The organism is Dyadobacter beijingensis DSM 21582, from assembly GCF_000382205.1.
In the GTDB taxonomy this organism is placed as follows: Bacteria; Bacteroidota; Bacteroidia; order Cytophagales; family Spirosomataceae; genus Dyadobacter; species Dyadobacter beijingensis.
Genome location: NZ_KB907791.1, coordinates 1 through 230,686 on the forward strand (window position 1 = coordinate 1; position 230,686 = coordinate 230,686).

Consider the following 230,686-nt stretch of genomic DNA (forward strand, 5'->3'; position numbering starts at 1 on the left):
ATGAAAGCGAAATCGATGCGGCTGATGTCGAAATCGCTTGTGTTGAAGTGATCTTTCAGGAATGCCGCTGTGTGGCGTTCGAGCACTTTATAGCGCTTGAATGTGCCGATAGCATATTCTTGGCCCACCAATTCCTTCATACGCTCGTTGTGGTCAGCGATCACTTCCATTAGTAAGCGTTGTTTAGGGCCGATGCCCAGAAATTTGTTTTTGATCGTTTCCGCCGTGATCAATGCACCGTCACGCACTAGCGCGGCGTGTGCGTCCAACAATTGCTGTTCTAAGTTGCCGAGATAGGCATTTACAGACTTCACAGCTTCCTTCGCACCGGTAACCCTTCCAGCGATCGTATTCCAGTGACTAGGCTCACATTCTCGCCCGGTCGTGAATTCTGCTCTTTTACTTTCAACCGTAATCCGCAAGTAAATCGGCACAGGCCCTTTTTGATAATTTTTCGGCTTCTTCAAATAGAAAAGCAGACTGATCTTTGTTTTCATACCTTTTTCAGGTTAAAAAGTTGAACAAAAGTAGTCTTGCAAGCCTAATCTGCACAAGATGTTTACGGCGTAAACAGGTTGTTATACAATATGTTACAGCGATTCTGGTGAGTAAAATTTGCAGATTCTTGAACTCACCGGATTACTCACCAAAAGTTTGTGGAAAATTGAATGTTTTGGCATATCCGGCGAAAGAAAAAGCCTGCTAATCTGTTGATTTGCAGGCTTTTGATGCTTTTTGTTATTTCTTCAAGTGATCCCGCTGGGATTCGAACCCAGGACCCATACATTAAAAGTGTATTGCTCTACCAGCTGAGCTACGGAATCATTTTCTACTTGCTTTCGCTTTCGAATCCTTTTGCAGTTTTGGATTAGCCGGGGCGTTTTCCGTAATTGCGATGCAAAAGTAGAAGTCTTTAAATTATAATGCAAGTGCCCAACAAGAAAAACCTGATTTTTTCGTTTTTTATTTTCACGTTCTGGCTCTCCGTGCCCGCTTTTCCGGCCAGTAAAAGGGAGCTTAAAACGGCTGATTCTCTGTTCGCTATCGCCAAGTATCCCGAAGCCCAGAATCTCTACAAAAAAAATTTCAACCTGGCCGAAAAAAACAGCCAGGCGCTGCTTTTGAAGCTCGCTTTCCTGGCCGAGAAGACCAATAACTATACCGATTGCCTTTTTTACCTCAGCAAATTGGCCCTTGCGCAGCCTTCCAGGCACCTTTTTGAAAAAATGGACAAGCTCGCGAAAGAGCAAAATCTAACTGGCTATGAATTCGACGATTACAACTATTTCATAATATTTTATCGAAAATATGGTGATTACATTCCAATATTGCTCCTAACTTTGGGCACCTACATCGTTGTCATAATGGTCACCAAGACACGCAGGAAGGAGCCGATTTTGCAGATTCATAAAATTTCCATTGTTATTTATCTGCTGGCATTATTGGGAATACTAAATGTGCCTTCGCTTTATCAAACGTGCATCATCGTGAATGATAACACTTTCCTGCGCGACGAGCCGTCGTCTGCGGCGGGTGTTGTGGAAAGGGTAGGGAAAGGGCATAAACTGACGATTATCGGCTCGGTCGACCATTGGGACAGGGTCATTTGGAACAACCGGATCGTTTATATCCGCAAAAGTGATTTGTGGAACATTTAGTGCCCGACTGGTATCATTTTTGCAACATATGAGTTTGTATGTATATTTAGGAATCTAATATTTAATTTAACGCTGTATGAAAAAGCCAATGAAACGTTTTTTACTATTGATCGCAGGAGTTTTGATGTTAGGATTTGTCACTTCCTGTAAAGAGGAAGGACCCCACAAAGATGACATTGTCAAGTTCTCGGCTGTCATTAATAGTAGCCCAACTGTTCCAAAAGCTACCTCTTCCGCACAAGGCACCGGCGTTTTTGAATACAACAAAAACACGATGGAGCTGAAATACAACATCAATTACCAAAACCTGAAACCGACGTCCGTTACCTTGAACGTAGCGAACCCGGCATGGGAAAGAGGCCCGATCATCCAAACTTTGGCTGAAAACCCCGCTGCAACGCAGGTTCAGGGCTCCGTGAAATTGAATACCGAGCAGCAAACACAGCTCGTTGTAGGTATGATGTACATCAATGTCCCTACCGCTGAAAACCCATACGGGGAAATTCGCGGACAGATCATTGCCGACAAATTCGAAGAATAGGCATTATTCCACTATATGAAAAAGGCTTTCGGGAATGATCCTGAAAGCCTTTTTTGATGCCCTACTTTTTCTTTTTCCGCTTTTGCCGCGATTCGAATTCTTCCACTTCCCGCAACAACGCATTCAGGTCGTGGCTCGTGTCGGTGGTGAATTCGAGCGTTTGCGCGTAGTCGGCGGCGCTGATGTCCACCACGGCAATGGGCTTATCGAGATATTGCTGGATTTCTTCCAGCAATGGCTTCTCTTCTTCGCTGCAAAATGACACGGCAATCCCTTTCTGCATTCCCCGGCCCGTACGGCCAACACGGTGGACGTAATTTTCAGGCTGCTCGGGCAGGTCGTAGTTGATCACATAATCCACGTTCGGGATGTCGATGCCGCGTGCACTCACGTCCGTCGCGATCAACACCTTCACATTGCCTTTTTTGAATTCGTTCATCGCGGTCAGGCGGTCGGCCTGCTCCTTGTCGCCGTGGATGGTGAGGCTTTTGATCTCCATCCGTTCGAGCGCGTTGTACACGCGTTCCGCCCGCACCTTCGTACGCACAAACACGAGGATCTTCTTTTCGGCCTGCTGCCTGATCACCCGTTCCAGAAAGAAGCGCTTATCGTCCATCGCCACGTAGGCTACCGAATGGTCGATGTTCTTCGCTACCGGGTTTTTAGGGGAAATCTGAATGCGGATCGCATTCCGGACGAGCGAATAAGCCAGTTTTTTGATCTTTTCGTCAATCGTTGCGGAGAAAAACAACGTCTGCCGGCGTTTCGGCAAATGCTTGATCAAATCCTGAATATCCTTGATGAAGCCCAGGTCTAGCATATGGTCGGCCTCGTCGAGGATGAGCGTGTCCACGCGGTCGAGTTTGATATGCCCCTGGCTCACGAGGTCGAACATCCGGCCGGGTGTCGATACGAGGATGTCGATCCCTTTTTCCAGTTTCGCGATCTGCGGGCCTTGTTCTACACCGCCGAACACGCTGAATGTCTTTACTTTGGTATGCCGTGCGATGTTGTTGAACACCTCGGCGATCTGTATTGCCAGTTCGCGGGTAGGCACCATGACCACGCATCTGATGCCCTCGGAACGGCTTGATGTCTTCTGTTTATGCAGCTTATCCACGACCGGGATCGCAAATGCGGCCGTCTTGCCGGTGCCCGTCTGCGCGATCGCCAGCACGTCTTCCCCTTTCATCACCGCCGGAATGGCTTTGAATTGAATGTCCGTCGGTTTTTTGAACCCGGCCGTTTCCAGGCTCCGCTTGATTTCCGCGGCAATGGGGTAATCTTCAAATTTCATAGGCAAATAATGGGGCAGACCTGTGCTGGCCTGCCCTTCGTTTTAATGGGAACGCAAAGATAACCGGTTATCCGGCAAAGCATCATTTATTATAGACCCGGCTCGTAAAACCGCAGACGGTTGCGGAGCGACGATATTTCCCTGTCCAGGAAGTCGATCCGGTCGAGCAGGTCCTGGATGGCTTCGATGCCTTCCAGGTTAATGTCCAGGTCGTGGTGCAGCCGGATGATCCGCTCGATGCGGTTGAGCTGGGGGATTTGCAGGAAGCGAGCGTTGTCCACGACCACCGTTTCGATGAGCTCGTGTTCCTGCAATGACTCTACAAATGCGTATTCCACTTCGTAATTCGAACAGAATACCTCGATCGCGATCAATTGGTCAGTTTCCATACCGGATTCAGGATTTAGACAATTCTGTAAACAATTCTTTTTGCCGCTCGGTCAGGTTAGTCGGGACTTTAACGTCGAATGTCACGTAAAGGTCGCCGAATTGGCCATCCTGCTTGTAGACAGGAAACCCCTTGCCTTTGAGGCGTACCGTACTGCCGTTCTGGGTTTCGGGTTTGACGGGAAGTTTTACTTTTCCGCTCAATGTATCCACCACCAGTTCGCCGCCGAGTACTGCCGTGTAAAGGTCCAGGTCGGCTTTCAAATGCAGGTCGTTGCCCGATCTTCTGAATTTCTCGTCCGCAGCCACCGTGAACGTAATATACAAATCGCCGTTGGGGCCGCCATTACTGCCGGGACCGCCGTGACCGGTGATTTTGATCGTCTGCCCGTTTTCAACGCCGGCCGGAACGGTAATACGGATATTCTTGCCATTTACGGTCAATGTCTGCTTGTGCGTCTCGTATGCGTCCCGCAGGCCGAGGTGGATTTCCGCCTGGTAATCCTGCCCGCGGAAACGCGCCTGCCGTCCGCCGCCGAAGCCCGAGCCGAACATCGATTCGAAAAAGTCGGAAAAGCCTTCGCTGCCGCCGCTGCCGCCGAACCATTGTCCTTCCTGCCCGCCGGCATGGCTTCGTGCCTGGCGTGCGCGTTCAAATTCCTCGCTATGCTGCCAGTCCTTGCCGTATTTGTCGTACTTCTTCCGTTTCTCCGGGTCGCTCAGCACCTCGTTGGCCTCGTTCAGCTCCTGGAATTTCTTTTGCGCTTCCTTGTCGTTGGGGTGGAGGTCGGGATGATATTTCCGGGCCAGTTTCCGGTATGCATTCTTGATGGCCTTATCGTCGGCATTTTTATCGACTCCGAGTATCTGATAATAATCTACAAAAGCCATAGCAATCGATCAGTTGTGTTAAATATCGGGTAAAATAGCGCTTCTACTTTCGTGCCAGCATTTGAATGTACAAGTCTTCCACCTTTTTGCGTGCCCACGGCGTTTTTCGCAGAAATTTAAGGCTCGATTTGACGCTCGGGTCGTGCTGGAAGCTGTTGATATTCACATAATAACCCATTTGTTCCCAGCCGTAATAATCGACGAGTTCATTCAGTATAGCTTCGAGCGTTTTGCCGTGAAGCGGGTTATTAGGTTGTGATTCCATGCGTACCGTAATAAATGTTGGTGTTTAAATTAAAGTAGATTTCTCTTTTTAAATAATTATTATGCAGGTCGATTAGTTCAAAACCTAAAACCTGCCCGATGGATCAGATCAAATGGGGAATTATCGGTTGCGGAAATGTAACCGAGGTCAAAAGCGGCCCCGCATTCAATAAGGTACCCAACTCCGAGCTCGTGGCCGTCATGCGGCGCGATGGCGCGCTCGCGAAAGACTATGCCGAACGGCATGGTGTTCCCAAATGGTACGACGATGCCGAGGCGCTCATCAACGATCCCGACATCAACGCCATTTACATCGCCACCCCGCCCGACGCCCACGAAGACCTGGCCATCAAAGCGATGCAGGCCGGAAAGCCGGTTTATATCGAAAAGCCCATGGCCCGCAATGCCGCCGAATGCGACCGCATTAACGCGGAGAGCAAGCGCACGGGCGTGCCGGTATTCGTGGCATATTACCGCCGCGCGCTGGATTATTTCCTGAAAGTCAAAGAGCTGATCGACCACAAGGCGATCGGCGACGTACGTTTTGTGGATATCTGCCTGCAATGGCAGCCTTATGACGAGGAGGTAGGGCCCAATGCGAAGCCCCGCTGGCGCGTCAACCCCGAAATCTCGGGCGGCGGCCATTTCCACGACCTCGCTTCGCACCAGTTCGACCTGCTCGAATTTATTTTCGGGCCGGTACGCCACGCTTCGGGCATCGCGCGTAACCAGGCGGGCCTGTACGAGGCCGACGACATTGTGGTGGCCAATTTTGAATTTGAATCAGGTGTGCTGGGCAAGGGCAGCTGGTGCTATACGGTCGCCAAAGACCAGCGGGAGGACGAAACGCAGATTATCGGTTCCAAGGGCCGCATTACCTTTTCGTTTTTTGAAAAATTCGACATTCACCTCGAAACGGAGGAAGGCATCGAGGTTTTTCACATTCCGTACCCGCAGCACGTGCAGCAACCGCTTATCGAGCTGATCGTGAAAGAGCTGCGCGGAGAAGGTAAAAGTCCGAGCAGTGGCGATACCGGTGCCCGCGCCAGCCTGATCCTGGACCGCATTACCCAGCGACAATAATTTTCAGGTTTTTGAATACAAATGCGGAAGGGAATGCTGTTATTTAAAAGATTTACACTACTCTAAAATTCCATAGTCATGGCCAAAGGAAAAAACCTGGACAAGGGAAGCACCAAGAAGGAGGCTACTAAATCCCTGAAAGAAAAAAGAGCCGATAAAAAGGCGAAAAAGGACGGTAAGAAAGAATACTGATCCCCCTCAAAAAGGCTCCCGCGCTTGCCCGCGGGAGCCTTTTTGAATTAGTAGATCTCCCGGTTGGTTTTGTATTTGGCGAGGCGTTTGCGCGAACGGACGATTTTCGAATGGATCTTGTTCTTCTCGTCGGGCGTAAGAATGTCGTCGGCCATCGCCTTGTCGATCGTCAGTTCGATCATAGCGCGTTCCTTTTTCAGTTTGGCGTATTCGTTGGCCGTCAGCTTGCGGTTTTTGTACGCGGCTTCGACCTGTCCGTTCAGCTTGCGGAGTTCGGCTTTGAAGTTTTGCGAAGAGGCCGTGTGCGTGAGTAAAATGGTAAATATCCCGGCAAAAAGTAATTTCATGGCTGTATGATGAATGAGGAATGTTGAGGTTTAAACCGATGCGAATATAAACCGGCATGCACAAACAGTGCCAGACCGGCTTCGTGACTGGTGCAGATATATGCGCAAGTTTCAGGTTGGCCGCCGGTGGCGGATGCGCCAAATTTGTATCAACAAATTCAAAAATCCAATGGACCAGCAAGCTTATAACTACGACAAAATCGCGAAAGCCATCGAATACATCGTGGCCAATGCGAAGGAGCAGCCAACATTAACCGAAGTCGCTGACGAGGTCAGTATCAGCCAGTTCCATTTCCAGCGCCTGTTTTCCGAATGGGCCGGGGTAAGCCCGAAGAAGTTCCTGCAATACATCACCGCGGGCTATTTGAAGGACAAGATCAGAGAATCGACCAACCTGTCCGAACTCGCCGAATCAGCGGGACTATCGAGCCAGAGCCGGGTGTACGATCATTTCATTTCCATTGAGGGCGTGACGCCGCAGGAATATAAAAGTGCCGGTAAAGGATTGGTAATCAGTTATGGTTTTCATGAAACACCGTTCGGGGAATGTTTCATCGCGGCCACAGAGCGGGGCATTTGTGCCATGGCGTTTGTGGACCAATCCACCCGCGATTTCCAGCTTATCGACCTCGCCCGCCGCTGGCATTATGCCACGATCCGGCCCGATCAGCAGTCGACGGCCGCCTATGTTCGGCGCATTTTCAGCCCGGCTACCGGTTCGCTCGAAAAGTTGCCGCTGCTCGTGCAAGGGACCAATTTCCAGCTCAAAGTGTGGGAAGCACTGCTGAATATCCCGCAGGGTGCCGTGACCACCTACCAGCAGATCGCCGAGCGCATCGGGCACCCGAAGGCCGTGCGCGCCGTGGGTTCGGCGGTGGGCGATAACCCCGTCGCCTACATCATCCCTTGCCACCGGGTAATCCGTAAAGAGGGCGTTCTGGGCGAATATCGTTGGGGAAGCCTGCGCAAAAAAGCGCTGATAGGATGGGAGGCGGCCCAGCAGGATGAGGAATATTTTGCCCAGGGAAAAGCCTCCTGAAATGGTACATTAAAGATAGATTGTCGCTGTAATGGGTTGTATGACAACTTAATAGAGACGTTGCAATGAAATTTTTCCGTGTTGGACTGATATTGGATGGTATGAGGGAAACTATCAACCAAATTCGTCAGACATGAAAAAGAAAGTTATTCTGTCGCTGGCAGTTGCTATGGTGATCGCGGCAACGTCGGCAAGCTTTGCACAGTTTTCACTGGGATTGCAGGGAGGGATTGCGAAATCTAACGTAGAAGATTCGAAAACAGTGGCCGGCGGCGGCGTGAACCTTCGTGTATTTGCATCGCCGAATTTCGCGATCGGGGTGGCAGGTAAAATTTACGCCGATGGCAGCGATTACCGGGTAGCAGGACAAACGCTCAGTAGCACCGGTACATTGATGCCGGTAACGGGTACCCTGGATTACTTTTTCACCACAGGCGTGATCCGTCCTTATATCGGTGGCGACGCCGGTGTTTATTTCTCTAAATACAAAGCGAAATGGAACGGCGAGACAGTCCTCGAATCCTCGACAAGGAATAACTTCGGTACGGCGCCACGGGCAGGTATCGTCTTCGCGTTCGGCAACCTGGGTATCCAGGTGGAAGGTATTTACCACTTTGTGTTCGGCAACAAAAACCATAGCTCCGAAACTGGCAACGTCGATAACATCGATTTTGAATCCACTTCCAAATTCGGTGGTGTGAATGTCGGGATCATTTTCGGGCTGGGAGGCAAGTAATTGCACATCCGTCAACCAGAAAAGAGAACGCGCCCTACGGCGCGTTTTTTTGTTGTGCGGCATTCCGGCATTAACTTGCCCGCTCATTGACGCGCTTCCCATTGACAGCACCTTTCTCATTTCCGGAACAAGTACGTAACTGGCTGACAGCGATGGCGTTCGCATGCGAAATCGCTCTCCTGCCAGACTTTGAATGGCCCGTGCTCTATGTTGGCAACGGTCATGTGGTCAAAATGAAGATAGTTCTGCTGACGCTGGAAGCTTCGCAAATTGAGACCATTAATGCGCTGCCGGTCGATTTGGAAAAGCAATTGACAGCCCTGCGAAGCGACGGCATCGCCGCCGTGGTACTTTGGGAAGATTACTGGCTGGGCCGTAAACCCATCGTGCAGTCGCGGCTGTCGGCAATGCTGGGCATTTCGGCCAAAATACCCGCTCGCCTTACGCAGGCACGCCGGATCGACAATGCTACTACGGACCAGTTTTTGGGGTACAATCATTTGAATGGCGTCGTGTCGTCGAAATTCCGGTACGGGCTGTTCCTGCCGAAACGGTACTACCGTGTGTTGCCGCCGGAGTTTGCCTTCGACGCATCGGCCGACGAGCTGCTGGTAGCTGTGGCGACATTCAGCCATGCCCGCATTTTTGAACAGCACGGCGAGCCATTCCGCTCGCATGAACTGATCCGCTTTGCGAGCCTGCTTGGAACAAATGTGGTGGGTGCGCTGGATAAACTGCTGAATGCATTCATCCGGGAAAAGCAGCCGGACGATATCATGACCTATGCCGACCTCGAATGGTCGGACGGACGGAGTTACCAGCGGCTGGGATTTGAGGAGCGCGGACAAATGCCGCCCCGGAATGCGCTCGTGGACCCTACGCGCATGCAGCGTGCGGGCAAGCGGACGGATGTTAGGCATACGCCCGGACAAGAACCGATCGAATATCTAACAGTGTTCAATCTGGGGAGTATTAAGTATGTTAAAACTATTAAAAGTGCTTCCAATGAGCATTGAAGCCCCTTTACTCATTATCCTGGGCCCGACGGCTTCGGGTAAGACGCGGCTCGCGACGCGGGTAGCCCATGCCATCGGCGGCGAGGTGTTCAGCGCCGATTCGCGGCAGGTGTACCGGCAAATGGACATCGGAACGGGCAAGGACCTGGCCGAATACGTGGTCGACGGAATGCCGGTCCCTTATCATTTGATCAACATCCGAGATGCGGGCGAAAAATACAATGTCAACGATTTTCAGCATGATTTCGCGGCAGTATATCAGCAAGTTAACTCGGATGGCCGCGTGCCCGTCGTGTGCGGGGGCACGGGGTTCTATCTCTATGCATTGCTGAAAGGGCATGCCAATGACACGGTGCCGGTGAATGAGCAGCTGCGCCCGGAGCTCGAAAGCTTATCCACAGACCAGCTGCTGGCCCGTTTTCACGCTACCGATTCGGCCTACCATGCGCTGGCGGACATTTCCACCCGTAAACGGCTCATCCGCGCATTGGAAATAGCCACATTCCTGCACGATCACCCTGATGCCGAGGTTGGGTTTGGTTCGGAATCTCCTGTTTACCAGGCTGATATATTCGGACTGGCGCCACCGGTGGAGGTGAGGCGGCAGCGGATCAGCGACAGGCTGGCCGCACGGTTAAAGCAAGGTTTAATAGAAGAGGTGCAATCGCTTTTAAGCCAGGGTATTAACGCCGATTCATTAATCTATTATGGATTGGAATACAAATACATTACCCTGCACCTCATTGGCCAATTAAGCTTCGATGAAATGCATGCGAGACTCGAAACCGAGATTCACCGCTTCGCAAAAAGGCAGATGACTTTTTTTAGAAAAATGGAAAAGGACGGCCTGACAATCAACTGGATACCCGACGAATGGCCGGAAGCGGAGAAAATAGCCTACATAATCCGGCATTACGGGGAATTTAAAAGCGGCCTGGCCGGTAGTATGTAAGTGTAAACCAACCGAAAAAACGTCTTAAATAATGAACCGCAAATGGAGCAGCCTGCTGTTGCTGCTGGTACTGAGTGTCACGGATGCGTATTTGCTCGCCCACCCGAACCTGATCGGGAAAATAGGGGTGCTGGTGTACAAGCACCATTACATCCGCAATTTTCCCAGGGCATTGCTCACGGTGGCGATTGTAGTCGGCATTTCGCTCGCCATTAATGAAGTAGTTTACCGGCTGACGCAGAAGAAAACGGCGATATTCACCTACCTCGCATTGACAGCCGTCTCGGTGGCTTGGTTCATGTATGTTTTTGTGGCGTTTTCATCTTTTTCGTACCGGATCACGGGCAAGGCGTTCATTTACGGGGCGCATTTGCTACCAGTGATCCTGGCGGGCCTGAATCTGCGGTATTTGTTCAAAAGGATATTGGTGCAGGAGCCGCTTAATGGTAGGTTAACGGCGGAAAAAAGGGGTCAGGGAGCGTCGTAGGAAGGTTGCGAAAGCTCAAATTGTGGTCGGAAAGGGATGGTGCAATAGAATATTCTCATAAATACTTCAAATTGTGAAATATTATTGTTTGCGTCTTGATTTTTCACAAATAAACCACGGATAATAATAGAAAGTACGCAGTTTTTTAGGATATTGCGGCTTGTGTCGGACGGGGAAATGGTTAATCCCCGGGTCTATTTAACACAAAATTAACTTGTTGGGTAAGTAAATCGCTGTTAACGAAAAACTTTGGCTTGAATTGACCCCGATTGGCTCTGCCTTGTCATTAACCCTTTTAATTTTATTCTTATTTCTATGTCCCAAATAGCTGAATTGACCCTTGAAGGTAAAAAGTACGAGTTCCCCATAATTGAAGGCAGTGAACAGGAAAAGGCGATAGATATTTCCAAATTGCGTGACCAGACAGGGTATATTACCATTGACCCAGGTTACAAGAATACCGGTGCGACAAAAAGCGCCATCACATTTCTGGACGGAGAAGAGGGCGTGCTGAATTACAGAGGTTACTCGATCGAGGACCTGGCCGAAAAATCATCATTCCTTGAAGTTGCTTACCTGCTTATTTACGGAGAGCTTCCTACTGAAAAGCAATTCGCTGAATTTGAACATGAAATCCGCACGCATACGCTCGTGAACGAGGATATGCGCAAAATTTTTGAAGGTTTTCCCGTGAATGCACACCCGATGGGCGTGCTGTCGTCGCTGGTGAGCGCAATGAGCGCATTTTATCCCGACACCAACGGGCAGACTTCCGAGGAAGTGACGCAGCTCCACATTATCCGCCTGCTGGCGAAACTGCCGACGATCGCGACGTGGTCTTACAAAAAGTCGCAGGGCCACCCGGTGAATTATCCGCAAAATGAACTCGACTACTGCTCGAACTTCCTGAACATGATGTTCTCGTTGCCGGTAGCAAAATATAATGTAGATCCCGTTGTTTCGGCGGCGTTGAACAAGCTTCTTATTCTCCACGCCGACCACGAGCAAAACTGCTCTACCTCGACGGTGAGATTGGTTGGTTCATCGCACGCGAATATCTTCTCGTCCATTTCTTCCGGTATCAGCGCATTGTGGGGCCCGCTTCACGGCGGTGCCAACCAGGAGGTGATCGAAATGCTGGAAGCGATCAAAGCGGATGGCGGCGATACGCAGAAATACATCAATATGGCCAAAGACAAGAGCAGCGGTTTCCGCCTGTTCGGCTTCGGTCACCGTGTTTACAAAAACTTTGACCCGCGTGCCCGCATTATCAAAAAAGCGGCGGACGACGTGCTGAACAAACTCGGCATCAACGATCCCGTCCTTGAAATCGCTCAGAAACTCGAAAAAGCGGCTTTGGAAGACGAATACTTCGTACAGCGCAAGCTCTACCCGAACGTCGATTTCTATTCGGGTATCATTTACCGCGCATTGGGCATTCCAACCAATATGTTTACGGTGATGTTCGCCATCGGCCGTCTACCGGGATGGATCGCGCAATGGAAAGAAATGCGTGTTAACAAAGAACCGATCGGCCGTCCACGTCAGATTTACACCGGGGCACCGAAGCGCGAGTTCGTTTCGATCAGCGAGAGGAAATAAGTTTAGAGTTCAAAGTGAAAAGTTCAGAGTTGAAAGTATAGGTTTTATACTTCGGCTCTGAACTTTTCACTTTAGACCATATACGCTAAACTCTAAACTCCGAACCTTTAAGGCGACAGCCGCTCAATCTTCCACGCCCCGTCAGCCTTCTTCGTATAAGCCAACCGGTCGTGCAAGCGGCTGGGGCGGCCTTGCCAGAATTCGACGTAATCGGGTACGACGCGGTAGCCGCCCCAATGTTCGGGCCGGGGGACCGGTTGTCCTTCGAAACGGGCCGTTAATTCGTCGGTTTTGGCTTCCAGGAATGCGCGGTCGGGGATGGTTTCGCTTTGCGCCGAAGCCCAGGCGCCGATCTGGCTCCCGCGGGGGCGCACGGCAAAGTACTCGCTTGATTCGGCATCGGATGTTTTGGCAATCCTCCCTTCTATACGTACCTGTCTTTCAAGTTCTTTCCAGAAAAATGTAAGCGCTACCTGCGGGTTTCCCTCGATTTCCCGGCCCTTTTTGCTGTCGTAATTGGTGAAGAACGAAAAGCCGTTTTCGCCGAGGTCTTTCAGCAGTACGATCCGGCCGGTAGGGCGGCCTTCGGAGGCAGTACTGAGCAGCATTGCATTGGCTTCCGTAATGCCCGCCGCAAGCACCTCGTCGAACCATAACCTGAACTGTTTCAGCGGGTCAGGGTCGAGATCGGATTCCAGCAGGCCTCTGAGTTGATAGTCGTGACGGAGATTTGCAATATTATGGTCCATTGGATACTAATATGTTCAATGTTGGGATGCCAAAAGTAGCCATTTCAAGGGAAAGATTATTAGATTTGTAATCTATAAGAGACCGTACGTACGAAACAAGCATCACGATGGCACAAGAACAACAAGAAGGGGTCAAAAGCGAAGAGCAGGACGACCTGGCACCCAAAACAATTGATACCCTTGAGATTGATCTTAACAATGAGTTGACGGAAGAGCACGAGGAGGAAACGCCTGATGTTGATTACAGCCAATTGTCTAAGGAGCAGCTGGTTAACTTGTTGGAGAACGAACTGGCTGCCGTTCGCGGCGAAGGTGCGACGGCCGGCCAGCTGAAAAAGGCTGAGGCGGTTGCGAAAGGAGTTCGTACGGTCGTGGATCAGATCAAGCAAAAGGACCGCGAGGTAGCGCTCAAAACGTTCGTCGGGGAAACCGGCGGCGAGGATGGCTTCGAATACAAATACGACGCGGAAACCCAAAAAATCGACTCGCTGAGCCGTGAAATCCGGGGTTTGAAAAATGCTTTCTACCAAAGCCAGGAGAAGGAAAAAGAGAAGAATTTCAATGTTAAAACCGCATTGCTCGGCCGCCTGCGTGCGCTTGTGGACGAGGAAGGCACGCGTGAGACGGATGCGAGCGGGCTGAAATCGAGCTGGGAGGAATTCAAGAAGATCCAGGAAGAGTGGAAAGGCGCCGGTAATGTGGCCTCGCCGCACAACGGTACGCTCTGGGCGACTTACAACGCTTTGATCGATCGCTATTTCAGCAACCGCAATATCTATTTCGAACTCAAAGAACTCGACCGTCGTCGCAATGCCGAGCTGAAAGCAGAGTTGTGCGAAAAAGTGGAAGAGCTGGGTAAATCGCTCGAAAGTCGCCCGATGACGCGCGAAATCCTGAATGAAGCCAACCATATTTTCGAGGAATACAAACACCTCGGCCCGGCACCGAAAGAGGATCAGGAAAAGCTTTGGCAGCGGTTTAAAGAGGCGCTGGACGTGTTATATGACGCGCAGCGCGGACAGTTTGCCGAGCAGAAGAAATCGATGCAGGAGAACTATGAGCAAAAGCTGAAAATCTACGAAGCGATTGTTCCGTTCACGACCTACAATTCGGGCAGCATCAAGGAATGGAATGCCAAAACGAAAGATATTATGGCGTTCCAGGACCAATGGGTGGCGCTGAAAGGCATCATGCCGCGCGAGGAAGGCAAGGAGCTCAGCAAGAAGTTCTGGGCGGCGTTGAAGACGTTTTTCAATAATAAAGGCGAATTCTTCCGCCAGCTGGAATCGAAACGCGAGGTGAACCTGGAACAGAAAAACCAGCTTTGCGAAGAAGCGGAAGCCATTCTTTCGGCAGGAGAGGACAATCCGTCCACTACGCAGAAGGTGATCGAGCTGCAAAAGAAATGGAAAGGCATCGGCCAGGTTCCGGAGAAGTTCAAGGATACTATTTACGACCGTTTCAAAAAGGCCTGCGACTCGTATTTCGACCAGAAACGTGCTAAAAACCGCGAAGTAGAGGAAGAATTCGAACAGAACCTGAAACTGAAAACCGACCTCATCGAGCGTATCGAAGCGGCAGCGAAGGATAAGGACGAATCTTCGCTCAATTTGCTGAGCGCATTCAAGTCGGAATGGTCGTCGATAGGGTTTGTACCCAAAAAGGACATGCAAGCCGTTCAGAAGCGTTATATCGCGGCTATTAACACCTATGTAAGCGCCATCGGCCAGCTTTCGACGAAAGAGAAAGAGCAGGCGGTGCTGGAAAGTGAAGTGGAACTGGTGCGCGACGGCGAAAGCAGCCGCAACCTCTATCGTAAGGAAAATGATATCCGCCGTAAGATCACGCAGCTGGAAAACGACATTGCGCTTTGGCAAAACAACATCGAGTTTTTCGCGAAATCGAAAACTTCGGATCGTTTGAAAGCGGAGTTCGAAAGAAAGATCAATAATGCCGTGAGCCAGCTGAATGAGCTGAAACACCAACTGACTATAATTCAGGAAGCTATCTAAAACCTGAAAAAAAAGTTCAAAAAAATACTTTGTAAAGGTTGCATTGTATATCCCGCTCGACTACTTTTGCACCATGATAACGGAATAACAAACGGTATCACAAAGAAAAAAGGCCTCCATAGCTCAGCTGGTAGAGCAACTGACTTGTAATCAGTAGGTCGTTGGTTCGATCCCGACTGGGGGCTCTTGAAAGTAAAGCACTTAACGTTTGTTAAGTGCTTTTTTCGTTTACTGCCATTCCGCTTTTCCTACCGCTTCCTGTTCACCCCGAAAGTATACCCAACCGTCACGTTCGCGAACAGCCCCTTCGTCGCCGGGAAGCCCTGCGGGGCGGCTTTGTAAGTTTCTGTACGGTCGGTTATCTTATTGAAGTAGGTGAGCTCGTTGTTGCCGAGGGATGAGTGGATGTTGGGCCAGTAGCGCACGCTGGGCAGGACGAGGACGCCGGAGAGTGCGTTGGATTGGCGGTGGAAGGGGTAGTAGCGGTAATAGGCCCCGGCGCCCAGCGTGATCGTGTGGTATTTGGCCAACGGCGTGTTTTGCTTCATTTCCCCGTCATAATGCACTTCGTAAAAATGGATTTTCGGTTCGAGCCGGATGTCGAATATTGTCAATCCATTGAGTAGACGAGGATTTGGATTAGTGGTTGGCGGTTTTGCCAAGTTATTGGCAGGTAATATGCCTGATTAACAACGGGTAAGAATTTACACGGTTACTAAAATAGCGCAACGCCCGGCGACTAAATGATGTCCTGTATTTTAAAGCGGCATTCCCGCTTCGCGATAGTCAGTTTACGCACGATCTTCCACCTTTAACAGTTGTCAGCTATGAAAGTATTGTTGAAAAAAGCGGTCATGCTGGTGTTTGGCCCGCCCGTGAAGTACATTATTTCCCAAATGGCGTTGCACAAGGAGACCAACCAGAAGCTGCATGCACTCGAACAGCGGATTCACGACATTTACCCCGACGAGTGGAGACTTAACGAGCATACTTTGCAGGAAATCGAGCGGATCAAGGTCGTTCTTGGCCTGCCGCACGGCCTGAATACGGAGATTTCCAAAAACGATATGATGCTGCTGCATTTCATCAATAACGGTTTCAGCGTGGAAGCCGCCGTGCGTGCGTACCTCGTGCGCGGCGTGAGCCTGCTCGATATGGTGCGCAAAATTGCGGAAAAACGGTGGGGGAGCCGCTGGCCGACGCAGGCCGGGCCGTTCCTGGATTTCGCGTCGGGGTATGGTACCTTGGAGCGATACCTGGTGCATGCGATGCCGGCCGAGGACATTTTTACCGCGGACGTGAAGAAGCACGGGGTCGACTTTCAAACGGAGCATTTCGGCGTGAACGGCATTCATTCTTCATTTATACCCGAAGAATTCCGCCCCGCGATCCGGTTCCAGTTCATTTTCGTGGCGTCGCTGTTCAGCCATTTGCCCGAAGACCTGTTCAAAAAATGGTTGAAACAGCTCTGGAACTGCCTCGCGCCGCAGGGAGTATTCGCATTCACGGTACACGACACGGCATTGTGCCATTCAGACCGGGATTTTATCTATTCGACCCGAAGCGAGGACAGCGACAGCGTGGTCGAAGACAGCATCCGCAATGCCAGCGTTTACGGCACTACTTATGTCAGCGAGCATTATCTGGCCCGCTGCTTTGCCGAATTGGGCCTTACGAAGCAAAATTATACCCGTTACCGCCAGGTTAGTTCCGGCTTGCAAGACATTTATATCGTCAGTAAAGCGCAAGAGTCGTTCGAGAATATCCGGTTCAACGTGTACGACTCGGAGGCGGTATGATCGCGCCAGGGCGCATCTGCCCGTGCTTAGCCCGGGAAACCTTACAATGCATTCACGTAGCCGGAAGGGCTCACGCCAAACTGTTTCTGAAAATCCCGCGAAAAATTGGTCGGTACGCTGTAACCCACCATATCCGCAACCTCATTGATCTTATAATTCTTTTCGGCTAGCAGCTCGGCCGCCTTTTTGAGGCGCGAAAGGTTGATGAGCTCGTTCGGCGTCATGTCTGAAATACCCTTGATTTTCCGGTAAAGGGTAGGGCGGCTCATATTCATTTTGGAAGAAAGCATATCCACATCCAGGTCGCTATCGGCTATGTGGGCGGTGATAATGGCGTTGAGCTGTTCCAAAAAGTCCTTGTCCGCACGTGAGAATGCGATGCCCTTGATGTGCGTGAGCGGCGAGCGAGCGAAGTAATCCTTAATGATGTCGCGGTTTTGGAGCAGGTTGCTGATCTGAGCCGCCAAATGGTCGAGCGAGAACGGTTTTTCGATATAGGCGTCCGCGCCGACTTCCAATCCCTCGATTTTCGAACTGATCGAATTTTTGGCAGTCAGCAGGATGATCGGGATGTGGCTGAAGCGTACGTCGTTCTTCATCTCGCGGCATAATGCGATACCGTCCATCACCGGCATCATAATGTCGCTGATCACCAGATGAATGTTTTCTTCCTGCAACAGCTCAATCGCCTGGCGGCCGTCGCCGGCCCGGAAAATGTTGTAACCCATACCCAGTTCCCTACCGAGGTAGCCAAGTATTTCCGCATTGTCCTCCACGAGCAGCACATTGGGTTTATTCGGGTTGGCCGATACTTCGGGCTCGTCGCCGTTGGCTTGTGCCGCGCCGGGGCCGTCCTCTTTGTTGAGGTCGAGCTCGTAATCCTGGTGAATGGGGATGGAAAGCAGGAAGGTATTCTGGTCGGTTTCAGAGCGTTTCAGTTCCAGCGTGCCTTTGTGCAGCTCGGCCAGCGAGCGCGCCAGCGGCAAGCCGATGCCCGTACCTTGTTCCTTACTATTGCCCTCGGCCCGGTAGAACGGTTCGAAAATGCGGTCCCGGTCGTCGTAGCCGATCAGCGGGCCGTCGTTGGAGAATTCGATATGGAAAAGCAGGTCGTCGCTGTTGAACGGCGAAAGCTTCACTTTGACGCTGCTTTCGGCATATTTGATCGCATTGTTCACGAGATTGCTCGTGATCTTCTTGCACGCTTCCTCGTCCACGAACGCCTGCAAGGTAATGCGGGGCAGTTCCAGTTTATAATGCAGCTGCTTTTGCTCCGCTGCGGGGCGGAACGTCGCGAAAACATCGCTCAGCAGGTCGTTAATATCGGTTTTAGTAAAATTCAAGCTGTAATTATTAGCCTCCGCCTTCCTGAAATCCAGTAGCTGGTTGGTCAGGTCGATGAGGCGGCTGGTATTTTTGTCAATCATATTCAAACTCTCCATCATTTCAGGATCGGACTTCCGGCTCACGAGCAGCTTATCGAGCGGCATTTTAATGAGCGTCAGCGGCGTACGGATCTCGTGCGCCACATTGGTAAAAAAGTCGATCTTGGCATTGTAAATCTCCCGCTCTTTCCCCATTTCGATTGTCTCGATCTGCCGGCGGCTTTTTTCGTGCAGGGCGAGAAAGTAGTAACGGAAAATTACGACAATAATACTCACTATCAGCACTACATAAAACAGGTAGGCCCAGCCGGTAGCCCACAACGGCGGCAATATGGTGATCCCCAGCCTCGTTTCGCGGTTATTCCAAAGACCGTCGCTGTTTGCGCCGCGGATTTTAAGCGTGTAGTCGCCCGGCGGGAGTTTGGAAAAATGTATGCGTCTGCTGCCGTGAAAAGGCACCCATTCGCGCGAAAGGCCTTCGAGCTGGTACTGGTAGCTGTTCTGGTCGGGGATGACGTAGCTCAGTACCGCCACGTCGAAGCTGAGGCTGGAACTCTGGTAGGGCAGGGTGATCTCGCTCGCGTAGATGATCGATCGCTGCAAGGGCGCGTCGGGCTGCCGGATGTCCACGTCGCGGTTGTTGACCTGCAAGCGGGTAATGTAAACGGGTGGTACGAAACGGTTGCGCAGCAACGCGGCCGGTTTGAAACCCACCATCCCGGCCACGGTACCGAAATACAGCGTGCCGTCGGCGTCCTTATACGACGAATTGTAGTTGAATTGGTCGGTTGGCAGGCCGTTGCCCATGTGAAAATTGGTGAAACGGTCGGTGCGGCCGTCGAGCTTCGCGAGCCCGCGCGAGGTGGATACCCAGAAATCGCCCGCGTCGTCTTCCAGGATACGGAACACCTGGTTATCGGGCAGCCCGTTGGTAATGCGGTAATTGCGGAATTTGCCCGTTGCGGGATTGTACCGCGACAGCCCGTGCTCGGTGCAGAGCCAAATGCTTTTGTCTGAGCTTTGATAGAGGCTGTTCACGTAGTTGTCCGGCAGTCCCGCAGGCTGGTCGGCGCGGTATTGCAGGCGTCCCTGTTTCAGGGTTTTGGGATTAAAATAATATACCCCACGGCCGTAGCTTGCCACCCAGAGCGTACCTTCGGCATCCTCGTGAATGCTCTGGACCTGCATATTGAAATAGGGCATCCTGGTAAAATCGTCGGTGGCGCGGTTGTATTTGCACAGGCCCATCCACGTACCCGCGAGAATGTCGCCCGAGCGGGTTTTGTACATCGTTACAATGAAGTTGCTGCTCAGCGACCTGGGGTCTGAGGATGCATTGTAATGCCGGATCACACGCTCCGTTTTGAGGTCGACCACGTCCAGGCCGTGCTCGTAAGTGCCCACCCACAGTTCGTCGCCGTCGGCTACCATGCCGTGGAGGTTGCGGTAGGAAATGCTGCCGGGGCGGCCGTCGGGCAGGAATGCCTTAAACCGGCCTGTGCGGACGTCGAGGCGGTTCAGGCCAGCGTCTTCGGTGCCTACCCACAGGCGGCCATGCCGGTCTTTCGTGATTTCGTGGACAATGCTGCCGCTGATGCTGTTGCCGGGTGTAGGAAAAAACTTGCGGAAGTTGTTGAACTGGCCCGAATAGTAATTGATCCCGCCAAATTGCGTCGTGATCCAGATGCCGCCCTCACGGTCGCGAAGGATGGAATTGACGATGTTATCGGTGATGGAATAGCGGTTGAACTGCTCCCGGACAATATGCTGCGAACGCCGGGCCGGCAGGTCGAGAATGTACAATCCCGATTCGGTACCGAGCCAAAATTCGGCGTCGTTCCGTTGGAAAATGGTGTGCACCTGTACGTCCTCGCCGGGCATTCCGGCCGCCGTGAGGTTACGGGCCTGTTTCGTCATGAAATTCAGCAGTAACACCTTCTTCATCGAACCGATCAGCAACGCCGAGTCGCCCACGGCATGGAGCGTCATCGATCCGTAAATGTCCCGCACGCCCGACAACGCGCCCACATCGTACGCTTCGAAGCGGCCGGTAGCCGGGCGGTACTGGCGCACCACGCCATTGTTGCACGCCACCCACACCACGCCGGCGGGCGATACATGCAGAGATACCGGCTGGTCGCCCCCGAGGTCGATACGTGCGACGCGGCCCGTGCGCAAATGGTAGCGGTAAAGCCGCAGGTCGGAAATGATCCAGATGTTGCCGTTGCGGTCGCCGCGGATTTCGAGCACCTCGCCGGGAGGGATCAGCCGGAATGCTTCAAAACGCTCGCGCACGGGGTCGTAGCGGTACACACCCTTGTGCGTGCCCACCCAGAGCTTTTCGGACACATCTTCGCATAATGCAAAAATAGAGTTGCTCCCGATGCTGAGTGAATCGCCGGCTACGCTCTGGAAAATGCGGAACGAATGGCCGTCGAAGCGGTTGAGGCCATTGCGGCTCGCAAACCACATGAAGCCCTTTTTGTCCTGAACCATTTTCCCCACCGCATTGCCCGAAAGGCCATCGGAAACCTGGTAATTACGGAAATAGAAAGGAGTTTCCTGCGCGACCGTCCCCACGTGCACGAGGACAAAAAGCAGGAGGAAAAGATATGTTCTCACCAATATGATTCTTCAATAAAAGCCATTTTCCGGCACAACCGCTGCATAAAGATATCCCACTAAAATCATAGTTAAATCATAAAAATTTCCGGTGAGACATTTTGATCTGAAATTGAGACAAAACGATCATCCGGTTATTTCCGAAAGCCTGAACTTCGCAGCATTCTTAATTAATCCAATATTATAACTAAAAAGTAACAACGCTGCCGCGTCAATCACCTATTAATCCTTCATGAGAATGAATTTATACAAAATGACCGGCCGGGGCAAACGGCTGCGACCGGTGCGGCACTCGCTCGCCCGGGCCACCAACTGGTTCGGCTGCGTGCTGATGACGCTCTGGGCTTTCCAGGCCGCCGCACAAACCGTGCAGATTTCCGGCAAAGTGTCCGACAACCAGGGCGCCCTGCCGGGCGTCGCGATCCTCGAAAAGGGGACGAACAACGGAACGGTATCCGGTACCGACGGCACATTTCAATTGCAGGTCAGCAGCGCCAATGCCACGCTGGCCGTCTCCAATGTGGGCTATGTGACCCAGGAAATCGGCATTGCGGGGAAAACTTCCCTTGAAATCGTGCTCGTGGAAGACCAGAAAACTTTGAACGAGGTAGTCGTAATCGGCTATGGTTCCCTCAACAAGAAGGAGGTTTCCAGCGCCATTACGCACCTTTCGGCCAAGGATTTGCTCCGCACGGGCGGTAACAACCCGCTGATGGCCATTCAGGGCAAGGTTGCGGGGCTTTCGGTGACCAACACCGCTGCGGCCGATCCCAACTCGTCGCCTAGCATTCAGCTGCGCGGGGCGTCGTCACGGAGCGCGGGCCTGGGGCCATTGTTTGTCATCAACGGCGTGCCGGGTGGTAACATCGACAACATCAACCAGAACGAGATCGAGTCGATCGACGTACTGAAAGGCGGTGCGGCGTCGGCCATTTACGGTACGCGCGGCAGCAACGGGGTGATCGTGATCACGACCAAAAAGGGAACGGCGGACTCACGTATATTCTACGACGGTTATACCACATTCGACTTCCCGACCAACCAACTGAATGTACTTTCAAAAGACGACTTCCTGAAAAACAAGCGCGGCGTCGATTTCGGCGGTAATACCAACTGGATGAAGGAGGTAGCGCGTAACCCGTCGTTTTCGCACAAGCATACCCTCCAATTTTCGGGCGGTAATGGCAAGACCAACTATTTCACCTCGCTCGATTACCGCGATGCCAACGGTATCGACCTCCGTTCGGCGAAACGCGAGTACGGCGGCCGCATTAATATCAACCATAAATCGGCCAACAACCTGATCGAGCTCGCATTTACCGCTGCGCCGCGCTATACCAAAACCAGCGACGCCGATTACAGCGGTTTCAACTACGCACTGACCCTGAACCCGACGCTTTCCGTCCACGACTCAACCGGCAAGTACGCTTATCTGACATCCGGATTCTTTGCCAACAACCCGGTTGAAGTCGCACGGGGCGTGAAGTCGGACCGGGAGTATAAGCTGATGGATATGAATGGTTCTGCGAAACTGAATATCCTTGAAAACCTGAACACCGTCGTGACGATCGGGCAGGTAAGCTCTTCGATGCGCAGATACTTGTTCACACCATCGACGCTGACGACCGTCATCAACGGAAGCAAACGCAATACGGGCGAGCAGATCCTCGAAGAAAACGACCAGAAAAGCTTTGAATGGATCGGCAACTATTACCTGGATGTGAACAAGCATTCGGTGAAGTTGCTCGGCGGTTATTCATTCCAGTATTTTACGTCGTCGGGGTTCAATGCGAAGAATGAGAATTTTCCTTCCAATGTATTGACCTATAATAACCTCGGCAGCGGGTTGTGGAACTTGCAGCAGGGGATCAACAACGTAGGTTCATATAAAAACTCTTCCAAACTGATCGCATTCTTCGGTCGTTTGAACTACGATTTTGACCAGAAATACTACCTGTCGGCCAGCTTGCGCCGCGAGGGTTCTTCGAAATTCGGCTATTCCAACAAATGGGGTTATTTCCCGGCGGCATCGCTGGCATGGCGTGTCTCGCAGGAAAGCTTCCTGAAAAACGTGCGCTGGCTGAACGAGCTGAAACTCCGCGCCGACTATGGCGAAACGGGTAACCAGGATTTTGGCAACTACCTTTCGCTCGATACCTACGGCGGCTACGGGTACTACCTCTACAATGGCACCAACTACCAGGTGTGGGGCCCTAATCAGAATACCAACTACGACCTGCGCTGGGAAAAAGCGGCCAACTTCAATGCAGGCGTCGATTTCGAATTGTTCGGCAGCAGGCTGTCCGGTAGCTTGAACTACTACATCCGCACGAACCGCGACCTGCTGGGTAACTATAATGTGTCCAACCCACCGAACATCCAGGGACAAACATTTGCCAACGTGGGTACCATGCGGAATACCGGTTTTGAATTGCAATTGAACGCCAATGTGCTCCGGAAAGGTGATTTTAGCTATGATCTCGGATTTACAGGTGCATATAATAACAACAAGTTTGTGTCCTTCTCGAATGCGTTGTTTAAAGGCCAGAAGTACGTCGATGTAGTGGGTATGCCTGCGCCGGGCAGCCCGGGTACGCTGCAACGCTTGCAGGAAGATACGCGCATCGGGAGTTTCTACGCGCTCAAATCCGCTGGTGTGAACGAACAGGGTGCATTGCTGGTGTACAACAAAAAAGGCGAGGTGATCCCTGGAAACCAGGCTACCAACGACGACAAGCAGTTTGTAGGGAACGGTTTGCCGAAGTTTACAATGGGTCTTTCCAATAATTTTAAATACAAAAACTGGGACCTGAGCGTGTTCCTCCGCGGCTCATTTGGATATAAGTTGTTCAATACCTACGCTTTCTACCTCGGTACGCCGGCCACGCAGGAGAATGCCAATGTGCTGACGTCGGCCTACGACGGCGGCAAATATTCGAAGCTGACCAGTCCGACGACCTATTCGACGCTGTCGGATTATTTCCTCGAATCGGGTGGGTTTTTGAAGGTCGACAACGTGACGCTGAGCTATACCCAGCCGATCCAGACAAAATTCCTGCAATCGGTTCGGATTTATGCGACTACGCGCAACCTGGCTACTTTCACGAAGTTTACCGGCGGCGATCCCGACCTGATCAACGTGAACGGCCTCTATCCGGGCGTGAACAAAAACGGCGACAACAACGGTACGCTCGATTACTACCCGTCGACCACCCAGTTGCTCCTTGGCGTACAGCTCACCTTCTAATTTTTTGAAATACCAATGAAAAGGAACCACATATTGAAATATACGTCTCAGATAGGAGCGGGCATGCTGCTGCTGGCGACGGTAGGCTGTACCAACCTCGATGAGGAATTGTACGACCGCATTACCTCCGGAAACTTCCTGCAAACCCGCGAGGACGTGACGCGCGACTTCCTGCGTGCATTCGAGCACAGCTATTGGAGCATCCAGGGCGGCAGCACGTTCATGTTGCAGGAAAACAGCTCCGACGAAATCATGACGCCGAACCGCCAGGGCGACTGGTTCGACGGCGGGCAGTTCCAGCGCGTGCATTACCACACCTGGACGCCGAACGACGGCTTCACGTCTGACCCCTGGAATGCATTGTACGGCGGCGTAACGCTGGCGACCAACTCGCTGGAAGACTTGCAGGGCATTACCGACCCCACGAAATTCGATATGACGCAAGCCGAGCTCGACGGCATGATTGCCGAGCTGCGCACATTGCGCGCCTGGCTTAACCTCCGGTTGTTCGACTTTTACCGCAACATCGTGATCGTCACGAAAGTGAAGGGAGAAACGACGGGCGGTCCGCAGGTGACCCCGCAGGAAGCTTTTGCGTTCATTGAAAATGAATTGAAAGAATCACTGCCGAAACTGCCGACGGTACAGAGCTTGGGCGAAAATGCGGTAGGCCGCTGGACGCAGGGCGGGGCGGTGTCGCTGCTCGTGCGCCTGTACCTGAATGCGAAAGTGTACACCGGCACCGACCGTTTCGCGGATTGCGCCAAACTTTGCCAGGAAATGATCGACGGCAAATATGGCACCTACGCCCTCGAAACCCGCTGGGACGCGCCGTTCGACTACAACAATGCCAAATCGAAAGAGACGGTATTCGGTTTCCCCGGAAGTTTCGGCCTCACGCACTGGCAATATGACGGCGGGATGTATTTCTGGATGCTGCCGAACCTGGCGCCGAGCTACTTCGGGTTCACCGATTTCGGCAATGCCAATCCTAAGTATGCCATGCAGCCAGGCCTCGATGTGGATGGTAAGGAATATCCCTTCGCGCTGGGCAAGCCTTTCGTGAAGTTCCAGAAGTACCCGGATGATGTCCGTTTGAAAAAATATAAGAACCTGGGTAATACGAAACGCGAGGGAATGTTCCTGCACGGCTACCTCACCTATACCAATTCGGCCGGCAAACCGGATACGGTCCGCGGTTTTAAAGGTCCTTATGCGCTGTATTTCAGGGACCAGGTGGGTAAATTCCTCGACGCGAAACCAGGGACGCCTATCGCCGATAAAACCTCGAATATGAACAATGCGGATAACAATTCGGGTATTTTCCCTGTGAAGTACCCGTTCTACCCGAGCGACGACGCGAACAAGATTTCGTCGGCCTACGCCGAGATCCGTTTCGCGGAAATCTACTACTCGCTGGCCGAATGCAAATACCGGGCGGGCGACAAAGCCGGTGCGGCCGCATTGCTGAATGCCGTGCGCAAGCGTAATTACCCGACCGGCTCGCCAAGCCTTTACAAGGCCGACGGCACGCAGCTTACCGACCAGGAAATGCTCGACGAATGGGGCCGCGAATTCCTCGTGGAGGGCCGCCGCCGCACCGATATGATCCGCTGGGGTGTGTTCAACAAAGGCACCTGGTGGGACAAGACGGCCGACGCCGACAACCATACCGAGATTTTCCCGATCGGACAAACTGTGCTGAACTCGTCACCCCAGCTGAAACAGAATCCCGGATATTGATTGATTGATAAGCATGGTCAATAATTCTAAATCCAATTTGAATTGAAATTGATTTAGAAAGATTTTAACTAAAACCGATGAACAAGCGCCGCGGGCGGCTTTTTTACGAACAAAATGCCGACAGCACGCTCTACTACGCATTGCAGGCCCGGCAAGTGGCTTTTCGCCACGATTATGACCAGGGCCTGGCCGACGCGACCAACAACCTCGGCGTCGTGTTCGATATCAAAGGCAATATCCAGCTTGCATTGCGGTATTATAACGATGCCTACAATCAATATGTGGCGCTGGGCGATTCGTCGAACATCGTGCAGACGCTGATGAACATCGGCTCTGTGTACAATGTGAGCGGCCGCGACGATAAGGCGCAATCGCATTACGACCGCGCGATGACGCTCGGCGACCGCATCGAACACGACTCCGTTACAGCGATCCTCATTTACAACTACATTTTGCTTTACCCGCAAAAATTTACCAATGCGAAACGCACCGCGTTGATCGACAGGGCTTACGGTATTGCCAAAAAGTATAGCGATGTCCGTCTGGAACTGGCCATCGACCAGCTGCGGGCCGTCGAACTGATTTCCGGCGGGCAGCGGGATAAGGGCCTGCTCCTGCTCGAAAACACCCTCGACCGCGCCCTGGCATTGGAGCTGAACTACCTCAGTATGGATCTCCTGCTCGACCTGGGCGACCTGTACCTGGCCGGAGATCGGGACAGGGCTATCGGCTTTTATACCAAAGCGTTAAGCCTGGCGGAACAAAAGAATTACCGCATGTACGCGCGCGACGTGTGCAGGAAGCTGTATGATTACTATATGTCTCAAAAGGACAACACTGACGCATTCGTTTACAGCCGGAAATTATTGAAGCTATATGAGGAACAGGCTGAAATCGACCGCGTTTCGGGGATCGATTACATTGAATATGCCGTGAAGGACCAGCAGCTGATTTCGGCGCAGCTGAAATCCAGGTACAATGCCACGATGGCCTGGCTGGCGGTCGCAGTGTGCGTGCTCACGCTCCTGGTCATCGTCATCCTGTGGCGGAGCTGGAAGCTCAGCAAAAACACGAACCGGATGCTCACCATGCAGTTCCGGCAACTGGAAACGACGAGCGACGCGTTGGAAAAAAGCAACCAGAACTACGCGCGGCTGATCAAAATCGTGGCGCACGACCTCCGAAATCCCATCGGCGGCATCAATGCGCTTTGTTCGCTGTTGCAGGACGAGGATACGAGCAGCGAGGAGGCCCGGCAATACGTAGACCTCATCCGCGAGTCGAGCACGAGCTGCCTGCATATGATCAGCGACCTGCTTCAAACCGATTTTGACTTCAAAGAAACCGAATTACAGAAGAAGCCGGTGGACCTGCCGGTGTTCCTGGATCACGCCATCATGCTGCTCACGTTCCGCGCGGCCGAGAAAAACCAGCGGCTCGTGCTCGACGAACTGCCTTCCGTGACGATCAATGCCGACCCGGACAAGCTTCTGCGCGTACTTAATAATCTGATTGTGAATGCGATCAAATTCAGTGCGGAGGGTGAAACGATCCGTGTGAATGTGTCGCACGACGACAAAGGCGTCACCATCGCGATCGAGGATAATGGATTAGGCATTCCCAAAACAGCCATACCAGGGATTTTCGACCCGTTTACCACTTCCAAAAGAGCCGGTACGGCGGGCGAGCAGGCATTTGGGCTGGGTCTGTATATTTCCAAACAGATCGTCGAGGCGCATGGCGGGCGGATCTGGTTCGAAACCGAGGAGGGGGACGGTACCACCTTCTATATTTTCCTGCCGGGGGAGAATGTAGGCACACTCTCCCCGGCCTGAATGGTACCGGAATGCGCCGTTACTTCTGCTTGATTTTTTCGTCGTAGCTCTTTTTCAGATCGGCGACGGCCTTGTCGTACCCGGCCTTATCGAAGAATGCTTCCGGGAGGTACGGGTCGGTAGGCCTGTGTTTTTCGTGCAGGCGAAACTGGCTCGCGTGGGAGGCCAGCCAGATGTCGAACTGCTCGTTTTTCATCGTCGCCAGCGTTTTGGCATAATCTTTTCCTACCTCAGGGTAGCCGGGCATGCCCGAGAGTTTGGTTTCGTCGAGAATACTCGGCATGTTGGCGATCAGGACTTTGTATGCCCGTTTTTCGTCCCGCACCGTGAACGAAAAGCTGCTCGCGCCGGGCGTGTGGCCCGGGTGGTGGAGCAGTTTGACCTGCATGGTACCGAGCTTGATGATCTCCCCGTTTTTCAGCAGCTGATCCGCCTGTACCGGCTCGAAGCTCGCACCGTGCGAACCGAGCGAATAATCGGAAGCACCACCGTCGGCCAGGGCTTTGGCGTCTTTTTCCTGGATCATCAGCTTGGCCCCCGTGGCCTTTTTAATGGCGGCCATACCTGCCACATGGTCGTAATGCGCGTGCGTGGCGAGCAGGATCTTAATGTCCGCGAATTTGAAACCGAGGGCTTCAATGTGCTTTCGGATCTGCGGTACCGACGATTCCAGGCCGGTATTGATCAGGATATGGCCTTTCGGCGTGGCGATGAGGTAGCAGGCGAGGTCGTAAGTGCCTACATAATACAGGTTCCCGGCAATGCGGAACGGGCGGTAATCCTTAGACCATTCGGCCTGCACAAATGGCGGTTTCCAGGTTTTGTTTTGGGCCAGGGTGACTATGGGAGTGAAAAGCGCCCCGGCGATGAGCGTTGTAGCAAGTTTTCTTCTGAGTGTCGGCATAGGATTGATGGTAAGGCGGCAAAGATAATAAACTGATAATAAATGGATAAAATCCGCGAAAAATGAATGGCTGTTCTTTGTGGGACTATTTTCACTTAATCAGTTTATCTTCACCATGAAACCATTATTTACCTACACTGCATTGGCCGGCCTGCTGGCGCTCGGTGCATGCCAGGATCACCGTGATCCGAACAGCCCGGCGATCACTCTCCAGAACCGCTCGGTAACGCCCGTACTCGCCAAATTGCTCCCAGGCGCTACCAACGGACGTGTTTCGGCCAGCAATGTGAAAATGTATTCGCTCCTGAGCTCCGACGATCAGCTCGAACAATCACCCAGTTACGTTTTCGGTGGTTCCGCCGACGGCGCGGGCCTTTTCCAGAATCCGGACGGCAACTACACCGTGCTGGTCAACAATGAAGATAACTTTGCGGTATCGCGCATTACGCTTGATAAAGGTTTCAAGCCTGTAAAAGGGGAGTATGTACTCAATTCGGACGGTGGAACGTGGCGCTTATGCTCGGCTACCCTGGTAACGCCGATCGAACATGGTTTCGGTCCGGTATTCCTGACTTCGGGTGAAAGCGGCCAGGAGTCGCGTACGCACGCGCTCAACGTGGATGCGAACGTAAGCCAGGCGAACGTGTCGCGCGAGGTGGCCGGTCTGGGCCGTTGGAGTGCTGAAAACGCCGTTCCGCTTCCTAAAACAGCCTATCCGGGCAAAACCGTGATCGTGATCGGCGACGACGATTCGGACGTAAACGGTGGACAGGTGGCGATGTATATGTCGAACACCGTGGGCGACCTCGATAATGGCACATTGTATATGCTGAAACGCGCCGACAACAACCAGAAGGAAATGGACATGAAGCCGGGCAGTTCCTATGATGTGGAATTTGTTAAAATCGATAACCACAAAACATTGACCGGAGCCCAGATCAACGCCAAAGTGAATGATCTGAAAGCGATTAAGTTCGGACGTGTGGAAGACGTGGATTACCGTAAGGGCGACGGCGGGAAAGGCCGCGAGGTGATTTTCGCCGTAACAGGCCAGGATAATACAGGTTCTAACGCCGACTATTCACGCTCGAAATACGGCCGCGTGTACCATATCACGCTCGATGCCAACGATCCCACGAAAGGTAAACTGGAAGTACTCCTCGACGGCGACGACCGTACAGGCATTGCGAAGACGTTCCAGAACCCGGATAACGTTTGTGTTACCTATGATTACATCTACATCATGGAAGATCCGAACGGTTACGGCGATGAAAAGCACGATGGTTATGTGTATCAATATAACCTCAATACCAAGCAGCTGACCCCTGTCCTTGAAATCGACCACCGTCGTAACGAAGCCGATGCGGCCAAATACAATGTAGGTGGTACCTCTGCATTCGGTTCATGGGAAAGCAGCGGAATGATCGACGTGTCGGATGTTACCGGTCGTCCGAACACGTTCATGCTCGGCATTCAGGCGCACACATGGCGCGGTGATAAATACAAGGGAGTGGATGGCGGTTCGGTCCGGAAATCGGAGAACCAGGCCAGCCAGCTGATCCTGATCGAAGGTCTGCCTCGTTAATTTTATAGTTTTCAGACTCCTGGCCGGAATTTTCGGGCCAGGAGTTTTCCATTGCCTCAATACCCGCTCCCATGCTGAAATTCGATCGCAATCCCGATTCGTTTATTTATCGTCACAGACGGCTTCTGTTTTTACTTTTCCTCGTAGTCGTTATCCCGCTGGCTGTATGCCTGATATGGTGGCTGACGAGCCCCGCCAACTCGCCGGCAAGCCTGGTGAAACGCACATTTATGCAGGACATTACGGCGCTGGACAGTGCCGTGAGCCGTTTGCAAACCGATATCCGTAGAAAACAGCCTGCCGCCATTCAGCAATCTTTCAAACGGGCGCGGCTGGCTTACAAGCGGGTGGAATTTATCTCCGCCTACTACAGTCCCGAAACGACCCGCGCGCTCAACGGTGCGAATATCCCCGACGTGGACGACGACCTGCGTGTGAACCAGCCGCAGGGGTTCCAGGTGCTGGAAGAAATGGTGTTCCCGGAAGTGGCCGCGGATGCCTACCCCGATATGCTTGAAACTGCCAGTGCCCTGCGCGCGAACGTACATCGCCTGCGCAAGATTTCGGAGACTAACGAGTTGACGGACAGTCATATATTCGACGCGATGCGGCTTGAAGTGTTCCGCATCGTATCAATGGGCATTACGGGCTTCGATTCGCCGGTGGCGTTCCATTCTTTGCCGGAAGTCGCTTCGGCGCTTATGGGAATGCAGCGGCAGCTGGCCCATTTCGGAGTGGGAAGCGGCGATAATGTATTGACCGCACAGCTCGACAGCACATTTCGCGCAGCCATCGGTTATGTGGCCCGATCCCGTGATTTCAATGCATTCGACCGGCTTGTATTCATCAAGAACTACGCAAATCCGCTAAGCAGCCGCTTGCTTGATGTTCAGAAGGCATTAAATATCCCTGTATTTACAGAGAAACGTTTGCTATCTGCATCTGCCCGCACGCTCACCGAGCCGGATGCATTCAATGCCAATTATTTCATCAACTTCGAAGAACAGAGCATGACGGCCGATCGTATCGCATTGGGTAAAATGCTGTTTTTCAATCCCGTATTATCGAATAACTCCGGCCGGACGTGCGCTACCTGCCACCAGCCCGACAAGGCATTCACCGACGGCGAGCCGAAAAGTTTCGCGATCGGTTTCAACGGCATGCGGATCAGCCGCAATGCGCCTACACTCCTGAATGCGTCGTTTCAGGCCGTCCAGTTCGCCGACTCACGGGTGACTTTCCTGGAAGACCAGGCCAGCGACGTGATCCGCAACCCTGACGAAATGCACGGCTCGCTCCCGGAGGCCGTCGCTGCACTCCAAAAGCAACCCGAATCACGCCAGCTTTTCGAGGCTGCCTATTCCGACGGTGTCACGGAAAGCAACCTGAAAAATGCCATTGCGAGCTATATTCGCTCACTTTCATCCCTGGACTCCCGCCTGGACCGCCATTTCCGCGGCCCCGATCATATGCTGACGGTGGAAGAAGAATCGGGTTTCAACCTGTTTATGGGAAAGGCCAAATGCGCTACCTGCCATTTCTTCCCACTCTTTAACGGCACCGTGCCGCCCGCTTACCTCGAAACCGAAAGCGAAGTACTGGGTACGCCGGCCACCGCGGAAGGCAAAACCGTGGACCCGGACGTAGGAAAATTCGTTCTCACGAGGCGCGAGCCGCATCGCTACGCATTCAAAACACCGACCGTACGCCACGTAGCGCTGACGGCACCCTATATGCACAATGGCGTTTTCAGGACATTGGAAGAAGTTGTCGATTTTTATGACCAGGGTGGGGGGAACGGCCTGGGCTTTAACCTGGATAACCAGACTTTGCCGTTCGATAAACTTAGTCTGAGTGATTCAGAAAAAAGGGCGCTGGTGGCATTTATGAAAATCCTGTAAAATAATTTTCAGGCGCTGAGGGACTTACTGACAATGGGTTGTCATGCTGGTGCGGTTTCTTTGAAGTAAATCATTCAACACTTCAACCCATCATTATGAAAACGATCATCAGCAACGGCACGCCCATCAGCTACCACAGCTACGGCAGCGGCCCGGCCACATTATTTTTTCTTCACGGGTCGTTCATCGATCAGTCTTATTGGAAGGAGCAGGTTTCATTTTTCAAAGAAAAATACCGGGTAGTGACGATGGACCTGGCCGGTCACGGCGAATCGGGCACAAACCGCGCGGTATGGACGCTGGAAAATATGGCCGATGACGTCGTGAACGTGATCCGCGAACTGCAGCTCGAAAACGTGGTCCTGGTTGGCCATTCGCTCGGCGGGAACCTCGCGCTCATCGCCGCCACACGCTATCCGGAGCCCATTATCGGGTTTATCGCGGTCGACAACTTCAAGAACCTCGCCACGCCGCTACCGGCCGAGTACGAAAGCCAGGTAACCGAAATCATCGAAAGCTCTCGCAAGGCTTATGCGGACACGAACGAGCACTACGCCCGCATGGTGCTGCTCACCCCTGCGACGCCGCAATGGATCACCGACAAAATCGTGGCCGCCTACCGCAATTCGTACGAGCCGATGGGCCAGCAAACGTTGCCCCAATTCTTCGAAATGTACCGGATCGAGCAGGAGGCCATGCCGCTGCTGAGGCCCAAAATGAACCTGATCAACGTCAACTATTACCCCACGAACGTCGATGCGCTGGAAGAACACGCCGTCAACGGCTACACGCTGATCGAAATCGCCGGCACCTGCCATTACCCCATGCTCGAATCGCCGAAAGCATTGAACGAAGCCCTGGACGAGGTCATCGACAGCGTGCTGGAAGTAAAAACAACCTATTGACGCCGGAACCTGTAACAAATCCCGCCCCCGGTCGTCTACACATTGTCAAGTGTAAGCAACGGCTTCACATCCAAAAACAAAAAGAGCAGACGGTTTCGCCTGCTCTTTTTTGATGGTATGGGGGATGGTGGGTTAGAGTTTGTAGCGGACGATGAAGGTGTTACGGACACCGCTTGTTCCTCGCAATTCAACATTTTTGTAGGGCGCGTTACCGTAAAACCAGCCGGTTGCATAAACAAAGCCCTCTTTCGTAACGCAAATTTTGTTCACCCGATCTTCCAGAACACCACCTGCCCTTGCTGCAAAGTTGCCAGCCTGATATAGCTCTTCGGCGTCTACCTCTGTAATGATGATATCAGTGCCACCATTACTTGATATTGTTCTTCCTCGCGACATAGGAAATTGAGCGGAGTTGGTGAAAGAACCAGCAATTACGATGTTTCCCTTATCGGTCAGCGCGATTCCACCGTGATAATCCTTTACTCCATTTGTAAAGCCATTCCGTGCCTTAAGTACATTTCCGTTGGTATCCCATTTGCCGAGATACACGTTTTCGTCGCCGTCACTTTGCAGCGGTAAATCTTTGAACGTTCCACTATGCATGCCGGTCACAAATACATTTCGGAGTCGATCTACAACAATATCATAGGCAAAGTCAACTCCGGGAGAGCCGGCACGTTGCGCCCACAGGAAGTTTTGAGGAATAAGGCCCCATTTCGCGACGAAAACATCGACGCTATCGACGCTTTGTATTGAGGCTTTCCCTGGAATTTGAATCGATTTGAGGAATGCGCCAGCGATGTAGGCATTTCCCTGGTCATCGACGGCAACCGTTTCTGGGGCTTGGATATCCGGGCCGCTGATAGTCTTCACCGTTGTGAACTGCTTGTCGTCCGTATTGATCAACGCAAGAAACCCGTCCCTTCCGTTAGCTTGTGTTTGATGATTGCTATCAAAATCAATGTTTATGCTAACATTATCACCTTCAATCGTGCCGACCAAATATAAATTTGGTCCCTCACCTGCTTGAAAGAATGCCAAGGATCTCCCTTGATCATCCAATGGGCCGCCAAAGGTCTTAACCCAATCACTTTTGCCCTTTCCATCGATTTTGACTACAAATCCATCCACGCCACCTCGCGGCCTGTTATTCCAGTTAGAAACCGTTCCTGCGACAAATCCTGTAAGGTAGACATTGTTCTCTTTATCCAAAACGATTGCATTGCCGTGATCGTTGCCAACACTGCCATCCGAGTAAAGCCAAAGACATTGACCCGTGCTATCAAATTTTGCAACGAAGAAATCGTCGCCACCTTTTGAAGTAAACTTGTGTTGTTCGCCGAAATCAACTTGGCCTTTTGCTGTTCCAGAAACGTAAATGTTCCCATTATTGTCAGATATAATATCTGTGGGAAAATTGTTATCACCCGATAGGCTGAACGGTTTTACAGTGTCAACATGGACCATTTGAGTGATTCCACTGCTGCCACCATCGACTCCTTTTACGATTAATTTTACGTAATAAGTGCCAGGTGAAGAAAATTTATGCTCGACAGATAGGTCTGTGTGTTTTACACCGTCTCCGAAATCCCATTGTATGCTCGCCGCATTTTCAGATTCGCTGGTAAATTTGACAGTGCAAGGAAAAGTGCATCCACCCTCTGGCGTGAAGCGGAATTGTGCTACCGGCGTTTGCGGCGATTCTATATGACACGCCACAACAATTAAGGTGAGTAAAATGTAGGTAAAAATTCGCTTCATCGAATCACAGATCGGTGGGAGGTATTGTAAAGTTAATGGATTTTAGCAAGCAATTCCACCACTTGTTTGCCATAAATATGCCCCGGATCGGCTGAAATCTTTTCCAGTTGCGCCTTGCATTTCGGCAAATCGCCTTGTTGCAAATACGCCAAAGCTATATACCACTCAGCCGCATGGCGTGCCTGCGGATAGCGACTGGTTTCGGCTTGCTGCAATTCCTGCAATGCCTGTGCGCCCTCGCGTTGCGCCAGCAGGCGGATGCCCGCGTACACGTGCGTGGTATCCGTGCGCCACTGGCGGAATGCCGACGGGCTCAGGCCGGGCTTTTCCTTGGAGAACGGACTTTCCAATGTCACGTCCGGATCGAAGTATTGGGCGAAAAATGCGGCGTTGTCAATCGGCAGGGGCGCTCTTTGAGGCTGTTGCTTACGCTTCGGTGTGGGGACTTTGCCGGGATCGGATTTTTCTGCCGGCAGGTCTGGACTTGCAGGATCCGGTGCGACCGGTGTTTGAGTTGCCGGCGTTTCCGAGGCAACAGGCGCGGTTTCAGGCGATGCATTGAAATACCAAACCAGGCCGATGGCAAGCAGAATGCTGGCCGCAGCGGCGAAATAGGCCCAGGCGGGACGGTTTCCGATAGGCTTGACGGCTTTCACGGGACTCAGGCTTGGAGTTTCGGTGGGATTGTCGTCGGTTGGCAACGCGCCTTCGCGTTGCAGGTCGGCGTGGATGCCTTTGAATAGTTTCTTGTACTCGTTTACTTTCAGGCCGTTGCGGATGCGGCGCTGCAAGGCTACTTCGGTTGCCAATGCCTCGTCCGCGAGCATGCGCTGCTCGAAAGCGGCGCGCTCGTCGGGCGTGCCTTGGCCGCCGAGGTACTGGTGGATTTCTTGAAAGGTTTCTTCCGATTCCATATGTGTCAAATCGTGAGTCGCTAGTAGGTTTTCACTTTTTTATACGCGTTTCCGCCGATTCTTATCGCTACAAATGAAATTTCTCTTTCAGGTACCGGGCACATTTGAACCGTTTCACCGCCGCAGATTGCTCCGTCATCCCCAAATCCGCCGCAATTTCTCGCAATGAACGTTCTTCCACATAAAACCAGTGAAGCATTTTGCGGCAGTCCTCGGCCAGCAGCCGGAACGCCCGGTCCAGCTTGCGGAAAATCCAGTCACGCTCGCCGTCGTCGTACGCGGCCATTTGCGCCAAATCTGCCTCCACTGCGGTATTCCCATCTTCGTCCAATGGCAGATGCCCGTCCAGCGATGTTTCCGCCCGCCGGGTGAGCAGTGAGAGGTTTTTCTTCCATTGGTTAATGTAAATGCTTTGAAAATAGGTAGTTATGCGCGTGTTTTCCTGGTATACATAACTTCCGTCCCTGATTTTGCCTACAAAAATAGCGAGGCAATCATGCAAAAGGTCTTCGGCCTGCTCCTGGTCGCCGCCCCGTTTCAGCACATAAGGAATGCATTGCTGGTAAGTCTGCCGGTACAAATACGTAAACGCCTCATGTTTTTCATGAAGCAGTTCCTCGTAAAATGTCAGCTCGGAATCACGGTAGCGTTTGCAGGAATCTCGGGGCGTCATTCAGGTGGTTATTTTCACAAAAAAACAAAAAAGGGCCGGTTCTGGAAGCGGGCCGGAAAACATTTAAAAAAAGTGCGCAGCATGTGATAATGTTTTACGTGCAATGCGGATAAATGTCCGACGCTGATTTTCGAACGGCACATTACAATTATCAAAATGCATTTGTTCGTTCGCATTTCAGTGTTGTGGGTTATTACAAACCAGAGAGTGCCCGACGGATTCGACGGGCCTCTTTTTTAAAATCCGCTTCTCCGTGCCTGCGTCGTGACCGGGATCATACATTTGGCTATTCGCTTATCTCCAGCGTTCACGGCCGTCGCTTCCAGTACTTTTTTCAGGTCGTCCAAAATAAATGTAATGCCGTTTTGCGACTCGGTTTTTTCAATCGGCCTGAATGTTCCTTCCGTCGCGAAAGCGAGCAGCATTTCAAACCCGAACGGTGCCGCGCATTCAAATTTTTCAGGAATGTCAATCCAGCTGCCCACCGCATCGGCCGTGATTTTGAAATCATTATTTCGCAGCCTGACAATATTTTTGGCCGCATCCTGGTAAATCATCCTAACGGTACAAGGCTTGTTGGCGCGCACTTTCAATGTCATCATATCCCCCTCACGGTACAATTGCGGCCCGAAGCCCTTGTCGGTGCTCACTTCCAGCCGCAGTACTTCCCGCGTCTCCATGAGCTCATTATCAAATGGTATGGTCAGTGCCGCTACCTCGCGCATGAGCAGGGCCTCGCGCACGAGATTCCCCGCGGGCTCGACCTCGGCATTCGGAATGTTGCCGAGCAATATTTCCCCCATTAATGTCCCGCCAAGCGGCTTCCCGTTGCTGTCGGAGAGTTTGACAGTCATTTTTAGATAATTTCCTGCCTGTTCATAACCGCCTGTGAGTCTGGCCAATGGGTCGGAGGTCTGCGGGTTGCCTGCACCGATTTCTAACCTGTCCGACAGTCGCGCAAGCGATGTTTTCAGCGTACCGGTGACCTGTTTGGAAAAATCATTGGAGATACCCAGTTCGCGGAACGTGATTTCTTCGATGAACAGTTTTTGAATATCTTTTTGCGAAAGGGCATGGAGAATTTGTGCCGAAAGTTGATCGATTGCCTCAGGCAATGTAATGTATACCAATGGGTTACGATGGTCGGTGAGTGAAAGCAACTGGCTGCTTTTTTCCCGCATATCCGTATCCATGAACCCGATTTTCGCTTCGATCACCTCGTTGCCTTTCATTTTCAGGAACACACCGGCGCGGCATGGGACATTTTCCAATTGCAGGCGCCGTCGCCCCTGGTAATTCCCGAATAGCGATTTGGTACCGTATAAAAATACCAGGAAGCCGTCGGTAACGGATTTAAATTCAGCTTGTTCCCAGTCGGCATGATAGGACAGGCCGCTTTTTTGATAGCCTGCAAATGCAATGCGCTGGTACTCCTGGAAACCGATCGTCTGCGTGCCCTGGTTGCCCGGCACGAGGTCGTTTTCGAAGCGGGCGTCGGCGCGGAGGCTTGCGCGGAGGCGGTAACTGGCTTCGTCGCGCTCGTCGCGGTCGGTGATGTAGGGGTTCGTCAGCAGGCCGAATGCGGATTCGAAATCTTTCAGCACCTGTTTCACGCGATCGGCCGCACGGAGCTGATAGTACGGGCTCAGCGCCTGCGCGAATGCTTGATCCGACAAAAAAACAACGATCAGGAAGCCCAGCAGCCGTTTCATGGAGGTGTCAGAGGATAATGCTACCGGGTACGGTTCAGGATCACTTCGCGGGTGAGCAGGCTGTTTTCCATGGGTACCTGCTGCCGGTTGGTGAGCTCCATCACCCGGATGCGTACGGTGCGGAAAATGTCTTCGAGGCGCAGGTCCGGCACGTCGAGCGCTTTCAGGAGCTCGGAAGTATACGGGCTGTTGCTGCCGTCGCCGTCAAGGGCGGTATAACCGGGTTTGGTCGAAAATGTAATGAGCGTGCCCGGCGTGGCGCTCATACTCGCGAGGCCTTTGCCGCCCGTGCTCCGCGTCCAGCTGCGGCTCAGCGGGTTATCGCGGCAGGCGTCGAGGATCATGATGTTGGTACGCTGCGAGCTTTCGTCCCCCGAAGCCATCTGGTCGAGGATTTCGTCGGCGGAAACGGCGAGCATTTTCATCTCCATTTCCGATTGCGGGCTGATATCCACCGGTATCAGGTAGTTTTTACCCGAAACCTGCACGCCGTGGCCCGCATAGTAGAACAACGCCACTTCCAGGTCCTGGCTCTGTATCCGGCTGCCAAACTGTGCGACGGCCGCCCGCAGGTCCATCTGGCTGGCGTCGATCCGCTCGATCACATTGAAACCGAGGTCTACCAGTTTCTGGCTGATCGCCCGCGCGTCGTTTTCGGGATTTTGCAGCTTCGAGCCTGCCTGGTACTTGGAGTTACCCACGACCAGCGCAATGCGTTTCCGGGCTTTTTCATACAGGATCGACAGCGTTTCAGAATGGCTCGTCCCGAATTTATTGGTGGCTGTCAGCCGTATGGTATTGCCGCCTTCGGTTAGTACCACCTGCGGAAATACCTGCAAGCCGCCCGCGCAGCCTTCTTCTTTCGATTTCAACGTCTTAAAGGAGCGCGTTTCCATCGGAATGCTCACCCCGTTCACCTCTATGCGCAGGTTTTCGGACTCGTTCACGACGCATGCGGCCAGTCTTACGTCCGGCTTGTCGCTGTATGCGGCGTTCGTGAGCCATTTGATCTCCGGCTTACCATCCGGCTCGAAGCGGTTGAAAACGTCCTTCACCCCATTGTTGTAGACGATCTCCGCGATGTCCTTCAAGGGTAGGGAAGACAGGTTTTTGGCATCCGGCGATTTGTATTTTACCAGGTCGGGGTAGACCTCTTTGATCTCCACGACTTTCTTTTCCCGGTTTCTCAGGTAAAGCGTATCGGCCCGGGTATCCGCCGCGGTAACTGGATTTTGCAGGGCGCAAAAAACGAAGGTAAAGATCGTGAAGAGGGTAGTAAAGTGCTTCATGTAACGTTGAATAGGGTGTAACGGGAGCCTTGACTTAAAATGAGAGTGCGATACTGAGCCCGCCAGCCTGTGCGGGAGCGTCATAGTATGGTCGGAACGACAGCACTTCTTTCTTCTGGGCGAGCTCGGTGCGAGTTTTTTTAGTTAAATGTACATTTTTAAGACCGATCAGGTCTAATGCAATGCCGCCCAGCACCGCCGCTGCCCCTGCATATATTCCGGGCGAAGCGAACCGCAGGAAATTCTCCTGTTTCTGCAGGTCCGCCGCGGGAGGGGATTGGTCGTAATTGGCTTTGTACCAGGCAATATAGGCATCATTGGTTTGCCTGATACCACGTTTGTAAGTATTGAAATCGCTGTTCAGTTTGATGAGCGTCGCTGCGCCGCCCAGAATGGCGGCGGACCCCACCGCCAGATAAATGGTACTGCGCTTTTGGTAGCGATTGATTTTTTGTTCCAGGTATTTTAAACCGTCCGGTGTTGCCGGCGCATTTTCACGTGGTTTCTGTAATCCCAATTTCAGTTCGGTGCGGCCGTTTTCATATTCGATGCGCACGACTTCCGACCGGAAAATAAAGTAATCGGGGCCGTCGGGATTATCAGCCCTTTTATATTTTACATATTTGGAATCCGTTCCGAGGACTTTCCCTTTAATTTCCTTTCCGTCTTTCTGAATGATCTTGTCCTGCGCGTTCGCAGCCGGGGAGAGAAGCAGGGTAATGATTCCTACCAAAAACGAAACCGCGACAACTTTCCGCATGGGAAATAATGCGCCGGGCCGGGACTTTCGGGCCGCAGTTTGACTGGTAAAGAATGACTTGTCCAATACGAAGAGGATTGAGTATGATAATTTGATTTTAAAAATAAGCAATTGAAGTCAAACCGGTCACATATATTCGCCTAATTTGGTGCCGCTTATTGGTGTACTATTTTCACAATAATGGGCACGACGCTTCCTTTTGGATTTCCCTTTACCTCATAAGATACTTTTCCGGGCGCGTAGGCAATTTCTTTGGCCGGAATAAATTCTTCGCCCAATGCCCCGTAGGCTTTTTGCGTAATGCTGCCGGCCGTATTTTTTATTTTACGGGCAAGTTCTTCGAGATTCAGCTCGTTGCGGGAGATGAAAACGATGAAATAATCTTCACCGGCAACGTCGTCCAGGGTAAACGAGGCGTCGGGCGAGGGCATGAGCACGTCGCTGTTGGCGGGGACGACGGCGCTCGTGGTGAGGTCGTCGGTATGGTAGGGGAACAGGCCCGACACCCTGTTCTCGCGGTCGGAGGCGAGGATGTAGACATACGATTGCTGCGAATTGTGCACTACCATCTTGAACCGCGTACCGGAGGCATAGGGCTGCGTCATCGTATAAGCGACTATATCGGTCCTTTCGCCCGGCGCCGGTTTTCCCCTGAATGCCGTCGAACCGACCGCCATGGAAGCATTACCCGCCATGAAATCGACATTTCCTTTGAGTGTAATCGTTTGCGGCTGGGGTTTCACGAGTGGTTCGGCAAAAATCTGGTAGGCGTTTTTGGTAAAGCGGATGAGGTCGGCGTAGCGGACCCAGACGTAGCCGTCTTTGCCCCAGCCTTTGCCCCAGCTGTTGGCAATGAGGAACGACCCGCCGTTGACGGCATCGTCGTATCCCACGACGGCCATAGCATGCGCTCCGATGGTATTTTCAGGGTTTTCGGCTGTCGCCGGCTGCCAGTTTTCCTTCGTTTCCCCGATAAACGACTCGGGTATCAGCATTCCGATCAGCACCGCATTCCTGCCTTCCGCCAATGCCGATTTGATGGCCGCAACCCGGTATTCAGCGCTGCTACCGGCTTCATTGGGATTAAACAATGTCATATAATCGCCGATTTTGAAGTTCGCGGCTTTGTCGTCGCAGTGGTCCGAATCGACGTTGCAGTTCGCCGGCGCGCAGGAAAGGAATGCACTGCCTTTGGTTTTCATCACTTCCAGGGCATCTTCCAGGAACACGCCTTCGGCACAGCCCGCCTCGGGGCCGAGTTTGATCTGTCCGTACAGCCAGCCCGGCGAGAATGCCATCGGTGCGATCTTCGCCGGCTGGTTGCCGAGCCCGAGCTTGCCCGCCTCCATGGCCGTGCGCATGTAGTAGGCGGCCGACCACCCCACGCAGGTGCCATCGTCGCCCTGGTCGCCGATAGCGGGTAGGAGCCCGCGAATGCTGAATGCGGGTGGTAATGCGCCTTTAAATACGATATTGGGCGATTTCCGGGGCACCCGCAGGTATTTGGCATCGTCGATTTTAAGCCCCATCGCACGCCGCTGGCCCATTGCACCGGCTACCGGCAGCCATAGAGCGCCGATCAGCAGTAAGCGGAATGCAATGGAAGGTAACGTTTTCATTATCAAATAGTTCTATTGGAATCCGGGGATAGGCACAGTGTCTTTTACGGTGATATCCCTGAAAAGTATCTTCAAACCCGCCTGATCAGTTACCGGAGAGGCATTGTGGCCGGTGATTTCCACCTGATCGAATTTTACGTGCATCAGGTTTTTGAAATAAATCCGCACCGGTACCGAGGCAGTGGTACCGTTCTTGCGGGTCACCAGCACGTGGGGCGAGCGCTGTTTACCATTCTCCCTAGGGTCGTTTGCGAACAGGCTGATGGCCAGTTCCACGGCCTGCTCACGCTGCTCGGTCGAGAGGCTTTGATCGGCGATGATCGAAATGTAGGATTGCAGGTCGGTGAGGCGCCGCGCGGTAAGCTTGTCGGCTTCGGATAACTTGGCCGGCAGGACTGCGGGTAAGGTACCAGCCCATTGCGAATGGTGTTTCTGGGAATCGGGCAGATTTTTGAGCGTTTCCTGCAAGCGGTTTTCGGCATCGGCCAGCAGGGTTTCCCACGACACCCGGCTGCTGTTGCTTCCCGCGTAGGCGAGGGCTTGTATCCAGGTTTTGCTGTAAAAGCTGCCGTTTTGCGGATGTGCCGTGGCGCGTTCGCCCTTTTTGGCACTGCTGATGAGCAGGTCGCCGTGCGCTTCCACGAACAGGTCGCGCATGATTTTCGTGTCCTGCGTGACGGTGATGCCCCTCGTCACAGGCGTGGGCGGGCTTTGGCTGCGGGGGAGCAAGTTGTTGCAGCAGTCGGCCAGGGTGAGGCAGAAGCGTGGGTTCTTCGCTTTCAAAAGACGGTGGACCATTTCCAGTTCCAGGTTTTCGTCTTTGAAATATAAAACAGGAAATGTACTTTTTTCGTCGGTGCTGTTAATTCCGTGGCCAGTATAATAGAAAAATAGAATGTCGTCCGGATTGCATTGAATTTTTGAAATAGCTTCCTGTATTCCGCTTTTCCCAAACTGGTCTTCATGGCAAATGATTTCCTGAAACTGGTACCCGATTTTTTTAGAAATCCCCTGTAACGTAAGCGACATTTCTTCCAGATCTTTTTCACAACCTGCACCCAGAACGGCATCGCGGGTATCCGCTACCAACACGGCGTAAAATGATTGCGCATGGGCTAATGTATTGACAAATAGCAAAATAATTCCGATCCAAAGCGCGCAAAGGGGACGTTTCAGAAGGCGATTCATGCTGACAATGTTTGAGACAAAAGGGGAACGGAGCGTAAATATTAAACGGAGTGCAATTAATTCAACTAATTTGAAGCGAACAAATAAAGGGTGAATGTTTTATCCTTTTTCCGGCCCCGAACTTGCCCAGATCGATTCGGGAATGTCGTTCAGTTTTTTCCCTTTAAACATTCTTACAAACCGCCGCTGTTCTTCCAAACCATTTGCTTTTGCCCACCGCATGGCCGCTTTGTTCGCCACGGGAATATCGACAAAAACAGGAAGTCCGTCGTAATGATGGAGCATGGCATCGCAAAGCTGGCGGCCCGCTTCCGGCGTGGCGGCAATCGCCGGGCCGATCTGCACGGCATTGCGCCCCTTTCGGGAACCGGCGTATGCGAGACCGTCTTCGAGCAGGGAGTAATAAAATGTGTTGTCGTGCGCCAACGACTGCAAAAAAGCCTCTCGGCGGGTCGCGGTAACCCGGTAGTCGAGCCCGAACAGCGGTGCGGCCGGGGTGTGCGCCGACCACCGAACGGCCTCGTCGCCCAGTGAGCCGGGTGCTTTGGCGATGCCTTTCATGCGCACCACTTCGTATTCCTCCGCAAAGCCCAGCTTTTCGTAAAGCCCTTTGCCGAAAACGGTGGCGTCGAGGCGCTGGGTTTCGATGCCGAGGCTATCCAGGTGTGCCAGGGCATGCTCCATTAGCTTCTGCCCGATGCCCTGGTTGCGTGCGGCAGTATCCACGAGCACCATCGCGATCCACGCCACGCTGCCGAAATAGCAGGTCGTCACGGTCCCGGCCGGAATGTTGCCGCGCTCTGCCACGAAGCAGCCTTCGGGATGGAGCGCCAGGGCGCGGTTCCAGTCGGCTTCGAGCTGGTTCCAGCCGGCCTGCTGCACGAGCTGCATTCCGAACGGGATGTCGGATGCCAGCATGGTTCTGATGATAGTGGTGTTTGCCATCTCTGATTTAAATGCGTATATAGTTAAAGGTTAGTTTTGCCGTTAGATTTCGAATTGAAATTGGCCTGTTATTTAATGCATTGATTATTAAATTGTTGTGCCTGTTTTGTCCGATATTTAATTAAAATCTAATCACTTTCTGTCGCCGTTCCAAATCCCGAATCCCAATCTTTGTATTACTCCTGACTCTTCTTTTTGACGCAAACCTGATCGGAACAAGTATGAAGATGGAGAAAACGATACTCATTATCGAGGACGACCTGCGCATTGCGCAGAACATTTACCGGGTCCTGCAATCGGAAAATTTCGATGCGGAAATCGCGCGGGACGGGCTCACGGGCAAGAAAATGGCGCTGGAAGGCCGTTATGACCTTATTTTGCTCGACATTAACCTGCCAGGCCTGAATGGCTTCGACGTCTGCCGCCAAATCCGCGCGTTCAAGCCCTTGCTGCCCGTGATCATGCTCACGGCTTACGGCGAGGTAGAGGACAAGGTGGAAGGCCTGGGCAAGGGTGCTACGGATTATATTGTCAAACCGTTCGATTTCAGGGAGTTGATCGCGCGCATTCACGCGGCGCTGAGGCTGGCGGGCGTGGGCAGGTCGGATGCGGGCAAGCGGGTACTGACCATCGCTGACCTGCAACTGAATGTGGATACCAAGGTGGTGACCCGCGCCGGGAAGTTTATCGGGTTGACAGCCAAGGAGTTTGCCTTGCTCGAATATTTCCTGCTGAACCCGGGGACGGTCATTTCCAAAATGGACCTGGCGAAAAACATCTGGCACCTGAACTTCGATCCGGGGACGAATTTTGTGGAGGTGTATATCAATTACCTGCGGAAAAAGATCGATAAGGATTTCGAGGTGAAACTGATCCAGACGAGGCCGGGGCTGGGGTACATTTTAATGGAGGGTTAATGCGGCCGAACGCATTCGGGGGCATTAAATGTGCCTTGATTGCTCTCAAATGCCTTTTTTAATTTTTTCCTAATATACTTTTAATGATTTTCTAAATGCATTCGTAATGCCGGAAACGGCTGGTTTGCCCATCTTTGCAATGTCAAAAACAAGAGTTATGCGATTTTACCTGATCGGGTTACTGGCCTGTATGAGCACTGTCTCGTGGGCGCAGGATACCCTGAAAGTTACCGTCCGGCAGGCGGACAGTTTATTTTTGAAAAACAACCTGACCCTCCTCGCCGAGCGCTACCAGATCGATATCGCGAAGGCGGCGGAAATCCAGGACAAGCTTTGGGATAATCCCAACCTGAACGTCGAACTGAGCGCTTACAACCCTTCGCGGGGCTGGCTGGACGTGGGCCGCGGCGGGCAGAAATTTATCAGTTTGCAGCAGGTGATCACCCGCGCCGGGAAGCGAACGAAACAGGTAGCGCTGGATGTGGAAACGACACGGAAGACCGGGCTGGAATTTTTCGATCTCGCCCGGACGCTGAAATTCGACCTCCGGCAGATCTTTTTCGAAACCTGGTTCCTCAACCAGACGCTGCAATTGCTGGACAGCCAGATCGGAACGCTGGGGACCACCGTTGATGCGTTCGACCGGGAATACGGCCGTAACAATGTGTCGCTCAAAGAAGTGGTGCGTTTGAAGGCATTGCTTTTCCAGCTGCGTAACAACCGGGCCGATATTCTTTTTGAAATGACTGAAAATCAGCGGGACTTGCGTATCTATTTCAACAGCGAGGCATTTGTGGTGCCGGTGATCGACAGTACCGATATGGCACGCTACCAGCTGGGCGCGCAAACGCCCGATCAGCTCCGCGACCTCGCATTACTCCGCCGCACCGACCTGCGCGTGGCCGAATCGAGCGTGAAGCAGGCAGAATTGAACTATAATCTGCAAAAAGCATTGGCCAAACCCAACGTGCAGGTAGGGGCGGTGTACGACCAGGCGAGTAACTACCAGTTCCATTATTTTGGTATTTCGGCGGCGATGGACCTGCCGTTTTTCAACCGGAATCAGGGGAATATCCGCGCCGCCAAAAGCGGGATCAATTATTTCAAAACGCAGGAAACGGCAAAACGCAACAGCATCGCCAACGAGGTGAATGCCGCCTGGAACAAGGTAACCGTCGCTGAGAATACCTTCCGGAGCGTGGAGGAGCGATTTACCGACCAGTTTTTGCTGCTTAACCGCGGCATGTACGACAATTTTCAGAAAAGAAATATAACCCTCCTCGAATTCATTGATTTTATCGAAACCTACAACGAAACCGTCCGCGAGTTCAACCGGCTGCAATCCGATCGCGTGAAGGTGTACGAGGAACTGAACTTCGTCGTAGGAGAGGAGTTATTCGGCTTTTAAACTATCAAAAACACAATGCGAAAAATAGCTTTTGCCATTCTGGGCGGAATGGTAGCCGTGTGGACTACGTCCTGTGAGAAGCAAACCGGCCAGCAGGAAGAGTCGAAGGCATTCATGCTTTCGGATTCGATGATGCGGCAGATCGTACTCGATACCGTGCGCACCGAAACCGTACGTAATGAACTGACGCTCGTAGGTAAGGTGGTGCCGGATGAAAACCGCGTGATCCGCGTGTTTCCACTCGTGGGCGGGAATGTGGAGGACGTGAAGGTGGAGCTGGGCGACCATGTACGCAAAGGGCAGGAACTGGCTACGATCCGCTCCGGCGAAGTGGCGGACCTGGAACGGCAGCTCATTGAAGCGCAGTCGGACCTGCTTATTGCGCAGAAAAACCTGTCGTCCACCGAAGATCTGTTTGAAAGCAAGCTGGTACCCGAGCGCGATGTGATCACGGCGCGGCAGATGGTCGATAAGTCGCAGGCCGAGCTGGACCGCGTGAAAACCGTTTTCTCGATTTACGGCGTTTCCAAATCCGCCGGTTACGTGGTACGCTCGCCGATCGACGGATTTATCGTTGACAAAAACGTGAACCGCGGCACGCAGCTGCGTTCCGACAATGCGGAAAGCCTTTTCACCGTCGGCCAGATTTCCGACGTGTGGGTGATGGCAAATGTGAACGAGAGCGATATTCCCAAAATCCATCTGGGCATGCCGGCGGACATCAAGACGATCAGCTTCCCCGACGAAGTTTTCAAGGGAAAAGTCGACAAGATTTACAATGTCCTCGACCCGGAGACGCGCGCGATGAAGATCCGCATCCAGCTTTCGAATGCGAGCTACCGTTTGAAACCTGAAATGCACGCCACGGTAAATCTCAATTTCGAGGAAAAGGAAAGCATGCATTCGATACCGTCCCGCGCGGTGATTTTCGACCGAAGCAAAAACTGGGTACTGGTATTCACCAGCAAAAGCAAGATCGAAGCCAGGCCCATCGAAGTTTTCCGCAACCTTTCCAAACGCGCCTACGTGCGCAGCGGGCTCGCGGACGGGGAAAGGATAGTGTCTCAGAATCAGTTGCTTATCTATAATGCGCTAAATCAATGAGTGAGTAGTCAAGGATTGTCAAGTGTTACGCCTGACCTCCTGACTAATTCCAATCATTCAAAATTATCTCATGAACAAATTCATCAGAGGAATCGTCGGCTTCTCTCTCCGGAACCGCTTTTTCATATTTTTCCTGACCGGGCTGCTGGTGGTGGCGGGCGTTGCGAGCTATCGGGCAACGCCGCTGGAAGCATTTCCGGACATTACCAACACGCAGATCATCATCGTTTCGCAATGGAACGGGCGTAGCGCCGAGGAGATCGAACGCTTTGTGACGCAGCCGGTCGAGATTGCCATGAACTCCGTACAGAAAAAGGCCAATGTGCGGAGCGTGACCATGTTCGGGCTGTCGGTAATCAAAATCATTTTCGACGACGGTGTCGAGGACTTCTTTGCGCGACAGCAGGTGAACAACCAGCTTCGTACCGTATCGCTGCCGGATGGCGTAGATCCCGAAGTACAGCCGCCTTACGGGCCTACGGGCGAGATTTTCAGGTATACCCTCGAAAGTAAGGACCGCGACAGCCGCGAACTGCTCACATTGCAGAACTGGGTCATCGACAGGCAGTTGCGGAGCGTACCGGGCGTGGCCGACGTGGTCGCATTCGGCGGTCGCGAAAAGATCTACGAGGTGCAGGTGAACCCTACGGCGTTGCAGAAGTACAACATCACACCGTTGGACGTTTACGAGGCGGTTACCAAAAGCAATATCAATGTCGGCGGGGATGTGATCGAGAAAAACGGCCAGGCGTACGTGGTGCGCGGAATCGGGCTGCTGGAATCGGCGCAGGACATCGAGAATATCATTGTCGAATACGTGAAGGATTACCCCGTGCTCGTGAGGCATGTCGCGGACGTGAAGGAGTCGGACCTGCCGCGTGTGGGACAGGTGGGGCTGGATGGCAGGGACGACGTCGTGGAGGGCATTGTCGTACAGCGAAAAGGCGAGAACCCCAGCGAGGTATTGGCGCGTATCAAGGAGAAAATCACCGAATTGAATACCAAAATACTGCCGCCGGACGTGAAAATGAAGACCTTTTACGACCGCGACAACCTCATCGAGTTCTGCGCGGATACCGTGAAGCATAACCTCGTGGAAGGCATTGTGTTCGTGACCGTGATCGTGTTCCTTTTCATGGCCGACTGGCGCACGACCGTTATCGTGTCGATCATTATCCCGCTTGCATTGCTGTTTGCATTTACCTGTTTGTATCTCAAAGGCATGTCGGCGAACCTGCTCTCGATGGGGGCGATCGACTTCGGGATCATCATCGATGGGGCCGTGGTGATGGTGGAAGGCGTGTTCGTCGCGCTGGACCACCTGGCGCACAAGCGGGGAATGGAAAAATTCAACCGTTTGTCGAAGTTAGGTTTGATCAAAAAGACGGGCGGAGAGCTCGGGAAGGCCATTTTCTTTTCCAAACTCATCATTATTACGGCATTGATCCCCATTTTCAGTTTTCAGAAAGTGGAGGGCAAAATGTTCAGCCCGCTGGCTTACACGCTGGGTTTCGCATTGCTGGGCGCATTGTTTTATACGCTGACGCTGGTTCCGGTGCTATGCTCGTTTTTGTTGAATAAAAATGTGCGCGAGAAGAACAATCCGGTCGTCAATTTCTTCGATAAAACCGTTTCGAGGGGCTTTGAATGGTGCTATGCCCATAAAAAGATCAGTATGATCGCCGCCACGGCCTTCCTGGGTATCTCGCTTTTCTCGGCAACCTTGCTGGGTACCGAATTTTTGCCCCAGCTCAACGAGGGTGCATTGTGGGTGACGGCCGAACTGCCGATGAGCATGTCGCTGCCCGAAAGCGTGAAAATGTCGCAAAAGATCCGCCGCGATCTCAACACATTCCCCGAAGTGAAGCAGGTGCTTTCCCAGGTAGGCCGCTCCAACGACGGAACCGATCCTAACGGCTTCTATTTTTGTCAGTTCCAGGTGGATTTGGTGCCGCAAAAGGAATGGAAACGGAAGATCAGCGTGGAGCAGCTGACCGATGAAATGAACAAGCGGCTCAGTAACTATCCCGGCGTTTTGTACAACTATTCGCAGCCGATCGTCGACAATGTGGCTGAGGCGGTAGCAGGTTACAAGGCGAGCAATGGGATCAAAATATTCGGTTCCGACTTGCAGGAGCTGGAAAAATACGCCAGCGTGGCGATGGACGCCGTGCGGAATGTGGACGGTATCAAGGACCTGGGCCTGATCCGCAACATCGGTCAGCCGGAGATCAGCGTGATCCTGCACGACCATAAAATGGCCCAATACGGCGTCAGTACCGCCGATGCCCAGGCGGTGATCGAAATGGCGATCGGCGGGAAAACGGCCTCCATTCTCTACGAAGGCGAGCGGAAATTCGACATCCGTTTGCGCTACAAGCAGGAATACCGCGCCGACGAGCAGAGCATTCAACAGCTCATGGTACCCACGCTCACGGGCAGCAAAATTCCTTTGAAAGAGATCGCGACGATCCGCAAAATCACCGGGCCCGCATTCGTTTACCGGGATAATAACAAGCGGTTTATCGGTGTTAAATTTTCTGTCCGCGGCAGAGATCTCGGCGGAACGATCGCAGAGGCACAACAGCGCGTGAAGGAGAAACTGACCGATCTGCCCAAAGGCTACTCGGTGGAATGGGTGGGCGAGTTTGAAAACCAGGTACGCGCCACCGACCGCCTCGCGCAGGTGGTGCCCGTGAGCCTTATCGGGATCTTCATTCTGCTCTTCATGATGTTCAGCAATGCCAAAGACGCCGGTCTTGTGCTCGCTAATGTACCATTCGCGCTGGTAGGCGGGATCCTCGCGCTGCACGTCACGCACATGAACTTCGGGATTTCGGCGGGTGTCGGATTCATCGCGCTGTTCGGGTTATGCGTTCAGAATGGGGTGATACTGATCTCGGTGTTCAATAAAAACCTGGCCGCGCGGATGCCGCTGGAAGAGGCGGTACGGCAGGGCGTGAAATCGCGGATCAGGCCGGTGGTGATGACGGCGTTGATGGCGGCGATCGGCCTGCTGCCCGCGGCCATGTCTACCGGAATCGGCTCCGAAACCCAGAAGCCGCTGGCCATCGTGGTGATCGGCGGGCTCATCACGGCGACGATCCTGACCCTGCTCGTTTTCCCGATCATTTACACGTTTTTTAACCGGAAAAAACAGGGCAGGGCACCGCGTGCAGCCGCAGCCTGACCGGTAGGGTCCGGTATTGGATGAAAAATTTCACATAACCTATATAATTCATTTTCAGGATGACAGTGCCGGGCCGGTACTACTTTTGCAGCGAGCTTTCCAACCAATGCAATGGGGTTTTGCATCACTAAGCTGATTTTAAAACCAAATAAAAGCTCATGAAAAAGTTAGTGCTAATGCTCGGACTGCCGTTCCTGTTTCTCGCCTGCAACGACGACGATGCCGACGTCGTGCTGCCGCCGCAGTTCGAACTGAACGACCAGTTCAATGGCGACAAGAGGGGTTGGACAGCCGGGTTTTCCGACCACCCCGTGAAAATGGATACGGATTGGAAGCTGGAAGAAGGCATCGCCAACCTGCCCGCGCCGCTCGACACCCAGAAGAAAGGTTTCCGCATTTCGGGCAATAACCACAGCGACGACCTGTTTATGTATTTCAAAAAGAAAATGGCAGGACTGAAACCGAACACGGAATACACGGCGGCATTCGCGCTGGAATTCGCTTCGGACGCGCCATCGGAAGGCTGGGCCGGGGTAGGCGGCGCGCCTAATGCCGTCAGCGTGGGCATCGGCGTGGTACCCGTCGAACCGAAAAGCACCGTCGATAACCTGGACCACTACCGCATGAACATCGACAAAATCCAGCAGAAAAACGACGGCAAAGACATGAAGGTGATCGGTGACATCGGTAACGGCACCGACAAGGTAGGCTATAAACTCCTGACCAAAACCGGAGAATTCAAAGGTAAAACAGATGCCAACGGCAACCTTTGGCTCATCTTCGGCACCGACTCCGGTTTCGAAGCGACCACAACGCTGTATTATACTTCTGTAAAAGTGAAACTGACGGAAGGTGCTGCCGTGAAGTGATTGTTGTAAATGAATGGAATGGAGCGCGGCAGGTATCTGCCGCGCTTTTTTTATACAATCTTTTAAAGAATCTTGTGGAGAATGAGCTTGATAACCAACGTCGAATCGGGATGTACATTCGGCGGGTAACCGGAGCGTTTGACCAGTTGCGGTGGCGCTATGATCCTCTTCACTTCGCCTTCACGCATACCTAGAATGGCCTCATCGACCGCCTGCGTTGCCTGATTGCCGCCGATGAGCACCTTTACGGGTGTGGTAGAATTTTCGTTGGAATAAAGTACTTCTCCCGTCCGGTAGCTGGTTGTTTCGAAAAGCAAGACATGTTGTCCGGTCTGCGCCTTCGGTCCATGGCCTTTGATTAATACCACATATTGAAAGCCGGACGGAGACCGTTTTGTCTTGCTGGCTGAACAGGAAAGCAACGATGCAGCCGTAAACAGGGTCAGTGCTTTGACCAAAGAAAACAAATGTGTCCTGTACATATTGGGTCAGTTTTGGAGCATCCAAACTAAAACAGGGCACAGGCCGTGCAAAGGCTTTTTTGTAAAACAATGTAAACAACGTGTAAAATTTACCGCCGTCAGTCTTATACCTTTTATGTTGAGTAGATTAACGTTTTGTATGTCTGTCTGCATGCTGCTCGCCGGTTGCGACAATGCGGATTATTCGCTCGATAAATCCATTCCGAGACTGCAATCGCCGGGTGACTCAATTGCCTGGATCAGAACAAAATGGCGAAACGGTTTGCACATCGAGACGGTTTTTTACGATCGGCAAAACCGCGTGCTCGAATCATTCAACTTCGGCCGTTCAAGCCGGAAGGTGCTGAATTTTTATGAAAAGGATATGTTGGTGAAATCGATCAGCTATTGGCACGGGGATAGCGATGAATTGAACACAGCTGGCGTCGACACCACTTGGTATGAATATGACAAAAATGCTAGACTGGTCGTCGAAAAGCATCGCCACGGGTTTATACCCAAGAACAACAATTCCGGTATTGGCGGCGGATACACTGTCGCACTAAGATATACAACCACAGGCGACACAGTTAAAACCAGCGGGGCAAATGTGATTGAGCCAGGCAATATAACCGATATAGAACGCTGGGAACGGGACGGTAAGGCGCGAATCACGAGTCATTTTAAATTGTACATCCTGCACAAACCACAGAACGACACGACAGATTTTTTTACACGCAAGTATGCCTACGACGTCGACGGGAAACTTAAAATGGCATGGTTCGGGCATATGTATTTAAAGCGGTATTATTCCGCAGCAGGTCCTGACACAATCTGGTACAGCTACGACAAGCAAAACCGCGTCGTAAAGGAACGGCACCGCTACACGACTAACATGCGGAACAAACAGGAGATTGACACAACACAAATACCGAAACCTGAAATGGATTATATCAGAAAATGCAGAAAGGGTTTTTTTGAAGGTGATGGTTATTTTCCAAAGAACGAAAAGGTTGATATAATAGAATACCGTTACGAGCAATTCGATCCCCAAACGCATAGCAACCTGAACATTCCCTATTGATCCCTAAGCCAACCCTTGAGCGCCGCGATAAACTGCACCTGCTGATCTACAAACGCCGTGTGCGAGCAGTTTTCAAGGTAAATCAATCCGGATTTTCCGACAATGCGGTGCAGCGCTTCAATTTGCTGTTCGGAATAAAGACCGTCCTGTTTTCCGTAAATAGCATATACCGGAGTTCGGCGCCGTACAAGCTTTTTTAAAACGGGCGTTACGTCGATATTTTTTCGTGTTTCATTCTTCCAGAGCGTTTCCACGGCGCGGTCGTTTTTGACATAGCTTCGGATTAGTGGATCGGTTTGATAATTTGCATAAACCTTTGCGGCTTCCGGGCTTGGGTTGCGCAGACTGAAAAAGCTATTTTTCGATGCATGTGCGAAGACTTCCGTCCGGTATGCAAGAGATTCTCTGTCCATTTGCATGATTTTGCGAATAGCGGCCAGATTGATGGTGTCGTTTTTAGCAGTGTAAATACGCCCGACCGAATGGAGAACTGTGTTATAAGATGCCTGCTGGGAAATCAATGCACTGGTCAAAACAATGGATTTCACTTTCGCCGGGTACTTTTCTGCATATAGTACCGAGATCAGCCCGCCGAAGCTGAACCCGATCAGATGGGCGCGTGAAATGCGGTATTTTTGGTAGATGCGGTCCAGATCTTCGAAGAATTCTTCGTAGGTCATCCTGGCCGTGCTGTCCTTCGATCGCCCTTCGCCGCGCCGGTCGTAGATGATCACATGAAAGCCTTCACTAGCCAGCGTCTGCGCAGTAGTGGCTTCAAAATACACAGAACTGCTTCCCGGACCACCGTGAATAAATATAATGGGATCATCGGTTTCTTTGCCAAAAGCTTTGGAATACAACGACTGCCCTTGGCCAGAGAGGGCGAATAAAAACGATAATGTTGTTATAAATAGAATGCGCGCCTTCAATTCAAAATCAATTGGTTAAGTCTCTCAAAAGATGCCGTCGCTGCCGGCTGAGCAATGCCTGGTGGTTGCCTTCCATCAGCAAATATCCGCCATCTTCTTTTTTAAATGATACGATCCGGTTTTTGTTGATCAGATAGGATTGGTGCGTTCGCAGGAAGCCGTACGGTTCGAGCATGCCCTCGTAATCGGCAATGGGCTTGCTTACGGTGATTTTACGGCCGCCGCGGAGATGAAACGTCGTATAGCTGTTGTCGGATTTGCAAAAAATAACCTCATCGATTTCCACGTAATGGATCTCCTGCGCTTCTGCCAGCGCGATTTTCTTCTGCCGCTGCGCCGGCATATTTTCGAAGGATTGGATCAGCATCGCGATCTGCGCGCTTTGGTCGCGTTCCCTTTTGCGGTCGATGGCTTTCGTCACGGCCTCCGTCAGCTCGCGGTGATCGAGCGGTTTGAGCAGGTAATCAGTCGCTGCGAATTTCACCGCCTGAATGCCGTAATGGTCGTAGGCCGTCGTGAAAATTATGCTGCCGCGGTAACCGCCGAGCCGTTTCAGGAGATCGAAACCGGTTTCATTCTGTAAACGGATATCGAGGAAAAGGATGTCCGTTTGCAATTGCGTCAGAAACTGCTGCGCCTCCTGCACGGTGTGGGCGAATCCGGCCACTTCCACTTCCGGGCAATGCGTTTCCAGCGCCAGCCGGAGGTTATGCACCGCCTGGACCTCATCGTCGAGGATAAAGCAGCGGATCGGGTTTATGAGAGCCATTTCAATAGTCTGATTTCAGTCGCGGTACCTTCGCCCGGCGCGGTGCGGGTTTCGAGCACAATTTGCATGGCGGGCAGCTTTTCGTTGATCAGCGCAATGCGCCTGCCGGTTAAGGAAAGGCCATGACCGGCCGGTTTTACCGACGTGTCGTAGCCGATGCCGTTATCGGCGATGCGCACGATGAGGTCGGTGGACGTACAACGCACGGTAATGGTCAGCGCCGGGTTTTTCACCGGCTCGCCCAGGCCGTGACGGATGCTGTTTTCGATAATAGGTTGTAAAAGCAATGGCGGGAAATCGATGGCCGCCAGGTCGTGGCCGCATTCATTGTAAAAATGATAGGCGAATGCCTTTCGTTTTTGCTCCAATGCAATGTACCGTTCTTCCACTTCGATTTCCTCGGCGAGCGATACGAGCTCTTTCCGCCCGCTATCCATGATCGTCCGCATGAAAGTCGCTACCTCGGTAATGTAAAGGTTTGCCGCGTCGGGATCTTTCTGGCGGATCAGCGATTGCACGGCATTCAGGGAGTTAAAAAGAAAATGCGGGTTCAGCTGTCCGCTCAGCAATTGCAGCTGGTTCTCGATCTCGTTTTTCTTGTGGCTGATTTTGGCTAGCTGGCGTTTGTGACGTTGTTTTTGGATAAAAATCGAGAGTATGACCAGCAGCATCACCCCGACGATGCCTAATGCCCAGTCCACCCATTTGGCCGTTCCGGGATAGTAGCCCACGCTCACCGTCACTTCATGAATGCTTTCCGGCTGGTGGCGGTAGCGGAGGAAAACCCGCACAGTTTCACCGGCTTGGGGTTTGTCAATGTAAATATAGCTATACCCCGTTGTGTACCTCACATTACTTTCGCCGCCCAGCCGCTGCCAGTTTTCCGGCCTGCCGATCGCGTATTCAATGCCGCTGTTTCTGGGCGTTTTACCAAAAAAATAGTATTGGTCGTGATTCGAAAACCGGAGCAATGCCGAGTGGCCGGCAGCAATTTCAAAGTGACTGGCCTGGGGCCCCTGTTCCTTGCGGGCCCTGTTAATTTCCGTGTTCAGGATTTCCTCAAAACTTTTATCCGACGAAAAGTCGACAAAATTGAAGTAATCGGGCACACTTCGAACGCGGGTAATCGAAAAATGGTACACGCTGACCAAAGTGATCCTGTTCCGGAATTCGACATGCAGCGATTCGTTGAGCCGAAGCGCGAATTGACCGGCATGGTAATGTTCCGCGGGCGTGGTCTGGACGTTTTCCGGCGCATCGCGGAAAGAGTTCATGTCGGCATGGCCAATGTAGAAATCCGGGTCTTTCGGAAGCAAAGCAATATCGGTCCAGTCTCTTTTGAGCTGCCCGTTTTCCCGTATCCTGAATTGTAATGAACTTAGATCGAGGTGCGGAATGGTGTCGCGTTTGCTGGTCAGTACGCGGGTAAAAGGGTAGAAGTCGAGCGAAAAGCTGCCCATCGCTATGAAAAATCTCGAAGGATCGACGGTAGCGAGCTCTCTGGTCAGGGTGGAATCTGTATAAAGGAACTGGTTGTCGCGGTTGGGCGTCAGGAACGAAACCTGGTCCGGGGCAGTATTTATGCTCCCCGCCATAGTGACAATGCAGGAATCGCAGACGACGCCCTGATGGATCTCCTTAATGGCAAGCATGTTGTTTGCGCTGTATTGTCCGGAAACAGTTCCGGGAAGCAGCAGGCAAAGCAGAAGCACAATTTTTTTCATGTCGCGAATGGTCTGGTTATGCCGCAAAATCGCCACGCGTTCCGACAGCTGCCCAGCCAAAACTGAATATGGTAGTTTTTACCTTGAATCCGACATGATCAGGTAAAATAGCAGTAAATTATACGCGGTACCATCGATGCGAAGCCGCACAAATCATTGGAACAATGCAGGAAATATTGACTCCCGGACAAATAGACCACTTCATTACCCAGGGCTTCGTCAAGCTGCAAAACGTCTTCTCTGCCGAGCTGGCCGACCAGGTGCGCGACATCCTCTGGCGTGATTTGGGGGTAGACCGGAACAACCCCGCCACCTGGACGAAACCGGTAATCCGCCTGGGCATGTACCAGCAGGAACCCTTCGTTCAATCTGCCAATATACCGTCGTTGCAGGCAGCGTTCGATCAATTGGTAGGGATCGGTAAATGGCTTCCCTGCCGCAGTATGGGCACATTTCCGGTGCGCTTCCCGTCCCACGATGATCCCGGAGATACCGGCTGGCACGTCGACGCGGGCTTTCCCGGCGATAACCCTGCCAACTACCTCGAATGGCGGGTGAATATCCATTCCAAAGGCTGCGGCCTGCTGATGCTCTTCCTGTACTCGGCCGTGAGCGAGCGAGACGCGCCCACACGCATACGCGCCGGCTCGCATGCGGACGTAGCCCGCGCATTGCGCAGCGCGGGAGACGCCGGGTTGTCATTCATGGAAATCGCCGGAATGCTCGACGGTATGCCGGAACGTGAAGTGGTGTTGGCGACGGGCGAGGCGGGGACGGTCTATCTCTGCCACCCGTTTCTAGTTCACGCTGCACAGCCGCACCACGGGATAACGCCGAAATTTATGGCGCAGCCACCGTTGTTGCTGCGGCACGAATTGTCTGTAAATGGAAATAGCCCGGTCGAGCGGGCTATTCGGGAGGCATTGTAGTCGCTACCACTCGGCCGCGCTGCCGTCGTCGTGCGACCATAGCGGGTTCTTCCAGTTATGGCCGATACCAGCCATTTTACGCACTACTTCTTCATCTATTTCAATACCGAGCCCCGGGCCGGAAGGAATATTGACAAAACCGTCATGGTAATCGAATACCGTCCGGTCTTTCAGGTAATCCATCAGGTCGCTGCCCTGGTTGTAATGAATGCCGAGGCTTTGCTCCTGGATGAATGCATTGTGGCAGGTGGCATCGACTTGCAGGCACGCGGCGAGCGCGATCGGTCCCAGCGGGCAATGCGGCGCCGCCGCTACGTCGAAGGCCTCGGCCATCGACAATATCTTTTTGCATTCGGTAATGCCGCCGGCGTGGGAAAGGTCGGGCTGGATAATGTCGGCGTAACCGTCCATGAGCAGGTTTTTGAAATCCCATCGGCTGAACATCCGCTCGCCCGTCGCAATGGGAATGGAGGTATGCATGGCAATTTCGCGCAGTGCCTCATTGTTTTCCGGTAAAACGGGCTCTTCGATGAACATCGGGCGGAACTGCTCCAACTCTTTCGCGAGCACTTTCGCCATCGGCTTGTGCAGACGGCCATGAAAATCCACCCCGATTTCAAGTCCGTAGCCCAATGCCTCGCGGATCGAAGCCACGCGCTTCACAGCCAGATCGATCTTTTCAAAAGAATCGATATACTGCATTTCGTTCGTCGCATTCATTTTAATCGCCTTGAACCCGCGGTCGAAGCATTCCCTGGCCGCACCGGCCACTTCATCGGGCCGGTCGCCGCCGATCCAGGAGTATACTTTGATTTTGTCGCGGCATTTACCACCGAGTAGCTGGTACACCGGCGCGTTGAAAAACTTGCCTTTGATGTCCCACAGCGCCTGGTCGATGCCCGCGATGGCACTCATCAGAATGGGTCCGCCCCGGTAGAAGCCGCCCCGGTACATCGTATTCCAGTGGCCTTCGATGTCGAGCGGGTCTTTGCCGATAAGCGCTTCCATGAGCTCATGCACGGCTGCCGCTACGGTGGCCGCCTTGCCTTCGATCACCGGCTCGCCCCACCCGACAATCCCTTCGTCGGTTTCTATTTTCAAAAACAACCATCTGGGAGGTACCTGGAACAGCTCGTAACTTCTGATTTTCATGCTATTTTTCTTTTACAATGTATAACCTTTCTAATTGGCTATAAATGTAAGGGAGGCGTTCCTATATTTCGGCAATTTGAGCTGTTGTTTCATGCTTTTAAATGTCTCCATAGGCCCTTCCGCCGCAAAAGCGTTCACGGCCCAGGCCGGCAGGTAACCGCCCGGATCGGTATGGAGCATGTATTCGATCTTTGTTTTGCCCGCCAGCGGCGTCAGCACCCAGCGCCCTTTGGAATCCATTACCCGCACGACATTGCGCTTTTCCGGCACCATGCCGGACACCACGGGCCCGTCCACCGTTACGACGCCGGTCGCAGGATCGCGCCGCGCCACGAGGTGCGCCACAAAATCGCGGTTATCCAGCGGCCACGGCAGGCTTATTTCGGAATGGTAGTACAAATCGGTAGGGGAAACCTTCTTAACGAGTTTGCAGGATTTGGTTTTATAAACCCACTCCGTACCCGCCTCGACGTCGAGTATCAGTGCCGTCATTTCGGCCACGGAAGCATCCACAATGCAATCTACCTTAATGGCTTTGATCTTCGAATCAGGCACGGCCGAGGAATAAATGCGGATCTGGTCTTCTTCGGCAATAAGTTTCCATTTGCTTTGCGCCATCGCCGGCGCGTATAATGAGAGGGTAACGAGTAACAGGATGATTTTTCGCATTTGTCGGATGAAGGATGGTTTGGCTGCAATGCATTGTTTCGAGCATGACAACCCAGCATCAACAACCCCTTCAAAAGGCATTAAATTCCTGTTCGGGAAGATTAAGTGGGGCTACTGGCACAAAGGTCCCCTTCGAGCCCGCTATTCGAATCCGGAGATTTGCACCATCATCCCCCTCACATCGTAAACGAAACCCCCTCCGCCGCCGCGCGCTCGTATTTCTCCTTCACAAACCGGTACAGATACGGGGATTTGTTTGCCGCGCCGATGCGTTTTTCATCGAGGCGTTCGAGGATGTCGTAGCTCATGAGGAGTTTTTGGAAGTTGCGGCGGTCGAACTGGCGGCCGAGAATCGTTTCGTACAGGCGCTGAAGTTCGGGCATCGTGAACTTTTCGGGCAGGAGGTTGATGCCGACGGGCTGGTTGCGGATGCGCTGGCGCAGGGCTTTCAATGCACGGTCGATCATTTCGTTGTGGTCGAAAAGCAAATGGGGCACGTCGGCGAGCGACCACCAGCGGCATTCGTCGGTGAACCAGTCGGGCGTGGGTTGCACCTGGTCGAATTCCACGAGGGCGAGGTAGCCGATCGATACGACACGGCGGAAGATGATGCCATCGAAGAAGCCCTTGCCGAACGTCGTTTCCATCTTTTCAAGCAGCTCTTTTTCAGGATGGTATACGTACCGGTTGACATTGCCGAAAGTGTAAAATTGCTGCAAAAACACATCGTCCAGGCCGGTGCGCTGGGTGAGAATGCGGTTGGCGGCGTCGTCCACCGACTCGTCGAGCAGGATGTGGCCGCCAGGCAGGCTCCAACCGTCGATGCCTTTCCAGCGGAGCAGCAACACTTTCAATTCGCCCTCATGAAAGCCGAATACGGTACAATCGAGCGAAACCTCTTTTAATGCCCTGTCAAAAAATTCCTTCAAACTGTGCTCCATAGCGTAACCGGCTGAGATCGAGAAAATTTTTCAATGCGTAAATTTTACACAAAGAAAATTTTCTTTATCATTGTATCATCAATTTTGATTGGTAAAATTCAAATTTTTCTTACTTCATGAACAAAACTTTTACATTGCTTTTAGTCCTCTCATGCGCAACGCTCGCTGATGCGCAGGTACCGGAGGAAAACCGCTTTCAAAAAGTGGTATTGACCGAAAACCTCAACGAACCGCTCGAACTGGCGGTGCTGCCCGACGAGCGCGTGCTGTTTATCGAGCGGCACGGGGCGGTGAAGTTGTACAGCCCCGTTTCCAGAAAGACGACGGTGCTCGCCACCATACCGGTCAGTACCAGGTATTCCGACAATTCCGAAGCCGAGGACGGCCTGCTGGGCGTGAACATCGACCCGCATTTTGCCCAAAACCATTGGGTGTATTTCTACTACTCGCCCGCCGGCAGCACGCCCGAGAACGTCCTCGCCCGGTACGAGCTCAAAGGTAATGCCCTCGACCTGGCTTCCAAAAAGGTAATTCTCCGCATTCCCGTCCAGCGCGATAATTGCTGCCATACCGGCGGCTCCATCGACTGGGACAGCCAGGGTAACCTGTACCTCTCTACGGGCGACAACACCAGCCCCCGGGCGTCGGACGGGTATGCGCCCATCGACGAGCGGCCGGGCAGAAGCCCTTTCGACGCACAAAAATCCTCGTCGAATACGGCCGATCTGCGCGGAAAGATCCTCCGCATTCACCCCGAAGCCGACGGCAGTTACACCATTCCCGAGGGTAACCTGTTTCCGAAAGATGCCGGCGACGCCAAAACTCGTCCCGAGATTTACACGATGGGCCACCGGAACCCCTATCGCATTTCGGTCGATAAAAAGAACGGTTACCTCTACTGGGGCGATGTGGGACCAGATGCCGGTAAGGATTCGACCGGGCTCGGGCCGGCTGCCGAGGACGAGTTCGGGCAGGCACGGAAGGCCGGGAATTATGGCTGGCCGTATTTCGTGGGCGACAACAAGGCTTACTGGGATTATGATTTCGAAACGAAAAAATCGGGGGACAAATTTGTTCCTGAAAAGCCGGTCAACAATTCGCCGAACAATACCGGGCTGAACGGCCTGCCGCCTGCGCAAAAGGCATTTATCTGGTACCCGGCAGCCGAAACGAAGCGGTTTCCGCTGCTCGGCTCGGGCGGGCGGAGTGCGATGGCCGGGCCTGTGTTCTACGCGGAGCATTTTGGCAATGCAAAGCGCGCGTTTCCTGCCTATTATGACAAAAAACTTTTCATTTACGAATGGATGCGCGACTGGATCATCGCCGTAACGCTCAGTCCGAAAGGGGATTATGTTAAAATGGAGCGCTTCCTGCCCAACCTGAAACTGGAACATCCGATCGACATGGCATTCGGGCCGAACGGCGACCTGTACATCCTCGAATATGGTCAGGGCTGGTTTATGGGCAACCCGGAATCCAAGCTCGTGCGGATCGAATACAATGGCGGCAACCGCAAACCGTCCGTGGCGGCGTCGGTAGATAGAAATGCAGGCGCGGTACCATTCAAAGCACAGTTTTCTTCGGCAGGTACCCAGGATTTTGACAAAGATTCCCTGCGATACCAATGGAAAATCACCGCCGCCGGGGCCGCGCCGGTGACTTTGAATGAAGCGAACCCGGCCTATACTTTTAAAAAGAAAGGCATTTACAAAGTGGTGCTCACGGTCACCGATTCGAAAGGCCTCAAAGATGCGCAGACGCTGACCGTACAAGCGGGCAACGAGCCGCCGCAGGTTTCCATGGAACTGACGGGCGGCAACAAGTCCTTTTTCTTCCCGGGCAAACCCATTGGTTACCGGGTGAATGTGACGGACCAGGAGGATGGTAGTCTGGCTAAAAACACGATCCCGCAATCGAAAGTGAAGATTACAGCTGCCTACCAGGATGCGGACGACAGGCCTTCGGCCAGCAAGGGCGGGCACCAGGAAGCGCCTGTGACCTTCACGGCCGGCAAAACGCTCATCGAGAAAAGCGATTGCAAGGCCTGTCATTTTGTGGACAAAAAATCGATCGGTCCGGCATTTACGGATGTGTCGGGAAAATACAAGGCGGATGCGAACGCGGTAGCGTCGCTTTCCGACAAGATCATCAAAGGCGGCGCGGGCGTCTGGGGCGAAACGGCGATGTCGGCGCACCCGTCCATCGGCCTGCCCGAGGCGGAACAAATGGTGAAATACATATTGAGCCTGGGCAGCGGAAAGGCCGCGCCGGAATTGCTGCCGCCCGCCGGTGAGGTGGTCGCGCGCATACCCGAGGGAGGCGACCCGGGCAAAGGCATTTACAAGCTCAGGGCCACCTACACCGACAATGGCGCGAACGGAATGCCCGCCCAAATGACGGAAAAGACGCTCATTTTAAAGAACCCGACCCTGCTTTTCGGCAATGCCGACGACGCTTCGAAAAACCTCATGCGTTTCAAAATGGGTGAAAATAACCTGCTCATCGTCACCCAACCGAATACGCACGCCATTTTCAAAAGCATTGACCTCACGGACATTACGGCGCTCGATATGGTGGTGGCTGCGCCCAAAGACCAGCTGAATGCGCAGGGCGGCATGGTGGAAGTCCGTGACGGCTCGCCCGACGGCGCCTTGCTCGGGAAAACCGAATGGATACCGCCTACCGACGATGCCAGCGCATTTACCTCGAAAACCCCTCCCAAGCCATTCCACGTACCTATCTCTCCTCAAAACGGTACCCGCGACCTGTATTTTGTTTTCAAAAACGACCAGGCGAAGGGTGCCCTGTTTGTCCCGTTTTCGGTCACATTTATTTCGAAGTGATTTTTAAATCTAACTAATCTGCTCATGAACAATTCACGTCGTCATTTTCTAGGCCGTCTTGGGCTTGCTACTGCGGGTCTGGGGCTTGTTTCCCTGGATTCTTTCGGAGTATCGCCTGCTGCCGCCAAATTCAATTTTGACATTTCGCTGGCCGAGTTTTCGTTTGCTTCCGAGCTTTTCAGCGGTAAAATGACCAATATGGATTTCCCGGCGCGGGCCAAAAACGAGTTCGACATTACGATACTGGAATACGTTTCCGGTTTTTTTAACAATAAACACAAAGACCAGGCATACCTGAACGAGCTGAAAAAACGCTGCGACGACCTGGGTATGAAAAACCACCTTATCATGGTAGACGGCGAGAACCTGACGGCGCTCGACAATGCGGCACGTGCAAAGGCCGTCGAGGCACATTACCCGTGGGTGGATGCGGCCAAATTCCTCGGCTGCTCGGCCATCCGCGTGAACCTGGGCGATGCGATGGCGATGCTTTCGGGTAAAAAAGAGGAGGGAACTCCCGCCCAGCTGGCTACGGCGGCTGTGGATGGTTATGGTAAATTGCTGGAATATGCCGGCAAAGCGGGCCTGAATGTGATCGTCGAGAACCATTTCGGGGTATCCACCGATCCGGACTGGCTGGTAGGCGTAATGAAGCAGCTGAAAGCGACCAACAAAGGCCTGCTGCCCGATTTCGGGAACTTTTGTGCAGAAAGAAGCAAGCCGGAAACGATGGATATCAAGGGCATTATGGCCACCAAATGCGTAAAAGAGCACGAAAAATACGAAGGCGTGAAGAAAATGATGCCCTACGCCAAAGGGATCAGCGCAAAAACGCACCAGTTCGACGCCAACGGGAACGACCCGGAGACGGACTTTATCAAAATGTTTAAGATCATCAAAGATTCGGGCTGGAACAACGGCATCGTAGGCATCGAATATGAAGGCGGCCTCATGCGCGAAATGGGCGGCGATATGACCAAGCCCGCCAACGACGAGGGCATTCGCCAGACGAAGGCGCTGCTGGAAAAGGTATTGGAAGAACTAGGGTAGATTGTCCTTCATGTTTTGTCGGATGTGGGCAGGGAACATTCAGGGGGCTAATCCGGCCAGTTGGCGGCTATCGCCTGAATGCCTTCCTGCATTTGCTCTTCGGAAAGCGAGGCGTAACCCAGGCGCAGGCCGTTCGCGGAGCCTTTGTAACAGAATGTATCCGGCGAAATCAATGCAATGCCTTTTTGCCTTAATGCGGCCGCCAGTTTCACCAGGTCCACCGGCGCCTTGGGCGTCAGCCAGAATGCCAGGCCGCCTTCCGGCTTGGTGAAATGCACCTTGTCGGCCAGGTATTCGCGGATCAGTGTTTCGAAAAAATCCCTTTTTGATTTGTAAAGCGGCGTCGTACGTTTGAGATGCCGCCGGATTTCCCCGTCGTGAATGAGTTGAAAAACAGCTTGTTCCATCATATAATCGCCTTGTACGTCGATGATTTTTCGAAGACTGGTGACTTTGTCGATAATGGACGCGCACGATGCGAGGTACCCGATCCGCAGCGCCGGCGCGACGATCTTGCTCATCGTGCCGATGTACACGTAGTTGCGCGCCTGTTCGAGGCTGCTCACCGGCATTACCGGCCGCGGACTGAAATGGAACTCGTGGTCGTAGTCGTCTTCAATGATCGTAAAGCCATATTCATTGGACAACGCGACGAGCTCCATGCGCCGCCGGAGGTTTAACGTAACCGTCGTAGGGAACTGGTGGTGAGGCGTGATATATACCGCTTTGATATTCGGGTGATCATGCAAATATGCCCTGATTTCGTCCGTCACGATCCCGTGCGCGTCCACATTCACAGGCAGCAGGCGCGCGCCCGCGTGCGTGAATGCTTCCCAGGCAGGTTTGTAGCCGGGGTTTTCGATGAGGACGTGGTCGCCGGGTTTCAGCAGTGCGTGCGCTGCGAGGAACATGGCCATCTGGCTGCCGCGGGTGATAAAAACCTGGTCCGGCGAGAGCCGCATACCTCTCTTGTAATTCAGCATTTGGGCAATGGCCTCGCGGAACTCGGGATCGCCCGCTTCGTGCCGGTAGCCCATCATTTGCCACCGCCCTTTGCGGGCGAAAATCTGCCGGTAAGCCCGCGCCAGCTCGTCGATCGGCGCCTGCGCGCTGTCGGGCAGGCCGTCGTCGAATGTAATCAGCGGTTTTGTAGCGAAATCCCTGACCATACCGGACTCCCTCACCAGCGATCTTTCCGGCGAAGCCAGCGGCTGCACGTCCGCCACAAATATTCCCCGCCGTTCTTTCGATACCAGCCATCCTTCGGCCGCGAGCACATCCAGCGCCTCCACGATCGTGTTCCGGTTCACATTCAGCTGTGCCGCAAGTTGGCGGCTACCGGGCAAAATGCTGCCGGCGACGAGTTTGCCGCTCTGGATGGCCACGATCACGGCGTCGGCGATCTGCATATACACCGGCTTTTCCTGCGCGCGGTCAAGCGGAATGACGAGTTCCCACGGTCTTAACATCTGGACTAGTTGATTTTGTAATTTCTGAACCAGTAAGCTGGTCCAAAGATACGGTTGTTTTGTAAGGCAATCATGCAGCAACACTAATATTTCCGAATCATGGAAACTACAAAGCAACCATTCAGTTCCAAAGATTTCCACCAGACATTCGCACGTCCCGTGTACGTAAAACCTGAAAAACTCATTCACCGCAATGTGGAGCAAGCCGGCGAGCACAACCAGTTTTCGACGGAAAGAAAGCACCCGGTATTTTTCGTCGACCTGCCTACGCGGAATGTGAGCATGACCGTCGGCGGCCTGCTGCCTGGCCAGCTCACCAACCGTCACCGCCACACCTACGAAACGGTATTATATGTACTCGAAGGAAAAGGCTACACCGAAGTGGAGGGAGAGCGCGTGGAATGGCAGGCCGGCGACGCCGTGTATATTCCCAGCTGGGCCTGGCATCGCCACCAGAACCTGAGCGACACCGAGCCGGCCCGCTACCTGGCCTGCGAGAATGCCCCGCAGCTTCAAAACCTCGGCGTGGCACTTCGCGAAGAGGAAGGCCGAGACCTGTAAAGTGGTTTAATGTATCTGGGTTAAATATTTAAAATACAACATATTAAAATATTAATGAGCAATTCAAAAACCTTGAAAGGCATCATCGCCTATCCGATCACGCCCTTCGACGCGGAGGAGAAAGTTGACATCGCGTTGTTCAAAAAACTGACCGACAGGTTGGTCGCATCCGGCTCGCACGGCATCGCGCCGCTGGGCAGCACAGGCGTATTGCCTTACCTGAACGACGATGAAAAAGAAGCGGTTATCGAGGCCGCGATCGACGTCGTAGCCGGCCGCGTGCCGGTAGTGGCCGGTGTTTCCAACCTCACCACCGAGCGGACGATCCATCACGCCCGCTTTGCCGAAAAAGCAGGCGCTGCGGCCGTGATGATCATTCCCATGAGCTATTGGAAACTGACTGACGACGAGATATTTACGCATTACCATAAAGTCGCGGAAGCCATTTCGATCCCCATGATGGCTTACAACAACCCGGCCACTGGCGGTATCGACATGTCGCCCGCACTGCTGAAACGCCTGCTGGAAATCCCGAACGTGACGATGATCAAGGAAAGCACGGGCGACGTGCAGCGGATGCATTACCTGCGGCGCGTTCTCGGCGAAGAGGTCGCATTCTTCAACGGCTCCAACCCGCTGGCGCTCGCCGCATTGTCCGCCGGCGCGGCAGGCTGGTGTACTGCCGCCCCGAACCTGATCCCGGAGTTCAATCACAGCCTGTACAACGCCGTTCTGGCAAACGATCTCGCGGGGGCACGCGACGCATTCGACCGGCAATCGGAGCTGCTGACTTTCATCACCGCCAACGGGCTGCCGCGCACGATAGCAGCCGGTTTGGAAATTCTGGGCGTTGAAGGCGGTCATTTAAGGAGCCCGCTGGCCCCGCTGGGAAAGGCTGATTTTGAGCGGCTGCGGGGGCTGCTCTAATTTGAGTGACCCGCCGTGGAAATAAAAATGATTGAATGATTGAATAAACTCCTGTTCGGTCATTCAATCATTAATGAACTGACCCCACAAACGCAATCACATAGCCGTCCGGATCGGCGATGTAGAACTCCTTTCCATAAGGCATTTCGCGCAGCGGCTGAACAATTTCGATGTTCCTTTTTGAAATTTCCGCAAACACCGCTGTCACATCGCCGACCGAAAACAGGAGATCGACTTGTTCGTCGCTACTTCGCGTCGTTTGCGTTTTCGTAGTGTCGTAATCCGTTTTCAAGTGGATCGAATAGCCGTCCTTTTCAATGCCTGCATAAAAATCATCATACCGGAACGCCAGCGTGAAGTCCAGCTGCCTTACGTAAAATGCAATGGCTTCGCCCAGTTCCCGAACGAGAAGCAAAGGAGTGATTTGGTTGATTTTGAAGTTCATAGTAGTATTTTTTGTTAAGAAAATATAATTATCCCATTTCTCGTGCACGAAATCGCTACTTTTATGTGTCATTGGGTGACAAACCAACCGACCAAAGCCATGAAACGACTTTCCTGCTCCGTCATTTTAATTTTTTTGCTTCAAAACATCGCATTCGCGCAATCTGCGGATTCGTTTCGGCGGTGGCGGTTCGGTGTGCTGGTCGGGCCACAATTTTCCACCTATGCGCCCAACCGAGGCAGTAAATGGGTAAAGGGCTGGATGGCCGGCACCGATATAAGTTATGCATTTCAGGATTCAAATAAAGGCTTGTCCTTGCATGCGCAGCCTGCGTACAACCACGTGCGGACCAAAACCCGTAGCGAGGCCAGCAACGGCCTCGAATTTCAGGAATACATGTCGCGGACATCGAGCATTCAGCTGCCGGTGCTGGCTCGGTACACGTTTCTCGACGGCAAGATCCGGCCGTTCGCGGAGGCGGGCCTGCAGGGCAACTATCTGGTTTCATGGTATATCAAGTACGCAGGCCGTTTCTGTGCCGATGGCGGATGCTATCCGTACGAATCCAGCGGCAAGGTCAACAGTGATAAAAAAACATCTTTTGGTGCGCTAGCCAGTGCCGGCGTGGAAATCGACGCCGGAAAAGTAACCATCCCCATCGCCGTGCGGCTCGTCGAGCAGATCAAGAAAAGAGAGGATGTCTACGATATATCGACCCGTGAGAGCTATCGGATACCGCGTACCAGGACGATTCAGGTGTCGGTTGGGGTGGTGTTTTGATGGCTGACCGCCGACGGCCGACGGCTGACCGCCGACGGCTGACGGCTGACCGCCGACGGCTGACCGCTGACCGCCGACTGCTGACTGCTGACCGCTGACCGCTGACCGCAGATCGCTGACGGCTGACTGCCGGCAGTTGACCGGAGTATTAGACCGGCGGCCCGTTCTGCGCCGCTTTTTTTGTATTATTCAGAAAATTTTCGGCGCTTTTTTGGTTATCCGGCCGTCCTGGCCGGACATTATAAGATACTGGTAATCATGCCGATCAAATCCCGTCTCCCCGACACAAATGGTATCGAATAATGCAATTTTTTAAAATAATAGAACAATTGACCGCGTGTCCTCCCACCTTTTCCTGTCTTACCATTAAAAGCCAGTTTTAGAAATATCCCAATTTATATTTAAAGTTTGCCAATGCTTGCATCGCCGGGTTCGGAGTATAACGAAGAGAGGACTTCCTGGGAAAAGGATAGGGGCGTTCCGCAGGACGGGCCGCAGTTTGGCCCTGAGCGGGAGCGGGAAGGAGACCGCAGCCCGAGCACCCATCCGGATAAGGAGCTGTTCATCCGCAAGACTTTTGAGGAGAGCCCGGAAGAGGGTTGTGCATTGCTGTTTCGGCTGTATTACAGTCCGTTATGCTCATATGCCGTCCGGTTTTTGTATTCCAAGGACGCCGCTGCCGACCTGGTTTCCGAGCTGTTTTATGCATTCTGGAAAAACCGGTCCTATGAATCCGTGAAGTCGTCGTACCGGGCTTACCTCTTCAAATCGGTGCAGAACCGGGCTTATAACCTGCTCGCGAGCGACCTGAAAAACACCGATTCCTTTGAAATGATGCCGCATTACGACGTGGCTTCGCCCGAGCGCCCGGAGGCATTGATGTACTTCGAAGAACTCGCCGGCCGCATCGACCGCATCGTGGAGCAGCTGCCGCCGCAATGCCAGAAAGTATTCATGCTCAACCGTTTCGAAAACAAAAAGATCCAGGAAATCGCGACGGAAATGAACCTGTCGAGCCGTACGGTCGAGGGGCATATCAGCAAGGCATTGAGCATGTTGCGCCAGGGATTGAAAGACCATTGGACATGGCTGCTCGCATTTTCTTCCCTTTTCAGCTGAACCGAAACATCCTTAACACTATTCGATATTTAAACCACTGATCATGAACACATTGTCAGTAAACAAAGCACTCCTGTTCCAATATTTCGCCGGCAATGCCAGCCCGGCCCAAAAACGGCTGATCGCCGGATGGCTCGCCCACGACGGGAATCAGGAATTGTATTTTGAATGGCTGGCCGAATGGCAGTCGCAGTCGCCGCAGTTCCTGCCCGATGGCCAGGAGCGTTTCGACGCATACCTGCGCTACATGCGCGAGAACCCAAATACGGAGAAAACGACCGAAACGGGCTCAGCAGCACCTGTTCCGGTCGTGAACGCCCGCCGCATCGGCCGGCGTCCGTGGCTCATGGCCGCCGCTTCGGTGATGGTGTTGGGTTTGACAGCCTGGCTCGGCCGGGGGCAGATTTTGTACAAAACCTATACGACCGAATTCGGGGAGACCCGCTCCGTGCAGCTCAGCGATGGTACGAGGGTCATTTTGAATGCCAACACGTCGATGCGCGTCCCGCGCTTCGGTTTCGGAGAAAAAACCCGCGAGGTGCAGCTGAACGGCGAGGCGTTTTTTAACGTAACCCACACCATCGACAACAAACGGTTTATGGTCAAAACCGAGGAGAACTTCGAGGTGATGGTCCTCGGTACGGAATTCTCGGTGTACACCAGGCAGAAAGGCGGAAAGGTCCTTTTGAAAAAGGGCAAGGTGCACGTGCTTTTCTCAGAAGGCCAGCAGAAAAAAGAGCTCGTCATGAAGCCGGGCGACCTGGTAACGATGGAAAAAGCGGCAGCCAGGCCGGTCGTGAAGCCGAATGCGGACACGCAAAAACTGACGGCCTGGACGGGTAACCGGTTCGTTTTCGATAAAACGCCGCTGTCGGAAGTGGCTAGCCAGTTGCAGGAGCATTATGGCATCAGGGTCGAGATCAAGGACAACCGCTTCGCCAGTCGTACCGTGAGCGGCACTTTCCAGCCCGAAAGCGGTGAGGAACTGCTCGGCCTGCTCTCCGAATTGTTCGATTTCCGCCTGGCGCGCGAGGGCGAGGCCTACCTGATTTTGCAGAAATAAAGACTTTAATATATCCCTATCCAGATCCCCGTATGAAACAAAGATCACTACTGTCGTTTGTTTGCTGTGGCCTGATGCTCACCGCGGCGCCGCCCCTCGACGCCCAGGTGCTGGCCCTGAATGCGCATAAAAACCGCATGCTCCCCCCGGAACAAACCACCAACCAGGTGAAGCTGCTCGACGTGCTTTTGCAACTCAAAAAATATTACAATGCCGACATCCTCTTCGAAGAGAACCAGATGAGCGGCATTACCGTCACGGATTTTGTATTTGATAAAAACCTGTCGGCGGAAAAAAACATGGAAGCATTGCTGAAATCGACGAACCTGACGCTGAAAAAAGTACGCAGGAATGCCTATATGATTTTGCCCAAACGCATTGAAACCTCGGCCATCGGCAGCAGGCCCTCTTCGGAAATGCAGGTAATGGCGGGCAGCAGGTCGGTGGCGGCCGATATCAAGGTCTCCGGAACCGTCACCGACAACAATGGCGAAGGCCTCCCGGGCGTGAACGTGCTCGTGAAAGGGACGATCAATGGCACCAACACCGACGTCAATGGCAGGTATGAGCTGGATGTCCCTTCTTCGGAATCGGTGCTCGTTTTTACTTCAATAGGGTTTCAGAAGCAGGAAATTACCGTAGGCCAGCGCGCTGTGGTGGATGTGAAAATGGCGGTGGAGACACAGACGCTCGACGAGGTGGTGGTGACCGCATTGGGTATCAAAAAGGAGAAAAAAGCATTGGGTTACGCCATTTCCGAAGTGAAAGGCGAGGACCTTACGCAGGCGCGCTCGACCAACATCGCGAACAGCCTCGTGGGCAAAGTGGCCGGTCTGAATATTTCCAGCACGGCGACGGGCCCGAGCGGCTCTTCGCGTATAGTGATACGCGGTAATGGCTCCATTTCGGGCAATAACCAGCCGCTGATCATTGTGGACGGTATTCCTATTAATAATGATAACCTAGGATCGGTGGCGATCGGCGCCAACCGGGAGGGCTCCTGGACCGGCTCCGACCGCGGGGATGGTATTTCCAGCCTCAACCCGGACGAGATCGAGAGCATCAGTGTATTGAAAGGTGCTACGGCCGCAGCATTGTACGGCTCGCGGGCTTCCAATGGCGCTATTTTGGTAACTACAAAAGGTGGAAAAGCCGACAAGGGCATCGGCGTCGAGGTGAACAGCAACTTCCTCGCGGAGGACCTGCTGTTTAAATCCTACAAAGATTACCAATACGAATACGGCCTCGGCAGCAACGGCGTGAAACCGACCACGGTAGCAGAAACCGCTACGCGTAACAGCTGGGGCGGTCGCCTGGACGGCAGTAACTCTATGAACTACGACGGCGTGCAGCGCCCGTATGTGGCTGCGAAGGATAACCTGCGCAGGTTTTACAATGTAGGGACTACATTCACCAACTCCATTGCACTCACAGGTGCTACGGAAAAGGTAACCTACCGCCTTTCCATGAACGACCTGAACAACAAGGGCGTGCTGCCGAACAATACCCTTCGCCGTAACAACTTCGCGCTGAACACGAACGGCAACCTCGGCAAGCGCATTTCGTTCGTGGCGAATGCGAAGTACATTATCGAGAAGAACCACAACCGCCCACGCGTGAACGACTCGCCCGGTAATGCCAACTTCGCGATGTACGTGCTGCCGACGTCGCTCGATGTGGATGTGCTCAAAAACGCGCAGTTCGATGCGAACGGGAACGAAAAGGTGTGGTCGGACAACCAGTATACCCAAAACCCGTATTTCGCCACGGAGCAATTCCAGCAGGATGATAATAAAAAGCGCGTAATCGCTTCATTTGAACCTAAATATACCATCACCGACTGGCTTTATCTGAAAGGCCGTATTGGTTTCGATAATTTCAATTACCGGTACAAAAGCATCGAGCCGTATGGCACCGGCTATGTGCTGCGGGGAAGCTACACGTCGTCGCTGCGGGAATTTACCGAAACCAACAAGGAGCTTTTGGCGGGCGTGAACCGTAAAATCGGCGAGAAATTTGCATTTAATGGCCTTTTTGGCGGGAATATGATGAAGCAGGTGACGAACCTGAACGAGGTTTCGGCCAACAACAGCTTCAACATCCCGTTCTTTTATGATATATCAAACATCGATCCGGCGGCGCGTACCGTCACCGAAGCTTACATAGAAAAACGCATTAACTCGGTGTACGGCTCGGCGGAATTTTCGTACAACAACTACCTATTCGTAACAGCTACGGCCCGCAACGACTGGTTTTCGACGCTCGCCAAAGGCAAGAACAGCATTTTCTATCCGTCATTCGGGGTGAGTTTTGTGGCTTCGGAAGCGTTAAAAATGCCTTCGGTGATCAACTACCTCAAATTCCGCGGATCGTGGGCGCAGGCAGGCGGCGATACCGACCCTTACAACCTGTCGTTGTACTACTCGCTGAGCGGCGCGCATTTGGGTTCCGCACTGGCGCAGATCAATGGTACCCGCGTTCCGAACGGCGGTTTGCAGCCATTGACCTCGACGGTTTCCGAGTTGGGCCTGGAAGCGAAATTGTTCAATAACCTGCTGAATGTGGACTTCGCCGTGTACGACCGTAAAACGACCGACGATATTGTAAGTGCCACGATTTCAGAAACTTCCGGCTATACGAGCGCATTGTTCAACGTCGGTGCGATCCGTAACCGGGGTATCGAGCTGCTTTTGGGCGCTACCATCGTGAATGGTAAGCAGTTTACCTGGGACGCTTCCTTCAACATGGGTTACAACGATAGCGAAGTGCTGAGCCTTTACGGCGACCTGCAAACGCTGCGGGTAGACCAGTCGCGGCCGGGCTCGGCGTTCATTCACCAGGATGTGGGCAAGCCTTACAGCCAGATCAAGGGTTATGATTTCAAACGCGACGCGAACGGTAGCATCGTGTACAATTCGCAGGGGCTGGCGCTGGCCGGGGATATCAGGACATTCGGCTCGGGCGTTTCGCCTTACACCCTCGGTTTGAACAACACATTTAATTATAAAGGTATCAGCCTCAGTGTGTTGGTGGATGGTAAGTTCGGCGGGTACATTTATTCGGGTACCAATGCACTGGCTTACCGGTTTGGTTTGCACGAGGCTACGCTCGTGGGCCGCGAGGGCGGCGTGACGGGGGTGGGTGTGACGGAAAGCGGCGAGCCTAATACGGCAAAGGCGCCTGCACAGGCCTATTACAGCAATTGGTACTCGGCCATTGCTACGCCATTCGTATACAAATCCGACTTTATCAAGCTGCGCCAGATCATTCTCCAATACGCGATCCCGGGCCGTTTGCTCGGCAAGCTGCCGTTCAAGGGCGCATCCGTTTCGATCGTGGGACGTAACCTGGCCGTGTTGATGAAAAAAGTACCTGTGATCGATCCCGAAGCGACTTATAACAATGGCAATGCGCAGGGCGTGGAGTTTGCCGGTACGCCGCCGACGCGTTCTTACGGTGTTAACCTGAACCTGAAATTCTGATCCTTTTCAAAAGAAATCATGCTTAAAAAACTGACCATATGCCTTGCATTGCTCGCCGGAGCGGGCGCGTGCACCAACGATTTCGAGGAAATCAATGTCAACCCGAATGCACCGAACACGGTACCCGTGGATTACCTGCTGGGGCAGTCGCAGCTGCTGCTGACGGGCTCGGCAAGCGGTCCTGCATCGAAGGCCTGGCGTGCCAATTTCGGGTACGCAGCCTGCCTGATCCAGCAAATGTCATCGATCGACGCGACGTTCTACAAAGGGAGTTTTTATACTTTTTTAGGAGAAATTAACTCCGCTTTCTTCGATAACTCCTACACTTATGCTGTTAAAAGCATGGTAAACCTGATCGACGTGGCGCAAAAGGACCCGAAAAACGTGAACGTGCTTTCGATGGCGCGGATCATCAAGGTGATGGAGTTCTCGCGCACGACCGACCTGTATGGCGATATTCCTTATTTCGAAGCAGGTAAAGGCTTTATCGACGCTAATTTTTCGCCGAAGTACGACGCGCAGCAGGCCATTTACATGGATATGCTGAAAGAGCTGGAAGAAGCGCGGAATGCATTCGATGCGGCGCAGTACATCCCGAAAGCGGCGGATTATATTTACGGCGGCGACCTCGACAAATGGAAACGTGCCGCCAACTCGCTTATGCTCCGCCTTGCCATGCGCATGCAAAAAGCCGACGCCGCCAACGCGCAGCTCTGGGCCAGGAAAGCGATCGACGGCGGCCTGATTACCGGCAATGCGGAAACGATCGCCGTGAAATTCAGCAACACGGGCGCGGAGATCAACTCCAATCCTAATTCCTGGATCCTTGGTCCGAGCGGTTCCAACGTGACCAACATCCCGAACGCCGGCGTGCAATGGGCCAGGACGCTCATCGACATGATGAAATCGCGCCAGGACCCGCGCCTGCCTATTATTTCGATGATCAAAGGCGGGGACAACAGCGTGGCGAAGCAACGCGGCCTTCCTAATGCGACCGACGCCACCGGCCTGGCGCAGCTCGACGAGAAGAATCTGGACAACTATTCGCGCCCGGCTACCGGCGTGATCGGCATCGCATTGCCGTGGATCTACCTGACCTATGCCGAAACGCAGCTCCTGAAAGCCGAGGCCATCGAACGCGGCTGGGCGACGGGTAATGCCAGGGCGGCGTTCCAGGAAGGACAGTCGGCGGCATTGGCACAGATGTCGTGGGCGAATGCGGCCATTCCGACTGCGGACATCACGGCTTATGCCACAAAGAACCCATATCCCGAATCCGGCACGATGGATGCGAAAATGAATGCGATCCACACGGAGGTATATTTGATAGCGGCGAGCACTTTTAACCATATCGAGGGCTATGCCAACTGGCGCAGAACGGGTTACCCGGCGCTGACGCCCGTAAACTACCTCGGCAACGATACCAATGGCCAGATCCCGCGCCGCCTGCGTTACCCGCTCAGCGAAGAGGGCATTAACCCTAACTTCAAGACGGCGATCGAGCGGCAGGGGCCCGACCTGTTCATGACGCGTATCTGGTGGGATAAGTAAATCGGACGACGATGGAAAATACACGGAGGAATTTTATTAAAACCAATATAGCACTGGCTGCCGCTACGGCAGCGGCCGGTGCTGTTCCGGCTTTTGCTTCCCGCAATGCCGTTGACGCTGCGGCATTTGCGAAGGATGGCGGGATGCAGTTCTGCCTCGCGCATTTCTTCGGCATGGACCCGACACGCATCGCATTGTCGAAGCAAATGCAGGTGCTCGGCGCGGTGGGGGGCATTAACCCGCAAAGCGTGGGTTTGAGTAATGTCAAAAACTGGGAATACGAAGCTATCGTCGCCGTGCGGGATTTCTGGAAGCAGCACGGCATCACGTACCGCGTGATCGAAGGGCCGCCGTCGCTGTACGAAAAAACCAAGCTGGGGCTCGACGGCAGGGACGAGGAAATTGAGACGTTTATCAGGTTTATCCAAAACCTGTCGAAAGCAGGTATCGACACGGTTTGTTACAACTGGATGCCGGTCATCAGCTGGGCGCGCACGAAGCTCGACAAACCTTCCCGCGGGGGCGCACTGGTGAGCGCGTTCGATTACGAGGATGTGAAGGATAAACCATTGACCAAATACGGCGATTTTTCCCACGATACCATGTGGAAGAACCTGGAATACTTCCTGAAAGCGGTGGTACCGGAAGCCGAAAAAGTGGGCGTGAAGCTCGCATTGCACCCGGACGATCCGCCGGTAGATAAAATCCAGGGTATCCCGCGCATCATGACGTCGGCCAATGCATTCAAACGACTGATCGAGATCGTCCCGAGCGAAAGCAACGGTATTACGCTATGCCAGGGCACATTCGCAACGATGGGCGAAGACATTCCGTCGGTGATCAAATACTTCGGTAGCAGAAAGAAAATCCACTTCGTGCACTTTCGCGATGTTCGTGGCAGCAAAACGAATTTCGAAGAAACCTTCCACGACGACGGCAAAACGGATATGTATGAAGCCATGAAAACCTATTACGAAGTAGGTTTCCGGGGCCCCATGCGCCCCGACCACGTGCCTACGGTAGCCGGCGACAGCAACCAGAACGCCGGTTACAGCAACTACGGCGCTTTGTTTGCGATCGGGTACATGCGGGGGCTCGTGGAGGCAGTAGCGAAGCAAAAGGGGGCATAAACATGATTGAATGACCGAATGATTGAATTCATTGCCACTTCCCCAGCAACTCCTTAAACGCATCCTTGTACAAATCCCCCACCGGAATATCGACGGTGCCGATGTGGACGGCGCTTTTGCTGATGGAATCTACTTTGCCAACCGCGACGATGAATGAGCGGTGGATGCGGATGAATTTTCCTCCGGGCAGCTTTTCCTCGATCGCTTTGAGGCTGCTGTGCGAAACCACCGGGCTGCCGCTGGCCTGGTGGATCTTAACATAATCCTTGAACGACTCGACAAACAGGATCGCGTCGAAATCAATGCGGACGAGCTTGTAATCCGACTTCACGAACAGGTAATTCTCGCTCGAATCCAGCTCAGGCTCAATGGCCGCGTCGCGGAGGTTTTCGAAGTACTTCTTGGCCTTCATCGCCGTCGCCAGAAACTGGTTGTAGCCAAACGGTTTGAGCAAATACCCCATCGCATCGACTTCATAACCCTGCACGGCAAACTGGTTGTAGGCCGTCGTGAACACGATCCTCGTTTTGGTATCGGGATTCTGGTTCAGTACCCTTGCCAGTTCCATGCCCGTCAGTTCAGGCATCTGGATATCGAGGTAAACCAAATGGATATTCTCCTTGGTGATCACTTCCAGCGCATCCAGCGCATTGATATACCGGCCGTGCAAATGCAGGAAAGGGGTTTGTTCTACGAATGAACTCACCAGCCCCAATGCGAGCGGTTCGTCGTCGACGGTAATGCAGTTCAGCGTCATGGTTTACGTCAGGTTGATGATCAGGTTTACGGTGTAGGTATTGGCGAGCTCGTCGGTGTGAATGTCGAGGTGGTGCTTTTGCGGATAGAGCAGGTCGAGGCGGCGGCGGGTGTTGGCTAGCCCGATGCCCCCCTTGTCGGTGCCTTCCACGTGCTGCGCCTGGAAAATATGGTTTGATACCGTGAGTTTCAGGGCCCCGCCATCCAATGCGGCGTGGATTTTGATTTCCGAGCGCTGCGAGGCGTCGATACCGTGTTTGAATGCATTCTCGACGAAGGGCAGCAGGAGCATCGGCGCGATCGGGTAGTCGGGAATGGCCTCGTCGCGGGTGTATTGCACATTACTGCTGCTCTGTACGCGCAGTTTCATGAGTTCGATGTAATCGTCGATAAATGCGAATTCCTGGCTGAGCGGGGCAATATCCTGCTGCGTTTCGTAAAGCAGGTAGCGCATCATGCGCGAGAGCGTCAGCGTGGCCTCGCGTGACTCTTCGACGTTCGTGTAGGATAGCGCGTATATATTATTGAGTGTATTAAAAAAGAAGTGCGGGTTGATCTGCGCCTTCAAGAGGGCCAGCTCGGAGGAAATATTTTGTTTCTCGACCGCGTCGCGGAGGCGGGCGTCGGATTGCCAGCGCTGGATCACGGCGAGGCTGGTGCTCACACCGATGACCAGCAGGGTGGTCATGAGCAGGATACCATCGATGATGTGCTTCGGCTTAGGGCCGCCGCGATGCCTTGGGCGGGGCATGATGCCTTCCATATGCCGCCGGATTTCGAGCTGCTGGTCGGCCATTTTGCTGATGACGAGCATCAGTATCACCAGCGCGATCACCCACAGAATGAATGCAACAATGCGGTTTGAGAGCAGGTAACGCGGTACCAGGTACAGCGAGTTGAAATAGAAAAGTGCTACGAGCAGTCCGAAATTGAGCAATTGTTTTACCCAGAATACAACAGGCAGGCTCACGCCCCAGGACAGGGGCTGGTAGAATACAAGCACGAAACCCAGCAATGCCCATGCGAGCAAATGGATCGCTACTACTACGCCGCCTTTGGTGTTTTCTCTCGTCATTAATACAAAAATAACAGGCAAAATGCGGCAAATAACAATGTGCCGTATCTGTTTCGACGTATCGTGCCTTTTTCGGGTTATAGGGGCATTTCTTGCCGACCGGCCGCTTACAGCGGCATTTTCGTACCACACCCCGACCGGTTGGTCGGTTAAAACCGGCCATTCAGCTACACTTTCGGGCTATCCGTCCACACGGCTTTTATTCGCGCTTTCCATTAATTCTCTTTGTATCGGGCAATCCCCGACTATGCGTCCCAGACTGGAAGTCCCATGCGAATAGTAAACCCGCTTGACAAACCATTGAAAAAGTAGAAGTGCTATGCTCAAATTCCTGAATAAAATCATTTTTGATCCGAACGATTTCCGCTCGGTGATTGCGGCTTGCATTGCCGGGAACAGTCAGGCGCAACATATTTTGTTTAAAAAATACTTTGGTTACGCCAAGAGCATATGCCTGCGCTACACTTATTCGCCCGAAGAGGCCGAGGAAGTACTCAATGAAGGGTTTTTAAAGGTCTTCAACAACCTGGAAAGGTATGACCCCGAGCAGCCGTTCAAGGCGTGGCTGCGGACGGTGATGGTGAACAATGCCATCAGCTATTTCAGAAGGAATAAAAAGCATTACGCCGCCCGCACGGCTTTCGACGAAATCCCCGAGCCCGGCATCGCCGACGACGCGGTTTCGGAGATTACCGCAGGCGAAATCATGCAGCTCATCCACGAGCTCAAACCGATTTACAAGACGGTGTTCCTCATGTACGCCGTAGACGGGTACTGCCACAAGGAAATCGCCACGATGCTCGACATTAACGAAGCGACCGTTCGCTCGCAGTACGCGCGGGCACGTGCTCAATTGCAGGAGCTTATCGCATTGCATTACCCAGATCTGGCAGAGCAATATGCCATGTTTTCTTTCCAGTAACTTCGCTATTTACCCATCCAGACCTTGAAATCGTTGGCCCGCTCGCGGCTGACGATCGTTTCCTTGTCCAGCGCAGGAAGTAATGTGAGCGCCAGCCGGTGATTGTAGTAAGGCTGCATTTGCGCTACCGACTGGTGCGTGACAATGAGCGCGCGGTTAACCCGGAAAAACCGGTCGGGATCGAGGAATTCTTCCAGGTCGTCCATTTTATAGTCCACGACAAATTTCTGTCCCTGGTGATTTTTGAAAAACGTCAGGCCGCCGTCGATGAAGAAATAGGCGATTTCAGGTGTTTCCACCGACAATAGCCGGGCCCCCAGCTTCACGAGAAAGCGCTTGCGGTACTCGCGGGCGGGCGTCTGCACGTGCAGGCTTTTCAGAATGGCTTCCAAATCAATCTGAGCCGAAGGAGCAGTCTCGCGTGCCGATGTAAGGTCGTAATACTTGCGGATGCTGCGTTGAAGGTCTTCCTGCTGCACTGGTTTGAGCAGGTAATCGATGCTGTTCACTTTAAATGCCTGCAATGCGTATTCGTCGTAGGAAGTCGTGAAAATAACCGTGCTTTTGATCGTGACGCGGTTGAATATCTCGAAACTCTGCCCGTCGGCAAGCTCGATATCCATAAATATAATGTCCGGCTCCGGCTTGCCGTCGGCACGGTTTCCGGTGATCCAATCCACGGTGGCTGCAATGCTCGGCGTAATGCCGCGCACCTCGAATTCGGGCGCGGTTTCTTCCAGTAGTTTGGTCAGCTTGCGCACGGCCAGTTTTTCGTCTTCAACAATTAAGATATTCATGCATTTACGGTTTTTGGCGTGATGAGCGGGAGGGTTACCCTGAAATGATTTTCGCCCTGGTCGATCGCCGGCATACGTTCCGACAGCAGCCCGTATTTGGCCATGATGTTGGGCAATCCCAGCCGTGTGGATTTGACGGGCGTCGATTTGGTGAGCCGGTTGTTGCTGATTTCGAGCATATCGTCGCCCAGTGAGCGTATCGTAACGCGTAACGGGTTGGTTTCCAGGATACTGTTGTGTTTGACGGCATTTTCGAGCAGCAGCTGCAAGGTCAGCGGCGGAATTTTCTTGTCGAGATCGGCTTCGCTGACGTCGATCAGCAAATCGAACCCGGTATCGTAGCGTGTCCGCAAAAGATGATAATAGGAGCGGATAAAGCGGATTTCCGTCGCCAGCGTCGTGAGCTCGTTTTGGTTGGTTTGGAGCAGGTACCGGTATACTTTTGCCATTTCATCCACGAATTGCTCCGCCCGCCTGGGCTCCTCGGCGATCAATGCGGACAATGTATTGAGGCTGTTGAACAAAAAATGCGGGTTCACCTGGCTTTTCAGGCTTTGGAGCTGCCCCTGCATCCCGGCACGCTTGATCGCTTCCTTGTTGACCTGCAAGGTTTTCCATTTATCCAAGGAATAATTGATTTCATACAGCCCCGTGAGCAGCAGCACGGCCATGAACTCGAAAAGGTACACCTGGATCATCATCCGGCCGTCGAGCTCGGCCTCGAATGGGCGGAAGCGCATGATAAACAGCATATAGGTGGTCACAAAAACGAATGTAAGCAACCAGAATGCCGCGGCGGTGAGCGCGCTGCGTTTCAGCGACGAATCGAGCGAGGGATGTTTGCGGGCAATGTACCGGGCCGCCCAGTCGTGCGGGACGAACGCCAGGATCGTCATCATAAAGATCATGAGCGTGCCGCCGAGGAAATTGTACCAGTTTTCGAGGTAAGGCTGGCCAATGAGCAGGTAGCTGATCGTGGGCACAAACCAGGGTACGAGCAAGGTGAAAATCCATCTGCCGAAAAGGCTCAGCCATATCTGCCGCCCGATGTCGTTGTAGGTGAGGTGAGGCGTCATGTGTAAATCAATGGGAGCGTGATGGCGAAACGCTGGTCGTCTTCTTTCAGCTGCACGGCCCCGGCGCGGTTAAACAGCAGCTTGTATTTGGCAGTTAAGGCGTGAATGCCGGGCGTGTCGAGCGGCATACTCAGCATTTTCGGCTGCCGGTTATGGCTGAATTCCAGCTGGCCGGTTTCCGTGTTGGCGATGGTAATATGCAGCGGGCGCGAAGGCGATACCATATTGTAATGAATGGCGTGGTCGATCAGGATCTGGAACGTGAGCGGTACCATTTGCCCGTGCGTAAATACTTCATCGACATTCACCCGAATTTCGATACCTTTTTCAAACCGTGTTTCAAGCAGGTAAATGTAGGATTTGATAAAACGCAGCTCCGAATCCAGCGTCACCAGCATGTCCTCCTTGTCGGGGCCGTTGACATGGAGCTGATAGCGGTATACTTTCGACATTTCGTCCACGAATTTCTCCGCCGTAGCCGGTGCGTCGGCGATCAGTACCGAGAGCGAATTGAGGCAATTGAACAAAAAATGCGGGTTAACCTGCTGTTTTACGGCGTCGAGCTCGGTTTGCAGCTGTTTTTCCTGCATTTGCTCCACCTCGTCCTGGTTGGTACGCCATTGTTTGAAAGCGTAGGTCAGCTCGGTAAGCCCCGCGCCGATAAGCGAGCCGCTGAGAATAAAAAAGCTCACGCGCAGCGCCCACAAAAGGTCGAAGCCCGGCCCGGTAAGCCCCGCCTGGTGGTAAAGCGGCAATGCCACCCACAACGCCGCGACATTCACTATGCCATACAAGCCGAACCAGCCCGCCACCCGGTGAATGGATTGCCCCGTATCCGGCAGCAATTCGGTCACCCGCGGCGAAAGCGCCGAATCGATCCGGTAGGCGGCCCAGATAGCGGCGAGGTTAATGGTGGTTCCCGTGAAAAACACCCGGCTTCCGGCAAAATAGCTTTCCTGCCAGAGTCCCACGCCCGCTAGTACGGCCGCCCCGAAGAGCAGGAACGCCGAGGTGCTGGCATCCAGCTGCTTACGGGTGATTTTAGCAATGTAATTGTCGAGGGCCATTTCCGGGCTGATTCATTTCGCGCAAAAATAGAGCGGTTACGGTCCATTCGGAAATTGCGGCTTGTTTAACCGTCGTATTTGCATGCCAAATCATCGCAAAATGCGGGCAAATCTTGTTTAAACCAGCAAATTGCCGTGATGATTGTACGAACGGCTATTTCAGTTTACCCCCCGTTTTAGCGTATTCATGAGGTGAAAGTTACAATTCACCCGGGTTACTGTTTCGCAGGGCTCGTTGATATGCCAAATTTGTATCACCGCCAGACGAACGGAAGCCGGTTGAAAGCCAGCCCGGAAGAATGAGCACCTGTTAGCCACGAAAGTCAATTATCATTTAGCCATGCAAGTAAAAAACGTAGATCAATCCATGAAAAATCAATCCGTCCTTTCACCCATGAAAAACCTGTCCATCGTGCCGTCGGGAATTGCCGGCGAAAGCAAAAGCGTACCGGCCATTACTGTCTACAAGTTTGGGAAAGCGATCACCGTGAAATCCAGCGACATTACCTGTCTGGAAGGCGTCGGAAACTACACATTCGTGTACACCCGGCATGAGAAGCACCTGGTTTCGAAGTGTTTGAAAGAGGTTCAGGACGAGCTGAGCAGCGACTTCCTGCGCATCCATAAATCGTACAGCATCAACGCGCGCCACATCGCTTCGCGCTGGCCCGACTATATTCACCTGAGCTGCGGCAAAACGATCCCGATCGCCCGCCGCCGCATTCGTGAAACCCACGAAATCCTGGGCAGAATGGCACTATCGGCATAGCGAATATGCAATGACAAAGCCGGTCGGGGCGGGTTTGCAATATGCTCACCTGCACCGACCGGCTTTTTTGTAAGTCCTCAGTAAGCCCACTTCACGTACGCCGACGCCCACGTGAAGCCGGCACCGAATGCGGAAAATATAAGGTTATCTCCTTTTTTCAGGTCTTTTTCATAATCCCACAAACAAAGCGGGATCGTCGCGGCGGTGGTATTGCCGTAACGTTCGATGTTCATCATCACCTTGTCCATTCCCACGCCCATGCGGCTGGCCGTAGCTTCGATAATGCGGCGGTTGGCCTGATGCGGCACGAGCCAGGCCACATCTTCGTGGCTGAGGTGATTTCTTTCCATCATTTCGGCGGACACATCGGCCATGTTACGCACGGCCGATTTGAACACCTGCTGGCCATCCTGGTGAAGGAAATGCATACGGGCATCCACGGTCTCGTGGCTCGCCGGGAAGCGGCTGCCGCCCCCGCGCTGAACGAGGTTGTTGTAACCCACGCCGTCGGCCCGGATGAGTGTGTCGATCACGCCGTAACCATCCTCATTCGGTTCGAGGAGCACGGCACCGGCGCCGTCGCCGAAGAGAATGCATGTGCGGCGGTCGGTATAATCCATCACGGCCGACATTTTGTCTGCCCCTACAATCACCACCTTTTTATATTTACCCGTTTCAATAAACTGCGCCCCGAGTTCGAGCGCGTAAATGAAGCCGGAACAAGCCGCATTCACATCGAAACTGCCGATGTTGCGAATACCGAGCTGGTCGCAGATAAGGTTGGCGGTGCTGGGGAAAACGAAATCGGGGGTGATGGTGGCGCAGATGAGGAGATCTATTTCGGAAGGATCGGTATTGGTTTTTTCGAGGAGGCCTTTGACCGCCCTCGCGCCCAGGTGTGAGCTCCCGAGCCCGGGCTCTTTCAGGATGCGGCGCTCCCGGATGCCGGTCCTGCTCACAATCCATTCGTCGTTGGTATCAACGAGTGTCTCCAATTCGGCGTTTGTCAGAATGTAGTCGGGTACATATCCTTCGATGCCTGAAATGGAGGCTTTTACTTGTTTCATATTCGATTTTAATGCTGGTAAATTTCGCTGTCAGGGCAGTCTTTTGCCATAAACAACAAATATGCACTACAAAAGTGCTCATTTCGCCACCTTTCAGTGGATTTTTTGGGAAGTTAATATGAAAAGAAAAATCTAGGGAAGAATCCGTATTTCGACACGCCGGTTGAGTCGGCGGTTCGCCTCACAATCATTCGGAGCGGCCGGCAGCTCACTTCCAAAGGCTTTTCCCCGAATGCGGCCCAGCTCGATGCGTCTGGAAACCAGGTACTTTTTAACCTCGTCCACGCGGTCGTAGGAGAGGAGCAGGTTCTTGCGGGGATCGCCCACATCGTCGGTATGCCCGTAAAGCTCGATCCGCGGTGCTTTGTTCCTTACGAGGTAATCGGCCAGGATTTCCAGCTCGTAATTACTCTCGGGCAGCAAGTCGGGCTCGCTTTGGGTGAAGAGCAGGATGGTCTCGACTTCTTCTTTCAGATCCAGTTCCGAGACTTTCGCAACCTCTGCCGTACTGGAATCGCGGTTTTTTACCGGTGTTAAATAAAAAACCTTCGTTGGGCGCAGCGTACCTGCCGCTATCACTTCCGAGAGCGTTTCATAACCCACTGCGTGGATCGAGATAACGCCCATGTCTTTGGCTGACATTTTGAACTGGTAGGCGCCGTCCTCGTAAAGCGGTATAACGAGGTCTTCCGGGCGTTGCCCGACGACCATAATGGTGGCCTCGACGGGGCGTAAGGTGTGTTTGTCGAGCACGCGTACAGCTACGCGGGAGCGCTGAGGGATGATTTTTTCCTGATTCCGGGGCGTCCCGGCCTGTTGCTGGCCGTGCGCCGTAAAGCCTGCTCCGATGGCTACCAGCAGGATGATTGTAAAAGTTTTCATTCAAACTCCGGTTAAGTTGAACAAGGGCATTCTACAAGCAGGGAACTAAGTGTCCGGAGGTAAGTTACAAAATTTTTATAAATATTTGTACTCTTACGGGGTTGGTTTGAATTTAAGTTGGAGCGGCTCCGGCTGTTTTAGAAAGCTGTAACCCGACGTACGAAAATTCGAAGGTTGAAATTCTTTCATTGGCGACTGCCGCAGCGGAGGCTGCCGCAGTGGAGACTGCCGCGTAGCAAGATCCGATTGCTGAAAAAGCTTTTTAAATGCATCCCGAACCAAAAAAGGTGCTTTCAATGGTTCCAGCTTGATTTTGATGCCAAACAATTTGGGTACCTCTTCCTTGATCTTCAGCGGCAGCTGATCGATTTCCGGGTCGAAATGAATGCTGATCGTGTACCATACGGCAATGGGCTTGCCTTCTTTCTGGGCGGGCGTCCACCGGGGCATCAGTGAGATGAGCCGGAGCGCTTCGTCGTCGAGTTCCGCGCCGGGACTTTTCAGAATGCGCCCGCTGCTCACATTACCGTCTTCGTCGAGCAGGAACGATACCTGCACGGCACCCTCGACGCCGGTTTCCAACGCTTCCTGCGGGTATTTCAGGTTATTGGCAAGGAATTTGTTCAGTGCTTTGTAGCCGCCGGGGAAATACGGCCAGCGGTCGGGCCTCATGGCGGAGCTGCTTTCGCCGGACTGACTCCATTCCGCGTCTTTTTTCAAAACCTTATACTGGCTTTTCAAACGGGCCAACTGCGGGCGTGCTTTCAGGTTGATCACATATTCGGTGACGGATTTGAGGATTGTTACCTGTTTCGCCTCAAAATCGGGGTGCTTAATGACCAGCGTGCCATTGAGCGGCGCATCGGCAATTTCGAATTCGCCAGAAAGGTTGCTCACCGTACCCCGTTCCGAACCGGCAATCAGTACCGCCGCATTGCTGACCGGCCGCGAAGATTCGTCGGTGACTTTGCCCATAATCCGGAGCATCTGCAAAAAGGCCGGCCGGACATCGGAAGAGTCAGTATTTAAATGCGTTGATGCAGCGCCCGCAGGAGTGAAAGCGACCGCCAGGAGCGTGATGATAATGTATTGTTGGAGAAGTGGTTCGGGTATTCTTCGCAGCATGATTCCTCAGTTATTTGTTTTGACAAATCCATCCATTCGGCCACACCTTTTCTGCATAACGCTTCTTATCTTAAATATAGGATACGCGACGCTATTCAGACCGAAAATTTTCTCAATCTGCAACATCAGCCAACATTTCCGGCCGCTTATTCATTGGTGGAGGGATATGTTTGGAAAACCGGATTTGGGCGAAGCCAGCGGTTCGAGATAGTGTTCGCATTAAAGTTACCAGACGGCAAAGGCGGCGTTTTCCCGTAGGTGCTCTGCTCATTCAGCTAAGTTTATAAGCGTCAGCGAGTTGTACGAGCGCCTTGCGGTCGGAGATATTCAGTTTTTCAAAAATGCGGCGACGGAATGTGCTCACGGAGGTGTATTGCAGCTGCATCAACTCGCTGATCTGCGTGATCGTGTAGTCCTGGATAATGTACATGGCCACCTGGAATTCCCTGGGGGTAAGCCCATCGAACGGGTTCATCGATTTACGGTTGAGCGTATCGTTCACGATCACCTGGGCGAGGTCGGCGCTCATATATTTCTTACCCGACAATACCACATTCACCGCCCTGATCAGGTCGTCCGGCGAGGCGTCCTTCTCGATATAGCCGTGCGCGCCCATTTGTAGCGCCCTTTTGCCGAAAATGACCTCGTTGTTCATGGATACCACCAGCACCTTCGTATCGGGATAAGTGTTGCGGATCGTGTGCAGGAGCGTGCTCGCGTCCGTGTCGGGCATGCTCAGGTCGAGCAGCATCAGGTCGTAGGGGCCGGTTTTCAATTGGGCGAGGGCCGAATGTCCGTCCCAGCTTTCGTCGATCTGCGCGTCAGCGAATTGTTTGAATAATGCTACTTTCAATCCGTACCGAACGAGCGAATGGTCGTCGGCAATCAGGAATTTTTTCATAACGTTGTAATATTCGGCGGCGCGGAATCCGCCATAAATGCTTCCGGTTTGTCAGGTTGGCCGGGCAGCAGGCCCGATATTGTCACTTTTGTTCCTTCTCCCACGACACTTTCCACTTCCAGCCGGCAATCGAGCCGTGCTACGAAATCAATGATAATCTGGTAGCCCAGCCGGCCGCTTTGCTCGATACCCGCCGTGGTAAGCACGTTTTCAATGCGCCGTTTGATTTTACTCAAATCCGCAGGCGACATCCCGCGGCCATTGTCAGTTACCGAAAGGCGGAGCTGGTTTTCACCGTTTTCTTCCAGTTCCAACACAATGTGCCCGCCGGTCGTGTATTTGTTCGAATTGTCGATCAGGTTGCGCACAACGGCTTTCAACACTTCGCGGTTCGTGTATACATGCCATTGGCCGGGGTTCACGATTTCAAGCGTATTGTTTTTAAGCAACAGCATTTCTCCGAAAAAGTCTTTCAACTCACCGGCCAGCTCGCCGAACGCGAACGGGCGCTTGCTGAGGAAAAAACCTTCCTGCTGGGATTTTGTCCAAAGATTGATCTCCTTCACAAATGCATGAATGCTCGTGGCCGCCTTCTTGATCTCCGCCGTGCCCGTACGGACGTCGTCGAGCCGGTCCTTTTCCAGCGAAGCCGTCACGTGGTCTGACAGCAGGTTCAGGAAATGCAATGGCGATTGGAGGTCGTGCGCGAGCAGGAGGGTGATCTTCTCTTTCAAGCGATTACTGTATTCCAATTGCATCGTGCGTTCCCGTACCTGTGCTTCCAGCTGTTTTTTCCGTAAAGTAAGGTAGTGATAGCGCAGTTTTACTACCAGGTAGAATGAAAATATCAGTAATACCAGCACGAAAAGCGTAAAATACCACGTCTGGTACCAGAACGGCATCACGGTGAATCGCTTGGTAAGCACATTCATGTGTTGCCCGAAGCCGCTTTTCTTGCGGACCTGCAAGGTATAACTCCCGTATTCGAGGCGGTTCAAGGTAATGGTCAGGTTGTTGTTCAGTTCGTACCATTCATTGTCGAGGCCTTTGATATTGTATTCCAGCAGCTGGTTTTCCGGCAGCCCGAAATAGGGCGAAGCGAGCAATATTTCGATGCGGTTGAACGACGGTTCGAGCTGGAAACCGGTGGTGAACGGCTTTTCTTTGCCGTCGACGGCGAACTTGTCGATCAGGATTTTGGAAGATGGGAGAATGTCGGTCACACTATCGGGGTAGACCTGCACGAGGCCGTCCATCGACGGGAACGAAAATTTACCGTCCGGAAAAACGACCGACGAAGGATGGCATCCGCCATTGAACTCGTTGTTAGCGAAGCCGTTGCTCTTGTCATAGTAGTAGTAGTAAATGTCAGCCGACTTGCCATCGAGGTAGTCGTACAGGTCCGTGACTTTGCATTTGAACAGGCCGTGGTTGGTGCTCATCCACATAAACCCCTTCCGGTCTTCCAGAAAAGTGTGTACCGCGAGCAGGTGCCCGTTGCGATCGGGCGGTAGCGCTTTCACACGGCCGTTGCGGATAGCGTAGAAACCCTGCCCGTAAGTGCCGATCCAGAGTGTTTTCCGGCGGTCGAAATAAAACTCCCGCACCTCTTTACCACGCATTTGGCGCAATTCCTGCAATGCCGACGTGCGAATATCCAGCCGGTAAAGGCCTCTGCCGTCCGAAATCCAGAATGCCGAATCGCTGATCGGAATAAACGATTTGACCTCTTTCGGCTGCCTGATCCACTGTATCGAATCGCCTGTGATCTTTCCAAGACTTCCGGCAGAGAGGTTAAACCACAGGGTGCCGTCCGGCGTGTGGGTAAATCGGCCGATCTCGCGATCGGCGTGAAACTGGCGGATCAGTTTGAAATCGGCTGCCCGTTTCTCGATTTTCTTTCCCTGCGGATTAATCCACACATAGCCTTGTTTGTCGACGAGGATACCGCCCTGCGCCATCAGCGGAAAAGGTTTCCCCGTCACGGTTCCTGATGGAGAAATGATGCCCAGGCCGGTTAGCAGGGCGTTTTTTTGGTATAAATGCTGGGTGTAAAAATTGTTGCTCGTACCGGGGATCTGAACGGTTTTAAACTGTTTCTTTTTAAAAACATACAGCCCGCCAGTGGCAGTCCCCACCATCTGAACACCCGACCCGGGAATGTTCAGATAGCAGTAAACCTTACCGATGTCGCGCGTTTTAAGCACCGCTTTGCCTCTCAGCACATTTCCTGGGGCAGGTTCCAGTTCGTAAAAGGTATTTAAATGATGTAAAAAAAGGCGCTTTCCCTGTTGAAACAACTGCGAATGCCCGTCCGGCACCAGCTCCCGCTGTCCGTCCACTTTCAGCGATACCGGATATTCCCGCCCGGAAGAATCGACACAGGAGATTTGTCTCTGCCGGTCAATCAGGTAAAATCTACCGTTCAAAACGCCCGAATTATCGTAAGCGATTGATGGGTAGTATCCAAACACCTTCTGAAAAACGATCTTTTTTTGATAGAGGTAAAACAAATCGTTATCCCCGACCCGCAAAAAACCATCCCCTTCCGTTCCGACCTGCGTGTACAAGACCGCGGTCGCGTAATGCGCAAAAAGAGACTCGACGCGGCGGCGGTCGGCGGGCAAAAGATTGCGGACCAGGTCCGATTGCTTTTCTTTCGAATGCAGGACCACAAACCGGTTGCGGATATGCGGATTGAGGATGTAAGGGCGGTTATTTTCGTCAAATGAGAAGACTTTGAAGCCGTTATCCTTGAAATAGACAGTGCTGTCATCGGTAAGGCCGAGGTCGATAATGCGGTTACTGGCCAGTCGCGGCACGTTGCTGAGGTTGTAGGTCGTGAAACGCGTCCCGTCGAACCGCGCAAGGCCGCCCTGGGTGGTCATCCACACGAAACCGTTTTTATCCATTTGCATCAGCATCACGCTGTTTTGCGGCAGGCCATTGTCGCTCGTGTAATGCAGTTCGGTAAAATCGGAAACCTCCTGCCCGATGGCGCAGAAAATGGTCGTGAAAAAGAGCAAAAGCGGAAGGGCCTTCGAAACGATATGCATTATGTAGTCAGCCAAAGCCTATGAATTGATCTCTCCAACAACGCTTTTACTTGCCGGGGCGGCAGCAGGAACCGTCTGAGCGACAGATTCAGAAGTTAGAAAATTACTGAGAACGAACAGGCCGGGTAGCGGTAGAAGATTTTTCATTCAAATAGGAAGGAATAGCGTAGGTGTAATACTACAAATTAACGAAATTTTTACAAATTCCACTTATTCAACGGTTTTCTTTATGCTCGACGCACGGCGCGGGATCCGGCCGCCTTCGCCAAAATGCCTTTACTTCCGTAACTGCCTGGTGCAGCGTGCCTTGATATTGGTATGTCAAAGTAAATAGATATATTTATTTAGCACTTATACTACGTCACTCTCAAATCCTGTTCTGTATGATTCGCGGAGATCATATTCAGTTTTTGGACGGGTTCAGGTTTCTGCTGGCCTTTTGGGTTTTTTTGGCCCATTACTACACGCTCATCGGCGGTTCGAAGTTTTTTGAACTCCCCAAATTTCTCAATGAAAGCCTGAACAAGCCGGTGGTGGCGGTATACGGCTTCATGATCATTACCGGCTTTCTGATGACGCATAATTACCTCGCCCGCGGCGTAAGAGAGCCATATGATAAATGGTTGACATTTAGAAATTTCTGGCTCAGGCGGTTATTTCGCCTGTACCCGGTCTACATGGTGGCCGTGATCATTGCATTTGTCACATTCGTACCCTGCGCGGAGCTCAACGAACTGAACCTGATCTATTTTACCGGGAGCAATGTAAGCCAATGGGGTACGGTGCGGTCCGTTTTGCAGCCGGGCCTGGCCGACCTGTTCACACATGTTTTCATGATCCACGGGCTATTCCCGCATTATTACGACAGCATTCTCGGCGTGACATGGAGCCTGTCGTTGGAAATGCAGTTTTACTTTCTCTTTCCGTTTCTTTTCCTCGCTGTTTTTGCAAGTAATGCTACATTGAAAAGGCATTTGGTTATAACCCTGGTTATCTTCGGAGTACTTGCCTTGTTTTCGCCCAAACTACTGGATTTGATTACTAATCGCGGAAATGTGCCCCGCTTCACCTTGCCGTCGATATTAATTTACGTCATGCCGTTTTTCCTGTTGGGGATGGTTTCGGCAGGTGTGAAATGCCGGAAAATGCACCCGCTTTTCCTGGCGGTTGCCCTCGTGCTGATCCTGCCGTTTCAGTGGCTTGTCACCAATGTGGTCATCATCATTTTCCTGCTGTTTTTGTTTTTGGAAGAAATGCGTACGATCCTGCCGGACTATCTTTTCAACTGTACGGCAATGGCCCGCTCGCTACTATCGGGGCGGTTGGCGGCTTTCGGTGCCGATATTTCGTACTCGATGTACCTGATTCACACCCTGCTGATCGGGTTCTGCATACGGCTTGTGATCCGGCATTTGCCTTCGTTGGAAAGTTCAAAAATTGCCGTTGCCATTGCAGGTTTATTGATAACCCTGGTGATATGCTTCGCGCTGGGGTACCTGATTTTCAGATTTATTGAAAAGCCGTTTATTGAAATCGGCAAGCGCGTCATCCGTTCGAAGAATGCGGCAATGACGGTCGGGGCCAATGCGCCGGAATAGGGGTGCTTCCATGAGCATGGATGTTCCTTTCTATTCCATTAAATCATATACCTTGTTAAGAGTAGTTGCTGGCATCCCTCGTCTTCCGGGTGATTAAAGGTTTTCCTATGGTTTGTGACGATATGAAGCATTTCAAAGTTTTTGTTTTTCTGTTACTGATATGCATTACCAATACCCGCGCGTGGTCGCAGGCAGTTTCCGGCGCCGCCATTCCCGTTCCGACAGCTGCGGATGTAGGCGCAGGCAAGCTTCCTGCAGACATCGCGCCCGTAAAGGCGCCGTTTCCCATGCCGGTGTTCGCGAAACCGGTTTTTCCCGCATTGACCATCTCCATCGCCGACAGGGGCGCCAGGCCGGGCACGCTGGTAACGAAAGTCATCCAGGCTGCCATCGACGAGGCGAGCAATAGGAAAGGCGGAACGATAGTCATCCCGGCGGGTAACTGGAAAACCGGGCGCATCATGTTGAAAAGTAATGTGAACCTGCACGTCAGCGAAGGCGCTGAGCTGCATTTCAGTGCGGAAATCGAAGATTATCTGCCGGCCGTTTTTACCCGGAACGAAGGTGTGGAACTGATGTCGCTGGGGGCGCTTGTATATGCGAATGCGCAGGAGAACATCGCCATCACAGGCAAAGGCAAGCTCGTGGGGCCGCCCGACGGGCCGTTGAGGCAGCGGTATATGAACGTGAACGTGATCGAAAAAGTAGTACCGGCCGACAAACCTGTGAGCGAAAGGATTTACGAGGGAAAAGACGGGGGCTTTATTTTTCCGCCGATGTTTATCTCGCCCATTAATTGTAAACAGGTATATATCGAAGGCATTACGTTGCAAAATACGCCTTTCTGGAACGTGGTGCCGGTTTATTGCGACAACGTCGTCATCCGCGGCATTACCGTGCATTCGGTGGGCATTCCGCGCGGCGACGGCATCGACATCGAATCCTCCCGCAACGTGCTGATCGAATATTGTACGCTGAGCTGCGGCGACGATTGCTTCACGATCAAGGCCGGGCGGGGGGAGGACGGCATGCGGGTGAACAAACCCACCGAGAATGTTGTGATCCGCTTCTGCCTCGCGCGCGAAGGCCACGGTGGCATTACCTGCGGCAGCGAAACGGCCGGGATGATCCGCAACGTCTACGTCCACGACTGCGTGTTCGACGATACCGATACCGGGCTGCGCTTCAAAACGCGGCGGTCGCGGGCGGGCGGCGGGGACCACCTCACGTACGAGCGCGTGCGCATGAACCTGCGCGGGGACGCGGTCAAGTTCGATATGCTCGGGAGCAGGCAATATGTAGGCGAGCTCGCCGACCGCCTGCCCGCAAGGCCCGTAGATCGGCTCACGCCCGCTTACCGCAATATTACCGTCAGGAACATCGTCATCGACAAGGCCCGGACGTTCATCGACATTACCGGCATCCCGGAATCACCTGCGGCGAACTTGCTCATCGAAAACGCCGTCGTCAATGCCAGAACGGCATTCAAAGCAAGCGACGCCGACGGGATCACAGTCCGCGCGGCGTCGATTACGGTCACCGATACGCTGCTACGCGCATTGGATGTCCGAAATGTGCTTTTTCAAAAGGTGTATTTCAATGTTCCGGGGAGGCAGTTGGCGATGGATATTGAGGGGGGAAATTCCAAAAACATCCGGTTTGTAGATTGCGTCCCGGCCAGGCCGGAAGGCTTGATTGAGCAAAGGCGGCCATAAGAGAAATTGTTCACCGTTTACTTCGCAAAGCCATCGGCTTCGATGATCGCATCCGCAAATGCACGCGGTGCTTCCTGCGGCAGGTTATGGCCGGCGCCTTTCACGACATGGTGCACGTGCCTGCCGCTGAATTTTTTGGCAAATGCGGAGCCATCGCCTGCTGGTACCACGCCGTCGGAATCGCCGTCGAGGGTAACGGTAGGGACGGAGATGACGGGCCCGGCGGCCAGTTTACTTTCAATTTCGTCGTATTGCTTTTCGCCCGGTTCCAGGCTCAGGCGCCAGCGGTAGTTGTGGATCACGATGGCGGCATAGTCAGGGTTTTTGAACGACGCGGCCGAACGGTCGTAGGTAGCCTGGTCGAACGCCCATTTCGGAGAGATATTTTTCCAGATCAGCTTGTTGAACTCGTACCAGTTGGCCGTATAGCCTTTCTGTCCGCGATCCGTAGCGAAGTAGTATTGGTACCACCAGCCCCATTCGGCTGCCGGTGCGAGCGGCTGCTGGTTTCTTTCCAGGTTGTTAATGAGGTAGCCATTCACGGACACCATCGCTTTTACACGCCCGGGCCAGAGGGCGGCGATAATGTTGGCCGTCCGCGCGCCCCAGTCGAACCCGCCGAGCACGGCTTTCTGAATTTTCAGCGCGTCCATCAGTGCGATAATGTCTGCCGCCACGGCTGCCTGCTGCCCATTGCGGAAGGTGTTGTCCGACAAAAATCGGGTACTGCCGTGGCCGCGTAGATGCGGGACGATCACCCGATAACCCGCGTCGGCCAGTAGTGCGGCGGTTTCGGTATAGCTGTGGATGTCGTAGGGCCAGCCGTGCAGCAATATCACCGGCTGCCCGCTGGCCGGGCCGACTTCGGCGTAACCTATGCTGAGCACACCGGCTTCAATTTGTTTGATATTTTCAAAATTATAAGGTTCGCTGCGGCGGACATTTGCGAACGTTTTCGAAGGGTTGATTTGGGTGGCTGCGAATGCAAGGGCGGCCAGGCCCAGAAAATGGCGGCGGTTGAAGGTTCTGGAATTCATGGTGCGTTGGAGTAAGCGAATGTTTGAATGCTGCCGGGACTTTCCCGTTCGATGATTCAAAATTAGCCGCGCCGCCGCCGGCAGAAACCGGAATCGCGCCGGAATGGACAAATATGGGGGCCGAAATGGACATTTCCGCCACGGAATCTCAGGCGGGAGTTCGGCATTTGGCCGGATGATTTAATCCTGAAATTCCAGCAGTGCCTTCAACGCCTTGAAACAGACATATGCGACGTAGATAGGAACCAGCACGGGCAGGAAAATAGCTACCTTCAGAATGTGATCGTTCGTAAAGTTCTTCATAGGAATGATGGGCTTAGTAGTACTTCTACAAATTAGATAAAAGTTATGCCACAAATATAAAGAACGAGAACGAAAACGACCTAATAAAATGAACGGCCGCCCGGTATGAATGAGCTGCCGTTCAATTTTGTGTAATTACTCCTAAATTCAGTACTATTTATTCCACCAGATTGGCGTCGTAATGTCGTCGTTGCCCTGGGCTTTTACGGCATTCTGGTAGTTGGCCAGGTTCACGCTCTGCTCTTTCGGCGGATAGTACAGGCGCTCCGGCACACCGGTACCGAACAGCGGCTGGAATTTGTAGTCGGTCGTCTTGCCATCCACCGTGCGGCTCCATACGATATCGCCCGGTTTTACAAGGAAAGTAGGGTAGCCCGTGCGGCGGATTTCGGCCCAGGCTTCGTCGCCCTGGGTGTAGAGCGCCAGGTATTTCTGGTTCAGTACATTCGCCTGGTCGGCTTTGGGTAATGCGGCCAGGTAAGTGGTAATGTCAGCCTGCGCTACGCCCCATTTTTGGAGCGAAGCCGTCACGCCATTGATATACTCCTGCTGGTCCCAGTTTTTGTATTCTGAAATCAGGAAGGCCACTTCCGCATATTCCTGCAACACTTCCCCGAAATTGGCCGCATTCACCACTGCGCCCGGAAGGCTCACATCCGTGGCGGTGAGCAGGCCGGCAGCCGCTACCGGCAGCCCGTAGGGTTGGCCTACATAATTACCGGCCGCATTTTTGATCGCGTAAATCGGCAGGCGCGGGTCTTGTACTTTTACGGTCCCCAGCTGTCCTTTCAGCACATTAATGATCACGTGCGACACGGCGAAGTCCTTGCGGTTGGCCGTTACCGTCGCGCGGTAAAGCGGTGCTTCGTTCGGTGCGAGCGACTGGTATTTGAACACCGCATTGTCCGCATTGGAAGTGAATACGCCTTTGGCCAATGCATCATCGAAATGCGTTTTCGATTCTGCCGGCTGCTGCTTGCGGATACGTGTCGCCACGCGCAGGCGGAGGGAGTTGGCCAATTTCGCCCACAACTCATTTTTACCTTTGTAAATCACATCGTAGTTGCCGAAGGTCGTCGCGCCTTTGTACTTGATCAGCGTGTCGCCGGCGGCTTTCAGCTCGTTCAAGATGTCGAGATAAATCTTCTGCTGGCTCGCGTAGGCCGGGCTGAGGTTTTCCGGCTCCTGCTGTAACGCCTGAAATTCGGGGTCGTTGTTGCCGTATGATTGGTAAGGTACATTGCCGAAGAGGTCGGTCAGGCCCTGAAATGTATAGGCTTTCAGAATGCGGGCAATGGCGATCTGGTTCGCGTTGGTACCTGCTGTTCCTGCGGCGGCCACGTTTTTGGTAGCAGGGTCGCTATTGAGCTTGATGATCTCGTTCAGGTTATTCAGCGCCTTGTAAGCATTGCTCCAATACACGTCCGAATACGAGCGCGGAATGTCGTAGCGTGACTGGTCGCTGTAAATATTCTGGCTATAAAACTGGGCGAAAAGCTGCGTACCGCGCAAGGAGCTGTTTTCGTGGCGGATGTTGTCGATCACCTGCTTTTCCGCGTTGAGCAGAATGGTGGTCGTCGTCGCGTTTTCGGGACGGTTCGGGTCTTTATTGATGTCCTCGAAATGGCTGTCGGAGCACGAGGCAAGCAGCGCGCCGAGGCCAAGGGTGAGAATGCTTTTGTTATATATGGACTTTTGCATGATCTTCGATATTAATGTCTTGATTAGAACTTCACATTCACATTCAGGCCGTAGGTGGCCGGTACGGGAATGCTGCCGCCTTCCACGCCCTGGATGTTGCCGCCGCTGTTGGTGAACTCCGGATCGATGTATTTGCTCGCGGTGTAAAGATTGGCCAGGTTACGTCCGTACACGCCGAAATACACCTGTTTCACGGCTTTGCTGTTCAATGCGAGGTTATAGCCGAATGTAATTTCGCGCAGTTTCACGAACGTCGCGTCGAAGATCGTCTGCGGGGTAGGGCCGCTGTATTCGCCGCGTGCCCATGCCTGTGCGGTAATGCGCGTGTCGTTCGGGGTGATGTTGCTGACCTGGTACGTACCGTCGGCATTGTAGGTAACGGTGCCCTTCACGCCGTCGAGTACGACGCCCGTTTCACGGATATTGTTGGCCGCCGTTTTGTCCAGTACACCTGCATACATCGCCACTTTGTAGGTTTGCGAAAAGAATTTGCCGCCCACGCGTCCGTCCACGAGGAAACCGAGGTTGAAATTCTTATAGGTAAGGTTGTTCTGGAAACCGAAAAGGTATTTGGGCAAAACGCTTCCCAGCGGGGTCAGCTGCTGTGCACGCTCATAAGTACCATCCGCCTTGATCACCTTCTGCCCGTCTTCGGTATACACAAAGTCGTTACCGAGGATCTGGCCGTACGGCTCGCCCTCACGCGCTACGAGCGTTACGAGGCTGTTGGCCAGCTGGAACGTGTTCACGCCCGGCGCGAGCTGGATCACCTTGTTGCGGTTCCGCGACCAGTTCAGGCTTGCATTCCATTCAAAACCATTCGAACGCACCGGCGTACCGCTCAGCGTCACCTCGATACCCTTGTTATTGATTTTACCCGCATTGATCACCTTCGAATCGTAACCGAATGCCGACGATACCGGAATGTTGATGATCTGGTTGCGGCTCACATTATCATAATAGGTGATGTCGAGTCCGACGCGGTTTTTCAATGCCTGGATGTTCAGACCGGCCTCCCAAGAGCTGGTAATCTCCGGTTTCAGCGACTGGTTGTTCAGCTGTGCAGGCAGTTTGTAAGAAGGCAGGCCGTCGAACGACTGCGCCGCTTCGTAGGCACGTTGCAGCTGGTAAGGGTCGGTGTCGTTACCCACCTGCGCCCAGCCGAGGCGTACTTTGGCAAAATCCAGCCAGTTGATATCTTTCACGCCATTCAGTTCGCTGAGGATCAGACTCGTTGTCAATGAAGGGTATGCGAATGAATTGCGGTTCAGAGGCAACGTTGAGGACCAGTCGTTCCGCAACGTTCCGTCGAGGAACAAGAGGCTCTTCCATCCTGCCGAGAAGCTTCCGAAAACCGAGTTGATCTGCTTACGGTAGGCATTCGAATTGACGAGTACCGAGCTCGCATTTTTCAGATTGTAATATTCAGGAATGATCAATCCACCCTGCGTCACGGCGTCGTTCACGCGGCGGCGCTGGCTCATGATGTTACCACCGGCGTTCACATTCAGTGAAATATCCCCCCAGCTCTTGGTCGCCGAAGCGAGCAATTCGTAGTTGAATTCGTTGAAGCTGTTGATATACTCCTGGTATTGCGACTGCGTCCGCGAGTACACCGCAATGCGGTCCTGGTATTGATATTGGTACACGTCCGCATTCACTTTCCCGCTGATTTTCAGCCAGCTGTTCACATCGTAAACCACGCCTACGTTGCCGTAAAATCGGTCGCGGTTCTCTTCCAGGTAGCTTTGGTAGGCCGACCAGTAGGGGTTATCGATAAACTTCGCCGCTTCGCCCGCCGGAGTATCCTGGTAGCCCGAGCGGTTCCAGAGGATCTGGCTGCCGTCGGCGCGCTTGTAGTTTTTCAGCTTTTCGTAGTCCACCTGCACCTGTCCCCACTGGAATGCTTCCAGGATGATGTTCCGGTTGGTCGCACCCGTCCACGGCCGTCCGGTCGATTGGTTTTTGATGTAGTTGAAATTGTTGTAAAACTTGAATTTACCCGCCTGCGTCGAGCCGGAGAAGTTGATCGAGTTACGTTTCAGCGACGAGTTCGGTACCGTCCCTTTCACATTCTTGTTGGTAAACGAAATGCGGTAGGTAGAATTCGCATTACCACCGCTCACAGCGAGGCTGTTGGTATTCGAAACACCCGTTTCGAAGAACGTATGCACATCGTTTTTAGGGTAAATCCAGGGCTGCGGTTTCAGGTATTCGGCGGTGTTCTCGGGATCGAGGTTGTACCAGTGCAACACGGGCGTGCCGTCCAGTTTCGGGCCCCAGCTTTCGTCCACGGCATATTCCGCGATATTGTAATCGTTGCCGCCGATATTGGCCTTCTGGAAAGTGCTCGAAAACCCGCCGCCGTACAATTTCTGGCGTTTCGGCAGGCGTACGATATTTTCAAATTCAATGCCGGTATTCAGCGTGACGTTCACTTTACTGTTTTCCTTGCCCTTTTTGGTGGTGATCAGGATCACACCGTTTGCGGCGCGGGTACCGTACAATGCCGCCGCGGATGGTCCTTTAAGTACGGAAATGTTTTCGATATCGTCGGGGTTCAGGTCCTGGATCATGTTACCCACGTCCTTGCCGCCGCTTCCTGCGCTGGTAGCCGCGCTGTTCAGGTCCGCATTGTCGATCGGCGTACCGTCGATCACGTACAGCGGCTGGTTGTTACCGGAAATGGAGTTGATCCCCCGCAGGAGCACGCGCGAGGAGCCGCCCATGTTACCGCCGGATGAAACGACCTGCAAGCCTGCCACCTTACCGGACAATGCGCTCAATGCATTGGTAGGGCGGGTTTGCAATGCTTCGCCTTTCACTTCCTGTACGGCGTAGCCGAGCGCCCGCTTCTCACGCGAGATGCCGAGGGCCGTCACCACCACTTCGTTCAGGATTTTCGCGTCCTGTTTGAGGGAAACGGTGATTTTGTCGCTGTTGCCCACGGTGATTTCCTGGGTAATGTAGCCGATGAACGACACCACCAGCACGGGCGAGCCTTCATTTGTTTCGAGGCTGAAACCGCCGTTGACGTCGGTGAGCGTGCCTGTTGATGAACCTTTTATCGTAACGGAAGCGCCGGGCAGCCCGCTGGCGTCGTTGGCGTCGGTAACAGTTCCGGTAATGGTCCGCTGCTGCGCGTGGGCGAGCCCGGTCGCCAGTAACGTCACCAGCATGAGGTAGATAAATCTCGTTTTCATGAATTGGATTTTGGTGAGGATTTTGTTGTCTGTTGTCTTGAAATTTTCTATTGTTTTTACTTGGATGAGATTAAAAATGATTTTTCAAAAACAATATTTAATAAAATAAAATTTTGCTAAATGTGCCTAAATGAAGCCAATATGAACATTCTATTATTAAATATTTTGTAAATGTATTAAAAATAAATTAAAACGCTTATTATCTATCGGATTAATAGATTAAAAAAATACTATCTCTGTAATTGGATTGTGTTAAGTTGGACGAAACCAAGAAAGCCCCGCCTGGGCTCAGGCGGGGCTTTCCGGGGTAACATTAATTTAATACAAAACATCTTTTTAAGGATAGCCCTTTCCGATGGCGGAAAAGTATCCTCTACGTATCGAGCCAGTCGCACAGTATGTCGGTTCCCAGGGCTAAAACATTGATTGAAAAGCTGATCAGCAACCGTCTTTCGGCGGAGGAATTGTCCGAATTGCTGGCAGGCACACACGATGAGACCGTGCAGCAGGTCTATTCGGATGCGCTGGAAGCTTACTTCAACCAATTGCTGGCCGAAGAATCGGATAAGCGACGGAGGCTGACCGACTGACCCGGTACAACGAACTGTATTTATTACCTACTCGCCTAATACTAGTACTATGAAACCAAAAGCTACCCTGAAAATGGCGGCGCGATGTATGCTGGCCGCCCTGAGCCTTTCCGGTCCGGGCATCCTGGCCCATGCCGCCCCAAACAAGCAAATGCAGCGTCCTGTCGCCGACAGGATCAAAGGTAAAGTGACTTCCGCCGTGGATGGCGCGGCGATTCCCGGCGTGAACGTGCTCGTGAAAGGTACGCAGCTCGGGACCACCACCGACGCGGAAGGCGTTTATACACTCGATGTGGACACGAAAGATGCTGTGCTGGTATTCTCCTACATCGGCTTCAATACTTCCGAAATAACCGTGGGCGGCAAAAGTGTCGTGGATGTGGCGCTCACCGAAAACGTGGCCACTTTGCAGGAAGCGGTGGTGACGGCCCTCGGTATCAAGCGCGAAACCCGCTCACTGGGCTATAATGTGGGTAAAGTGGAAGGACGCGACGTGGCCAATGTAGCCAACGAAAACGTGCTTACTTCGCTTGCGGGACGTGTTTCCGGCGTTTCTATTAACCAGACGAGCGGTATCGGCTCGTCGATCAGCATCATCATCCGCGGTGCGGCCTCGTTGAAAAACAACCAGCCGTTGTTCGTGGTCGACGGTGTGCCGATGGCCAACAGCCTCGCCAACGTGAGCGAAAAAGGCAGCGGTAACAAGGTCGATTACGGTAACGCGATCTCCGACATTAACCCCGACGATATTGAAAGCATGTCGGTGCTGAAAGGCCCGAGCGCAGCGGCATTGTACGGTTCGCGTGCGGGCAACGGTGTAATTTTGATCACGACAAAATCCGGAAAGAAAGGCAAGGGCCTGGGCGTATCGTTCTCAACTTCGAATGTGTTCGAAAAGCCTTACCGCTACCTCGATTTCCATTATAAATATGCCAACGGCGAGCGCCCGTTCCAGCTCGATGAGGCTTCGGCCTACTGGGGCGGTTTGCCGCTGGACGCCGGCAACAAAGCTGTGCAATGGAATGCGCCGCTCGACGCCAATGGTCAGCCGGTTGCGACGGAGCTCCGTTCTTATAAGGATAATATGAAGAACTTCCTGCAAACGGGCATCACTTCTACCAATAACCTGATGGTATCCGGCTCCAACGACCGCGCTACCTACCGCGTATCGTATAACAATATGAGCAACCGCGGCCTGATCCCGAATTCGGACCTGTACCGCAATGCGCTCACTTCGGCATTGACCTTCGATATGTCGAAAAATGTGAAGCTGAGCACGAATATCAACTTCGTACGCTCCAACTCGAATAGCCGTCCGCAGACATCGGAGCGGGACGGTAACCCTTTGCAGGCCGTTTATTATTCGTCCAGCTACGATATCAATGATCTGAAAGGCGTCTGGAAGCCGGGCCTGGAAGAGATCGAACAGCTCACCGTGGCGCCCGGCGAAACGGATAACCCTTATTTTCTCGCCAAACACCTCACGAACGCCTACGTACGCGACCGCCTGTACGGCAACCTGAAACTCGACTGGACGATCGCGCCGGGGTTGACGGCATTCATCCGCTACTCGCACGATATGTACGACGAAGACCGGGAGACCAAGATCCCCTGGAGCTACAAAAGCATGGCCAAAGGCGGCTATTACCTCGAAAACGTAGGCCGCAACGAAGGCAATGCCGACTTCCTCGTGACGAAGGCGATCAAGGCGGGCATGTTCGATATCAGCATTTCGGGTGGTGGTAACATCATGAAGCAGAAAGGCAACAGCTCCAACCTCGGCGGCCGCGATCTTTCCGTGCCAGGGCTCTATAATATTTCGAATATCCCCGTGGCTAACCGCGTCGTAGGGAATGGCAGCTACAAAAAAGCCATTTATAGCTTGTACGCACTGGGTTCTTTTGGTTTCAAAAACCAGCTTTACCTCGATGTGACGGCGCGTAACGACTGGTCGAGTACCCTGCCCGAGGCGAACCGCTCGTATTTCTACCCTTCGGCGTCGCTGAGCTGGCTGGCGAGCACGACATTCAATATGCCGTCGGCCATTTCGCTCCTGAAATTCCGCGGAGGCTGGGCGCAGGTGGGTAACGACACCGATCCTTACCAGCTGTACCCGAACCTCGGGACCGGAAACTGGGGCAACCTCGTGACGGCTAACCTCGGCGAAACGCTGTTGAACCCGACATTGCTCCCCGAAATCGCTACTTCTACGGAAGGGGGGATCGATCTGAATATGTTCAACAACCGACTGCGCTTCGACCTGACCTACTACGACCGCGCCAATACCAACCAGATTTTCAGCGTGCCGATGGCGCCTTCGACGGGCTATGCGAGCAAGAACATCAATGCCGGTAAGCTCGTGAGCCGTGGCTGGGAGATCGGTGTGGGCGGTACGCCTATCAGCAACCTCAATGGCTGGACGCTGGATGTGAATGCGAATTTCAGCCGTAACCGTGTGACGGTGAAAGAACTGGCCCCCAATTTCCCTTATTTCGAACAATGGGGCGAAAACGGCGCGGGTGCCTATACCTATGTCGGCGAGCAGGTTGGCAATATTTACAGCCGCGGGTTTGCCACGGTTACCGACCCGAACTCGCCTTATTACCGCTGGCCGATCATCGCTTATGACGGCGAAGGCGGTGATATGGACTGGCAGACGATCGGCGGCCGCGAAACGAACGTGAAAGTAGGTAACTACAACCCCGATTTCATGGTCGGCGGGCAGGTTAACCTCTCTTACAAACGCTTCTCCCTCGGGTTGAGCCTCGACTGGCGGCAGGGTGGTGAATTTATGTCGTTCACCTACCGCTACGGCGAGTCCGACTGGAAATCGCAGCGCCAGCTCGACAACCTGATCCCGGGCAGCCTCTACTCGCCCGATCAGCTCGTGGCATTGCTGAAATCCGACCCTGAAAAATACATTATCCCTAAAAACGGCAACTTCCCCCGTGTAGGTGGGCACACGGCCGCAACGGGCGGCTTCGGCGCGGACGGCGACGGTGCATTTATCCCCGGTGTCTGGGAAGATGAAAATGGCAATTACCACGAATGGCTCGGCGGCCCAGGCACGAAATACATGCCGATCACCAACATGTACCCTTGGAGCTTCAACCAGCAGGTAACGTTCGACGCGTCGTTTGTGAAGCTGCGCGAAATCACATTGACCTACAAAATACCAGTGCTTTTCAACGCGATCCGCAATGCGAGCCTGTCGGTGTACACCCGGAACATTATGCTCTGGAATGCGGCCAAAATCGGTATCGATCCGGAACGTGCATTCTGGGCTGATCCAAACAGAGGCGGCTTTCGCCAGGGTATCGAGCGGCAGAACGTAATGCCGTGGACGATTCCGTTCGGCTTTAAACTCAATTTCGATTTCTGATCAACACCTTGCTAAATTTGAAAGCGATGAAAATTTTTAAACATATACCCAAACTCGTTTTCGTATTGGCCGTGCTGGTCGCGTCTTCCTGTAAAGACAACCTCACGGAGATCAACGAAAACCCCAACGGCGTCGATCCCAACAGCGCCAACCCGAACCTGCTCCTGCCGACGGTGATGACGGGCGTCGGGAACCAGTACCTCAAGCTCGGTTACGGCCGCATTGCCGGCGTGATGCAGCATACCCAGGAAGATGCCTGGAAGGACGGTTTTAACGATTACAATTGGAGCGAGGAAGACGACGAATGGAAAGCCTGGTACGGTTTCCTGCGCAATAACAACCTGCTGTACAGCCGCTCGGTGGAAATGGGTTATACCTTCCACCAGGCCGTGGCGCTGACGATGAAAGGCTTCATATTCGGTACCATCGCCGATTTGTGGGGCGACGCGCCTTATACCAATGCATTGAAAGGCGATCAGGGCGAAATGCTCCCGGCATTCGACAGCCAGGAGGTGATTTACAAAGGCATTATCGAAGACCTGAAACAGGCGTCGGCGATGTTCGCGACGGCGGACGTATCGAGTTACGCGCCGGGTTACGATGTGTATTACAATGGCGATAAGCTGAAATGGCAGAAATTTGCCAACTCGCTGCTGCTGCGCTATTATATGCGCATATCTTCCAAACTGCCGGATATCGCCAAGGCGGGCATCGAGCAGGTGTACACTTCGGGCATTTACCTGAAAGACGCTTCGGACGATGCAGTAATGGAATATATCGGCGCCGCTTCCGGCGATTCGTGGCCTACCGCGATCGCATTCGATGTGAGCCAGTCGAACTGGCGGAGAAGAAGACCGGCCGCTACCTTGCTGAACACGATGGTGGCCGCCAACGACCCGCGCCTGAAAGTGTGGTTCCAGCCGGTACACGTCCGCTGGGTATCCGACGCGACGTTGAAAACCGGCGTGGACGAGTTTATCCGTAAAGACGGCGTGATCCAGAACGGTGTGAAATCGCTGACCGAGCAGGAGCTGCGTGCGCAGATCGCGACCGGCGCCAAATTTACCCGGCATTTCAACCCGACACTGTACAAACCAACGCGTCCCGACCTTTTCAACGGACCGCTCAACACGGGTGAGTATGTGGGCATCCCGGCCGGGATGATCGATCCGACCTATTATAATGAGAACCCGACGACCGGCCAGCAGGTGCAGAACCAGCACGCTTCGCAGCTGAGCTACGGCTATCAGGCGTCGAAAGGCGGCTTGCTGAAAGCACGCCTGGCATCGGCGTCGGAAACCGCGTTTATTCTGGCCGAGGCGGCGCAGAAAGGCTGGGCTACCGGCGGTGCGGAGGCGAATTATAACAATGGTATCAAACAGTCGCTCCAAACATGGGGCGTGGCCGACCAATATGACGCCTACGTGAAAACAGTGGCTTACAAAGGCACCTTGGCGCAGATCATCGAGCAGAAATGGATCGCCGGCTGGACAGCGGCCACCGAAGCGTGGTTTGATTACCGCCGCACCGGCCTGCCGGCATTGGTACCAGGTCTCGCACCGACATCGCGTGCATTGCCGCTGCGTTTCATTTACAGCAACAACGAATTGAACAACAACGGTACCAGCGTGAAAAGCGCGATCGAGAAGCTGGAAGAAACCAATTTCTCCGGCGTACGCAAGAAAAACAGCCAATGGTCGAAGCCTTGGCTCGTGCAGGGCACCGGCAAGCCCTGGTAGAATGAGTTGCGGCGCCGGGCCGAAGCATTTGATCCCAGGTTTCGGGATGTTCGCCCCAGGGTTCCCGCGTTTGGCCACATATGGTCGAATTAATTATGCCAAAGTTGCGGAGTTTAGCGTAATTGCTGGTGACAATGAATAATCCAGCACCCGTTTTTGGAAGCGGCCCTTTTCGGAGGGTCGCTTTCTTTTTTTGCTAATTTGCGGCTCAACGTTGTTCTTGCCGCATGTTTCCGATTGCTTTTCACCCGATTTATAAATATCCCGTCCCCGAAGGCCACCGGTTCCCGATGGAGAAGTACGAACTGCTGCCTTTGCAGCTTCTTCGGGAAGGCATTGCCGAAGAAGCCGACTTTTTCAGTCCCGAACCGCTCGGTATGCCTCCAGTGTATGCGGCGCACGACCGCGCGTACGCCGACCGTTTCGTGGCGGGCCAGCTCACCTATCGCGAGATGCGCCGTATCGGCTTCGAACAAACGCCCGGATTGGTGGAAAGGGAATTACGCATTGCCCGCGGAACGGTGGAAGGTGCGCTGAAAGCATTCGATACCGGAGTGGCATTCAATATCGCCGGAGGCACGCACCATGCCTCGCGCGACACGGGCGAGGGTTTTTGCATGATCAACGACCAGGCCGTGGCGGCGCAGTACCTGGTCGATCACGGCAAGGCGCGGCAGGTGCTCATCGTCGATCTCGATGTACACCAGGGCAATGGTACCGCCGATATTTTCACGAACGAGCCCCGCGTATTTACGTTTTCGATGCACGCCAAAAACAACTACCCGTTTCGCAAGATGCAAAGCGACCTGGACGTAGAGCTGCCCGACCGCACCGACGACAGTTCCTACCTGGCCCTGCTCCATACGCATTTCCCGAAACTCATCGAACTTGTGAAGCCCGACTTCATCTTCTACCAGGCAGGCGTGGACATCCTCGCTACCGACAAGCTCGGCCGGCTTTCCTGCACGATCGACGGCTGCCGGCAGCGTGATGAGATCGTCCTTGCGACGGCGCACCGCCTCGGCATTCCCGTGCAATGCAGCATGGGCGGCGGTTACTCGCCCCAGATCAAGACTATTATCGAGGCGCATTCCAACACCTACCGGGTCGCCAGGCAGTTGTGACGGCGGAGATGACATCCATCTACGGCTGTTTGTATTCGTTTTGTACAAAATCATATACTTTTTGCGAATGTAAACGACACAGGATTTTGTAGTACGTATATTGGTGTGCGTGTAGCATGTTATTAGTGGTTACTACAATACATAAAACAAGTTTGAAGAGGCTGTAAAAGCTAGTTTTATATTGCGCGAAAATAGCCTGAAAATGAGGCCAAAACCGCATAAATTGGGGTAAAATACGCTGTTTGTATAGTTGAAAACGACTATTTTAGCGGTCGATTTACACCTCCTCTTTCTGTATGAATTTGCCCGAACGCTTCGGTTGGCTTACATTGCTGCTGGTATTACTTCACGCCGGCCCCGCCATGTCCCAGCGCAGCCAGCCTTATAAACTTTACCTGAGAAGTGGCACTATTTCGCCGGCGCCCAATCTCGAAAATATCGCATTGCAAGCACGGCAATCACGGGTGGTACAGGACACAGCGCCGCGGTTGGTTATTATTCAGTTTTATGATATTCCAAAACAGGAAACTGTGCAAATGCTGGCCGGTGGCGGCATTCGGCTCCTCGAATACGTTCCCGATTTTGCCTATACAGCGAGCGTGACACCCGGCTGGGACGCGGGCCTTCTGAAAACTGCCAGTGTCCGGGCTGTAATCGACATCGAGCCGCGGTACAAAATAGAGCCCGCATTGCTGGGAGCAAATATTCCGCCACACGCAGTGAAAGAGGCGGGTACGGTGGATGTACGGGTAAATTTTATCCAGGGCGTTTCGATCGATGGCATTAAAAATGACCTGAGTGCAATGGGCGTGCGGCTCATATCCGACGGATTGGCGGCTTACCAGGTATTGGAAGTGCGGGCCGGCACCGGTGCATTGGAATCACTGGCCGGTTTATCCTGGGTTCAATATATAGAAGCGGTGCCGCCGGTGGAGGAATTGCTCAACGATAAAAGCGAGGCAGGTACGCGGGCGAACGTACTTGCATCCGGGCTTCCGGGCCAGCGCGGGCTCACGGGCGAAGGCGTGGTGGTCGGTATCGGCGACAGCGGCAACCTTTTGGAACACATCGATATCAGAACCCGGCTTGTCAGCAACGAGCCCGAAAGTACCTACTGGCACGGCGTCCACGTTACGGGCACGGCGGCAGGCGGAGGTATTATCAACGAAAAATACAAAGGCTACGCGCCCAAAGCCAGCCTGATCAAGCGCTCCAATTCCGAAATCTGGAAACAAGCCACGGTATTAACACGTGATTACGGCATGGTGATCACGACCAATTCCTACGGCGGCAGCCTTTGCCCGGATTTCGGTTCATATACTTTCGATTCTTACATGCTCGATCGGCAGGCGAACGAGCTGCCCAATCTGCAACACGTATTCGCGGCCGGTAACAGCGGTCTGGAAGCGTCGTGCGGGTTTTTCCCGGCGGGTTACGGCAATGTGATCGGCGGAAATATTTCGTCAAAAAATGTCGTCACCGTTGGCCGCACGGGCACGAACGGACTCATCCACGCCAGTTCCAGTCGCGGGCCCACCCTCGACGGGCGCATTAAGCCGGAAATCATCGCACCGGGAACATCCATTTATTCAACCATCCCGACGAACACCTACGCGTCGGCTTCGGGCACGAGTATGGCCGCGCCGGCGGTGTCGGGCGGGCTCGCATTGCTCTACCAGCGCTATCGCCAGCTCAATGGCGGTTCGAACCCCAAAAACATGCTGATGAAAGCCGTGCTGCTCAACGGCGCCTACGACCGGGGGCTAGCAGGGCCGGATTTTACCTATGGGTTCGGGGTGATGAATCTGCTTAGGTCCGTGGATATGCTGGAAAAAGGACGGTATTTCAATGGACGCATCGCCAACCAGGCGAAGGACGGCTTTGAGATAACGGTACCGGCGAACACGGCGCAGGTGAAGGTCATGCTCTACTGGAACGATCCCGCCCCGGCGACGATCAGCGGTCCGAAGAGCCTGGTCAACGACCTCGACCTGAAAGTAATACGCGGCGTCAATACCGAAGTTCTGCCCGTTTTTCCAAGACCTGCCGCTCCGCAGGATTTGGCAGCGCCGGGGATCGATTCGCTGAACAATGTGGAACAGATCGTGCTGGACGCCCCGGCGGCGGGTAATTATGTGATTAATGTAGTAGGTAAAAAAGTGCCCAGCGGGCCGCAGGAGTATTTTGTCGTGTATGATGTGATTGAAAATTCCTCTGTTCTGACAAACCCGGTCGGTGGGGAGCGCTTTACCAAAAACGATGTGATCGACATCAGCTGGGATAACTATGGCAGCCCGAACAGCACTTACGCTGTCGCTTACAGCCTGAACGACGGCGCGAACTGGACGACGCTGAGCCCGTCGGTACCGGAGTTTACCAATCAATTGAGCTGGACCATCCCCGATGCGTCCACCACCACGGCCAAGGTCCGCATTATCCGGAACGGCACCGGCGTGGTGAAGGAAAGTGCGGCATTTACGATCATGAATGTGCCGGTTATTTCGTTGTCGGCCAACCAATGCGAGAGCTACGCCGCCGTGCAATGGACGGCCGTGAGCGGCGCTACCGATTATGAGGTAATGCGGATGAAAGGCAACGAAATGCGTTCCGTGGGCACTACTACCGATACGAAGTACGTGCTCAGCGGTCTCTCGCGCGACTCGACCTATTATATTTCCGTGCGGGCCCGCATCAACGGTGTTCCCGGGAGAAGAGCAGTAGCGATCAGCCGCAAACCTGATTCGGGCAATTGCCAGGGTATTATCTCGGATGGGGACCTGGCGGTGGAAACCATTATTTCCCCTTCAAAATCGGGGCGGTTGCTCACTTCCGGGAGCCTGCCGGAAGCACAGGTCGTAAAGGTGGCTTTGAAAAATCTGGACGACCAGCCTGTTACCCAATCGTTTCAGGTGGGGTATGCGCTGGGTAATGGCGCGACCCATTGGGAAACCGTCGATACCGACATTCCAGCCTTTGGGTCATTGGACTATGCATTTAATCAAACCATCAATCTGCAAGCTGCTGGTGCTTACTCACTTGCCGTGTCTGTGAAACTGGAAGGCGACCAGGTGGCCGCGAACAACCAGAAAAGCATTTCGATCCGCCAGCTTGCCAATGCGCCGGTAACCCTGCCATTTACCGATAACCTCGAAACCCTGAACGCAGAGGAAGTTTCTGCCAACACGATGGGCATCGGCGGTTCCGATCGGTACGATTTCTCGCAGGAGCGCGATCTGGGCCGGGTGAGAACAACGACGGACCCGGTACTGGCCTATTCGGGAAGCAAAAGTTTCACGATCGACGCCAACAATGCGGCCAATTCTTCGTACCCGACGACATTGGAAGCGACCTACAACCTGGCCAGCTACCATGCCGACCGCGACGAAGTGCGGCTGGCATTCCGGTACCGCATGTACGCTGCGCCCACATCCGCCTGGCCGCTGCGCGTGTATGTACGCGGGAAAGACACCGATCCGTGGCTCCCCGCATTGGAAAGCGCGTCCATTCCTTATTTTGCCAAAGACAACAACTACGCGCTCGCCGCCGTGGAAGTGAGCGATGTCCTGAAACGCAGCGGGCAGGATTTTTCCACCAGCTTCCAGGTCAAATGGGAGCAGAGTTTCCGATACCGCACGCAAACGGACGGCGCGACGATCGACGATATTCGTTTGTACAAAGCAGCGGGCGACCTCGAAATTGCGAGGGTAACCGCTTCCTCGACGCCTTCCTGCGATGTGAATGGCTATCAGGAATACAGCATCCAGGTCAAAAACAACAGTTCGGACGACTATTTCAAAATGCCATTCGAGGCGCAGATCAACGGGCGGCTGATCGATATCGGCCAGGTTCCCGTCGTGCGCGCCGGCCGCGACACGGTGATTAATTTCAGTTTTTCTTCCACGTATTTTCTCAATAGCGACCGGGAAGTAAAGATTTTGCTCAAAAGGGCATTCGATACCAACACCGGCAACGATTTTGCGACGACCACGGCGAAAGCGGCGCAGGTCATCACCGCCTATCCTTACCTCCAAGATTTCGAAAACGGGCAGGGCGGCTGGTACGTGGGCGACGCGGCTGCACTGTGGCGTTTTGGGAAGCCGGCCTCGGGCCGGGTGACCGAGGCGGCGAGCGGAAGCAATGCCTGGATAGCGAGTCCTGCCGCGGGAAGCGAATCGACCTCTTATCTTTATTCACCCTGCTTCGCGATGAGCGGCATGGCCCAGCCCGCACTAAGTTTCAGCGTGTCTATCGACCTGGCGGCCTGCGCGGGCGGCAATTGTGACATTGCCTATGTGGAATACAATGTGAGTGGCAACACCTGGATGCGCCTCGGCGGCATGAACAGCGGTACCAACTGGTATAACGCACGCCAGGAAAATGCCGATGCCTGGAATGTGCAGGATTACACGCGCTGGCACGTGGCTACCGTGCCGGTCCCGAATTATTTCCCGTCCGGTTATGTGCGCTTCCGTTTTGTACTGAAATCCAAATCTGCGTCGGGAAGGTCGGGTATCGCTATCGACGATATCCATATTTACGACTCCCAGGCAATGGTGTATGCCAGCAACACGCAGGACAACACCACTATGACAGCGGACTTGTTCGGCGACCAATGGATACCTTATAAATTGTACAATTCGATGCTGGTGGCCATTAATCCGCATGGACAGTCGATGGGGCAGGTGTCGGTCAAGACTTACCTCGACAACGGCCCGATGCGCATTCAAAGCCGCCAGTACTACCTTGGAAGGAACTTCACGATCACCACGGCCGACGCCAGATACGCGCAGCCGGTGGGCGTGCGGCTTTACATTACCGACGAAGAAACGGAGCGGCTGATCAATGCGCCCGAGAAGGCAGGGATCGCGAGACCCGGCTCTGCTTACGACCTTACGATCACCAAATATTCCGGTGAAAACGAGGATGGTAATATTGCCAACAACGGAAGTGTCGCATGGAGTTTTTTGACAAAGTCGGAAGTGAAAAAGGTGCCGTATGCGCAGGGGTATTACCTGGAATTTTCTGTAAAAAGCTTCTCCGAATTCTGGTTTGCGAAAGAGTTTGTCGGTCCGGGAACGCCGCTGCCTGTGAAACTGGCCAGCATTTCGGTGACGCCGGTCGAGCATACGGCCCGGCTGGATTGGGCTACGGCCGAGGAAGAGAATGTGAGGCATTTCGAAATCCAGCGCAGCTCCGACGCCCGCACCTGGACTGCATTGCCCGGGCAGGTACCGGCGGTAGGAGAGGGCGGCCACCGCTATCAGGCGATCGACCCGTCGCCGTCGGGCGGTATCAATTATTACCGTTTGAAAATGGTGGATATGGACGACACATTCGCGTATAGCCAGATCGTTTCCGCCGATTTTGGTACCGAAGCATCCGTAACGCTTTTTCCGAACCCGGTTACCGACCGGCTGAATATCCGCACCGCGGGACGCCGTTTGACGAGGGTACGGCTGCATTCACTATCGGGGCAGGAGGTCATGAGCGGTGGCGAAGGCACGCAGTCGATGGATGTTTCGCGGCTTACGTCCGGCGTGCATTGGGTAAGCATCCAGTATGCCGACGGTTCGCGGAGCAACCATAAAATCATTATTGTGCACTAAAATGTGACGATCGGTTACCTGAGATTTGTTTTTGTGTGGTTTATTTGCAAAAAAGACTACTACCTTCCATGAAACAAATCCTGACGCTTATCCTCGCCGCCGTCATCGGCATTTCCGCATCTGCCCAGCAGGTCAACACCGCCGATCTCGACCGGTTGCTCGATACCCTGGCATTGCACAACAAATCCATGGCCAGCGTGCTGCTCGTACACAACGGCAAGAAGCTGTACGAACGAGCCATTGGTTACGCGGTGATCGATAGCGCCCAACAGGCGAAAGCGACGCCGGCGACCCGCTACCGCATTGGCTCCATCACCAAAACCTTCACCGCGACGATGGTGATGCAGCTGGTGGAAGAAGGTAAGCTGAAACTGGACACGCATTTGGACAAATACTTCCCTGCTATCCCTGATGCGAAGCTGATCACGCTCGAAATGATGCTCCGCCATCGTAGCGGCATTCACAACTTCACCGACGATGAAAGTTACTGGAAAACGATGACCAGGCCCATAACGAGGGCTGAAATGCTGGCCAATTTTGCCAAACAAAAATCCGATTTTGCACCTGACGCCCAGGCGACTTACAGCAATACCAACTATGTGCTGCTGGGCTACATCATCGAGGACGTCACTAAAAAATCCTACGAGAAGAACTTGCAGGAGCGCATTATCTCGCGCATTGGTTTGAAAAACACGCAGTTCGGCGGCGCCATCGATCCGAAACGCGGCGACGCTTATTCTTACATGTTTTCCAAAAAGTGGGAAAAGCGAGAGGAGACGCATTTGAGCCAACCTGGCGCTGCGGGCGCCATCGTGTCCACCCCTGCTGATGTTACCGCATTCATACAGGCACTTTTTGAAGGGAAACTGGTGTCGAAGGAAAGCCTCACGCAGATGACCAAAATGGTGGATATTTTCGGCATCGGGCTCGTGAATATGCCTTTTTACCAAAAGAAAGGTTATGGCCACTCGGGCGGTCTCGATGGGTTTCAAACTGTTGTCGCCTACTATCCGGGCGATACGCTCGCGGCGGCAGTGTTTTCCAACGGCGTGGAATATGCATTGAACGACATCCTGATCGCTTTGTTGAGCTCCTACTTCAAAGTGCCTGTCAAAATCCCGGATTTCAACGAGGTGGTGGTACGGCCAGAGGAATTGGAGCAATACCTGGGAGAATATTCCAGCAAGCAAATACCGCTGAAAATGACCATTACCCGCAAGGACGACCAGCTGATCGGCCAGGCGACCGGCCAGCCGTCATTCCGCCTGACACCCGTGAAAAAAGACGTTTTCCGCTTCGATGCGGCAGGGGTAGTGATGGAATTCAAACCGGGAGAGAATGCATTGACGCTCACGCAGGCCGGGACCGTCTATCAGTTTTCCCGATAATTGAAATACATATTAATAGAAAGGTCGGCCAGGGATATTTCCTGGCCGACCTTCTCATTATTGAGCTATTCCCCTGAAATTACACCAGGTCGAACCGGTCGAGGTTGGTGATTTTGGTCCAGGCGGCTACGAAATCCTTCACAAACTTCGCCTGCGAACCGGAGCTGCCGTACACCTCCGCGATCGCCCGCAGTTCCGCATGCGACCCGAATACGAGGTCGGCGCGGGTAGCGGTCCATTTAGGTTGGCCGGTGGTGCGGTCGCTGCCGAGGTAGGTTTCGCGATCCTGGCTGATAGCCTTCCAGGATGTGTTCATGTCCAGCAGGTTCACGAAGAAATCGTTGGTAAGAACTCCTGGCCGCTGCGTGAACACGCCGTTGGTAGAGCCATCATAATTGATATTCAGCACGCGCAAACCACCGAGCAAAACCGTCATTTCCGGTGCGCTAAGGGTCAGGAGCTGCGCTTTGTCTACGAGCAATTCTTCCGTCGACACCCGGAACTTCGTGCCGCGGTAGCTGCGGAAACCATCCGCGAGCGGTTCCAGGTAACCTACCGATTCTACGTCGGTTTGCTCCTGCGAAGCGTCCGTGCGGCCCGGCGTGAACGGCACGGTAACGGATTGTCCTGCGTCCTGTGCGGCTTTTTCGATACCCGCATTGCCGGCGAGCACAATGAGGTCGGCGATCGAAATTTTCTTGCCGGCCTGCGTGCTATTGAATTCCTCGCGGATGCTTTCCAGCGTGCGGAGTACTTTTTGCAGTTGCGCGGGGTTATTCACCTTCCAGTCTTTCTGCGGTGCAAGGCGGATGCGGGCGCCGTTGGCACCACCGCGCTTGTCGGAGCCGCGGAATGTCGATGCCGACGCCCAGGCTGTCCCTACGAGCTCGGAAACGCTCAGGCCCGACGCCAGGATATTGGCCTTCAAACCGGCGATATCCGTGTCATTCACCAGCTCGTGATCTACTGCCGGAACCGGGTCCTGCCAGATCAGCACCTCCTGCGGCACGTCCGCGCCCAGGTAACGTGCGCGAGGGCCCATGTCGCGGTGCGTAAGTTTGAACCACGCGCGGGCGAATGCGTCTGCGAATGCGTCCGGGTTTTCGAGGAAATGCCGTGAAATCTTCTCATATGCAGGGTCCAGACGCAGGGCGAGGTCGGTGGTGAGCATCGTCGGCCGGTGCTTTTTTGACGGATCGTAGGCGTCGGGGATAATGTCGCCGGCATCCTTGGCTACCCATTGGTGCGCGCCGCCGGGGCTCTTGGTGAGCTCCCATTCAAATGCAAACAGGTTTTCGAAAAAGTTGTTGCTCCATTTGGTGGGCGTCGTTGTCCAGGTCACTTCCATGCCACTGGTAATGGTATCGGCACCTTTTCCGGAGCCGAAACTGTTGCTCCAACCCAAGCCCTGATTTTCAAGGTCGGCACCTTCGGGTTCCGCACCTACATGGTCGGAAGGGGCTGCGCCGTGGGTTTTGCCAAAGCTGTGCCCGCCTGCGATGAGCGCCACGGTTTCCTCGTCGTTCATCGCCATCCGGCCGAACGTATCGCGGATATCCTTAGCCGCCGCAACAGGGTCGGGGTTGCCGTCGGGACCTTCGGGGTTTACATAAATAAGGCCCATATGCGCCGCTGCGAGCGGTTCTTCGAGGTTGCGGGAGTGCGTACTGCCGCCTGCATCCTCGTCGGAAACGAGCACGCCTTCGTCGGCTACGCCGGGCTGTCCGTGCGCATAGCGGCGGTCGTTCCCGAGCCAGGTATTTTCAGAACCCCAGTACACATCCTCGTCGGCTTCCCACACATCGGCACGCCCGCCGGCGAACCCGAATGTTTTGAAGCCCATCGATTCCAATGCGATATTTCCGGTCAGAATCAGCAAATCGGCCCAGGAGATCTTATTCCCGTATTTCTGCTTGATAGGCCACAGCAGCCTGCGCGCCTTGTCGAGGCTCACATTGTCGGGCCAGCTGTTCAATGGCGCGAAACGCTGCTGCCCGGAGCCGCCGCCGCCGCGACCGTCGAATACGCGGTAGGTACCCGCGCTGTGCCAGGCCATGCGGATAAACAACGGACCGTAATGTCCGAAATCGGCCGGCCACCAATCCTGTGAGTCGGTCATGAGCGCATGCAGGTCGGCTTTAACCGCTTCCAGGTCAAGGCTTTTGAAAGCTTCTGCGTAATCGAAATCTTCGCCCAGCGGGTTAGTCAGAGCCGAATGTTGGCGCAGGATATTCAGTTTCAATTGGTTTGGCCACCAATCGCGGTTCCTGGTACCGCCGCCGCCTACATTGTGATTCAACGTCCCGTTGTGAAAGGGACATTTGCTGATGTCGTTTGATCCGTTTTCCATTACGATAAGTTCATGAGTTAAACCATATGCATGCAACTGGTATTTGTGCAGCGGGATAAAGGTAAAATACTGAAATCTATCGTCAAAATCGATTAATTCTATGATTCGATAGTGAAAATCTATTTCGACGGATTCTCAACCCGTTGCGGTCAGGCATTTGCGGATGGTTTTTCGGATCAACAGCTGCGATGGTGATTCACATCAGGAAACGATCAGATAGCCGGCATGGGCGATGTCGGACAACAGGCCCGGTGCGGTGGTGTCCCAGCCCAATATCTGGCGTGTTTTTTCGCTCGAAGCCGCGCAATCCATGGCGGCAAAGTGCTCGAACCAGCCGAAATGGGCCTTCACATTGTCACCTGACTTACTTACCACCGGCAGGTGCAGGCCATTCCCGATTACTTCGGCGATATTCCGGAACGGAATGCCTTCCTCGGCCACGGCGTGTAGCGTTTTGAGCGATGGGCGCTGTTCGATGATCAGCCGGTATAGTATGGCCGCGTCCAGCCGATGTACGGCCGGCCAGCGGTTTTGCCCTTCCGTAATGTAGGCCGATTCGCCATTTTCGCGTGCCATATTGATTACGATCGGTATGAAACCGTGGTCGCCCGCACCGTGCACGCTCGGCGGCAGGCGCACAATATACACGTCGGCACCGCGGTCGGCAGCGGCTTTGGCGGCTTCGTCGGTGGCCGATCTGGGGATCGTATCGGAACTGACATTCAGCGCGTCGTCCTCCGTTACGGTGCGGTCGTAACGCAGCAGGCCTAGCCCGGTGGTGATGACGAGCGGCTTGCCGGTGCCGGCAACGGCGTCGCCCATTGCTTCGACCACCTTGCGGTCTGCCTCGCAGCTTGCTTTGAAATTGGAGAAATCGTGGTTAAATGCCGTGTGGATGACGGCGTCGGCCGCGCCAGCGCGTTCGCGAAGCATGTCCAGGTCGTTCACATCGCCCAGGTGCGGGGCAGCGCCAGCGGCAGCGACTTTGTCGGCACCACTTTCCGTACGGACGAGGCCGGTCACCTGGTGGCCATTTTTTACTAACTCTTCAACGATGGCGGAGCCTACAAATCCCGAGGCCCCAGTCACAAATACATGCATATGGTTTCAATTTTGTTTATGCAAAATTGAGATCCTCAGCAGGGCTAAACAAGGTCATTTGACCATAATTCCGGCCTCGCGTTGCAGCTGCGCGTGCCGGATGCGCGTGAGTGTTTTGAGCGAAATGCCCAGGTATGCAGCGACCATCCGCAATGGCAACCGCGACATATAGTCGGGAAATTGCACAACGAAATCGGCGTACCGCTCTTCGGGCGTGCCGCTCAGGATTGTGAGAATGCGGTTACGGCTATTGTAAATATTGCCGGAAATGAGGCGTTCGGAAAACCTTTTCAATTCGGGAATCTCGCGCAGCAGGGTATCGAAATCCGCTTTGCGCCAGAGCATTACCTCGCTCTGCTCCACCGCCGTGATGTTCACCAGCGACGGCACCTGCCTGTCGTAACTCTCGACATCGAGCGTCCAGGTCTGTTCCGGTGAAAATTGCAGGATATGCTCATTTCCATCGGATTTGATATGGAAAGTACGCAGCAAGCCGTTGACAATAAATATCTTATGCCGGCAAATTTCTCCCGCACTCAATACGGCCTCGTTCCTCCGAAGCCCGCGAAACGTCGCCAAACCGCTCACATGCCGGATCGTTTCGTCGGGCAGGGAAGTCTGGCTGGCCAGGTATTGTTCAAATTTCGTATGCATCAATTCAAAGATAATCAAATGCCGCGCCCCCGCGCAAGCAGCAGCCGGTGATCAGCGAAATGCTGCCCGCGGATGGTTGGGACGGTACCCTGGCATTATTTATCGTCGTAATGCAGGACTTGTGCAGGAATAGTAGGTCTTTGTGTTTGCCGCGAAATTCCCTTGCTGTTATGATTCTCATGGGTGTACATTTTTGTGTACACGTTTAGCGATATTTTTTTGATTTTCAATTTTACCTGCAATTCAAATACTCAAACCAAAGCGCGTCAAGATACGTATCCTCCCAGGGGATGCTGGTGGCGATGAGGGGGTATTTGGTATCGGTGTAGGAGTAGTTGGCGTCGACGCCGAAGCCTTTGGAGACGCGGCGGATGATATTGTGTTTCGAAAAGACGGCAGGGTTGTTGGCCGTCGCCGAACCGAAATAGAGCATGAAATCGAAAATGCCCGGATGGCCGTAGAATGGGTTGATCAGCTTGTCATAAAAATACGCATAGTCGGCCACGACGAGGAACCTTTCCGATTTGGCCTCCCGCTCGTAGGCAACCATCGCGATCACGTCGCCCTGGACGTCGTATGCATAGGTTTCATATCGGTACACCTGGCCAGACCGTTCGGTATGGCATACGCCTTGCGTAAAGTTGGTGATTTTGGATGGATAGACGTTCGCCTTCCCACAAAATCTTGCACCATTTCTTTGGGAGAAATGTGCCGAACATGGCAATACCGATGGCGATCAGGTTCATCGGGCGTAGTGACTTTTTGAATTTATGGCCATGTATACGGCGGTCCGATCACGATCGTTGCGGAGGTGAAAATGGAGGCGGAGAAAGTGGAAATTTTTGGAAATAATCATGTTAAGAATTTCAAAACCAGTATCGCATTGGATATCGTCAAGGCGGGCTTGAATATTCCGCTGAATAAATCCTAAATTTGAACGGTTTACAGAATGCCAGTTACGCCTGCCATGTTTTCAATTAAAAATCTGATTTCAACATTAAAAGGGGCGAATGTCGGTCAACCCGCTGAACCTGAGTACTATTTAGCGGTTTGCTGCATCGTAAAAAACGAAAATGATTACCTGCGGGAATGGCTGGAATACCATCGTAAAATTGGGGTTGAACATTTCTTTATTTACGATAATGGCAGTGAAATTCCGGTAGAGGAAACAGTTAATACATTAGGTTTCAATTCTTTTGCGACGGTGATTGAAATGCCGGGAAAAAGGAAACAGGTGAAGGCTTACCAGCATTGCATCGATCGGTTCGGAAAGCGCGCGCGTTGGATTGCTTTCATCGATATGGATGAGTTTATTGTCCCGAAAACCGATGACGTCCATTTACCAAAGTTATTGGAGAAATATGAAAATTACGGCGGATTGGGCGTTTCATGGCTCATTTTCGGCTCTAATAACCACCAACGGAAACCGGCAGGCAGCCAGCTCGAAAACTTCACAAAACGGGCGGAAGTTGATTTCTTACCCAACAGACATATTAAGAGTATCGTCCAGCCGCAGCACGTCCGCGCCGCGGATATGGCCCATTGCTTTTATTACAAACAGGGCTTTTTCTGTGTGAACGAACATTTTATGCCTATCCCGCACGCGACCGCCGATCCGAGCGTCGATTTCATTCAGCTCAATCATTATTATTGCCGCTCTTTCCAAGAATACCATCAGAAAGTAGCGAGAGGTAATGCCGATACCAAACGTAAAAGGAAACTGGAAGAATTTCATAACCACGACCGCGATGCAAACGCGGTCGTGGACACAACTATTCTTGATATTTTAAAAAGGCTGGAAAATAGCCAACCGCGGGGCGTCGCGAAATAGCCCTATTCGCTGGATGGGATCCGGCTGGTTTGCGTGGCCAGGTTCCGGTAATTACCGGTTGTTCCTGTGTGGTTTTTAGTATTTCTTTCCGACGAGCCGCTCCCGCTTTTAACCTCGGTATCCGGTTCTGTCATGTTTTTCCGGCGAATGGAAATCGCTTCACTCGAAAACAGCATGGACTTGTCGTCCGCTTTGTCGGAATAGCTTCCTACGTAATTCGCATTTTCGTGGGTAGCGCCGCCGGGCCGGTTGCTGCCGTCATTTTCAGCGCTTTTACGGGCAACCTGATCGGTTGGATTGGGTTTGTCGGCCGGTGCATCTGTCTGGCCGCTTTTTGCTTGCTGCTGGTCTTTGGCAGCGTCGGCCTGCTGTTTTTCGTTCTTAGGAGAAGGCGTTTGCACGCCTTGACCCGTCGCTTTGGTCGTTTTCGATTTGTCGGTGGAACTGCTCGTACTCTGGGCGAAAATAGCGCCTGCCGTTCCAATTAATATAACCGAAGTTATTATGAGCTTTTTCATTGTATTTAACTTTTAATTGCGGATTCAGATACTTTGAATGCGTTAAAAACCATGCCACTGGAAGGACTCATTTCCACATCGGAGGGTGTTTTGCCGACTGGTTGAAAAGCGCCGTGCTATTGTATCTTGCTGATAAACCTCACATTCGATTTGCTGTCCGTTCGCAGCACACTTTGCTGGCTGAAACGACGCAGGTAACGCTGGGCGATGCTGTCGAGCGCGGCGCTGCGTTGCCGGGTCATTTTGCCAAAAAAAGTCACGACTTTCGTAGGTTCGGTAATCGTCTTTTTGGTATCGGTATCTCTCCAGCGGCCATTGGCATCCCATTCGGTGTATCCCTCGGGGAAATAATTGCTGATCACGCTGTCGCTGAAATTCTTCCATTGCTGCTCGGTCACCGTGCCGCCGCCGGGAATGTCGCGGCCGAAATACAGGTCGGAACGGCGGTAGCCGGCGCAGGAAGTGAGAAAAACGCAGCCGAAAATAATGCCTGCTGATAGGTTGTTGAGGTGGATCATCGTTCAGGTTCGTTGGGATACCCAAACTTACGATAGTTACCGCTCAATTTTCACGTCGAACACAAATGACGCCGAAGTCTTGCCCGCTTGCGCCTGCGTGAAGCGTATCAGGCCTTTTTTGCCCTGCTGCGTCGTGAACGACCAGAGGTATTGGGAGAGCGGTGCCGTGGTAGTGAGGTCGGTAAGCGGGTGGGTGAGCTCGGTCTTTTCGTCGGCGCCCTGGTCGAACGTCCAGGCGCGGCGCAGGTCTTCGGCACGGGTGAACGTGTCCCATTGGTTAGCGGGAATGCTCGTATACCTCAGAAAAGTATTCTGAAAATACGGCCACTGCTGGGCTTCAATGCGCGGCCAGATATTGTAGGCGCCGCAGGATACGCCGCAGTTTTTTACTGCCCGCGGCCCTGCAAACCACGGTCCCGCGTAGAAATCGAACACGATATCGATGTCGCGGGCCACGGCTGCGCCCCGCGCGAGGGTATAGAACGTCCCACGGTCGAGGTCAAGCAGGATGCGGCTTTCGGGATCGTCGGACGGCCTTTCTTTCAGGTCTACTTTCAGGCTGGTAAATGCTGCCACATCGGGCCCTGCCGGGAATTCCTGCTGGCTGTGCAAGGCTGACTGCGCCAGCCGCTCGTCGCCCGTAAGCCCGACATCGAACATGCAATGCCCCAGTTCGGGCTGGCGTGTCACGCCCGCCGTCCTGCACACACCCTCCGCCCAGGCCAGCTTTTCCGGCGATACGACGGGGAAGGTTTTCGGGAAATTACGGTCGGTAAATGAGGCCGTGTTCCGCCCATTTTCATATATAAACAGCGAGGTAGCGTCGCTCACGCGCCAGGCGTCGGCGAAAGGCCCGGTGATACTGGCGAATAGCGGATCGACGGCCGTTCCGTCGGCGAGTTTGAAATCGTTGCTGAAATCACCGTCGTAGTTACCCATCAGGCCGGTCATCTGCCCTTTACGTTCGGGGCTGAGCAGGACCATGTAGTCGAGGGAAAACGCATTCCAGTAAATGCTGACGCCTTCGCTTTTTGCATTCGTAAATACGAGCTTCTGACCGCCTTCCAGCCTGATTTTGTTGCCATTACCCAATGCCGCCTGCGCTGCCGCGGAGATCGCCGTTTCTTTTTTATTAATGTACAATTTCGCCGTATTGCTGAGGCCGGGTTTCATGAGGAAGCAAATCTCGTCGCTCCCCAGCCTTGCCGCAACGCCCGTGTTGACGCTGGCCCGGTTGGTTTTATCGACATCCTCCTGCCTGCCTTGTATTTCAATGCCGGATGCTTTTGCGGCGACGAACTCACCGATGGTTTGAAAATCGTAATTCAGGCCGTCGTGTGTGCGGAAATGCGGGTCGCCCGTAGAGCCGCCGCCGGGCAAGCCAAGCCCTTCGCCGAGGCGTTCGAAAATGCCGTTGAATGCGTCGGAGAGGTTTCTCGGGCCGCGGTTGGTGCGGGCCGCCTGTGCCGCCGATCGTGCCGCTTCCTCGCGCGCCGCCTGCTGGGCCGGCGTTTCTCCACGCGAATTGCGCTGCTCGGGCTGGGCGTTGGTGGGCATTTGTGCCTGCTTTACCGGGTTTACCATTTTGTAAACTGGCAGGGGCGAGCCCGGCGAGGGAGCGGGCCGGTAGTAGTAGGATGCATGGTAATCGGTGCCTTCGGCCGGCTGCACGTAGCCCTGCGCATAGGCTGGCGTCGCGAGGAGGTCGGTCAGGAATTTGTCCCAGTCAAAAGTCTTTTCGGTACCGTGGAGGCTGGCGATAGCCGTTTCCTCGCCGGCCAGCACGCCCCAAACGGCGTCGGCCGACAAGTCTTTGGAAGTAGCGAAACCGGGTACTTTCGAGAGTCGGGCACTGAGGAAGTCCGTCATCGTGGGGAAGTTTTTGACTTCCGCGGCGCCAGCGGCAATGTCCGCATTAGCCGTTTGGATTGCCGCGTCGATGGTGGTCAGATCTTTCGTATTAAATGCCATGTATTTGCCAAAGCCGTAGCCGTCCGCCTCGTCGCCGGCATAGGTGTCGAACCGGAAATCGAGGATGGCAACGCCCTTATTGCCTGTCGCGGGATCGGTACAGGGCAGGATCAGCTGGTGGTAGCGTATGCCGACGGGCCCGTTGCTTGCGGCGTCGGGCGTGTTTTCCTTCTCCTTGCACGCGAACGGCAGGGCGAACAGGGCAATCAGCAGCACCATGCGGCGGGCAAATGCGGGTGCGGCAGGGCGGGAGAGATGCGTTAGCAGGTATTTCATGACGGAATGCGGGACGATGTTGTAATGCGAAGTTGTCCCGGCCGACCGGTACGTGCAATGGCGGATAGACGAACGACCGTTTGAATCGACGACGGGGATTGCTGGAACAAATTTTATAGCTTAGCGAACTCGCTATCAGCGCATCCATCAGTTTTCAACTAAAATCAAATGGTCATGCAAAAAGTAGTTCCTCATTTATGGTTTGACAAGGAGGCCGTTGAAGCAGCGGAATTCTACGCGTCTGTTTTTCCCGAATCGCGCATGACGGGCAAGATGCGATTTGAAGACACCCCTTCCGGCGATGGCGATCTGGTACTTTTAGAGATCTGGAACCAGAAGTTCTGGGCCATCAGCGCCGGGCCGCTTTTCAAATTCAACCCGTCCATTTCCTTTATGGTCAATTTCGACCCGCTCTTTTTCGGATCGTCGGATAACCCCGCGCAGGCGGCCAGGGAGAAGCTCGACGAGGTGTGGAATGCCCTGGCCGACGGCGGATCGGTACTAATGCCGATCGATAAATACCCATTTAGCGAAAGGTATGGCTGGGTTGCCGATAAATACGGGGTCTCGTGGCAGCTGATCCTCACCAACCCGGAAGGCGAGCCGCGGCCGTCCATTGTCCCGTCGTTCCTGTTCGTGGGCGCGCAATGCGGCAGGGCGGAAGAGGCGATCAATTTGTATACCTCGGTTTTTGAAAATTCCAAAATTGGCAATATCCACCGCTATCCCGAAGGCCCCGGCCCCGATAAGGCCGGCACGGTCATGTACGGCGATTTCCGTGTCGATGATTCATGGTTTGTGGCTATGGATAGCGCCCACGAGCACAAATTTGAGTTTAATGAAGCGGTATCCTTACTGGTAAACTGTGAAGATCAGCAGGAAATAGACGAGCTGACGCGACAATTGTCGGCCGAGCCGGAGTCGGAGCAATGCGGGTGGATCAAGGACAAATTCGGGGTGTCATGGCAGCTCTCGCCGACGGTACTGGAAGATATGTTCGTGAACGGCACGCAGGACCAGTTCAGCCGTGTCACGAAGGCACTCATGCCGATGAAGAAAATCGATATAGCCACACTGGAAAAGGTATTTGCCGAGGCCTGAGAGTGCAGCTAAACTGAACGGGGCGGAAAATTACATTTCCGCCCCGTTTTTACTTTCACAAAGGTTTCATTATCAACATTTAGAGGTGTCCACAAACTCGAACGACGGTCCGATCGTGTAGCCCGCTTTGCCGGGGAATGGCGTAGCGCAGAGTTTTTCGGCGGTCAGTTTCAGGTCGTACATTACGCCGATCGTGTCGTTGAGCTTTTCGGGATGGCCGTTGAATGTATCGTGCAGGCCCGAAAGCAGCGAGTAATAGCTGAGGTTGAACTGGTTCATGCGGTTCAGTTCCTCACTGCCGGCCGGCAGCATGCTCGTTTTGGTATTCGGGAAAAGCGGGAATACATCCGCCGGCGTGTACGGAATGCCGGGACCTGAAAACGAATAGCCGTTCGGTGCCGATGGATCTTTAACGAGCCTTTTACCTTTGTATAACTCCTCAAAACGGTAGTAATGCGCCAGTTCGTCCTCCTGGTCGAGCGGGGAGGTAGGGGTACCTTCGCCTTGCTCGATGATGATGTTGATGGCGTCGATCGCGTTTGTTTTGGTATAAACAGGGAAAAGCTCGTCGGCCGGGAAAAATGGCGACGTCACCTGATAATCCTTGTGGCCGGGCAGGTTATCCGGTGCCAGTTCATCTATTTTCTGCTGAATGGCCTGGTAAAACTGCCCGATCGTGCTGTATGTCGGTAATGCGGTGGCGAGCATGGCGGTTTTGAAAACGATCGGATTTTCAGGTTCCTCTATTTCCATGAACACATCATGCACGACTTCCGGCGAGTATTTTTCCAGGCCGACGATCAGCCCGTTGCCGATGCCCATCGGAAGCGGGCCCGGGTACTCGGGCACGAAATCGCTGTTGTTAATGTAAGGCGTGCCGCCGAGCGCATTCAGGATGTTTGCGGCGATCGTCATATGCAGCATTTCCTCGATCACGATCGAATGGATGATCTGCCGCTGTACGAGGTTGGTGCCTGGTTTGAGCGAAAATAGGGCCGTCAGGTAAGGCGGAATGGTGGAATGTTCCAGTTCGATGGCCTTCTGCACGAGCGGGTAGAGCTCCTCGATCGCATTGGCCGTGAGCGCCTGTTGGATATATTTTGAATCTATCTTTAACATTGTGAGGATATTTTAGCCGTAAATCACAGATTTTCAAACAAATTTTCCGTCGCGCGGAAGCCGGGGAAAGAGCCGTTTTTGGCCTTCACGGCCTCACGGTACTTCGCCTGCCGGTCGGTAAGCGCCGTGCCGGGTGCTACCGGGTTGGCGTTCACGGCCTGCTTCGCCTGCGTCCGCAATGCGGGGCGCGGGGCAATCTGCGGGTTGTTGAGCCAGTTCAGGATCGTTTGCCGTTTGGTGCCGGAAAGGTCGCGCGTGACGGGCATGTGCATCGTATCGTTCATATCGCGCGAGAATGCGAAAATCAGGATGTTCTTCTTCTCGGCCAGTGCCGCCGGATCAGCGAGGTTCACCACATATTTGCTCATAATGGGATACAGGTTGCTGTACTGGACCATCATTTCCGAAATATCGTCCCACACCGGATCAGCGATTTCCGCGAAGTAATCGCGCAAATGCACCACCACATTCTCCGTCCCGAAGGCCGCGTCGACGGTGCCCGCCTGGTAGGTGATGAAGTATATCTGGCCATCGATGTACACACGCGGGCTGTTGATCGCGTTACCGGTGATCTGTACCTGGGCTTTTCCGTCCGGACCGGTGGTTACCTGCCCCTCGAAACTGAGGCCGCTGGCGGGGAAATTGTTGCCGTATACCTCCGAAATCGGGTTACCCGGCCCGACGGGCGTGTTGGCCGTCGGCGGGTCGAGGGTGATGCCGATAGCCGTGTCCGGCAGCGCGTTGCCCCATTGGTAGGAATAAAAATCGACATTCACCGATTGGCCGTCGTCCAGCCGCTGGATGAAATTATCGGCCCGCATCACCAGCCCGTCAATCGCCTCGCGCGCGATGATCGCATATTGGCCCGGCTGGGCGGTGGACGGCGTGATGAGGATCAACTGGTTGCTGGCCAGGGCCGAAACCGTGGCGTCCGGGAGGTCGCTGAACGAAACGATACCCGCAGTCTGGTTGAGCCAGCCCGGATCGTTCTGGTAATCTAGTGTGCCTATTTCAATCAAATCATCTGGCGAAATGTATGAGACCGGCGTACTGGCGCTCGCAACGCCCGTTTGCGGCACTTTGCTCACGGCCAGGCGCAGGTCCTGGTTATAATGGATCGTACCAATAGAATCGGAAACCGGAAAGCTCGCCCCGAAATCGACGCTCACACGCTTGGCGGCCTGCTCCACGAGGAAGTTCGAAACGCTGAAATATGTGCCCTGGATGCTGGGCGTATAGTTGATACCGTATAACCGACGGGTAGCCGCAAACGTGGTCGGTTCGCCGACGAAGTAAGGCCCTATCGAACCCATGATGCGGCCGAGGGAAAACCGGCCGTCGTTATGCGCATAATAGTACCCGAACGGGTTCATATTAATAGCCAGTGTGTTGTCCTGCGTCGTTGCGCGCAGCGTTTTCAGGAACGGCGATTGCTCCGCAAGGTCGCCCCAAACGACATTGGTAATCAACGAAGTCCAGGTAGCACCCAGCGGCTGTCCGTTGCTTTTGCCGCCGTCGAGCTGCCGCATTTGAATATCCCTGAAACTGGTCGTAGCGACATCACCTTTGAACAGCAGGCCGCCGTTTTTATCGCAAATCCGCAGCTGCACACACCAGATCGCCGAATACATCTGCGCATCCGGGTCCAGGTCGACCATCTTGCCGGTAGGCCGGCCGTCGGCACCCTGAATCGCCTGCCCAATGATGATGTCCGCCGCAGGGTCACTCTGCGTGGTGCCGTCGGGCAGGAAAATCTGCTTCACGGCGCAATTCTGAAAATCAAATACCGCTCCGCCTTCGGGGTTCCACCAGCCATTGGTAGCACCTTTGCCGGGCTCTTGGAAATTGGGTTTGAAAGTCGTGTTGTTGTAATGGGCCGGGTCGTTGTTCACCGTACTGACGTCCGACAGGAAATCGCCCGTGAATACGAGCCTTGGGGCATGTAGATAGGACATAATGGCTTTTAATTGATTGTGAGGATAAGATAAGGGTCAGGCCGCGGTATTCCAGATGATGAAATGTTGCAGCCATTGGTCGTTGTATTTCTTGTAAATCCACAGCATTCTGCCCGTTTCCGACGCCTTTTCGCCTGTCTGCTTGTCGGTCGTTGTCTGGTGGTAAATGGCCCATTCGTAAGCGAGGTCGTCGCGGATCTCGATGTCCTGTGAGGCGTAGGAGATCTCGATCGTAAATGCATCGAACCAGGAGCGGAGGAATTCGACGCCGCCCGCTTTGGTCGTAATCACCGGGGCACCGGGTGCGATGACCGTGATGTCATCGGCGAGGATGGCGGCCATCATGTCCAGATCGCCGGTGTTCTCCGCCGTCTGGACAATGAGCCGCAGTTTTTCAATCTGTTCTCGGTCTGTTGTTTGATTCATGGTGAAAAAGGTTGTTTCCCGAAGGAAGTAACCGAATTCCCATGTTTACCTACAAATTCGAAAATCTTGTAGAATTAGTTATTTAACGGTCGCGAGTCCGCTAGTTCATGTATTTGTCCAGCCATTTGGCCTTGATACTCGCCCGGGCATTGATAAATTCCACATCGGTACCCTGTGCGATGGCGTCGAGGGGCAGGCGGAGCGGGCGCTGGCCTGCGGGCGTTTCAATCAGTTTCAGAATGCCGTCCGCGATCGTTTGCGGGTCCATGTCGAAAGTCTGCATTTTTCCGAAAAGCCCCTGGCCCAATGCGTTGAACTGCTCGGTTGCCAGCGGATCGTATTGCTGCGCGATTTCCGGTTTATTGCCGTGCACGCCCGCTTTTACGCCGCTGTTCATCTCGGTCGGGTACACGCCGGGCTGGATCGACACATTATCGATGCCGAACTGTTTCAATTCGTCCTGCAAGCCCTCGGTAATGCTTTCCACCCCGAATTTCGAAGCCAGGTATGGGACCATAAACGGCAAGGTATGCCCGCTGGCGCCGGAAGTAATGTTGATGATCAGTCCGCTGTGCGCAGCACGCATGGCTGGCAACACCGCCTGATAAGTCCTGACTACCCCATAAAAATTGATCTCGAACATTTCGCGAATGCGGTCGATGCTGTACGACTCGAACACACCGAAGCCGCTCACGGCCGCATTGTTCACCAGCACGTCGATTTTGCCATGTTTGGCGAGTACCTGTTCGAATGCGGTTTTCACGGAGGCGTCGTCCGTCAGGTCTATTTCCACCACCTCGATATTCGGAATGGCTGCGAGTTCGTCGGCTACCGTCCTGTTTTTTCCGGCGGTGTTGCGCATGCCTGCTATAACGGTAAGGCCTGCGGCGGCCAATGTGGTTGCGGTAAGTTTACCAAAACCGGTACTGGTTCCGGTAATAAAAACTGTCTTGTTCATCGTCTTGTTTTTTTAAGTTGACGATGCAAAGTTGCAACCGGGGCGGGCCGGTCTGCATTGATATTTGCTTGAAAAAATAACAAACAAATGTCAATGGAAATGGCCCGAACCGCTATTTGCCCGCATTGTTCCGGCGAATGCGCGTCAGCGTTTCGGGCGTGATGCCGATGTAGGAGGCGATCATATGCTGGGGCACGCGGTTGGCGATCTGGGGGTACTGGTCGAGAAACTTCTGGTATTTTTCTTCGGCCGAAAGACTGATGCCCGCGTGAATGCGGTCCTGCGACACGACGAAACTTTTATGAAGGATTTGATTGATCAGGTCGTTGAAATGCGGAATGTCGCGGCAAAGCTGGTCGAAATTTTCCTTGGTGACCAGCACCACATCCGTGTCCTCGATGGCTTCGATATTGAACCGGGACGGCTTGCCGGTCATCAGGCTCTCGCGGTCGCCCGACCAGTAGTTCTCCGGCGCGAAATTCAGGATATGTTCATTGCCTTTATTATCAATGGAGTAGGTCCTCAAAAACCCGTTGCTCACGAATGCATTGTAGCGCCACACGTCGCCTTCCTGCAAAAGCAGCTGCCGTTTGCGGAGCTTTTTAACGATGCATACCCGCACGATTTGCGCCGCTTCCTCGTCGGATAGCGTGATTTTGTTCGTAAAATACCGAATGAAATGCTCGATGGGCGGACTCTGGTACATAGGCTGTTTGCGGAATGTGCCCCTGTGAAGGGGCAGGGCATCGGCAAAGGTAGTCACGGAATTCCGATGCCCCGCGTGCGGCGTTATAAAAGTACCGCTATTCAGCCAGTTTGACGTTTTTGATCTTCACCGGCAGCCATACCTGCATCGGGCTCCGCTCGCGGTTGGCCCAGGTGTAGTAGGGGATCGCCGTGACGGTCTGCGGTTGCATGGCTACATTCATCCCGTCCGGCGCGGCTTTTACCACTTGCAGGCCGGCCTCGATGGCTATGACCTGCTCGTTGAGAACCTGGCTGGGTTTGGTAGTGAACGACGGATTGGCCGGAACGATCAGGTTCCAGACCTCGCCGGCATTGTCGGTACCTTCCACGCAATACACAATGGGCCCGCGCTGGAGCGCAATGCGATCTTCATCCGCTTTGACCTCCCTGCGGGCCTTGATCTGCTGTACTTCCATCGGCAGTTTCACTTCGATTTCATCGCCGTTCTGCCACGTGCGGTCGATCACGGCGTAGCCTTTTTCAATCTGGTAACTCACCGGCTTTCCGTTCAGCAATATCGCTGTTTTGGCATTCCCTGCGGCTGTGAAGTTGTATAGCCCGCCGGGCACCGGCGTATCCGCCACCCAGCCTGGTATGCGTACGTTCAAAGCATATTTGACTTTCTGTGAAGGGGTTACCTTGATTTTTACATGACCTTCCCAGGGATAGTTGGTCTCCATTTTCAAAGGCACGGCCGTTTTGCCCACCCGGAAACTCGCATTACTGCTCACGAACAGGTTTACCCAGATCTTGTTATCCGATTTCCCGTAAATATAATCTCCCACCGAGGCTACCAGCCGTGCAATGTTGGAAGGGCAGCAAGCCGTCCCGAACCACGCGCTGCGGGCATTGTTACCGATGGACGAAAGCGGGTTTCCGTAGAAAAATCGGTCGCCGCTGAGGCTCAGGCCGTCGAGTGCGCCGTTGTAGAGGCTGCGTTCTAGGACGTCGATGTATTTGGCGTCGCCGGTGAGGGCGTTCATGCGCTGGTTCCAGAACACCATGCCTACCGAGGCGCAGGTTTCGCTGTATGCATTGCCGTTGGGCAGGTCGTAGTCGTCGGTGAAGCCCTCGTTATGGCCCGACGAGCCAATGCCGCCGGTGAGGTACATATTGCGGTACACCACGTCCTCCCAAACGGCCGTCATGGCATTCATGTAGCCGGGGTCCTGCGTCACGGAGGCGACGTCGGCCGCGCCCGTGTACTGGTACATAGCGCGCACGGCGTGGCCGGTGATTTCCTTTTGCTGCTTCACGGGCACGTCGTCCTGGCAATATTTGGGATCTTTCCATTGATCCCAGATCACGCCTTTTCCGTGACCGTGGCCCCGCTGTTCGAGGAACCAGTCGGCCAGTTTCAGGTAGCGGTCTTCCTTGGTTTGATGGTATAATTTCATCAATGCCAGCTCTATTTCCTGGTGGCCCGATACCCACGGCCGGTTGGCGATACGGAAGGTGGAATCGATGTGGTCGGCGAAGCGGGTAGCTACGTCGAGCAGCTTGCGCTTGCCGGTAGTATTGTAATAGGCCACGGCTGCCTCCATCAAATGCCCCGCACAATAATCCTCATGTTTTTCCATGTCGGTCCAGCGCTGTTTCAGGTCGGTGAGCGTGTAGTAGGTGTTCAGATAACCGTCCGGGAGCTGCGCGGCGGCGATCTTGTCAATCCACTCGTCGGCTTTCTTTTCCAATGCGGCATCGGGCCGGTTTTTGAGCGAGTAAGCCATAGCCTCGATGGCTTTGTACACGTCGCTGTCGTCATAATAAATGCCTTCGTGCTTTTCACCCTGCTTGCGGGCGGCTTTTTCGAAGTTGCGGATGCGGCCGGATTTCTCTTCGGTCTGGACAATGCACGCGTTTAGTGTCGCAGTAGCCACTTTTTCCTGTTTGGGTTTCCAGAAATGGTCCGTAATGGTCACTTCGGAAAAGCGCACGGGCTGAATGCGCTGCTGGGCTTCTGCCCGGAATGGCGTCGCTTGCAGGCACCATGCGAGCGCGGCGGTCGTGTATATTTTGAGGCTTAAATGCATTTCAAGATTTTGGTTAATTCAAATTACTCATTTCCCCGGCCTTACTTTTTACGATGTACCAATGGAAACTGCGAAATCCGCAAATTGGTACAGCCGTACGGGATCAGTACAATATCCTCTTCCTTGTCATCGGTTTCCAGCTGGTACGTCATGCTATACGGGATCGGCCCGGCCATTTCGTTGTACAAGCCCCACGACGGGATGCGGCGGGCTTTGGTTTTGATCTGCAATGGTGCATTTTCCGGGTTCCACGGATAATTCGATACCGGTTTCGCGGCTTCCCATTTGTATTGCTCTTCCAGTCTGGCGTCGGGCGTCGATATCAGGCCGTAGTTCCAGGGCGTCGTCGGGCGTACTTCGGTATAGCTCGTGCCGTAGTCGATAGGGTCCTTATCGTTTTTGACCAATTTGGATGTTTCCCCCACTTTCAGGGCATAGGTAAGCGGCCCGCGTTCTACGGAAATGGAGTTTTCAACCCAGGTATTTTTGAAAATGTGCATCGGCAATGTCAGCTCCACCACGTCGCCTTTTTCCCACTCGCGGGTCAGCTTCACGATCTGGTTACCATCCGGTTCGAGCCATACTTTGCCATTGACCTTCACCATACCTTTTTTACACCAGGCCGGAATCCGCAAATGAAAGGGGAAAATGGCTTTGGCCGAGGGGGTCACCGTGAATTTAATGGTTTCTTCAAACGGATAGGAAGTCTCTTCTTTCACGGCCACATTCACGCCGCCGGGTAGCTTGACTGTCGCCTCGCTGGCGGAGTAGGCCAATGCGGCGATGCCCTTGTCGGCGGTGGCGTACCAGAGGTTTTGTACGAACTTCGGCCAGCCCTGGTGCATGTTCGAAGTGCAGCAGGGATAGCCCGTGAGCAGGCCCATGCACACGTCGGTGCCGCCGTGGTTCACGTCAAAATTGCGGTGGTGGCGGGTCATCATCACCTGGTTGGCCTGCTGGAAGTACTGGCGCGTCATAAAATCGTCGGAATGTTGGGTGGGTAGTGCATTGAATGCCACTTTTTCGAGCATATCGGCATAGCCTACATCCCCGGTAATTTCGAGGATGCTTTCGAGCGAAAACATCATTTCCACGGCCGAACAAAGCTCCGAGCCCTGGGTAGGGTCGTTGCCGTGCAATGCCTCGTCGCCGCCATACAGGCCGTGCGCCAGGCCGTTGAACTTGCGGATGTCCGCGAAGCCTTTTTTCGTCGCATCCAGGTATTGCTGTTCGGGATGATGCTGGAAGTAGATCAGCGGCGCCTTAATGCCCTGGGCGAGGTTCACGCAGTGGATGCTTCCGCGGGTCGAGAGCAGGTCCGTATTCAGGAATGCATTCGTGTAATCGAACGTCTGCCGGTGAATGAGGTTACCCAGGTCGAGCAGGAATTTGTCGCCGGTTATGTTGTAGAGCCAATACACGACCATCAGGTTGTCCGCGCCGCGGTACCGGGCCCAGAACGTCCAGTTATCGAGCGGTTTCGAGGGGAGTTCTTTCAGCTGGTATCTGAAATAGTTGGTCATTAACGTAACGACCCGCTGGTCGCCCGTGGCGGAGTAGTATTGTTTTAAAATTTTGAGCATCACCATTTTAGGCCACCAGTCGCGGCTATTGTCGCGCTGCACACCGGGTTCCTGGCCATAGTCCTTCGACGGGCCGAAATAGCCGTCGGGTTGCTGGCTGGCGATGGCCCATTCAATCCAGGGTTTGGTTTTGGCGATGAGTTCCTTGTCGTCGAGGATGTAGGCGAGCGGGAGCAGGCCGTCGATCCAGTAAGGGCCCCGTTCCCACTGGTCGCCGTCGCCGCCGAGCCAGCCGTTTCTTTTGCCCATGACCAATGGATACAGCTCGTCTAGCTTGCCGGTAGAGCCGGTTTTCTGCCTTACGAGCATTTCTTTCAGCCAGCCTTGCGGCTTGATGGCGCCCAATGGCAGCTCACTGTACGGGTTACTTCTGAGCGGAGATTTGGACGGGATGTAAGTGGCTTCTCTGGCCGGTTGGGCGGTTGCCGGGATGCTGATGAGCAAGGCGAACAGGAGTTTTTTCATGGGTCGGTTTTAGTTGGGTATTGTCAGGTGTGGTCAGGACGTTGAATCCAGAAATCGTCGGTCGGCGGTCCATGGTCGTCGGTCCATAGTCAGATTTCTTCAGGGCTTGTTTTTGCTGCTCAAATCTTTGGAGGTGGCCAGGGCGATGACGCGGCCGTTTTCGCCTACGGCATTGTAAAAATGGTATACCACGCCGTTCCATTTCACTACCCAGGGCTTGTGGGCGTAGGTTTTGTCGTAGGGCTCGGTGGGGGCGATCAGGTCCTGGCCGGTCCAGTCGGTCCAGTTTACGAGGTCGTACGAGCAGGCGAACCGTTCGAAAGCGCCTGGTTTCCAGAATGCGCCGAAGTAGAACATCACGTACACATCGCCGATTTTGGCGATCTGCGCGTCGCCGCAAATGCCGGTATTCCGGGTGATCAATGGCTTGCCGCCTACGCGCTTCCATTGCTTCATGTCGTCGGATACGGCCAGGGCGATGCTTTCGAAGCCGTTGCCGCTGGTGTCCTTCTTTTTGCCCTTCGCATTGTAATACATCACAAACCGATGACCGGTTTGTCGGGCCTTATCGCGGATCACGAGGCTTTTGTAGATCGTCTCGTCGTCGTACGGGCGGGCGTCGTGATCAATGGCCGATAGGACGGGTTTCGGCAGCCGGGTTACTTCCGCCGGTTTCGATAAATCGACCGACGACGCCATGCCGATGCCCAGCCGGCCGGCTTCGTAGCCACTTTCGGAACCGCCGAGGTAGGATAGCCAGTATTTGTTTTCAAATTTTTCTACCTCGTAACTACCTCCCCATTCGGTATCTATCAGGGCTACATATCCGGCTTTCTGCGTGGCGTCCCAGGTATTTTCGGTGAACGACATGATCCTGCCGAGCTGTGTCCATTGCAGGAGATTGTCGCTTTTCGCGAGCCAGGTTTCGTAGCCCTTGCCATCGAAGATAATGTAGGTCATGTACCATTGCCCGTTCTGGCGGAACACCGTCGGGCTGTCCACCATCCGGCTGCTGTCGGGCTGGGGGATCACCACACCGTATTTGTAGGGAGTTTTTACTTCTTCAAAAATCTTTTGCATCACCTGCTGCGGGACTCTGGCCTGGCTGCGGGGCACGGCTCCGCCCGATTGGGCCGCCGCGCTGCCTGCCAGGCCAAAGCCGGCGGCAAAAAACAATATACATCCGATCAGCGTTTGCTTCATATGTTACTGGTAATCCGGGTTTTGTTGGAGTTTGGGATTCGAATTAATGGCGATCTGCGGGATGGGGAACACCGCCCTGAAATTGCCCGCGGGCTTGTGCGACAGCCAGCTTTTGGTCGTATACACTCCGAAACGGATCATATCGCGGCGGCGGAAGCCTTCCCAGGCAAATTCCCAGCCCAGCTCGTCGAGCATGCGGCCGTACTGGACGGCGCTGTTGTTACCGGGGTCTACGACCTTGTAATTTTCGACATAACCGTATTGATAGCTGCTGCTTTTCTGCAAATCGGCGCCGGTAACGACCGCTTTGGCCGGCTTCGCCGTGAATGCCCGTGCGCGCACCTGCGACACCACCGTGGCGGCGTCGTTGGCCTTGCCCGTGCGCAGGAGGCATTCGGCTTTCATCATCAGCACCTGGGCGTAGCGGAACACCGGGAAATCGTTGCCCAGGCTGCCCTGCGCCTGCGTTTTTACCTCGAATTTGTTCATCCGGTAACCTTCGGTCTCGCCGGTATAGAGGCCGTCGGGCAGCTCGTTGTTGAGCACCACGTTCTTGCCGGCCTGGTCGTAGGAGCCTTTCAGGGGCGTTACGCCGTCGGCGGCAAACTGCGGCCCGATCATCCAGGTCGCTTTCAGGCGCTGGTCGTCGGCGTCGTAGGTATTGATAAACTGCGGAACTCCCTTCGCCGAGCCTGCGCCCCAGGGCGTGGCGAGCATATTCACCTTGTTTTTCAGCGAGGCGTGCCATGAAAACATGTGCGCGCTGAACCCGCCGGCCAGGTTTTCTTCAAATGGGATAGCAAACACGATCTCGGGCGAATTTTGGTTCTCCGTTACAAAAGGCGCCGACAGGCTGTTTTCTAACTGGTATTTGCCCGACGCGATCACGTCGTTGCACTGCGCGAGGCATTCTTCCCATTTCGTTTCGCCGGCATAGACCCCGGCGTTGAGGTATACGTTCGCCAGCAGTGTTTTGGCCGCCCATTTGTTGAAACGGGCGTAGAGCAGCGTGTTTTTCTCTTCGCTCAGGTTCGGGATGGATTCGGTCAGTTCCTTCACGATGAACTGGTAAATCTCCTTCCGGCCCGTTTTTTCGAGCAGGTCTTCCGAGCGGGAGGAAATAAGGGGCACATCGCCGAAATTGTCGCAGAGCATCCAGTAAAAGAACGCGCGTACCGTGCGCATTTCGGAAATCAGCGATTCTTTCGTTACGCCTGCGGGAATCGTGATTTTGTCGTTCGAAAGCTGGTCGATGAGCCGGTTGGCATTGATCGCACCGGAATAGAAGGTATTCCACATGCTGTTGATCTGCGGGTTTTCCGAGTTCCAGGTATGCAGGTGCATGCGCTTGTAAATGCCCCCATCGTCCCAGCCCGAGGCGTTGGCGGGCATCACAATGCCGTCTGCGGTAGACTCCTGCGCCATGTACCAGTGCGTGTGCGAGATCAGGTTGCGCATGTTCGCGTAGGCGATGCTCATGGCCTGGTAGGCATTGGAATAGTTATAAGTGTCCTCCGTTACTTCGGAGTAGATTTGTTCGGTGAGGTCGTTGTTGCAGGAGCTCGCGGCGATCGCGAGCAGGAAGGCGGTACCGATATATGTTTTCAATGGTTTCATTGGAATAGGCTTTTAAAATAGGTCATATTAGAATGTGATCGAGGCGCCGGCAGTGAAACTGGTCGTGGCCGGGTAGCGGTTCTTGTCGTCGATGCCGGGGAACAGGCCGCTGATGCCCACCTCCGGATCGATGCCCTTGTACCCGGTAATGGTGTAAAGGTTCGCTACCGACAGGTAAATGCGGGCGTGTTTGAGGTATTTGTTCTTCATGCGGACATTGTAACCCGCCGTGATGTTGTCGATCTTCCAGTAGTTACCGTTTTCGATGTAATAGCTCACGTAGTTCAGCGACTGGTCGTCGGCGAGCGGACGTTTGCCGTAAATCGGGTCGTAGGCATTGGAGCGCAGGTTGCCGCGGGTGAGCATTACCGGCGCACTCCAGAACATCTCGGTCATGTTCAGGATCTGGAACCCAAACGCGCCGCGCATGGTGATGTTCAGGTCGAAGTTTTTGTAATTCAATGTGTTATTCCAATTCAAATAGCGCTTCGGCAAGCCGTTGCCGATGATCTGCTTGTCGTCGGCCTGCTGCTGGGCGATGGGCTTGGGCTCGCCGTTCTTGCCTTCGATGATCCAGTGGCCTGTTTCGTCGATGTCGATCGTTTTGAAGCCCCAGAAATTACCGATCGGCTGGCCTACCTGTACGCGGTGGGTCGTTTGCTGAATGGGTTCGCCTGTGTTGCCCGTGTCGAAATAGCCGCTGGCTAATGCAAACTTGTCGTTCGATAAAGTAAGGATCTTGTTCGCATTCGTCGAGAAGTTTACCGAAGTGCTCCACCGGAATGCGGCCGTTTGCAGCGGGATCGCATTGACCTGGATTTCTACGCCCTTGTTTTCCATCGAAGCCGCATTGGCGGTAATGGTGCTGTACAAATAGGGCGGGGTCGGGACCGGAAAATCGGCGATCAGGTCGCGGGTGGTCCGGCGGTAGAGGTCGATGGAACCGGAGAGGCGTTCATGGAGGAAACCGTAGTCGATACCGACATTCAGCTCTTCCTTGCGCTCCCAGCGGAGGTCGGGGTTGGCATTGTTCGAAGGGTTGATCGCCTGCACCCATTGTCCATTCACGAGCACATTCGTGTTGAAATTGATTTTATTCAAAGAAATATAAGACTTGCCCGGCTCGGTGCCCGTCACGCCGTAACCTGCCCGCAGTTTCAGGTTCGAGATCGTGTTGGAATTGTCGAGGAATGCCTCTCTTTTTAAATTCCAGCCCACGGAAAACGCCGGAAAGCTGCCCCATTTGTGGTTGGCCCCGAAGCGCGAAGATCCCTCATGCCGGATACTCGCGCTGAGCAGGTATTTATTCATAAAACTGTAATTCACCCTGAAAAAGTAGCTGATCAGCTTGTTCTCCGACTGCTCCGACAACTCCGGCGCTTGTCCGCGACGCAATGCGAGCCCGGCGTTGATGTTGTTGTAGGAAAAATTATCGGTCGGGAAGTCCCAGTTCTGCATCCAGTAATTTTCGATATTGTATTTCCGCCAGGTGTGGCCGGCCAGGAGCACGAAATTGTGATCGTGGAAGGACTTGTTATAGTTCGCCGTGAACTCGAACAGATCGTCCTGCGAGCGGGTGGCACCGCGTGAGGCAAAGCCGTTCCGTCCGTTCCGGCTCGTGGAGTAATGGTTTTTGGTTTCGTAATAGCCCCGGGTGCTGTTGAACATGTCGCGGGCAAACAATGCCTTGATTTCCAGTCCTTCCACCGGGGCGAGCGAGATGGTGCCGTACGTCCGCAGGTTGTTGTTGCGGTTCTGTCCGTCGGACTCTTCGACGAGCGCTACGGGGTTCATGTAGTCGGTCTTGTCGGTTCGCTCCACCCATTTGCCGTTGGCGTCCTTCAATGGCTCCGTCGGGTTGAATGTGAGCGCATTGCGGTACACGAGGCCGGAATAGGAGCCGCCGTCGATGGAGAAGTATTTCTGCTGGTAGCCGCTCAGGTTCGCATTGATCTTCAATAGCCCGTTGAACATCGAATGGTTCACCTCGATGCGCGGGAAAACCGTCGTGTTGTCGGATTTTTTCATGATCCCGTTCAGGCGGCGGTATTCCATGCTCACGATGTAGTTGGTAGACCGGGAGCCGCCGCGGAGGCTGATATTGTGTACCTGAGAAAGCGGCTTTTGGGTCACTTCTTTGAGCCAGTCGGTATGATGCCCGTAGTCGATCGCGCCGGGTTTGCCCTGTGCCGCGAGGGCGCGGTACTGGTCGACATTCATGAAATCGAGCTTGCGTGTTTGTCTTTGGGTAGTAAAATAGGAGTTTACTTCCAGCGTCGCCGGGGTTTCTCCCTTCACTTTGCGGGTCGTGATCAGGATCACCCCGTTGGTACCGCGCGTACCGTAAATAGCCGCCGCGGAGCCGTCTTTAAGCACGTCGATCGACTCGATGTCTTCCGGTGCGACGGTGTTCAGGCCGCCCGGCACGCCGTCGATGAGTACGAGGGGCTCCGAGCTCGCGTTGATCGTCGCATTACCGCGCAGGGTGATCTGGGCAATGGCCGTAGGATCACCGCTGGGCGTGATCACGCTCAGGCCGGCCACCTTGCCGCGGATGAGCTGCGCGGCGTCCTGCACGGGACCTTTCACGAAATCCTCGGCCTTCACGCTGGCGATGGCACTCGTGATCTGTTCGCGTTTCTGCGTGCCGTAACCGACTACGACCACTTCTTCGAGGCTTTTGAGATCGGGCGCGAGGGCAATGTCTATCGTGGAGCGGGTACCGACGGCCACTTCCTGATTTTGATAACCTACATAGGAAAATACCAGCGTGGCATTGGCGTCGTCGCCGAGGGTAATGCTGTATTTGCCGTCCACGTCGGTGGTGCTGCCGCGCGTGGTGCCTTTGATGAGCACGCTGACGCCCGGCAGCAGTTCGCCGCCATCGCCTTTCACGACGCCGGTGACCGTACGGTCGGCTGTTTTTTGATGAAGTTCCAAAACGGCATTGCTGCCGGGTGCAGCCATCGTGATCGTCTGCTGAATGGCCGGGGATTCTTCTGCGGGTGCCGGTATGCTTTGCTGCGCGCCGGGTTTGGGCTCTTCCGTGGTGGTGAGGATGAGGTAGGTTTGTTTACTCACTTTTTTGTAGCGCAGGCCCGACGGCGCGAGGATATTGTTGAGTTTGGTTTCGAGCGACTGGCTGCCCTGAATTTGCGCGGGGGCCACGAAAACGCCTTCCAGCAGTTTTTCTTCAAATAAAATATCCACTTTGAACTGCTTCTTGACCTGCATGAGCGCGTCGCGGAGCGTGAGGCGGCTTCCGGGAATGGCGGAGGGGAGGTTAGGGGTGCTTTTGGCGCGGTTCTGGGCCATGAGCTGCGCTTTGAGCGGCGACACATCCAACAGGCATCCCAGCATTAAGGTTACCAGCACTTTAATGTGTAATAGTTTCGGCATGATTAGGAACGGTTTTAGATAAATACTAATGATTCGAGTCGAGAATGAAGGTCTGCGGGCCGTCGTCGGTCGGTGCCGACCGGGTTACCCTGGCATTGAGTACGTCGGAGAGGACTTTGAGGACATTGGCGGGATCGCTCGCATTGAAGGTGCCCCCGATGGTGCGGCGCGCGAGCGTAGAATCGGCTACGACCACATTCACCCCGAAATACTCGCTTACCTGGTAGGCGATTTCGGACACGGGCGTGTTTTCGAACATAAACCGGTGCTGCTTCCACGCCTGGTGCGACGACAGGCTTTCGGTGTGGCGCAGGGTCAGCTTGCCGAGAGTGGACAGGGTGGCCACGTCGCCCGGCTTCATGAGCACCGGTTTCGGGTCGGTTTCGCTGAGCGAACGGAGCTGAACGCTGCCCTGGCTGAGCACTACTTTCGAGCCGCGCTCGCGGCTGTACACGATGAATTCCGTGCCTAGCACCCTCACTTCGAGCTGGTCGGGCGTGCGGACGATAAATTTGCTGTGGTTCACCGTATGCTTTACGGCGAATTCGGCCTCGCCTTTCAGCAGCACCTCGCGGGTACCGCCGCCAAATCCGAACCGTGGCACGCTGAGCACGGAATTGGCATTCAGGGTCACGCGGCTGCTGTCGGGCAATACCAGGGTGCGGATCTCGCCGTAGCCGGTTTCGTAGGATTTGTACAGCCAGTAACCGGACAGCGACCAGGCCATGAATACGAATGCGACGGAAGCTGCTGCGGCCCATTTGTATGCAGAGAACCGCCTTCCGAACGATCCTGACTGCATTCCGCCACCGGAAGCCGCGGCTTCGCCCATATCCGCATTACCCTGAACGGTATGCAATGAACGTTTGTAGGCGTGCTCCACGTCGGGTGTGTACTGCGGGTTTTCGGTTTCCCATTCGTCGAGCCATTGGAAATAGCGCTCGCGGTTGGCGGGGTTTTCCAGCCATTCCCGGATGAGGATGTTCTGCATGCGGGTGGTTTTTCCTTCGAAGAAATTCTGGATCACCTGTTTGGAAAGAAATGATTTCTTCATGTTCGTTGAATTCGGTATAACATGGTTCCGACGGCGCGGGGACGTCAGACGAATAGGAGTAAAATCTGAACGAGTGAAAGCAGGCCGTGGTCCTGCAAGGCCTTCCTCAGGATCGATAATCCCTTGGTAATGTGCCCTTCGACGGTTTTGACCGAAATGCCGAGCTCATCGGCGATGGCGGCATTGCGTTTACCTTCGAAGCGGCTCATGAGGAACACCTTCTGGTTTTGCGGGGACAGCGAACGGATCACCTGCTCGATTTTGAGTACCAGTTCCTGGAATTGCAGCTCCTGCTGGGGCGAACTCGCCGGGGTGGCCAGGGGCAGCTCTCCAAGCTCCTCGGTGACGGCATCCTTGCCGAAATTTTTGCGCATATAATGGAATGCCGCATGCCGTACCGTCGTGAACAGGTAGGAACGGTAGGAGGTGGTGACCGCCCTATGCAGCTGCCGGGACCAGAACTGGCTGAACACCTCCACGACGATGTCCTCGGCGACGTCCCGTGCATACACAAACCGAACGGCGTGACTGCACAATTGCTTGTAATATCGTTTGAAAAGCAGTTCATAACCCCGCGCAGGATCGGTTTCGAACGCCTGTTTGATAAACAATTCCGAATCGACGAAGTCCGACGGCATCTTTTTGACATCCGGAAAATCGGACGCCAAACCGGCCGGCTCGTTCATACCCGTTTTACTTTCTACGGAATACTTCTGATTCATACAGCTGTTGTAAATGAGTTATCCATAAGAGTATTTCTGCACACGCATACCCTCGCCTGTTTTGTGAAATTTTTATTTTTTTTTGCATAAACAATATAGAATGGCCGTGCGCTGCTGGTATGGTTTTTAAAGAGGAATGGTCTTTTGCATGAAAATCAATTCATCATCAAACCAGGAGAAACCATGAAACGATTCACAACAACGGCGGCTACCATGCTGCTGATTATCGGCGGCGCGCTCATCGCATTACCGGCGCAGGCGCAAAACGAGGCAAAAAAGGGTGATAGCAGGGAAACGGGCAACAGGCCCGTGCAGACGCCGCCAGGCGACAACCCGGAGAAAGTGCAGGATACGACGAAAAAGGCCTATTCCACCCAATCGCAGGGGAACAGTGGCGGGGGCACTTCCGCGTGGCCGCAGGCAACCGGAACGACGGGCGCGATCACACCCGAATCGCAGACACCCGCGACCGGCCAGGGTACGCAGCAAGGCGCCGAACCCGTGGCGCGTCCCGATAGCAAACGACCGGAAGCTACCGCGGATACGGCTGCGAAGTCTAAAAAGGATGGTAAACCCCGGCGTAGGAACCGGAATGACCCTCAGTAGCGATGGCTACGGCAATTGATTTGAACGGGCGGCACGGTGCGGGCGCTCATATCGTTCGTAAAAATCCCGCTTGGAATCCTGGTAGCTGGACACCGCGCCCAGCATACTCATGAATTTGATATAATACCAGGCCAAATCCACCTGATGGGGTTTAAAGCCGCTGCGGGCGCTGCGGGGGAACAAATGGTGGTTGTTGTGCCATTCGCCGGCTACAATACCTGGCCACAACTGATTGATAGACTGATCTTTATCATTATAGTCGACACCGTCGCGCTGCCGGTTTTCGCCTTTGCCATGACCTTCGTAATTGAATGTCCGAACGCCAACGGCCCAGAAACCGGCGGCGCCGAAGAGCGTGCATGCAAGTGCGTGCCCGCCTGCCAGGAAAAACACACCATACCAGAAAGCCCAGTTCGCTATCCAGGCGAAGATCGCGCGGGCGGGGTGCTGGTAGGAGCCCCAGGTGAGGTATTGCTGATAGGTGTTGGCTTGTACACCGGTATGTTTCATGAGCGTTTTGACGCGGCCGTATTGCCCTTCATCGAGGTTCGAAGCGATCGGCTGGTGGTTCACGTCGGCCAGAAAGCAGTACAGGAAGCCGCCCTGCGCGTTGTAAGGATCACCGGGCTGGTCGGATTTGGCGTGGTGGACGTGATGCGAAACCACGTATATTTCTTCGGGGATCATGCTCACGGTCAGGTTTTGGGTAACGAATTGCCAGAAACCATTGCGGAACTTATAAGCGCGGTGCGTGCAGTACCGGTGGTGCCAGATGGTGCCGTGCGTGCCCATGACGAACATGCTGTACACGAATGCGGCCAGGAGCAGCGGCCAGCTAAAAAATTTGAAAATGAACAATGCCAGGAAAGGCACCATACAAAGTACCTTGGCCCAACTCATAAACGAAAGCCAGTTCCGCTTGTCGTGAACGATGTTGAGTCTTTTGAAAAACTCCTTGAAAAGCTGCCCCGGCGAAGGTTTTACCAGATTTCCAGATTCATCCTGCCATCCATAGGACGGCCTGCGAAGTACAATGTCGATAAAAGTCATTAGAATCTGTTGTCTAGTTGGGTTGAAAAACAAAAATCCTCCCTGCGAAGGAGGATTTTTGTTTTTCCATGTTCGTCTTTCTTATTTACTCAAAGATAGGCTTTTTTGTTGCCTACTTTTTAAAATTCCTGTTTTTTATTGGAACTTTTTCAAAATATCGTCCGCATATCAGCAATCTGCGTGCATGGGCGGATGTTTTGCATCAAGTACATCCGCGATTTTTTCCGCAATGCAGCGCGACGCTTCCTCGCAAAAATCCAGGCCGGAATAGTCAGGATTATACCCGCCGATGTAGGGTACAGCCATCATATAAATCCGTTCGTTGGGTATGCCGAATTCGTTTACGATCTGGAAATGGTCGGTAATGGTGATGCCCGACACTTTCAGGAAATAGTCGCCGTGATCGTTGCTGACGACGAGGTCGTTGCCTTCCTGCTGCAATTTTTTCGCTTCTTCTAGCGATTTGAAACGCAGTACCGCCTGGCTGACCGACCGCCTGGTGAGCAGGCCGGGAAAAGGTAGGTCTTCGATCGACAGGTGTGGCTGCCCGGCACAATCAACGAATGTGTCGAAACGAATGGCGTGTTTTTTACCCTGCTCGTCCGCATAATGGTACCTTATACCGCCTTCCTTCAATCGCTCTACCTTGCTTTTATCGCCCACGGAAATGATGTCGAGGCGGCCGGCATCGTGTAATGCGAAAAGTTCGTCGCAGGACGATTGCGGCACGAATGCGATCACGATAGAAATAAGCGGCATCAGCACGTTTTTGAGCCTGAGCATGTCTTCGGCCGAAAGGTATTTGGCCGGGTAGTTCATCGTAAAGCTCAGTTCCGCGAGCATTTCCTTCCAGAAAATGGATTTTCGCTGCTCAATCGACTTTTCCGCCTCCTGGTATTCTTGCCTGAACAGCTCGAACGGTTCCTTGTTTTCACGCATCGACATCATCAACTCCACAAATGCTTCCACATTCATGTTTTTAATGCGTTTGTAAAATGCGGGGTCGCTTTTTTGGAAGCCTTGTTTGAAATTGCGGTCAAAGACAAAATCCAGGGAAAGAAAGCCCCCGTTCTCCCGCCTGTTCTGCTCGATTTCTTCTGCCGACAGCAGCGAGTCGGGCGATAGACGCGGTTCCCGCAAATGGAAGCGGATCGCAGGAAGCAGCCCGTTCCGCGAATGCATGACGAGCTTGAATTGCTCGCTTCCGCGTGCCGGCACGAACCGCAGCTTGCCGTCGTCCGTATGTTCGAAATGGCCGTTATGCCGTGCGAGCGTCCGGATGGCATCGATGGCCGTGAGCGACGAGCCTTTGATGGCTACGGGGTGATTGAGCTGCAAAGCCAGCTTGGCAGGCGGGTAGGGTGAGGAAAAAAAGCCTTTGCGGGCATCCTCTTCCTCATGCGGCCAGCGATGGCCTGAGCATACGATCACCATATCGAACTCCCGCGTTTTTCCCGATTCGAGGGTGAGCATTACTTTTTGCTGTTCACCCAAATCGTGCAGGTCCGTCACGCAGGCATTGCGGTGGACCTGGATCACTTTCCCGGTGGCTTCCGCCCTTTTGCGGAGGGTTTCGAACTGGTGGGTGAGGTATTTGCCAAACAGCAGCCTTGGCATGACATGGTATCGGGTGAAATTTTCCTTGTCCACCGCGAATCGCTCGGGGAGTTTCCCGGCCATTTCCGTGAGCCAGTCGTCCGCCGAGATGACGAGCGGCGGGATTTCGTTGGCCGAAACGTTGGTAATGTGCTCGGCATTAGCCCCTTCCGGACTGTAAGGCATCCCTGCACCGATCGTACCGGTTTTTTCAAATATCTCCACCTCGATTGCCATTTCGAGGGTCAGCAAATTTTTTAATACATATAAACAGCTCGGCCCGGCGCCGACAATACCGATTTTCTTTCCTGATTTCTGACGATCCATTTTTTATTGGGGTTTTTTCGCGCGAGGCGGTCAGGGCGATTCTGTATAAACCCGTGCCAGCGGGCATGCCTACACCCTGAAAACCTTCGTGCGCACGATACCGAGCTTGCGAACGCGTGCCTGCAAGGTGGATACGTTTACGCCCAGGAACTCCGCGGCGCCGCCTTTGCCGGCAATGCGCCCTCCGCATTTTTTAAGTACTTCAATAAGCAGGTCGCGCTGGCTGTCGATGCCGGAATGTACCTCGGCGGGGGCGTCAGGCCGGGCTGGCTGCGCGGGGAGGTCGAGATCGATGTGGGTAAGCGTATTGCTCCCGCATTGCACTACCATCCGTTCGATCACGTTTTGCAGCTCGCGGATATTGCCCGGCCAGTCGTACTGCAGAAGCTGCTGCATGGCGGATCCTGAAATGTGCCCGACCGTTTTTCCAAACCTGGCGGCCGCCTGCTGCATGAAATGGCCGGCAAGCTCGGGAATATCTTCACGGCGGTCGCGCAGGGGCGGCAATGCGATCGGGAACACATTGAGGCGATAGTAAAGGTCGATCCGGAAACGGCCTGCCGCGATTTCCCTTTCCAGGTCGCGGTTGGTCGCGGCGATGATCCGCACATTGACTTTGATGACAGATTTGCCGCCTACGCGCTCGATTTCCCGCTCTTGCAGCACATGCAGCAGCTTTGCCTGCATCATCAAGGGCATTTCACCGATTTCGTCGAGAAAGATGGTGCCGTTCTGTGCACGCTCGAACTTGCCGGGTTTCGTCTCATAAGCACCCGTGAATGCGCCTTTTTCGATCCCGAACAACTCCGATTCGATCAGCGACGCGGGAAGCGCAGCGCAGTTGACACGGACGAATGGCCTGTTCTGGCGCGACGATCGGTTATGGATCGCCTGGGCGACGAGTTCTTTGCCGGTCCCGCTCTCGCCCGTCACGAGGATAGATGCGTCGGTATCGGCCACCATCGCGATCTGGTCCAGAATGCCCGCTACCGGTGCGCTTTTGCCGATGATGGTAGTAGGTTGCTTTTCCTTGCTTTTCCCGGCCTCAGTCCGGGGCGCCGTCGTCCGCTGTTCGTGCAGGTAATGCGCTACGTTGAGTGTCACGAGCACATCCTTTTCACGGAAAGGCTTCACGAGGAAACCGTATGGCTGGGTACGTTTGGCCGCGTCGAGAATATCCTTCGTCGAGTTAGCCGACAAGTACACGAATGCGATCCCTTTTTCGCGGAGCAGCTCCGCCAGGTCGATGCCTGTCAGGTCGCCCTGCAGGTAAATATCCAGCAGCACGAGGTCCGGCTTTTTCCGGGCAAGGATATTCAATGCCGCATGCACGCTATGGGCAATAGGCAGCACTTCGTACCCCGCTTTTCCCAGGATCATCAGCAGGTTGTTGGCTTCGATAAATTGGTCTTCGACGATCAGTACGCTCGTTTGCATAGGAGGCTTTTGACAAAAACGCAGATAGTATATCAATATACCGGATTATTCTTTAAGCATGAACCCATCCACTGCGGAAATCCGAAAAATTGACGCCTGTTTTCGTCTTGAAAAACTTGCTGAATGTCGATGAGTCGTCAAAACCCAGTTCCAGGCCGATCGTTTTCATAGAGCTGCGGGTGGTAATGGCCTTGCGCTTCGCTTCGAGCAGTATCCGTTGCTGGATGTGATGGCTCGCCGAATACCCCGAAACCCTTTTGACGACCTCGCTGAGGTAATTGGAAGTGACGGCCATGTCGGCGGCGTAGGCCGAGACCTGCTTTTGGGAGCGGAAATCGCGGTCGAGCATATTCATAAACCGGCTGAAAACCATCTCGTCGTTGCCCGGTGCGCGAAGGTCGTACGTGCCCCTGCGCGAGAAATAGGCGATCAGGATGCGCAGCAGGCCATGCAGCATATCGGCTTTGAGCTGCTGGTCGTTCGCATATTCCCACACGATGGTGCGCACGACTTCTTCAATTTCCGGCTGTACCTCGCTGTTGAGCCGCATTACCTGTATCCGCTCGCCGCGGCCGGGGTAGTTGAGCGCGGCCGGCAGCTGGTGAGCGGCATTGCCGGCGGAGAGAAAGTCGCCCGAAAAGGCGATTTTGTACCCTACGAGATCCTGCTCGGCAGCCATGCGGTGAATCTGTCCCGGAAATAGGCAGTAGAGGGTATTGTCCGTAATAGGGCGTTTTTCGAGGTCGACCATCATGGTGCCTCTTCCTTCTTTGATCCAGATCATTTCAAAAATATCGAGCTGGTGATAGCCTGCCGGAACGGACCAATGCTGCCTGGCGTCGGCCAGGCATTCGGCATGGAAATGCGGGTTTATGGTTAAACGGGTGCTGTTTTTCATGGCTAAATGGTCTGATAGGCTTTTTTGTAGTCGGAGTACGTCATGCCGGCTTTGTTGCGGAAAAACTTACTGAAATGTGCCATATCCTTGAATCCCAGGTTATAGGCGACTTCTTTCATACTCGCGCCGGAGCTGATGGCGGCCTGCTTGGCCGTGCGGATCATGTGCTCGTAAATGTGATGGCTGGCCGGGTAACCCGACACTTTGCGGACGGTTTCCGAGAGGACATCCGTCCGCACCGCCAAAGCGCGGGCATAGTCCTGAATGCCTTTTCGCTCAGAACCTTTTTCACCTATCAAATGCATAAACCGCTGGAAAAGATGCTGGTCCGCACCACGTGGCTCGGACGGCTGCGGTTGCTGGCAAAACCGCGAAATGTACACCAGAAGCACTTTCAGTAGTCCGGGAAGGAGCGTATCGGCCGAATGCGACGGACGCTGGCATTCGCGCACGAGGCTGGCGATCAGACGGCGTACGTACCGGCCGGTGTCGTTACAGGAGCCGTTCACAGCGGTATGCCATACCACGGGAGCGGCCGGAAAGGAGGCGAAAGGGTGGAAATGCCTGCAACCGGTCATCAGCAGCATTTCTTCGGGGAAAGTAAGCAGGTAACCGGCCCATTGATGGCCGGCCGGCAGGTGGACATGGCTGCCGGGCGAGAGCAGGTAAAGGTGACCAAAATCGGCGTCGGCGTTATCGGATACCCATAAAATCCTGAAAAGCGGCGACGCGCCGCAGGCGGGGGAACCCGCGTTCGCGAAGGGGTGCGCTGTTAAGAGTGAGGAAACGGTTTTCATGTCAAACTGTTCGAGTTAAGGTGTTTTCAGCTTGTCATGATTCCGAATTTTATGCCAAAATCGTAAAGTATTGATTTTGATGATGTTAAATAAAAATACCTTAGGTTTTTTTAACGAAATATCAACAAAAAACAATCCCGGTTGTGATATTCCGACAATGCGGTCAAACCGCGAAATGCCGCTGCTGGTCACAAAAATGTCCTTTCAAACCCTGGAAACCATAACGGCCGACCCTGCCAGGGCCCTTGCGGGGCGGTACTGGCAGGCGCCGGCCGGTCGCTGCGGATGATGAAGTGCAATGTGTGACGATGCAGCGTTATGTGGTCAGGGAACGGCGATTTCATCGGAAATGCCGGCGGCCTGCAATACCGTGTCGACCAGCTCCCGCGTGGCCTGGTTGATGTGCCGGACCGACTGTTCTTTGAAGCCGCCGTGTACGATCGTCCAGAGGCTGCGGAGGCCCGGCGGCGCATCGACGATATTCCGGATCGTATAGGCGACTTCGATGGATTCGGGCTTGAAAGGCCCGGGCGTGAACGTTTTCACGACCGACGCCCGGAACCGCTCCATTTCATGGCCATAGTATTGTGCCGCGCCGGGGTTGGCCGGCACCGGCTGATTGCTCACAATATCCGTGGAGGGGAATGCGCCGGGCTGCACCAGCACGACGTCGATGCCCGTAGAGGCCAGCTCATAATGGTAACTCACCGTAAGCGCGTCCACCGCGGCCTTCGTGGCACCATATACGCCCATGACCGGAATGGGCTGGCGCGCGGCAACGCTCGACAGCGTGACAATGAGCCCGCTCTTACGCTGGTGCATATACGGCAGCACGGCCTTGATCATCCGGTCGACGCCGATCACGTTGACCTGAAAGAGCTGGTCGGTTTGCGCGGCGCTCAGGGTTTCGTTGAGTCCGATGTAGGCGCTGCCGGCGTTGTTGATGAGCACGTCGATCCGCCCACCGGTCTGCCGGGCAATTTCGGCCACGGCCGTTTGCACCGATTCATCGCACGTTACGTCAAGGTCGATCACTTCAATGCGGGCGTGGTGGAGTTCGGCCCAGTCGAGGAGTTGCTGCGCCGCCATCCGGTTTCGTTGGAATGGGTCGCGCATGGTGGCGAACACGCGGTGCCCGTCCCGCGCCAGCACCTGTGCCGTCACCCGCCCGAAGCCGCTGCTGCTGCCGGTGAGAATAATGTTTTTCATTTTGCCAAGGGGTTTTGATCTTTTGATATACCAAAATTAGCCCGGCCCGCCTGCGGCATCAATGTTTAAATGGGGGCAAGAATTGTATTATAGATGACTGATAATTAGTTTATTAAAAATCCAGATCCGCCTTACTGATGCCCAGTTTCCTGATTTTGGAATTCAATGTGCCCACTTTGAGGTCCAGCACCTCCGCCGCGCCGCCCGGCCCGAAAATCTTTCCTTTGCATTTGTTGAGCACAAAGACAATATGGCGGCGCTCATTTTCCTCGAAGGTCAGGACCCGCTCGGCCGCCGTCGCCGCGTCGGGCTGCGGCTGGCGGACCCTGGGTAAATGCAGGTCTGCCAATACAGGTCCCAGGGCCATTACCACGCTGCGTTCGATGATATGTTCCAGCTCACGGACATTGCCGGGCCAGGGATAGGCCATGAGCTCTTCCAGCGCTTCGGGTGCGATGTGGCTGAACCGGCGGCCGAGGTTTTTCGCATACTTATGTAAAAAGAAACGGGCCAGATCGGGAATGTCCTCCTTATGCTCGCGCAGGGGCGGGAGCACGATCGGGAATACATTGAGACGGTAAAACAGGTCACTGCGGAAGCGTCCCTCGTCCACTTCCCGGCGCAGGTCGCGGTTGGTAGCGGCAATGAGCCTGACGTCCACGCGGATCGTCTCGCGGCCGCCCACGCGTTCGAACTCGCGCTCCTGGATGGCGCGCAGCAGCTTCACCTGCGTTTCGGGCGGCATTTCGCCTATTTCATCCAGGAAGAGCGTACCGTGGTTGGCCAGTTCGAATTTACCGAGCCGGCGTTCCGTAGCACCTGTAAAGCTGCCCCGCTCATGCCCGAAAAGCTCGCTTTCCACGAGCGCTGGCGGCAATGCGGCGCAGTTGACCTTTACCATGAGTTTGTTATTGCGGTTGGAGGAGTTGTGTATGGCCCTTGCTATCAGCTCTTTACCGGTGCCTGTCTCCCCAAGTAGCAGCACGGTGCTGTTCGTCGCCGATACCTGCGAAAGCATATTGAAAACCTTCTGCATGCCTGGGCCTGTGCCGATAATGTCGCTGTATGCGTATCCCGCTTTTACTTCTTCCTGCAAATAATGCTTTTCGTCTTCGAGCCGCTGCTTGTAGCGGTTAATTTCCGCCAGCTGCGCCTCGATGCGCTCGTTGGCGATGATATTCGATACGGCGGTAGCGAAGTGGAGGGATAGGCGGCCCAGCAGGTCGAGATGGGTGCATGAAAATGCGTGATCCTCCTCGGAGAGCAGCACCAGTGCGCCGATGATCTCGTTTTTGTTTTTCAAACGGACACAAGCCACTTCGCGGATGCCCGCCCTCAGGATGAAATCGATATGCGGCTGGTGCATGTTACTGAGCGCCGAATGGTCGAAAACGACTGCGCCGTTGGCGGCGAGGACGATATTATGCATGCCGTCACGGATCGGGAAAGTGGCGGTCTGAACGGTCTTCCAGTCGGCATGGGCCTGCGTTTTGACATTATCCCTGGCAAAAACCCGGTAGGTACCTTCTGCGAAATCATAGCAGGAAATGCAGATGTCGGAAAACGACAGGACTGTTTGCAACCGTTGTTTGACAGCTGGCAGCAAATCCTTTTTTTCCCGGACGGAGTTCATGGCGCTGCTAATTTCAAGCAGCAGCTGATTCTCCGCATCACGGCGCTCCAACGCGCGCCGACGGGTTTCCTCCCGCATTTCCTCCTGATCGGGGGCCGGTATGGCATTCATGGGTAACTGTGTGGTTAGGGGCGTTGTTTTACAAAGACCCCGAATATCGCATTCTAATGGGTTAGATTGTTGAAATAAAGACAATGCCGCTACTTTTTGAACATCGGCAGCGGGTTCAGGGGGTGCGATAGGAGGTTGGGTAGGATCTTGCGGACCAGGAAAAGGTGAAAACCCGCATTGGGCCACGCGGCGCGGGCTTGCCGAAGCCTGGCACGGTCCATACCGAATGTGAGCAGGCCGAGGGACACGTCGGCCCAGTCGGCTTTACGGAAAACTTCGGCCGTCCGCGCAAACGGGCCTGTGTAGGCACCCACCTTATGATGCCAGTAGATCATCGTCGAAACCTGGGCTTCGAGGTGGCCGGCCCCGGTTTCGCGCAGGTAACGGGCGGCCTGCGCAATGGAAGGATCGAGGTAGTCGATGGTATGGTCAGTCCAGATCCCGATGTCGTGAAAAACGGCCGCTATGGCATATATTTCCCGGTTTTGCGCGTCGGGATCGAGCAGTAGGCAGTTCTTGAATACGCGGTACACGTGGTTGCGGTACTTTGCGAGGTCTTTCCCGATGGCCGGCTCGTAAGTGGCGAAAATCGCTTCGATGACTGGTTCTGACAGGTTCATACGGGTTAATTTAATAAAAATGCCCTTGCGGTAACAAGGGCATCCGGTTTTTGCCAGGCTCAGGCCGGCGATCAGTAATTTTTGATCCAGTCGAGAATGTAATCGGCATCGTTTTCCCAGCCTTTTTGCGCCAGGGTATGGTGGTTGCGGCCGGGAAATTCCTTGTATTCGATTACCGAACCGTTGCCTTTGTACCGGTGATAGTTCCGGTTGTTGAGGTGCGCCGGGATGATATTGTCCAGGCTGCCCGATGTCAGCAGCAGCGGTGCATGCGGTTTATCGAAATCCACGGCGGCCGCGCTCGTAAGCCCGCCCCGCGCTACCCGCTTCGATTCGGGCGCGGTGAATTGGTCGTAGGCCAGCTGCTGTTCTTCGAGCGGCATTTCGTTGACGAACGCATATTGCCAGGTATCGAACGGCATCAGGTAGGTTTCTTCAAGAGAAGTGAAGAGACCCAATGCACCCCAGGTTGATTTCAGGAAAGAGAATTCATAAGGAATAATGCCCTGCGGCGGGACGGAGTGGATCGCTACGGCGGCCGCTGCCAGGCCGCGGTTGAGCAGTATCTGGGTAATGAGCCCACCGAGCGAATGGCCGATGATGATCGGTTTCTCGGGAAGAGCTTTGGCGATGTCGGCATAGTGGTCGACCAGTTCGGCCAACGTCAGGGCGGCCAGGTCGGTGTCGTGGGGCTGGCGTGCGCGGAGCTCGGACGCCGTTCCGTCTTTGAACGGCCAGGCCGGCGCGAGGGTCGTGTAGCCGCGGTTTTCGAAATACGTCTTCCACTCGTCCCAGCAGTGGTGCGTGACAAAAGCGCCCGTGACGAACAGTACAGTTTTGGTTTTCATAGAAAAGGTCGTTGGTATGGCCCCGCAAGGGCACGGCCCATGCGGGGATCTTGGTTTATAAATGCTTTTTCAAATGGAGCCCGGCCTGTTCGAACAGGGCTTTGGTTTGCGGAATATGCGCCAGGCCGTTCAGCAGGCCGAAATCGTGGATCACGTCGTTGTAGCGCACCGTGGTCACTTCCACGCCCGCCTCGCTGAGCTTGCGGCCGTAGGCTTCCCCTTCATCGAGCAGGATGTCGTTTTCAGCTACCTGGATGAGCGTCGGCGGCAGTCCTTTGAGGTCTTCGAGCGTCGCCTGCGCGGGCGAGGCGTAAATCTCGTGGCGGCGTTCGGGCGCAATGTACTGGTCCCACATCCATTGCATGAGCGTGGAGGTAAGGAACCGCTGCGTACCGAATTGTTTGAACGATTCCCGCTCGAAATCGGCGTCTGTTACGGGCCAGAAGAGGATTTGCGTCTTGAATTTCGGTCCGCCCTTGGCTTTGGACAGTAGTACCGTGGCTGTGGACAGATTGCCGCCCGCGCTATTGCCTACAATGGCCATACGGCTGCCGTCGAGGGCGATGGAGCTGCCGTTGGCTTCCAGCCATTTGGCGGCTGCATATACCTCATGCACGGCCTGCGGATACTTCGCTTCCGGGGCACGCGAGTAGTTGACGAACACACCCGCGTAGCCCGTGAGCGTCACCAGGTCGCGTACCATGCGCTTGTGGGTAGGGTAGTCGCCCAGCACCCAGCCGCCCCCGTGGATGAAGAGGAACAACGGCAGTTCCGCCGTAACGCCTTCGGGGCGTACGATGTTGAGCACAATCTCGTAACCGTCTTCGGAAATGGTCCGTTCTTCCTCGGTGATGCCCGAGAGGTCTACCGGAAATGCCGCCTGTGCCGAAACCAGCACATTGCGGGCATCTTCTACGGGCAGGCTTTCGAGCGGCGGGCCGCCGGCATTGAGGGGCGTCAGAAATTCCTTCACGGCTGGGGACAGGTGTGGGTCGACGGCAAAATCTACCGGTGACGCTAGGGTTTCGCTGATCATAGTGATCGGTGTTTACAGGTTAGTGATTCAATGAGTGAGACAAAGCTAACCTTGCCCGACCCGGCGCTCAATGGTCATTTGGCGGCTGCGGTTGTACATCGGAAAAATAGGCCGGGGGCGGAGCCGGGGCGTGACGATTTACGGGAGTTCCGCGCCATTCCGGCGAACAGCCGCGTCCGATTTTGAACAATGCGGCAGGGTTAATGCTTTGATTTTCAGTATTTAATTTACATGGCACGCATTTGTTGCAGGCCTGTTACGGCGCGTTCGCCTCTCATCTTATTAGCCTGACATCCTAAATACGAGAACCATGTTTAAGAATTATCTGAAAATCGCGTTTCGGAACCTGACCAAATACAAGGCATTCAGTTTTATCAACATCGCCGGTGTGTCGCTCGGGCTGAGCTGCTTCCTGCTGCTGGCGTTATATGTGAAAGACGAGCTGGCCTACGACCGCTTTCACGAACATGCCGACCGTATTTACCGGCTGAACCGCACTTTTCTGGCCAACGACGGCACGGAATCGCTGCGGCTCGGGCATGCTGCGCCGCCGTTCGGGCCGCTCGTAAAGCAGGATTTCCCGCAGGTAGAACAGGTGGTGCGGCTGCTCGAAACCGGCGCGCTCGTGAAGTATGGCGAGAAGCGCTTTTCCGAAGAGCAGATGTTCGCAGCGGAGGCGAATATTTTCAAGGTTTTTACATTTAATATAGAGCGCGGCAATCCCGGTAAGGCGTTGGAAAACCCGTTTTCGATCCTGTTTTCAAAGCCGATGGCCGAGAAATATTTTGGTAACGACGACCCGATTGGTAAGGTCGTGCGGCTGGACAACCAGTTTGACTACACGGTGACAGGCGTTTTCGAGCCACTGCCGGCCCAGTCGCATTTTCATCCCAATTTCCTTATCTCGTTCTCGACCCTGAACGACGACCGGATTTACGGTGCCGAAGGGCTGCGTACGAACTGGGGCAACAATTCGTTTTCGACCTTTTTGCTGTTGCCAAAACATTATAACCCGAAAAACCTGACGGATGCATTTCCTGCATTCCAGAACAAGCACGTCGGCCCGAATACTTCGAAGTTCTCGATCCTGACGCTCACCAAACTGACCGACATCCACCTGCGGTCGCACCTCGATTCGGAAATAGAAGCGAACGGCGATATTCAATATGTGTACCTGTTTTCAGCCATCGGGTTATTTATCCTGCTCATCGCCTGTATCAACTATATGAACCTGGCGACGGCCAAATCGGCCACGAGGGCCAAGGAGGTGGGCATGCGGAAGGTGATCGGTGCCGTGCGTGCGCAGCTGGTGAACCAGTTCCTGAGCGAATCGGTATTGCTGGTGCTGATTTCCGTCCTGATCGCATTCGTGGTGGTGGTATTGTGCCTGCCGCTGTTCAATAACTTTACCCAGAAACAACTCTCGATGGGCGCATTGCTCGATCCTGTGTTCCTGGCGATCCTGTCGGGCATTACGATATTTACCGGCCTCGTGGCAGGCAGCTACCCGGCGTTTTTCATGACCGGTTTCCAGCCCATCGCCGTGTTGAAGGGCAAGATCGCCTCTGCATTGAAAAACGGACAGCTGCGGCAAACGCTCGTCGTGGCGCAGTTCGCCATTGCCGTGGCGCTGATCATCAGTACGGCGGTCGTTTACAGCCAGATGCGCTATGTGCAGAATTATAAGCTGGGTTACAGCAAAGACCAGGTCATTACGTTTTCCATGCCCGACGATTCCACGCTCGATGTGGAGGCGATCCGTCAACGGTTCAAGGACCACGCGGGTGTGCGGGAGGTCGGACGCTCATCGCGGATACCGTCGGGCCGGCTGCTCGATTCCTGGGAAGCATTCGTGATGAAGGGCGACTCGATGGCGCCTACCGAAATCAATATCAAGTCGCTCTCCGTGGACGAGGATTTTATTCCTGCCTACCAGATCGCGATGGCGGCCGGGCGTAATTTTTCCCGCCAATATCCGACCGATCGTACCAATGGCTTTGTCCTCAACGAAACCGCGGCGCGGCTGCTGGGCTGGAAAAACCCGGCGGAGGCAATCGGTAACCGGTTCGGCTACGGCGAGATCCGCGGGCAGATCATCGGCGTTACGAAAGATTACCATTTCGAATCGCTGCACCAGAAAGTGGCGCCTATCGTGATGTTTTACCAGCCGGGCCGGCTCGGGCGCGTGTCCGTACAGGTGGCGGGCAACGATATTCAGGGGGCTATCGCGCATATTGGTTCGGTGTGGAACCAGCGCTTCCCGGATGTGCCGTTCCAGTACGAGTTCCTCGACCAGCGTTTCGGCAAATTGTACGCCCGCGAGCAGACACAGCAGTTGCTGTTCGGCATATTCGCCGGCATTGCGATCTTTATTTCCTGCATGGGCCTGCTGGGGCTGTCGATGTTCATGGCCGAGCTGCGCACGAAGGAAATCGGTGTGCGGAAAGTGCTGGGCGCGTCGGTACCGAGCATTGTGGGGCTGCTTTCGAAAGATTTCCTGAAACCGGTGCTTGTCGCGATCCTGATCGCCTCGCCCATTGCCTGGTACGGCATGAAAAACTGGTTGCAGGATTTTGCCTATCATACCGAAATCAAATGGTGGGTGTTCCTGCTGGCCGGGGTGCTGTCCGTGACGATCGCCTTGTTTACAGTGAGTTTCCAGAGCATTCGTGCGGCGCTCATGAATCCCGTGCGGAGTTTGAGAAGCGAATAGGCGCGTGCAGTTCGATCCGTGGCGATACTTATATTTTCCGCGGAAACGAGCCGCGTTAGTTCAGGTTCCTGAATTCGTTCGGCGTGTGGCCGGTCTTCTGTTTGAAAAGTTTGTTGAAATACTGCGGGTATTCGAACCCCAGCGAATAGGCGATCTCGCCCACAGACTTGTTCGTGCCCAGCAGGATGTTCTTCGCTTCCTCGATTAGGTAAAAATGAATGTGGTCCTGTGCATTGCGGCCGGTTTCGCGTTTGAGCAGATCGCTCAGGTAACCGGGTGACAGGTTCACCTGGTCGGCGAGGAATTTCACCGTCGGCAGGCCTTTCTCGGCGATACCGTTGTTTTCGAAACAGGAATTTAAAACCTTTTCCACCTGCGCTGCCACGTGGTGGTTGGAGTTTTGGCGGGTGATGAACTGCCGGCCGTAAAAGCGCGAGCAATAGTTGAGAAACAGCTCGATGGTCGAAATGATGATGGCCTGGCTGTGCTCGTCGATGTTTTGTCCCAGCTCATGATCAATTTTCGAGGCGCAATCGAGAAGGGCTTGTTCCTCTTTTTCCGAAAGGTGAAGGGCTTCCGATATTTCATAGGAGAAGAAGGTATAGCCCTTCATTTTGGCATGCAGGGACGAGGCGCGGATCAGGTCGGGGTGGAAAAACAATCCCCAGCCCTTATTGGCCGGCGCTTCGGTGTCGCTATCCATCTGCAGCGACTGGCCGGGGGCGAGGCAAATGAGGCTGCCGTCCTGAAAATCCACCAGCTTGCGGCCGTAGCGGAAATGGTTGTTGCGGTAATGCTTGAAAATAATGGCGTAGAAGTCGGACTGTACCGTGAGCGGCTCGGTGATGTGGCCCATCACGCGTGCAAAATCGACGACATCGACCAGCGGGTGCCGGACCGGGTCGTCCAGCTTGAAAAATTTCACGATATCCGACACCGTCCGCAGATGAATAAGCTCGCTCATGATTTTTGCATTGATTTTGACAAATATAAACAGGCCATTGCCGGCGATCGTCATCCGCTGGCAATGGCCCTGCTATTTACAACCCGAACTGGGATTTGATGGCCCCGAGAAATGCCGTATCGTCCGATCCGGCCCGGCTGGCGATGATCGTTTCGGCATCGGCGCCGGCCGTGTAGCGAAGCCGGTCGCTGCCGTCCGTAGCTGCCTCGAAGATGACTTCTGCCACCAGGCTGGCAGGCGAAGCGTTTTCAAACATCGGCCCGATGGCGGCGGCGAAACGGTCTACCAGCGGCTGGTAGTCGGTCAGGGATTCGTCATTGCTGAAATCGATGGACCGGCCTGCAAAATCAGTCGCGATGGCGCCCGGCTCGACGATCTTGACCTTTCCGCCAAACTGCGCCACTTCGAAGCTCAGCGATTCTGAAATGCCTTCGACGGCGAATTTCGTGCCGTGGTACAATGCCCCGAGGGGGAAGGTCATCTTGCCACCAATGGATGAAATGTTGATGATCACACCGCTTTTCCGGCTGCGGAAATGCGGCAATACGGCTTTGGAAACATCCAGCAGGCCGATCACATTGGTATCGAACTGGCGTACGATGCTTTCGCGAGAAAACGATTCGAGCGGGCCGTAGGCGCCGTAGCCGGCGTTGTTGAGCAGTACATCTATTTTTCCAAAGCGGGCAATGCCGCCCTCCACCGCTTTCCGGATCGATTCGCTGTCCAGCACGTCCAGTTTGGTAACCCATATGTTTTCCAAGGCGCCCAGTTCCGGCTCTTCTTCCGGGCGGCGCATGGTAGCAATTACGTTCCAGCCTTTTGCATGAAATAATTGTGCGGTTGCTTTGCCGATACCGCTGCTTGCACCTGTAATTAAAATCGTGTTGTTCATTTTTTCTGATTTTTAATGATGGTACAAATGTGCAGCCAATGCTCCGCCGCCGGATAACACGAATCCGGGCAAGTTGTATACGAATTGCGGTTACGGTATGAGGGCCGGGTCAATCAATGCTGTGATACCCGAGTTTGCGATAGCTTTCGAACTGCTCTTCGGTAAAGAACTGGTCGGAAGTGGGCTGCTGCGGGAATTTCGGGTTCTGCATTTTGTACTCGCGGATATCGGCCGATTCGTCGCCGTTGAGGGCGGTTTTAATGTAAATCAGCGTGCCCGGAGTCACATTGCCCGGGTATTTGATCGTCCCCGTCGCCACGTGGGAACGGCACAGCCCGGTATTGGCGTCCTTGCTGGTAATGGGACTGGTGTCGATGTCTATTTCCACGCCAAAATCGATCCGGCAGCGCCTTACCGCCATCGCCAGGCCCTCGCAGAGCGACGTATTGTCTTCTTCGGCATCGCAGACGATGATCTGATGGCAACGGCGGCGCACCAGTTCGTATAAACCCATGTTATCGAAATGCCCGCCATCCGACAGGTTCACGAAATCGGAACTCATATCCGATTTGCCGATGAGGTCGAACACCAGGTAGGCAAGGCCCTGCGTCGGCTCCGATTTCTGCCATTGCTCCGTCCGGGGGTTACCGAGCCACCAGCCCAGTTTTACATTGAACACACTGAGCAAAAATGCCGTGGCCGCCGAGGAGTGGTAGCCCATATTCGGGTTCACAGCCGCGCCGGAAATCGCCATCGCCGTGCCGAGGGTAGGGCTGTCGGCAAATTGCGCGGTAGGGCGGTAACCGTAGTTGGCGATTTCCTTTTTGTTATAGGCCGCGGCGCGCGTCGCACTGAAATCGAAGCCGCAGAACAGCGGCGAGAAAATGAACGACTCCGCTTTCCGGTCCTGGCGGTCGAGTTCGGACACGACGGTGGCATTCAAGGCGGTGTTGATGAGCGGGTAAGGGCCGTAGTATTCCGGTTTGCGGAATTCTTCCAGCGGAATATCGTCCTTGCTATCGAATCCGGTGAAGCTATTGGCCGTCTGAATGCGCTCCGTGCGCCTGCGCGTGGCACCCAGGTACGCACGTATGAGGCGGTTGCGGTAGAAATGGTGGAGCGTGAATTCGTTGACGCCGGCGCGGTAGCTGAGCAATGCGGTTACGGCCAGGAGTACTGCAAAATTTAAAACGCTGATCCCGAATTTCTCCAAGCCCGTTTGAGCGGGTAGCGTATTGAATTTCAACAGGTAATTCAGCGTAGCCGAGCCAATCAGCAGGAAGCCGATCATAAACAGATAGGGGACCAGGCGTACGAATATTTCCTTGGCATTGAGCCCGGTTTTTTCCTTATTCTCACCCGAAGTAGTGGAGCCAAAGGCCAGCCTGACCCCGAAGCCGACGATCGCCGCCCATCCTCCGACAAGCCCTACGAAGTATTCGACCTCGCTTTCTTTGATTGCTTCTATCCGGTTGGCCAGTTTGGGAAGAAAGAAAACAGCTATGGTCATCAAAATCCAGATCAGCATAAACCGGTGCAGCTCGGCGCCGGTGCGTCCCCACCATTCGCGCCGCTCGTCCGGGAAGAAAATGCCCATGATGAACATTCTGAACACGACACCCAGGCTCATCATTTCCAGCATCAATGGCAGACCGAAAGTAAATGCCAGCTTTTTCACGGTTTCATCATTGCTGGAAATCGAAGAAATGTGCTGCCTGAACGAGTCATTTTCAACCAGGTAGAGGGGGGCCGGATGCCTGATTAGTTCGTAAAATTTCCAGACGATCGTCATGAGCAGAAATGTTACCACCACGCCGACGACGGAAGAGGCAAAAATATAGTTTCTGGCGGTCGAGGGATTTTCGAATCTCTTTTGCTCGTGATATTTGCCCTTGTAGGCAATGTAAACGAGGCATGCGATTGCGAACAGGGCCGGGCCTACGAAAATTTCCAGCTTTTCGGATAACGGGTATATTTTTTCGGCCGACTTAAAAAGCCAGGTCGAGAGGAAGAAGGCGGTCAATGCGGCCGAAACGACGAGCGCGTAGGCGTAGTTACCTCTGACCACATTATTTATCCAGGCCTTGTGGGCAGGTTCGTTGTTAAAGGTTCGCATACCCTCCGCGGCGAAATGCGTTCCCATAGCCATAAAAGCACAGGCGATACTTGTTGTGATCAGCCAGGGATAAGTCACATCCGAGGCCAGGCCTTCCCAGGCCATATAAACCATCTCCACAAACGCGAGCGCCGTACACAAGAGCAGCAAAAGAATGATCTGATTGATGAGCGTATTCCTGATCCAGGTAATGCCGATCGTCCACGCGTCGGTGGACATAACACCGGCGTTAGGCGAGAGGTAATTACTGTACATCCGCAGCCAGCGAAGCGGTCGTACCTCGTCGGCCATCGGGTCGGTGGATCTGGCGCTGTTGAGGCGGTTGGTGACCTTGGAGATCGACCCGGCGCGGTAGATCCACGACAGCAGCCAGGAACCGATGTACCCGCCGCCGGAGACGGTCGAGAGGTAGTCGATATGGTGCAAAACGCCTTTTTCGGCCAGTTTCTGGATCACGCCAAGGTTAAATGTCGCCGAACGGATGCCGCCGCCGGAAAAGGCGAGTGCGGTGAGCTGCATCGCTTCCGCCCGCCGCAGGGGATCGATGGTGCCGTCGGCGGGTAGGGGGTTAGGTATTTTGTCGGCGAAATGCAGTTCGATTTCACCGGGGTCCTTCGGCAGGTCGGGGGTGATGCTTGCGAAGGCATGTTTGGCATCCTTATCCTCTTCGCATTCGCTTTTCTTCGGGCAAATGCTTTTGAAACGGATATTTTCCCAATCGTCACTTTCCAGGTCTTCCAGCCGCGCCTCCCTCGATCGCTCGATCTGTTCTAGTTCCTGGTTGAAGATCATTTCAAACGAAACCGGGTTTTCTTCCACCACGCACTGGAAAAACAGCTGATCGTTCCGTAGCAGCGCCGTGGCAATGCTGGTCCTCGTCCGTCCTTGAAATGATCGGGCAAGCTCGGTTTTCTGTGCCAGTACCGGCACGTTCGACCACCATTTTTCAATATCGTCCCGATCCTCCGCCGCCAGCGTGGCATAAGTAGTGCCGGGTTCGAAGACCTGGTGTTTGCGTTGCTGTTCGATCCCGTCGTCGGCCCGCCCCGACAAGCTGGATAACCAGCCTTTCTTCGGAGGTTTCTCGCTGAGCGTCAGGACGATCAATGCAGGGATATAATGAATGGCCCGTGCCAGGTTGACGCGTTCGTACGGGTCGTCGTAGAGGATATTCCGGATCTCCCGGCGCCATTCGTCGGGTGACATCAGAATAATGTCGGAAATATCTCCTTCAACCCCAGGAAAGATTGGCTTTTCTCTCTTTGTCACCCGCTCTATCCATTTGATCAGGTTGTTGGAAATGGTATAGAATGTTGCTTCCAATGCCTGCTCCGTAGTTTCCGCCGAGGAGCAGAAGACAATTTCCTTTATTCGCTCGGTACGACGGTCGGGGATATTGTAGCGGCCTGTGACTGGGTCGCCGGGGGATAGGCGGCCGTCGAGGTATTCTTTGAACCGCTCCATTTCCGCTTGTACGGCCGGCATATAGCCTTTGGCGTCGCGCTTTTTGCGGAGTATGCCAAAATCTTTTGAAATGTCCTGTAACAGTGTCAGAAATGAAATGGCCTGAGAGGTTAGGTCGGTAACGATGTCCATGCGATAAGGGTTGAGCGGTTGGTATTTCCGGGGCGGTGTGTGAATGGGAGGGAGGGCTAAAAGTTACTGAAAAACAGGTGCTGGGACGTCGCTGCGGGTGAATTTTGATTAAACGGTAATCCGCATATGGAGAATCGTTTTTTGTCTGCTATTTTCGCAATATCCTTTCCTATCGGTTACATATTTGCATGGCCTCTATCAAACAGACGACCAGTCTACTACTACTGCTTTTTCTTTTATCATTGCAAAGCATTGCCCAACGCCAGTCCGGGCACCGGTTGTTTCTAAAAAACAGGGTATTAGCACTTCCCGACAGTGTTCCCGACGATGTGCCGCAGGGGTATGGGCGGCCGTCGCAGGGGCAGATGGGGAAGTCGCTGGTGGTGATACAGTTCCGCCAACTCCCCGACGAGGCCACGCTGGCCGCCATGAAGGCGCAGGGAATCGAGATCCTCGACTACATTCCGGACTTCGCCTATACGGCCACGCTGGCGGGCCGCGTGAACGGCAAATCCCTGAAAAAACTCGGCGTTCGCGCCATTTACAGGCCGACGCCGGAAGATGTGGTCGAACCGGCATTGCTGGCCGGGACCGTTCCCGACCATGCCCGCAATGTGGCCGGGAAAATCGACCTGAAACTGAATTTCGCCAAATCATTCTCCTTCGATGAAGTGCTCCGCGACCTGACCCAGAACAGTTTCGAAGTGCTGTATGAGGCCCTGAAACCCTATCAGATCCTGGACGTCCGGATTCCCGAAGGCAGCGTCCGCCGCCTGGCCGAGCTCCCGTGGGTACAGTACATCGCGCCGATAGCGCCCCCATCCGACATGCTGAACGACAAAAGCACGGCCAGCACAAGGGCGAACGTGCTGGGTTCTACGGCGATTTTGGGCTATAAACTGACGGGTGAAGGGGTGGTGATCGGGTTGGGGGATGATTTTACCCCGTTGGTGCATCCGGATGTCGGTAAGCGGGTGATCAGTTACGTTCCCATGCACGAAAGCTGGCACGGCATTCACGTAGGAGGCACGGCTGCGGGATCAGGTTTGCTTAATGAGAAGTATCGTGGCTATGCACCGAAGGCAAAAATCGTGGCGCGTTCGCGCGAGGCGATCTGGACTGCACCGGCCTCGCTGATCAGGGATTACGGCATGGTGGTTACCAGCAATACCTACGGTGGCTACACCCTTTGCGGGAGTTTTGGTATGTACTACGACGGAGCGGCTGCGCTCGATCAGCAGGCATTCGAATTTCCTTATTTGCAGCACGTTTTTTCGGCAGGCAACAGCGGGACGGAAACAAACTGCCAGGACGCCGGGTACCCCGTCGGTTTCGGTACCGTTGCAGGTGATTGTCAATCAGCAAAAAATATTATCACTGTCGGTAGAACGACTTCAACCGGCATTGTAAGCCCCGCATCGTCCAAAGGCCCCACTTCCGACGGACGGATTAAGCCCGAGGTGATCGCGCCGGGCGGGAGCATTTTTTCCACTATACAGAACAATGCCTACCAGACCGCTTCGGGAACGAGCATGGCGTCGCCCGCAGTAACAGGCGGGGCGGCATTGCTGGTCGAACGATACCGGCAGCTGCATCAGCGGAATAATCCGAAGAATGCCCTCTTGAAGGCGCTGATTTGCAACGGGGCGACCGATATGGGCCTTCCCGGCCCGGATTTCAGCCACGGTTTTGGGATCATGAACCTGCTCCGGTCGGTCAGCATGCTCGACAAAGGCCGGTATTTTTCCGGGCAGCTGAGCCGTTCGGCCACGAATACCCATGAGATTGTCGTGCCTGCCAATACGGCAAAATTGAAAGTAATGCTCTATTGGAATGACCCGGCGACTTCGTTGCTGGCAGGCGGTAAAACACTGGTAAACAATCTCGACCTCACGGTAACCAGGCCGGGTAATAGTAAAGTGTTACCTAAATTCCCGTCCGCGGCTGCGCCAAATGCACCGGCAGTTTCGGGGGTGGACACGCTCAACAACATCGAACAGATCGTAATCGAGGAACCGGCGGCGGGTACTTATTCTGTGAAAGTGGAGGCGGCACACATTCCCCAGGGCGTGCAGGAGTATTTCGTGGTGTATGACATTATTGAACCTTCGGTGACTGTCACCTATCCATTGGCGGGGGATCGACTGGCAAAAGGCGATGCGGTGAATATCTGCTGGGACTCCTACGGCGACACGCTGAGTACCTTCCATGTAGCCTATTCGCTCGATAACGGGGGAAGTTGGAACGCGATCAATGCGAATGTCTCGGCGGAGTTGCGGCAAATTCCGTGGACAGTTCCCGACGGCGCTTCCGGCAATGCAAAAGTAAGGGTGATGCGGAACGGGACTGCCTTTTCCAATACCAGTGGCACATTTGCCGTTTTGGGTGTTCCGGTGGTGTCGCTGCAAGCTGTTCAATGCGAGGGATATGTCGCACTGCAATGGAATGCGGTCAGCGGGGCTTCCGATTACGAGGTAATGCTATCATCCGGCGATGAAATGCGGTCTGTGGGATTGACCTCGGCGTTGAAATATACATTATCATCATTATCCAGAGATTCGACCTATTACATATCGGTCAGGGCGCGGAAGGACCAGGTGCCCGGGCGCCGGTCGGTGGCCCTCATGCGTAAGCCTGACAATGGAAGCTGCCAGGGCAATATTTCGGACAACGACCTTGCCATCGTAGCGCTGGTGTCGCCTGCTTCGAATGTCAGAATGTTTACACGTTCAGCCTACACCGCCGAACATGCCATTACGGTTCGCATCAAAAACCTCGACGACCAGCCGCAGACCCGGCCGTTCGAGGTGGGCTATTCGCTGGGCGGGGTCATGCATTGGGAGCAGGTAACGATGACTATACCCGCCACATCCAGCGCAGATTATACATTTCAACGGCGCGAAAACCTGGCTTTGGTTACCGAGGCCACATTGCGCGTAGCCGTACGACTCCCGGGCGATCCCATACAAGGCAACGACGCACTCGAAATGAAGTTGCGGCAGATTCCCAACCCAAAGCTGGTATTGCCTTACTTACAGGATTTTGAGGCTCTTCCTGCCCTCGATATCCGGGAGCCGGCGATGGGTATCCCAGGTGCGGATGCATTCGATTTTATGCCTACTTCGGAGCACTTCCGGCTGAGGAGCGGCGCAGGGTATTCGTCGGCAAATGCATTTGTGTTTGACGCAATCTCTCCATATGCCTGGGTGCCTTCAACGGGAGACCTGGATGGGACATTCAATTTATCCGGATATAGGGCGCGGGAAGACGAAATATGGTTTAGCGTCAGGCATACGAACTCTAACGCTCTTCAGATTCGTGGAAGCGCTGGTGATCCGTGGATTACCGTGGATAACCTCTACGGAGGTTACTTTGACAATGATAGGGGCTATTCGCTGGCCGTGGTGGAAGTCAGTTCTTTACTTCTAAATAATGGGCAGGAGTTTACAGCAGATTTTCAGGTCAGGCTAAGCAATTCGGTCCTGAATTCAAACCAACCCAATGGAGTGGCAGTCGATGAAGTAAGGCTGTTCAAGGCAGCCAGCGACGTAGCGACGACCAGGCTGAATGCCGTCTCTTCCATTTCAATTTGCGATTTCAATAACGCATCGATAAAGGCGGCGTTTCGGAACAACGGTAGTCACGATTCTTACAAACTGCCCATTAAGTTGTCTCTGGACGGTCAGGTAACCGAGCGCAATATCGACGTCGTCCGAAAAGACGGTGAGGTGGAATTTGAATTTTATTACCCTTTGGAGGCCCGTCAGCCAGGAAGACATGTGTTGAAAGTGTGGTGTGAAAAAGCGTTTGACATCAACCGGTCGAACGATACGATGACCGTTGAATTTTACACCAGCGGGTCTATACCGACGCTGCCCTATCTGGAAAATTTCGAATCGGGAAATAACGGCTGGTACTCCGAAGGCACCAGCTCGACGTGGCAGCTAGGCACGCCGAGTAGTGCGGGCGTATCGGGTGCTGCCAGTGGGCACAACGCCTGGAAAACCAATCTGACCGGCCGTTACAACAATAATGAAGCGTCATACCTCTATTCGCCGTGCTTCTACAATGAAAGTCCTTTTAACAAGTATTTGAGCTTCGTTGCGAAGATGGACATGGAAGACTGCGCCGGTGAGGGATGCGATAAGTTTTATATTGAATATTTTGACGGTTATAATTGGTACAGACTCGGCGGCAAGGATTATGGTTACAACTGGTATAACAATGAAAGGGACTACCAGGGCTTCTGGGCCGGAAAAGTAGCCACTGGCTGGCGCGTATTTTCTGTACCGTTACCAGTGAGCCTGTATCTGCGGCTTAGGTTTGTTTTCAAGAGCAATGGTTCCGGCAGTAGCGAGGGTATTACCATCGACGATATTCATATTTATAGTGGTGCTGGCTACGAAATTTATGGAGGGGGTTCGTTACAAGACGAGCACAGCGCGACCATCACACCGGATCACGACTGGAACCACTTCGCGCCGAACAACACGGTAATCGGTTCGATCCATGGGCATGAGCAAAATATTTCGGGTACCACACTCAAAACTTTCGTCAACAACGGCCCATTACGCGTCAGTGAAAACGAGCTCGTACTCGATCGCAGTTTCGTATTCAATTCCCCCCAAACATTTGACAATCCGGTCGGCGTGCGACTTTACGTCCCTGAAACCGACATTCAGAGGCTGGTCAACGCGCCGCCGCAGTCGAATGTTACAAAACCCGGATCCGCCTACGACCTGGCCGTAACAAAATACTCCGGCCCCAACCAGGACGGGCTGCTCACCAACAATGCACGGACCAACTGGGAATATTTCGCACCCGAAAAGGTCAAAAAAGTACCGTACCTGAACGGCTACTACCTGGAATTTGAGACCAAAAGCTTCTCGGAGTTCTGGGTGGCGCGGGATTATATCGGTACCGGAACGCCCTTACCGGTAACGCTAATCGGTTTCACGGCGGAAAAAGGCATGTCCGGAGAGAACACCGTCGTTCACCTGAAATGGTCGACGACTTCGGAAACGGATTTCAGCCATTTCACGGTGCAGGTCGCCGAGGGCCCTGAAAATGTAAAGAAGGCGCTGTTCTACGATCTGGGCACGATCCAAGGGCAGGGCGGCAATGGAACGCGCCCGTACTCATTTACCGATGGCCCGTTACGTCCGCACGGAACGCGCTATTACCGGTTGAAAATGGTCGATTCGGACGGCTCGGTCGCTTATTCGTCCATTAGATCGGTGGCTTTCGTGCAGGACCCGCAATGGCAGGTGTTCCCCAACCCGTCGAAAGGTATTTTCAGGATTGACACTGGAAACATGCTGAATGGTCCCGTGCAGGTGAAAGTATTTGATTTGAATGGAAAACTTTGTAAAAAGCTGGAATTCAAACAGATGACAAACGGTTTGGAAGTGGATCTCAGTTCGCCGGATTTGGCGCTGGGGTTGTATCTGATCAAGGTTTCGTCGAAGGAACGGGAGCAGCAGTTCAAGGTGGTGAAGGAATGATTTGAATTACAACCTTCCTCACGCAAATAGCGAACTCCGTGTCTCCTGCTCCTCGGACAAATCCGTCCGCAGCGTCAGCGATATGCGGGTCCCGGACTGGTTTTCGAAGCAAATGCCGGCACCCATATCTTCACTCAGGCCTCTCATGAGCTGGATACCGAGGGAATTTTGGGGGTTGTAATCGCTCTCGTCCCAGCCGATGCCGTTGTCTTCGATTGTCAGGGAAATTTCGCCGTCCTGCTGCAAAAGCGAAATGCGGACAATGCCTTCCAGCTTGCCCGGAAATGCGTGCTTGAATGCGTTCGTGACGCTTTCGTTCACAATCAGCGCGATCGGGATGGCTTGCGTTGCGGGCAGTTTTACGGGGGCAATGTCCTGTATGATCCGCACGCGGTTGGAGGCGTCGAACGTCTCGGAAAGGAACAGGAGGAATTCGGTGAAATAGCCCTTCATGTCCACCGACCGGATGTCGTCCGACTGGTACAGTTTCTGGTGGATGAGCGACATCGCATAAATGCGGTTCTGGCTCGTTTCAAGCGCTTTCAGTGCTTCGTTGCCCAGGTAGGAGGCCTGGCTTTCGAGCAGGCAGATAATCGTGTGCAGGTTGTTTTTGACCCGGTGATGCACCTCTTTCAACAGCCATTCCTTTTCGTGAAGCAGGTGTTCCAGAATCATGTTCTTTTCAGTAATAATGGTGTTTTTGTGTTCAATTTCGTGACTGTTCCTTGCTTTTTGCCGGTATTTTGAAAAAATCAGCACCGAAACCACGACGAGGAAAGTCGCCAGAAAAAAAGACATCACCATTGTCAGGTTGGCATTGCGCAGCCGTTCTTCCTGAATTTTTGCATTTTGCGAAAGCAGCCGGATGTTCTGGTTCTTGATTTTGATCTCGTCTTCTTTCTGCTGCGCTTCAAAAGCAATGCGCAGCCGCTGCACCTCGCGTTCGCGCGATTGCGTGAGGTCGTGATGGCTGATGTCGCTGTAAACGCTCAGATGTTTGATCGCATCGAAGTAATTGCCTGTGGCTGAATCGTTCAGGTAGGCCATGTAATGCAAATGGCGGAGCGATCCGTTGTTGAAGAAAGTTTTCGGAAATGCCAGCTCTTCGTAAAGCAGCGGCCGTGCCTTCGCGTATTGCTTCGAATCGACAAACACCTGCGCAAGCCCCGCGGTGGTGCGGAACACATTCACGCCGGACTTTTTACTGATCGCGTAAGCGCGCTTGTAAAGCTGTTCGGATTGATCGTATCGCTTCATGCGCCGGTAGATGCGCGCCATAATCACCGTCTGGTAAATCCTGTCCTGGGTCGTTTGCGGAGGAGCATTGGCTAGCAGGACCTTCATCCGCCGCAGGTCGTCCTCGTAATTGCCCGTTTTGCCGTAAATGTATTCCGTATCAAACAGAAACAGCGGATGCGACAAGTTGTACCGGCCCGCGCGCTGCGTGTAATGCGCGATGGCGAGATCGATGTATGCCACGCCTTTCCGGTACTCGTCGTTGTCCGTCCACATCATCGCGTGGTTGGTATAAATGTCGCCGGCCATGCTGGAATCTTTCGTGGCCTTCATCGTTTTCACCGCCTCGATCGAATAATACATGGCCCGCGACTGGTCGCCGATCAGAAAGCAATATTCACTCATCGCCACGTAGGTCGTCTGGTAAAACCGGCTCTTGGCTTTTTTGAAACGCGCTACAATGTCCAGCAGCTCCCGTTCCGCCGCCGGGCTCTGCTGTTTTGCATGAACGAGCGCGACGATCTGCCGCGCCTGCGTTTCACGGACTGCGTCGTGCAGTCCGATACTGCCGCGGATAGCGGATTGGGCCAGTGCGATGGCTTTCGCCCAATCGGCATCTTTCAGGTCCTTGTCCGCTTCGCAATAGGCATAGGCGAGCCGCAGCTGCAAATCCAGCTTGTACTGTCCGTACAGCTGGCGCAGGAGATTTTCCGCCGATGGGAAATCCTGTTTATCGATCGCCGCGAGCGCCAGCAGCTTCGTCGCACGCTGCCCGTCGTGGCTTTCCTGCCTTGTGTGACGGACGGAAACTGCCGCTCGTGCGTAGGCAATAGCTTTGTCGAGGTCTTCAAACCGTTTGCGCGGCTTATTGTAATACAGGTTTGCAAGGTCGATCAGCGCCCGGTTGCGTTCCGGCGTACCCGTTTCAGCATTCCGCAAAGCCGCCAGCAGCACCGGGAGACGGCTCTCGGGTACAATGGGGTCGGTGGGATAAAACTGGGCGCGGCATGTCGCGCTCAGGATGCAGCATGCCAAAAGCCCTGTCAAAAAACATCCGTTTCGTGCCGGAAGGAAGCGGTGGAAAAGTGACATCATCATGATCTGGGTGCTTGCCGGGTATTGGTTCAAAGCGGATGGAGAAGTTAGGGCTAAATATCATGATTTTCAAGGTATTAACCGTGGTATCTAGTGGCGATTGCTTTCCGGAAAATTGCATTTAAAGCAGAATCACGAAATATCATGACAGGGCTGCCGGAAATCGCGAAATATCGTGGTAAGAGGCCTTGTTTTTGTATGTAATATATTGTAAATCAATTAAATAAGTATATGGCAAGAAATTTGATAATGGTTAGTAACCTACCTGATTTTTACCATGAAAGACCAAAAGGCTTTGTTAAGGAAAGTGGCCGCGGAGCTGTTGTCCGTGAAACGTATGGAGCACCTGGCCGGCATTTTGTCGACCACGCTGAAACTGGAAACCGGCTATGCCGAGGCGGCCATCTTTTTGCTGGATACGGATAACAACCTGCTCCGGAATGTGCTCGGTACGCACTACCCGGGGCAGGCAGTGTGCCTTTTTCAGAACGAAATACAGCTGAAAGAGCTCACTACCGAAGAAATATTGCTTACCGGCAGCCAGGACGGTTTAGGAGAGTTTTGCCTCGACGACGCGGCCCGGCGCCTGCTATTTCGCCATTACTTGTCGGCAGCACCGGCCGCCGGCGCGAGCGTCCTTGTATTTCCGATGCGGGAGGGAAATGATTTCATCGGCAACCTCTTCCTGTTCTTCGACGCGCCCTTGCCTGCCGCGCAGGACGACACCGACCTGTTCAAAATGCTCATACCGAATATCAATATGGCGCTGCTTCTCTTGTTGTGGCAGGAACGGGCGTCGGTGCAGGGAAAGGAGCAGCTGCAAAGCTGTGTGGCACAGCTCAATATGCTGATCGCCCTCGGCACGAGGATCGCCTCGGCCCGCAGCCATGACGAACTGCTGGAAGTGATCAACCAACATCTGAAAGAAGTCGTGGGGTTCGCCTATACCATGATGGCGGTAAATGGCGATCAGTCGTCGGCAAGTACGTACGTGCTCGATCCGAATTCGGCGGGGCTGCAACAGATGGACCATCCTCAACTGACGGCCGGCCGGCACGCGATCGTAGATGGTTTTTTGGATAAAGTGCTCCAAAGCGACGATCCGCTGATTTTCGACCTGGAAAAACTAATCGCCCTGCGGCCGCTTCCGGGATACCTGAAAACAAACTACGACAACGGCATCCGGCAGGTGGTGATGACCAAATTCCGAAAGGGTAAAGAGGCATTCGGCTTCTGGATACTCACATTCGACCATACGCGCACGATCGCCGTCACCACGCTTCAGATCATCCACGATGTGGCCATGCAGCTTTCCGTATCGGTGCATAATATGCTCATTAACCTCGAATACGAGCGCCGCGAGCGCGAACGGAGCCGGCTCATGCAGTTCAGCAATGCCATAGCGTCTATCCGCGACAAAGGCAAGCTGGCGAAGACGATCAAGGAGCATTTGCAGGACCTGTTCCATATCGGGGACTTTATGCTATGGTCCCTGTCGCGCGATCACCATCACCGCACGCCGGTACTATTCGATTGCGATTCCGCATTTGCGCGCCATTCCGCATTTCAGCATTATCCTGCCGACTATTTCAAAAATGACGACGGCATTTATAACGTCATCCTGGCCAGCAGCGGCGTCAGCTATTTCAATGCGGACGACCTGGACGCCGCTTACGCCGGGCATCCGTATTTCGCGGAGATCATCGAAACGTCGGACATCGTCGCGATGGGCGGGAACGTGCTGCGCGTGGGCGACGAAATCGTGGGTATATTGACGTTTTCAACCCACCAGCCGCATTTTGTCCGTGAAAAGGAAGAGTTGTATCTCAGTATTTGCTCGCAGCTGGCCATTGTTGCCTCCAATATGTTCGCTACTGACAAGATATCCGAGCAGCTGGCGGAGATCAGCCGGTTCAAGGAAAGGCTCGAAGACGAGAAAATTTATTTACAGGAAGAACTCGAAACATCCATCCATACCTCCGACATGATCGGCAGCAGCGTCGGCATGAAGGCCGTGCATACACTCATCGGCCAGGTGGCCTATACTGATAGCACGGTGCTCATCCTGGGGGAAACAGGCACGGGCAAGGAGCTAGTGGCGCGGTCGGTGCATAACAATTCGCCGCGCAAAAGCCGGCTGATGGTGAAGGTCAACTGCGCCGCATTACCCGCCAACCTGATCGAATCGGAGCTTTTCGGGCACGAAAAGGGCAGCTTCACCGGTGCTTCGGAGCGGCGGCTGGGCAAATTCGAGCTGGCCAACCACGGGACCTTGTTCCTGGACGAGATCGGCGAGCTGCCGCTCGATCTGCAGGGCAAATTATTGCGGGCCTTGCAGGAAAAAGAGATCGAACGCATTGGCGGAAAGTCGGTGATCAAAGTCGATGTGCGGGTGATCGCCGCTACCAACCGCAACCTGGAAAAAGAAGTGGCAACAGGCCGGTTCCGCAGCGATTTGTATTACCGGATCAACATCTTCCCGATCCGCCTGCCCGCATTGCGCGACCGCATTTCGGACATTCCCCTGCTGGCCGGCCATTTCATTTCCAAATACGCCACCAAGGCCGGCAAGCAGATCGGCTCGCTGAGCGGCCATGTGCTCCGGGAGCTGCAACGGTACAACTGGCCGGGCAATATCCGGGAGCTGGAACACATTATCGAACGGAGCGTGCTGCTCACCAAAGGCGACACGCTCAAAGCCGTGGACATTCCCACGGCAGATTCGGATATGCACGATGAAAGTATGTATCTTGAAAAAAAAATCAAGACGATCGACGAAAATGAGCGCGATCACATCATCAGGATCCTCAAAATATGCCGGGGGCGGATCAACGGCCACCACGGCGCCGCGGTGCTTTTGGGGATTCCTCCCAGTACCCTGAATTCGAAAATGAAGCGACTCGATATCCGCAAACAGGATATCAGACCTTAATACAGAACTTTATCAACGGTACGAATCCATGCAGGATACCCTTTTAATCGTCGAAGATCAATTTATCGAAGCCAACAATCTGAAAATCATTCTATTAAAGGCTGATTATCGCGTGCTGCCGATCGCCCGGTCCGTGGACGACGCGCTGGAAATCATCGAAAAACAGGTACCGGACCTTGTGCTGCTCGACATTTTCCTGAAAGGCGAGCGGACGGGCATCGACCTGGCGCACATCCTCAAAGCACGGGGCATCGCATTCGTCTACCTTTCGGCAAATTCGGACAAAAGCGTATTCACCGCCGCCAAAATGACCGGCCCTTACGGGTTCCTCATCAAGCCCTTCCGCGAGCGCGATGTGCTGGCCATGCTGGACATCGCCTGGTACCACCATACGCAGAAGGCGATGGTGCGGGAGAACGAGGCGAAACAGAAAAGCCCGGCAAGCACCGCCGGCAGGGACCGGGAACTGAAAAAGATCGTGGGCGACAGCGAGCCGGTCCACGAGGTATTACGCAATGTCGAAACCGTGGCCGACACCAACGTGCCCGTGCTGCTGCTGGGTGAAAGCGGAACCGGTAAGGAGCTTGTAGCCAGGTTGATACACGATCTCTCCCCGCGACGTGCGGCCAAGCTCGTGGTGGTGGATTGCGCCGCAATGCCGCCGCACCTGATCGAATCGGAGCTGTTCGGGCATGAGAAAGGGAGCTTCACCGGCGCCGTCGAGAAGCGCATCGGGAAGTTCGAGCAAGCCAGCGGGGGCACGGTGTTCCTGGACGAAATCGGTGAGCTGCCGCTCGATCTGCAAGTCAAATTCCTGCGGGTGTTGCAGGAAATGGAAATCGAGCCGATCGGGGGGAAGCGGAAAAAAGTGGATATCCGCATTCTGGCTGCTACCAACCGTAACCTGGAAGAGGAAATGGGCAGCGGGCGGTTCCGTATGGACCTCTACTACCGCCTGAACATTTTCCCGATACACCTGCCTGCCTTGCGCGAGCGCCCGACCGACATCCTGCCGCTCGCCGCGCATTTCCTCGAAATGCAGACGGCACGGTTCAGCAAGCACGTCACGGGTTTTTCGGAAGAGGTAAAACAAAAGCTGCTGAGCTACCACTGGCCAGGCAATGTGCGTGAACTGGAAAACCTCATCACCCGTGCGATTCTGCTGTGCCAGGGCGAGCAAATCAACGAGGTACAGATCCCGAAAATGCATTTGATGGGAGCGCACGACAACGAATTGAAGGTGAAGACGATGACAGAAAGCGAGCGGGAGCATATCCTGAATGCGCTCCGGCAATGCAACTGGAAAATCTACGGGCCCGGCGGAGCGGCGGAACTGCTGGCGATCAACGCGTCGACGCTCAAATCGCGTATGAAGAAGCTCGGCATTTGAATGAAGGCCGTTCCGCAAGCCGCATAGCCGGGAGACGACATTTCGTTACTTTGCGTCAAATGACGAAATATCGATGAAATAACGACTATCAAAAATCAATTAACTAATTGATAATAAGTTAATTGTGTGTTGGCAAGGGTTTTGAAATAGTGTTTTAGCACCCAGTTAAAACACCATCCCTTATGACAAGCCTTCTACTACCTCAAACCACTGCCCACCGGTTCCCGCAACTCACGGGTTACGGCGCCGAATCCTTTGACATTGCCACGTTACACCCCAGTTCCCTCGCCGGCCACCCGGCAGGACAGGAGCACCTTGCGGAGATGATCTGGCTCACACAAGGCCGTTTTCAGATCATGTTCGACCTGGAAACCTATGAAGTGTCGGAAGGAAAAGTGCTCTTCCTGGCGCCGGGCCAGCGTTTTTTTCTCAAATCCATATCACCGGACCTCGAAGGTACCATCCTGCGTTTCCCGGCGGGCTTCATGCCGGCCGATTTCGACCTGCCTTATCCCAACCTGATCTACCGTGTTTCGCGGATATTCGAAATAGACGAAATGACGGCGGCAGGCATTGCCAGCGCCGTCGAATGCATGCGCTGGGAGCTGACAAATTCCTATTACCAGAAAACGGAGGTCCTCGCAGGGTATCTGAAAATTGTGCTCATATACCTCTCGCGGCAACGCTCCACGGCATTGCGGTCGGCATTCAAGGCGGATATGACGCTGCTCGCGCGCCGCTTTTTAGATCTGCTGGAACGGCAATACCACGTCCATAAAAGGGTCAGCGAGTATGCCGACGAGCTGGCGGTAACGCCCAACTATCTCAACCAGATCGTGAAGCAGGAAACCGGAATGTCGGCCAGTGCCAACATCCGCAAACGCCTGCTGCTCCAAGCCAAGCGTATGGCACTGCTGCAAGGTATGAGCATGAAAACCGTCGCCTATAAGCTGGGTTTTGACGACACGGCACATTTCAGCAAATTCTTCAAAATGGGTTGCGGCTGCAATTTTACCACCTACCGCAAAATGCGCCTGGCAGCGGCCGGTTAGCCTTGCCGGGTTTCCAGGACAGACCGGTCGGGTGGGAGCGTATAGTTGTAAGCGTTCCTGGCTTTACCGCCGGCTGCTGATCCCGTATTTCCTTTTAATCACCTATAATTTCATTTCCTGATCATGAAAAAGAAAATTCTATTCGTCGTGTCCAGTGCCGACGTCATCGGCCCTAAAAACCGCCGCACCGGAAACCTGCTTACCGAGGTTGCGCACCCCTATGAAGTGTTCAAACAGCAAGGCTATGATATCGACGTGTACAGCGTGAAGGGCGGCGACGCGCCGATCGACATGGTGGAGCTCGACGACCCTACCAATATCGTTTTCCTGAATGACGAAGGCCGGGAAAAATTCAAAACGACGCGCAGTATCGAAGACGTGACGCTCGATGGCTACGACGCCGTATTCGTACCGGGCGGGCTGGCGCCCGTGGTGGACATGCCCGATAACCCGACGGTGCAGAAAATTCTCGGAACGATGTATGACAATGGCAAGGTGGTGAGCGCGGTATGCCACGGCCCGGTGTCGCTCATTAATGTGAAGCTGAAAGACGGGTCTTACCTCGTCGACGGTAAGAGCGTGACGGGTTTCAGCATTGCCGAGGAAGAAAATTATGCGAAAGAGGACGTGCCTTTCGAACTGGAAGATGCATTGAAAAAACGCGGGGCCAAATACAGCTGCGTTGATCCCTGGCAGCCGTACAGCATCCGGGACGGCCGTCTGGTGACGGGCCAGAATCCCGCTTCGGCTACCGGCGTGGCCGAAAAAGTGGTGGCGATACTGGAATCCTGAGCGGCGCAATACCTCCTCCCGAACGCGCGGGAGAGGGTTTTTTCAAATACAAACCATTGCCTGTATGAGCACTACCACGATAACTACTTTTGCCAAATTGCAGGTAAAGCCGGGCGAACTCGGTACCGTACTGGGGCTGATAGCCCGGCTCGCGCCCCAGAGCCGCGCCGAAAAGGGAAACCTTTTTTACAATATATACCAAAGCACCAGCGACCCCCAGGTGATTGTGCTGGCAGAAGCCTATGCCGATGACGCCGCACTGGCCGAGCACCGCGCTTCCGCGCATTTCCAGGAAATCGTGATCGGGAAGATCGTGCCGCTGCTCGATAACAGGGAAATCGTGCTGACGACGGAACTGGCCCTGGACGACGTTTGAAAAACCCTATTCACTACATTCAAGAAAACCGACAATGGAGATCACCGCTGAACAGGCGCTGGAAATCGTACACCACGCGGTACGGAAGGCGCACGAAATCAAGGTCCCCGTGAATATCGCCGTGATGGACACGGGCGGGCATCTGAAGCTTTTTTACCGGATGGAAGACGCCTACCTCGGTTCGATCGACATCGCGATCGGAAAGGCGCGGACGTCGATGCTATTCAGGATGAATTCGGAAGGGGTAGGCAAGTTCCTCGATCCCGAAAAACGCACTTTCGGGATGGTGAATACCAACGGTGGCCTGGTGGCATTCCCCGGCGGTATGCCCGTGTACCGGCAGGGCGATGTGGTGGCCTACATTGGCGTATCGGGCGGAAGTTTGGAAGAAGATTTCACCATCGCAACCGCCGGAAGTAACGGTTAAGAGCTATGATCAGCCATTCTGACAACGGTTCCTTGTTCCGGTTGTCATTGAGCGAAATGATGCCGGAAATGGGCCTGATATTCATCCCGGACATCAGCGGTTTCACGCGTTTTGTCCATGAAACCGATTTCGCAACCGGTCGCCGGATCACATATGAGCTGCTCTCGGCCATCATCGACCAGAACGATCTGATGCTGCATATTGCTGAAATAGAAGGAGATGCCATATTTTTTTACCGATATGGCCCGCCGCCCCCGGCATTTGAGCTGATCAGGCAGTACCGGCAGATGCTCCATGCATTCAATGCCCGGCTGGCGCAGATTAATGCGCTGTTGGAGAAAGAGTTGGCCCTGTCGCTCAAACTGATCGCCCATTATGGCCCTATTGCCGAGTACGATCTGAAAGGATTTAAGAAACTCTATGGCCGCGCAGTGGTGGAAGCGCATGTTCTGTTGAAAAATGAGATCGCGAGCCATTCCTATGCATTGCTCACGGCCGATCTGATGGGCGCCGCGGAACCAGTGCGGGTGGACGAGCTGCCGGGCGGCATCCAGTCGCAGAGCCTGTGCCGCGCCAACGGCGATATTGTCCATGTTTGCTATACGTATTTTGATTTTGGTAAGACCGCTTTTGAAATATAGATCAGTATTGCCTGCGGGATTCCGGCTCCCGGTCGCGCGGCTGTGCGTCGCTGTCGCAGGTGTGTGCTTCCTGTGCACGTACGACGCCTACGCGGAGGACCCGGACGCATGCTGGCTCATGCCGGGGCTGAACTACCGGTTTTCGGAAAAGCGCTACGGCTTCCTGCAAGCCGGGTGGAACCCTGCGCTGCGGCTGGGGTTGGTGTATGGCAACTTTATCATCCGACCCAGACCCGCGCTGGACATCAATATCGGCTCGATGTACATCGATTACCTGAACCGCGAGGGGCGCGAATGGACGCTCATGAACGGATTTACGGCACGTATTCCCGCCGGCCCGTTCGTCGTCGAGAACAGGGGACTGGTGTGGAACCGCTTCATTTCCAATGGGAATGACCTGCATTTCTATCGCAATCGCGTCCGGCTAATGTGGCCCCTGAAAACGACCTGGCATCTGACGCCCTACCTGGTCGACGAGCCGAGCTTTTCATTTAATCGCGGAGATATTGCCCGGAACCGGCTCGGTGGCGGGTTCATAGTCACGATCAATAAGCGCGTGGTGGTCGATGCGAGTTACGCCCGGCAGAGCGATAAGGTGAGTGGTAAATTAAACCTGTTTTTTGTGATGGTCACGGCACAGCTGCCGCATCAGGAGCATTAAGATATGTACAAAATCCTGCGCCGAATATACATTGACGTTACGCCGTCTTCTGCCGAATTTTCTTTTCACAACGCAAGCCATTTTAAACCAGACTGTCATGAACAAAACATCCTTTCGTCATCCGCTCATAGGGCTGACCGCGGCGGTGGTGCTGCTGATGGTGTACCTCGTTGAGGCGGGCGGCACCGGCTTCCGCCGCCGAACGGCAGCCCGCGACAAACCGGCCATTTCGAAACCTGCCGGACCGGCAGCGCCGCCCGTCATATTAAAACCTCGCCGGGCAGGGAAAACCCACGCGGTTACAAAAGCCGATAAGCGGGCCAACGAGTCGAAAAAGGCATTTCTGGATGCTTACACAGTGTTTATGCACCCGCGTTGCCGGAATTGTCACCCCGCTGGCGACACGCCGTTCCAGGGTGACGACAGCCATCTGCATCCCCAGGGGGTGACCCGCGGCGAGGATGGAAAAGGGATTTACGCCAACAAATGCTCCAATTGCCACCAGCCTCAGAACACCGAACTCGCCGGTGAGCATCTGCCGCCCAGCCACCCAACCTGGCAGCTGCCGCCCTCGCACCGCAAAATGGTTTTCGAGGGCAAATCGCCCCGCGCGTTGGCGGCGAGCTTTAAGGACTCCACTTTTACGGGTTTTAAAACCATGGAACGGTTTATCGAGCACGTCGAAACGGACCCGCTCGTGAAGCACAGTTTTACCTACGGCACGCGCCCCCCGCTCACGCACGACGCTTTTGTGGCGAAAGTGAAAGAATGGATCCAAAAGGGGGCAGTACTGCCGGACAAATAGGCCGGCCGGTTGCAGGCCAGAACAATGATCAAATCAAACAACCATGATGGAAGAGATACTCAATTTTAACAGGCGTGAGTTTTTCAGGAGCAGCGCTATCCTGACTACCGGGCTGCTGGTCCCTTTTTATTCATTCGGCGGGAAAAAATTCGAGACCGCGCCCGACCCGTCCACGCTGGCGCCCAATTCCTACCTGCGGATCGGCACGGACGGGCACGTGAAAGTGCTGCTGTCGCGCTGCGAACTGGGGCAGGGGATCTGGACGGCGCTGCCGATGCTCATCGCCGAGGAACTCGATGCCGACTGGCGGCGGGTGAGCGCCGAGCACGCCCCGGCGGCCATTGAATATTACCATACCATGTACGACACGCAGCGGACCGGAGGTTCCACGAGCGTGGTGTCGGAATTCGATCGCTACCGGAAAGCGGGGGCAACGGCCCGCTACCTGCTCGTGCAGGCCGCTGCGGCCCGTTACAAAACCGACATGGCCAGCTGCCGGACGGAAAATGGCGTGGTATTGGTAGGAGGCCGCAAAATCGCTTACGGCGATCTCGTGCAGGACGCGGCAAAGCTCACGCCGCCAACCGATGTTCCGCTCAAAGACCCGTCGGCCTGGAAGCTGATCGGTAAAAGCACGAAGCGCCTCGATACGCCCGACAAATGCAATGGCAAAGCCATATTCGGCCTGGACGTGCGCCAGCCCGACGCGCTCGTGGCCGCGGTGGCGAGGAACCTCATCGAAGGCTCCAAAGTCAAAAGTTATGACCGCGAAAAGGCACTTGCCATTCCGGGTGTAAAAGAGGTGGTACCCATTCCGCAGGGCGTGGCCGTGCTGGCCGATAATTTCTGGACGGCCAGAAGAGGCCGGGACGCGTTGAATGTGCAATGGGACCTCGGCGAGTACGCAAGCCTCAGCAGCGAAGGCATCTGGGCCGATTACCGCAGCCGGGCTGACAAAGGCGGCATTGTGGCCGTAGAGGCCGGAGATGTGGACAAAACACTGGCTTCTGCGGCAAAAGTGGTATCGGTGGAATATTACCAGCCATTCATCGCCCATGCGCCCATGGAACCTTTGAATGCAACCGTGCGCCTCGGGTCTTCGAAATGCGAGGTCTGGACGGGGACGCAGACACAAACCGACGACCAGAACGCCGCCGCCGAAATCACCGGGCTGCCCAAAGAGCAGGTGTTTATCCATACCGTGTTCCTGGGCGGTTCGTTTGGCCGGCGGAATATCACCCGCTCCGACTTCGTACGCGAGGCCGTGGAGGTGGCCAAGGCTTCGGGCAAGACCGTGAAGACCGTTTGGACCCGGGAGGACGACATTCAGGGCGGCCGGTACCGGCCTGCATTCCTGCACCGTTTCAAAGTAGGCCTCGATAAGGAAGGACGGCCGATCGCGTGGAAGCAGGTCAGCGTCGGCCAATCGGTGATGACGGGCGGGCCGTTTGAAAAAGTCGCGGTGATTAATGGGGTAGATCAATATTCCATCGAGGGTATGCAGCAGGCGGTGCACGTGAAAGCACTTGAAAACAAGAAGATTGAGGTAAATACCACGGTACTGCCCATTGGAATAGACAACTGGCGGGCCGTAGGATTGAGCCATACGATTTTTGCCATGGAGAGCCTTTCCGACGAAATGGCGCACGCGGCCGGCAAAGACCCGCTCGATTACCGGCTGATGCTCTACCGTGACGAACCGCGCCTGGCGGGCGTGCTCTCACTCGTGAAAGAAAAAAGCGGCTGGGGCAAAACCATGCCGAAAGGCCGGGGGCTGGGCGTGGCCGCATTTAAAGGAATGGGCAGTTTCGCCGCATTGGTGGCGGATGTGACCGTCAATGGAAAGGAATTGAAGGTCCATAAATTCACCTGCGTGGTCGACTGCGGCATTGCGGTGAACCCCGACGGTATCCTGGCTCAGGTGGAAAGCAGCGTGGGGCATGGACTTTCGGCGACATTGTACAGCGAGGTGACTTTGAAAGACGGCAAGGTCTTGCAGCACAATTTCTACGACTACAAATCCCTCCGCATCGAGGAAATGCCGGAGGTGGAAATACACATTGTACCGAGCAGGGAAAAGCCGGGCGGGATCGGGGAGGCGGCCGTAGGGCAGGTTATGCCGGCTGTGACGAACGCTATTTATGCCGCTACCGGCAAGCGCATCAGGTCCTTGCCCGTTTACAGCAACCTTTAACATATTTCAAAGAAAAATAAACGATTCCGGCTATGATCACATTGAAAGTCAATGGAGTAAGTTACGGCGTGGATGTGCCCGACGAAATGCCCATCCTGTGGGTGTTGCGTGATGTTCTGGGCCTTACAGGTACGAAATTCGGCTGCGCGGCCGCCCAGTGCGGCGCCTGCATGGTACACCTCGACGGGGACGGCATCCGCTCCTGCGTAACGCCCGTCGCCCGCGCCGCCGACCGCGAAATCGTCACCATAGAAGGCCTGAACGATGCGATCGGCAGGTCGGTGCAGGCTGCTTGGGAAGAAGTGGACGTGCCGCAATGCGGGTATTGCCAGTCGGGCCAGATTATGGCGGCGACCATTCTGCTGCGCGAAAACCCTGCGCCCACCGACGACGATATCAACCACGCCATGTCCGGCAATATCTGCCGCTGTGGTACGTACAAACGCATTCGTGCGGCGATACATCTGGCAGCGAAGACATGATGGAGTGTGATTACGGTCACACTTTTTTTGTGACCTGCATCCTTCGAGAGGCGGGCCCCGAGACCCTAATTTTGAGCTTCTCCTGCAAAGGCAGTACCCAGGATTTATTCAATCGAAAAATAGCATGGAATACAGGAAACTAGGTTACACAGATATCGATGTGTCGGTAATCACCTACGGAAGTTTTGCGATCGGCGGCACGATGTGGGCCGGTACGGAAAAGGGCGAGGCCCGACAGGCCATCCTCGCGTCGATCGACCACGGCGTGACTACACTCGATACGGCGCCATTTTACGGATTGGGCCTGAGTGAAGAACTGATCGGTGATACGATCAGCGGAATGGACCGCTCGAGAATTCAGATCCTGACCAAATTCGGAATGGTCTGGGATGGAAGCAACAACGGCCGGGGCGATTTTATGTTCGACATCGAGCAGGATGGCAAGACTTACCCAGTTTACAAATTTGCTTCGAAAGAGAATGTGATCAAGGAAGCGGAAGAAAGTCTTCAACGGCTCAGGACCGATTACCTGGACCTGCTGCAACTGCATTGGTTCGACTCCACGACGCCCGTCGACGAGACGATGGAAGCATTGCAGCGGCTGATCGACCAGGGCAAGATCCGCGCAGCAGGCGTGAGCAACTACGACAAAGGGCAGATGCTCGAAGCACAGCAAACGATCCGCCTGGCGTCCAACCAGGTGCCTTACAGTATGTTGAAAAGAGGTATCGAAGCGGAAGTGATCCCGACGGCCGTTGAAAACGGCATTGGCATTATCGCTTACAGTCCGCTGGAACGGGGCTTACTTACCGGCAAGTTTTTCAATGGGAATGCATTGAAATCTACCGACCATCGCAACGGCTATTTCGCGCAGTTCGATTTGCAAAGAGTTCAAACTTTTCTCGAAGAAATAGAGCCCGTCGCATTCGACAAAGGCGTAACGCTTTCGCAGCTCGTGCTGAAATGGACGACGCTGCAACCGGGCATTTCGGTGGTGCTGGCCGGAGCGCGCAACAAGGAGCAGGCGGTCAGCAATGCACGGGCGATCGACATACAGCTGAGTACCGAAGAATTGGCTTACATCAATGAACAGCTCGATGTGCTGGTGTAGGATGAAGGCAGAACAGTTACTATCGCTGCGCCATGTGCTGGCCATGCTCCTGGCAGTGCCATTCGTTTTCGCTGGCTTGCCAGCCAATGCCTCCGATAAACCGGTTGCACGGCTGACGCGCTTCGACATAAAACAAGGACAGGAGGCTGCATTCAGCAAAGCATTGGCCGAAACCGTGAAGCAGGCGGTCGCGCAGGAAGGAAATATCATGGCGGAGGCATACCGGGAAGAAGGGGAACCATCTGTGCTGTGGCTCATCGAGCGATGGAGCAGCGCGGAAGGCTTGGAGCTGTTTTCCAAAAGCAAACAGGCGGTGTCGTTCGAAACATTGCTGCAAACGGCGATTTCGAAGCAGCCTGACATTTACCGGTTAAAAGACCTGGAACCACTGACGAAACAGCAATGGCGGGCCGTGGCCCGGAAAGGCGACCAACCCATTACGATCATGCTTTTTGTGGACGCCCGCGCAGGCACGCAGCAGACGTTCACGAGCCTCTACCACACCGCTATGCCGCATTTCCGGGGCGAGGAAGGTGTGGTGACCTACCAGCTGTCGGAGATTGAGGGCGACGGTACGCAGTTTGTCACGTACGAGAAATTCAGGAGCCAGGATGCATTTCAATTTCACCTGGATTTCCCGCCGGTAAAGCCGGTTGTCGAATACCTGGAAAAGAATGTCAGGCAGCCGCCTTTCCAGAATGGCCTGCATAACCTGATCGAAATCGCGCCGATGACGCGCGAATAAACCTGAGTCGGATAATTTATCAACCAAAACAGTACGACAATGAAAAAGATGATCCAGCTGTTAACCGGCCTGGTGTTGCTGGCACCGGCTTATGTGAATGCGCAGCAAAGTACAGCCAATGAACTGGAAATAATGAACCAGCTGTCGTCCCGCGCAGCGGTATCTTCGATGCCCGTATCGCAGCTGCTGAATGCGCCGGGCAACGAGGCATTGAAGGCTTTTTTCTTTACGCCTGTCAAGAAAAAAGGCGCTTTAAAAGGTAAAAGAATGGCCGTGATCGCCGCCGACGGTTTCGAGGAAATCGAAATGCTGGGACCAGTGTGGTACTTCCGCGAACTTGGTGCCAAAGTCGATATTGTGGGGCCTAAATTCAACCCGGCACCGGCCCGCTATGGCCTCAGCACCCCGGAAATGGCCAAAGACCACATCATGGCGATCCAATACCTCAATCCGGTCGGATGGGTGAAAGTCGACCGCACGGCCGACCAGATCAAAGTCGAGGAATACGACGCCATTTTTATCCCCGGCGGCGCCTGGAACCCCGATAACCTGCGCTACGACAAGGACGTGATCCGCTTCATCAAAGAATTTAACAAAGCCGGCAAACTGGTCGCCGCCATCTGCCACGCCCCCGTGGTACTCGCCACGGCCGACATCCTCAAAGGCCGCAAACTGACCGGCTACTGGAACATCCAGACCGACCTCACCAATGCCGGCGGCATCGTCACCGACGAACCGGTCGTGGTAGACGGCAACATTATCACGAGCCGCCACCCGATAGACGTCGCGGATTTCTCGCGGGCGGTGGAGGGGTGGTTGGTGAAGGAGTAGTAAACATCAACGTCACAGTGACAAAGGCCTGACCACCAGGCCTACCCACCGGTCCGCTTCATATTGTAACGCCAGCGATATCCGGGTACCGCCGCGGCTTTCGAACAGCACCCGGGCGCCGAGGTCTTCGCTGAGGCCTTTGATGAGCTGAATGCCCAGCGAACTTTGGCTGTTATAGCTGCTTTCGTCCCAACCGATGCCGTTGTCTTCCACGATGAGCGACAGCCGGCCGTCGCGCTCGTGCAGCGAGACGTGTATTAGTCCCTTCGTTTTGCCGGGGAAGGCATATTTGTACGCATTGGTCACGCTTTCGTTGACGATCAACGCGAGCGGGATGGCCAGGCCCGTTGGGAGTTTGATAGGGTCTATCTCCTGGATGACGCGTATCTCCTTGCTCGTGCCGAAGGTGTCGGACAGGAAGTGGAGGAATTCGGTGAAATAGCTTCGCATATCCACGGTTTTGATGTCCTCCGACTGGTACAGCTTCTGGTGGATCAGCGACATCGCGTAAATCCGGTTCTGGCTCGTTTCCAGGGCTTTCAGTGCTTCGTTGCCCAGGTAGGAGGCCTGGCTTTCGAGCAGGCAGATAATCGTATGTAAATTGTTTTTTACCCGGTGGTGGACCTCTTTGAGCAGCCATTCCTTCTCGGTCAGCAGGTGTTCGAGTATCTGGTTTTTTTCCGTGATAATCATGTTTTTGTGCTCGATTTCACGGCTGTTGATCGTCCTTTCCCGGTATTTGGAAAAAATAAGGCCGGCAATGATGATCACAAAAATGGCTGCGACTACCGCCATGACCATCGTCAGGTTGGCATTGCGTACACGCTCCTGCTGAATGTTCACGTTCTGGTTGAGCAGGCGGATGTCCCGGTCTTTGATCTTGATTTCGTCCTCCCGCTGCTGCGCCTCGAATGCCATGCGGAGTTTCTGCCCTTCCTGTTCTTTGGACCGTTTCAGGTTGACATTATTAATGGTGCTGCAAGCGCTCAAATGCCTCATTGCGTCGTAGCAATATCCCGTCGCGGAATCGGCCAGAAAAGACATGAAATGAATGTGCAGCTTCGAGCCGTTGGTCCAGTAAGTTTCGGGAAATTTTGCTTCCGCCAACAGCAGCGGCCTCGCTTTGGCAAACTGCCGCGATTCGACATACAGCTGCGCCAGGGTGGCCGTGGTAAGGGCAATGTGAATGTGGTACTTCTGGCTGACGTCATAGGCCCGCTTGCAATACTCCTCCGATTTTGCATGTTTCCCCATCCGCCGGAAAATGCAACCCATAATCAGGTTCCTGTATACACGGTCCGATGCGGTTTGCGGCGGCGCCTTTTGCAGTAACTGCTGCATCAGCCGCATATCTCTTTCATGGCTCCCAGCCTTACCGAAGATGTATTCAGCCGTGTACAGCATCAGCGGATCCGACAAATTGTACCTGCCCGCGCGCTCGCCGTAGCGCTCAATGGCGAGACGCATGTAATTGAAGCCCTTCGCGTATTCGTCATTGTCGGTGCACACCACTGCATGATTAAAATAGATATCCGCCGCCATGCCCGAATCGCCGGAAGCTTTCATCGTTTTGATAGCTTCCATCGAATAATAGAGCGAGCGCAACTGGTCACCGATGTAATAATTGTATTCACTGAGTGCCGCATACGTCGTCTGGTAGTACCGGCTGCCGGCCTTTCTGAAACGGTTCACAATGTCGAGCAGCTCCGCTTCGGCGGCGGGGTCCTGCTGCCTGGCGTGCACGAGGGCGATGATCTGCCGTGCCTGGGTTTCGCGGACGGGATCTTGCATGTCGATGCTGGCGACAATGGCTTCTTTGGCCAGGCCGGTCGCCCGGGCCCAGTCGTCATCTTTAAAATCCTTGTCCGCGTCGCAGTATGCATAGGCGAGCCGCAGTTTCAGGTCGAGGCGATAGCTTTTTTCCAGTCGCGGGAGCCACTTTTCCGCCTGCCGGAAGTCTTTTTTATCAATCGCCACCAGCGCGAGGAGCTTGATGGCCCTTTGCTGGGCGTCGGTTTTGGCACTCGTTGAACGCCCATTGAGCACGCGCCGGGCATAGGCTGCCGCTTTATCGAGGTCTTCGTAGCGCTTTCGCGGCTTGTTGTAATAGAGGTTGGCCAGGTCGGCGAGGGCATCGTTTCGGTCGCCGGTTTCCGCCGCGTTATCCTGGATAATTTCCAGCAAATCGAAAAGCCGGCTTTCGGGAACAATGGGGTTGGAAGGATAAAATTGCGCATGGGTTGCACGGGGCGCAAGACAGCAGCATAAAAAGAAAATGTAAAGCCAACGGAGAGCCGGCACGGCAGTGCGAAACAGTGTTGATCGGATCATGGCGAACGGGTGCTTGTAAGTGGGTAATTTCTCCGGGAGAGGACGAGGAAGTTAGTGCTAAATATCATGATTTAAAAGGAGTTAGCTATCGTATTGGTTGGATAAATTACTTATTCCGGACCGAAAAAAAGGCGATCATGGTTTTTACTGCTACCTTACGGGAAAATCCATTGGCCATAACAAAAAACATCATCCGTATGCAACGCAGGAAATTCCTCCGATCTTCATTAGCTGTTACCGCCGCTACGGCTGCCGGTACCCACTCCGCGTCAGCGGCCGACGCGCATTTTGCCTCAAAAGAAGTATATGAATGGCGCGAATACGAAATGCGATTCGGGGCCGATGTGGCGCAGCTGGAGAATTATTTCAAAACCGCCCTTATTCCTGCATTGAACAAACATGGCGTGAAATCGGTAGGCGTTTTCAAGGAGTGGCGCCCGTCGGACCCGGCGAAAATCTATCTCCTGACGCCCTACGCCTCGCTCGAACAATATGCGGCCGTCAACGGCAAGGTGAAAGCCGACGCCGACTTTATCAAAAACAGCGCTGCGTATAATGGGGTAGCGGTCGACAAGGCGCTGTACAGCCGCTTCACGGCCTCGCTCATGAGCGCCTTCGAAGGCTGGCCCGCCATCACGGTGCCCGCTACGGGGCCGCGCATTTTCGAATTGCGGACGTATGAGGGGTACAGTGAGGATGCGGTGACGAGGAAAGTGAAGATGTTCAACGACGGCGAATACCCGATTTTCCAAAGGGCCAAACTGAACCCCGTGTTCTTCGGCGAGGTGATCGCGGGCGACAAAATGCCCCGGCTGACCTACCTGCTGTCGTGTAGCAGCATGGAGGAACGCGACAAAGGTTGGGCCGCATTCATTGCCGATCCGGCATGGAAAAAGCTCGTGGGCGACCCGCAGTATGCGAACACGATTTCGAAGATCATCAATACATTTCTGGTCCCTACGTCGTATTCGCAAGTGTAATATTCAGCAAATCGCTAGTCCAGATCGATCCCCGCGATGAACTGGGTCACTTTCAGGCCCAGTTTGTTGAGCACGATGTCGCGCACGTTCGCGTACACGGCCTCGTCGAGCGTGCCCACGCGCGAGCAGAATTCGAGGGTCGTTTTGGATTTGGATGATTTGAAAAACAAAATCTGGTTGATGGTATCCGAGGAAGTGATCAGAAAGGTGCCCAGCTGCAATGCCACCGTATCGTTCTCTTCCTTGGCAATACCGATCTGAAATGCGCCTTTGGTGGCCGTATGGGTATTCTTTTCAAATGCAATGAACTTTCCGCTCGTGTCGGAAAGGCCTTTGATCGCTTCCAGGGTTTTGGAAACGAGAGGCACGAGCGCGGCGCCGCCTACGGCGCTTTCAACGAGGTCGATAATGGCCTTGTCCACCTCGATCGTAGCCCCTTCCGACGTGAAGGGCGTGAAACTGGCCGACTGCATGGCCCAGCCGATATTGTTTAGCACATTCACAAATTCTTCATACCAGTCCTTGATCTGATCTTCCTCCGGGAATTTCTTATTGGCCGCCAGCTGTGCGAGCAGCACCGAATGCAGCACGTCCTGCCGGCGTTGGTCCGACACTTCCGACACGAACGAGACGAGGCTCTTGTCGTTCAGGAACGATTGTTCTACATTGGTTTGCGTCGCGGTTTCCGACGGGCTGAGGTCCCTGGCGATCAGGTCGAGCTCGGCCTGACCGATGAATGCTTCCCTGGAATTCTGCAGTGCGAGTTCTTTAACGTACTTCTTTGCGTCAATAAGTTCCATGGTTGGAAATGTAGTTAAAAGGTTATGGTATTGTTCTGAAAATAAAGGAAGTACTACCGGTGCGCTTTCCAATTAGTACGAAGTGCCGTTTGAAAGATATTACTTATTTACCGGAAAGAATTTTTTATTAAATCTGTCTTACTTACCGGTAGGAATGCACCTTTGCCTGCATTATGCGCATAGGAGTTCCTCTTCCAAACCCAACCTGTCATTGTATGAAAATCTTCGCATTGCTGATCGGCATCAACGAGTACAGCCTCGAATCCCACCCGCCGATCAGAGGGCTCAACGGCTGCGTGAACGACGTGACCGACTTCGGCAATTTTTTGAAACAAAACTATGGAGACCTGATCGCCGACGAGCGGCAAATCCTCGTACTGACGGAGGAAAGTGCCACGCGCGCCAACGTGATCCGCGCATTCCGCACGCATCTCACGCAAGCCGGGCCGGACGATCTGGCGCTCGTCTATTATTCCGGGCACGGCTCCACGGGCGTGACGGCACCGGAATTCCAGGCCGGCACTTCCGACGGGCAGGAGCAGACGTGGGTACTGCACGACAGCCGTGAAACAGGCCAATACGACCTGGCGGACAAAGAAATCGCCCTGCTACTGGAAGAAGTAGCCGCCCGCAGCCCGCGCATCGTCGTGATCGCCGACTCGTGCCATTCGGGCTCAGTGACGCGGGAGGTGGAGGATTTTCTACAAATGCAGCCCCGGTTTGAAAAAGGTACCGACAACGTCCGCCCGCTGGAAAGCTACCTCGACGGTGCTTACCTGCAACGCGCCAGCCTGCGCATTCCCGCCCCGGATCACCTGCTCCTGGCTGCATGCGACCGCGTCGAGCGCGCATGGGAGTCCAACGGGCACGGACAGTTCACGCAGTCGCTGATTTCCGTGCTGGGCAAAAGCGGCGGGCAGGTGACTTATGCAGACCTTTTTGTGCAGGTAAGGGCATTTATCCGCAATGCATTGAAGAACCAGACGCCGCAGATGGAGGCGATGGGGGCATTCGATGCCGGTCAGGGATTCCTGGGGCGAAATGTCGGTCGTGGTCGGATCAGCCGCTACCGGGTATACGCAAAGGCGGGCAAATGGACGATCGATCTCGGCGCGGGTATGGGCATTCAGCAGCAGCCGGGACAGCCGTTTGAAGTAAAAATATATGACGCAGTGGCCGAAGGTGACCTGGTTGGTACCGCCCTGCTCGATGTCATGAATGTGACGGAAAGCACATTGCTCACGGGGGTATTACCGCTCGACGCCGGCGCCGTTTATTGGGGCGAGCCGCTTTCGCTGCGGCTGCAACCGTTTTTTGTATTTGCCGATGCCGCTGCGATGGAGGCCATGCAGGAAACGCTGGCCGCCGCACCCGAATCCGGGATCGTGCTGACCGACGTTCCCGCCGCTGCGCTGTTTGAAATGAAAATTGCAAACGGCCATATCGCCATTGATCAAACGGATGGCCATGTGCGCATTCAAACCATAACCGGTAAGGGTGCATTATCCGCCGGGCATGCGCTGGAAGTGCTCCAAGCGCTCGCCCGCTGGCAGCGCCTGCTCGGCTTGCAGAACGCGCACACTACCATTCCGCCTCAGCTGGTCACATTCGATGTGGAAATAATGCGTGGTGAGACGGGTGCGGTATTTTCGGAGCAACTGATTACGCTCGACCATGACGGGACGGACATTCCCTTCCAAGTTAATTTCGGGAACGGTACGACACGAACATTGTACGTGGCCCTGCTGTACCTCTCGCCGGATTATGGTGTGACGGTCATTTTCAACGATTCGCAGCCCGTGAACCCGGGTAGCTCCGTCGTGCTGACGAGCGATGTTTTTACATTGGATAGCGAAGAAGAAATCGATACACTGAAACTCATCGTTTCCACGGAAGCCATTGACAGCAGCCTCTTTGTACAGGCACCATTGCAGATCGGCGCCACGGTGGTACCGGCAGGCAGCAGGGGGCTCGGCCAGGCAAAGGCGATCGGGGCCGCGAAGCCCGACTGGCTGACAAAGGCGGTGACCATCCGGCTCGTGAAAAAGGCGGAACAAACGATTGGTGATGGGCCGGTCGTCATGGGCAATGGCATTACGGTTCAGCCTCACCCGGCATTCCGCGGCAAGCTGGGCTGGGCGCCGCTTGTTTCGAAAACGCGGAGCGTGGAAAGGCCGGTTATCCGGGAGGCTTATGCGGCAGGTAACCCGTGGTTCCGGATTGTGAACTTCGACGAAGGCACGCGGGGAGAAGACCGCAGTATTGCCGAGGTAGTAGAAATCAGCCAGGCGGCTGCATTGGAAAACCAGCCGCTCGTGATCGATATCCGGCCGGAGCATGCGGATGAATTGGTATTACCGTTTTTCTTCGACGGCGAGGATTTCCTGCCTATGGGCGCCCTGTCCATTCCGGAGCCGGGGCTAATGCAGGTGAGCGTACGGGCCATCCCGGAGGAGGCCGGCGAGAAAACGCGGAGCCTCGGCGGCGCATTCCGCATGGTTTTCCTCAAATTTTTAAGCAAAACAGGTATTCAAATCGATCCTAATCAACTACGCTGGGTGGATTATGCGCACGACGCTTCCCGCGAATCGGCTGGTTTGGAAGCAAAGGTCGCTGCGGCAAAATCGGTATTACTGCTGCTGCACGGCATCATCGGCGATACGGAAGATATGGCCAAACCTTTTAAAATGGCCTCCGACCACGGGTACGACCTCGTACTCACCTACGACTACGAAAACCTGAACACGCCGATCGAAGAAATCGCGGCCATTCTGAAAGACAAACTCTCGGGTTTGGGATTCAGGGAAAATGATGAAAAGCAGCTCACCGTGCTGGCGCATTCCATGGGCGGGCTCGTGGCACGCTACATGATCGAAGAGCTGGGCGGCGACGGGTTTGTGGACAAGCTGATTATGGCCGGTACGCCCAATGGCGGCAGCAGATTCGGCCAGATTCCCGGCTATGTAAACTGGGCTTCCGTGGCGCTGGCGCTGGGTACCAGGTTGTTTCCGCCTCAGGTAGGAGCGGTTACCGGTTTCCTGTCTTCGGTACTCAAAGCCGGGAAACAGGAGGTTTTATACACGTTGGCACAAATGGATAGCGGCAGCGATTTGATCCGAAAGCTCGCCCGGAAAACCGCCGCGCCGATTCCCTATTTTATTGTCGGCGGCGACCTCGATGCTTATCTGCGGGCCAGCAACGGCTTACCATTGATGGAAAAGGTGGTCACGCAAATTGGCACCTGGGTGTATAGCAACACCGTCAACGATATTGCCGTGAGTACCGACAGTATTTTTGAGGCCAGGACCGCCGCCGTACCGCAAAAAGTGTCTTGCCATCACCTCAACTATTTCGTAATCGACGAGTCGGTGAATGCGCTCGGGAAACTATTGTAAATATCAGTTGGCGGCAGGCGGCAATGGAATGCTATTGAGCATCTCAACGATCGAAGCGACCTCGTCTTTCAGCGAATCAGGGATCATTCTTTTTTGCGAGAATGTCTGTAAATCGGCCAGCATCGTATCGCGGTTATAACCATTGCCCTCCGTGTAGCGGCAATTTTCCTCCTCCGAATTCGGGGAAGCGGCATATTGCCGGTAATACCGCCTCGCCTCCGCCGCATTACCCGAAAGCAGGTAGGCGTGGGCAAGGTTAACATACAAATAGTCGAGGCGCGAGCGGGGTATCACAACCACCGCCGCGCCTTTTTTGGCATATTCGATGGCCTTCGCAAAGTTCTGGTCAAACAGGCGGTACCAGGAGGCATTGTTATACACGATGGAGAGGTAGTGGTTCAGGCAAGGGTCGTTCGGTAGCTTTTCGCGCATGTCTTCCAGGAACAGGATGTGGTCGTCGCTGACGTAGCGCTTCGATTGTGTCCTCACAAAAGAGAAAAGGGCATTCCGCTCGTCCGGCGACAGTTTCTGGATCTTTATTTCCAGGGCGTTGCGCGTCGAGACATACACGTTCGTCAGGCCGCGGTTACCGTCGGCGCTGATTTTTCGGGACAGCTTCATCCAGAGCCCGTAAGCGTCCCGCCCTTCCACCTGCCGTACCAATGCGGCCAGGATGCCTTCCAGCCGGCCAAGCGATGCGGAATTGCCCGACGCGAAAAAGTAGCCCGACAGGCGGTCGAGTGAGGTCAGGTATTCATTTTCCAGGTATGCCCACACATCCTCCTTGGCGCCGATGCTCGAATTCCTTCTCAGATGCTCGTGATCTTCCGCGTCCAACGGCAGCAGGAAGCGCACCTTCGTTTCCGGCAGCAGGCGCACGCTCGGCTCCATCCGTTTCCGGCCCGTCCAGAACAGCCGGCTGATCCCCATTTTGTTATCCGAAATAGCGATCATCGAGTCGTGCGGGAAGCGCCGCAACGAAGTGTAGTTGTACTCGGTATCAATGTCATACAACGACTCGGTGCTGTCGCTCAGCGCGCCTTCGGAAGTCATCCTGAACGTCTCGCCGTCGCTGCTGTTGTCCAATATCCGTTTCATAAGCAGCGCTCGCCCGCGATCGTACGTTACCCGCACGAGCGTCGTATCGTGGCTGCTCACGCTCACGCCGATGCCGTGATTAGCCCCGTCCTTGTTCCAGAGGCGCTTGACGAGATTGAACCGGTTTTCGAGCGTTCCGTACCGTTCGTGGTAGACACTTACCGTATTGGCACCCGCCACGATGATCAGCTTTTTTTCCCCGCCCACATGCGCGATGGCCATGTCCGTGATCGGTTCGACATTGAATATCGAGGCAAAATACAGGTTTTCATGCTCCGGGTACCGCTTGATTTCTTCAAACATACCATCCCCGAACAACCCCGGGAGAATAGCATTCTCCTCATATTTTTTGTATAAAATGTATTGCTGTGTTTTCGATTTGGCCAGGTTGACGAGCAGGCGGTAGCGCGTGCTTTTTTCCGAACCCCACACGGTGAGGAAGGTGATGACGATCAGCACGAATACCGCCCCGAGCGCATAGGCAAGCCCGTTCAGCAGCGTAAGGCGGCGTTTGCTATCTTTTACAAATCTCCATTCTTCCCGCGTAGGCTGCTTGCTCAGGGCGACGTTCTCCCGGATGTCTTTCGTCGAACGCTTAATATCCCGCAGCTCGTTACGATCGAGGAATGACCTGAAAAACCATACTTTGTTAGACTGCTCGTACTTTAAATAGGAGTCTTTAATGGTCTTGATCGTACGCGCGATATGCGAATTTTCGAGGCTGAACTTGTCGTGAATGATCTTGGCCAGGCTGTCGTGCGCGATTTCGTAAATGCAATCCGCCGCATTACCGCCGTATTTATCGAGCCTCAGGATGTTTTTATGAACGAGCGACTCCACGATGGCCGTCGAAATGTCCAGCGGTGCAGCTTTCGAGATCACGTCCCCGATTTTCTGGGGCCGTTTCGTGCCTTCGTCGCTCACAAAACAGTACAACACGTCCCGGATCGTGTTGTAGTTCACAGATTCATGCACAGCGGAAACCTCGGCAATCGTCTTCTCAATGCGTTCTTCCAGAAACTGTTTGAGCACATTCTGGATATTTCCCACTTCCGCCAGCAGCCCGGTCCTGAAACTTTTGTCCGGTCCCGGTGCCTGGTGCCATAGCCGGTCGAGATAGATTTGCAGGTGCGGGAGCTCGATCAGGTTTTCGTCGATTTTCAGGTTCCGCACAATCGCGTCGATCGTCGGTTCGTCCGTCTCGATTTCGAAATGCGTGCAGCTTTTGCGGATCACATTTTTAATGTCGTTGTCCGTCATCCGCTCGATGAGCACCCGTTTCTCGAATATCTCCGGCACGATGCTTTCAAACTTTTGCAGCTGGGCAATGTACCGCTCGCGCATGATGAAAATCACTTTGCAGGGAATGTCGTGCGCGTCGAGCAGCCTGCGGAGGTCGTTGAAAAACGTTTCCTGTTCCTCGCTGCTCCCAAAAATGAATATCTCTTCGAACTGGTCGAAAATGAGGTAAACGGGTTTGAAGAAATCGAGGTACAGCGAACGGAGGCAATCGGAAATATCGGCATCCAGCGGGAAATCCTGTTTGTTTTTCAGGTTGATCTCATTGCGCAGCGAAACGTTGATATTGTCGTAGCGGCGCACGAAGATGTCGAGCCAGTCGGTTTTTTCGAAGCAATTGGCGAGGCCGCATTTGATAATACTCGATTTCCCCGTTCCCAATGGGCCATTCACGAGTACAATGTTGGATTCGTGAATGTAATTATAGATGATCCTGATCTCGTCCTCTCGCTCAAAAAATGCGTTGCGCTCACTCTTCTCGAACGAATCCAGCAGCTTGAATGGTGAAGTAGCCATGATCCGTTACGATTTGAAATAGGAAATAAAACCTTCGACGCTTTGCAGAATATCCGGTCCGATCGTTTCCAGCTCTTCCTGCGATATTTTCAAATCGGTTTTGGTCCTCAGGAAGTTAGGCAAAGCGGGGATTTGCAACCGGTCTTTCTTTTCGTTGATATTCTTGATAAAATTATAGGTACAGGTCGCCGAAGCAGCCGTTTGATCGTAGTTATAGAAAAAGTAGATTTTGGACAGTTTCTCGCTGATCAGCGCATTCATATCGATCACGAACGGGTAGAGGTTAAACGCGGAGAGGTTTTTGTTCTCGATTTTGTAAATAACGACCGAATTGGAATCCGTGAAATTCTCGAAATCCTCCATTTTGTCCGTAAATCCGACGAGCACGTAATCGAGCTTCACCATTTTGTGCTGGAAAACGGCAGGCTGGTTTTTCTTCTTATTAATGTAAATATTCTTGATCGTCGCAAACTTGTACCGCGCGCAGAAACCGAGTTCCCGGAACATCACGCAGAGGCTGGTTTCGGCCTTCTGGCAATCCTGCTGGGCTTCCCGCTCGTCGAGATCATCCATTGCGGCAAGGTCGCGGTACTTGCTTTTAATGCGGGTAATGTTCAGGTAGGAGCCGAAAAACTCGCTGTCTTTTTCGTCCATCAGGTCGGCCAGGTGCGACATTTCGTTCACAAACAGCGGTACGTCGTGGGCTTTCAGCTTGTCGTGAATCAGCCGCACGAGCGGGATCACGTCGTATGCCTGTCTTTCCTGGTGGTTCAGGAGGAAAAATGCATGGATATGCTCCTTCAAATTGTCTTCCAGCGACGGCACTTTGCCCTGCACCAGCGCCTCCCAAAGCTGGGAAAACATAATGAACAGCAACAGATCGGCCATCACCGTGTAGGTATTGATCAGAAAACGCAGGCGCTCGCTGGCCAGCGGTTCGTCTTCGGTGACGAGCAGCTTGCGCACCTGCTCGGCAATGGGGGAGGGCAGACTGTTTATAATGGCGTTTTTGACCTCCCGCACATCGAATTTCCGCGGGTCCCATTGTTCGCCGTACTTCTTTTCGAGGTCTTCGAACATCGGCAGCTCGTCGCTGAACGTCATGAGCACATTATAGAGCGACGCCAGGATGGCATCTTCGGACGTGTTGAACTTCGAATCGATCTGGCTTTTGATATGGAGCTCGTAAAAGCTCTTGTCGGACAGGCGGTGGTTGGCGGTTTCGGGATGGTTTTTGTGCAGGTAAAGCCCCCACACCGGCCCCGTGTTCGGCGGTTTGATCACATGCCGGATACCCCGGTCGGGATGCTCGGTGGTGCTGAGCGACGCGTTGTTTTGGGCCGTTACCACTTCCGTAGCCAGCCGGAATGCCTCGCCAATGGAATGCCCGCCGGCCAGTTTCTGGTAAAAGTCTTCGGCGAAGCGCGTGGCAGTATCGTCTCCGATGTCGACGCTCGTAGCGATGACGGCGCGCACGCCGGCGTCGAGGAGCTGGTCCACCTGTTGCTGGGTGGAGCAGCCGTTGAGGAAAACGAGCTGTAAATTCTTTTGTAACCGCACCGAATGCAGCAGCCCTGCGCCATAAACCGCGGCATCTTCCATGAGCAGCTGCGCACCGCTGGCGTGGCCGGCATAGTGGATGATTTCAACCTGCGGCTGGTAGAGGAGCAGGCGGTCGCGGAGTTTTTTCAATGTGCGGGCGTCGGTGTCCAGCAGGAGGTGGCCCTTGCCCTGCCGCTCGCGCAGCGCATCCGAAATGGCTTCTTTTTCCTTTTCGAGCTGGGAGAGGTATGCGTCGCTGGAATTCGAAAACGCACAAAGTATTACAGGAGGTCGCATTGATCGGGAAGGATTTAGGCTTGCAGGGGGTGGAAAACCGGAAAATATACAACATTGCCAAAGTAGTTCTACTATTTCCCGGAAATGTTATTTAACGGTTTTTTGCCCCGAGCAGGCGGCAGGGGCTGTAACCCGATCCACGGCAGCTGAAAACCGCTCAAGGGCTTTCGTATGAGTAGAATTATATAACTACGGGTTATACTTTTCTAACAAACACAAATGCATTCGAAATGAGAAAGGTGGTTTTATTTGCACACATATCCCTGGACGGCTTTGCGGGGGACGAGAACGGCGGGCTGGGGTTCTTGTCGTACGACGGCGAATTACAGAAATATGCCGCGGAACTGGTAAAAACCGTGGGCTCGCCCCTGTACGGCAAAACCACCTACCAGCTGATGGAAGGCTACTGGCCCAAGGTTTTGAACGATCCCAGTGAGGACCCGCATTCGCTGGAACATGCCAGATGGGTGGATCAGATTCCGAAAGTCGTGTTCTCCACGACATTGGAAGATGTGACGTGGAACAATACGACGCTCATCCGCGACAATGTCGCCGAAGAAGTGAACAAGCTCAAACAGCAGCCGGGCAAGGACCTGGTGATTTTCGGCAGCCCCGGCCTTGCCAAAAGCCTCCTGAAACTGGGGCTGATCGACGAATTCAAGCTGACTGTGCACCCGATATTGCTGCAAAAAGGTATCAGCCTGTTCGATGGCGAAGCGGACACCAGCTCCCTGAAATTGCTTGAAAGCCAGACACTCGGTTCAGGTGTCGTTACATTGCATTACGCATTTGTAAACAAAAAGTGACAAGTTATATTTATTGTGGAATTTTATTTAACTTGATATTTAGTTTGGTGTTTAATTGAAATTATTTTCCTTTAAGTCATTAGAATTTGATTAATATAAATAGGGTTAAGTTATTAGAATTTCTAATAACCAGTAAAAAATACATTTTCTTCAAGTTGTTTGATATCAAATGATTATAAGCTGTTTGTTTCTAATTGGTTTTTAATGAAATGCAGCTTATAATCATTTTCTAATCAAATTTTCAGGATTTCTTCACCGGCTCGAATTTCAAAATCTCGCACTGAAATATTTATTTTAGCGTTACTAAAAGCGTCAAATGAAGAAAAAAATGGAATGACGGCGTGCTTAAAAAAAGGCTTTTGAAATTAAAGGCCCGAGCCACCGGCCCCCCTTTGGCCCCTCTTCCAAATCACCGGTTTACATGAAAAAGAAATATCAGGCCGATGCCCCCACACCCTGGCAGCGACTTATTGGAATCCTGTATGTCGAACGCTCGACGATCAACTACATCTTTATCTATGCGGGCCTCATAGGGCTCATTGGCCTCACCCTGCCGCTGGGTACGACGGCCGTGTTCAACCTGCTCTCGAACGGGGCATTGTACAGCTCCACCTACCTGCTCATAGCGATGGTGCTCGTCGGCGTCGTGGTGGGCGGGGTGCTGCTCATTGGTCAGCTCACCTTGGTGGAACTTATTGAGCAAAAGATATTTGCGAAGGCCACGCTGGAATTTGCCTACCGTTTTCCGCGCATTAAAAAAGCCGAACTGGAAGGGGAAAACCCGCCGGAGCTCGTCAACCGGTTTTTTGATGTCATTACCATTCAGAAAGGGCTTACCAAGCTCCTGGTCGACATTGTAGCGGCGGGCGTGCAGATCGTCTTTTCGGCCATCCTCGTGTCGTTTTACCACCCGGTTTTCATGACGTTCGGCGTGCTGACGGTCGTAGCCACAGTGCTCGTGTTATTCCTTTATTACAAACGCGGCGTGCAAACGAGCATCGAGGAATCGCACCATAAATATGAAGTGGTGGCGTACCTCGAAACAGTTGCTGCCGACCTGGACAGCTACCGAGGCCAACCCGAAAAGCTGCGGAACGTGATCATCGAAACGGACAAGATCACCGCCGAATACCTGCATGCGCGCAACGACCATTTCCGTATCCTGCGGAAATTCTTCGCGAGCGCGGTGATCGTGCGGACATTGCTCATGGGCGGATTGTTGTTCCTGGGTTCCTATTACGTCGTGCAACGCCAGATGACGCTGGGGCAGTTTGTAGCGGCCGAGGTGATCATCGTACAGATCAGCTATGCCATCGAAAAATTCATGACTAACCTGGATACCATTTTCGATATGGTAACGGGCAGCGAAAAACTGGCCACGGTCACCGACCTGGAACTGGAAGAAAGCGAGGTGAGCCATGGCTAAGCATTCCAACGACCTCACGAAACGCAAAGATTGGGAAGAGCTGGGTATCCTGTCGGAGCAGCGGCTATTGAAAACGAAAGGTTCGCGCCTGCTGGGACGGATCATGCTGATATTGCTCTTCATTTTCCTCATTGTTCTTTTCCTGCCCTGGCGGCAAACGATCCCCGGCCGCGGCACGGTGACGGCATTGCGCCCGGAGGACCGGCCTCAGACGGTACAGAACCAGATCGGCGGGCGGATCGAACATTGGGCCGTACGTGAAGGCCAGCAGGTTAAAAAAGGGGATACGATACTCGTCGTGTCGGAAATCAGCCAATCGTATTTTGACCCTAACCTTCCTACGCGGTTACAGGAACAGCTGCACGCGAAAGAGGGCTCCGAAGACGCGGCTTCCCAGAAAATGCAGGCGACCCATGCGCAGATCAGAGCTCTCACGACCGGCCTGGAAGTGCAGCTCGCAGCCGCACGCAACAAGGTGGAGCAAGCTGAAAACTACGTGCATATCGACAGCGCCGACCTCGTCGCGACCCGCAAGTTCTACGAAATCAGCAAGGCGCGGCTCGACCGGTACGAGGAAGGTTACAAGAATGGCCTCTTCTCATTGACCGACATCGAAAGCCGCCGGCTGAAATTACAGGAAGACAATGCAAAGGTGATCAGCCAGGTCAACAAGCTGAATAATTCAAAGCAGTCGCTGCAAAATGCGCGCATCGATCTCGACAATATCCAGGCCAAATACCAGGAATCGGTGGCGAAGGCGCAGTCGGACCTGAGTTCGGCACTATCGAGCAAGGTGAGTGCCCAGGGCGACATTGCCAAGCTGCGCAACGAGATTTCCAATATCGATATCCGCCGCGGGTTGTACGTGGTACGCGCGCCGCAGGACGGTTTCGTCGTGAAAACCCTGAAAGCGGGTATCGGCGAGAATATCAAGGAAGGGGAATCCATTGCCACGCTGCAACCACTTAAACCACTTGTGGCGGCGGAGATTTACGTGAACGCCATGGACGTGCCGCTGATCCTGGAACAGAGCGACGTGCGCCTGCAATTCGAAGGCTGGCCTTCGGTACAGTTTGCCGGCTGGCCGTCGGTGGCGGTGGGTACATTCGCCGGGAAGGTGTCGGTGATCGACATGGTGAGCAGCAGCGGAGGCAAATACCGCCTGCTGGTAACGCCTACGCATCCCGTACCGGCCAACGACGAGGAATGGCCGATCCAGCTCCGGCAGGGATCGGGCGTGTATGGCCGCGTAATCCTCCGGTCGGTGCCGCTATGGTACGAAATATGGCGGATGCTGAACGGTTTCCCGCCAAGCCTGGAAAAGGAACCCGAGAAAACGGAGTCCAAGTAACAGAACCAGAAGTGATTTTTCAAAATGAATATATTACCCAAAAAGACGCTGGCATTGTGCATATGGCTGCTTTCGTGGGGTACCGCGTCGCAGGCCCAGGAAGCGCCTGATACCACCCGCATCTTTTCGATCAGGGACCTGGAAGAGCTGGTGTTCTATAACCACCCGGTGGTGAAGCAGGCCGATTTGCTCGGCGACCAGGCCCGCGCGAAAGTAATGCAGGCGCTCGGAAGTTTCGACCCGTCGCTGAAAGCGGCGCTCGACCGCAAGGTTTTCGCGAATACCGATTATTACAACCGCTGGACAAGCGAGCTCAAAGTGCCGCTTTACCTGGCTGGTGCCGACCTGAAAATCGGCCACGACCGTAATGTAGGTGCTTACACCAATCCTGAAACCCGTACGCCGCAGTCGGGCCTGACGGGTGTGGGCATCAGCGTGCCCATCGGGCAGGGGCTGATCATCGACGCCCGCCGGAATACGCTCAAGCAAGCGCGTGTGATGGTCGGCTATGCCGAGGCAGAGCGCGTGGCGGAGATTAATAAGGTCTGGTTTCAGGCCGTGAAAGACTACTGGAACTGGTTTGTGGCTAACCAGCAATACCGTTTCGTGCAGCGCGGCCTGGACCTCGCGACGACGCGTTACGAGGCCACGCGTAACCAGACGTTGCTCGGCGATAAGCCTGTGATCGACTCCGTGGAGGCCTACATTACCGTGCAGGAACGGTCAATACAGCTTGAAAAGCTGCGGATCGACTTCCGTAACAAGGGCCTGCTGGTGTCCAACCACCTGTGGAGCCCGGACGGCCGCCCGGTGGAACTGCCCGAAATGGCGGTACCGATGGAGGGCGACAGCAATATGATCGCGATCGGGCAGGCGCAGCTGGATATGCTGCTCAGCAATGCGGCCGGACAGCATCCCAAGTTGAGGATGCTGAATTACAAGGGTTTGCAAATGGATATCGAGCAAAGGTACCTGCGCGAACGCCTCAAACCGAAGCTGAACGTAAGCGGGTCGCTGCTCACCACCCGCAGGGATTTTAATTCCTATGTGCCGGAATATTACGATCTCAACTGGGGCAATTACAAGGTGGGAGTAGACTTTTCATTCCCGCTTTTCCTTCGGGCGGAGCGAGGAAAGCTGAAAGAGCTGAAAGTGAAGCAAATGGACCTGCATTTCGATGTGCAGAACGAGAGCCGGCTTATCCGGACAAATATCATGAATTCCTACAACGACCTGCGCGCCTACCAGTCGCAGCTGGCGATCCAGACCCGCAGCATCGCTAACCAGGAAATACTCCTGCGCGGAGAAATGCAGAAGTTCGATCTGGGGGAAAGTACCTTGTTTCTCATCAATAGCCGCGAAACGAAGCTGATCGATATGCACATCAAACGCGCGGAACTGGTCGCTGGATTTCATAAGTCGCTCGCCGAGCTGTACTACCAGGCGGGCACGTGGCAGAATGCCGACAATGGCACTACCAAACCTGATTAAGCGGCCGTCCCGCAACGAAATGGTTGTCAATAAAAAAAACCTCCCGATGGGGAGGTTTTCTTGTTACAGGTATTCCGTATGATTGATTAGATGACCGTTACGTTCACCGCATTCAGCCCCTTTCTGCCATTTTCAACTTCGTACGATACACTGTCGTTTTCACGAATTTCGTCTTTCAGACCCGACACGTGTACAAAAATATCGGCTCCGCCATTTTCCGGAGTGATGAAACCAAAACCTTTGGTTTCATTGAAAAACTTAACTGTTCCTTTGTTCATAACATTATTTTGAATATTCGATAAAATTAGGCGAAAATCCTGGAAGTAAAAAATTTTTCCGAAAATATACAATTTAATTTTTTTATTACCCCACTTGTAATCAATGGATTAGCTGTTTTTCAAGTGGTAACATAATTATATTTGGGACACCGAAACCTGCGGCGAATCGAAGCACAACCGGAGTTGCGCCAGCGTTTTCCGAATCCGGGACTTCACTGTGCCGAGCGGGATCATCAGCATTTTGGCCACTTCATCATGCGTAAAGCCCTGGATATACACCAGATCGATCAGCTGCTTTTTCTCGGGATTCAGCTGGTCAAGTAACTGATTGAGGTCGGCCAGGTCAAAAATAGGCAGCGTCGCGTACGCGTACAACGTGTCCGCATCCTGCGCCTGTTCGATGCAGAGGTGCACGGGCAACCGGGCTTGCATGCGATGCGCATCGATCGCGCTGTTCCGGGCGATGTTCAGCATCCACGTAAAGAGCGTTCCCCGGGTGGGGTCGTAAGCCCGGATCGACTTCCATATTTTAAGGAATGACTCCTGTAACACGTCGGCGGCCAGTGCCTCGTCTTTGAGGATTTTGTTGATCACATTATACAATGCCGCAGAATATTTGTCATATAAATACTCGAACGCTTCCCTGTCGTTCGCTTTGAGTGAGCTTATCAGGAGTAAATGGTCAGAAAAACGGTTCATGATCTGCGTGTTCAAAGTTTGTTTGACCACGTACAGCAAGAAACATGCCCGGCATTAATAGGAAAATGTGTTGAATTAATTGCGCATTATCATTTCCGAAACTTCATGCTGAGGCGCACCCGGTTCACTCGGTGAACTTCTCAACCAATGCCTTCCGCGCCGCTTTGTCGATACCCAGCTCCTTTTCGATGAACGGCTCGATGCCGCCGTAGGTACTGTCGATGGCGTTGAATGTGGCATTGATAAAGCTTTCGTCGACCGTCGAGAGGACTTCGATGGCTTTCATATTCAGTTTCGGTTTGATAACGCGGCCGAGTTTCGCTTTGCCGAGCTTTTTTTCGGCCCGTGCTCGGCGGTAGTAGTTGGAAAGCATGTAGTCGTCCACGATTATCTGCCGGTCCACATTCACGATCGAGAGGATCAAAGCGGAAACGATGCCGGTGCGGTCCTTTCCCGCCGAGCAATGGTAAAGGACCGGCTGGTCGGCGTTGATGATCTGTTTCAAAATGTCTTTCACGGCAGCGACATGGACAGTCACGGCGTCTGCGTAAAATTTGGCCGTCATATCCTTCGCCTCCTGCTCGGAAATCTCCCCATTGAGCACACGTTTGCGCAGTCCTTTGATTTCCCCGGCATTGTCCTGCACCACCGGCGTGTGCAGGTAATGCACGTTGGCTGGCAAATGGTCCTCCTTGCCGGCGATCTCATGATCGGTGCGGAGGTCGTACACGGTCGCAATGCGCAAGGCGTTGAAGCGGCCGAAATCGTCGTCTTCGAGTTTCGCAAGGTTATCCGAACGGTAGATAAGCCCTTTGCGTACCGTTCGGCCGTCGCGGGTTTTAAGGCCGCCCAAATCCCGGAAATTGACCGTATTTTCCAGTCCGATGTAGCGGCTGGCGACGGTCGCCGAATCGCCGCCATGTTGGAGAAGATCCTGATAAGCCGATTTTCCGTCGTGTTCAGCGGGCACGGCTACTTTGCAGGAAAACGAAATGCCGGCCAGAATAATGAACAGCCGGATAGAAGCGCTGCTTTTGAGCGCTGATGGTTTTTTATAGTTACCTGAAATCATGATAAACTGCTGATAGGAGGGCCATTTCCATTTAACCGGGCGGTCAACGGAAATGGCCTTTTATTCACCAACAGCATACGCTTGAATAAGGTTTGATCAGATGGCAACGATCACTCCGAGCGAAGCGATTTCACCGGATTCGCCAGTGCCGCTTTGAGGGACTGGTAAATGACCGTCAGCCAGCATATCAGCAGCGTCGCCACGCAGGAAGCGATGAATATCCACACGCTGATGCCTGCCTTGTACGGGAAGCTTTGCAGCCAGCGGTTCATGGCGAAGTAGGCGACGGGGATCGCGATCGGGAACGAGAACAGGACGAGCCTTGTAAAATCCCGCGACAGCAGCAGCACTACGCTGGACACTGAGCCGCCCAGCACTTTCCGCACGCCGATTTCCTTCACCCGCTGCTCGGTGGTAAATGTGGCCAGTCCGAACAGGCCGAGGCAGGCGATGAGTATGGTAAGGGCCGAAAATGTCGTACATATCTTGCCGCGCAGCGCATCCGCATGGTATGCATTCTCGAAATCCTGGTCCAGAAAGCGGTATTCGAATAATTTGTTGGGATAGGTTTGCTGCCATTTTTGGCCGATATAGGCCAATGTCTCGGCCGTACTCCCGGTCCGTATCTTCACGTGGATCACCCCATTGTGGCGGCGGTAAACCATAATCAGCGGCTCGATCGGGTTATAAAGCGATTGCTGGTGAAAGTCGCGCACGACGCCCGCGACCTGCGCGGTAGGCGGCGGGTTTTTGCCGTCGGCCGGAACGGTGCCGAGCATGATTTTCTTCCCGATCGGCTCTTTCCAGTTCATCCGTTTCATGGCCGCCTCGTTGATGAGCACGCTGTTGGCGGTGTCGGCAGGGAGCTCATCCGAGAAGTTTCGTCCCGCGACGAGCTTCATGCCCATTGTTTGCAGGTAATCGTGGTCGATCAGCGTCGGTTTGAACGCCATTTCTTTCATCCCCGCATTGGATTCAACCGTAAAAATGACCCTGCCGCCGATGTTGCTCACGGGCGAGGATGCCGTAGCCACGCTCTGGATATTGGGGTTGTCGAGCAGTTCTTTCCGGAATGCATTGTATTTGTCCCTGGGCTGATTGTCTTGGTAATCAATCGTCAATACCTGCTCGCGATCATAACCCATGTCCTTGTCGCGCATGTAATTGAGCTGCCGGTACACGATCCAGGTGCAGATGAGCATGATCAGTGAAATCGAAAACTGGGTGACGACCAATGCCTTGCGGAAAAAACCGCCGCCTCGCGCCTTGAACGTGCCTTTCAATACGCTGGCGGGCTCGAACGACGAGAGGTAAAAGGCCGGGTAACTGCCGCTGACAAGCCCGGTAAATACGACGACGGAGATGGCAATGAGTACAAACTGAGGTGTGAGCAGCTGCATATAGCTGATGGCCTTGCCGGACACATTATTAAAAAACGGCAGCAGTAGCGCCACGAGTATCAGGCTGGCTATGAGAGAAATAAGCGTAATTAAAATGGATTCTGTGAGGAACTGTCTTATCAGCGCCCCTTTCAGCGAACCCATTACTTTCCGCAGGCCCACTTCCTTTGCCCGCCGTGCCGATTGGGCGGTAGCGAGGTTCATATAGTTGATACTCGCGATGAGCAGCATGAAAAACGCCACCGCGCTGAACGTGTACACATAACCGATGTCCCCGTTCGACTCGCCGTCGAACTTGGAATACAGGTGTATGCTCGTCAGCGGCTGCATTTGATAGGTAATGTGAATGCCCATCCGTTTGAAAATCCCCGACATATACTTCTCATACAGTCCAGGGAAGCCGGCTTCGAGCTTTTTCAGGTCAGCATTTTTGGACAATAGCAAATAGCTGTTGATGTAAAACCCTCCCCAGCCGTCGGCATTGCGCTGGTTCGGGTCCAGCGACATCAATGCGTTGAAGGTAAAATGCGAATTTTTGGGCACATCTTGGATGACGCCGGTTACTTTGTACGAGGTAGTGTCGTTGGTTTGCAGCACCTGGCCGAGGGCAGGGGATTTACCGAAAAACCGCTGCGCGACGCGCTGGGTGAGAACGATGCTGCCCGGCTGCTGTAAGGCTTGTTTGGGATCTCCTTCAATGAATTTATGGGTAAAAATGTCAAAGACCGTCGAATCTGCGGCAAAAACGTCTTCCTCGTAAAACCGGCGCTCGCCCTGGCGGAATGCCATCCGGCCATTGGAAAAGAAGCGAACGTAATTCTCGACAAACGGGTAGTCCTGCTTTAAAGTCTTCACGAGCGGCGGCTGCGTGCTTACCCACTTGTTGACTTTGTCGGGCTCGCGGATGTAGGAAACGATGCGGTAAATGCGCGACGCTTTTTCGTGGTAGCGATCGTAGCTAAGCTCGTCGACGACGTAGAGGAACAGCAGCATACCGCACGTAACACCGATCGTGAGGCCGAGAATGTTGATCAGGCTGTAAAATTTGTCTTTAACCAGGTTACGAAAAGCCAGTTTGAGGTAGTTTTTAAGCATCGGGTTCCGGATTGGGTTCGGAAGGGCCAGTGCAAAATCTGTTCCTGTTCTTTAACTAATTGATAGTAAGTTTTTTGTGTCAAATTTTGTGTTCGAAAGTGAACAGTTGGGCCCGCCCGGCGTACGGCTGTACGCGGGAAGGGGCTATCACCTGCGCGTAGAGAATACTAGAAATCCGCCGCGATGCGGAACCCCCTGTTAAAATTGCTGCTCGACGGTGGTACCACATTGCGGTAGCTAATGCGGCAGTTGGATGCCGGCACCGACCATGCGCCTCCCCGGTAGACTTTGTAAACACCATTGGCTGGTCCGGCGGGGTCGGCGGCGGGGCTTGCAGCGTAGTAGGCCGCGTCGTACCAGTCGCTGACCCACTCCCATACATTGCCCGTCATGTCGAAAAGGCCGAGTTCGTTGGGTTTTTTGGTGGCTACCGGTTTGGTGCCGTATCCCGTCGCCGCGTACCAGCCGACGGAATCGATTTCTGCCGCGCCGCTGAATGCGTTTCCGTGAGCCTGCGCGCCTCCCGCGGCGGCGAATTCCCATTCGGCTTCGGTGGGCAGACGGTAGCGGCGGCCAGTTTGCGCGCTGAGCCAGTGGCAGTAGGCCACGCAATCGTCCCAGCTCACATTGACGACCGGGTGGTTTTCATGCCAGCCCCAGCCTGGCAGGTCGGGCATGGCGCGGCCCGTCGCATGGCAGAAAACGCGCCATTGCGCCACGGTCGTTTCCGTTTTCGCAATGCTGAAGTTTTTCAATGTGATGCTGTGCGCCGGGGCCTCGTCCCGGCCGTTTCCATCGCTGCCCATCCGGAATGTCCCGCCGGGGACGGTCACCAGCTCGGGGTAATCGCCGGGGCGCAGTTCGGGCAGGGTTTTGCGTGAAACGCCGGTTTTTCGTTTGCCCAGCCATAGCAATGCATTGGCAATCATATTGTTCTGCATGAAATCGGATAGCACCTTGTCGCCATGGCCCATATTCATGTAAACCATATTGTATTTCGTGTGGGTCCACACCACCGGCGTGTCGCCGCCAGGCAGAATGTCCTTGATTCCCAGCGGGTAATTGGACGGTGCGAGGGTAACGAGCACTTTCACGTCCGGGTTCTCGCGCGGGCTGGGGCGCCAGTGGTACCACTCATTCACGGGCGCTCCGTAGGCCGCAGGCATCCCGCGTGTAACGGCGTGCGTGGTATCGTCCACGATCAGCCGTGCTTCTACGGGCGGCCAGCTGTTGCTGTAAAAAACGCCCCCGCCGAGGAAACGGACGAACCAGGGCCATTTCGTGGTTTTGTCATTGTAGCCGGCAACATGGAAACCGAACCAGCCTCCGCCGCCCTCCATATACCGCTGGAACGCCTCGCGCTGCGCCTGCGTGTGCGGGAAGTCGTTGAGCCACATCACTATCTGGTAATCGCCCAGCACGGCGTCGTTGCAGTTGGTCCAGTCGGTCGTCACGTCGAATGTAAAATGGTTTTCTGCTCCCAGTCTGGTGAAGAATGAACGGGCATCGTCGGAGAAATCGATATGGTCCGCCTCGACTTTGCCTGAATAGAATGCCAGCACTTTGAAGCTATTCTGCTGTGCGGTGCACGGAATGGCCCAAACCGGCGCGGTAAGGAGGCAGAGCGCGATGGCAATGCGGTGTAAATATCGGAGGTAGTTATCGGGGCTCTTCATGAATATCAGGGTTTGGACTGGCCGGCGAGCCATAGCAGGCCGTCGGTGATCATTGTGTTCTGGTCCGGGTTGGACAGCACCTTGTTGCCGTGGCCCATATTGAGATACAGCATTTTATAACGCGTATTGGTCCAAACCACGGGCGTATCGCCTTTTTCGAGAAACGTTTTCACGCCCAGCGGATAGTTTTCCGGCGCCAGCGACACCAGTACTTTCACATTTTTGTCCATTCTCGGACTGGGTTTCCATTGGTACCATTCGGTCACGGGGGCGTCGTAGGTGGCAGGCAGCCGCTTCGTCACAGGGTGCGACTGATCTTCGACGACCACTTTCGCAGCCATCGGCGGCCAGTTGTTGCTATGGAATACCGGCCCGCCGAGGAAGTCGCGGAACCAGGTCCATTTGGAGCTGCGGTCGTTGTAGCCGGCCACGTGGAAGCCCAGCCAGGCGCCGCCCGCGTTGATATATTTTTCAAATGCGGCACGCTGGGCGTCGGTCACGGGGGAATCGTTGAGCCAGACGATCACCTGATAGTTGCTCAGAAAGCGGTCGTTCAGATGGTCCCAGTCGGTGGTAGCGTCGAAGGTAAACTGGTGCCGGGAGGCCAGCAGTTTGAAAAAATACAACGCATCCCGTGCAAAGAGCACGTGGTCCATCTCTACCTTTTCGGAATAGAATGCCAGCACCTTGAACTTCGGCTGCTGCGCGTATGCGAGGCCGGTCACCCACAACGTGATGACGAGCGTCAGGAGGTTTCGCCTGTTCATGTCGCTATTCCTGGGCAAGGGTGGTGACGGCGACGAGGAACCAGGCAGCATGGGGTATCCACTGCTCCGTCCAGCGCCATTCGTTGCCATTGTCATGTGGCTTGTAGTCGATCCCGCTGCCGTCGGCGTGCCCGTCCTTACCTGTTACGCCATTGGAAATACCGCCGCGCTCCGAGCCGTGGCCGTACATGGATTTCATATAGGGCATATTATTGCGCCCGAAGCCGTACATAAAGCAAGCCTCGTACGGATTAGCCCCTAATATCCACGATAGCTGGTGTCCGGCATAGGCCGTAAGCGCCCCGCTCGTGCCGGTACCGCCCGAAGCCGGGTACACCAGCCTGCCGCCGAGCAATGCCGCCGAAGCCAGGGAACCCAGGCGCGCATTTTCACCCTGCCACCACCAGCCGCTTTCGTTTTCGTGGGGGATAAAAAAGCCGTCTTTCACTGCACCATTCAGCAGAAACGACTGCCGGGCGTAGCCGAACGGGTTCGCTACCTCGCCGGTGACGCGCACATTGTAATCCAGTGCTTTTTTAACCGTCGCCAATGCCGTTTTGCGGAACGCGGCGTCCTTTTCGGCATCGAGGTAGCGGCAGAGCGCCACAATGGGCAGGCCGGCGTCCGAGGCGTGCCAGAAGGGCCGGTTGGCGTCGTTGGCGATGAAGTAGCCTCCTGGTGCGAGGCGTTTCCCGAGGTTTTGGGCGCGTTTCCGGGCTTCGTCGCGGTATTCGTTTTCGCCGGTGGCCAGCCAGAGTTCCGTGGCGCCCATCAGTGCGCAGTAGTCGTCGAGGATATTTTCTTTGCCGTCGTCGCAGTATTTGAGGTTGTTGACCTGCAAATGTGCGAATGCCCGTTTGGCGGCCGCCAGGTATTGTGCCGAAGTGAATGCGCCGTCCATTTTCCATCGTGAAATGCGGGCAAGCGCTGCAATGCCCATGCCGCCTCCCTCGCGGTAAGCGCATTGGTACTTGTCGGTGGTGACGCTGTTGGCATTCAGCCCCACCACGCGCCGGGCCTTCGGATCGGGATTGAAATAGCTGAAAATAGTCATATAAAAGTAGCCTTCCTCCGACAGCGACCGCACAATATAGTCCGCGCCGTATAGTGCCTCGCGTTTCATTGAATCGAGCACGTTCAGATCGGTGAGCAGCATCGGAATGCGCTCGGCGGCGTTGGTCATGGCCCAGGTGCAGAGCGGGATCTGCTGCTGTGACATGAAATTGGCATAAGCCAGGTGCGAGAAGTACTTACTGATGTCGCCCGAAGCATCGTCCCAGCCGCCGCGCAGGTCCACCGTTTTCTCGCTCCCGTAAAGCATCACGTGCTCGTCCGCAAGGAGTTCTTCGGGTTTGTCGGCGCGTTGTTTGTTGTAATAGTGGATAATCGACGGGATAAGCAGTTTCGCGAGTGCTTTATCGGCGATCTGAAATTCATCGGAAGTGACGGGTGCTCCCTTTACCCGGAGCACGATTTGGTACCGGCCGGTTTTTGTTAGCGCAGAGAAATCAATGCGGTGGTAAATGCGGCCTGGAAACCATTCCTTTACCTGCTCCGGCTTACCTGTTTTTCCCGAAAATACCGCTTGCCGGCTGCCTGCGGCCACGATTTCAAATGCGGTAACGCCGTCCAGCTCGCCGGCGTCCGAAGCAATGACCGCCCCTTTGGCCCCGCGGGCATCGAACCCGACCTGGTTTACGTGAATGATGATTTTGGCAAATGCATGGGTAGAAAGGGCGATAGCAAGCATAAAGGGCGCCAGCAGGGCTCTTGTTCTTTTCATAGTAAAGGTTTAGGATAACATCGTTTGGCGAAAATATTGAAATATTAAGGTAAAAAAAATCGATAGGGCCTTTATGAAGATAATCCTAAACCTATTTTAACATATACTTATCGAATTCATGCGAAAATTTCTCATCGCGACCCACGGCACCTTTGCCGGGGGAATCCGGAGTTCTCTGGAAATGATTATCGGCCGGCAGGAAGACCTGCGCGTCATCGAGGCCTATACCGAAGAAAACAAAGGGCTGGAAGAAGACCTCCAAGCGGTACTCGACGAACTTTCGGAGGCCGACGAACTGGTGGTTTTTACCGATCTGCTCGGTGGGAGCGTCACCAATCAGGTGCTCCGCCATGCCCTGCGGCAAAACGTCCATATCGTGTCGGGCATGAACCTGCCGCTGTTGGTGGAAGTGGTCATGGCCGGTCCCGACGAGCCTGTTACCGGGGTCATCGCACAGGCCATTCAGGGCGCCCGCGACCAGATGGTGTATGTAAATGATCTTGTCACCGCCCAGCAATCCGACGACTTCAATGATTAAGCTCTTACGGATCGACGACCGGCTTGTGCACGGTCAGGTCGCATTGACGTGGACGCCCGCCGTGGGCGCCGAATGCCTCGTGGTGGCGAACGACAAGGCTGCCAAGGACGATTTTCTCAAAATGACGATGAACCTCGCCAAGCCGGCGAACGCGAAACTGCTCGTCAAGTCGATCGCGGACACGGTCACTTTCCTGTCCGACGAGCGCGCCAAACCGATGAAAATATTGGTACTCGTCAATTCCGTCCAGGATGCGGCAGCGCTTGCGCAGGCATTGCCCGAGGTGCGGAGCATCAATTTCGGCGGGATCAGGGGAAAAGAAGGAGCCCGGCCCATTTCCAAGGCCATCAATGTGACCGACGCCGACATGACCCTTATCCGGGAGCTGCTCGCGAAAGGTATTGAACTGGAAGTGAGGCAGGTACCTACGGACGAACAACGGCCCATCGAAACGCTGCTCTGATGCTGACATCCTATATTCTCATAACACTGATTGCCATGTTCGGGCATTCGGAGGATTTTCTGGGCACAACGCTGCTTAGCAGGCCGCTTGTACTGGGGCCGCTGGTTGGACTTGTTTTGGGCGATTTCCAGCAGGGGATCGTCATTGGCGCTACGCTGGAACTGATTTTTATGGGCAATATCAAAGTAGGCGCCGCCATTCCGCCGGATGTGATCACGGGCGGCGTATTAGGTACTGCGTTCGCGATCCTGTCGGGCAAAGGCCCGGCCGTGGCGCTGGCCCTGGCGGTACCGATTTCCATTCTTGCCGAAATGGTCGTCAGCGGGCTGTTCGTGTTCCGGCCGGTATGGAATAAACGTTTCGACCGCTACGCCGAAACGGGCGACTACCGGGGCGTGGAGCGGCTGCACATTTTGTCGGGCCTGCTGAAACCTTTGCTGATGGGCGTGGTGACGCTCCTGGCGCTGCTGCTGGGCTCGGAGGCGGTGAAGTCGTTTGAAGAGACGATCCCGCCCTGGGCGCATTCGGGCTTGCAGGTGGCGGGCAATATGCTGCCGGCATTGGGTTTTGCATTGCTGATGAACCTGATGTTCAACAAGGAAGGCGCGCCGTATTTTTTTCTGGGCTTCATCCTGACGAGTTACCTCAAACTCCCGATGATCGCCGTCGGTGGGCTGGGTGTGATCGCCGCATTGATCGTGACGAATATCACGCACAAAGCGCAGCCGGTTCCCGCTAACGACAGCGACTTCGATGATTTCGACATGGACGAAACGCCGGTGATGGTGAAGCCAAAAGCCGCATTGCTCACGCAGGGCGACATCCGCAGCCTTTTTGTGCGCTCCATGGCGCTGGAAGCGAATTTTAATTTCGAAACCTGGCAGAATACCGGCTTCGCATTCGCGATCATACCGGTTTTGAAAAGGCTCTATCGGACAAAGGAAGGCATGGCGCGGGCATTGAAACGACATTTGCAGTTTTTCAACACCGCCCCGCATGGTTCTACGCTCATCATCGGTATTGCGGCTGCGATGGAAGAACAGAATGCCCGCGAGCAGGATTTCGACGAAGAATCGATCAACTCCGTGAAAACGGGGCTGATGGGGCCGCTGGCGGGCGTGTTCGACTCGCTGTTCTGGGGGACGATCAAGGTCATTGCGGCGGGGATTGGTACATCGCTCGCATTGCAGGGCATCGCGCTGGGTCCATTGCTTTTTTTACTGATTTTCAATGTTCCGCATCTGGTACTACGCTACAAGCTTACATTCATCGGTTATGAAACGGGCACGCGGTTTTTGCAGGATTTATCCAAAACCAATGTCATGGATAAACTGAAAGCCGGTTCTTCCATTCTCGGACTGATGGTCGTGGGGGCTATGCCGGCGACGCTGATGGCGATTCGCACACCGGCCATGATCGGTGCTTCCGATTCGGCTGTACCGTTACAGGGCGTGCTCGACCAGATCGTGCCGCATATCATACCGCTCGCGTTGACTTTTCTCGTGTTCTATTTCGTGAAGCGCAATGTCAAGACGGCCTATCTGCTCCTGGGGCTGCTGTTGCTGGGTTTTTTAGGGAGTGTTTTTAATGTTTTTGCCTGAAAGCCTATGACAACGACGAAAGAACCGAGCAGGATTGCAGGCATTGGGGTGTCTCCGGGGATTGCGATCGGGCCTGCATTGGTGGTGCGGCGGGAGGTGGTGGCTGTAACCGGCATTACCCTGGCCAATGCGGCGGAGGTGGCGGCCGAAATCGGGCGGTTTGACGAAGCCGTATCGCGGTCCGTTGCCGAAGTGGACGGGCTGATCGCCGGATTAACCGAGGCGGGCAACGATGAAGGGCTGGATATTCTCGAAACCCAAACCGAATTCCTGACAGACCCGCAGCTCCGCGCCGACGTGGTACAGCAGATCGAAGAGCAGTTCAGAACCGCCCACGACGCGCTGGTAGGGGTTACGGATGCATTGGTACAACTCTTCCTGAACATGGACGATGCCTACATGCGTGCCCGCCATGCCGATGTGCGCGACGCAGGCGACCGTATCCTCCGACACCTCGGCGGGCGGGCGCGGCAAACGCGAACTTACCCGGAAGGATGCATTATCGTCGCCGACGACCTGAGCCCGTCGGATACCATCGCCCTGGACCTGACGCAGGTAGCCGGATTTGCAACCCAAATGGGCGGCCCAACCTCCCACGCGGCCATTGTAGCGAAGGCGCGTGGTATTCCAGCCGTCGTGGGCTGCGTGGCTTTGCTCGATGGCATAAAAGAGGGAGAACGGCTGGTGCTGGACGGGCAGGCGGGGGAGCTGGTACTGCGCCCCGACGATGCAACGACGGACATCTACCGTGAAAAACAGCAGCATTTCGCGGAGCAATCGGCCTGGCTGAAATCGCTGCGGGATGTGTCGGCGGTGACGAAAGACGGCTGCGCCGTGCAGCTTTTGGCGAATATTTCCGAACCTGCCGACCTGGACCAGGTATTCGAAAACGGAGGTGAAGGCGTCGGGCTTTTACGAACCGAACTACTATTCTTGGGCCGCGATTCGCTCCCGGACGAGGAAGAACAATTCGGATTTTACCAAAAAATTGCATTGAAAGCGGGCAAGCGGCCAGTGACCATCCGGACGATTGATATCGGCGGCGACAAGGAGGCGCCTTACCTCGGGCTGGCGAGAGAGGAAAACCCGTTTCTGGGCTACCGGGCCATACGCATTTGCCTGGACAGGACGGATATTTTCAAAACCCAGCTTCGTGCCGTGTTGCGCGCCAGTGCATTCGGAAATTTCAACATCATGTTCCCGATGATCGGCAGCGTGCAGGAAGTACGCGCCGCGAAAGCGGTTTTGCAGGAAGTTCGCAAAGAGCTGGCGGAGGAAGGCGTTCCCTTCGGTGCGGAAATGCAAACCGGGATCATGATCGAAATACCGGCGGCGGCAGTTATTGCCGATCTGCTGGCGAAGGAGGTCGACTTTTTCAGCATTGGTACGAATGACCTGATCCAATACACGTTGGCCGTCGACCGGATGAACGACCAGGTCGCTGCTTTGTATGACGGGTTCCACCCGGCCGTGCTGAGGCTGATCGCCCGCGTGATCGAAGAGGCGCATCGGGCGGGCATCCACGTGGGTATGTGCGGTGAGCTCGCAGGCGACCCGCACGCGACGCGCCTGTTGCTCGGAATGGGTTTGCGGTCGTTTTCGATGAGTGCCGTTTCGATACCCCGGATCAAACAGCAGGTGAGGGAAACCACGCTCACCGATGCGCAATGCATTTTCGAAGCAGCGAAAGGCCTCGACAGCGCCGATGAGATCAGGGCTGTTTGTCAATCAGTTAATTAAAATTTTAATGCATTGATATGATATTCAAAGAATACACCATTCTCGCGCCGGAAGGCATTCATGCGAGACCAGCCACGGCGCTCGTCAGGCTGGTGAAAAAATTCAAATCCGGGATCAGCCTGAAAAAAGGCGAAAAGACGATCCAGCTCAATAGTCTGCTGAACATCCTCGCATTGTCCACCAAAGGCGGCGACCTGGTTTCGGTCGTGATCGACGGGGAGGACGAGGCGGAAGCGGCGTCGGCGATCGACGTTTTTTTTAAAGACCTTACCGCTTGACCATACCTAATTACCTTTTTTGACAGATCATGAAAATTACCATTTGCAAAAGTGAACACGAATTTAATGTAACGGCCGCGTGGCGGATCATTGCCCAGATGCTGGAAAAACCTGATGCGGTGATCGGGCTTTCTACCGGGCAGACGACGATCGACATGCATGCGATCGTGTCGGATATCCACCGGCAATACCCGTTCGACGTTTCGCGCATTACCTTATTCAATGTCGATGAGCTGACCAACCTCCCTCGCGAGTATGCCGGCAGCTGCTATACAATGATCCTGAACCAGATTGCGGGCCCGCTGGGCATTCCCGAAGAAAACTTCATCATGCCGCCGACGCTGTCCGACGATTTTGGGCGTGAAGCCCGGCTATTCGAAGACCGGCTTGCCGCGCGGGGCGGTGCCGACCTTCAAATGCTTGGACTGGGCATGAACGGGCATATCGGGATCAACCAGCCCGGTACACCGTTCGAAAGCGAAACCTGGGTGTCGCCCATGGACCCGGATTTCGAGGCGCGCGTGCGGCGGGAAACGCAGGTGCCGGAGGGCACCATCCTGGGCGGGCTCACGCGGGGCATCCGGAACATCATGCATACCCGCAAGCTCATCCTCATCGCCAAAGGCACCCATAAGGCCGAAATGGTGAAGAAAGCCATTATGGGTCCCGTTACTACCGATATTCCGGCGTCTATCGTGCAAATGCACCCCAACTGCGAGATCCTGCTCGATGCCGACGCCGGTGCGCTGATCGCGGATTCGGCAGGGCTGCGCTGATATCCGGGGTGTTATTTGTCGCCCGCGGCTTGGAGGATTACTTCCGCGACTTTTTGGGGCTGGGCAAGCATGGCCACGTGGCTGGTAGGGAGGTGGAATGTCGTGGCGCGCATACGTTCCGCCATTTCCTTTTCGACTTGCGGCGAAATGATGTGGTCGTTGTCCGACACGATGAAGAAACTCGGTTTGCTCTTCCACGCCGGGTTGGAGATTTTCGCCGAGATGGTGCTGACGTGGAACCGCCCCTGGCCAGCGGCAATGAGCTTCGCCTCGTGCGCAGGCAGGTCCTGCGCGAAATGTTTCAGTACCGCCTCCTCTTTGAGCCGGATAAAGCCGTCTTCTACGATCGGATCGGCCAGGCCGGGGACGTTCGGAAGTTTTCGTACTTCAAAAGCATCTTGGGTAATGGTCTCGATGCTCTGGCCTTCGTCGGGCGCATAGGCGGCCACATATACCAGTGCTTTGACTTTTTCGTTGTTCCCCGCCTGCGTAATGACGACGCCGCCCCACGAATGGCCTACCAGGATCACATTGCCCTTTGCCTCCGCAATGGCGCGGTCCACGAACGCCACATCGTCGTTCAGGGAAGTGAGCGGGTTCTGGACGGCGATCGTCTGGTAACCTTTTTTCTGTAAGATAGGGATGACCTTGTTCCAGCTCGAACCGTCGGCGAATGCGCCGTGGACGAGGATAATGGTCGGCTTCTCGTCCGCGCCGGCGGGCAGGATGTCGGTGGCTGGGCTGTACTCCGGCATCATAGCCAGCATGAAGGTGGTAATGGCGGTATATGCCAATGGTAAACGCATTGTTTTCATAGGATTTTGAGTTTGAAATAGGTGTTGAAATGGGTGCTGAACGAAGAATGGTATATGCAGCGATAGCTGTTATGCTAGATGCGCAGCCGATGGGATGCACTTCTTGTACGAGGTGAATGTGCAGCCGCATCCCATTTTGAAAAACTTGCTGAAATGCGCTGTATCGTCGAAGCCCAGCTTGTAGGCGACTGTTTTCATATTAATGCCCTGGATGAGTGCCATACGTTTGGCTTGCAACAGCAGCCGCCTGCGGATATTGGCGCTCACGGACATACCGGTTTCCTGCTTCACGATCTGATTGAGGTAATTGGGGGTTACCGCCAGCTCATCGGCATATTCGCTGACCTTCTTATTGACGTGGTATTGCCTTTCGAGCAAATCGAAAAACCTTCTGGCCAAAACCGCCATATCGGCCCGGAACGACGCCCGCAGCTCCACCGACTGCTGCCGTGCAAGGTGTATCAGCACGATTTTCAGGTATACGGCCAGTACGTCGCCATTGCGAGAATGCTTGTTCCTCATTTCCTGGCGCATGCATTGGATGATGCTCATCATGCTCACAGTAGTCCACTCGTCCACCTCGAAAATCCGCGAAATGCGGAATGTGAGGTCGGGGTAGGGCAGGTCGGAGCCGGTGGGCATGAAGCCGACCGGGAAACGGAGTACCAACCCCTCGAGGTCCGGCGACGCGAAGCGGATGTAGTAAGCCTGGCCCGGCGTCAGAAAGAGGGTCGTTCCTGCCCGGAGCTCATGCGTTTCCATTTCGAACATGATTTCCAGATGTCCTTTGGTAACCCACAACATCTGGCCCGCCTGTTCGGGGCTGTACGGTAAGGTCCGAAGGTTGTCGGTTTCGAGTGCCTTGATTTCGAAAAGGGGCGTTCCCTGCCCCGCATAGCCGGCGGGTTCCGGGAAGTTTTTTTGCATACTTGAATAGCTTGTCATTCCAATCGGGTTTAAAGTGACTGTATTTCCATGGGGGGTAGGGTAGTCATAGGGTCCGTTCGCGAAGCCAGCGCAGGATGTCCTTGACGATAATGCCGTTGTATTTGTCGTTGAGCAAATCATGGTAATATCCTTCGTACAGTTTCAGCTGCTTGTCGTGCGCGGCGGCGTGCTCCGCGAAATACTGGCTGCCTTCGGGCATAGTGGCCCTGTCGGCGGTACCATGCAGGATGAGCAGCGGCAGGCCGAGTTCCGGCATTTTCTGTTGCAGGTGTTCCGAGGCGAGCAGGAGCTGCTGCATCGTTCTGGCAGGCTGCTTTTCGTTGACAATCAGCGGGTCACGGTTCATGGCGGACACGAATGCACTGTCGCGCGAGAAATCCTCGTTTTTGAGTTTGATCAGCCGGGTATGCGGTAGGATGTAGCCCAGCAGCTTCATCGCCATGAGGGCAAACCCCGGCGCCGGTACCCGAAATGCAAAGCTGGCGGCAATTAGCCCCGTGAGCCTCGACTGGTGATAGACGGCATACACCGAGGCAAACACCCCGCCGGCACTGTGGCCGTACAGGAAGACGGGCATTCCCGGATGCGCCGCCACGGCAATGTCGATCAGCGAATCGATGTCGCCGATTACATCCTCGTAGTCTGCCGTATAAAAGCGCTCCCCTTCCGAATGTCCGCGACCGGCAAGGTCTAACGCGTAAACGGCATACATGTTTTCGACGAGCTGCGAGGCAAAATCCTGGTAGTAGCCGCTGTGGGAATTTAACCCGTGAACAATGACGACGATCCCTTTTGCCGGGAGGTCGCCGGTCCAGCGTCTGTAAAAAATTCGCTGACCATTTTCATTGATGAAAGTGGAGGTGGTCTGTTTTCCTTCTGATCTCATGAATATATGCTTCATAGTTGATGTGCCGTACCCGTTGCTAGGGTATGGTAACCAATCATGTGCCATGCGAAGGTTTTAAGAAGAAACGGGGTGTAATTTTATTTAAATAACTGATTGTGAAAAACTTGTATAGTTACTTATGAAAGCATTTAACTCCGCGCCCGGCATCTGCCTCCAATATTTTCGGAGTGGGCGGTTTGTCAGGCTACGAAAATATCGGAGTCGATGCGGATCCGGCCAAGGTTATACGTCTCCACCGGAGCTGGTGAAGTCCTTCCGCTGAATGCCCAGCCGGGCCATTTTCGATTCCAGGGTGGTGGGTTTGATATTCAGCAATTCGGCGGCACCGTTCAGGCCGCGGATGAGGCCTTTCGTTTTTCTGAGGATAGAAATGATGTAATCTCGTTCCGTATTTTCCTGTAAGCGTTTCACATCCCCGAGCGTCTCGATTTTCGCTTCGGCATACGGCTCGGCAGGGGCGCCGGGAAGCGTTTGTTTCAATTCCAGTGCGGAGCGGCCGTTGTTGAGGATCACGGCCCGCTGTATGACGTTTTCGAGTTCACGGATGTTGCCAGGCCAGCCGTAGGCATGCATCTCGCGGACCATCGTTTCGGATAATCCGGCATATTCTTTGGCAAATTCTTCACAAAACTTCCTCGTGAAATACTCGGCCAGGAGTATAATGTCGCTCTTGCGCTCCCGCAATGGCGGCAGGGTAATCGGGAAAACATTCAGGCGGTAGTAGAGGTCGAGTCGGAAATTTCCCTCGGCGACCTCTTTTTCGAGGTTTCTGTTGGTAGCCGCCACAATGCGCACGTCGATCTTCCTGAGCACGTTACCACCGATGTTTTCGATTTCCTTTTCCTGCAAAACCCGCAGCAAACGTACCTGCATGTCGAGCGGCAGCTCGCCGATTTCGTCGAGGAATATGGTACCGCCGTCGGCCTGCTCGAATTTCCCTTTCCGCTTTTCCACGGCCCCGGTAAATGCCCCTTTTTCATGCCCGAACAGCTCGGACTCGATCAATGCGGCCGGGATAGCGGCGCAGTTGACCTTGATATACGGCCCGTTCTTCCTGGGCGAATGCGTATGAATGGCATGCGCGACCTTTTCCTTGCCCGTGCCGCTTTCGCCAAGTATCAGTACCGACGTATTGTAGGGCGCTACCTGCGTCACCAGGTCCAGGGCGGCGAGCAGCAACGGGTGGTTGCCGATAATATCCGTAAAACCGGCATTGGAACGGCCGGACGGTACCGTCTGCCGGGCTTCGGGCAGGGGCGCGGGTATGGCTGCCGGGCCGGTCATGCTTTCCGTTACATTCGTGAGGCAGCTGGTAAACAGGCTGAGCACGGCCATGTGGCTCTGCGTGTACGCGTCGCGCTGGCGGCTATAAAAGTAGTAATGCACGGACGTGCCATTGCCGGTGACGACGGGAAATGCGAGGCAGCTTTCGGCCCGGAAGGCGTCGAACCAAATCTGACGGCGGGCATCGGCGGGCTGGCCTTCGCCGGTATTGTTCGTGATAATGACGGGCTGCGTACCAGTAAGCGACTTCCCGGTGTTCGCCGGCAGGGCGTCGGCTTTCACCCCGGCGATCGTCAGCAGCTCTTTTTCGCCGATGAACTGGTATTCGTCAAATCCAATGCGCAGGTATCCGAAATCTTCGGACGTTTTGGTATTGGCGGGCGTCGTTTCGGCGACGATCAGGTCGAAAGGAATGAAGGAACGGATGGCGCGGCCTGTTTTCAGGAGCTTCTGCCTGGCTTCGGACGTTTCTTTGCTGATATCCCAAAGCGCTTTTTGTAATGCGGCCTCCTGTCTTAACCTGGATTCCAGGCTGTTTTTGTGGCGGTAGGAGGCAATGTCGAGCGCCACGAGCAGGTCTTTTTCCCGAAAGGGCTTCACAAGAAAACCATAGGGCTCGGTTTGTTTGGCTTCTTCCAGAATAGCCTGGCTCGAATTGGCCGACAGGTAAATGAATGCGATATGCTCCGCTTTCAGTTTTCGGGCGAGGTCAATGCCCGATAGCTTGCCTTTCAGCCGGATGTCGAGCAGAACGAGATCGGGTTTGTCTTTTTGCAGGCTTTCACAGGCTTCCTCGGCCGACGACGCAATGCCGCACACACGGTAACCTGCCTGGCGCAAAAGCAGGCGCAGGGCATTCGCCATGATGAATTCGTCTTCGACGATCAATATTTTGTTACTCATTTCCATGGGGGTGTGCGAGTCTAAGCGGAGGCTGTACGATAATTACCTGTTTGAAACCAGAAATCTGACGGTTACCTGCACGCCCTGGTTGTTTTCGATGGCCAGGGTGCCGTTCAGTTGCCCGGCGAGGCCCTGCATCAGTTCGAGGCCCAGCGAGTTGTGCTGCATGGTATCGAGGCCGGGCGGCAGGCCGATGCCGTTATCCGCGATTCTCAGCAGGAGGTGGTCGGGCCCGTCGTGTTTCAATTCGATGCATACGGTGCCTTTCTTGCCATTCAGAAAAGCATATTTAATCGCGTTGACAATGCTTTCCGTGACGATGAGCCCCAGTGGGATTGCCTGCGAGACGTCGAGTTCCAGGGATTCTATTTCCTGCCGGAAGGTAATCTGGCCACCGTCGTCGAAGCTCTCGTGCAGGTAGCGCGCGAGGTCGGCGATGTATTCAGGCATCGAAATCGTCGTGGTGTTTTCGTCCTGATAAAGTTTCTGGTGAATGAGCGACATGGCCTGCATGCGCCGGAGGCTGTCTTTGACCGCAAGAATGGCCGCATCGTCTTCCAGGTATACCGATTGCGAATAGAGCAGGCTGGTCACCATTTGCAGGTTGTTTTTCACGCGGTGATGCACCTCTTTGATGAGCCATTCCTTCTCTTTGAGCAACTTGTCCTGCTCGGCATTCAGGGTTTCCAGGAAGGTATTCTTCTGGTCGAGCTCCCGCTGGTTCGCTTCCAGCTGGCGGTTGCTGCGTTGTTTGATCAGGTAGCGGTTGAGCAGCAGCAGGACGATGATCAGCAGCAGCAGCAGGCCAGCCAGGGTGATGTTTTTCGTCCGGTGCGCCTGTTCGGCCCGTACGCGTTCGAGCTGGTTCTGGCTGTCGAGCAGCTTGATGCTTTTATCCTTTTTCTCGGCCTCGTATTTGACCAGCAACTCCTCCGCCCGTTTGCGCTGTTCGTAGCTGAAAACGGAGTCGGTAAACTGGTAGCTAAGGTTCAGGTTTTTAATGGCTTCGAGGTAGTTTCCCTCCGTGGAATCCAGTTTGTAGAGGTTGTAATAGTAATTGTCGTTGGCCAGTATATCGAACGTCGACGCGAAGTTCCTGCCTTTTTCCAGGAGCTCCCTCGATCTGGCCGTTTTGCCGATAATGCGGTAGAAACTGGATATATTGAAATAGGCATGGGGAAATTCGTCGAAGATATAATCGATGGGGAACTGGTCCGCCATTTCCAGAAAGACGTTGAAGTTGCGTTCGGCGGCAGGAAAGTTTTTCAGGTTTTCAAAAGTAATACCCAGCAGATAGGCAAAATGCATCTTCTCGAAGTAACTATCCGGCGGATAGTCCCGCTGCATTTCTTTCAATAAGGCCAGCGCTTCCTGCCAACGGCCCATCAGGTTCAATACGCCTACTTTGCCGATCACGCTCCGGTACCATATCAGCTTGGTCTCCGCCGATTTGGTGGCCAGTCCTTTGTCGAACCAGACTAGGGCTTCGGGGTATTTAAACAGGCGGTCGTATACGACGCCCCTGCGGATGTAAAAGTAGGGTGCGAAAACGGAATCGGCTTTGGAGGCCAGGCAAGCCATACTGCGGTTGGAATAGGCCAATGCATTCGTCAGCGCCCCCTTCCGGTAGGCGAGCCAGGAGAGGGCGTCGAGAGGGTACTGCTGATGGCGGAAATGGATCGCCGCCTGTAACTGAACGATTTTCTGCAGCAGGCCTTCGGCTAAATCGTATTTTTTGGTGATAAAGTTTTCGATGTTGATCTGCGAGATGGCTTCGATCTCCTTTTCTTTCGCATGGATTGCTTTAAAAACAGTCAGTGCTTTCTCGAAACGGGCTACACGCTCGGGCTGTCCGTACCGGGTCAACTCGCCGGCATTCAGTGCGGCGCGGGCTGCCGCCAACGCATTGCCTGCGTGCCGTGCCAGCGCCTCCGCCTGCGTGAACATTCCCTGACTTTCCTCCGGCCGCCCCGACTGGTGCAGCCAATGGCCTTGCAGGATCAGGCTTTCGATTTTCCATCGTACAGGCGCCTTTTCACTGAGTGTGAGCGCTTCCTGTATATACTTCGATGCATTCGCGAGGTCTGGTCTGTCCGAGCCGGGTTTGAAAACATAGTAGGTGCCCAGTTCCAGCAGCAGGCGCAGGCGCGCTTCGCCGCGGAGTTTGGAAAGCAGTGATCTCGCTTCGGTGATGTTTCCGGCGTCGATCAGCCTGCTTCCGGGGGACGGCGTACCGTCGCTGTACCCCTCGTTGTAGGGCAGGAGGGGGCTCAGCCGGTACACTTTACAGGGAATCCGTATGGCGCTGTCCATATCGACCTGCCCCTGGCTGATCGTATGGATATATTGGGCGGTGACGCGGATCAGTAACCGTTTTTTGGCTACATCGTCATACCCGCTCAGGTCCGGCTGTGCGTACGCGCCCGCAGCGAACAGCGAGAGCGCGAGCGACCCGAAAACGAGCCGCATTACGGAGGTTAGGAGTAGTGCACAGTCCATAGGTATAAATCTAACCAACTAAATTGAAAACCCGGTGCGCAACAACGACGGAATTCGCCTGCAATACCACAACTACACCGATCTGTACATTGAAGCGCAATCGTGATCGGCGGAATTTTGCGTCCGACAGTTCCCGCTGCCCATTGCATTCTCTCTCACCAGGTTCCCGGCCACCGGCCAGGGATTCCACTTAATCTTGACAAATATGGCCCCAATTGACCAGTTCAGCCACGATCAGTTCGTCAGCGACGAATGCGGCGATTCGCTTTGGAATGAAGAAAACCTCAATCCTCCCACCGCACCCGCCGCGAGCCGGCCGATGAAGACCGGGACCAGGCACCAGTTCATCGAAATTAACGGTGTCAACATCTTTTACCGGGATGCGGGGCCGGCAGACGCACCCGTGGTGGTGTTGCTTCACGGCTACCCGGCGTCGTCGCATATGTTCCGCAACCTCATGCACGAGCTTTCGGACAAATACCGCCTCATCGCACCCGATTACCCCGGTTACGGACGGAGCGAGCAGCCGAAGATCGCGGATTTCGAATATACGTTCGCCAACTACGCGGTGATCGTTCAGAAGCTGCTGGAAATGCTGGACATTGAGACGTTCAGTCTGTACCTGATGGATTACGGCGCACCGGTCGGCTGGCGGATCGCCTCGGGGAATCCGGCAAAAATCCAGACGCTCATCGTGCAGAACGGCTGCGCGTACGAGGAAGGGCTGGAAACATTCTGGGACCCGATCAAAGCCTACTGGGCCGACCGGAACGACAAGGAATCCGAAGACAAACTGCGCGGTTTTCATTCGCCCGATGGCCTGCGATGGCAGTATACCCACGGCGTGCCCGACCCGGCGGTGATCAGTCCCGACAACTGGGAAATCGACCTGCGCCACCTCGAAAGGGAGGAGAACGGGCAGATCCAGCTGGACCTGTTTTACGATTACCGGACAAATGTGGCCCTGTACCCGCAATGGCAGCAGTACCTGCGCGAGCTGAGCCCTGAAATGCTGATCGTGTACGGAAAGAACGACTACATTTTCCCGGCATCGGGTGCGGAAGCATATAAGAAGGATGTCAAAAACCTGGAATACCACCTGTTCGATGCGGGGCATTTCGCGCTCGAAAGCGTGGGCGACGAGATCGCCGCAACGATCCGCGACTTTCTCGACCGGAAAGTAGCACCGAATTAAGACAGTGACATGGGTTACAAAAACAAAAAAGAGCCGGATATTGCAAGTAGAATGCGGCAGGAGCGACCTGTATAAGTATTCTTTGCTTATTAACTCTTAATTTATAACTCATGTCAAAATCCTTGTTTTTAGTGCTCGCCGGGTTGGTTGCAGGCACATTTTCTGCCAGTCAGGCGCAAACAATCGAGTTAACACCGGTTTGGGAAAGCGATACGACATTGCGCACGCCCGAAAGCGTTTTGTATGAACCGGGCCAGAATGTGTTGTATGTGGCTTGTACCAACGGAGGCCCGAGCCTGGATAATAAGAGCAGCTACATTGCCAAAGTGGGGCTGGACGGGAAGGTGATTAAATTGAAGTTTACCGAAAACCTCAACTCGACCAAAGGTATGGGCGTGCTGGGAAAAAAACTATATGTGACGGAGATGACACAGGTAGCGGAAATCGACCTGGCAACGGGCAAAATCCTGAACCGTTACCCGGTAGAAGGCGCCAAGTTCCTCAACGACATTGCTGTGGATACGAAAAAAGGCATTGTGTACGTCACGGACTCCGGCCACGGAAAGGTATGGGCATTGAATGACGGCAAGATCGGCCTCGTGCTCGAAGGCGACCCGCTGAAAGGCACCAACGGGCTCCTGTTTGAAAACAACCAGCTGCTGATCGGCAACGGCGACGGCACGCTGTACAGCATGGACCCGGCCAGCAAAAAGCTCAGCCCGATCGCCAAAGTTTCGGGCGGCATCGACGGTATCGTCGGTTTGGGCAACAAGTCCTACATCGTAACCGAATGGGCGGGTAAAGTATGGCACGTGAAAGCCGATGGCACAACGGAGCTCAAAAGCGACACCTCGCCGCAGAAGATCAATTCGGCGGACGTAGCCTACAACCCGAAGACGAAGGTGCTTTTCGTCCCTACGTTTTTTCACAATACGGTGAAGGCATACTCGGTAAAATAAGCGTATCGGACCGCAAATAAAGAAGGCTGGCAGCTTACCGGAAAGGTAGCAGCCAGCCTTTTTTATGCACTTACTTACTGATATTACTTATTCACCACCACCTTCCGTACCACCTGCGCACCATCCTTTGTCACGATCTTTACCAGGTACATGCCGCCTGCGAGGCCGCCGAGGTCAATGCCGTTTTCAGGGACGCCGTTGTATTGCGCTACCACTTGCCCGTTTGTATTGGTCAACGAAATGCGGCTGACCAATTTCGGATCGATACCGTTGATTTGGAGCACGTGCGATGCCGGGTTCGGATAGATTCGTGCGCCGATGCCTGCGGTACCCAGTTTCACGCTGATGGCACGTGAGTAAGCGAAGGTGTTGTCGCGGTCGACGGTTTTCAAACGGTAATAGTTGATTCCCGACAGGGGTGCTTCGTCGATCGCCGTGTAGCTGTTCGATTCGCGGCTGTCGCCGGTGGCGGCAGTCTCTGCAATCTTGTTCCAGTTTCTGGCGTCGGTACTGCGCTCCACGTCGAAATGCGATGCATTGGTTTCTTCCGCCGTTTTCCAGGACAGGCGCACCATGTTTTCCTGTGCGGTGGCTTCAAAACTCACGAGTGTCACCGGCAATGCGCCTTCCCAGGTGAGGGTGTAGGTGGCCGGTGTCGGGTCGGTCATGCCATCCGCGTCCACATAGGCATAATCGAACGATGTTTTTACATAACCTGCACCAGTCATTTTGATACTGAACTTCGAAGGGTCCGGGAACAACGTTTTGTTTGTTATTTCATCCTGGGTCACCACCGAGCCATCGTAACGCAGCTCTCCGTTTGTCGGAAGCGAGGTGATGATCACACCGCGCGGATCGGCGTGGGTGCCCGTTTTGCCCAGATAGTCGCCGTCTTCAAAATCACTGCCGGATACCAATGGCGGATTTCCTTCGGCTCCATCGAGTGGGATCACCTGGTCGACCGACGGTCTGGCGATCGGCGCCGAAACACTGTTCGAATTCGGTACGTGCAGGTAAGTGACGGTAATCGTCGCCACGTCCGAGAGTCCGGTAGAAATCTCCGTCAGCGTATAGTTAATCGGGGTCGGGTTGCCGGTTGCGCCGCTCACAGGAGTGAATGTCACTTCGCCGGTGGCTGGCACGTACGTCCATTCGCCTTCTCCGGTAACGGTTAGCGTATGCTGAATACCGTCCGTCGATGGGTCGAGGTCGACGGTTACCTGCGCGGTGGCGGGAATGGTGCCGTAGCCAAGTTTGTCGTTGGTAAGAATGGTCAGCGTGGCCACGCTTTCCGGGGCATTGTTCAGGCTCTGGTCGTCTCCCGCTATCGGTGGCAGCACTACCACGGCATCGTCTTTGTTATTGTCTTGATTATCATCATTTTCGTTGCCCTGTACGATCGCTGTGTTCAGGTAAGGCCCTGTCGCATTCACTTTCGCCGTTACGGTCATCGTCACCACTTCGTTTTCAGCCAGCGTGCCGATCAGCCAGGTGTCGGTGGCCGCATTCCACGAACCTTTTGAAACACTCACATTCTCAACGGTGTAGCCGTCCGGGATTTCGTCGGTCACGATCACGCCTGTCGCAGTCAGCGGGTTGTCCTTGTTTTTAAGCAGGGGGATGTTGGTAGCCTGGATGGTAAAAGTCACCGTTCCGCCCACCGTTGCCGGGCTTGGGGAAATCGTTTTGGTCACCGCCAGGTCTACATCTGAAGTATAGTTGAAATTCAATTCGCGCACGATCTCGTCGTTGTAGGCGCCGGTCCAGGTATTAATGGTATTGTTCTGGCTGAAACCGTTATCGCCGTTCGCCCACCATTTGTGGTCGGGGCCTAACACACCGGTCACGTTGACTTTCACACTGCGGGGGCTGAGCGTGGATGTGTTGGGGATGTTGTTTCTGGCAATGTTGGTATCGTCCCAGTACAGCTTATCATTAATCGGCTCGGTACCGGAGCGCAGCGGCCGCACGTGCTTGATCGAGATGCCGAGGCTTTGCTCCATATCGTAGATCGGGAAATGCACGGGATAGAACAGCAGCGAGGATACAAAGTGAATGGCTGTGCCGGTAGGTACATCCGCGCCTGCGCCGTCCTTGCCGTTCCAGTAGATCTGGTAGTTGCCGGCGGCACCATATTCATTGGACAGGATCACGTCGTTTCCATCGAAAAAGCCATTGCCGTTGAGGTCAATCAGGATATCCACGATGGACGGGTTATCGATATTGACGGTAAAAGTTGCCTGGCCTGCCGCCGGATTGGACGCCGGCCTTCTTGAAAACACCGCTTCGAACGTTGCCACCGGAAGGGGCGGGGACGGCCATACGCTGGCGTCCGGATTTCCTACAAAAAGCGGAAAATGCGCATTCGAGGAAGATCCGGTCATGGAACGGCGGTTTTCCTCGAAACCCGCATTGCTTTTAGGACCGTCCAGGTTAGCAAAAAATATCGCGTAACCCGAGTTGCTGCTCCCAAAATTGGCATACTTTACATAGAAATCCTGAGCCGGCGTATAGGTATTATCGATAGGTATATAAAAGCCGAAGTTAGCGGGGGAAGAAGTTGCGCTGGCAACCCCCGCGCTAGAAGGCAGGTCGTTGACGACGCTCCAATATTTACAGTACAAACGACCATTGTGCCGGGTATAATTCCCTGCGGAACCCGACGCAACGGTAACATCCCAGTAGTTGAATTCCAGGTTATTGGATTCGATTTCAACCCAGTATGCCCTGGCCGCGCCGGTATTATTGGTGAATGAATAAGCCGAATATCCTGTTCCCGTCACCTGGGTAGGCCCGGCAGTGGCAGCGGCGGCATTGGCAGGCCGGCCGTCAGCTGCGCCAGACCCCTGCGTAATGGCCTGTGATTTCGCCAGCACCCGGTTCGGAGCGGCGGTGGCGGTAGGGTAAAATCCGGTCGACGAGTTATCGTAATACCAGTTGAACGTGATCGGATTGCTGCCGGAAGACGTCCTGAAACCAAAAAAGACGGTTTCGTTCGGTTTAACCCAGACGTACATACGGTGCGCTGCGTTGTACGAGCCGGTGTTGGACGGGAGCATCATGAAACCCCTGGTCACATAGCCCGTATTGCCGCCGCCCGAGTTGCTGGTGGAGGGTACGTAGAGGTTAACCTGCCGGTTGTCGGTTACGCCCCAGGCGCCCGAACCTTCGGCGAAAACATGGTTTGCACCGCAAAATGCGGCCACAGTGAGCATTGCCGCACGAACGGCCAGGAGGGTGACCGTCCGTGAAGGACGAGTCAGGAGATGGAGGAGGGTAAGGCCCGGCCTAAACCAATGCCGGAATAAGTCCTTTGTGAAACGTTGATTGGTAAATTCTATTCGCATAGCTGATATGAGGGTATTGATTGTGGAAATTCATCGTAATATTTGGATATCCCCACACTACTACTTGCAACCGCGAACCGCTTTCCATGCGGTTTTTGACGGGTTTTCTTTGCAAAAGTCTCTTTCCGATTACATCGCAAGTATAGACGTTTATCCTTCCGCGGTTTGCAATTTTGGGGTGAGAGCAGCCAATTTCAGGGGTGTAATGCCCTGTTCATGGGGAGATGATTTTGGGCGATCAAATGCCTTCGGTAGTGCGTGAATTTTTACTACAAAACCGCGTCAGGACTGCGCTATGAATATTTTGCAGAAGCTACGACCCGGGTTGCGGCGAACGTTCGCAAATACTTGACGAACCGCATTCCAATTCCACCTGGCCGCATCAATAGGCAGGCCGCGTAAGCATTTATTACCCTAGGTGAATGCTTTTGGCATGAAAAGGCGGGAGGTTTGCAGAAAAATAAAAATCATAACCAATGAAAATGACCGATATGTCTTTGCGCAAACTCAAAAACACTCCTTTTTACCTCTTTCTCGCTGTCTGGATGGCGGCTTGCGTAGGTAAAGAATCGGAAACAATACATTCGCCGGAGTATTTTGCGTCCGATACCTCCAAAGTGCAGGCCGGCGGCGTGCAGATGGTGCCGGTTACCACGCCGGGCGGGAAGTTTAATGTATGGACGAAGCGGATCGGCAACAATCCTAAAATCAAGGTGATCCTGCTTGCCGGCGGCCCTGGTTTCCCGCACGACTATCTCGAAGTTTTCGAAAGTTTTTTTCCAAAAGAAGGCATTGAATTTTACTATTACGACGAGCTGGGTTCCGGTAATTCGGACAAGCCGGCGGACTCCACGCGGTACAATGTAGGCCGCGCTGTGGAAGAATTGGAGCAGGTAAGGCAGGCATTGGGCCTGGGAAAAGATAACCTGTACCTGCTCGGTCATTCCTGGGGCGGACTGCTGGCGATGGAATATGCATTGAAATACCAGCAGAACCTGAAAGGCCTGATTGTTTCCAACATGGTTTCGAGCGGTAGGGAATTTAACCGCTACATTCAGGAAGAACTTGTGAAACAAATCCCCGCAGCTGCGCTCGACACCATCAACCAGCTCACGGCAAAAAACGATTTCGGCAACCCGAGGTACACGGCATTGGTTACCGAGCATTTTTACAGCCGCTTCGTCTGCCGCCTGCCCGTTTCGGAATGGCCGGAACCATTTACCCGCGCGCTCGGAAAACTCAACCAGCCCTATTACCTCGCCATGCAAGGCCCGAGCGAGTTCGGCATCATCGGCAGCCTCAAAGACTGGGACATCAGCCGCCGGTTGAAAGACATCAAAGTGCCGGCCCTGATGATCGGCGCCAGATACGACGAAATGGACCCCGGACACATGCAATGGATGAGCAAGCAGGTCGCCAATGGCACATACCTCTATTGCGACAACGGCAGCCACCTGGCCATGTACGACCAGCAGCAGGTGTATATGAACGGGGTGGTTGCGTTTCTGCGGAATGGGAATTAGCGGCTTACAGCTTCTCTCGTTGTAACAGAAGTCACAAATCAAACCCCAGCGCCTTCATCCTCATAATCCCGCACTTCTTCCAACGAAATCCGGAACGCGTTCACTATGCCCCGGCCGTATGCGGCCTGTTCCACTTCGGCGAAGTAGTTGGCCGGGTTGCGGTTCAGGCTCAGCTCGCCTACCGGAATAAGCGGGTAATCGCCGTGCGTGCCGTGAGGGTTTCTGAAAGCCTGACGGATTATTGGTATTTCAACAAAAAATCGCAGGGTAATATTTTGTAAGGCATTGGATATGAGTTGGTTGATTATTTGGCACGAATTCTGCGATGGATCGGTCGTATAGTTTCTCACCAAAAACCTTAATCAACTCATGATGAAAATGACTACGCTTACCCTCACAACAGGATTATCTGCCATGATCTTCGGGAGCTCGTTCGCGCAAAAGCCCGGCGAGCAGTATAACAATGCCGACTACAAGCTGAAAGCCGCGGAAGTGGTGTACGAAAGCCGCATCGACGCGCTGGTTTTTGAAGTGACCGTCGAAGGGCAGGCCGGCAAGACCGTTCCGAAGCCCGTCGGCAGCATGAGCGGCGCGCCGGTGCTGGGTTATGTTTTTCCCACGACATTGAAATCCCGGGACGTAGGTTTTTCGGCCACGGAAGGCATCGTGGCCATGGCGCTCACCGCGCACCCGGATATGGACGACACGCCGCTCTGGGACGAGAACGCCGATGGTAAGTACGACAACGACGGCGTGGTATGGCATGCGCATTGGGTGGTGCTCACGAAGGACGAGCGCGTTCCGGGAGGTCTGAGTGTGAAGGAGTTCAAAGCGGGTGACAAGACCGTGGAGCTGCCAAAGACCGCACCGGGCCTCCCGTTTTTCTTCGACAGCCCCGGCTTCAACGTCATCTCGCAAGGGCCCTCGATGCGGGTGGTGGTGCCGTCTTTCCGGGTACACCATCAGCGCGATTTCAAGTTCGACGCCGTAGCGTGCTACATG

The 230,686-nt window shown here is 54.0% G+C and carries 172 protein-coding genes, 2 tRNA genes and 1 pseudogene (1 of these 175 cut by a window edge); 80 read left to right on the plus strand and 95 right to left on the minus strand.

The genetic code is table 11. From position 1 onward, the window contains the following. Both H144_RS0126310 and H144_RS0126315 read right to left on the minus strand, forming a co-directional pair. A partial coding sequence (locus H144_RS0126310) for an Arm DNA-binding domain-containing protein (protein WP_019945108.1) occupies positions 1-497 on the minus strand: 497 nt, incomplete at its 3' end. Between the two features lie 254 nt (positions 498-751). Then, a tRNA-Lys gene (locus H144_RS0126315) sits at positions 752-824 on the minus strand. A 99-nt stretch (positions 825-923) separates the two neighbouring features. Here H144_RS0126315 and H144_RS0126320 point away from each other — a divergent pair. Next, on the plus strand, positions 924-1,658 hold the full coding sequence (locus H144_RS0126320) for an SH3 domain-containing protein (protein WP_019945109.1): 735 nt from the start codon (positions 924-926) through the stop codon (positions 1,656-1,658). Between the two features lie 124 nt (positions 1,659-1,782). Then, a complete protein-coding gene (locus H144_RS34040; protein WP_169409430.1) occupies positions 1,783-2,199 on the plus strand; it encodes a CHRD domain-containing protein in 417 nt (138 codons plus the stop codon). 61 nt (positions 2,200-2,260) lie between these two features. Here H144_RS34040 and H144_RS0126330 read toward each other — a convergent pair whose 3' ends face one another. The 4 genes from H144_RS0126330 to H144_RS0126345 all read right to left on the minus strand — a co-directional run bounded on the left by H144_RS0126330 (position 2,261) and on the right by H144_RS0126345 (position 5,039). After that, positions 2,261-3,496, minus strand: a complete 1,236-nt coding sequence (locus H144_RS0126330) for a DEAD/DEAH box helicase (RefSeq protein WP_019945111.1) — start codon at positions 3,494-3,496, stop codon at positions 2,261-2,263. Positions 3,497-3,585: 89 nt separating this feature from the next. Next, positions 3,586-3,885, minus strand: coding sequence for a chaperone modulator CbpM (locus H144_RS0126335; protein ID WP_019945112.1), 300 nt, complete (start codon positions 3,883-3,885; stop codon positions 3,586-3,588). A gap of 7 nt (positions 3,886-3,892) precedes the next feature. Next, positions 3,893-4,774 (minus strand): DnaJ C-terminal domain-containing protein, encoded by an 882-nt coding sequence (locus tag H144_RS0126340; protein ID WP_019945113.1) that lies wholly within the window; start codon positions 4,772-4,774, stop codon positions 3,893-3,895. Between the two features lie 43 nt (positions 4,775-4,817). Further along, positions 4,818-5,039 (minus strand): VF530 family protein, encoded by a 222-nt coding sequence (locus H144_RS0126345; RefSeq protein WP_019945114.1) that lies wholly within the window; start codon positions 5,037-5,039, stop codon positions 4,818-4,820. A 98-nt stretch (positions 5,040-5,137) separates the two neighbouring features. Here H144_RS0126345 and H144_RS0126350 point away from each other — a divergent pair, with 98 nt between their 5' ends. After that, the gene (locus tag H144_RS0126350) at positions 5,138-6,121 is read left to right on the plus strand and encodes a Gfo/Idh/MocA family protein (protein ID WP_019945115.1); all 984 of its coding nucleotides are present in this window, start codon (positions 5,138-5,140) and stop codon (positions 6,119-6,121) included. Positions 6,122-6,360: 239 nt separating this feature from the next. On the opposite strand, the gene H144_RS0126360 is transcribed toward H144_RS0126350, so the two are convergent. Further along, on the minus strand, positions 6,361-6,660 hold the full coding sequence (locus H144_RS0126360; RefSeq protein WP_019945117.1) for a hypothetical protein: 300 nt from the start codon (positions 6,658-6,660) through the stop codon (positions 6,361-6,363). A 169-nt stretch (positions 6,661-6,829) separates the two neighbouring features. On the opposite strand from H144_RS0126360, the gene H144_RS0126365 reads away from it, so the two are divergent. The 6 genes from H144_RS0126365 to H144_RS0126390 all read left to right on the plus strand — a co-directional run bounded on the left by H144_RS0126365 (position 6,830) and on the right by H144_RS0126390 (position 12,492). Next, on the plus strand, positions 6,830-7,699 hold the full coding sequence (locus H144_RS0126365; RefSeq protein ID WP_033403308.1) for a methylated-DNA--[protein]-cysteine S-methyltransferase: 870 nt from the start codon (positions 6,830-6,832) through the stop codon (positions 7,697-7,699). Positions 7,700-7,832: 133 nt separating this feature from the next. Beyond that, positions 7,833-8,435 (plus strand): outer membrane beta-barrel protein, encoded by a 603-nt coding sequence (locus tag H144_RS0126370; RefSeq protein ID WP_019945119.1) that lies wholly within the window; start codon positions 7,833-7,835, stop codon positions 8,433-8,435. 233 nt (positions 8,436-8,668) lie between these two features. Further along, on the plus strand, positions 8,669-9,451 hold the full coding sequence (locus H144_RS0126375) for a hypothetical protein (RefSeq protein ID WP_157505183.1): 783 nt from the start codon (positions 8,669-8,671) through the stop codon (positions 9,449-9,451). Continuing rightward, complete coding sequence (miaA, locus tag H144_RS0126380) at positions 9,441-10,403, plus strand: tRNA (adenosine(37)-N6)-dimethylallyltransferase MiaA (RefSeq protein ID WP_019945121.1); 963 nt, start codon at positions 9,441-9,443, stop codon at positions 10,401-10,403. The genes H144_RS0126375 and miaA overlap by 11 nt, the downstream gene beginning before the upstream one ends. A 31-nt stretch (positions 10,404-10,434) precedes the next feature. After that, positions 10,435-10,890, plus strand: coding sequence for a hypothetical protein (locus H144_RS0126385; RefSeq protein WP_019945122.1), 456 nt, complete (start codon positions 10,435-10,437; stop codon positions 10,888-10,890). A 315-nt stretch (positions 10,891-11,205) separates the two neighbouring features. After that, positions 11,206-12,492: a citrate synthase gene (locus H144_RS0126390; protein ID WP_019945123.1), complete on the plus strand. Its 1,287-nt coding sequence runs from the start codon at positions 11,206-11,208 to the stop codon at positions 12,490-12,492. A gap of 107 nt (positions 12,493-12,599) precedes the next feature. Here H144_RS0126390 and pdxH read toward each other — a convergent pair whose 3' ends face one another. Beyond that, positions 12,600-13,241, minus strand: coding sequence for a pyridoxamine 5'-phosphate oxidase (gene pdxH / locus H144_RS0126395; RefSeq protein WP_019945124.1), 642 nt, complete (start codon positions 13,239-13,241; stop codon positions 12,600-12,602). 107 nt (positions 13,242-13,348) lie between these two features. Here pdxH and H144_RS0126400 point away from each other — a divergent pair, with 107 nt between their 5' ends. Continuing rightward, entirely contained in the window at positions 13,349-15,253 is a 1,905-nt protein-coding gene (locus tag H144_RS0126400; RefSeq protein WP_019945125.1) for a DUF349 domain-containing protein, read from the plus strand. Positions 15,254-15,365: 112 nt separating this feature from the next. Then, positions 15,366-15,438: transfer RNA gene (locus H144_RS0126405), tRNA-Thr, on the plus strand. A 63-nt stretch (positions 15,439-15,501) separates the two neighbouring features. Here H144_RS0126405 and H144_RS0126410 read toward each other — a convergent pair. Further along, positions 15,502-15,867, minus strand: a complete 366-nt coding sequence (locus tag H144_RS0126410) for a hypothetical protein (protein WP_019945126.1) — start codon at positions 15,865-15,867, stop codon at positions 15,502-15,504. A gap of 213 nt (positions 15,868-16,080) precedes the next feature. Between H144_RS0126410 and H144_RS0126415 the strand changes: the two genes are divergently transcribed. Continuing rightward, a complete protein-coding gene (locus tag H144_RS0126415) occupies positions 16,081-17,052 on the plus strand; it encodes a methyltransferase domain-containing protein (RefSeq protein ID WP_019945127.1) in 972 nt (323 codons plus the stop codon). 41 nt (positions 17,053-17,093) lie between these two features. On the opposite strand, the gene H144_RS0126420 is transcribed toward H144_RS0126415, so the two are convergent. After that, positions 17,094-21,059, minus strand: coding sequence for a hybrid sensor histidine kinase/response regulator transcription factor (locus H144_RS0126420; protein ID WP_026351017.1), 3,966 nt, complete (start codon positions 21,057-21,059; stop codon positions 17,094-17,096). Between the two features lie 238 nt (positions 21,060-21,297). Between H144_RS0126420 and H144_RS0126425 the strand changes: the two genes are divergently transcribed. The 3 genes from H144_RS0126425 (at position 21,298) to H144_RS0126435 (ending at position 27,884) form a co-directional block, all read left to right on the plus strand. Beyond that, the gene (locus tag H144_RS0126425) at positions 21,298-24,306 is read left to right on the plus strand and encodes a SusC/RagA family TonB-linked outer membrane protein (protein WP_019945129.1); all 3,009 of its coding nucleotides are present in this window, start codon (positions 21,298-21,300) and stop codon (positions 24,304-24,306) included. Between the two features lie 15 nt (positions 24,307-24,321). Next, entirely contained in the window at positions 24,322-26,049 is a 1,728-nt protein-coding gene (locus H144_RS0126430; protein ID WP_051100192.1) for a RagB/SusD family nutrient uptake outer membrane protein, read from the plus strand. Between the two features lie 77 nt (positions 26,050-26,126). Beyond that, the gene (locus H144_RS0126435; protein WP_019945131.1) at positions 26,127-27,884 is read left to right on the plus strand and encodes a tetratricopeptide repeat-containing sensor histidine kinase; all 1,758 of its coding nucleotides are present in this window, start codon (positions 26,127-26,129) and stop codon (positions 27,882-27,884) included. 19 nt (positions 27,885-27,903) lie between these two features. Here H144_RS0126435 and bla read toward each other — a convergent pair whose 3' ends face one another. Next, entirely contained in the window at positions 27,904-28,788 is an 885-nt protein-coding gene (gene bla / locus H144_RS0126440; protein WP_019945132.1) for a subclass B3 metallo-beta-lactamase, read from the minus strand. Positions 28,789-28,903: 115 nt separating this feature from the next. On the opposite strand from bla, the gene H144_RS0126445 reads away from it, so the two are divergent. The 3 genes from H144_RS0126445 (at position 28,904) to H144_RS0126455 (ending at position 33,179) form a co-directional block, all read left to right on the plus strand. Then, positions 28,904-30,373, plus strand: coding sequence for an alkaline phosphatase PhoX (locus tag H144_RS0126445; RefSeq protein ID WP_019945133.1), 1,470 nt, complete (start codon positions 28,904-28,906; stop codon positions 30,371-30,373). Positions 30,374-30,444: 71 nt separating this feature from the next. Beyond that, complete coding sequence (locus tag H144_RS0126450; protein ID WP_019945134.1) at positions 30,445-32,274, plus strand: cytochrome c peroxidase; 1,830 nt, start codon at positions 30,445-30,447, stop codon at positions 32,272-32,274. A gap of 95 nt (positions 32,275-32,369) precedes the next feature. After that, a complete protein-coding gene (locus H144_RS0126455; RefSeq protein WP_019945135.1) occupies positions 32,370-33,179 on the plus strand; it encodes an alpha/beta fold hydrolase in 810 nt (269 codons plus the stop codon). 132 nt (positions 33,180-33,311) lie between these two features. On the opposite strand, the gene H144_RS0126460 is transcribed toward H144_RS0126455, so the two are convergent. From H144_RS0126460 to H144_RS0126505, 9 genes are all read right to left on the minus strand, one after another. Continuing rightward, entirely contained in the window at positions 33,312-34,940 is a 1,629-nt protein-coding gene (locus tag H144_RS0126460) for a PKD domain-containing protein (protein ID WP_019945136.1), read from the minus strand. 32 nt (positions 34,941-34,972) lie between these two features. Then, entirely contained in the window at positions 34,973-35,854 is an 882-nt protein-coding gene (locus H144_RS0126465) for an anti-sigma factor family protein (RefSeq protein ID WP_019945137.1), read from the minus strand. Positions 35,855-35,921: 67 nt separating this feature from the next. After that, on the minus strand, positions 35,922-36,527 hold the full coding sequence (locus H144_RS0126470; RefSeq protein ID WP_019945138.1) for an RNA polymerase sigma factor: 606 nt from the start codon (positions 36,525-36,527) through the stop codon (positions 35,922-35,924). A gap of 236 nt (positions 36,528-36,763) precedes the next feature. Then, positions 36,764-38,239 (minus strand): hypothetical protein, encoded by a 1,476-nt coding sequence (locus H144_RS0126480; protein ID WP_019945140.1) that lies wholly within the window; start codon positions 38,237-38,239, stop codon positions 36,764-36,766. A gap of 20 nt (positions 38,240-38,259) precedes the next feature. Beyond that, positions 38,260-39,528 carry a caspase family protein gene (locus tag H144_RS33485; protein WP_019945141.1) on the minus strand — a complete coding sequence of 423 codons (1,269 nt, stop codon included), beginning with the start codon at positions 39,526-39,528 and terminating at the stop codon, positions 38,260-38,262. Between the two features lie 34 nt (positions 39,529-39,562). Next, a complete protein-coding gene (locus H144_RS0126490) occupies positions 39,563-40,288 on the minus strand; it encodes a hypothetical protein (protein WP_019945142.1) in 726 nt (241 codons plus the stop codon). Positions 40,289-40,443: 155 nt separating this feature from the next. Next, entirely contained in the window at positions 40,444-41,907 is a 1,464-nt protein-coding gene (locus tag H144_RS0126495) for a DUF4384 domain-containing protein (RefSeq protein ID WP_019945143.1), read from the minus strand. Between the two features lie 12 nt (positions 41,908-41,919). Beyond that, the gene (locus tag H144_RS0126500) at positions 41,920-43,095 is read right to left on the minus strand and encodes a caspase family protein (RefSeq protein WP_019945144.1); all 1,176 of its coding nucleotides are present in this window, start codon (positions 43,093-43,095) and stop codon (positions 41,920-41,922) included. Between the two features lie 99 nt (positions 43,096-43,194). Further along, positions 43,195-44,040: a GNAT family N-acetyltransferase gene (locus H144_RS0126505; RefSeq protein ID WP_019945145.1), complete on the minus strand. Its 846-nt coding sequence runs from the start codon at positions 44,038-44,040 to the stop codon at positions 43,195-43,197. A 221-nt stretch (positions 44,041-44,261) separates the two neighbouring features. Here H144_RS0126505 and H144_RS0126510 point away from each other — a divergent pair, with 221 nt between their 5' ends. The 5 genes from H144_RS0126510 to H144_RS0126530 all read left to right on the plus strand — a co-directional run bounded on the left by H144_RS0126510 (position 44,262) and on the right by H144_RS0126530 (position 51,528). Then, a complete protein-coding gene (locus tag H144_RS0126510) occupies positions 44,262-44,957 on the plus strand; it encodes a response regulator transcription factor (protein ID WP_019945146.1) in 696 nt (231 codons plus the stop codon). Positions 44,958-45,114: 157 nt separating this feature from the next. Then, positions 45,115-46,365 carry a TolC family protein gene (locus H144_RS0126515; protein WP_019945147.1) on the plus strand — a complete coding sequence of 417 codons (1,251 nt, stop codon included), beginning with the start codon at positions 45,115-45,117 and terminating at the stop codon, positions 46,363-46,365. Positions 46,366-46,380: 15 nt separating this feature from the next. Further along, a complete protein-coding gene (locus H144_RS0126520) occupies positions 46,381-47,469 on the plus strand; it encodes an efflux RND transporter periplasmic adaptor subunit (protein ID WP_019945148.1) in 1,089 nt (362 codons plus the stop codon). 70 nt (positions 47,470-47,539) lie between these two features. Next, positions 47,540-50,659, plus strand: a complete 3,120-nt coding sequence (locus H144_RS32485) for an efflux RND transporter permease subunit (RefSeq protein WP_019945149.1) — start codon at positions 47,540-47,542, stop codon at positions 50,657-50,659. Positions 50,660-50,817: 158 nt separating this feature from the next. Next, the gene (locus H144_RS0126530) at positions 50,818-51,528 is read left to right on the plus strand and encodes a hypothetical protein (RefSeq protein ID WP_019945150.1); all 711 of its coding nucleotides are present in this window, start codon (positions 50,818-50,820) and stop codon (positions 51,526-51,528) included. A 62-nt stretch (positions 51,529-51,590) separates the two neighbouring features. Here the strand turns inward: H144_RS0126530 and H144_RS34975 are convergent, their stop codons facing one another. Then, on the minus strand, positions 51,591-52,010 hold the full coding sequence (locus H144_RS34975) for an FKBP-type peptidyl-prolyl cis-trans isomerase (protein WP_019945151.1): 420 nt from the start codon (positions 52,008-52,010) through the stop codon (positions 51,591-51,593). Between H144_RS34975 and H144_RS0126540 the strand changes: the two genes are divergently transcribed. After that, positions 51,928-53,073, plus strand: a complete 1,146-nt coding sequence (locus tag H144_RS0126540) for a hypothetical protein (RefSeq protein WP_169409432.1) — start codon at positions 51,928-51,930, stop codon at positions 53,071-53,073. The genes H144_RS34975 and H144_RS0126540 overlap by 83 nt on opposite strands. Here H144_RS0126540 and H144_RS0126545 read toward each other — a convergent pair. The 3 genes from H144_RS0126545 to H144_RS0126555 are packed head-to-tail and all read right to left on the minus strand — an operon-like array spanning position 53,067 to position 56,495. Then, the gene (locus H144_RS0126545) at positions 53,067-54,002 is read right to left on the minus strand and encodes an alpha/beta fold hydrolase (protein WP_229208003.1); all 936 of its coding nucleotides are present in this window, start codon (positions 54,000-54,002) and stop codon (positions 53,067-53,069) included. The two genes, H144_RS0126540 and H144_RS0126545, sit on opposite strands and share 7 nt — an antisense overlap. A gap of 7 nt (positions 54,003-54,009) precedes the next feature. Further along, entirely contained in the window at positions 54,010-54,771 is a 762-nt protein-coding gene (locus tag H144_RS0126550) for a LytR/AlgR family response regulator transcription factor (protein ID WP_019945154.1), read from the minus strand. After that, on the minus strand, positions 54,759-56,495 hold the full coding sequence (locus H144_RS0126555; RefSeq protein WP_157505186.1) for a histidine kinase: 1,737 nt from the start codon (positions 56,493-56,495) through the stop codon (positions 54,759-54,761). The genes H144_RS0126550 and H144_RS0126555 overlap by 13 nt, the downstream gene beginning before the upstream one ends. A gap of 164 nt (positions 56,496-56,659) precedes the next feature. Here H144_RS0126555 and H144_RS0126560 point away from each other — a divergent pair, with 164 nt between their 5' ends. Beyond that, a complete protein-coding gene (locus H144_RS0126560; protein ID WP_019945156.1) occupies positions 56,660-57,424 on the plus strand; it encodes a phytanoyl-CoA dioxygenase family protein in 765 nt (254 codons plus the stop codon). A gap of 3 nt (positions 57,425-57,427) precedes the next feature. Here H144_RS0126560 and dgoD read toward each other — a convergent pair whose 3' ends face one another. The 3 genes from dgoD to H144_RS0126575 all read right to left on the minus strand — a co-directional run bounded on the left by dgoD (position 57,428) and on the right by H144_RS0126575 (position 60,186). After that, entirely contained in the window at positions 57,428-58,576 is a 1,149-nt protein-coding gene (gene dgoD / locus H144_RS0126565; RefSeq protein ID WP_019945157.1) for a galactonate dehydratase, read from the minus strand. 30 nt (positions 58,577-58,606) lie between these two features. Beyond that, entirely contained in the window at positions 58,607-59,245 is a 639-nt protein-coding gene (locus H144_RS0126570; protein WP_019945158.1) for an START domain-containing protein, read from the minus strand. 176 nt (positions 59,246-59,421) lie between these two features. Next, positions 59,422-60,186 (minus strand): NUDIX hydrolase, encoded by a 765-nt coding sequence (locus H144_RS0126575; protein ID WP_019945159.1) that lies wholly within the window; start codon positions 60,184-60,186, stop codon positions 59,422-59,424. A gap of 116 nt (positions 60,187-60,302) precedes the next feature. Between H144_RS0126575 and H144_RS0126580 the strand changes: the two genes are divergently transcribed. Continuing rightward, a complete protein-coding gene (locus H144_RS0126580) occupies positions 60,303-63,029 on the plus strand; it encodes a PQQ-dependent sugar dehydrogenase (protein ID WP_019945160.1) in 2,727 nt (908 codons plus the stop codon). A 24-nt stretch (positions 63,030-63,053) separates the two neighbouring features. Further along, the gene (locus H144_RS0126585; RefSeq protein ID WP_019945161.1) at positions 63,054-64,079 is read left to right on the plus strand and encodes a sugar phosphate isomerase/epimerase family protein; all 1,026 of its coding nucleotides are present in this window, start codon (positions 63,054-63,056) and stop codon (positions 64,077-64,079) included. Positions 64,080-64,126: 47 nt separating this feature from the next. Here the strand turns inward: H144_RS0126585 and pdxR are convergent, their stop codons facing one another. Beyond that, positions 64,127-65,548, minus strand: coding sequence for a MocR-like pyridoxine biosynthesis transcription factor PdxR (pdxR, locus tag H144_RS0126590; protein WP_019945162.1), 1,422 nt, complete (start codon positions 65,546-65,548; stop codon positions 64,127-64,129). 99 nt (positions 65,549-65,647) lie between these two features. Here pdxR and H144_RS0126595 point away from each other — a divergent pair, with 99 nt between their 5' ends. Beyond that, complete coding sequence (locus H144_RS0126595; protein WP_019945163.1) at positions 65,648-66,109, plus strand: cupin domain-containing protein; 462 nt, start codon at positions 65,648-65,650, stop codon at positions 66,107-66,109. A gap of 54 nt (positions 66,110-66,163) precedes the next feature. Further along, on the plus strand, positions 66,164-67,036 hold the full coding sequence (locus H144_RS0126600; protein ID WP_019945164.1) for a dihydrodipicolinate synthase family protein: 873 nt from the start codon (positions 66,164-66,166) through the stop codon (positions 67,034-67,036). A 70-nt stretch (positions 67,037-67,106) separates the two neighbouring features. On the opposite strand, the gene H144_RS0126605 is transcribed toward H144_RS0126600, so the two are convergent. Beyond that, the gene (locus tag H144_RS0126605) at positions 67,107-67,481 is read right to left on the minus strand and encodes a VOC family protein (RefSeq protein ID WP_169409433.1); all 375 of its coding nucleotides are present in this window, start codon (positions 67,479-67,481) and stop codon (positions 67,107-67,109) included. 99 nt (positions 67,482-67,580) lie between these two features. Here H144_RS0126605 and H144_RS0126610 point away from each other — a divergent pair, with 99 nt between their 5' ends. From H144_RS0126610 to H144_RS0126635, 6 genes are all read left to right on the plus strand, one after another. Then, positions 67,581-68,261, plus strand: a complete 681-nt coding sequence (locus H144_RS0126610) for a porin family protein (RefSeq protein ID WP_169409434.1) — start codon at positions 67,581-67,583, stop codon at positions 68,259-68,261. Positions 68,262-68,675: 414 nt separating this feature from the next. Next, positions 68,676-69,380, plus strand: a complete 705-nt coding sequence (locus H144_RS0126615) for an RNA polymerase sigma-70 factor (protein WP_019945167.1) — start codon at positions 68,676-68,678, stop codon at positions 69,378-69,380. A gap of 43 nt (positions 69,381-69,423) precedes the next feature. Then, on the plus strand, positions 69,424-70,443 hold the full coding sequence (locus H144_RS0126620) for a FecR family protein (RefSeq protein ID WP_019945168.1): 1,020 nt from the start codon (positions 69,424-69,426) through the stop codon (positions 70,441-70,443). A gap of 32 nt (positions 70,444-70,475) precedes the next feature. Further along, the gene (locus H144_RS0126625) at positions 70,476-73,925 is read left to right on the plus strand and encodes a SusC/RagA family TonB-linked outer membrane protein (RefSeq protein ID WP_229208004.1); all 3,450 of its coding nucleotides are present in this window, start codon (positions 70,476-70,478) and stop codon (positions 73,923-73,925) included. 18 nt (positions 73,926-73,943) lie between these two features. Continuing rightward, the gene (locus tag H144_RS0126630; protein ID WP_019945170.1) at positions 73,944-75,476 is read left to right on the plus strand and encodes a SusD/RagB family nutrient-binding outer membrane lipoprotein; all 1,533 of its coding nucleotides are present in this window, start codon (positions 73,944-73,946) and stop codon (positions 75,474-75,476) included. A gap of 11 nt (positions 75,477-75,487) precedes the next feature. Next, on the plus strand, positions 75,488-76,606 hold the full coding sequence (locus H144_RS0126635) for a mannonate dehydratase (protein WP_019945171.1): 1,119 nt from the start codon (positions 75,488-75,490) through the stop codon (positions 76,604-76,606). Between the two features lie 28 nt (positions 76,607-76,634). On the opposite strand, the gene H144_RS0126640 is transcribed toward H144_RS0126635, so the two are convergent. Together H144_RS0126640 and H144_RS0126645 are read right to left on the minus strand one after the other, a co-directional pair. After that, on the minus strand, positions 76,635-77,363 hold the full coding sequence (locus H144_RS0126640) for a LytR/AlgR family response regulator transcription factor (RefSeq protein ID WP_019945172.1): 729 nt from the start codon (positions 77,361-77,363) through the stop codon (positions 76,635-76,637). Positions 77,364-77,366: 3 nt separating this feature from the next. Then, complete coding sequence (locus H144_RS0126645; protein ID WP_019945173.1) at positions 77,367-78,437, minus strand: sensor histidine kinase; 1,071 nt, start codon at positions 78,435-78,437, stop codon at positions 77,367-77,369. A 319-nt stretch (positions 78,438-78,756) separates the two neighbouring features. Between H144_RS0126645 and H144_RS0126650 the strand changes: the two genes are divergently transcribed. Next, positions 78,757-79,359 (plus strand): RNA polymerase sigma factor, encoded by a 603-nt coding sequence (locus H144_RS0126650; RefSeq protein ID WP_019945174.1) that lies wholly within the window; start codon positions 78,757-78,759, stop codon positions 79,357-79,359. Between the two features lie 5 nt (positions 79,360-79,364). On the opposite strand, the gene H144_RS0126655 is transcribed toward H144_RS0126650, so the two are convergent. Genes H144_RS0126655 through H144_RS0126665 form a run of 3 tightly spaced genes read right to left on the minus strand, consistent with a single transcriptional unit; the run spans position 79,365 to position 82,299 of the window. Then, positions 79,365-80,156: a LytR/AlgR family response regulator transcription factor gene (locus H144_RS0126655; RefSeq protein WP_019945175.1), complete on the minus strand. Its 792-nt coding sequence runs from the start codon at positions 80,154-80,156 to the stop codon at positions 79,365-79,367. After that, a complete protein-coding gene (locus tag H144_RS0126660) occupies positions 80,153-81,232 on the minus strand; it encodes a sensor histidine kinase (RefSeq protein ID WP_019945176.1) in 1,080 nt (359 codons plus the stop codon). Before H144_RS0126660 ends, H144_RS0126655 begins: the two co-directional genes overlap by 4 nt. Beyond that, entirely contained in the window at positions 81,229-82,299 is a 1,071-nt protein-coding gene (locus H144_RS0126665; RefSeq protein ID WP_019945177.1) for a sensor histidine kinase, read from the minus strand. The genes H144_RS0126660 and H144_RS0126665 overlap by 4 nt, the downstream gene beginning before the upstream one ends. Positions 82,300-82,666: 367 nt before the next feature. Between H144_RS0126665 and H144_RS33490 the strand changes: the two genes are divergently transcribed. Then, complete coding sequence (locus tag H144_RS33490; protein WP_229208005.1) at positions 82,667-83,068, plus strand: LytR/AlgR family response regulator transcription factor; 402 nt, start codon at positions 82,667-82,669, stop codon at positions 83,066-83,068. A gap of 77 nt (positions 83,069-83,145) precedes the next feature. Here H144_RS33490 and H144_RS0126675 read toward each other — a convergent pair whose 3' ends face one another. The 5 genes from H144_RS0126675 to H144_RS0126695 all read right to left on the minus strand — a co-directional run bounded on the left by H144_RS0126675 (position 83,146) and on the right by H144_RS0126695 (position 90,114). Next, the gene (locus tag H144_RS0126675; protein WP_019945179.1) at positions 83,146-84,135 is read right to left on the minus strand and encodes a beta-ketoacyl-ACP synthase III; all 990 of its coding nucleotides are present in this window, start codon (positions 84,133-84,135) and stop codon (positions 83,146-83,148) included. 132 nt (positions 84,136-84,267) lie between these two features. Next, positions 84,268-85,017, minus strand: coding sequence for an OmpA family protein (locus H144_RS33495; protein ID WP_051100194.1), 750 nt, complete (start codon positions 85,015-85,017; stop codon positions 84,268-84,270). Between the two features lie 93 nt (positions 85,018-85,110). Then, entirely contained in the window at positions 85,111-86,142 is a 1,032-nt protein-coding gene (locus H144_RS32505) for a TonB family protein (RefSeq protein WP_157505187.1), read from the minus strand. 271 nt (positions 86,143-86,413) lie between these two features. Continuing rightward, the gene (locus H144_RS0126690) at positions 86,414-87,043 is read right to left on the minus strand and encodes a response regulator (protein WP_019945181.1); all 630 of its coding nucleotides are present in this window, start codon (positions 87,041-87,043) and stop codon (positions 86,414-86,416) included. After that, the gene (locus tag H144_RS0126695; protein WP_229208006.1) at positions 87,040-90,114 is read right to left on the minus strand and encodes a ligand-binding sensor domain-containing protein; all 3,075 of its coding nucleotides are present in this window, start codon (positions 90,112-90,114) and stop codon (positions 87,040-87,042) included. The genes H144_RS0126690 and H144_RS0126695 overlap by 4 nt, the downstream gene beginning before the upstream one ends. Before the next feature lie 368 nt (positions 90,115-90,482). On the opposite strand from H144_RS0126695, the gene H144_RS0126700 reads away from it, so the two are divergent. Continuing rightward, a complete protein-coding gene (locus H144_RS0126700; protein WP_019945183.1) occupies positions 90,483-91,697 on the plus strand; it encodes an acyltransferase family protein in 1,215 nt (404 codons plus the stop codon). 122 nt (positions 91,698-91,819) lie between these two features. Beyond that, positions 91,820-93,412 carry a glycoside hydrolase family 28 protein gene (locus tag H144_RS0126705; protein ID WP_019945184.1) on the plus strand — a complete coding sequence of 531 codons (1,593 nt, stop codon included), beginning with the start codon at positions 91,820-91,822 and terminating at the stop codon, positions 93,410-93,412. A 17-nt stretch (positions 93,413-93,429) separates the two neighbouring features. Here the strand turns inward: H144_RS0126705 and H144_RS0126710 are convergent, their stop codons facing one another. The 4 genes from H144_RS0126710 to H144_RS0126730 all read right to left on the minus strand — a co-directional run bounded on the left by H144_RS0126710 (position 93,430) and on the right by H144_RS0126730 (position 99,656). Further along, entirely contained in the window at positions 93,430-94,449 is a 1,020-nt protein-coding gene (locus tag H144_RS0126710) for an alpha/beta fold hydrolase (protein WP_019945185.1), read from the minus strand. A 180-nt stretch (positions 94,450-94,629) separates the two neighbouring features. After that, positions 94,630-94,752, minus strand: coding sequence for a hypothetical protein (locus H144_RS34980; protein WP_019945187.1), 123 nt, complete (start codon positions 94,750-94,752; stop codon positions 94,630-94,632). A 153-nt stretch (positions 94,753-94,905) separates the two neighbouring features. Continuing rightward, the gene (locus H144_RS0126725) at positions 94,906-96,453 is read right to left on the minus strand and encodes a SusD/RagB family nutrient-binding outer membrane lipoprotein (protein ID WP_019945188.1); all 1,548 of its coding nucleotides are present in this window, start codon (positions 96,451-96,453) and stop codon (positions 94,906-94,908) included. A gap of 23 nt (positions 96,454-96,476) precedes the next feature. Then, the gene (locus H144_RS0126730; RefSeq protein WP_026351022.1) at positions 96,477-99,656 is read right to left on the minus strand and encodes a SusC/RagA family TonB-linked outer membrane protein; all 3,180 of its coding nucleotides are present in this window, start codon (positions 99,654-99,656) and stop codon (positions 96,477-96,479) included. A 398-nt stretch (positions 99,657-100,054) separates the two neighbouring features. Here H144_RS0126730 and H144_RS0126735 point away from each other — a divergent pair, with 398 nt between their 5' ends. From H144_RS0126735 to H144_RS0126760, 6 genes are all read left to right on the plus strand, one after another. Next, complete coding sequence (locus tag H144_RS0126735; protein ID WP_019945190.1) at positions 100,055-100,246, plus strand: hypothetical protein; 192 nt, start codon at positions 100,055-100,057, stop codon at positions 100,244-100,246. Positions 100,247-100,295: 49 nt separating this feature from the next. Further along, positions 100,296-103,628: a SusC/RagA family TonB-linked outer membrane protein gene (locus tag H144_RS0126740; protein WP_019945191.1), complete on the plus strand. Its 3,333-nt coding sequence runs from the start codon at positions 100,296-100,298 to the stop codon at positions 103,626-103,628. A 26-nt stretch (positions 103,629-103,654) separates the two neighbouring features. Then, positions 103,655-105,367: a SusD/RagB family nutrient-binding outer membrane lipoprotein gene (locus tag H144_RS0126745; RefSeq protein ID WP_019945192.1), complete on the plus strand. Its 1,713-nt coding sequence runs from the start codon at positions 103,655-103,657 to the stop codon at positions 105,365-105,367. A gap of 227 nt (positions 105,368-105,594) precedes the next feature. Beyond that, a complete protein-coding gene (locus H144_RS0126750; RefSeq protein WP_019945193.1) occupies positions 105,595-106,491 on the plus strand; it encodes a histone deacetylase family protein in 897 nt (298 codons plus the stop codon). Positions 106,492-106,787: 296 nt separating this feature from the next. Further along, entirely contained in the window at positions 106,788-112,097 is a 5,310-nt protein-coding gene (locus tag H144_RS0126755; protein ID WP_019945194.1) for a S8 family serine peptidase, read from the plus strand. A 68-nt stretch (positions 112,098-112,165) separates the two neighbouring features. Beyond that, positions 112,166-113,485 (plus strand): serine hydrolase domain-containing protein, encoded by a 1,320-nt coding sequence (locus tag H144_RS0126760; RefSeq protein ID WP_019945195.1) that lies wholly within the window; start codon positions 112,166-112,168, stop codon positions 113,483-113,485. A 79-nt stretch (positions 113,486-113,564) separates the two neighbouring features. Here the strand turns inward: H144_RS0126760 and katG are convergent, their stop codons facing one another. The 5 genes from katG to H144_RS0126780 all read right to left on the minus strand — a co-directional run bounded on the left by katG (position 113,565) and on the right by H144_RS0126780 (position 118,191). Continuing rightward, a complete protein-coding gene (gene katG, locus H144_RS0126765; RefSeq protein ID WP_019945196.1) occupies positions 113,565-115,835 on the minus strand; it encodes a catalase/peroxidase HPI in 2,271 nt (756 codons plus the stop codon). Between the two features lie 201 nt (positions 115,836-116,036). After that, positions 116,037-116,936, minus strand: a complete 900-nt coding sequence (locus H144_RS0126770; protein ID WP_019945197.1) for an SDR family oxidoreductase — start codon at positions 116,934-116,936, stop codon at positions 116,037-116,039. Between the two features lie 54 nt (positions 116,937-116,990). Continuing rightward, a complete protein-coding gene (locus H144_RS0126775) occupies positions 116,991-117,590 on the minus strand; it encodes a Crp/Fnr family transcriptional regulator (RefSeq protein WP_019945198.1) in 600 nt (199 codons plus the stop codon). A gap of 4 nt (positions 117,591-117,594) precedes the next feature. Further along, positions 117,595-117,771: a hypothetical protein gene (locus H144_RS34450; RefSeq protein ID WP_157505189.1), complete on the minus strand. Its 177-nt coding sequence runs from the start codon at positions 117,769-117,771 to the stop codon at positions 117,595-117,597. 51 nt (positions 117,772-117,822) lie between these two features. Beyond that, positions 117,823-118,191, minus strand: coding sequence for a hypothetical protein (locus H144_RS0126780; RefSeq protein ID WP_019945199.1), 369 nt, complete (start codon positions 118,189-118,191; stop codon positions 117,823-117,825). A 366-nt stretch (positions 118,192-118,557) separates the two neighbouring features. Between H144_RS0126780 and H144_RS0126790 the strand changes: the two genes are divergently transcribed. Next, the gene (locus H144_RS0126790) at positions 118,558-119,421 is read left to right on the plus strand and encodes a glycosyltransferase family 2 protein (protein WP_019945201.1); all 864 of its coding nucleotides are present in this window, start codon (positions 118,558-118,560) and stop codon (positions 119,419-119,421) included. Between the two features lie 2 nt (positions 119,422-119,423). Here the strand turns inward: H144_RS0126790 and H144_RS0126795 are convergent, their stop codons facing one another. From H144_RS0126795 to H144_RS0126805, 3 genes are all read right to left on the minus strand, one after another. Then, positions 119,424-119,939: a hypothetical protein gene (locus tag H144_RS0126795; RefSeq protein WP_019945202.1), complete on the minus strand. Its 516-nt coding sequence runs from the start codon at positions 119,937-119,939 to the stop codon at positions 119,424-119,426. 116 nt (positions 119,940-120,055) lie between these two features. After that, complete coding sequence (locus H144_RS0126800) at positions 120,056-120,457, minus strand: DUF3574 domain-containing protein (RefSeq protein ID WP_019945203.1); 402 nt, start codon at positions 120,455-120,457, stop codon at positions 120,056-120,058. A gap of 36 nt (positions 120,458-120,493) precedes the next feature. After that, positions 120,494-122,704 carry a VWD domain-containing protein gene (locus H144_RS0126805; RefSeq protein WP_019945204.1) on the minus strand — a complete coding sequence of 737 codons (2,211 nt, stop codon included), beginning with the start codon at positions 122,702-122,704 and terminating at the stop codon, positions 120,494-120,496. A gap of 174 nt (positions 122,705-122,878) precedes the next feature. Between H144_RS0126805 and H144_RS0126810 the strand changes: the two genes are divergently transcribed. Then, entirely contained in the window at positions 122,879-123,805 is a 927-nt protein-coding gene (locus H144_RS0126810; RefSeq protein WP_157505190.1) for a VOC family protein, read from the plus strand. A 72-nt stretch (positions 123,806-123,877) separates the two neighbouring features. On the opposite strand, the gene H144_RS0126815 is transcribed toward H144_RS0126810, so the two are convergent. From H144_RS0126815 to H144_RS0126870, 12 genes are all read right to left on the minus strand, one after another. Next, on the minus strand, positions 123,878-124,924 hold the full coding sequence (locus H144_RS0126815) for a ferritin-like domain-containing protein (RefSeq protein ID WP_019945206.1): 1,047 nt from the start codon (positions 124,922-124,924) through the stop codon (positions 123,878-123,880). 23 nt (positions 124,925-124,947) lie between these two features. Continuing rightward, complete coding sequence (locus H144_RS0126820; RefSeq protein WP_019945207.1) at positions 124,948-126,879, minus strand: hypothetical protein; 1,932 nt, start codon at positions 126,877-126,879, stop codon at positions 124,948-124,950. A 36-nt stretch (positions 126,880-126,915) separates the two neighbouring features. Next, positions 126,916-127,305, minus strand: a complete 390-nt coding sequence (locus tag H144_RS0126825; protein WP_019945208.1) for a YybH family protein — start codon at positions 127,303-127,305, stop codon at positions 126,916-126,918. 100 nt (positions 127,306-127,405) lie between these two features. After that, positions 127,406-128,263 (minus strand): SDR family oxidoreductase, encoded by an 858-nt coding sequence (locus H144_RS0126830; protein WP_019945209.1) that lies wholly within the window; start codon positions 128,261-128,263, stop codon positions 127,406-127,408. A gap of 112 nt (positions 128,264-128,375) precedes the next feature. Beyond that, the gene (locus H144_RS0126835; RefSeq protein WP_033403335.1) at positions 128,376-128,969 is read right to left on the minus strand and encodes a Crp/Fnr family transcriptional regulator; all 594 of its coding nucleotides are present in this window, start codon (positions 128,967-128,969) and stop codon (positions 128,376-128,378) included. Positions 128,970-129,066: 97 nt separating this feature from the next. Then, positions 129,067-131,040 (minus strand): glycoside hydrolase family 127 protein, encoded by a 1,974-nt coding sequence (locus H144_RS0126840; RefSeq protein ID WP_019945211.1) that lies wholly within the window; start codon positions 131,038-131,040, stop codon positions 129,067-129,069. 41 nt (positions 131,041-131,081) lie between these two features. Continuing rightward, positions 131,082-133,088, minus strand: a complete 2,007-nt coding sequence (locus H144_RS0126845; RefSeq protein ID WP_019945212.1) for a beta-L-arabinofuranosidase domain-containing protein — start codon at positions 133,086-133,088, stop codon at positions 131,082-131,084. Positions 133,089-133,187: 99 nt separating this feature from the next. Then, positions 133,188-134,291, minus strand: coding sequence for a glycoside hydrolase family protein (locus H144_RS0126850; RefSeq protein ID WP_019945213.1), 1,104 nt, complete (start codon positions 134,289-134,291; stop codon positions 133,188-133,190). A 3-nt stretch (positions 134,292-134,294) separates the two neighbouring features. Next, positions 134,295-135,908, minus strand: a complete 1,614-nt coding sequence (locus H144_RS0126855) for a RagB/SusD family nutrient uptake outer membrane protein (protein ID WP_019945214.1) — start codon at positions 135,906-135,908, stop codon at positions 134,295-134,297. 27 nt (positions 135,909-135,935) lie between these two features. Continuing rightward, the gene (locus H144_RS0126860; protein ID WP_026351024.1) at positions 135,936-139,307 is read right to left on the minus strand and encodes a SusC/RagA family TonB-linked outer membrane protein; all 3,372 of its coding nucleotides are present in this window, start codon (positions 139,305-139,307) and stop codon (positions 135,936-135,938) included. A 25-nt stretch (positions 139,308-139,332) separates the two neighbouring features. Beyond that, complete coding sequence (locus H144_RS0126865) at positions 139,333-140,361, minus strand: FecR family protein (RefSeq protein WP_019945216.1); 1,029 nt, start codon at positions 140,359-140,361, stop codon at positions 139,333-139,335. Positions 140,362-140,405: 44 nt separating this feature from the next. Then, the gene (locus H144_RS0126870; protein ID WP_019945217.1) at positions 140,406-141,083 is read right to left on the minus strand and encodes an RNA polymerase sigma-70 factor; all 678 of its coding nucleotides are present in this window, start codon (positions 141,081-141,083) and stop codon (positions 140,406-140,408) included. A 183-nt stretch (positions 141,084-141,266) separates the two neighbouring features. On the opposite strand from H144_RS0126870, the gene H144_RS0126875 reads away from it, so the two are divergent. Further along, positions 141,267-141,689, plus strand: coding sequence for a hypothetical protein (locus tag H144_RS0126875; protein WP_157505191.1), 423 nt, complete (start codon positions 141,267-141,269; stop codon positions 141,687-141,689). A 6-nt stretch (positions 141,690-141,695) separates the two neighbouring features. On the opposite strand, the gene H144_RS0126880 is transcribed toward H144_RS0126875, so the two are convergent. The 10 genes from H144_RS0126880 to H144_RS0126930 form a co-directional block, all read right to left on the minus strand. After that, entirely contained in the window at positions 141,696-142,739 is a 1,044-nt protein-coding gene (locus H144_RS0126880; protein WP_019945219.1) for a fatty acid desaturase, read from the minus strand. A 168-nt stretch (positions 142,740-142,907) separates the two neighbouring features. After that, positions 142,908-144,662 carry an FAD/NAD(P)-binding protein gene (locus tag H144_RS0126885; protein ID WP_026351025.1) on the minus strand — a complete coding sequence of 585 codons (1,755 nt, stop codon included), beginning with the start codon at positions 144,660-144,662 and terminating at the stop codon, positions 142,908-142,910. Between the two features lie 69 nt (positions 144,663-144,731). Next, the gene (locus tag H144_RS0126890) at positions 144,732-146,099 is read right to left on the minus strand and encodes a sigma-54-dependent transcriptional regulator (protein WP_019945221.1); all 1,368 of its coding nucleotides are present in this window, start codon (positions 146,097-146,099) and stop codon (positions 144,732-144,734) included. A gap of 52 nt (positions 146,100-146,151) precedes the next feature. Beyond that, positions 146,152-146,997 (minus strand): AraC family transcriptional regulator, encoded by an 846-nt coding sequence (locus H144_RS0126895; RefSeq protein WP_019945222.1) that lies wholly within the window; start codon positions 146,995-146,997, stop codon positions 146,152-146,154. 2 nt (positions 146,998-146,999) lie between these two features. After that, positions 147,000-147,794, minus strand: a complete 795-nt coding sequence (locus H144_RS33500) for an AraC family transcriptional regulator (protein WP_019945223.1) — start codon at positions 147,792-147,794, stop codon at positions 147,000-147,002. A gap of 324 nt (positions 147,795-148,118) precedes the next feature. After that, positions 148,119-149,003 (minus strand): SDR family NAD(P)-dependent oxidoreductase, encoded by an 885-nt coding sequence (locus tag H144_RS0126910; protein ID WP_019945225.1) that lies wholly within the window; start codon positions 149,001-149,003, stop codon positions 148,119-148,121. A gap of 112 nt (positions 149,004-149,115) precedes the next feature. Further along, positions 149,116-150,747, minus strand: coding sequence for a sigma-54-dependent Fis family transcriptional regulator (locus H144_RS0126915; protein WP_019945226.1), 1,632 nt, complete (start codon positions 150,745-150,747; stop codon positions 149,116-149,118). An 89-nt stretch (positions 150,748-150,836) separates the two neighbouring features. Further along, complete coding sequence (locus H144_RS0126920; protein WP_019945227.1) at positions 150,837-151,367, minus strand: HD domain-containing protein; 531 nt, start codon at positions 151,365-151,367, stop codon at positions 150,837-150,839. 71 nt (positions 151,368-151,438) lie between these two features. Continuing rightward, on the minus strand, positions 151,439-152,215 hold the full coding sequence (locus H144_RS0126925) for an alpha/beta hydrolase (protein WP_019945228.1): 777 nt from the start codon (positions 152,213-152,215) through the stop codon (positions 151,439-151,441). A gap of 55 nt (positions 152,216-152,270) precedes the next feature. Then, on the minus strand, positions 152,271-153,251 hold the full coding sequence (locus H144_RS0126930) for an alpha/beta hydrolase (protein ID WP_019945229.1): 981 nt from the start codon (positions 153,249-153,251) through the stop codon (positions 152,271-152,273). A gap of 310 nt (positions 153,252-153,561) precedes the next feature. On the opposite strand from H144_RS0126930, the gene H144_RS0126935 reads away from it, so the two are divergent. Next, positions 153,562-155,964, plus strand: a complete 2,403-nt coding sequence (locus H144_RS0126935) for an ABC transporter permease (protein WP_019945230.1) — start codon at positions 153,562-153,564, stop codon at positions 155,962-155,964. A 55-nt stretch (positions 155,965-156,019) separates the two neighbouring features. Here H144_RS0126935 and H144_RS0126940 read toward each other — a convergent pair whose 3' ends face one another. The 3 genes from H144_RS0126940 to H144_RS0126950 form a co-directional block, all read right to left on the minus strand. Next, complete coding sequence (locus H144_RS0126940; RefSeq protein WP_026351027.1) at positions 156,020-156,928, minus strand: helix-turn-helix domain-containing protein; 909 nt, start codon at positions 156,926-156,928, stop codon at positions 156,020-156,022. 76 nt (positions 156,929-157,004) lie between these two features. After that, positions 157,005-157,820, minus strand: coding sequence for an SDR family oxidoreductase (locus H144_RS0126945; RefSeq protein WP_019945232.1), 816 nt, complete (start codon positions 157,818-157,820; stop codon positions 157,005-157,007). Between the two features lie 109 nt (positions 157,821-157,929). Further along, positions 157,930-161,532: a patatin-like phospholipase family protein gene (locus tag H144_RS0126950; protein WP_019945233.1), complete on the minus strand. Its 3,603-nt coding sequence runs from the start codon at positions 161,530-161,532 to the stop codon at positions 157,930-157,932. 188 nt (positions 161,533-161,720) lie between these two features. On the opposite strand from H144_RS0126950, the gene H144_RS0126955 reads away from it, so the two are divergent. Then, positions 161,721-167,036, plus strand: a complete 5,316-nt coding sequence (locus H144_RS0126955) for a S8 family serine peptidase (RefSeq protein WP_026351028.1) — start codon at positions 161,721-161,723, stop codon at positions 167,034-167,036. Between the two features lie 18 nt (positions 167,037-167,054). Here H144_RS0126955 and H144_RS0126960 read toward each other — a convergent pair whose 3' ends face one another. Then, positions 167,055-169,319: a histidine kinase dimerization/phosphoacceptor domain -containing protein gene (locus H144_RS0126960; RefSeq protein ID WP_229208007.1), complete on the minus strand. Its 2,265-nt coding sequence runs from the start codon at positions 169,317-169,319 to the stop codon at positions 167,055-167,057. 325 nt (positions 169,320-169,644) lie between these two features. Between H144_RS0126960 and H144_RS34045 the strand changes: the two genes are divergently transcribed. The 14 genes from H144_RS34045 (at position 169,645) to H144_RS32530 (ending at position 183,806) form a co-directional block, all read left to right on the plus strand. Next, positions 169,645-172,299 (plus strand): sigma-54 interaction domain-containing protein, encoded by a 2,655-nt coding sequence (locus tag H144_RS34045; protein ID WP_019945236.1) that lies wholly within the window; start codon positions 169,645-169,647, stop codon positions 172,297-172,299. Between the two features lie 28 nt (positions 172,300-172,327). Further along, on the plus strand, positions 172,328-173,689 hold the full coding sequence (locus H144_RS0126970) for a sigma-54-dependent transcriptional regulator (RefSeq protein WP_019945237.1): 1,362 nt from the start codon (positions 172,328-172,330) through the stop codon (positions 173,687-173,689). Positions 173,690-173,871: 182 nt separating this feature from the next. Beyond that, complete coding sequence (locus H144_RS33510) at positions 173,872-174,741, plus strand: AraC family transcriptional regulator (RefSeq protein WP_019945238.1); 870 nt, start codon at positions 173,872-173,874, stop codon at positions 174,739-174,741. Between the two features lie 123 nt (positions 174,742-174,864). Beyond that, positions 174,865-175,533, plus strand: coding sequence for a type 1 glutamine amidotransferase domain-containing protein (locus tag H144_RS0126980; RefSeq protein WP_019945239.1), 669 nt, complete (start codon positions 174,865-174,867; stop codon positions 175,531-175,533). A gap of 64 nt (positions 175,534-175,597) precedes the next feature. Beyond that, on the plus strand, positions 175,598-175,909 hold the full coding sequence (locus tag H144_RS0126985; protein WP_019945240.1) for a putative quinol monooxygenase: 312 nt from the start codon (positions 175,598-175,600) through the stop codon (positions 175,907-175,909). A 34-nt stretch (positions 175,910-175,943) separates the two neighbouring features. After that, a complete protein-coding gene (locus tag H144_RS0126990; protein ID WP_019945241.1) occupies positions 175,944-176,336 on the plus strand; it encodes a GlcG/HbpS family heme-binding protein in 393 nt (130 codons plus the stop codon). Between the two features lie 5 nt (positions 176,337-176,341). After that, a complete protein-coding gene (locus H144_RS32520) occupies positions 176,342-176,977 on the plus strand; it encodes a DUF2652 domain-containing protein (RefSeq protein WP_019945242.1) in 636 nt (211 codons plus the stop codon). Continuing rightward, entirely contained in the window at positions 176,967-177,638 is a 672-nt protein-coding gene (locus tag H144_RS0127000; protein WP_169409435.1) for a DUF2490 domain-containing protein, read from the plus strand. The genes H144_RS32520 and H144_RS0127000 overlap by 11 nt, the downstream gene beginning before the upstream one ends. A gap of 97 nt (positions 177,639-177,735) precedes the next feature. Further along, on the plus strand, positions 177,736-178,443 hold the full coding sequence (locus tag H144_RS32525; protein WP_019945244.1) for a hypothetical protein: 708 nt from the start codon (positions 177,736-177,738) through the stop codon (positions 178,441-178,443). A gap of 43 nt (positions 178,444-178,486) precedes the next feature. Then, positions 178,487-180,637 carry a xanthine dehydrogenase family protein molybdopterin-binding subunit gene (locus H144_RS0127010; RefSeq protein WP_211220711.1) on the plus strand — a complete coding sequence of 717 codons (2,151 nt, stop codon included), beginning with the start codon at positions 178,487-178,489 and terminating at the stop codon, positions 180,635-180,637. A gap of 32 nt (positions 180,638-180,669) precedes the next feature. Beyond that, entirely contained in the window at positions 180,670-181,119 is a 450-nt protein-coding gene (locus tag H144_RS0127015) for a (2Fe-2S)-binding protein (RefSeq protein ID WP_019945246.1), read from the plus strand. Positions 181,120-181,243: 124 nt separating this feature from the next. Then, positions 181,244-182,230, plus strand: coding sequence for an aldo/keto reductase (locus H144_RS0127020; protein WP_019945247.1), 987 nt, complete (start codon positions 181,244-181,246; stop codon positions 182,228-182,230). Between the two features lies 1 nt (position 182,231). After that, the gene (locus tag H144_RS0127025; RefSeq protein WP_019945248.1) at positions 182,232-182,975 is read left to right on the plus strand and encodes a putative quinol monooxygenase; all 744 of its coding nucleotides are present in this window, start codon (positions 182,232-182,234) and stop codon (positions 182,973-182,975) included. A 39-nt stretch (positions 182,976-183,014) separates the two neighbouring features. Then, entirely contained in the window at positions 183,015-183,806 is a 792-nt protein-coding gene (locus H144_RS32530) for a DJ-1/PfpI/YhbO family deglycase/protease (RefSeq protein ID WP_019945249.1), read from the plus strand. 12 nt (positions 183,807-183,818) lie between these two features. Here H144_RS32530 and H144_RS0127035 read toward each other — a convergent pair whose 3' ends face one another. Beyond that, on the minus strand, positions 183,819-186,137 hold the full coding sequence (locus H144_RS0127035; RefSeq protein WP_084600022.1) for a histidine kinase dimerization/phosphoacceptor domain -containing protein: 2,319 nt from the start codon (positions 186,135-186,137) through the stop codon (positions 183,819-183,821). 197 nt (positions 186,138-186,334) lie between these two features. Between H144_RS0127035 and H144_RS0127045 the strand changes: the two genes are divergently transcribed. Beyond that, on the plus strand, positions 186,335-187,117 hold the full coding sequence (locus tag H144_RS0127045; protein WP_019945251.1) for an NIPSNAP family protein: 783 nt from the start codon (positions 186,335-186,337) through the stop codon (positions 187,115-187,117). A 14-nt stretch (positions 187,118-187,131) separates the two neighbouring features. Here H144_RS0127045 and H144_RS0127050 read toward each other — a convergent pair whose 3' ends face one another. Beyond that, a complete protein-coding gene (locus H144_RS0127050) occupies positions 187,132-187,917 on the minus strand; it encodes a hypothetical protein (RefSeq protein ID WP_019945252.1) in 786 nt (261 codons plus the stop codon). 215 nt (positions 187,918-188,132) lie between these two features. Here H144_RS0127050 and H144_RS0127055 point away from each other — a divergent pair, with 215 nt between their 5' ends. Next, the gene (locus H144_RS0127055; RefSeq protein ID WP_019945253.1) at positions 188,133-191,312 is read left to right on the plus strand and encodes a DUF7379 domain-containing protein; all 3,180 of its coding nucleotides are present in this window, start codon (positions 188,133-188,135) and stop codon (positions 191,310-191,312) included. Between the two features lie 3 nt (positions 191,313-191,315). Here H144_RS0127055 and H144_RS0127060 read toward each other — a convergent pair whose 3' ends face one another. Next, on the minus strand, positions 191,316-194,225 hold the full coding sequence (locus H144_RS0127060) for an ATP-binding protein (protein ID WP_019945254.1): 2,910 nt from the start codon (positions 194,223-194,225) through the stop codon (positions 191,316-191,318). A 6-nt stretch (positions 194,226-194,231) separates the two neighbouring features. After that, on the minus strand, positions 194,232-196,064 hold the full coding sequence (locus tag H144_RS0127065; RefSeq protein ID WP_019945255.1) for a CHAT domain-containing protein: 1,833 nt from the start codon (positions 196,062-196,064) through the stop codon (positions 194,232-194,234). A gap of 230 nt (positions 196,065-196,294) precedes the next feature. On the opposite strand from H144_RS0127065, the gene H144_RS0127070 reads away from it, so the two are divergent. The 4 genes from H144_RS0127070 to H144_RS0127085 all read left to right on the plus strand — a co-directional run bounded on the left by H144_RS0127070 (position 196,295) and on the right by H144_RS0127085 (position 201,138). Beyond that, a complete protein-coding gene (locus tag H144_RS0127070) occupies positions 196,295-196,870 on the plus strand; it encodes a dihydrofolate reductase family protein (RefSeq protein ID WP_019945256.1) in 576 nt (191 codons plus the stop codon). Between the two features lie 421 nt (positions 196,871-197,291). Continuing rightward, a complete protein-coding gene (locus H144_RS0127075; protein ID WP_019945257.1) occupies positions 197,292-198,296 on the plus strand; it encodes an ATP-binding cassette domain-containing protein in 1,005 nt (334 codons plus the stop codon). Further along, complete coding sequence (locus H144_RS0127080; RefSeq protein ID WP_019945258.1) at positions 198,289-199,647, plus strand: HlyD family secretion protein; 1,359 nt, start codon at positions 198,289-198,291, stop codon at positions 199,645-199,647. Before H144_RS0127075 ends, H144_RS0127080 begins: the two co-directional genes overlap by 8 nt. Before the next feature lie 24 nt (positions 199,648-199,671). Continuing rightward, complete coding sequence (locus H144_RS0127085) at positions 199,672-201,138, plus strand: TolC family protein (protein ID WP_019945259.1); 1,467 nt, start codon at positions 199,672-199,674, stop codon at positions 201,136-201,138. An 86-nt stretch (positions 201,139-201,224) separates the two neighbouring features. Here the strand turns inward: H144_RS0127085 and H144_RS0127090 are convergent, their stop codons facing one another. The 7 genes from H144_RS0127090 to H144_RS0127120 form a co-directional block, all read right to left on the minus strand. Then, positions 201,225-201,416 (minus strand): cold-shock protein, encoded by a 192-nt coding sequence (locus H144_RS0127090; protein ID WP_026351030.1) that lies wholly within the window; start codon positions 201,414-201,416, stop codon positions 201,225-201,227. Between the two features lie 135 nt (positions 201,417-201,551). Beyond that, a complete protein-coding gene (locus tag H144_RS0127095) occupies positions 201,552-202,115 on the minus strand; it encodes an RNA polymerase sigma factor (protein WP_033403352.1) in 564 nt (187 codons plus the stop codon). Positions 202,116-202,239: 124 nt separating this feature from the next. Next, positions 202,240-203,187 (minus strand): tyrosine-protein phosphatase, encoded by a 948-nt coding sequence (locus H144_RS0127100; protein WP_019945262.1) that lies wholly within the window; start codon positions 203,185-203,187, stop codon positions 202,240-202,242. A gap of 110 nt (positions 203,188-203,297) precedes the next feature. After that, on the minus strand, positions 203,298-205,682 hold the full coding sequence (locus H144_RS0127105) for an ABC transporter permease (protein ID WP_019945263.1): 2,385 nt from the start codon (positions 205,680-205,682) through the stop codon (positions 203,298-203,300). 167 nt (positions 205,683-205,849) lie between these two features. Further along, complete coding sequence (locus H144_RS33735; protein WP_019945264.1) at positions 205,850-207,358, minus strand: SUMF1/EgtB/PvdO family nonheme iron enzyme; 1,509 nt, start codon at positions 207,356-207,358, stop codon at positions 205,850-205,852. 5 nt (positions 207,359-207,363) lie between these two features. Next, the gene (locus H144_RS0127115; RefSeq protein WP_019945265.1) at positions 207,364-208,125 is read right to left on the minus strand and encodes a ThuA domain-containing protein; all 762 of its coding nucleotides are present in this window, start codon (positions 208,123-208,125) and stop codon (positions 207,364-207,366) included. Between the two features lie 4 nt (positions 208,126-208,129). Further along, entirely contained in the window at positions 208,130-209,908 is a 1,779-nt protein-coding gene (locus tag H144_RS0127120; RefSeq protein WP_019945266.1) for a glycoside hydrolase family 9 protein, read from the minus strand. Between the two features lie 118 nt (positions 209,909-210,026). Between H144_RS0127120 and H144_RS0127125 the strand changes: the two genes are divergently transcribed. The 6 genes from H144_RS0127125 to H144_RS0127150 are packed head-to-tail and all read left to right on the plus strand — an operon-like array spanning position 210,027 to position 215,304. Further along, positions 210,027-210,446: a PTS sugar transporter subunit IIA gene (locus H144_RS0127125; protein ID WP_019945267.1), complete on the plus strand. Its 420-nt coding sequence runs from the start codon at positions 210,027-210,029 to the stop codon at positions 210,444-210,446. After that, positions 210,439-210,909: a PTS sugar transporter subunit IIB gene (locus H144_RS0127130; protein WP_019945268.1), complete on the plus strand. Its 471-nt coding sequence runs from the start codon at positions 210,439-210,441 to the stop codon at positions 210,907-210,909. Before H144_RS0127125 ends, H144_RS0127130 begins: the two co-directional genes overlap by 8 nt. Next, positions 210,909-212,510, plus strand: a complete 1,602-nt coding sequence (locus H144_RS34050; protein ID WP_019945269.1) for a PTS system mannose/fructose/sorbose family transporter subunit IID — start codon at positions 210,909-210,911, stop codon at positions 212,508-212,510. Before H144_RS0127130 ends, H144_RS34050 begins: the two co-directional genes overlap by 1 nt. Before the next feature lie 6 nt (positions 212,511-212,516). Continuing rightward, complete coding sequence (gene ptsP / locus H144_RS0127140; RefSeq protein WP_019945270.1) at positions 212,517-214,250, plus strand: phosphoenolpyruvate--protein phosphotransferase; 1,734 nt, start codon at positions 212,517-212,519, stop codon at positions 214,248-214,250. Positions 214,251-214,267: 17 nt separating this feature from the next. After that, complete coding sequence (locus H144_RS0127145; protein ID WP_019945271.1) at positions 214,268-214,528, plus strand: HPr family phosphocarrier protein; 261 nt, start codon at positions 214,268-214,270, stop codon at positions 214,526-214,528. A gap of 29 nt (positions 214,529-214,557) precedes the next feature. Further along, complete coding sequence (locus tag H144_RS0127150) at positions 214,558-215,304, plus strand: 6-phosphogluconolactonase (protein ID WP_019945272.1); 747 nt, start codon at positions 214,558-214,560, stop codon at positions 215,302-215,304. An 11-nt stretch (positions 215,305-215,315) separates the two neighbouring features. On the opposite strand, the gene H144_RS0127155 is transcribed toward H144_RS0127150, so the two are convergent. From H144_RS0127155 to H144_RS0127175, 5 genes are all read right to left on the minus strand, one after another. Then, positions 215,316-216,119, minus strand: coding sequence for an alpha/beta fold hydrolase (locus H144_RS0127155; protein ID WP_019945273.1), 804 nt, complete (start codon positions 216,117-216,119; stop codon positions 215,316-215,318). 69 nt (positions 216,120-216,188) lie between these two features. Continuing rightward, positions 216,189-217,064, minus strand: coding sequence for a helix-turn-helix domain-containing protein (locus tag H144_RS33515; protein ID WP_157505193.1), 876 nt, complete (start codon positions 217,062-217,064; stop codon positions 216,189-216,191). Positions 217,065-217,110: 46 nt separating this feature from the next. Continuing rightward, positions 217,111-217,953 (minus strand): alpha/beta hydrolase, encoded by an 843-nt coding sequence (locus tag H144_RS0127165; protein WP_026351033.1) that lies wholly within the window; start codon positions 217,951-217,953, stop codon positions 217,111-217,113. A gap of 243 nt (positions 217,954-218,196) precedes the next feature. Next, positions 218,197-220,161, minus strand: a complete 1,965-nt coding sequence (locus tag H144_RS0127170) for a sigma 54-interacting response regulator (protein ID WP_033403364.1) — start codon at positions 220,159-220,161, stop codon at positions 218,197-218,199. Positions 220,162-220,203: 42 nt separating this feature from the next. Then, positions 220,204-222,660: a sensor histidine kinase gene (locus H144_RS0127175; protein WP_157505194.1), complete on the minus strand. Its 2,457-nt coding sequence runs from the start codon at positions 222,658-222,660 to the stop codon at positions 220,204-220,206. A 205-nt stretch (positions 222,661-222,865) separates the two neighbouring features. On the opposite strand from H144_RS0127175, the gene H144_RS0127180 reads away from it, so the two are divergent. Both H144_RS0127180 and H144_RS0127185 read left to right on the plus strand, forming a co-directional pair. Next, complete coding sequence (locus H144_RS0127180; RefSeq protein WP_019945278.1) at positions 222,866-223,855, plus strand: alpha/beta fold hydrolase; 990 nt, start codon at positions 222,866-222,868, stop codon at positions 223,853-223,855. 110 nt (positions 223,856-223,965) lie between these two features. After that, the gene (locus tag H144_RS0127185) at positions 223,966-224,814 is read left to right on the plus strand and encodes an NHL repeat-containing protein (RefSeq protein WP_019945279.1); all 849 of its coding nucleotides are present in this window, start codon (positions 223,966-223,968) and stop codon (positions 224,812-224,814) included. 83 nt (positions 224,815-224,897) lie between these two features. Here H144_RS0127185 and H144_RS33520 read toward each other — a convergent pair whose 3' ends face one another. Next, positions 224,898-228,161 carry a T9SS type A sorting domain-containing protein gene (locus tag H144_RS33520; protein ID WP_084600024.1) on the minus strand — a complete coding sequence of 1,088 codons (3,264 nt, stop codon included), beginning with the start codon at positions 228,159-228,161 and terminating at the stop codon, positions 224,898-224,900. Positions 228,162-228,637: 476 nt separating this feature from the next. Between H144_RS33520 and H144_RS0127195 the strand changes: the two genes are divergently transcribed. Next, positions 228,638-229,684: a proline iminopeptidase-family hydrolase gene (locus H144_RS0127195; RefSeq protein WP_019945281.1), complete on the plus strand. Its 1,047-nt coding sequence runs from the start codon at positions 228,638-228,640 to the stop codon at positions 229,682-229,684. Positions 229,685-229,800: 116 nt separating this feature from the next. On the opposite strand, the pseudogene H144_RS34055 reads toward H144_RS0127195, so the two are convergent. After that, positions 229,801-229,890, minus strand: a pseudogene (locus H144_RS34055) (catalase); the annotation flags it as partial. Positions 229,891-230,062: 172 nt separating this feature from the next. Between H144_RS34055 and H144_RS0127205 the strand changes: the two are divergent. After that, positions 230,063-230,686, plus strand: the 5' portion of a protein-coding gene (locus tag H144_RS0127205) for a hypothetical protein (RefSeq protein ID WP_229208008.1). It continues 117 nt past the right edge of the window; 624 of the gene's 741 nt are visible here — the first part of the coding sequence; its start codon is at positions 230,063-230,065; its stop codon lies off the right edge, out of view.

Excerpts from the sequence above, each read along its gene's own strand:
- H144_RS0126320 (WP_019945109.1), top strand. The coding sequence starts at position 924 with ATGCAAGTGCCCAACAAGAAAAACCTGATTTTTTCGTTTTTTATTTTC.
- H144_RS34040 (WP_169409430.1), top strand. The coding sequence starts at position 1,783 with ATGTTAGGATTTGTCACTTCCTGTAAAGAGGAAGGACCCCACAAAGAT.
- H144_RS0126330 (WP_019945111.1), bottom strand. The coding sequence starts at position 3,496 with ATGAAATTTGAAGATTACCCCATTGCCGCGGAAATCAAGCGGAGCCTG.
- H144_RS0126335 (WP_019945112.1), bottom strand. The coding sequence starts at position 3,885 with ATGGAAACTGACCAATTGATCGCGATCGAGGTATTCTGTTCGAATTAC.
- H144_RS0126340 (WP_019945113.1), bottom strand. The coding sequence starts at position 4,774 with ATGGCTTTTGTAGATTATTATCAGATACTCGGAGTCGATAAAAATGCC.
- H144_RS0126345 (WP_019945114.1), bottom strand. The coding sequence starts at position 5,039 with ATGGAATCACAACCTAATAACCCGCTTCACGGCAAAACGCTCGAAGCT.
- H144_RS0126350 (WP_019945115.1), top strand. The coding sequence starts at position 5,138 with ATGGATCAGATCAAATGGGGAATTATCGGTTGCGGAAATGTAACCGAG.
- H144_RS0126360 (WP_019945117.1), bottom strand. The coding sequence starts at position 6,660 with ATGAAATTACTTTTTGCCGGGATATTTACCATTTTACTCACGCACACG.
- H144_RS0126365 (WP_033403308.1), top strand. The coding sequence starts at position 6,830 with ATGGACCAGCAAGCTTATAACTACGACAAAATCGCGAAAGCCATCGAA.
- H144_RS0126370 (WP_019945119.1), top strand. The coding sequence starts at position 7,833 with ATGAAAAAGAAAGTTATTCTGTCGCTGGCAGTTGCTATGGTGATCGCG.
- H144_RS0126375 (WP_157505183.1), top strand. The coding sequence starts at position 8,669 with ATGAAGATAGTTCTGCTGACGCTGGAAGCTTCGCAAATTGAGACCATT.
- miaA (WP_019945121.1), top strand. The coding sequence starts at position 9,441 with ATGAGCATTGAAGCCCCTTTACTCATTATCCTGGGCCCGACGGCTTCG.
- H144_RS0126385 (WP_019945122.1), top strand. The coding sequence starts at position 10,435 with ATGAACCGCAAATGGAGCAGCCTGCTGTTGCTGCTGGTACTGAGTGTC.
- H144_RS0126390 (WP_019945123.1), top strand. The coding sequence starts at position 11,206 with ATGTCCCAAATAGCTGAATTGACCCTTGAAGGTAAAAAGTACGAGTTC.
- pdxH (WP_019945124.1), bottom strand. The coding sequence starts at position 13,241 with ATGGACCATAATATTGCAAATCTCCGTCACGACTATCAACTCAGAGGC.
- H144_RS0126400 (WP_019945125.1), top strand. The coding sequence starts at position 13,349 with ATGGCACAAGAACAACAAGAAGGGGTCAAAAGCGAAGAGCAGGACGAC.
- H144_RS0126415 (WP_019945127.1), top strand. The coding sequence starts at position 16,081 with ATGAAAGTATTGTTGAAAAAAGCGGTCATGCTGGTGTTTGGCCCGCCC.
- H144_RS0126425 (WP_019945129.1), top strand. The coding sequence starts at position 21,298 with ATGAATTTATACAAAATGACCGGCCGGGGCAAACGGCTGCGACCGGTG.
- H144_RS0126430 (WP_051100192.1), top strand. The coding sequence starts at position 24,322 with ATGAAAAGGAACCACATATTGAAATATACGTCTCAGATAGGAGCGGGC.
- H144_RS0126435 (WP_019945131.1), top strand. The coding sequence starts at position 26,127 with ATGAACAAGCGCCGCGGGCGGCTTTTTTACGAACAAAATGCCGACAGC.
- bla (WP_019945132.1), bottom strand. The coding sequence starts at position 28,788 with ATGCCGACACTCAGAAGAAAACTTGCTACAACGCTCATCGCCGGGGCG.
- H144_RS0126445 (WP_019945133.1), top strand. The coding sequence starts at position 28,904 with ATGAAACCATTATTTACCTACACTGCATTGGCCGGCCTGCTGGCGCTC.
- H144_RS0126450 (WP_019945134.1), top strand. The coding sequence starts at position 30,445 with ATGCTGAAATTCGATCGCAATCCCGATTCGTTTATTTATCGTCACAGA.
- H144_RS0126455 (WP_019945135.1), top strand. The coding sequence starts at position 32,370 with ATGAAAACGATCATCAGCAACGGCACGCCCATCAGCTACCACAGCTAC.
- H144_RS0126460 (WP_019945136.1), bottom strand. The coding sequence starts at position 34,940 with ATGAAGCGAATTTTTACCTACATTTTACTCACCTTAATTGTTGTGGCG.
- H144_RS0126465 (WP_019945137.1), bottom strand. The coding sequence starts at position 35,854 with ATGGAATCGGAAGAAACCTTTCAAGAAATCCACCAGTACCTCGGCGGC.
- H144_RS0126470 (WP_019945138.1), bottom strand. The coding sequence starts at position 36,527 with ATGACGCCCCGAGATTCCTGCAAACGCTACCGTGATTCCGAGCTGACA.
- H144_RS0126480 (WP_019945140.1), bottom strand. The coding sequence starts at position 38,239 with ATGAAACGGCTGCTGGGCTTCCTGATCGTTGTTTTTTTGTCGGATCAA.
- H144_RS33485 (WP_019945141.1), bottom strand. The coding sequence starts at position 39,528 with ATGAAGCACTTTACTACCCTCTTCACGATCTTTACCTTCGTTTTTTGC.
- H144_RS0126490 (WP_019945142.1), bottom strand. The coding sequence starts at position 40,288 with ATGCGGAAAGTTGTCGCGGTTTCGTTTTTGGTAGGAATCATTACCCTG.
- H144_RS0126495 (WP_019945143.1), bottom strand. The coding sequence starts at position 41,907 with ATGAAAACGTTACCTTCCATTGCATTCCGCTTACTGCTGATCGGCGCT.
- H144_RS0126500 (WP_019945144.1), bottom strand. The coding sequence starts at position 43,095 with ATGAATCGCCTTCTGAAACGTCCCCTTTGCGCGCTTTGGATCGGAATT.
- H144_RS0126505 (WP_019945145.1), bottom strand. The coding sequence starts at position 44,040 with ATGGCAAACACCACTATCATCAGAACCATGCTGGCATCCGACATCCCG.
- H144_RS0126510 (WP_019945146.1), top strand. The coding sequence starts at position 44,262 with ATGAAGATGGAGAAAACGATACTCATTATCGAGGACGACCTGCGCATT.
- H144_RS0126515 (WP_019945147.1), top strand. The coding sequence starts at position 45,115 with ATGCGATTTTACCTGATCGGGTTACTGGCCTGTATGAGCACTGTCTCG.
- H144_RS0126520 (WP_019945148.1), top strand. The coding sequence starts at position 46,381 with ATGCGAAAAATAGCTTTTGCCATTCTGGGCGGAATGGTAGCCGTGTGG.
- H144_RS32485 (WP_019945149.1), top strand. The coding sequence starts at position 47,540 with ATGAACAAATTCATCAGAGGAATCGTCGGCTTCTCTCTCCGGAACCGC.
- H144_RS0126530 (WP_019945150.1), top strand. The coding sequence starts at position 50,818 with ATGAAAAAGTTAGTGCTAATGCTCGGACTGCCGTTCCTGTTTCTCGCC.
- H144_RS34975 (WP_019945151.1), bottom strand. The coding sequence starts at position 52,010 with ATGTACAGGACACATTTGTTTTCTTTGGTCAAAGCACTGACCCTGTTT.
- H144_RS0126550 (WP_019945154.1), bottom strand. The coding sequence starts at position 54,771 with ATGGCTCTCATAAACCCGATCCGCTGCTTTATCCTCGACGATGAGGTC.
- H144_RS0126555 (WP_157505186.1), bottom strand. The coding sequence starts at position 56,495 with ATGAAAAAAATTGTGCTTCTGCTTTGCCTGCTGCTTCCCGGAACTGTT.
- H144_RS0126560 (WP_019945156.1), top strand. The coding sequence starts at position 56,660 with ATGCAGGAAATATTGACTCCCGGACAAATAGACCACTTCATTACCCAG.
- dgoD (WP_019945157.1), bottom strand. The coding sequence starts at position 58,576 with ATGAAAATCAGAAGTTACGAGCTGTTCCAGGTACCTCCCAGATGGTTG.
- H144_RS0126570 (WP_019945158.1), bottom strand. The coding sequence starts at position 59,245 with ATGCGAAAAATCATCCTGTTACTCGTTACCCTCTCATTATACGCGCCG.
- H144_RS0126575 (WP_019945159.1), bottom strand. The coding sequence starts at position 60,186 with ATGGAGCACAGTTTGAAGGAATTTTTTGACAGGGCATTAAAAGAGGTT.
- H144_RS0126580 (WP_019945160.1), top strand. The coding sequence starts at position 60,303 with ATGAACAAAACTTTTACATTGCTTTTAGTCCTCTCATGCGCAACGCTC.
- H144_RS0126585 (WP_019945161.1), top strand. The coding sequence starts at position 63,054 with ATGAACAATTCACGTCGTCATTTTCTAGGCCGTCTTGGGCTTGCTACT.
- pdxR (WP_019945162.1), bottom strand. The coding sequence starts at position 65,548 with ATGTTAAGACCGTGGGAACTCGTCATTCCGCTTGACCGCGCGCAGGAA.
- H144_RS0126595 (WP_019945163.1), top strand. The coding sequence starts at position 65,648 with ATGGAAACTACAAAGCAACCATTCAGTTCCAAAGATTTCCACCAGACA.
- H144_RS0126600 (WP_019945164.1), top strand. The coding sequence starts at position 66,164 with ATGAGCAATTCAAAAACCTTGAAAGGCATCATCGCCTATCCGATCACG.
- H144_RS0126605 (WP_169409433.1), bottom strand. The coding sequence starts at position 67,481 with ATGAACTTCAAAATCAACCAAATCACTCCTTTGCTTCTCGTTCGGGAA.
- H144_RS0126610 (WP_169409434.1), top strand. The coding sequence starts at position 67,581 with ATGAAACGACTTTCCTGCTCCGTCATTTTAATTTTTTTGCTTCAAAAC.
- H144_RS0126615 (WP_019945167.1), top strand. The coding sequence starts at position 68,676 with ATGCTTGCATCGCCGGGTTCGGAGTATAACGAAGAGAGGACTTCCTGG.
- H144_RS0126620 (WP_019945168.1), top strand. The coding sequence starts at position 69,424 with ATGAACACATTGTCAGTAAACAAAGCACTCCTGTTCCAATATTTCGCC.
- H144_RS0126625 (WP_229208004.1), top strand. The coding sequence starts at position 70,476 with ATGAAACAAAGATCACTACTGTCGTTTGTTTGCTGTGGCCTGATGCTC.
- H144_RS0126630 (WP_019945170.1), top strand. The coding sequence starts at position 73,944 with ATGCTTAAAAAACTGACCATATGCCTTGCATTGCTCGCCGGAGCGGGC.
- H144_RS0126635 (WP_019945171.1), top strand. The coding sequence starts at position 75,488 with ATGGAAAATACACGGAGGAATTTTATTAAAACCAATATAGCACTGGCT.
- H144_RS0126640 (WP_019945172.1), bottom strand. The coding sequence starts at position 77,363 with ATGACGCTGAACTGCATTACCGTCGACGACGAACCGCTCGCATTGGGG.
- H144_RS0126645 (WP_019945173.1), bottom strand. The coding sequence starts at position 78,437 with ATGACGAGAGAAAACACCAAAGGCGGCGTAGTAGTAGCGATCCATTTG.
- H144_RS0126650 (WP_019945174.1), top strand. The coding sequence starts at position 78,757 with ATGCTCAAATTCCTGAATAAAATCATTTTTGATCCGAACGATTTCCGC.
- H144_RS0126655 (WP_019945175.1), bottom strand. The coding sequence starts at position 80,156 with ATGAATATCTTAATTGTTGAAGACGAAAAACTGGCCGTGCGCAAGCTG.
- H144_RS0126660 (WP_019945176.1), bottom strand. The coding sequence starts at position 81,232 with ATGACGCCTCACCTCACCTACAACGACATCGGGCGGCAGATATGGCTG.
- H144_RS0126665 (WP_019945177.1), bottom strand. The coding sequence starts at position 82,299 with ATGGCCCTCGACAATTACATTGCTAAAATCACCCGTAAGCAGCTGGAT.
- H144_RS33490 (WP_229208005.1), top strand. The coding sequence starts at position 82,667 with ATGAAAAATCAATCCGTCCTTTCACCCATGAAAAACCTGTCCATCGTG.
- H144_RS0126675 (WP_019945179.1), bottom strand. The coding sequence starts at position 84,135 with ATGAAACAAGTAAAAGCCTCCATTTCAGGCATCGAAGGATATGTACCC.
- H144_RS33495 (WP_051100194.1), bottom strand. The coding sequence starts at position 85,017 with ATGAAAACTTTTACAATCATCCTGCTGGTAGCCATCGGAGCAGGCTTT.
- H144_RS32505 (WP_157505187.1), bottom strand. The coding sequence starts at position 86,142 with ATGCTGCGAAGAATACCCGAACCACTTCTCCAACAATACATTATCATC.
- H144_RS0126690 (WP_019945181.1), bottom strand. The coding sequence starts at position 87,043 with ATGAAAAAATTCCTGATTGCCGACGACCATTCGCTCGTTCGGTACGGA.
- H144_RS0126700 (WP_019945183.1), top strand. The coding sequence starts at position 90,483 with ATGATTCGCGGAGATCATATTCAGTTTTTGGACGGGTTCAGGTTTCTG.
- H144_RS0126705 (WP_019945184.1), top strand. The coding sequence starts at position 91,820 with ATGAAGCATTTCAAAGTTTTTGTTTTTCTGTTACTGATATGCATTACC.
- H144_RS0126710 (WP_019945185.1), bottom strand. The coding sequence starts at position 94,449 with ATGAATTCCAGAACCTTCAACCGCCGCCATTTTCTGGGCCTGGCCGCC.
- H144_RS34980 (WP_019945187.1), bottom strand. The coding sequence starts at position 94,752 with ATGAAGAACTTTACGAACGATCACATTCTGAAGGTAGCTATTTTCCTG.
- H144_RS0126725 (WP_019945188.1), bottom strand. The coding sequence starts at position 96,453 with ATGCAAAAGTCCATATATAACAAAAGCATTCTCACCCTTGGCCTCGGC.
- H144_RS0126730 (WP_026351022.1), bottom strand. The coding sequence starts at position 99,656 with ATGAAAACGAGATTTATCTACCTCATGCTGGTGACGTTACTGGCGACC.
- H144_RS0126735 (WP_019945190.1), top strand. The coding sequence starts at position 100,055 with ATGTCGGTTCCCAGGGCTAAAACATTGATTGAAAAGCTGATCAGCAAC.
- H144_RS0126740 (WP_019945191.1), top strand. The coding sequence starts at position 100,296 with ATGAAACCAAAAGCTACCCTGAAAATGGCGGCGCGATGTATGCTGGCC.
- H144_RS0126745 (WP_019945192.1), top strand. The coding sequence starts at position 103,655 with ATGAAAATTTTTAAACATATACCCAAACTCGTTTTCGTATTGGCCGTG.
- H144_RS0126750 (WP_019945193.1), top strand. The coding sequence starts at position 105,595 with ATGTTTCCGATTGCTTTTCACCCGATTTATAAATATCCCGTCCCCGAA.
- H144_RS0126755 (WP_019945194.1), top strand. The coding sequence starts at position 106,788 with ATGAATTTGCCCGAACGCTTCGGTTGGCTTACATTGCTGCTGGTATTA.
- H144_RS0126760 (WP_019945195.1), top strand. The coding sequence starts at position 112,166 with ATGAAACAAATCCTGACGCTTATCCTCGCCGCCGTCATCGGCATTTCC.
- katG (WP_019945196.1), bottom strand. The coding sequence starts at position 115,835 with ATGGAAAACGGATCAAACGACATCAGCAAATGTCCCTTTCACAACGGG.
- H144_RS0126770 (WP_019945197.1), bottom strand. The coding sequence starts at position 116,936 with ATGCATGTATTTGTGACTGGGGCCTCGGGATTTGTAGGCTCCGCCATC.
- H144_RS0126775 (WP_019945198.1), bottom strand. The coding sequence starts at position 117,590 with ATGCATACGAAATTTGAACAATACCTGGCCAGCCAGACTTCCCTGCCC.
- H144_RS34450 (WP_157505189.1), bottom strand. The coding sequence starts at position 117,771 with ATGAGAATCATAACAGCAAGGGAATTTCGCGGCAAACACAAAGACCTA.
- H144_RS0126790 (WP_019945201.1), top strand. The coding sequence starts at position 118,558 with ATGTTTTCAATTAAAAATCTGATTTCAACATTAAAAGGGGCGAATGTC.
- H144_RS0126795 (WP_019945202.1), bottom strand. The coding sequence starts at position 119,939 with ATGAAAAAGCTCATAATAACTTCGGTTATATTAATTGGAACGGCAGGC.
- H144_RS0126800 (WP_019945203.1), bottom strand. The coding sequence starts at position 120,457 with ATGATCCACCTCAACAACCTATCAGCAGGCATTATTTTCGGCTGCGTT.
- H144_RS0126805 (WP_019945204.1), bottom strand. The coding sequence starts at position 122,704 with ATGAAATACCTGCTAACGCATCTCTCCCGCCCTGCCGCACCCGCATTT.
- H144_RS0126810 (WP_157505190.1), top strand. The coding sequence starts at position 122,879 with ATGCAAAAAGTAGTTCCTCATTTATGGTTTGACAAGGAGGCCGTTGAA.
- H144_RS0126815 (WP_019945206.1), bottom strand. The coding sequence starts at position 124,924 with ATGTTAAAGATAGATTCAAAATATATCCAACAGGCGCTCACGGCCAAT.
- H144_RS0126820 (WP_019945207.1), bottom strand. The coding sequence starts at position 126,879 with ATGTCCTATCTACATGCCCCAAGGCTCGTATTCACGGGCGATTTCCTG.
- H144_RS0126825 (WP_019945208.1), bottom strand. The coding sequence starts at position 127,305 with ATGAATCAAACAACAGACCGAGAACAGATTGAAAAACTGCGGCTCATT.
- H144_RS0126830 (WP_019945209.1), bottom strand. The coding sequence starts at position 128,263 with ATGAACAAGACAGTTTTTATTACCGGAACCAGTACCGGTTTTGGTAAA.
- H144_RS0126835 (WP_033403335.1), bottom strand. The coding sequence starts at position 128,969 with ATGTACCAGAGTCCGCCCATCGAGCATTTCATTCGGTATTTTACGAAC.
- H144_RS0126840 (WP_019945211.1), bottom strand. The coding sequence starts at position 131,040 with ATGCATTTAAGCCTCAAAATATACACGACCGCCGCGCTCGCATGGTGC.
- H144_RS0126845 (WP_019945212.1), bottom strand. The coding sequence starts at position 133,088 with ATGAAAAAACTCCTGTTCGCCTTGCTCATCAGCATCCCGGCAACCGCC.
- H144_RS0126850 (WP_019945213.1), bottom strand. The coding sequence starts at position 134,291 with ATGAAGCAAACGCTGATCGGATGTATATTGTTTTTTGCCGCCGGCTTT.
- H144_RS0126855 (WP_019945214.1), bottom strand. The coding sequence starts at position 135,908 with ATGAAACCATTGAAAACATATATCGGTACCGCCTTCCTGCTCGCGATC.
- H144_RS0126860 (WP_026351024.1), bottom strand. The coding sequence starts at position 139,307 with ATGCCGAAACTATTACACATTAAAGTGCTGGTAACCTTAATGCTGGGA.
- H144_RS0126865 (WP_019945216.1), bottom strand. The coding sequence starts at position 140,361 with ATGAAGAAATCATTTCTTTCCAAACAGGTGATCCAGAATTTCTTCGAA.
- H144_RS0126870 (WP_019945217.1), bottom strand. The coding sequence starts at position 141,083 with ATGAATCAGAAGTATTCCGTAGAAAGTAAAACGGGTATGAACGAGCCG.
- H144_RS0126875 (WP_157505191.1), top strand. The coding sequence starts at position 141,267 with ATGAAACGATTCACAACAACGGCGGCTACCATGCTGCTGATTATCGGC.
- H144_RS0126880 (WP_019945219.1), bottom strand. The coding sequence starts at position 142,739 with ATGACTTTTATCGACATTGTACTTCGCAGGCCGTCCTATGGATGGCAG.
- H144_RS0126885 (WP_026351025.1), bottom strand. The coding sequence starts at position 144,662 with ATGGATCGTCAGAAATCAGGAAAGAAAATCGGTATTGTCGGCGCCGGG.
- H144_RS0126890 (WP_019945221.1), bottom strand. The coding sequence starts at position 146,099 with ATGCAAACGAGCGTACTGATCGTCGAAGACCAATTTATCGAAGCCAAC.
- H144_RS0126895 (WP_019945222.1), bottom strand. The coding sequence starts at position 146,997 with ATGAAAAACAGCACCCGTTTAACCATAAACCCGCATTTCCATGCCGAA.
- H144_RS33500 (WP_019945223.1), bottom strand. The coding sequence starts at position 147,794 with ATGAAAACCGTTTCCTCACTCTTAACAGCGCACCCCTTCGCGAACGCG.
- H144_RS0126910 (WP_019945225.1), bottom strand. The coding sequence starts at position 149,003 with ATGAAAAACATTATTCTCACCGGCAGCAGCAGCGGCTTCGGGCGGGTG.
- H144_RS0126915 (WP_019945226.1), bottom strand. The coding sequence starts at position 150,747 with ATGAATGCCATACCGGCCCCCGATCAGGAGGAAATGCGGGAGGAAACC.
- H144_RS0126920 (WP_019945227.1), bottom strand. The coding sequence starts at position 151,367 with ATGAACCTGTCAGAACCAGTCATCGAAGCGATTTTCGCCACTTACGAG.
- H144_RS0126925 (WP_019945228.1), bottom strand. The coding sequence starts at position 152,215 with ATGAAAACCAAAACTGTACTGTTCGTCACGGGCGCTTTTGTCACGCAC.
- H144_RS0126930 (WP_019945229.1), bottom strand. The coding sequence starts at position 153,251 with ATGATCAGCGAAACCCTAGCGTCACCGGTAGATTTTGCCGTCGACCCA.
- H144_RS0126935 (WP_019945230.1), top strand. The coding sequence starts at position 153,562 with ATGTTTAAGAATTATCTGAAAATCGCGTTTCGGAACCTGACCAAATAC.
- H144_RS0126940 (WP_026351027.1), bottom strand. The coding sequence starts at position 156,928 with ATGAGCGAGCTTATTCATCTGCGGACGGTGTCGGATATCGTGAAATTT.
- H144_RS0126945 (WP_019945232.1), bottom strand. The coding sequence starts at position 157,820 with ATGAACAACACGATTTTAATTACAGGTGCAAGCAGCGGTATCGGCAAA.
- H144_RS0126950 (WP_019945233.1), bottom strand. The coding sequence starts at position 161,532 with ATGGACATCGTTACCGACCTAACCTCTCAGGCCATTTCATTTCTGACA.
- H144_RS0126955 (WP_026351028.1), top strand. The coding sequence starts at position 161,721 with ATGGCCTCTATCAAACAGACGACCAGTCTACTACTACTGCTTTTTCTT.
- H144_RS34045 (WP_019945236.1), top strand. The coding sequence starts at position 169,645 with ATGAAAGACCAAAAGGCTTTGTTAAGGAAAGTGGCCGCGGAGCTGTTG.
- H144_RS0126970 (WP_019945237.1), top strand. The coding sequence starts at position 172,328 with ATGCAGGATACCCTTTTAATCGTCGAAGATCAATTTATCGAAGCCAAC.
- H144_RS33510 (WP_019945238.1), top strand. The coding sequence starts at position 173,872 with ATGACAAGCCTTCTACTACCTCAAACCACTGCCCACCGGTTCCCGCAA.
- H144_RS0126980 (WP_019945239.1), top strand. The coding sequence starts at position 174,865 with ATGAAAAAGAAAATTCTATTCGTCGTGTCCAGTGCCGACGTCATCGGC.
- H144_RS0126985 (WP_019945240.1), top strand. The coding sequence starts at position 175,598 with ATGAGCACTACCACGATAACTACTTTTGCCAAATTGCAGGTAAAGCCG.
- H144_RS0126990 (WP_019945241.1), top strand. The coding sequence starts at position 175,944 with ATGGAGATCACCGCTGAACAGGCGCTGGAAATCGTACACCACGCGGTA.
- H144_RS32520 (WP_019945242.1), top strand. The coding sequence starts at position 176,342 with ATGATCAGCCATTCTGACAACGGTTCCTTGTTCCGGTTGTCATTGAGC.
- H144_RS32525 (WP_019945244.1), top strand. The coding sequence starts at position 177,736 with ATGAACAAAACATCCTTTCGTCATCCGCTCATAGGGCTGACCGCGGCG.
- H144_RS0127010 (WP_211220711.1), top strand. The coding sequence starts at position 178,487 with ATGATGGAAGAGATACTCAATTTTAACAGGCGTGAGTTTTTCAGGAGC.
- H144_RS0127015 (WP_019945246.1), top strand. The coding sequence starts at position 180,670 with ATGATCACATTGAAAGTCAATGGAGTAAGTTACGGCGTGGATGTGCCC.
- H144_RS0127020 (WP_019945247.1), top strand. The coding sequence starts at position 181,244 with ATGGAATACAGGAAACTAGGTTACACAGATATCGATGTGTCGGTAATC.
- H144_RS0127025 (WP_019945248.1), top strand. The coding sequence starts at position 182,232 with ATGAAGGCAGAACAGTTACTATCGCTGCGCCATGTGCTGGCCATGCTC.
- H144_RS32530 (WP_019945249.1), top strand. The coding sequence starts at position 183,015 with ATGAAAAAGATGATCCAGCTGTTAACCGGCCTGGTGTTGCTGGCACCG.
- H144_RS0127035 (WP_084600022.1), bottom strand. The coding sequence starts at position 186,137 with ATGATCCGATCAACACTGTTTCGCACTGCCGTGCCGGCTCTCCGTTGG.
- H144_RS0127045 (WP_019945251.1), top strand. The coding sequence starts at position 186,335 with ATGCAACGCAGGAAATTCCTCCGATCTTCATTAGCTGTTACCGCCGCT.
- H144_RS0127050 (WP_019945252.1), bottom strand. The coding sequence starts at position 187,917 with ATGGAACTTATTGACGCAAAGAAGTACGTTAAAGAACTCGCACTGCAG.
- H144_RS0127055 (WP_019945253.1), top strand. The coding sequence starts at position 188,133 with ATGAAAATCTTCGCATTGCTGATCGGCATCAACGAGTACAGCCTCGAA.
- H144_RS0127060 (WP_019945254.1), bottom strand. The coding sequence starts at position 194,225 with ATGGCTACTTCACCATTCAAGCTGCTGGATTCGTTCGAGAAGAGTGAG.
- H144_RS0127065 (WP_019945255.1), bottom strand. The coding sequence starts at position 196,064 with ATGCGACCTCCTGTAATACTTTGTGCGTTTTCGAATTCCAGCGACGCA.
- H144_RS0127070 (WP_019945256.1), top strand. The coding sequence starts at position 196,295 with ATGAGAAAGGTGGTTTTATTTGCACACATATCCCTGGACGGCTTTGCG.
- H144_RS0127075 (WP_019945257.1), top strand. The coding sequence starts at position 197,292 with ATGAAAAAGAAATATCAGGCCGATGCCCCCACACCCTGGCAGCGACTT.
- H144_RS0127080 (WP_019945258.1), top strand. The coding sequence starts at position 198,289 with ATGGCTAAGCATTCCAACGACCTCACGAAACGCAAAGATTGGGAAGAG.
- H144_RS0127085 (WP_019945259.1), top strand. The coding sequence starts at position 199,672 with ATGAATATATTACCCAAAAAGACGCTGGCATTGTGCATATGGCTGCTT.
- H144_RS0127090 (WP_026351030.1), bottom strand. The coding sequence starts at position 201,416 with ATGAACAAAGGAACAGTTAAGTTTTTCAATGAAACCAAAGGTTTTGGT.
- H144_RS0127095 (WP_033403352.1), bottom strand. The coding sequence starts at position 202,115 with ATGAACCGTTTTTCTGACCATTTACTCCTGATAAGCTCACTCAAAGCG.
- H144_RS0127100 (WP_019945262.1), bottom strand. The coding sequence starts at position 203,187 with ATGATTTCAGGTAACTATAAAAAACCATCAGCGCTCAAAAGCAGCGCT.
- H144_RS0127105 (WP_019945263.1), bottom strand. The coding sequence starts at position 205,682 with ATGCTTAAAAACTACCTCAAACTGGCTTTTCGTAACCTGGTTAAAGAC.
- H144_RS33735 (WP_019945264.1), bottom strand. The coding sequence starts at position 207,358 with ATGAAGAGCCCCGATAACTACCTCCGATATTTACACCGCATTGCCATC.
- H144_RS0127115 (WP_019945265.1), bottom strand. The coding sequence starts at position 208,125 with ATGAACAGGCGAAACCTCCTGACGCTCGTCATCACGTTGTGGGTGACC.
- H144_RS0127120 (WP_019945266.1), bottom strand. The coding sequence starts at position 209,908 with ATGAAAAGAACAAGAGCCCTGCTGGCGCCCTTTATGCTTGCTATCGCC.
- H144_RS0127125 (WP_019945267.1), top strand. The coding sequence starts at position 210,027 with ATGCGAAAATTTCTCATCGCGACCCACGGCACCTTTGCCGGGGGAATC.
- H144_RS0127130 (WP_019945268.1), top strand. The coding sequence starts at position 210,439 with ATGATTAAGCTCTTACGGATCGACGACCGGCTTGTGCACGGTCAGGTC.
- H144_RS34050 (WP_019945269.1), top strand. The coding sequence starts at position 210,909 with ATGCTGACATCCTATATTCTCATAACACTGATTGCCATGTTCGGGCAT.
- ptsP (WP_019945270.1), top strand. The coding sequence starts at position 212,517 with ATGACAACGACGAAAGAACCGAGCAGGATTGCAGGCATTGGGGTGTCT.
- H144_RS0127145 (WP_019945271.1), top strand. The coding sequence starts at position 214,268 with ATGATATTCAAAGAATACACCATTCTCGCGCCGGAAGGCATTCATGCG.
- H144_RS0127150 (WP_019945272.1), top strand. The coding sequence starts at position 214,558 with ATGAAAATTACCATTTGCAAAAGTGAACACGAATTTAATGTAACGGCC.
- H144_RS0127155 (WP_019945273.1), bottom strand. The coding sequence starts at position 216,119 with ATGAAAACAATGCGTTTACCATTGGCATATACCGCCATTACCACCTTC.
- H144_RS33515 (WP_157505193.1), bottom strand. The coding sequence starts at position 217,064 with ATGACAAGCTATTCAAGTATGCAAAAAAACTTCCCGGAACCCGCCGGC.
- H144_RS0127165 (WP_026351033.1), bottom strand. The coding sequence starts at position 217,953 with ATGAGATCAGAAGGAAAACAGACCACCTCCACTTTCATCAATGAAAAT.
- H144_RS0127170 (WP_033403364.1), bottom strand. The coding sequence starts at position 220,161 with ATGAGTAACAAAATATTGATCGTCGAAGACGAATTCATCATGGCGAAT.
- H144_RS0127175 (WP_157505194.1), bottom strand. The coding sequence starts at position 222,660 with ATGGACTGTGCACTACTCCTAACCTCCGTAATGCGGCTCGTTTTCGGG.
- H144_RS0127180 (WP_019945278.1), top strand. The coding sequence starts at position 222,866 with ATGGCCCCAATTGACCAGTTCAGCCACGATCAGTTCGTCAGCGACGAA.
- H144_RS0127185 (WP_019945279.1), top strand. The coding sequence starts at position 223,966 with ATGTCAAAATCCTTGTTTTTAGTGCTCGCCGGGTTGGTTGCAGGCACA.
- H144_RS33520 (WP_084600024.1), bottom strand. The coding sequence starts at position 228,161 with ATGCGAATAGAATTTACCAATCAACGTTTCACAAAGGACTTATTCCGG.
- H144_RS0127195 (WP_019945281.1), top strand. The coding sequence starts at position 228,638 with ATGAAAATGACCGATATGTCTTTGCGCAAACTCAAAAACACTCCTTTT.